Source organism: Zhongshania aquatica (assembly GCF_027257955.1).
Classification (GTDB): Bacteria; Pseudomonadota; Gammaproteobacteria; order Pseudomonadales; family Spongiibacteraceae; genus Spongiibacter; species Spongiibacter aquatica.
In genome coordinates this window covers 173,015-403,700 of the sequence record NZ_JANZNQ010000001.1, presented here as the reverse complement: position 1 = coordinate 403,700, position 230,686 = coordinate 173,015, and the positions used below count along the sequence as shown (strand labels likewise).

Annotated in this window: 215 protein-coding genes, 2 tRNA genes and 1 other RNA gene (1 of these 218 only partly in view); 125 read left to right on the top strand and 93 right to left on the bottom strand. The window is 49.4% G+C overall.

Going from position 1 to position 230,686, the window contains the following annotated elements:
- The 10 genes from O9X78_RS01830 to hemE form a co-directional block, all read left to right on the top strand.
- Positions 1–209: the final stretch of a pilus assembly protein PilM gene (locus O9X78_RS01830; RefSeq protein ID WP_269617887.1), read on the top strand. It extends 859 nt beyond the left edge of the window; only the last 209 of its 1,068 coding nucleotides appear in the window; its start codon lies off the left edge, out of view; it ends in the stop codon at positions 207–209.
- Positions 209–769 carry a PilN domain-containing protein gene (locus tag O9X78_RS01825; RefSeq protein ID WP_269617886.1) on the top strand — a complete coding sequence of 187 codons (561 nt, stop codon included), beginning with the start codon at positions 209–211 and terminating at the stop codon, positions 767–769. Before O9X78_RS01830 ends, O9X78_RS01825 begins: the two co-directional genes overlap by 1 nt.
- Positions 770–781: 12 nt before the next feature.
- A complete protein-coding gene (locus O9X78_RS01820) occupies positions 782–1,402 on the top strand; it encodes a type IV pilus inner membrane component PilO (protein WP_269617885.1) in 621 nt (206 codons plus the stop codon).
- On the top strand, positions 1,399–1,932 hold the full coding sequence (locus O9X78_RS01815; protein ID WP_269617884.1) for a pilus assembly protein PilP: 534 nt from the start codon (positions 1,399–1,401) through the stop codon (positions 1,930–1,932). The genes O9X78_RS01820 and O9X78_RS01815 overlap by 4 nt, the downstream gene beginning before the upstream one ends.
- Before the next feature lie 23 nt (positions 1,933–1,955).
- Positions 1,956–4,118 (top strand): type IV pilus secretin PilQ, encoded by a 2,163-nt coding sequence (locus O9X78_RS01810; RefSeq protein WP_435056040.1) that lies wholly within the window; start codon positions 1,956–1,958, stop codon positions 4,116–4,118.
- A 10-nt stretch (positions 4,119–4,128) separates the two neighbouring features.
- Complete coding sequence (gene aroK, locus O9X78_RS01805) at positions 4,129–4,662, top strand: shikimate kinase AroK (protein ID WP_269617883.1); 534 nt, start codon at positions 4,129–4,131, stop codon at positions 4,660–4,662.
- A 52-nt stretch (positions 4,663–4,714) separates the two neighbouring features.
- A complete protein-coding gene (gene aroB / locus O9X78_RS01800) occupies positions 4,715–5,800 on the top strand; it encodes a 3-dehydroquinate synthase (RefSeq protein WP_269617882.1) in 1,086 nt (361 codons plus the stop codon).
- 164 nt (positions 5,801–5,964) lie between these two features.
- A complete protein-coding gene (gene gltB / locus O9X78_RS01795; protein WP_269617881.1) occupies positions 5,965–10,413 on the top strand; it encodes a glutamate synthase large subunit in 4,449 nt (1,482 codons plus the stop codon).
- A 31-nt stretch (positions 10,414–10,444) separates the two neighbouring features.
- Positions 10,445–11,863, top strand: a complete 1,419-nt coding sequence (locus O9X78_RS01790) for an FAD-dependent oxidoreductase (RefSeq protein ID WP_269617880.1) — start codon at positions 10,445–10,447, stop codon at positions 11,861–11,863.
- Between the two features lie 92 nt (positions 11,864–11,955).
- Positions 11,956–13,023 (top strand): uroporphyrinogen decarboxylase, encoded by a 1,068-nt coding sequence (gene hemE / locus O9X78_RS01785; protein ID WP_269617879.1) that lies wholly within the window; start codon positions 11,956–11,958, stop codon positions 13,021–13,023.
- Positions 13,024–13,116: 93 nt separating this feature from the next.
- Here the strand turns inward: hemE and O9X78_RS01780 are convergent, their stop codons facing one another.
- On the bottom strand, positions 13,117–13,671 hold the full coding sequence (locus tag O9X78_RS01780) for an NAD/FAD-utilizing enzyme (RefSeq protein ID WP_269617878.1): 555 nt from the start codon (positions 13,669–13,671) through the stop codon (positions 13,117–13,119).
- Between the two features lie 234 nt (positions 13,672–13,905).
- Here O9X78_RS01780 and O9X78_RS01775 point away from each other — a divergent pair, with 234 nt between their 5' ends.
- Complete coding sequence (locus O9X78_RS01775) at positions 13,906–14,460, top strand: DUF1415 domain-containing protein (RefSeq protein ID WP_269617877.1); 555 nt, start codon at positions 13,906–13,908, stop codon at positions 14,458–14,460.
- Between the two features lie 38 nt (positions 14,461–14,498).
- On the opposite strand, the gene O9X78_RS01770 is transcribed toward O9X78_RS01775, so the two are convergent.
- Together O9X78_RS01770 and O9X78_RS01765 are read right to left on the bottom strand one after the other, a co-directional pair.
- A complete protein-coding gene (locus O9X78_RS01770) occupies positions 14,499–15,047 on the bottom strand; it encodes a DUF4136 domain-containing protein (protein WP_269617876.1) in 549 nt (182 codons plus the stop codon).
- 19 nt (positions 15,048–15,066) lie between these two features.
- Entirely contained in the window at positions 15,067–15,663 is a 597-nt protein-coding gene (locus O9X78_RS01765) for a DNA-3-methyladenine glycosylase I (RefSeq protein ID WP_269617875.1), read from the bottom strand.
- 101 nt (positions 15,664–15,764) lie between these two features.
- On the opposite strand from O9X78_RS01765, the gene O9X78_RS01760 reads away from it, so the two are divergent.
- Entirely contained in the window at positions 15,765–16,559 is a 795-nt protein-coding gene (locus O9X78_RS01760) for a M48 family metallopeptidase (protein WP_269617874.1), read from the top strand.
- Between the two features lie 29 nt (positions 16,560–16,588).
- Here O9X78_RS01760 and cysE read toward each other — a convergent pair whose 3' ends face one another.
- Entirely contained in the window at positions 16,589–17,404 is an 816-nt protein-coding gene (gene cysE / locus O9X78_RS01755) for a serine O-acetyltransferase (protein WP_269617873.1), read from the bottom strand.
- A 75-nt stretch (positions 17,405–17,479) separates the two neighbouring features.
- Positions 17,480–18,163, bottom strand: a complete 684-nt coding sequence (trmB, locus tag O9X78_RS01750) for a tRNA (guanine(46)-N(7))-methyltransferase TrmB (protein WP_269617872.1) — start codon at positions 18,161–18,163, stop codon at positions 17,480–17,482.
- Positions 18,164–18,241: 78 nt separating this feature from the next.
- Between trmB and O9X78_RS01745 the strand changes: the two genes are divergently transcribed.
- A complete protein-coding gene (locus O9X78_RS01745) occupies positions 18,242–18,964 on the top strand; it encodes an acyltransferase (protein WP_269617871.1) in 723 nt (240 codons plus the stop codon).
- A gap of 124 nt (positions 18,965–19,088) precedes the next feature.
- A complete protein-coding gene (locus O9X78_RS01740) occupies positions 19,089–19,484 on the top strand; it encodes an MAPEG family protein (protein ID WP_269617870.1) in 396 nt (131 codons plus the stop codon).
- A 36-nt stretch (positions 19,485–19,520) separates the two neighbouring features.
- On the opposite strand, the gene O9X78_RS01735 is transcribed toward O9X78_RS01740, so the two are convergent.
- From O9X78_RS01735 to O9X78_RS01725, 3 genes are all read right to left on the bottom strand, one after another.
- Entirely contained in the window at positions 19,521–20,462 is a 942-nt protein-coding gene (locus O9X78_RS01735; RefSeq protein WP_269617869.1) for a hypothetical protein, read from the bottom strand.
- A 169-nt stretch (positions 20,463–20,631) separates the two neighbouring features.
- Positions 20,632–21,732 (bottom strand): MBL fold metallo-hydrolase, encoded by a 1,101-nt coding sequence (locus tag O9X78_RS01730; RefSeq protein WP_269617868.1) that lies wholly within the window; start codon positions 21,730–21,732, stop codon positions 20,632–20,634.
- Positions 21,733–21,825: 93 nt separating this feature from the next.
- On the bottom strand, positions 21,826–23,841 hold the full coding sequence (locus O9X78_RS01725; RefSeq protein ID WP_269617867.1) for an oxidoreductase: 2,016 nt from the start codon (positions 23,839–23,841) through the stop codon (positions 21,826–21,828).
- A gap of 148 nt (positions 23,842–23,989) precedes the next feature.
- Between O9X78_RS01725 and O9X78_RS01720 the strand changes: the two genes are divergently transcribed.
- Positions 23,990–24,637 carry a TetR/AcrR family transcriptional regulator gene (locus O9X78_RS01720; protein ID WP_269617866.1) on the top strand — a complete coding sequence of 216 codons (648 nt, stop codon included), beginning with the start codon at positions 23,990–23,992 and terminating at the stop codon, positions 24,635–24,637.
- 48 nt (positions 24,638–24,685) lie between these two features.
- Here O9X78_RS01720 and O9X78_RS01715 read toward each other — a convergent pair whose 3' ends face one another.
- The gene (locus tag O9X78_RS01715) at positions 24,686–25,249 is read right to left on the bottom strand and encodes a peroxiredoxin-like family protein (RefSeq protein WP_269617865.1); all 564 of its coding nucleotides are present in this window, start codon (positions 25,247–25,249) and stop codon (positions 24,686–24,688) included.
- 78 nt (positions 25,250–25,327) lie between these two features.
- Between O9X78_RS01715 and O9X78_RS01710 the strand changes: the two genes are divergently transcribed.
- The 4 genes from O9X78_RS01710 (at position 25,328) to O9X78_RS01695 (ending at position 28,361) form a co-directional block, all read left to right on the top strand.
- The gene (locus O9X78_RS01710; RefSeq protein ID WP_269617864.1) at positions 25,328–25,912 is read left to right on the top strand and encodes a TetR/AcrR family transcriptional regulator; all 585 of its coding nucleotides are present in this window, start codon (positions 25,328–25,330) and stop codon (positions 25,910–25,912) included.
- A 142-nt stretch (positions 25,913–26,054) separates the two neighbouring features.
- Positions 26,055–26,999, top strand: coding sequence for an ABC transporter ATP-binding protein (locus tag O9X78_RS01705; RefSeq protein WP_269617863.1), 945 nt, complete (start codon positions 26,055–26,057; stop codon positions 26,997–26,999).
- On the top strand, positions 26,996–27,757 hold the full coding sequence (locus O9X78_RS01700; RefSeq protein WP_269617862.1) for an ABC transporter permease: 762 nt from the start codon (positions 26,996–26,998) through the stop codon (positions 27,755–27,757). The genes O9X78_RS01705 and O9X78_RS01700 overlap by 4 nt, the downstream gene beginning before the upstream one ends.
- Position 27,758: 1 nt before the next feature.
- Entirely contained in the window at positions 27,759–28,361 is a 603-nt protein-coding gene (locus O9X78_RS01695) for an HAD family hydrolase (protein WP_269617861.1), read from the top strand.
- On the opposite strand, the gene O9X78_RS01690 is transcribed toward O9X78_RS01695, so the two are convergent.
- Entirely contained in the window at positions 28,348–29,421 is a 1,074-nt protein-coding gene (locus O9X78_RS01690; RefSeq protein WP_269617860.1) for a zinc-dependent alcohol dehydrogenase family protein, read from the bottom strand. The genes O9X78_RS01695 and O9X78_RS01690 overlap by 14 nt on opposite strands.
- A 103-nt stretch (positions 29,422–29,524) precedes the next feature.
- On the opposite strand from O9X78_RS01690, the gene O9X78_RS01685 reads away from it, so the two are divergent.
- The 4 genes from O9X78_RS01685 to O9X78_RS01670 all read left to right on the top strand — a co-directional run bounded on the left by O9X78_RS01685 (position 29,525) and on the right by O9X78_RS01670 (position 32,865).
- Positions 29,525–30,415 (top strand): acyl-CoA thioesterase, encoded by an 891-nt coding sequence (locus O9X78_RS01685; protein WP_269617859.1) that lies wholly within the window; start codon positions 29,525–29,527, stop codon positions 30,413–30,415.
- 125 nt (positions 30,416–30,540) lie between these two features.
- Positions 30,541–31,089, top strand: coding sequence for a 1,6-anhydro-N-acetylmuramyl-L-alanine amidase AmpD (gene ampD, locus O9X78_RS01680; RefSeq protein ID WP_269617858.1), 549 nt, complete (start codon positions 30,541–30,543; stop codon positions 31,087–31,089).
- 3 nt (positions 31,090–31,092) lie between these two features.
- A complete protein-coding gene (gene ampE, locus O9X78_RS01675) occupies positions 31,093–31,947 on the top strand; it encodes a regulatory signaling modulator protein AmpE (RefSeq protein ID WP_269617857.1) in 855 nt (284 codons plus the stop codon).
- A gap of 39 nt (positions 31,948–31,986) precedes the next feature.
- Positions 31,987–32,865, top strand: a complete 879-nt coding sequence (locus O9X78_RS01670; protein WP_269617856.1) for an ROK family protein — start codon at positions 31,987–31,989, stop codon at positions 32,863–32,865.
- Positions 32,866–32,962: 97 nt separating this feature from the next.
- Here O9X78_RS01670 and O9X78_RS01665 read toward each other — a convergent pair whose 3' ends face one another.
- Positions 32,963–33,517: a cob(I)yrinic acid a,c-diamide adenosyltransferase gene (locus O9X78_RS01665; protein ID WP_269617855.1), complete on the bottom strand. Its 555-nt coding sequence runs from the start codon at positions 33,515–33,517 to the stop codon at positions 32,963–32,965.
- Between the two features lie 101 nt (positions 33,518–33,618).
- On the opposite strand from O9X78_RS01665, the gene cobU reads away from it, so the two are divergent.
- Genes cobU through cobC form a run of 3 tightly spaced genes read left to right on the top strand, consistent with a single transcriptional unit; the run spans position 33,619 to position 35,818 of the window.
- Complete coding sequence (gene cobU, locus O9X78_RS01660) at positions 33,619–34,140, top strand: bifunctional adenosylcobinamide kinase/adenosylcobinamide-phosphate guanylyltransferase (RefSeq protein ID WP_269617854.1); 522 nt, start codon at positions 33,619–33,621, stop codon at positions 34,138–34,140.
- Positions 34,141–34,144: 4 nt separating this feature from the next.
- Complete coding sequence (gene cobT / locus O9X78_RS01655; protein ID WP_269617853.1) at positions 34,145–35,191, top strand: nicotinate-nucleotide--dimethylbenzimidazole phosphoribosyltransferase; 1,047 nt, start codon at positions 34,145–34,147, stop codon at positions 35,189–35,191.
- A gap of 15 nt (positions 35,192–35,206) precedes the next feature.
- Positions 35,207–35,818 carry an alpha-ribazole phosphatase gene (gene cobC / locus O9X78_RS01650; RefSeq protein ID WP_269617852.1) on the top strand — a complete coding sequence of 204 codons (612 nt, stop codon included), beginning with the start codon at positions 35,207–35,209 and terminating at the stop codon, positions 35,816–35,818.
- Between the two features lie 41 nt (positions 35,819–35,859).
- Here cobC and O9X78_RS01645 read toward each other — a convergent pair whose 3' ends face one another.
- Positions 35,860–36,303 (bottom strand): hypothetical protein, encoded by a 444-nt coding sequence (locus O9X78_RS01645; RefSeq protein ID WP_269617851.1) that lies wholly within the window; start codon positions 36,301–36,303, stop codon positions 35,860–35,862.
- 115 nt (positions 36,304–36,418) lie between these two features.
- Between O9X78_RS01645 and O9X78_RS01640 the strand changes: the two genes are divergently transcribed.
- Complete coding sequence (locus O9X78_RS01640) at positions 36,419–38,047, top strand: alkaline phosphatase D family protein (RefSeq protein WP_269617850.1); 1,629 nt, start codon at positions 36,419–36,421, stop codon at positions 38,045–38,047.
- Between the two features lie 67 nt (positions 38,048–38,114).
- Positions 38,115–40,157 carry a metallophosphoesterase gene (locus tag O9X78_RS01635; protein ID WP_269617849.1) on the top strand — a complete coding sequence of 681 codons (2,043 nt, stop codon included), beginning with the start codon at positions 38,115–38,117 and terminating at the stop codon, positions 40,155–40,157.
- A gap of 45 nt (positions 40,158–40,202) precedes the next feature.
- On the opposite strand, the gene holA is transcribed toward O9X78_RS01635, so the two are convergent.
- The 11 genes from holA to miaB form a co-directional block, all read right to left on the bottom strand.
- Positions 40,203–41,228, bottom strand: a complete 1,026-nt coding sequence (holA, locus tag O9X78_RS01630) for a DNA polymerase III subunit delta (RefSeq protein WP_269617848.1) — start codon at positions 41,226–41,228, stop codon at positions 40,203–40,205.
- On the bottom strand, positions 41,228–41,746 hold the full coding sequence (locus tag O9X78_RS01625) for an LPS-assembly lipoprotein LptE (RefSeq protein WP_269617847.1): 519 nt from the start codon (positions 41,744–41,746) through the stop codon (positions 41,228–41,230). Before O9X78_RS01625 ends, holA begins: the two co-directional genes overlap by 1 nt.
- Positions 41,736–44,195: a leucine--tRNA ligase gene (gene leuS / locus O9X78_RS01620; RefSeq protein WP_269617846.1), complete on the bottom strand. Its 2,460-nt coding sequence runs from the start codon at positions 44,193–44,195 to the stop codon at positions 41,736–41,738. The genes O9X78_RS01625 and leuS overlap by 11 nt, the downstream gene beginning before the upstream one ends.
- A gap of 508 nt (positions 44,196–44,703) precedes the next feature.
- On the bottom strand, positions 44,704–45,009 hold the full coding sequence (locus O9X78_RS01615) for a hypothetical protein (RefSeq protein WP_269617845.1): 306 nt from the start codon (positions 45,007–45,009) through the stop codon (positions 44,704–44,706).
- Between the two features lie 435 nt (positions 45,010–45,444).
- Complete coding sequence (locus tag O9X78_RS01610; protein ID WP_269617844.1) at positions 45,445–45,960, bottom strand: hypothetical protein; 516 nt, start codon at positions 45,958–45,960, stop codon at positions 45,445–45,447.
- Positions 45,961–46,101: 141 nt separating this feature from the next.
- A complete protein-coding gene (gene lnt / locus O9X78_RS01605; protein WP_269617843.1) occupies positions 46,102–47,589 on the bottom strand; it encodes an apolipoprotein N-acyltransferase in 1,488 nt (495 codons plus the stop codon).
- An 84-nt stretch (positions 47,590–47,673) separates the two neighbouring features.
- Positions 47,674–49,293, bottom strand: a complete 1,620-nt coding sequence (locus tag O9X78_RS01600) for an FMN-binding glutamate synthase family protein (RefSeq protein ID WP_269617842.1) — start codon at positions 49,291–49,293, stop codon at positions 47,674–47,676.
- A gap of 112 nt (positions 49,294–49,405) precedes the next feature.
- Complete coding sequence (locus O9X78_RS01595; RefSeq protein WP_269617841.1) at positions 49,406–50,257, bottom strand: CorC family transporter; 852 nt, start codon at positions 50,255–50,257, stop codon at positions 49,406–49,408.
- Between the two features lie 17 nt (positions 50,258–50,274).
- Positions 50,275–50,745: an rRNA maturation RNase YbeY gene (gene ybeY / locus O9X78_RS01590; protein WP_269617840.1), complete on the bottom strand. Its 471-nt coding sequence runs from the start codon at positions 50,743–50,745 to the stop codon at positions 50,275–50,277.
- Positions 50,742–51,728: a PhoH family protein gene (locus O9X78_RS01585; protein WP_269617931.1), complete on the bottom strand. Its 987-nt coding sequence runs from the start codon at positions 51,726–51,728 to the stop codon at positions 50,742–50,744. The genes ybeY and O9X78_RS01585 overlap by 4 nt, the downstream gene beginning before the upstream one ends.
- A gap of 45 nt (positions 51,729–51,773) precedes the next feature.
- Positions 51,774–53,189, bottom strand: a complete 1,416-nt coding sequence (gene miaB, locus O9X78_RS01580; RefSeq protein WP_269617839.1) for a tRNA (N6-isopentenyl adenosine(37)-C2)-methylthiotransferase MiaB — start codon at positions 53,187–53,189, stop codon at positions 51,774–51,776.
- Positions 53,190–53,363: 174 nt separating this feature from the next.
- Between miaB and O9X78_RS01575 the strand changes: the two genes are divergently transcribed.
- Positions 53,364–53,708, top strand: coding sequence for a DUF1820 family protein (locus tag O9X78_RS01575; protein WP_269617838.1), 345 nt, complete (start codon positions 53,364–53,366; stop codon positions 53,706–53,708).
- A gap of 83 nt (positions 53,709–53,791) precedes the next feature.
- On the opposite strand, the gene O9X78_RS01570 is transcribed toward O9X78_RS01575, so the two are convergent.
- From O9X78_RS01570 to O9X78_RS01500, 15 genes are all read right to left on the bottom strand, one after another.
- Positions 53,792–55,069 carry an aspartate aminotransferase type Ic gene (locus O9X78_RS01570; RefSeq protein ID WP_269617837.1) on the bottom strand — a complete coding sequence of 426 codons (1,278 nt, stop codon included), beginning with the start codon at positions 55,067–55,069 and terminating at the stop codon, positions 53,792–53,794.
- Between the two features lie 140 nt (positions 55,070–55,209).
- Positions 55,210–56,694: a DUF1631 family protein gene (locus O9X78_RS01565; protein ID WP_269617836.1), complete on the bottom strand. Its 1,485-nt coding sequence runs from the start codon at positions 56,692–56,694 to the stop codon at positions 55,210–55,212.
- A gap of 150 nt (positions 56,695–56,844) precedes the next feature.
- Positions 56,845–57,816, bottom strand: a complete 972-nt coding sequence (cmoB, locus tag O9X78_RS01560; protein WP_269617835.1) for a tRNA 5-methoxyuridine(34)/uridine 5-oxyacetic acid(34) synthase CmoB — start codon at positions 57,814–57,816, stop codon at positions 56,845–56,847.
- The gene (cmoA, locus tag O9X78_RS01555) at positions 57,813–58,535 is read right to left on the bottom strand and encodes a carboxy-S-adenosyl-L-methionine synthase CmoA (protein ID WP_269617834.1); all 723 of its coding nucleotides are present in this window, start codon (positions 58,533–58,535) and stop codon (positions 57,813–57,815) included. Before cmoA ends, cmoB begins: the two co-directional genes overlap by 4 nt.
- Before the next feature lie 210 nt (positions 58,536–58,745).
- Positions 58,746–60,437 (bottom strand): hypothetical protein, encoded by a 1,692-nt coding sequence (locus O9X78_RS01550; RefSeq protein ID WP_269617833.1) that lies wholly within the window; start codon positions 60,435–60,437, stop codon positions 58,746–58,748.
- 226 nt (positions 60,438–60,663) lie between these two features.
- Positions 60,664–61,905: a DUF3047 domain-containing protein gene (locus O9X78_RS01545; RefSeq protein WP_269617832.1), complete on the bottom strand. Its 1,242-nt coding sequence runs from the start codon at positions 61,903–61,905 to the stop codon at positions 60,664–60,666.
- A gap of 559 nt (positions 61,906–62,464) precedes the next feature.
- Positions 62,465–62,541 (bottom strand) — tRNA-Met (locus tag O9X78_RS01540).
- Between the two features lie 74 nt (positions 62,542–62,615).
- The gene (ychF, locus tag O9X78_RS01535) at positions 62,616–63,707 is read right to left on the bottom strand and encodes a redox-regulated ATPase YchF (protein ID WP_269617831.1); all 1,092 of its coding nucleotides are present in this window, start codon (positions 63,705–63,707) and stop codon (positions 62,616–62,618) included.
- A 6-nt stretch (positions 63,708–63,713) separates the two neighbouring features.
- Positions 63,714–64,301 carry an aminoacyl-tRNA hydrolase gene (gene pth, locus O9X78_RS01530; RefSeq protein ID WP_269617830.1) on the bottom strand — a complete coding sequence of 196 codons (588 nt, stop codon included), beginning with the start codon at positions 64,299–64,301 and terminating at the stop codon, positions 63,714–63,716.
- A gap of 39 nt (positions 64,302–64,340) precedes the next feature.
- Positions 64,341–64,973: a 50S ribosomal protein L25/general stress protein Ctc gene (locus O9X78_RS01525; protein WP_269617829.1), complete on the bottom strand. Its 633-nt coding sequence runs from the start codon at positions 64,971–64,973 to the stop codon at positions 64,341–64,343.
- An 87-nt stretch (positions 64,974–65,060) separates the two neighbouring features.
- Positions 65,061–65,993 (bottom strand): ribose-phosphate pyrophosphokinase, encoded by a 933-nt coding sequence (locus O9X78_RS01520; RefSeq protein ID WP_435056039.1) that lies wholly within the window; start codon positions 65,991–65,993, stop codon positions 65,061–65,063.
- A 151-nt stretch (positions 65,994–66,144) separates the two neighbouring features.
- Positions 66,145–66,219: transfer RNA gene (locus O9X78_RS01515), tRNA-Gln, on the bottom strand.
- Between the two features lie 22 nt (positions 66,220–66,241).
- Positions 66,242–67,087, bottom strand: coding sequence for a 4-(cytidine 5'-diphospho)-2-C-methyl-D-erythritol kinase (ispE, locus tag O9X78_RS01510; RefSeq protein WP_269617828.1), 846 nt, complete (start codon positions 67,085–67,087; stop codon positions 66,242–66,244).
- Positions 67,087–67,662 (bottom strand): lipoprotein insertase outer membrane protein LolB, encoded by a 576-nt coding sequence (gene lolB, locus O9X78_RS01505; RefSeq protein ID WP_269617827.1) that lies wholly within the window; start codon positions 67,660–67,662, stop codon positions 67,087–67,089. The genes ispE and lolB overlap by 1 nt, the downstream gene beginning before the upstream one ends.
- A gap of 7 nt (positions 67,663–67,669) precedes the next feature.
- Complete coding sequence (locus tag O9X78_RS01500) at positions 67,670–69,439, bottom strand: tetratricopeptide repeat protein (RefSeq protein ID WP_269617826.1); 1,770 nt, start codon at positions 69,437–69,439, stop codon at positions 67,670–67,672.
- A 184-nt stretch (positions 69,440–69,623) separates the two neighbouring features.
- Here O9X78_RS01500 and hemA point away from each other — a divergent pair, with 184 nt between their 5' ends.
- From hemA to rhlB, 6 genes are all read left to right on the top strand, one after another.
- A complete protein-coding gene (hemA, locus tag O9X78_RS01495) occupies positions 69,624–70,895 on the top strand; it encodes a glutamyl-tRNA reductase (RefSeq protein ID WP_269617825.1) in 1,272 nt (423 codons plus the stop codon).
- A gap of 43 nt (positions 70,896–70,938) precedes the next feature.
- Positions 70,939–72,021: a peptide chain release factor 1 gene (gene prfA / locus O9X78_RS01490; protein ID WP_269617824.1), complete on the top strand. Its 1,083-nt coding sequence runs from the start codon at positions 70,939–70,941 to the stop codon at positions 72,019–72,021.
- A gap of 44 nt (positions 72,022–72,065) precedes the next feature.
- Entirely contained in the window at positions 72,066–72,884 is an 819-nt protein-coding gene (prmC, locus tag O9X78_RS01485; RefSeq protein WP_269617929.1) for a peptide chain release factor N(5)-glutamine methyltransferase, read from the top strand.
- Positions 72,881–73,630: a HesA/MoeB/ThiF family protein gene (locus O9X78_RS01480; protein ID WP_269617823.1), complete on the top strand. Its 750-nt coding sequence runs from the start codon at positions 72,881–72,883 to the stop codon at positions 73,628–73,630. Before prmC ends, O9X78_RS01480 begins: the two co-directional genes overlap by 4 nt.
- An 81-nt stretch (positions 73,631–73,711) precedes the next feature.
- Complete coding sequence (locus O9X78_RS01475) at positions 73,712–74,563, top strand: HvfX family Cu-binding RiPP maturation protein (RefSeq protein ID WP_332108495.1); 852 nt, start codon at positions 73,712–73,714, stop codon at positions 74,561–74,563.
- Between the two features lie 211 nt (positions 74,564–74,774).
- Positions 74,775–75,989 (top strand): ATP-dependent RNA helicase RhlB, encoded by a 1,215-nt coding sequence (rhlB, locus tag O9X78_RS01470; protein ID WP_435056038.1) that lies wholly within the window; start codon positions 74,775–74,777, stop codon positions 75,987–75,989.
- Here rhlB and cysZ read toward each other — a convergent pair.
- Entirely contained in the window at positions 75,986–76,717 is a 732-nt protein-coding gene (gene cysZ / locus O9X78_RS01465) for a sulfate transporter CysZ (protein WP_269617821.1), read from the bottom strand. The two genes, rhlB and cysZ, sit on opposite strands and share 4 nt — an antisense overlap.
- 268 nt (positions 76,718–76,985) lie before the next feature.
- Here cysZ and O9X78_RS01460 point away from each other — a divergent pair, with 268 nt between their 5' ends.
- A complete protein-coding gene (locus O9X78_RS01460; RefSeq protein ID WP_269617820.1) occupies positions 76,986–77,351 on the top strand; it encodes a hypothetical protein in 366 nt (121 codons plus the stop codon).
- Between the two features lie 2 nt (positions 77,352–77,353).
- Here O9X78_RS01460 and O9X78_RS01455 read toward each other — a convergent pair whose 3' ends face one another.
- Positions 77,354–77,560, bottom strand: a complete 207-nt coding sequence (locus O9X78_RS01455; protein WP_269617819.1) for a cysteine-rich CWC family protein — start codon at positions 77,558–77,560, stop codon at positions 77,354–77,356.
- Positions 77,561–77,593: 33 nt separating this feature from the next.
- On the opposite strand from O9X78_RS01455, the gene smrA reads away from it, so the two are divergent.
- Positions 77,594–78,175, top strand: coding sequence for a DNA endonuclease SmrA (smrA, locus tag O9X78_RS01450; protein ID WP_269617818.1), 582 nt, complete (start codon positions 77,594–77,596; stop codon positions 78,173–78,175).
- A gap of 15 nt (positions 78,176–78,190) precedes the next feature.
- On the opposite strand, the gene O9X78_RS01445 is transcribed toward smrA, so the two are convergent.
- The 4 genes from O9X78_RS01445 to gatC form a co-directional block, all read right to left on the bottom strand.
- Entirely contained in the window at positions 78,191–78,481 is a 291-nt protein-coding gene (locus O9X78_RS01445; RefSeq protein ID WP_269617817.1) for a PA4642 family protein, read from the bottom strand.
- A gap of 32 nt (positions 78,482–78,513) precedes the next feature.
- On the bottom strand, positions 78,514–79,962 hold the full coding sequence (gatB, locus tag O9X78_RS01440) for an Asp-tRNA(Asn)/Glu-tRNA(Gln) amidotransferase subunit GatB (protein WP_269617816.1): 1,449 nt from the start codon (positions 79,960–79,962) through the stop codon (positions 78,514–78,516).
- 11 nt (positions 79,963–79,973) lie between these two features.
- The gene (gene gatA, locus O9X78_RS01435) at positions 79,974–81,428 is read right to left on the bottom strand and encodes an Asp-tRNA(Asn)/Glu-tRNA(Gln) amidotransferase subunit GatA (RefSeq protein ID WP_269617815.1); all 1,455 of its coding nucleotides are present in this window, start codon (positions 81,426–81,428) and stop codon (positions 79,974–79,976) included.
- Positions 81,429–81,506: 78 nt separating this feature from the next.
- Positions 81,507–81,794, bottom strand: coding sequence for an Asp-tRNA(Asn)/Glu-tRNA(Gln) amidotransferase subunit GatC (gatC, locus tag O9X78_RS01430; protein ID WP_269617814.1), 288 nt, complete (start codon positions 81,792–81,794; stop codon positions 81,507–81,509).
- A 261-nt stretch (positions 81,795–82,055) separates the two neighbouring features.
- Here gatC and O9X78_RS01425 point away from each other — a divergent pair, with 261 nt between their 5' ends.
- The 7 genes from O9X78_RS01425 to O9X78_RS01395 all read left to right on the top strand — a co-directional run bounded on the left by O9X78_RS01425 (position 82,056) and on the right by O9X78_RS01395 (position 91,235).
- Entirely contained in the window at positions 82,056–83,093 is a 1,038-nt protein-coding gene (locus tag O9X78_RS01425; protein WP_219042468.1) for a rod shape-determining protein, read from the top strand.
- 33 nt (positions 83,094–83,126) lie between these two features.
- A complete protein-coding gene (mreC, locus tag O9X78_RS01420; protein WP_269617928.1) occupies positions 83,127–83,960 on the top strand; it encodes a rod shape-determining protein MreC in 834 nt (277 codons plus the stop codon).
- 3 nt (positions 83,961–83,963) lie between these two features.
- On the top strand, positions 83,964–84,449 hold the full coding sequence (mreD, locus tag O9X78_RS01415) for a rod shape-determining protein MreD (RefSeq protein WP_269617813.1): 486 nt from the start codon (positions 83,964–83,966) through the stop codon (positions 84,447–84,449).
- Between the two features lie 2 nt (positions 84,450–84,451).
- Positions 84,452–85,042, top strand: a complete 591-nt coding sequence (locus O9X78_RS01410; RefSeq protein ID WP_269617812.1) for a Maf family protein — start codon at positions 84,452–84,454, stop codon at positions 85,040–85,042.
- Positions 85,035–86,498 carry a ribonuclease G gene (gene rng, locus O9X78_RS01405; RefSeq protein WP_269617811.1) on the top strand — a complete coding sequence of 488 codons (1,464 nt, stop codon included), beginning with the start codon at positions 85,035–85,037 and terminating at the stop codon, positions 86,496–86,498. Before O9X78_RS01410 ends, rng begins: the two co-directional genes overlap by 8 nt.
- Before the next feature lie 31 nt (positions 86,499–86,529).
- Positions 86,530–90,342, top strand: coding sequence for a YhdP family protein (locus tag O9X78_RS01400; protein WP_269617810.1), 3,813 nt, complete (start codon positions 86,530–86,532; stop codon positions 90,340–90,342).
- A 65-nt stretch (positions 90,343–90,407) separates the two neighbouring features.
- Complete coding sequence (locus O9X78_RS01395; RefSeq protein ID WP_269617809.1) at positions 90,408–91,235, top strand: carbon-nitrogen hydrolase family protein; 828 nt, start codon at positions 90,408–90,410, stop codon at positions 91,233–91,235.
- A gap of 8 nt (positions 91,236–91,243) precedes the next feature.
- On the opposite strand, the gene yjgA is transcribed toward O9X78_RS01395, so the two are convergent.
- From yjgA to O9X78_RS01335, 12 genes are all read right to left on the bottom strand, one after another.
- Entirely contained in the window at positions 91,244–91,753 is a 510-nt protein-coding gene (gene yjgA / locus O9X78_RS01390; RefSeq protein WP_269617808.1) for a ribosome biogenesis factor YjgA, read from the bottom strand.
- A gap of 51 nt (positions 91,754–91,804) precedes the next feature.
- Positions 91,805–93,163 (bottom strand): magnesium transporter, encoded by a 1,359-nt coding sequence (gene mgtE / locus O9X78_RS01385; protein ID WP_269617807.1) that lies wholly within the window; start codon positions 93,161–93,163, stop codon positions 91,805–91,807.
- Between the two features lie 177 nt (positions 93,164–93,340).
- Positions 93,341–93,610, bottom strand: coding sequence for an HPr family phosphocarrier protein (locus tag O9X78_RS01380; RefSeq protein ID WP_269617806.1), 270 nt, complete (start codon positions 93,608–93,610; stop codon positions 93,341–93,343).
- Positions 93,611–93,620: 10 nt separating this feature from the next.
- The gene (gene rapZ / locus O9X78_RS01375; RefSeq protein WP_269617805.1) at positions 93,621–94,478 is read right to left on the bottom strand and encodes an RNase adapter RapZ; all 858 of its coding nucleotides are present in this window, start codon (positions 94,476–94,478) and stop codon (positions 93,621–93,623) included.
- Between the two features lies 1 nt (position 94,479).
- Positions 94,480–94,929 carry a PTS sugar transporter subunit IIA gene (locus O9X78_RS01370; RefSeq protein WP_269617804.1) on the bottom strand — a complete coding sequence of 150 codons (450 nt, stop codon included), beginning with the start codon at positions 94,927–94,929 and terminating at the stop codon, positions 94,480–94,482.
- A 39-nt stretch (positions 94,930–94,968) separates the two neighbouring features.
- Positions 94,969–95,256 carry a ribosome hibernation-promoting factor, HPF/YfiA family gene (hpf, locus tag O9X78_RS01365; protein ID WP_269617803.1) on the bottom strand — a complete coding sequence of 96 codons (288 nt, stop codon included), beginning with the start codon at positions 95,254–95,256 and terminating at the stop codon, positions 94,969–94,971.
- A 77-nt stretch (positions 95,257–95,333) separates the two neighbouring features.
- A complete protein-coding gene (locus O9X78_RS01360; RefSeq protein ID WP_269617802.1) occupies positions 95,334–96,824 on the bottom strand; it encodes an RNA polymerase factor sigma-54 in 1,491 nt (496 codons plus the stop codon).
- 143 nt (positions 96,825–96,967) lie between these two features.
- Positions 96,968–97,693 carry an LPS export ABC transporter ATP-binding protein gene (gene lptB / locus O9X78_RS01355; protein ID WP_269617801.1) on the bottom strand — a complete coding sequence of 242 codons (726 nt, stop codon included), beginning with the start codon at positions 97,691–97,693 and terminating at the stop codon, positions 96,968–96,970.
- A 2-nt stretch (positions 97,694–97,695) separates the two neighbouring features.
- The gene (lptA, locus tag O9X78_RS01350) at positions 97,696–98,328 is read right to left on the bottom strand and encodes a lipopolysaccharide transport periplasmic protein LptA (protein WP_269617800.1); all 633 of its coding nucleotides are present in this window, start codon (positions 98,326–98,328) and stop codon (positions 97,696–97,698) included.
- A complete protein-coding gene (gene lptC, locus O9X78_RS01345) occupies positions 98,315–98,884 on the bottom strand; it encodes an LPS export ABC transporter periplasmic protein LptC (RefSeq protein ID WP_269617799.1) in 570 nt (189 codons plus the stop codon). The genes lptA and lptC overlap by 14 nt, the downstream gene beginning before the upstream one ends.
- 3 nt (positions 98,885–98,887) lie before the next feature.
- Positions 98,888–99,409: a KdsC family phosphatase gene (locus O9X78_RS01340; protein ID WP_269617798.1), complete on the bottom strand. Its 522-nt coding sequence runs from the start codon at positions 99,407–99,409 to the stop codon at positions 98,888–98,890.
- A gap of 15 nt (positions 99,410–99,424) precedes the next feature.
- On the bottom strand, positions 99,425–100,399 hold the full coding sequence (locus tag O9X78_RS01335; protein WP_269617797.1) for a KpsF/GutQ family sugar-phosphate isomerase: 975 nt from the start codon (positions 100,397–100,399) through the stop codon (positions 99,425–99,427).
- A gap of 191 nt (positions 100,400–100,590) precedes the next feature.
- On the opposite strand from O9X78_RS01335, the gene O9X78_RS01330 reads away from it, so the two are divergent.
- The 6 genes from O9X78_RS01330 to hisC all read left to right on the top strand — a co-directional run bounded on the left by O9X78_RS01330 (position 100,591) and on the right by hisC (position 105,973).
- A complete protein-coding gene (locus O9X78_RS01330) occupies positions 100,591–101,262 on the top strand; it encodes an MlaC/ttg2D family ABC transporter substrate-binding protein (protein WP_269617796.1) in 672 nt (223 codons plus the stop codon).
- Between the two features lie 118 nt (positions 101,263–101,380).
- Entirely contained in the window at positions 101,381–101,608 is a 228-nt protein-coding gene (locus tag O9X78_RS01325; protein WP_269617795.1) for a BolA family protein, read from the top strand.
- A 33-nt stretch (positions 101,609–101,641) separates the two neighbouring features.
- A complete protein-coding gene (gene murA, locus O9X78_RS01320; RefSeq protein WP_269617794.1) occupies positions 101,642–102,907 on the top strand; it encodes a UDP-N-acetylglucosamine 1-carboxyvinyltransferase in 1,266 nt (421 codons plus the stop codon).
- 31 nt (positions 102,908–102,938) lie between these two features.
- The gene (gene hisG, locus O9X78_RS01315; protein WP_269617793.1) at positions 102,939–103,604 is read left to right on the top strand and encodes an ATP phosphoribosyltransferase; all 666 of its coding nucleotides are present in this window, start codon (positions 102,939–102,941) and stop codon (positions 103,602–103,604) included.
- Positions 103,597–104,916: a histidinol dehydrogenase gene (hisD, locus tag O9X78_RS01310; RefSeq protein WP_269617792.1), complete on the top strand. Its 1,320-nt coding sequence runs from the start codon at positions 103,597–103,599 to the stop codon at positions 104,914–104,916. Before hisG ends, hisD begins: the two co-directional genes overlap by 8 nt.
- Positions 104,909–105,973 (top strand): histidinol-phosphate transaminase, encoded by a 1,065-nt coding sequence (gene hisC, locus O9X78_RS01305; RefSeq protein ID WP_269617791.1) that lies wholly within the window; start codon positions 104,909–104,911, stop codon positions 105,971–105,973. Before hisD ends, hisC begins: the two co-directional genes overlap by 8 nt.
- A gap of 14 nt (positions 105,974–105,987) precedes the next feature.
- On the opposite strand, the gene O9X78_RS01300 is transcribed toward hisC, so the two are convergent.
- Entirely contained in the window at positions 105,988–107,031 is a 1,044-nt protein-coding gene (locus O9X78_RS01300) for a trypsin-like peptidase domain-containing protein (RefSeq protein WP_269617790.1), read from the bottom strand.
- Between the two features lie 107 nt (positions 107,032–107,138).
- Here O9X78_RS01300 and O9X78_RS01295 point away from each other — a divergent pair, with 107 nt between their 5' ends.
- Positions 107,139–107,900, top strand: a complete 762-nt coding sequence (locus tag O9X78_RS01295; RefSeq protein ID WP_269617789.1) for a Nif3-like dinuclear metal center hexameric protein — start codon at positions 107,139–107,141, stop codon at positions 107,898–107,900.
- A gap of 43 nt (positions 107,901–107,943) precedes the next feature.
- Here the strand turns inward: O9X78_RS01295 and O9X78_RS01290 are convergent, their stop codons facing one another.
- Positions 107,944–108,423: a Z-ring associated ZapG family protein gene (locus O9X78_RS01290; protein ID WP_269617788.1), complete on the bottom strand. Its 480-nt coding sequence runs from the start codon at positions 108,421–108,423 to the stop codon at positions 107,944–107,946.
- Positions 108,424–108,572: 149 nt separating this feature from the next.
- On the opposite strand from O9X78_RS01290, the gene zapE reads away from it, so the two are divergent.
- The 7 genes from zapE (at position 108,573) to O9X78_RS01255 (ending at position 114,696) form a co-directional block, all read left to right on the top strand.
- On the top strand, positions 108,573–109,679 hold the full coding sequence (zapE, locus tag O9X78_RS01285) for a cell division protein ZapE (RefSeq protein ID WP_269617787.1): 1,107 nt from the start codon (positions 108,573–108,575) through the stop codon (positions 109,677–109,679).
- A gap of 106 nt (positions 109,680–109,785) precedes the next feature.
- Positions 109,786–110,214: a 50S ribosomal protein L13 gene (gene rplM / locus O9X78_RS01280; protein WP_159239102.1), complete on the top strand. Its 429-nt coding sequence runs from the start codon at positions 109,786–109,788 to the stop codon at positions 110,212–110,214.
- A gap of 12 nt (positions 110,215–110,226) precedes the next feature.
- Complete coding sequence (gene rpsI, locus O9X78_RS01275; protein ID WP_159239103.1) at positions 110,227–110,619, top strand: 30S ribosomal protein S9; 393 nt, start codon at positions 110,227–110,229, stop codon at positions 110,617–110,619.
- 238 nt (positions 110,620–110,857) lie between these two features.
- Entirely contained in the window at positions 110,858–111,454 is a 597-nt protein-coding gene (petA, locus tag O9X78_RS01270; RefSeq protein WP_269617786.1) for a ubiquinol-cytochrome c reductase iron-sulfur subunit, read from the top strand.
- Positions 111,454–113,511, top strand: a complete 2,058-nt coding sequence (locus tag O9X78_RS01265) for a ubiquinol-cytochrome c reductase (protein WP_269617785.1) — start codon at positions 111,454–111,456, stop codon at positions 113,509–113,511. The genes petA and O9X78_RS01265 overlap by 1 nt, the downstream gene beginning before the upstream one ends.
- 109 nt (positions 113,512–113,620) lie before the next feature.
- Complete coding sequence (sspA, locus tag O9X78_RS01260; protein ID WP_269617784.1) at positions 113,621–114,268, top strand: stringent starvation protein SspA; 648 nt, start codon at positions 113,621–113,623, stop codon at positions 114,266–114,268.
- A 17-nt stretch (positions 114,269–114,285) separates the two neighbouring features.
- Positions 114,286–114,696 carry a ClpXP protease specificity-enhancing factor gene (locus tag O9X78_RS01255; protein ID WP_269617783.1) on the top strand — a complete coding sequence of 137 codons (411 nt, stop codon included), beginning with the start codon at positions 114,286–114,288 and terminating at the stop codon, positions 114,694–114,696.
- Positions 114,697–114,731: 35 nt separating this feature from the next.
- On the opposite strand, the gene O9X78_RS01250 is transcribed toward O9X78_RS01255, so the two are convergent.
- From O9X78_RS01250 to O9X78_RS01235, 4 genes are read right to left on the bottom strand one after another with little or no spacing between them, the layout of a single operon-like run.
- Positions 114,732–115,304, bottom strand: coding sequence for a BON domain-containing protein (locus tag O9X78_RS01250; protein WP_269617782.1), 573 nt, complete (start codon positions 115,302–115,304; stop codon positions 114,732–114,734).
- A complete protein-coding gene (locus O9X78_RS01245) occupies positions 115,301–115,891 on the bottom strand; it encodes a D-sedoheptulose-7-phosphate isomerase (protein ID WP_269617781.1) in 591 nt (196 codons plus the stop codon). The genes O9X78_RS01250 and O9X78_RS01245 overlap by 4 nt, the downstream gene beginning before the upstream one ends.
- 13 nt (positions 115,892–115,904) lie before the next feature.
- Positions 115,905–116,279 carry a YraN family protein gene (locus tag O9X78_RS01240; RefSeq protein WP_269617780.1) on the bottom strand — a complete coding sequence of 125 codons (375 nt, stop codon included), beginning with the start codon at positions 116,277–116,279 and terminating at the stop codon, positions 115,905–115,907.
- A complete protein-coding gene (locus O9X78_RS01235; protein WP_269617779.1) occupies positions 116,269–118,191 on the bottom strand; it encodes a penicillin-binding protein activator in 1,923 nt (640 codons plus the stop codon). Before O9X78_RS01235 ends, O9X78_RS01240 begins: the two co-directional genes overlap by 11 nt.
- 53 nt (positions 118,192–118,244) lie before the next feature.
- On the opposite strand from O9X78_RS01235, the gene rsmI reads away from it, so the two are divergent.
- The 21 genes from rsmI (at position 118,245) to mutT (ending at position 142,113) form a co-directional block, all read left to right on the top strand.
- Positions 118,245–119,084: a 16S rRNA (cytidine(1402)-2'-O)-methyltransferase gene (gene rsmI, locus O9X78_RS01230; RefSeq protein ID WP_269617778.1), complete on the top strand. Its 840-nt coding sequence runs from the start codon at positions 118,245–118,247 to the stop codon at positions 119,082–119,084.
- 48 nt (positions 119,085–119,132) lie between these two features.
- Positions 119,133–119,483: RNase P RNA component class A (gene rnpB / locus O9X78_RS01225), an RNA gene on the top strand.
- Between the two features lie 269 nt (positions 119,484–119,752).
- Positions 119,753–120,193 carry a division/cell wall cluster transcriptional repressor MraZ gene (gene mraZ, locus O9X78_RS01220; protein ID WP_269617777.1) on the top strand — a complete coding sequence of 147 codons (441 nt, stop codon included), beginning with the start codon at positions 119,753–119,755 and terminating at the stop codon, positions 120,191–120,193.
- A 12-nt stretch (positions 120,194–120,205) separates the two neighbouring features.
- Positions 120,206–121,147 (top strand): 16S rRNA (cytosine(1402)-N(4))-methyltransferase RsmH, encoded by a 942-nt coding sequence (gene rsmH / locus O9X78_RS01215; protein ID WP_269617776.1) that lies wholly within the window; start codon positions 120,206–120,208, stop codon positions 121,145–121,147.
- A gap of 9 nt (positions 121,148–121,156) precedes the next feature.
- Positions 121,157–121,504 (top strand): cell division protein FtsL, encoded by a 348-nt coding sequence (gene ftsL / locus O9X78_RS01210; RefSeq protein ID WP_269617775.1) that lies wholly within the window; start codon positions 121,157–121,159, stop codon positions 121,502–121,504.
- Complete coding sequence (locus tag O9X78_RS01205; protein WP_269617774.1) at positions 121,488–123,212, top strand: peptidoglycan D,D-transpeptidase FtsI family protein; 1,725 nt, start codon at positions 121,488–121,490, stop codon at positions 123,210–123,212. Before ftsL ends, O9X78_RS01205 begins: the two co-directional genes overlap by 17 nt.
- The gene (locus tag O9X78_RS01200) at positions 123,212–124,690 is read left to right on the top strand and encodes a UDP-N-acetylmuramoyl-L-alanyl-D-glutamate--2,6-diaminopimelate ligase (RefSeq protein WP_269617773.1); all 1,479 of its coding nucleotides are present in this window, start codon (positions 123,212–123,214) and stop codon (positions 124,688–124,690) included. Before O9X78_RS01205 ends, O9X78_RS01200 begins: the two co-directional genes overlap by 1 nt.
- Positions 124,651–126,051 carry a UDP-N-acetylmuramoyl-tripeptide--D-alanyl-D-alanine ligase gene (locus tag O9X78_RS01195; protein WP_269617772.1) on the top strand — a complete coding sequence of 467 codons (1,401 nt, stop codon included), beginning with the start codon at positions 124,651–124,653 and terminating at the stop codon, positions 126,049–126,051. Before O9X78_RS01200 ends, O9X78_RS01195 begins: the two co-directional genes overlap by 40 nt.
- The gene (gene mraY / locus O9X78_RS01190; protein WP_269617771.1) at positions 126,051–127,133 is read left to right on the top strand and encodes a phospho-N-acetylmuramoyl-pentapeptide-transferase; all 1,083 of its coding nucleotides are present in this window, start codon (positions 126,051–126,053) and stop codon (positions 127,131–127,133) included. The genes O9X78_RS01195 and mraY overlap by 1 nt, the downstream gene beginning before the upstream one ends.
- Positions 127,134–127,160: 27 nt before the next feature.
- Entirely contained in the window at positions 127,161–128,513 is a 1,353-nt protein-coding gene (gene murD, locus O9X78_RS01185) for a UDP-N-acetylmuramoyl-L-alanine--D-glutamate ligase (protein ID WP_269617770.1), read from the top strand.
- Positions 128,510–129,652 carry a putative lipid II flippase FtsW gene (gene ftsW / locus O9X78_RS01180; RefSeq protein WP_269617769.1) on the top strand — a complete coding sequence of 381 codons (1,143 nt, stop codon included), beginning with the start codon at positions 128,510–128,512 and terminating at the stop codon, positions 129,650–129,652. The genes murD and ftsW overlap by 4 nt, the downstream gene beginning before the upstream one ends.
- Positions 129,642–130,727 carry an undecaprenyldiphospho-muramoylpentapeptide beta-N-acetylglucosaminyltransferase gene (gene murG / locus O9X78_RS01175; protein WP_269617768.1) on the top strand — a complete coding sequence of 362 codons (1,086 nt, stop codon included), beginning with the start codon at positions 129,642–129,644 and terminating at the stop codon, positions 130,725–130,727. The genes ftsW and murG overlap by 11 nt, the downstream gene beginning before the upstream one ends.
- Positions 130,717–132,135 carry a UDP-N-acetylmuramate--L-alanine ligase gene (gene murC, locus O9X78_RS01170; RefSeq protein ID WP_269617767.1) on the top strand — a complete coding sequence of 473 codons (1,419 nt, stop codon included), beginning with the start codon at positions 130,717–130,719 and terminating at the stop codon, positions 132,133–132,135. Before murG ends, murC begins: the two co-directional genes overlap by 11 nt.
- Positions 132,136–132,142: 7 nt before the next feature.
- The gene (locus O9X78_RS01165) at positions 132,143–133,090 is read left to right on the top strand and encodes a D-alanine--D-alanine ligase (protein WP_269617766.1); all 948 of its coding nucleotides are present in this window, start codon (positions 132,143–132,145) and stop codon (positions 133,088–133,090) included.
- Positions 133,090–133,872: a cell division protein FtsQ/DivIB gene (locus tag O9X78_RS01160; protein ID WP_269617765.1), complete on the top strand. Its 783-nt coding sequence runs from the start codon at positions 133,090–133,092 to the stop codon at positions 133,870–133,872. Before O9X78_RS01165 ends, O9X78_RS01160 begins: the two co-directional genes overlap by 1 nt.
- Before the next feature lie 66 nt (positions 133,873–133,938).
- Positions 133,939–135,168, top strand: a complete 1,230-nt coding sequence (gene ftsA / locus O9X78_RS01155) for a cell division protein FtsA (protein ID WP_269617764.1) — start codon at positions 133,939–133,941, stop codon at positions 135,166–135,168.
- 59 nt (positions 135,169–135,227) lie between these two features.
- Positions 135,228–136,385 carry a cell division protein FtsZ gene (gene ftsZ, locus O9X78_RS01150; RefSeq protein ID WP_269617763.1) on the top strand — a complete coding sequence of 386 codons (1,158 nt, stop codon included), beginning with the start codon at positions 135,228–135,230 and terminating at the stop codon, positions 136,383–136,385.
- A 108-nt stretch (positions 136,386–136,493) separates the two neighbouring features.
- Complete coding sequence (lpxC, locus tag O9X78_RS01145; protein ID WP_269617762.1) at positions 136,494–137,405, top strand: UDP-3-O-acyl-N-acetylglucosamine deacetylase; 912 nt, start codon at positions 136,494–136,496, stop codon at positions 137,403–137,405.
- A gap of 335 nt (positions 137,406–137,740) precedes the next feature.
- The gene (secA, locus tag O9X78_RS01140; protein ID WP_269617761.1) at positions 137,741–140,473 is read left to right on the top strand and encodes a preprotein translocase subunit SecA; all 2,733 of its coding nucleotides are present in this window, start codon (positions 137,741–137,743) and stop codon (positions 140,471–140,473) included.
- A gap of 13 nt (positions 140,474–140,486) precedes the next feature.
- Positions 140,487–141,707, top strand: coding sequence for a bifunctional glutamate N-acetyltransferase/amino-acid acetyltransferase ArgJ (gene argJ, locus O9X78_RS01135; protein ID WP_269617760.1), 1,221 nt, complete (start codon positions 140,487–140,489; stop codon positions 141,705–141,707).
- Entirely contained in the window at positions 141,688–142,113 is a 426-nt protein-coding gene (mutT, locus tag O9X78_RS01130; protein WP_269617759.1) for an 8-oxo-dGTP diphosphatase MutT, read from the top strand. The genes argJ and mutT overlap by 20 nt, the downstream gene beginning before the upstream one ends.
- A 209-nt stretch (positions 142,114–142,322) precedes the next feature.
- Here mutT and O9X78_RS01125 read toward each other — a convergent pair whose 3' ends face one another.
- From O9X78_RS01125 to pilB, 5 genes are all read right to left on the bottom strand, one after another.
- Positions 142,323–142,529 carry a DNA gyrase inhibitor YacG gene (locus O9X78_RS01125; protein ID WP_269617758.1) on the bottom strand — a complete coding sequence of 69 codons (207 nt, stop codon included), beginning with the start codon at positions 142,527–142,529 and terminating at the stop codon, positions 142,323–142,325.
- On the bottom strand, positions 142,526–143,134 hold the full coding sequence (gene coaE / locus O9X78_RS01120; protein WP_269617757.1) for a dephospho-CoA kinase: 609 nt from the start codon (positions 143,132–143,134) through the stop codon (positions 142,526–142,528). Before coaE ends, O9X78_RS01125 begins: the two co-directional genes overlap by 4 nt.
- A 50-nt stretch (positions 143,135–143,184) precedes the next feature.
- The gene (locus O9X78_RS01115; protein WP_269617756.1) at positions 143,185–144,072 is read right to left on the bottom strand and encodes a prepilin peptidase; all 888 of its coding nucleotides are present in this window, start codon (positions 144,070–144,072) and stop codon (positions 143,185–143,187) included.
- A gap of 65 nt (positions 144,073–144,137) precedes the next feature.
- A complete protein-coding gene (locus O9X78_RS01110) occupies positions 144,138–145,352 on the bottom strand; it encodes a type II secretion system F family protein (protein WP_269617755.1) in 1,215 nt (404 codons plus the stop codon).
- A gap of 2 nt (positions 145,353–145,354) precedes the next feature.
- The gene (gene pilB, locus O9X78_RS01105; RefSeq protein WP_269617754.1) at positions 145,355–147,073 is read right to left on the bottom strand and encodes a type IV-A pilus assembly ATPase PilB; all 1,719 of its coding nucleotides are present in this window, start codon (positions 147,071–147,073) and stop codon (positions 145,355–145,357) included.
- A gap of 378 nt (positions 147,074–147,451) precedes the next feature.
- Between pilB and O9X78_RS01100 the strand changes: the two genes are divergently transcribed.
- The 3 genes from O9X78_RS01100 (at position 147,452) to O9X78_RS01090 (ending at position 151,200) form a co-directional block, all read left to right on the top strand.
- Positions 147,452–147,937: a pilin gene (locus O9X78_RS01100; RefSeq protein ID WP_269617753.1), complete on the top strand. Its 486-nt coding sequence runs from the start codon at positions 147,452–147,454 to the stop codon at positions 147,935–147,937.
- A 120-nt stretch (positions 147,938–148,057) separates the two neighbouring features.
- Positions 148,058–149,947 (top strand): LTA synthase family protein, encoded by a 1,890-nt coding sequence (locus tag O9X78_RS01095; RefSeq protein ID WP_269617752.1) that lies wholly within the window; start codon positions 148,058–148,060, stop codon positions 149,945–149,947.
- Positions 149,948–149,958: 11 nt separating this feature from the next.
- Entirely contained in the window at positions 149,959–151,200 is a 1,242-nt protein-coding gene (locus tag O9X78_RS01090; RefSeq protein ID WP_269617751.1) for an O-antigen ligase family protein, read from the top strand.
- A 223-nt stretch (positions 151,201–151,423) separates the two neighbouring features.
- Here the strand turns inward: O9X78_RS01090 and O9X78_RS01085 are convergent, their stop codons facing one another.
- The 7 genes from O9X78_RS01085 to metG all read right to left on the bottom strand — a co-directional run bounded on the left by O9X78_RS01085 (position 151,424) and on the right by metG (position 159,655).
- The gene (locus O9X78_RS01085) at positions 151,424–152,137 is read right to left on the bottom strand and encodes an electron transport complex subunit E (RefSeq protein WP_269617750.1); all 714 of its coding nucleotides are present in this window, start codon (positions 152,135–152,137) and stop codon (positions 151,424–151,426) included.
- On the bottom strand, positions 152,134–152,808 hold the full coding sequence (gene rsxG, locus O9X78_RS01080) for an electron transport complex subunit RsxG (protein WP_269617749.1): 675 nt from the start codon (positions 152,806–152,808) through the stop codon (positions 152,134–152,136). Before rsxG ends, O9X78_RS01085 begins: the two co-directional genes overlap by 4 nt.
- Positions 152,805–153,854: an electron transport complex subunit RsxD gene (gene rsxD, locus O9X78_RS01075; RefSeq protein ID WP_269617748.1), complete on the bottom strand. Its 1,050-nt coding sequence runs from the start codon at positions 153,852–153,854 to the stop codon at positions 152,805–152,807. Before rsxD ends, rsxG begins: the two co-directional genes overlap by 4 nt.
- A 27-nt stretch (positions 153,855–153,881) precedes the next feature.
- Positions 153,882–156,239 (bottom strand): electron transport complex subunit RsxC, encoded by a 2,358-nt coding sequence (rsxC, locus tag O9X78_RS01070; protein ID WP_269617747.1) that lies wholly within the window; start codon positions 156,237–156,239, stop codon positions 153,882–153,884.
- On the bottom strand, positions 156,236–156,844 hold the full coding sequence (gene rsxB, locus O9X78_RS01065) for an electron transport complex subunit RsxB (RefSeq protein ID WP_269617746.1): 609 nt from the start codon (positions 156,842–156,844) through the stop codon (positions 156,236–156,238). The genes rsxC and rsxB overlap by 4 nt, the downstream gene beginning before the upstream one ends.
- Before the next feature lie 9 nt (positions 156,845–156,853).
- A complete protein-coding gene (gene rsxA, locus O9X78_RS01060) occupies positions 156,854–157,432 on the bottom strand; it encodes an electron transport complex subunit RsxA (RefSeq protein WP_159239154.1) in 579 nt (192 codons plus the stop codon).
- Positions 157,433–157,624: 192 nt separating this feature from the next.
- Complete coding sequence (metG, locus tag O9X78_RS01055; RefSeq protein WP_269617745.1) at positions 157,625–159,655, bottom strand: methionine--tRNA ligase; 2,031 nt, start codon at positions 159,653–159,655, stop codon at positions 157,625–157,627.
- A 180-nt stretch (positions 159,656–159,835) separates the two neighbouring features.
- Here metG and apbC point away from each other — a divergent pair, with 180 nt between their 5' ends.
- On the top strand, positions 159,836–160,933 hold the full coding sequence (apbC, locus tag O9X78_RS01050; RefSeq protein WP_269617744.1) for an iron-sulfur cluster carrier protein ApbC: 1,098 nt from the start codon (positions 159,836–159,838) through the stop codon (positions 160,931–160,933).
- Between the two features lie 52 nt (positions 160,934–160,985).
- Entirely contained in the window at positions 160,986–161,552 is a 567-nt protein-coding gene (dcd, locus tag O9X78_RS01045; protein ID WP_269617743.1) for a dCTP deaminase, read from the top strand.
- A 143-nt stretch (positions 161,553–161,695) separates the two neighbouring features.
- Here the strand turns inward: dcd and O9X78_RS01040 are convergent, their stop codons facing one another.
- The 3 genes from O9X78_RS01040 to purM are packed head-to-tail and all read right to left on the bottom strand — an operon-like array spanning position 161,696 to position 164,229.
- On the bottom strand, positions 161,696–162,571 hold the full coding sequence (locus O9X78_RS01040; RefSeq protein ID WP_269617742.1) for a DUF3108 domain-containing protein: 876 nt from the start codon (positions 162,569–162,571) through the stop codon (positions 161,696–161,698).
- Positions 162,525–163,175: a phosphoribosylglycinamide formyltransferase gene (purN, locus tag O9X78_RS01035; protein WP_269617741.1), complete on the bottom strand. Its 651-nt coding sequence runs from the start codon at positions 163,173–163,175 to the stop codon at positions 162,525–162,527. Before purN ends, O9X78_RS01040 begins: the two co-directional genes overlap by 47 nt.
- Before the next feature lie 4 nt (positions 163,176–163,179).
- Positions 163,180–164,229, bottom strand: coding sequence for a phosphoribosylformylglycinamidine cyclo-ligase (purM, locus tag O9X78_RS01030; RefSeq protein ID WP_269617740.1), 1,050 nt, complete (start codon positions 164,227–164,229; stop codon positions 163,180–163,182).
- A gap of 151 nt (positions 164,230–164,380) precedes the next feature.
- On the opposite strand from purM, the gene O9X78_RS01025 reads away from it, so the two are divergent.
- The 6 genes from O9X78_RS01025 (at position 164,381) to O9X78_RS01000 (ending at position 173,059) form a co-directional block, all read left to right on the top strand.
- Positions 164,381–165,463: a DUF2066 domain-containing protein gene (locus O9X78_RS01025; RefSeq protein WP_269617739.1), complete on the top strand. Its 1,083-nt coding sequence runs from the start codon at positions 164,381–164,383 to the stop codon at positions 165,461–165,463.
- A complete protein-coding gene (locus O9X78_RS01020; RefSeq protein ID WP_269617738.1) occupies positions 165,460–166,551 on the top strand; it encodes an AI-2E family transporter in 1,092 nt (363 codons plus the stop codon). The genes O9X78_RS01025 and O9X78_RS01020 overlap by 4 nt, the downstream gene beginning before the upstream one ends.
- Positions 166,548–167,246, top strand: a complete 699-nt coding sequence (hda, locus tag O9X78_RS01015) for a DnaA regulatory inactivator Hda (RefSeq protein WP_269617737.1) — start codon at positions 166,548–166,550, stop codon at positions 167,244–167,246. The genes O9X78_RS01020 and hda overlap by 4 nt, the downstream gene beginning before the upstream one ends.
- Positions 167,247–167,505: 259 nt before the next feature.
- Positions 167,506–168,615, top strand: coding sequence for an OmpA family protein (locus O9X78_RS01010; RefSeq protein ID WP_269617736.1), 1,110 nt, complete (start codon positions 167,506–167,508; stop codon positions 168,613–168,615).
- Between the two features lie 300 nt (positions 168,616–168,915).
- The gene (locus O9X78_RS01005) at positions 168,916–171,099 is read left to right on the top strand and encodes a molybdopterin oxidoreductase family protein (protein ID WP_269617735.1); all 2,184 of its coding nucleotides are present in this window, start codon (positions 168,916–168,918) and stop codon (positions 171,097–171,099) included.
- Between the two features lie 112 nt (positions 171,100–171,211).
- Positions 171,212–173,059 (top strand): DmsC/YnfH family molybdoenzyme membrane anchor subunit, encoded by a 1,848-nt coding sequence (locus tag O9X78_RS01000; protein WP_269617734.1) that lies wholly within the window; start codon positions 171,212–171,214, stop codon positions 173,057–173,059.
- Between the two features lie 8 nt (positions 173,060–173,067).
- On the opposite strand, the gene O9X78_RS00995 is transcribed toward O9X78_RS01000, so the two are convergent.
- Complete coding sequence (locus tag O9X78_RS00995) at positions 173,068–174,822, bottom strand: bifunctional diguanylate cyclase/phosphodiesterase (RefSeq protein ID WP_269617733.1); 1,755 nt, start codon at positions 174,820–174,822, stop codon at positions 173,068–173,070.
- Positions 174,823–174,913: 91 nt separating this feature from the next.
- Positions 174,914–175,624 (bottom strand): DNA-3-methyladenine glycosylase I, encoded by a 711-nt coding sequence (locus O9X78_RS00990; protein WP_269617732.1) that lies wholly within the window; start codon positions 175,622–175,624, stop codon positions 174,914–174,916.
- A 320-nt stretch (positions 175,625–175,944) separates the two neighbouring features.
- Between O9X78_RS00990 and O9X78_RS00985 the strand changes: the two genes are divergently transcribed.
- Together O9X78_RS00985 and O9X78_RS00980 are read left to right on the top strand one after the other, a co-directional pair.
- Positions 175,945–177,657 (top strand): FAD-binding protein, encoded by a 1,713-nt coding sequence (locus O9X78_RS00985; protein WP_269617731.1) that lies wholly within the window; start codon positions 175,945–175,947, stop codon positions 177,655–177,657.
- A gap of 197 nt (positions 177,658–177,854) precedes the next feature.
- A complete protein-coding gene (locus O9X78_RS00980) occupies positions 177,855–180,344 on the top strand; it encodes an esterase-like activity of phytase family protein (RefSeq protein ID WP_269617730.1) in 2,490 nt (829 codons plus the stop codon).
- Between the two features lie 105 nt (positions 180,345–180,449).
- Here O9X78_RS00980 and O9X78_RS00975 read toward each other — a convergent pair whose 3' ends face one another.
- Positions 180,450–181,937, bottom strand: coding sequence for an FAD-dependent oxidoreductase (locus O9X78_RS00975; protein ID WP_269617729.1), 1,488 nt, complete (start codon positions 181,935–181,937; stop codon positions 180,450–180,452).
- A 336-nt stretch (positions 181,938–182,273) separates the two neighbouring features.
- Here O9X78_RS00975 and fabV point away from each other — a divergent pair, with 336 nt between their 5' ends.
- A complete protein-coding gene (gene fabV / locus O9X78_RS00970) occupies positions 182,274–183,464 on the top strand; it encodes an enoyl-ACP reductase FabV (RefSeq protein ID WP_269617728.1) in 1,191 nt (396 codons plus the stop codon).
- 62 nt (positions 183,465–183,526) lie between these two features.
- Here fabV and O9X78_RS00965 read toward each other — a convergent pair whose 3' ends face one another.
- Together O9X78_RS00965 and O9X78_RS00960 are read right to left on the bottom strand one after the other, a co-directional pair.
- The gene (locus tag O9X78_RS00965; protein WP_269617727.1) at positions 183,527–183,772 is read right to left on the bottom strand and encodes a hypothetical protein; all 246 of its coding nucleotides are present in this window, start codon (positions 183,770–183,772) and stop codon (positions 183,527–183,529) included.
- Positions 183,773–184,009: 237 nt separating this feature from the next.
- Complete coding sequence (locus O9X78_RS00960) at positions 184,010–184,666, bottom strand: peroxiredoxin (RefSeq protein ID WP_269617726.1); 657 nt, start codon at positions 184,664–184,666, stop codon at positions 184,010–184,012.
- Positions 184,667–185,322: 656 nt separating this feature from the next.
- On the opposite strand from O9X78_RS00960, the gene O9X78_RS00955 reads away from it, so the two are divergent.
- Positions 185,323–186,669: an MATE family efflux transporter gene (locus O9X78_RS00955; RefSeq protein WP_269617725.1), complete on the top strand. Its 1,347-nt coding sequence runs from the start codon at positions 185,323–185,325 to the stop codon at positions 186,667–186,669.
- Here the strand turns inward: O9X78_RS00955 and O9X78_RS00950 are convergent.
- Complete coding sequence (locus tag O9X78_RS00950) at positions 186,608–187,948, bottom strand: sterol desaturase family protein (protein ID WP_269617724.1); 1,341 nt, start codon at positions 187,946–187,948, stop codon at positions 186,608–186,610. The genes O9X78_RS00955 and O9X78_RS00950 overlap by 62 nt on opposite strands.
- A gap of 206 nt (positions 187,949–188,154) precedes the next feature.
- On the opposite strand from O9X78_RS00950, the gene O9X78_RS00945 reads away from it, so the two are divergent.
- Both O9X78_RS00945 and ald read left to right on the top strand, forming a co-directional pair.
- The gene (locus tag O9X78_RS00945) at positions 188,155–188,991 is read left to right on the top strand and encodes an MBL fold metallo-hydrolase (protein ID WP_269617723.1); all 837 of its coding nucleotides are present in this window, start codon (positions 188,155–188,157) and stop codon (positions 188,989–188,991) included.
- Positions 188,992–189,026: 35 nt separating this feature from the next.
- Positions 189,027–190,142: an alanine dehydrogenase gene (gene ald / locus O9X78_RS00940; protein ID WP_269617722.1), complete on the top strand. Its 1,116-nt coding sequence runs from the start codon at positions 189,027–189,029 to the stop codon at positions 190,140–190,142.
- Between the two features lie 124 nt (positions 190,143–190,266).
- Here ald and O9X78_RS00935 read toward each other — a convergent pair whose 3' ends face one another.
- Positions 190,267–192,657 (bottom strand): AsmA family protein, encoded by a 2,391-nt coding sequence (locus tag O9X78_RS00935; protein WP_269617720.1) that lies wholly within the window; start codon positions 192,655–192,657, stop codon positions 190,267–190,269.
- A 234-nt stretch (positions 192,658–192,891) separates the two neighbouring features.
- On the opposite strand from O9X78_RS00935, the gene O9X78_RS00930 reads away from it, so the two are divergent.
- The 11 genes from O9X78_RS00930 to O9X78_RS00880 all read left to right on the top strand — a co-directional run bounded on the left by O9X78_RS00930 (position 192,892) and on the right by O9X78_RS00880 (position 204,075).
- Positions 192,892–193,752 carry a bifunctional transcriptional activator/DNA repair enzyme AdaA gene (locus O9X78_RS00930; protein ID WP_269617719.1) on the top strand — a complete coding sequence of 287 codons (861 nt, stop codon included), beginning with the start codon at positions 192,892–192,894 and terminating at the stop codon, positions 193,750–193,752.
- A 114-nt stretch (positions 193,753–193,866) separates the two neighbouring features.
- Positions 193,867–195,471: a FadD3 family acyl-CoA ligase gene (locus O9X78_RS00925; RefSeq protein ID WP_269617717.1), complete on the top strand. Its 1,605-nt coding sequence runs from the start codon at positions 193,867–193,869 to the stop codon at positions 195,469–195,471.
- Positions 195,472–195,496: 25 nt separating this feature from the next.
- Complete coding sequence (locus tag O9X78_RS00920; protein WP_269617716.1) at positions 195,497–196,000, top strand: Lrp/AsnC family transcriptional regulator; 504 nt, start codon at positions 195,497–195,499, stop codon at positions 195,998–196,000.
- Positions 196,001–196,026: 26 nt separating this feature from the next.
- A complete protein-coding gene (locus O9X78_RS00915; protein ID WP_269617714.1) occupies positions 196,027–196,497 on the top strand; it encodes an Lrp/AsnC family transcriptional regulator in 471 nt (156 codons plus the stop codon).
- A 49-nt stretch (positions 196,498–196,546) separates the two neighbouring features.
- Positions 196,547–198,133: an LVIVD repeat-containing protein gene (locus tag O9X78_RS00910; protein WP_269617712.1), complete on the top strand. Its 1,587-nt coding sequence runs from the start codon at positions 196,547–196,549 to the stop codon at positions 198,131–198,133.
- 17 nt (positions 198,134–198,150) lie between these two features.
- Positions 198,151–199,650, top strand: a complete 1,500-nt coding sequence (locus O9X78_RS00905; RefSeq protein ID WP_269617710.1) for a hypothetical protein — start codon at positions 198,151–198,153, stop codon at positions 199,648–199,650.
- Positions 199,651–199,963: 313 nt separating this feature from the next.
- Positions 199,964–200,392, top strand: coding sequence for a hypothetical protein (locus O9X78_RS00900; RefSeq protein WP_269617708.1), 429 nt, complete (start codon positions 199,964–199,966; stop codon positions 200,390–200,392).
- A 118-nt stretch (positions 200,393–200,510) separates the two neighbouring features.
- Positions 200,511–200,822, top strand: a complete 312-nt coding sequence (locus O9X78_RS00895; protein ID WP_269617707.1) for a hypothetical protein — start codon at positions 200,511–200,513, stop codon at positions 200,820–200,822.
- Between the two features lie 81 nt (positions 200,823–200,903).
- Complete coding sequence (locus tag O9X78_RS00890) at positions 200,904–201,755, top strand: DUF4238 domain-containing protein (protein WP_269617705.1); 852 nt, start codon at positions 200,904–200,906, stop codon at positions 201,753–201,755.
- Positions 201,756–201,909: 154 nt separating this feature from the next.
- Positions 201,910–202,077 carry a hypothetical protein gene (locus tag O9X78_RS00885; protein WP_269617703.1) on the top strand — a complete coding sequence of 56 codons (168 nt, stop codon included), beginning with the start codon at positions 201,910–201,912 and terminating at the stop codon, positions 202,075–202,077.
- Positions 202,078–202,239: 162 nt separating this feature from the next.
- Positions 202,240–204,075, top strand: coding sequence for a hypothetical protein (locus tag O9X78_RS00880; protein ID WP_269617701.1), 1,836 nt, complete (start codon positions 202,240–202,242; stop codon positions 204,073–204,075).
- A 126-nt stretch (positions 204,076–204,201) separates the two neighbouring features.
- Here the strand turns inward: O9X78_RS00880 and O9X78_RS00875 are convergent, their stop codons facing one another.
- The 4 genes from O9X78_RS00875 to O9X78_RS00860 all read right to left on the bottom strand — a co-directional run bounded on the left by O9X78_RS00875 (position 204,202) and on the right by O9X78_RS00860 (position 206,550).
- Entirely contained in the window at positions 204,202–204,417 is a 216-nt protein-coding gene (locus O9X78_RS00875; protein WP_269617699.1) for a hypothetical protein, read from the bottom strand.
- 220 nt (positions 204,418–204,637) lie between these two features.
- The gene (locus tag O9X78_RS00870; protein WP_269617697.1) at positions 204,638–204,898 is read right to left on the bottom strand and encodes a Txe/YoeB family addiction module toxin; all 261 of its coding nucleotides are present in this window, start codon (positions 204,896–204,898) and stop codon (positions 204,638–204,640) included.
- Positions 204,895–205,146, bottom strand: coding sequence for a type II toxin-antitoxin system Phd/YefM family antitoxin (locus O9X78_RS00865; protein WP_269617695.1), 252 nt, complete (start codon positions 205,144–205,146; stop codon positions 204,895–204,897). The genes O9X78_RS00870 and O9X78_RS00865 overlap by 4 nt, the downstream gene beginning before the upstream one ends.
- A gap of 195 nt (positions 205,147–205,341) precedes the next feature.
- A complete protein-coding gene (locus tag O9X78_RS00860) occupies positions 205,342–206,550 on the bottom strand; it encodes a hypothetical protein (protein ID WP_269617694.1) in 1,209 nt (402 codons plus the stop codon).
- Between the two features lie 154 nt (positions 206,551–206,704).
- Here O9X78_RS00860 and O9X78_RS00855 point away from each other — a divergent pair, with 154 nt between their 5' ends.
- From O9X78_RS00855 to O9X78_RS00790, 14 genes are all read left to right on the top strand, one after another.
- Positions 206,705–207,220 carry an RDD family protein gene (locus O9X78_RS00855; protein WP_269617692.1) on the top strand — a complete coding sequence of 172 codons (516 nt, stop codon included), beginning with the start codon at positions 206,705–206,707 and terminating at the stop codon, positions 207,218–207,220.
- 376 nt (positions 207,221–207,596) lie between these two features.
- The gene (locus O9X78_RS00850; RefSeq protein WP_269617690.1) at positions 207,597–208,472 is read left to right on the top strand and encodes a CoA transferase subunit A; all 876 of its coding nucleotides are present in this window, start codon (positions 207,597–207,599) and stop codon (positions 208,470–208,472) included.
- A gap of 22 nt (positions 208,473–208,494) precedes the next feature.
- Entirely contained in the window at positions 208,495–209,298 is an 804-nt protein-coding gene (locus O9X78_RS00845) for a CoA-transferase subunit beta (RefSeq protein ID WP_269617689.1), read from the top strand.
- A 90-nt stretch (positions 209,299–209,388) separates the two neighbouring features.
- The gene (locus O9X78_RS00840; protein ID WP_269617687.1) at positions 209,389–210,462 is read left to right on the top strand and encodes an NAD(P)H-dependent flavin oxidoreductase; all 1,074 of its coding nucleotides are present in this window, start codon (positions 209,389–209,391) and stop codon (positions 210,460–210,462) included.
- 2 nt (positions 210,463–210,464) lie between these two features.
- Positions 210,465–211,217 carry an enoyl-CoA hydratase family protein gene (locus O9X78_RS00835; RefSeq protein WP_269617685.1) on the top strand — a complete coding sequence of 251 codons (753 nt, stop codon included), beginning with the start codon at positions 210,465–210,467 and terminating at the stop codon, positions 211,215–211,217.
- Between the two features lie 70 nt (positions 211,218–211,287).
- Positions 211,288–212,460, top strand: coding sequence for an acyl-CoA dehydrogenase (locus O9X78_RS00830; RefSeq protein WP_269617683.1), 1,173 nt, complete (start codon positions 211,288–211,290; stop codon positions 212,458–212,460).
- Positions 212,461–212,885: 425 nt separating this feature from the next.
- Positions 212,886–213,941, top strand: a complete 1,056-nt coding sequence (locus tag O9X78_RS00825; RefSeq protein WP_269617681.1) for an acyl-CoA dehydrogenase family protein — start codon at positions 212,886–212,888, stop codon at positions 213,939–213,941.
- A gap of 108 nt (positions 213,942–214,049) precedes the next feature.
- Entirely contained in the window at positions 214,050–215,198 is a 1,149-nt protein-coding gene (locus O9X78_RS00820) for an acetyl-CoA C-acetyltransferase (protein WP_269617679.1), read from the top strand.
- A 172-nt stretch (positions 215,199–215,370) separates the two neighbouring features.
- On the top strand, positions 215,371–216,255 hold the full coding sequence (locus tag O9X78_RS00815; RefSeq protein ID WP_269617677.1) for an SDR family oxidoreductase: 885 nt from the start codon (positions 215,371–215,373) through the stop codon (positions 216,253–216,255).
- A 38-nt stretch (positions 216,256–216,293) separates the two neighbouring features.
- Positions 216,294–216,836: a YfaZ family outer membrane protein gene (locus O9X78_RS00810; RefSeq protein WP_269617676.1), complete on the top strand. Its 543-nt coding sequence runs from the start codon at positions 216,294–216,296 to the stop codon at positions 216,834–216,836.
- A 77-nt stretch (positions 216,837–216,913) separates the two neighbouring features.
- A complete protein-coding gene (locus tag O9X78_RS00805) occupies positions 216,914–218,068 on the top strand; it encodes an acyl-CoA dehydrogenase family protein (RefSeq protein ID WP_269617674.1) in 1,155 nt (384 codons plus the stop codon).
- 161 nt (positions 218,069–218,229) lie between these two features.
- The gene (locus O9X78_RS00800) at positions 218,230–219,420 is read left to right on the top strand and encodes an acyl-CoA dehydrogenase family protein (protein WP_269617673.1); all 1,191 of its coding nucleotides are present in this window, start codon (positions 218,230–218,232) and stop codon (positions 219,418–219,420) included.
- 109 nt (positions 219,421–219,529) lie between these two features.
- The gene (locus O9X78_RS00795; RefSeq protein WP_269617671.1) at positions 219,530–220,318 is read left to right on the top strand and encodes an SDR family oxidoreductase; all 789 of its coding nucleotides are present in this window, start codon (positions 219,530–219,532) and stop codon (positions 220,316–220,318) included.
- Between the two features lie 92 nt (positions 220,319–220,410).
- Complete coding sequence (locus O9X78_RS00790; RefSeq protein ID WP_219042352.1) at positions 220,411–221,613, top strand: acetyl-CoA C-acyltransferase; 1,203 nt, start codon at positions 220,411–220,413, stop codon at positions 221,611–221,613.
- A 169-nt stretch (positions 221,614–221,782) separates the two neighbouring features.
- Here O9X78_RS00790 and O9X78_RS00785 read toward each other — a convergent pair whose 3' ends face one another.
- The 3 genes from O9X78_RS00785 to ybiA all read right to left on the bottom strand — a co-directional run bounded on the left by O9X78_RS00785 (position 221,783) and on the right by ybiA (position 223,268).
- Positions 221,783–222,298 carry a M48 metallopeptidase family protein gene (locus O9X78_RS00785; protein ID WP_269617668.1) on the bottom strand — a complete coding sequence of 172 codons (516 nt, stop codon included), beginning with the start codon at positions 222,296–222,298 and terminating at the stop codon, positions 221,783–221,785.
- Positions 222,295–222,726, bottom strand: a complete 432-nt coding sequence (locus O9X78_RS00780; RefSeq protein WP_269617667.1) for a PACE efflux transporter — start codon at positions 222,724–222,726, stop codon at positions 222,295–222,297. Before O9X78_RS00780 ends, O9X78_RS00785 begins: the two co-directional genes overlap by 4 nt.
- A gap of 74 nt (positions 222,727–222,800) precedes the next feature.
- Positions 222,801–223,268, bottom strand: coding sequence for a riboflavin biosynthesis intermediates N-glycosidase (ybiA, locus tag O9X78_RS00775; RefSeq protein ID WP_269617666.1), 468 nt, complete (start codon positions 223,266–223,268; stop codon positions 222,801–222,803).
- A gap of 639 nt (positions 223,269–223,907) precedes the next feature.
- Between ybiA and O9X78_RS00770 the strand changes: the two genes are divergently transcribed.
- From O9X78_RS00770 to O9X78_RS00755, 4 genes are read left to right on the top strand one after another with little or no spacing between them, the layout of a single operon-like run.
- The gene (locus O9X78_RS00770) at positions 223,908–224,660 is read left to right on the top strand and encodes a TetR/AcrR family transcriptional regulator (protein ID WP_269617664.1); all 753 of its coding nucleotides are present in this window, start codon (positions 223,908–223,910) and stop codon (positions 224,658–224,660) included.
- A gap of 38 nt (positions 224,661–224,698) precedes the next feature.
- Positions 224,699–227,038 carry a TonB-dependent receptor gene (locus O9X78_RS00765; RefSeq protein WP_269617663.1) on the top strand — a complete coding sequence of 780 codons (2,340 nt, stop codon included), beginning with the start codon at positions 224,699–224,701 and terminating at the stop codon, positions 227,036–227,038.
- A 1-nt stretch (position 227,039) separates the two neighbouring features.
- Positions 227,040–228,608: a carboxylesterase family protein gene (locus O9X78_RS00760; RefSeq protein ID WP_269617662.1), complete on the top strand. Its 1,569-nt coding sequence runs from the start codon at positions 227,040–227,042 to the stop codon at positions 228,606–228,608.
- A complete protein-coding gene (locus O9X78_RS00755) occupies positions 228,605–229,888 on the top strand; it encodes a serine hydrolase domain-containing protein (protein WP_269617660.1) in 1,284 nt (427 codons plus the stop codon). The genes O9X78_RS00760 and O9X78_RS00755 overlap by 4 nt, the downstream gene beginning before the upstream one ends.
- 55 nt (positions 229,889–229,943) lie before the next feature.
- Here O9X78_RS00755 and O9X78_RS20885 read toward each other — a convergent pair whose 3' ends face one another.
- Positions 229,944–230,168 carry a site-specific integrase gene (locus tag O9X78_RS20885; protein WP_350339228.1) on the bottom strand — a complete coding sequence of 75 codons (225 nt, stop codon included), beginning with the start codon at positions 230,166–230,168 and terminating at the stop codon, positions 229,944–229,946.
- Between the two features lie 22 nt (positions 230,169–230,190).
- Positions 230,191–230,475 (bottom strand): phage integrase N-terminal SAM-like domain-containing protein, encoded by a 285-nt coding sequence (locus O9X78_RS00750; RefSeq protein WP_269617927.1) that lies wholly within the window; start codon positions 230,473–230,475, stop codon positions 230,191–230,193.
- Positions 230,476–230,686 lie beyond the last annotated feature (211 nt).

Here is a 230,686-nt window from a genome sequence, read left to right as displayed (position 1 = left end):
GCAGCGTCGATATTATCTTGCTTGCTGGTGGCGTTGCCGCAATGCAAGGATTGGCTGAAATGGTAGAGGAGCGAGTGGAGGTGAGTACGGTGATTGCTAATCCCTTCGCTTCTATGGCTGTGGCGCCAGGTGTCGATGCCATAAAACTGACAAGTGATGCGCCGGCGATGCTCATTGCCTGTGGCTTAGCGCTTAGGAGTTTTGATTAATGGCAACAATTAACTTATTGCCCTGGCGTGAAGAGCGCCGCCAGCTGATTAAGACCCAATTTTTAGCGGTTCTAGGTGGGGTGGCGGTACTTGCGGTTTTGCTCGTTGTGTTGGCAATGTCGATTGTTAATAGCGCGATTAGTCATCAAGAGGGCCGAAACGCCTATTTGCAAGGCCATATTAAGAAAATTAATAAAGAAGTGGCTGAAATCAAAAATCTTGAGACTCGTCGCCAGCAGCTTTTAGATCGAATGACTATTATTCAAGATCTTCAGGGTACTCGGCCGTTAATTGTGCGGGTATTTGACGAAATGGTGAGGACCTTACCTGACGGTCTTTTTTATACATCTGTGAGTCGTAGAGGTTCTCGGATTGAAGTTCAGGGAATAGCGGAATCGAATAACCGTGTGTCTAGTTTGATGCGTAAATTAGATGCCTCGCCATGGTTCTCTGATCCAAATTTGACAGCTGTTAGCGCGGCCTCGGCATACGGCGATCAGGCGAGCAGTTTTAAACTGTCATACAAAATCAGTGCGCCTGCGCCTGACGAAGAGAAATAGGGGGCGATGGCAGTGGCAGCATGGCAAGAGCTGGTAGACGAGCTAAAGAGCTTTGATTTCAGTGAACTTAATGTCGACAATATTGGTGCTTGGCCATTATTGGTGCGGGTTGGCGCTTGGGTTGGTGTCTTCGTCCTGTGCCTTGTTGGTGGGTATTTTTATGTAGTTGCCGATCTGCGAGTCAAACTGGAAGGGGTTGAGGCAAAAGAATTACAGCTAAAGGCGGACTTTGAAAAGAAAGCCTTTAAAGCTGCGAAGCTTATTCCGTTGAAAAAACAAATGGCGGAAATGGAAGAGTCTTTTGGTATCTTGCTGAGCCAGCTACCCGCCGATACTGAGGTGCCAGGGTTGCTTGAGGATATGACGGAAAAGGCGGTGTCCAATGGTCTTGATATCAGTAGCATCCAGCTTCAGGCGGAAAGGGTTAAAGAATTTTATGTTGAGTTACCGATTGCGATAAAAGTAAGCGGCAGTTATCACGACCTTGCGGCGTTCGTAAGTGGTATTGCAGGGTTGCCGCGAATAGTGACTCTCCATGATTACACCATTACTTCTGATAAAAATCTAAGCCAGCAGACTATGTCTATAACGGCAAAAACCTATCGATATAAAGATCAAGGGGGGGGCAAATGATGAAGTCTTCTCGTTTGGCCTTTGTGCTTGCTAGCTTGTTAGCACTTGTTGCTTGTAGCGGGGGTAGTCAGTACGCAGATTTGGACGCTTTTGTTGCGGAAAAACGTGCATCGCCTTCTGGTCAGATTGCGCCGATCCCCGCTTTAAAGGCATATCGCGCCTTTAGCTACACGGCTTCCGGTTTACGTGCGCCGTTTAATCGTCCGGTGGATGTGAAAGAAATTGCTAGGTTGGAATCGTCAAGCAATATCAAGCCGGATTTAAAGCGTGAGAAGGAGTTTTTGGAGCAGTTTTCTTTGGACTCCATTTCTGTTGTCGGCACGGTGCGCCTTGATGGGGTGCTTTGGGCGCTGGTGAAAGATCCTGATGGCGGCGTGCATCGTGTGGGGAAAAGTAATTATCTTGGACGTAATTTCGGCAAGATAATAGACGTAGCTGAGAATTACCTGACAGTGGTGGAGATTGTTTCCACCGGTGGGGATGGTTGGGTTGAGCGACCTCGCACCCTTGAATTGAAAGTCCGTAAGTAAGAATTCGAATGGCGGAGAAGTACATGAATACCCGAGTGCAGATGCAGTGCAAAAGACCTAGGGGCCAATTAGGTCTAGGGCGACAATTCCTAACCGGAATGTGTTTGCTAATGGCATCAGTTGCCGCCATAGCGTCGAATTTAAAAGGCGTGGAATTTAATTCGCTGCAGGGTGGTAGCTTTGAGGCGAGGCTAACCTTTGACGGACCAGCCCCTGAAGTTAAGGGCTATACCATTGAGAAGCCGGCCAGAATTGCGCTCGATTTAGTCGGCGCAGGCAATTTGCTAAGCCAAAAGAAATTTCCTTTGTCTTACGATAATGCCAGTAGCGCGGTGGTATTAGAGGGGCGTGATCGCACAAGAGTTGTTTTGAATTTAATCAAATTAGCAACTTATCAAACCCGTCAAGAGGGTAATGTGCTGATTGTTGAAGTGGGTAGTGGGGGTAGCCAAGCTTATTTGAAAGAAAAATATAATGCCCCGATTACGAACTCTCCGTCAGTGCGGACGGCAGGAAACAGCATCACTGATTTAGATTTTCGTCGTGGCGAAAAAGGTGAGGGGCGTCTAGTTATTCAATTGGCTGATGCTAAAGCCGAAGTAAATGTGTTCGTTGAAGGCGCAAAAATCAAGGTGGATTTTGGTGGTGTTAATTTGCCACAAAATTTGCAGCGTCGTTTTGATGTTGCTGATTTTGCGACTCCGGTGAAAAGTATAGACGCTCGTATGGGTGATAAAGGGGCGAAGTTGTCACTGGAAGCCTCTGGTGAATATGATTATTTGGCCTATCAGACTGACACTGAATATGTGGTAAGTGTAAAGCCGCTAAGTAAAAAAGAAGTTGAAGATCGCCGTCGCGAATTTGCCTATGTTGGCGAAAAGCTGTCGTTAAACTTCCAAGATATTGAAGTGCGCTCGGTATTGCAGTTGATCGCTGACTTTACTGAATTGAACCTAGTAGCAAGTGATACGGTAAAGGGCAATATCACCTTGCGCTTGCAGAATGTGCCCTGGGATCAGGCCTTGGAGTTGGTGTTAAAAACCAAGGGATTAGACAAACGCCAAATTGGTAATGTGCTAATGGTTGCTCCAGCAGCGGAAATTGCTGAGCGCGAACGACAAGAAATCGCCGCGCAAAAGCAAGTAGAAGAGTTGGCACCATTACAAAGCGAATTTATCCGTGTGCGCTACGCCGATGCTGCAGAGCTATTTAAGTTATTTAAGCCTGGTAGAGATGGTGAAGATGACGAAAACTCGACGGGCAGTATTTTGTCTCCCCGAGGTAAAGTTATTGTTGATGAGCGCACAAACTCACTATTGATTACTGAAACAGCTGAGCGTTTAGATGAGTTTCGTCGTCTTATTGCACTGATTGATGTTCCTGTTCGCCAAGTGCAGATCGAGGCGAGAATCGTCCGCGCGAGTTCTGACTTTGATCGCTCTCTCGGTGTTAAGTGGGGCGGCGCCTACGTTAAGGCAGATGGCGACAAGGTCTATTCTGCCAATGGTGATCTTGCCAGCGATCAGGCTACTCAAAATAATTACTTGAGTGCTTTGGCTGCGGGGTCATCCACATACACTGCGGTGCCAGGATTAGTGACGGATTTGGGTGTGACAGGTGCTGCGGGCTCGTTTGCGCTTGGTTTTATTAGTTCAGATGTGCTTCTAAATTTAGAATTGTCTGCACTAGAATCAAAAGGTCGAGGCGAAATTGTATCGCAACCACGAGTGGTGACGGGCGATAAAGAACCTGCGATTATCAAATCGGGTACTGAGATTCCCTACCCTGAATCCTCTTCAAATGGCGAGACGACAATAGCCTTTAAAGAGGCCGTATTAAAGCTCGATGTTACGCCGATAATTACGCCGGACGATCGCATTATTATGGATTTAACAATCAACCAAGATACTATTGGCTCATTAGTTATTGCGACTGGTTTGGGTGGTCAAGTTCCAACAATTGATACCACAGAGTTGAAAACCAGAGTATTAGTAAGCAATGGTGAAACTGTAGTACTGGGTGGGGTTTTTGATCAGCTGGATATTTCTTCAGAAACAAAAGTGCCCTTCTTAGGGGACCTTCCTTTCATCGGGCGTTTGTTTAAAACTACAACCGTGACGCGCGAGAAGCAGGAAACGTTGATCTTTATTACGCCGCGTATTCTGGCTGACAGCTTGGTTGATTAATGCTGTGATTATGAAGTCTGGTGCAGTCTTTTTGGTGGGCCCAATGGGGGCCGGAAAAAGTACAATAGGTCGTTTACTTGCAGATACTCTGCGCTTTGATTTTCGCGATGTAGACCGTGAAATAGAAGAGCGTAGTGGTGTCGATATTCCATGGATTTTTGACATGGAAGGCGAGGAGGGCTTTCGTGATCGCGAGGAAACTATGCTTTCTGAGTTAAGCGATGCGGCTCAGGTTGTTATTTCAACTGGTGGTGGCGCGGTGTTGCGAAGCGATAGTCGAAAGTTGATGGTCGCAAAGGGCACGGTGATTTATTTAAAAACGTCGGTAGATGAGCAAATTCGTCGTACTGCTCGTGATCGCAAGCGGCCGTTATTGCAGACGGGTGATCCTGCGGTAACCCTACGTAATTTAATGGCCTTACGCGAACCGTTGTATGAAGAAATTGCTGACTATACGGTGCTGACAGATAACCGAACTCCCAAGTCGGTTGTGCAAGAATTGTGTTCTCAGCTTGGTGCTGACGACCTGAGTGCTCAATATTGATATACTGACCAATTTGGTCGGTATATCACTTACTCCCCCGGATACATAACAGATGAAAAATCTCGAACTTGATTTGGGTGAGCGTAGCTATCCCATTTTTATCGCGCGTGATCTGCTTGCGAAGTCGGAACTATGGTCGAAATATATTGCCGGTCGCCAAGTTTGTATAGTGACAAATGACACTATCGCGCCTTTATATCTAGACAAGCTAATTGCTCAGCTCGGCGACAAGTCGATTTGTCAGGTTGTTCTGCCAGATGGCGAAGCCTATAAAACATTAGGAACGCTCGACCGGATTTTCGATACCTTGCTTGAGAAAAATCATAATCGCAGCACGACATTAATCGCCCTTGGTGGCGGCGTCGTTGGTGATATGTGTGGTTTTGCTGCAGCCTGTTATCAGCGTGGTGTTCAGTTCATACAAATCCCTAGTACCCTGTTGTCGATGGTGGATTCGTCGGTAGGTGGTAAAACAGGGGTAAACCATCCCCTCGGCAAAAACATGATTGGCGCATTTCATCAGCCTAATTGCGTCGTTGCTGACTTGAGTTTACTGGATACCCTGCCTGATCGGGAGTTTTCAGCGGGCATGGCTGAGGTTATCAAATACGGTTTGATTTGTGATGCGCCATTCTTTGAATGGTTAGAAAAGAATATTGCTGGTTTGATGCGTCGCGATGCCGACTTATTAGAAGAGGCGGTGTATCGGTCCTGTGTTAACAAGGCTGAGGTCGTGGCCGATGATGAGCGCGAGGGCGGTCGTCGCGCTATTTTAAACTTGGGGCATACCTTTGGTCATGCTATTGAAACTGCCGAGGGTTATGGCAACTGGTTGCATGGCGAGGCCGTCGCCGCCGGCACAGTGCTGGCGATGGCCCTGTCTGTCGAATTGGGATGGTTGAGCTCAGATATTTTGGCGCGTGGCAAAATGTTGTTGCAGTTGGCTGGTTTACCCATCGCGCCTCCAGAAAACATGGATGTGGATCAATTTTTGCATTTAATGGGACGTGATAAGAAAGTTTTGGATGGTCGTTTGCGTCTTGTGCTGCTAAAAGGCTTGGGAGAGTCGGTAGTGACAAGCGATGCGTCGGTAGATGTGATTGGCAAGGTATTGCGCACCGCGGGTGTTCGTGCTTAGTTATAGCGTGTTTGTTCAAAAAATGATCGGTCTGGTGATGTCGTTTGTTGCTTTTGATGCATCCGTGTAGAATGTCACTCCTTTTTTCGGGTATGTGTAAAATCCCCGAACATTCTTTTCGACTATCTTTTTGTTTTTCTTAGTAAATTTGCGAGAGTCGTTTTATGAGTACAGGCCTGTACAGACCTGAAGATGTGCGTGACAACTGTGGATTTGGCCTGATAGCCCATATGCAGGGCGAGGCGAGCCATAAATTGTTGCAAACAGCTATCGAATCACTGACCTGCATGACGCACCGTGGTGGTATTGCTGCTGACGGTAAAACAGGGGATGGTTGCGGCTTGTTGCTCAAAAAGCCAGACAGTTTTTTGCGCGCAGTGGCGAAGGAATCCTGTGGTAGCGAGTTAAGCGACATCTACGGGGTTGGACAAATATTTCTTGGCCGCGATGAAAAACGTGCTGCCGCCGCTCGTGCCGGGTTTGAGGCTGTACTGGTAAAGAATGGTCTTCAGCCCGCAGGCTGGCGTGTCGTGCCGGTAGATGAGTCGGTATGTGGCGAAATCGCACTTTCTAGCTTGCCACGCATCGAGCAAATATTTATTAATGTTGACGGCATGGACACGCAGCAGTTGCGTACCTGCATGTTTGTGGTTCGTCGCGAAGCTGAAATAGCGCTGGCTGACGATCCCGATTTTTATATTTCCAGTTTGTCGGCGGACGTTATTTCCTATAAAGGTTTGGTGATGCCGGTAGACTTGCCGCGCTTTTATCTAGACCTTGCCAATCCGGCGCTTGAAACAGCTATTTGTGTTTTCCATCAGCGCTTCTCTACGAATACCATGCCGCGTTGGCCGCTTGCGCAGCCCTTCCGAATGTTGGCCCACAATGGTGAAATTAATACCATTGAAGGTAACCGTAATTGGGCCGAGGCTCGGACGCGTAACTTTAGCAGTCCACTGTTACCTGACGTGGCAGAACTTGCCCCCTTGGTTAACCGCACTGGGTCGGACTCTTCAAGCCTAGATAATATGCTTGAGCTTTTGGTTGCCGGTGGCATGGATTTATTCCGTGCGGTGCGCATGCTAGTTCCGCCAGCGTGGCAAAATATTGAACATATGGACGCTGACTTGAAGGCGTTTTATGAATATAACTCCATGCATATGGAGCCGTGGGATGGACCTGCTGGCTTAGTTTTGACCGACGGTCGGTATGCAGTGTGCATGTTGGATCGTAATGGTCTTCGTCCCTCTCGTTGGGTTATCACCAAAGACGGGTTTATCACTGTCGCGTCGGAAATAGGCACCTATGGTTATACGCCTGAAGATGTCGTTTCTAAGGGCCGTGTTGGGCCGGGACAAATTTTAGTTGTTGATATAGAATTGGGTGAGGTACTTCATACAGAGGAAGTCGATAATCGCTTGAAGTCGGCGCACCCTTATAAACAGTGGCTGCGCGAGAATGGCAACCGCCTTCAAGATCAGCTCGGCCAGGGCAATCGTCCGGCCTTGCCAGAGGCGGATACGCTGGCGGCCTTCCAAAAATACTTTCAAGTAAGCTTTGAAGAGCGTGAACAAGTGCTTTCTGCTCTGGCAGATAGTGGCAATGAAGCTGTTGGCTCCATGGGTGACGATACGCCAATGGCGGTGTTGTCGCGTCATAAACGCTCATTGTATGACTACTTCCGCCAGAAGTTTGCACAGGTTACCAACCCACCGATAGATCCGCTGCGCGAAACTATTGTAATGAGTCTGGAGACCTTGCTCGGTGCAGAACAAAACGTGTTTGAGCAAACGGCTGATCATGCGGACCGCTTGATTTTAACGAGTCCGGTATTGTCGCCTGACAAGTTTGATCGATTAACGCATATAGATTCGCCACGGTATCCTTTGGCGCTTATTGATTTGGCCTACGATCCGGCGCTAACGTCACTGAAAGATGCTGTTGCCGGGGTAACCGCGGCAGCAGAAAAAGCGGTACGGGAAGGCAATGTAATCCTGATGCTTAGTGATCGTGCGCTTGAGCCAGGCTTGCTGGTTGTCCATAGTTTGCTAGCGACAGGTGCTGTTCATCACCATCTCATTAAGCAAGGTTTGCGTTGTGACGCGAATATTGTTGTTGAAACTGGTAGCGCGCGCGATTCACACCAGATGGCCTGTTTGTTCGGTTTTGGTGCAACGGCGGTGTATCCGTATATGGCTTATGCCGTTATCAGCGATATGTTGGCCTCCGGTGAAATTCTTGGCGACGAGCAAACCGCGCACACCAATTACGTAAAAGGAATCAATAAGGGCCTGCTGAAGATCATGTCCAAAATGGGCATATCTACCATTGCATCGTATCGTGGTGCCCAGTTGTTTGAAGCAATTGGTTTAGCGACAGACATTGTCGATACCTGTTTTAAAGGCGTCGCCAGCCGAATTGCTGGAGCTGGTTTTGCTGAGTTACAGCGCGATCAAGAAGCCTTGGCAACAATGGCTTGGCTGCCACGTAAAACAATCGACCAAGGTGGCTTACTTAAGTATGTTCACGGCAAGGAATATCACGCCTTTAATCCCGACGTGGTCATTACCTTGCAACAGGCGGTTAAAAGCGGTGATTACGCGGATTGGAAAAAGTACGCGAAATTAGTGAATACTCGTCCGGTCGCGACAATTCGTGACTTGCTGGGCTTTAAAGATGATATTAAGCCGGTCCCCTTGGATGAAGTTGAGCCTATAGAAAGCTTGTTGCGCCGCTTTGATTCTGCGGGTATGTCATTGGGCGCCTTAAGTCCAGAGGCTCACGAAGCCTTGGCGACCGCGATGAATCGGCTAGGTGGTCGCTCTAACTCTGGCGAGGGTGGTGAAGACCCTGCACGGTTTGGCACTGAGCGGGTTTCTAAAATTAAGCAGGTTGCGTCTGGCCGCTTCGGTGTCACGCCCCACTATTTGGTAAATGCAGAAGTCTTGCAGATTAAAGTGGCGCAGGGTGCCAAGCCTGGCGAAGGTGGCCAATTGCCCGGTGGTAAGGTGAATGCCTTAATCGCCAGATTGCGTTATTCGGTGCCCGGTGTAACGTTGATTTCACCACCGCCACATCATGATATTTATTCGATTGAAGATTTGGCTCAGCTCATTTTCGATCTTAAGCAGGTGAATCCGTCTGCCTTGGTATCGGTCAAGCTGGTGTCAGAGCCGGGCGTCGGCACGATCGCCGCGGGCGTAGCCAAAGCCTACGCCGATTTAGTTACTATTTCTGGCTACGATGGCGGTACGGCGGCAAGCCCGATCACCTCTATTCGCTATGCGGGTTCGCCTTGGGAGCTTGGTCTTTCTGAAGCCCAGCAAACATTGCGAGGCAACGGTTTGCGCGGCAAAGTCCGTGTGCAAACCGACGGTGGTCTAAAAACTGGTTTGGACGTTGTTAAGGCGGCCATGTTGGGCGCTGAGAGCTTCGGTTTTGGTACAACACCGATGGTGGCCCTGGGGTGTAAGTATTTGCGAATTTGCCACCTAAATAACTGCGCGACCGGTGTTGCAACTCAGGACGAACGTCTGCGCGATGAGCACTTTATCGGTACCGTTGAAATGGTGATGAATTTCTTCACCTGTATCGCCATGGAAACTCGTGAGTGGATGGCGGCTATTGGTGTTCGCACCATGGAAGAGCTCATCGGTCGCACTGACTTGCTCGTTCAAAAGACCGGCGAGACCGAGAAACAAGAGTTGCTCGATTTGTCGCCAATTCTGTTTAAGGACCCTGCGGCCAAAGACCAGCCAGAGTTTTGTCAGGTTGACCTAAATGCCCCGTTTGATAAAGGCGAGAAGGCCGAGGCGATGGTTGCAGCGGCGTTACCTGCCATTGAATCGATGTCGGGTGCGGATCTTGAATTTAAGGTAACAAACTGTGATCGCTCTATTGGTGCGAGATTGTCAGGTGAAATTGCTAAGCGTCATGGCAATCTTGGTATGGAAGATGCGCCAGTAACGATTCGTATGAAGGGTACTGCCGGCCAGAGTTTCGGCGTTTGGAACGCTGGTGGCCTAAATATGTATCTTGAAGGTGATGCTAACGATTATGTAGGTAAGGGCATGGCTGGCGGGAAGCTGGTTATCTACCCACCTAAGGGTAGTGTGTTTAAAAGTCAGGATACGGCGATTATCGGAAATACCTGTCTCTACGGCGCTACTGGCGGTAAGCTGTTTGCTGCGGGTATTGCCGGCGAGCGTTTCGGAGTGCGTAACTCAGGTGCGCACGCAGTAGTTGAAGGCGCTGGTGATCATTGCTGTGAATATATGACTGGCGGTATTGTCACCGTTTTGGGGCCTACGGGTGTCAATTTTGGTGCAGGCATGACCGGTGGCTTCGCTTATGTCTTGGATGAGGCAAATCGCTTTGTCGACCGATACAACAGCGAGTTAGTGGAAATGTGCCGTATAAACTCCGAATCGATGGAAGCATACAGGGCGCATTTGCGCGGCAATATCGTCGAGTACGTTGCCGAAACTGGCTCGGCATGGGGCCAGCATATCCTCGATAATTTTGACGACTACATCGGTAAATTCTGGATGATTAAGCCGAAGGCGGCGAGCCTCAGCCGTTTGCTTGACTCCACCAGAAGACGTCCGGAATAAGCCCGCCGAGTAGCGATGAGGTAATTTGAAAATGGCAGAGCGTTTACAGAATTCATTCCAGTTTCTCGATGTCGGTCGTCAAGATCCGGGCAAAAAAGATATTGCCCAACGACGTACCGCTTTTGTAGAAATTTATGAGCCGTATAAAGAGGAAGAGGTTAAGCACCAATCACATCGCTGCTTGGGTTGTGGTAATCCTTATTGTGAGTGGAAGTGCCCAGTACACAACTATATTCCCAACTGGCTGAAGCTGGTTGCTGAGGGGAATTTATTTGAGGCCGCTGAGCTAAGTCATCAAACAAATAGTCTTCCAGAGGTGTGTGGTCGAGTTTGTCCACAGGATCGCCTTTGCGAGGGTGCTTGCACACTAAATGACGGTTTTGGCGCGGTGACTATTGGTTCTACCGAAAAGTACATTACCGACACTGCGTTGGCTATGGGCTGGCGCCCGGATATGTCTAAGCGGGTGTGGACTGATAAAAAAGTTGCAGTTATCGGCTCCGGTCCTGCGGGTATTGGCTGCGCGGACGTATTAGTGCGCGCCGGCGTCAAGCCTGTGGTATTTGATCGCTACCCAGAGATTGGTGGTTTGCTGACCTTTGGTATTCCAGAATTTAAATTGGAAAAGTCTGTCATTCAACGTCGTCGTAAAGTACTGGAAGAAATGGGTGTTGAATTCCGGGTTAACGTCGATGTCGGTGTCGATATAACAATGGAGTCATTGCTAGAGGAGTACGACGCGGTATTCCTTGGTATGGGCACTTATAAATATATGAAGGGCGGCTTTCCAGGCGAAGACTTACCGGGAGTATACGACGCTCTGCCATTCTTAGTGTCCAACGTAAATCGGAATATGGGCTGGGAAAAAGACGCTGCCGATTTTGTTGACGTTAAAGGTAAGCGTGTTGTGGTTCTGGGTGGTGGTGACACTGCAATGGATTGTAATCGTACGTCGATTCGTCAGGGTGCCGAAAGCGTTGTTTGCGCCTATCGCCGTGACGAAGAGAATATGCCCGGTTCGCGTAAAGAAGTGCAGAACGCAGGCGAAGAGGGTGTGCAGTTTTTCTATAATCGCCAGCCTATTGCTATCGTTGGTGATGGAAAAGTTGAAGGCATCAAAGTTGTTACTACTCAACTTGGTGAGCCTGATGAAAATGGCCGTCGCCGTCCTGAGCCCATTGCCGGTAGTGAAGAAGTTATTCCTGCTGATGTGGTATTGGTCGCTTTTGGTTTCCAGCCTAATCCCCCATCTTGGCTAAGTGATGTCAAGGTTGATATTAATAACTGGGGCGGAGTTGTTGCGCCGGAAGTGCAGGATTATAAATTCCAGACGAGTAATCCTAAAGTATTTGCCGGTGGCGACATGGTTCGTGGCTCCGACTTGGTGGTGACTGCAGTATGGGAGGGTCGTCAGGCCGCCGAAGGGATTTTGGATTACTTAAAAGTTTAAATCGCAGACGCTGGACGGGAGACGGAAAACGCAAAAGCTGTGTGACGTTTCATTCCAGCGTCTCCCGTTTACCGTCTAGCTTTGAGCGACATATGACTGAACTAAAAAACGATACCTTCCTTCGCGCACTTCAGCGTTTACCAGTTGATTACACCCCGGTTTGGATGATGCGGCAGGCGGGGCGTTATCTACCTGAATATCGCGCAACAAGAGCGGTAGCAGGTGATTTTATGTCGCTGTGCATGAATCCAGAGCTGGCTTGTGAGGTAACATTGCAACCCTTGGCGCGTTACCCATTAGATGCCGCAATTTTATTCTCGGACATTTTAACTATCCCTGATGCGATGGGCTTGGGTCTTTATTTTGAAACCGGGGAAGGACCGCGTTTTAGAAAGACCGTACGTACCATGGCCGATGTTGACGCCCTGCCTGTTGTTGACGGTGAGAATGATCTGACCTATGTCTGTGACGCGGTGCGAACGATTCGTAGAGAGTTAAACGGTAGTGTGCCACTAATCGGTTTTTCGGGCAGCCCATGGACTTTGGCAACCTATATGGTTGAAGGCGGTGGGTCGAAAGATCACGCTCGCTGTAAAGCATTGGCCTTTGATCAACCTGAATTAATGCACGCCTTGCTCGATAAATTGGCGAAGAGTGTGACAGCTTATTTAAACGATCAAATTCGTGCGGGCGCGCAAGCCGTGCAGATTTTTGATACATGGGGTGGAGCCTTAAGCCACAATGCGTATCAGGAATTTAGTTTGCGTTATATGAAGCAAATTGTTGATGGCTTGATTAAAGAGAATGATGGGCGTGTTGTGCCAGTCATCCTGTTTACCAAGAATGGCGGGCAGTGGTTGGAGCTAATAGCTGACACTGGCGCTAGCGCGCTAGGCTTAGATTGGACTACTGATATTGGTCTGGCGAAAGCGCGGGTCGGTGATCGTGTTGCCTTACAGGGTAATATGGACCCTTCGATGTTAAGGGCATCTCCGGCAAGAATCAGAGAAGAAGTAGCTTCGATTTTAGCGCGCTTTGGCTCTGGTCCTGGTCATATATTCAACCTTGGCCACGGTATTACACCTGAAGTTGATCCTGCCAATGCGGGTGCGTTTATTGAGTGTGTTAGGGAATTGTCGGCGCCCTATCATCAGCAATGAGAAAATGCCCAAAGGGCTAATTGTTTCGATAAAAAATACCGGTGCGGAAAGCACCGGTATTTTTTTGTCTGATTAAACATGCCTATTGTGCGGCTACGGCATAACCTCAACGAAATGACGCCACTTGTTTTGCAAGCCAATGAACCAGTTTGGAGAGCCATTGCCCGTTCCGGAAAACTCGAGCTCGGGGTAGTAGGCAGTCACGCGGTTAAGAATATTGTGATCTTTCTCATTGATGTCGATAATGAGTAAATGTCGGCCTAGCGACAGGTCTTGGTTAAAGCGTTTAAAGTCATGATGTGGCTCTTGAATCCCGAATAGGCCACCTTCCCACGTAAAGAAGCCAAGCATCACAATAGACAGGAAAATAAAGGGCATCCAGCCCACGCTTGCCGTGGCGCCGGAGTAATGCCCAACAGCTAGAACGAGTGCGGCAGCAGCAAAGCCAATTAACGCGCCGCGTTGCATGGCAAGTACAACATCTTTGCGTAATACTGCTTCCACATCGTTTAGCTTGCGCTTATTTACCCCAGAATCGTCGCGGCTAAGAACATGTATTTGAGGTTTGGAAATGCCGCTTCCGGCAAGGTCGTGCTCAACTGCGGAGATTTTGTCTAGATTATCTGTAAGGAAAAAATAACGTTTCATATTATGCTCCTAACTTAGTCAGGCTAATGTCAAGCTGGGGCGGATGTAGGCCGCGGACCACAGCTTGATCAACGTCTCCAGTGTAGCAGCCTACGTTGACGCTGCCTTGGATTGAATCACACTCTATTATTGTATTTACTCCTAATGAATGCGTGTGTAATACCTGAATACTCTAATGACTAGCGCAGTTTTGTATTATTGAACTATGGCTAACTGAAAAAAATGGGATTTGAGATGACAAACGAAGCTGTTGTGATTGAGCAGGAGGTGCAGCGGTGGTTGGCAGAGGCGGTCGTAGGCTTGGGTTTGTGCCCCTTTGCAGCAAGGCCGTTGCAGGATGAACGTGTCGTTATTGATGTTAGTCACGCGATTAACGCAGAAAGTTTGGTGGATGACTTGCATCAGGCACTGTGCAGGCTAGAAGAAACGCCTGTTGAGAAGTTGGAAACGAGTTTGCTTGTGGTTCCGAATATGTTGCAGGATTTTTACGACTACAACGATTTTCTCGATATCGCCGACGCAGTATTACAAGAGGGTGGTTGGGAGGGCGAGATTCAAATAGCGAGCTTCCACCCGGAATATCAGTTCGCAGGAACGGAGAAAACCGATCCTGAAAACTTTACTAATCGCGCGCCCTACCCGATATTCCATTTGCTCAGAGAGGATAGTCTTGAGCAGGCTATAGCGTCGCACCCTGATCCAGAGGGTATTCCGGAGCGCAATATTGCTAAATTGTGCGAAATGGAGGGCGATGCCCTTAAATCGCTATTTCCCTACTGCTTTAAGTAAGCCGCGGGTAAGCGGCGTATTTATGTTCTTGCCAAGATTTAAGCTGGTGGAAATTGATGCCAGATTTCGGTAACGGCCCGCTCGATAGCGTTGGCATTGGCCTTCGGATCGCGGTCATCAAGCTCAATAACTATTGATCCCCGCCAGGTAAGTTTTTTATCTGCGGGATTTAATAAGTCGATGATTATTTGAATGTTGCGGACAATTTTGTCCTTGCCCAGCGGCACCCCAACTGAGGTACTCACGCCAAAATTGCCACCGAAACTACCCAAACCAAGACCGATGCGCGGGCTTCTGTCGATAGTTTCTGCCGCTTCTGCAACGTAATAGCGAACGAGGAAATCTGAATTTTCGGGGCTATTCGCGAGCTTATACAAGCCCACTTTTAATTGCCGTTCTAGTGATTCCTTGACGTTATCGACCACAAAGGGGGATACGGCCTTATCTGCGCCACTGGTGTCAGAGATGGTATAGCGTTCATAACGGCTGAAATCAGCGCGGGGATTGTAGTCGGTGACCACGTCTGTCGTGCTGCAGCCACTTAAGGTCAAAAGTAAAAGTGGCGCGATTAATGCGAATATTTTCATGTTGGTCACCTTTTTGTCCTTATAACCAATGTGGACTGAAGTTTTTGCCAAGATCCGCGCACACTTTGTGGCGCGGGCAGCTTACGAGATGATCATTTACAAAACCTAAGGCCTGCAGATTAGCGTAACAAATTGTACTACCGAAAAACTTAAAACCCCGTTTTTTTAAGTCCTTACTAATCTGATCAGATTCTTTACTAGTGGCGGGAACATCTGCCATTGTTTTCCACTTATTCTGGATCGGCTTGTCATTGAAGTATGACCACATGTAGCGAGCAAAACTCCCAAACTCCTGTTGTATTGTTAAAAAATGCCGAGCATTTGTAATAGTGCTCTCAATTTTTAAGCGATTTCGCACAATGCTTGGGTTTGCCTTCAGGGTTTCGACCATGGCTTCGTCAAACTTAGCCACTTTTTTTGGATTAAAGTTGGCAAAAGCTTTGCGGTAACCCTCTCGCTTGTTTAATACGGTTAGCCAGCTTAGCCCAGCTTGCGCAGACTCCAATACTAAAAATTCAAAATGAACGCGGTCATCGTCAGTGGGTATGCCCCATTCTTCATTGTGGTATTTAATATAACTCGGTGTGGCTGTGCACCAGGGGCAGGGTTCTTTCAAAATACTTACTCCGTTATTGTAATCTGGCAAACTGTGTCACTGAACAACACGACGGCTATGCCATAATAGCTGCAAAATAGCACATTAACGCGGGGAAATTTATGACAATGTTTAAGCCGGTATTGGCGATAATTCTAGCGGGTTTATTAGCTTCTTGCGCAGAATCGCCAACAGGGCGGCGTCAGGTCTTGTTATTCTCAGACGGTGAAATGTCGCAAATGGGCGGCACCGCCTTTGAGGAAATGAAAAAGAAAATGACCATTAACAAAGACGCAGCAACCAATCGCTACGTAAGTTGTGTGGCCGATGCCATTACTGCGTCGCTACCGGCAGAGTGGCGCGGCAGCTGGGAAGTGGTTGTATTTGAAGAAAAATCGGCAAATGCGTTTGCATTACCGGGCAAGAAAATTGGTGTTCATACTGGTATATTTCAAGTCGCCAAAAATGCTGACCAGTTAGCCACCGTGCTAGGGCATGAAGTCGGCCACGTATTGGCCCACCACAGCGCTGAAAGGATGTCAGTGCAAAGCGTAGCGGGAACCGGTACTCAATTGATTGGTGTGTTGCTGGGTGAAGGCGCAGGAAAAGACACCGTGATGGGATTGTTGGGTTTAGGAACACAGTACGGCGTGGTGCTTCCCTACGGTCGTGCGCAGGAGTCAGAGGCGGATTTAGTGGGCTTAGACCTCATGGCAAAGGCAGGATTTAACCCAGAAGCGAGTATTGCCCTGTGGCAAAACATGAGCGCCTTAAGCGATGGTCAGCCGCCAGAATTTATGTCAACTCACCCATCGCATGCATCGCGTATTAAAGATTTGCAAAAGCAAATGGTGACCGCGAAACCCTTATACGAAAAAGCGAAAGCAAACGGCATTCGGCCATCATGCAAACGTTGAACTAGGAGTGTTGGGCTTGCTCGGCGACCTTATTCGTCGCAGCAAGCGCGGTGGTTCATAGACAGTGCCGGTGCTGCGCAATCCGGTTTGCCGATTACTTTAGCGGGCACGCCAGCAACTACGGTATGCGCGGGAACATCTCTTAATACAACGCTGCCAGCGACAACCTGAGCACCCTCGCCGATATGGATGTTGCCGAGTATTTTTGCGCCAGCGCTGAGTAGTACGCCATCAGCGACCTTCGGATGACGGTCGCCTTCTTCTTTGCCCGTCCCACCTAGTGTGACCGACTGCATGATCGATACATTGTTGCCGACCACCGCTGTTTCGCCGATGACTATGCCGGTAGCATGATCCATCAAAATACCATGACCCACTTTCGCTGCCGGATGAATGTCAACGCCGAATTCGCAAGAAATACGGTTTTGGAAAAACAGCGCTAGCGAGGTTCTGCCCTGCGTCCACAGCCAGTGCGCAATACGATACGACTGCAGCGCGTGAAAACCCTTAAAGTACAAAAATGGCACTGAAAGGCTAGAACAGGCTGAGTCACGTTCAAACACGGCGCAAATGTCAGCGCGAATGGCGCGACCGATATTAGGGTCTGCGGCAAATGCTTTTTCAATCACTTCACGGACTAATAATGCCGACGCCGCGGGGCTATTTAAAATATGCGCGAGATGATAGCTCAGCGCAGTTTCAAGGCTGTCGTGATTCAGAATGGTTGCGTGCAGGAAACTGGCGAGTACGGGCTCGCGCTCAACCTCACAGGCAGTCTCCTTGCGGATAGTCTGCCATACGGGGTCCTGCTTTATTGCGGTTTTTTCTGCGAGAGTGCTCATCATAAATTTTGTATTGGTAAATGTGCCTCTAGTATAACGCCGCCAGTGCGTCAGTTAACAGGGGGGCTAACTGCGAGGTTACTTCTCTGTTAATTGGCTACGACACTCCCAGAGTGACTGTCCCGCGTGGTGATATTTGCGTTCAAAAGCTGTAATGGTGGTTTCGGGGAAATAGGGTCTTGTTGCCGCGCCTTTTCCCGCAATAGAAAGTGCTGCGGCAAACTCGTCAACGTAGAGCTTCCAATTGCTGCGCAAGGTCACCTCGCCGCCTAGTTGAAGCAATGCAGGGAAAACGGCTGAGCCATGTACCCGATATTGCAACTGCGCGCTTTTTGGCCATGGGTTGGGGTAGAGCAAAAAGTGATGCTTCAATTGCCAGTTAGCATCGACGGCGAGGCGCCAAAAATCGTCGACATCGGCGCGAACAAGTCGGTAGTTTTCAATCGGTTCGTCTTGTTCCTGTTGGTGTCGCTCTAGCCGTACTGCGGACTTGTCGACGCCGATAACCAGAGACTCGGGGAATAAGCGAGCTAACTGCCGAGTGCTTTCGCCTGTGCCACAAAACGAATCCAAGATGAGTGGGTTTGGTCGCTGCGCCAACCATTGGGAGCAGTCTTTGAAGGCCTCAATATTGTGTTGTGCATACGGTTTTTGAAAGGCATGGCTCAAATGTTTGTTCACCGTCGTCACTAAGTTCGGGTGAATGCCGTTCTGGTTGCTAGTTACTTCCCGTGGAGGCGTGTTGTCGCTGCGTTTCTTCATGAATTGGTAACGTTCTAATGATTGCCCTGTGAGTCAGTGCTTGCGACACTAGCGCAATATAATAATTGCGGACAGCTAATGCGGCAGGATAGAAGACCCTACTGGGTGAAAAAAAATTATTTGCGATTCCGTTACTGGTATACGCAGCATTTTCTGAAGCCCGCTTGCGACTATCTTGGCGATTATCCCACTTTTATGAAGCCTTGGTATATCTCCATTTCCGGGCCAAATATTGAAATTGGCAGTTGCGCGACCGTTATTGGCGAGCCGGAAAGCCGCGTCAAAATCGGCGTATGGGGCGTCGATGAAAAAAGTGGCCGTATTAAAATCGGCGACTATGTCCTTATTAGTCCGGGCACCAGAATTTCAGCGGCCAATGAAATTATTATTGGTAATAGCGTGATGATGGCCAATGGTGTCTATATTACTGATAGCGATTGGCACGAGCTTTATGACCGTAGTCAGCGCAGTACTAGTTTTACGCCGGTGCATATTGCGGATAATGTCTGGTTGGGCGATCACAGTACCGTGTTGAAGGGCGTGACGATTGGCGAGAATAGCGTGGTTGCCGCCGGTGCTGTAGTGACAAAAGATGTACCCGCGAATGTGATTGTGGCAGGGAACCCTGCTGTTATTGTAAAAGAGTTAGACCCGAATAAACCGATGAAGACCCGAGCTGATTATTTTGAAAATCCAGCGCAGCTGGAGACTTTTTTTGATGGTGTCGACAGGATGGTCTTACAAAATAATGGCTTTTTTAATTGGTTAAGAACACTACTTAAACCGACATCTTTGGATTAGCGGTGGAGGGGCAAGAAATATGTAGTCGCGCAATAATGTGTTGTATAGACGTATCTTCGGCGAATGCCGTAAGTTGTTGGTCAGTAGTAAAATTATATTAATAAATTAAAAACTGGGGAATGAAATGAGTATCGCATTTTGGTGTATTTTTGCTGCTGGGATGATGCCTGGCGTGACGTCGTTATTTGCAAAGCTTGGTAAAACGGACATTGGTCATTTTGATAATAACCATCCCCGTGAATGGTTGGCGCGGGTAGGCGGCTGGAGAGCCCGTGCAGTTGCTGCTAGCCAGAATGGCTTCGAAGGTTTTCCTTTATACGCTGCCGCCGTAATTATTGCGCAATTTGGTGGCGCAGAGCAGGGGAACGTCAATATGTTAGCCTTGGCATACATTGGGGTACGTATTGTATTCACCATATGCTATTTGCAAAATTGGGCGACACTGCGAAGCTTAGTTTGGGTTGCTGGTATTGGTGTGATTCTAACGCTATTTTGTATCACCCCAGCGATCGCAATTTAAGTTCAGCTAATACCGGCGAATATTCTGGCGCCGGTATTAATTTTTGCCGTCATTAAATTTTGGCGTGTCGGTAAATTCCAATACCGCAGGCTTGCCCTCTGAGCCGACTAGCACCCTTTTACCGTCAGTTGTAAATGTGCCCGATTCGACTTGCCGCATCCGGTTCTGCGTACGTGCGAAGGGAGTTTTGTTGAGCGCCTGTAGCCAACTTTGGTTGTGCTCGCGTTTAAAAAAATAGGTGTTGCGCAGTGTTACGATCATTGCGATATCGCCGTTTGGACTGAACTCCATCGCGGTTGGTGAGCCGCCGCTAATGCCACCCTGTCTCTGTGGCTGGTGTTTTTCGATACTGGGAATGCTGCGGATTTCGCCAAGATAATTTAGCGGTATCGCTTGTCCTTCGACGGCATCTAAGGAAAAACGATACAGTCGCGGATGGGTGTCACGCTTGGTAAGAACATACACAAAACGTTCGCCGGCATCCACGGCTATGGCCTCTGCGTCGTGTGGGCCGTCCGGATAAACGAGTGAATAATGACGATTTACTTGTGCGTGAATTATCTGTTTACTTATATTTACTGGTTCATGCACCAGATAGACGTCCGCGAAGGGCCGTAACATCATATTGTCGCCAATATCACCGATGAGTAAATAAGAGCCACTGGCATCTTTAAAACTGCTCATGTCCTCCCAGTCAAAAGCGCTGCTGTTATCGATGCGTAATTCGGTGAGCATTTTACCCTGCTCATCAAAGGAAAACAGGCGACCACGATCACCGCTATCGTTATGTGCCCAAAAGTGATTCTTGTAAATATTGCTGGCGGCGACGCCGCTCATTTCGGTCAGCCACGTATTGTTAACCTCGAAACGTTGTCGATTTAGTGTGTCTGACTCTGCAGCGTGCACTGCCAAACCAAGATGCAGTGTCATCAGTGCAGAGATTAGCAGCGCACGTAGTATGTGGCGGTGATGGGGCATGCATGTCCTTTTTGGTGGAATTGCGGAATGCGGCGCGTATTTTGATAGTGCGAGCGAGATTGTATCGCGTCGCGAGGACTTGGAGGCGTTGTTTTGCCTTTTGTTCCACCCAAATACTGTGGCTTATACTTATGACCGAGTTTTGAGCGCCGTTTAAATTAGCTTAATATTAAGGGAGTTGTCGGGTTTCTCCTATCGCCATGGTGGAGAACTCTCCTTCATCTATAAGGCCTAGACGTTGCGCTCGGGCAATGAGTTCTACCGGTTCATCTATGGCTTCAGCGCTAAGCTGAAATGTCCCCCAGTGCATGCCAATACTTCGTTTGGCGCGTATATCTTTGTGGATTTGAATAGCTTGCTCAGGATCGACGTGTTGCTCTTTAAGAAAGCTGCGAGGGTGGTAAGCGCCAATTGGGATTAACGCTAAATCAACGCCGCCGAGACGTTGACCAATCTCGACAAATTGATGAGCGTTATAACCGGTGTCGCCTGCAAACCAAATGCTTCGATCAGCAATTTTGACATGCCAGGATGCCCACAATGTGTCAAAACGGTCGAATAAGCTGCGCCCAGACCAATGTTGTGAAGGGGTTGCGGTGGCGATGATATTGCCGTCATCGCGGCTTTCCCACCAGTCAAATTCGTGGATGTGATCGCTTGGAATTCCCAAGTCGATAAACCAGTCGCCAAGTTTTGCGGGCACTAAATAATGAGGCGATTTTCCCAGCGCTTCTATTGTATTTAAATCAAGATGGTCATAGTGGTTGTGGGAGATAAGCACGTAATCTACGTCCGGTAGATCGTCGATGCCGATGGGCATAGCGACCAAACGGGGGTAGCCGCCGACTGGGAGTGGTGACGCGCGTGGCGATAATATGGGGTCGGTAAGAATGGCAATGCCGCGATATTGAATTAAAAAACTCGCGTGCCCCAGCCATGTCACCTGAAATACATCTGGCGCAGCTGAGCGAAGATCAGCGATGTGGCTGGCTACGGGAACACGATGGGCGTTGGCTTCGTTGTCGGCTATTTTTAGATCGGAAAAGTAGCGCAGCCGAACGACATCCCAAATACTTTTATCAAAATCCGGCCAATAGGGGTTGTGAAATTTTTCACCATCGTAATGGTCGCTGGTGTTGGTGGCGTCGTTTGTATGTTTACTGGGTGACGGGCTGCTGCACGCCGTAAGGAAGATAAGCGCGCAAGTAATTGCTAGAAATCGGTAGGGTTTGCGAAAGTGCATTTTTGAAAGCGCGGCGTCATTAGCCATGGTTGTGCCGCACATTGAATGGCGGCCTCTGTTTAGAAACACTTACTTGATACGGTGATTGCGGGACGGCAGATGCCATACCCCGCAGTTTTTTTAGATTATCGCGGCGAGCCGCGTGCCTTGGTCAATTGCTCTTTTGGCGTCTAACTCAGTCGCTAAATGTGCGCCACCAATTAAGTGCACTGGGCTATGAAGTCCATCACTCAGTTCGGTTAATGACTCTTGGCCAGCGCAAATGATGATATTGTCGACGTCAAAAATCCGCGTCTCATTCCCTAGGCGAATATGGAGCCCGGCGTCGTCAATTTTTAGATACTCACAACCTGGTATCATATTTACACCTTTTTTCTGAAGGCCGGTACGATGGATCCAGCCAGTGGTTTTGCCGAGATCATTGCCGACTTTAGATGCCTTGCGTTGAAGTAAATATACCTCGCGCGGTGAGGCTGTAAGTTCGGCTTTTATGCCCTCGATACCGCCGCGCGCCTCAAGACTCATGTCAACTCCCCATTCGCGCATAAAGGTCGGAATACTGGTACTTGAGTCGCTGTTATGGGTCAAAAATTCAGCGACGTCAAAGCCAATGCCACCAGCGCCAATGATGGCGACTTTTTTGCCAACAGGCTTACCGTCGCGGATAACGTCAAGATAGCTGAGTACCTTGGGGTGATCGATGCCGTCAATGGGTGGGGTGCGCGGTGTGATACCCGTGGCGAGTATAATTTCGTCGTAGCGACCGTCGTTTAAGATTTTTTGATCGACCTTTGTGCCAAGCTCAGTCTTTACGCCGGTGATCGCTAGACGGCGCTCAAAGTAGCGAATAGTTTCGTTAAACTCTTCTTTACCGGGTACCTTTCTAGCGATATTAAATTGACCGCCAATGCTGTTGGCGGCGTCAAATAAAGTCACCTTATGGCCGCGCTCGGCGGCGGTGGTGGCAAAGGCTAAGCCTGCTGGGCCGGCGCCAACGACGGCGATATTTTTAAGCGTCGTTGCAGCTGAGATGTTTAGTTCGGTTTCATGGCATGCGCGAGGATTGACGAGGCAGCTGGTTAACTTGCCGCTAAAAATATGATCTAAACATGCTTGATTACAGCCGATACAGGTATTGATTTCATCGCTGCGGCCAGCCGCCGCTTTTATGATGAAGTCGGAGTCCGCAAGAAAAGGGCGAGCCATGGAAACCATGTCGGCGTCACCACGAGCGAGAACCTCCTCTGCTACTTCCGGCGTATTGATTCGGTTTGACGTGATTACTGGTACCGACAGGCCGGCGCGGAATTTAGCGGTTACCCAAGTAAAGGCAGCGCGGGGTACTTTGGTGGCGATGGTCGGAATACGTGCCTCGTGCCAACCAATACCCGTGTTAATGATGGTTGCGCCGGCTTTTTCGACAGCCTGACCCAAGGTCAGTATTTCATCAAAACTACTACCGCCCTCGACAAGATCGAGCATGGATAAGCGATAGATAATAATAAAGTTTTCGCCAGTGGCTTCCCTTACACGGCGAACGATTTCTACTGGCAGGCGCATGCGATTTGCGTAGTCGCCGCCCCATTCGTCGTCGCGGTGATTCGTTCGTTTAGCCAAAAACTGGTTGATGAAATAGCCTTCGGAACCCATGATTTCGACACCATCGTATCCTGCCTTTTGAGCAAGTACGGCGGAGCGAACGAAGTCCTGAATCTGCTCTTCAATTTGATCGATGGACGCCGCCTCGGGCGTGGCCGAATTGATCGGCGCACGAATCGCCGAGGGTGCAATGGGGTTATTGTTGAAGGCATATCGGCCAGTGTGCAGAATTTGCATGCAGATCTTTCCGTCCTCTGCATGTACCGCGTCAGTCACTATACGGTGGCCAACACAGTCTTCTTCAGTGCGCAGCATTTTAGTATGTTCGTGGGTGGCTGCGCGTATATTGGGGCCGAAGCCGCCGGTAACGATAAGTGAAACACCGCCGCGGGCACGCTCTGCAAAAAACGCCGCCATGCGTTCAAAGCCATTTTCAGCTTCTTCTAAACCGGTATGCATAGAGCCCATGATGACGCGATTTTTTAGAACGGTGAACCCAAGGTCCAGCGGCTTTAACATATGGGGATAGTGGCTCATGGTGTTGCTCTCCGGTGTGGGGTTTCGGTCAAAATAATCGGCTGACAGCGGCGGTGCATTGCTGAAATTTCACAACTAGACGGTGTCAAGTTTGCTGAGATTAGCGCTCAATATAGACAGTGTCAAGATTGCTTGGTAAATTGCTGGTATGACGAATAGCCCAGAAGCTCTAATTGATACAACTAGTGTGAGTGATAAGCCCTATCACCATGGCGATCTACGTCGCCAAATTTTAGACGAAGCCGCTCGTTTACTAAGAGAAGAGGGCGAGTCTGGCTTGTCGATGCGAAAGCTTGCCCAGAACCTCGGTGTGTCTCGCACGGCACCCTATCATCACTTTACTGACAAGCAGGCTCTGCTTTGCGGTGTTGCCGAAGAGGGTTTCCGTCGCTTACAGGAGGTAGTGAGAACACCACCATTTGTGGATGGGGGTGAAATGAGTGAGGCGGCGGTGCGTTTGTTTGTAAAACGCTATGTGCAGTTTTCAATTGAGAATGCAGAATATTATGAGCTGATGTTTGGTGCGCGCTTGTGGAAGTCTCAACAATTGACTGATTCGCTCAGGTCTGAGGCCTATGACGCCTTTAAAGCTTATATCGAGCAAGTTCGTCTATGGCAGCAGTCCATGAGTAACACAGATGTCGATGCACTGCGTTTTGCGCAAGTGAGTTGGTCAACCTTGCATGGTATGAGCCGTTTGCTAATAGACGGTATTTACCTTGATGTAACTGCTATTAATGTCATGAGTGATACCGCCGCGAAGATGTTTTGGCAGCAACTTCATATTCCGTCGTAGCGAAGCCGATTCCATAGATTCCCCGCAGTATTCACGCCGCACTGATTTTTATATCGTGTTCGGTGGTACCTTACCTGAAAGGGCAAACTCCCGTACCGCCATTAGCGGTATATGATCACCTTCATCGCGGCCGTAGTGGGCATACTGCACACGGCCGTTTTCGTCGACCAGAATATTCAACGGCATGGTTGTGATGTTGCCCTGAATGGTTCTGGGAATAAAACCTTTAATGAATACTGCATGTAGGATCCGAGGCAGGCGTAGCACTAAGCCTTTAATAACTCCCCATACCGAACGTTCTACGCCAAAGCGGCGATAATAAACGTTGTCTGCATCTGCTAATAATGCAAAGGGTGCATGATGATCCTCGGCATGGCGTTGAAGATTTTCCAGTGAAGAATCAAAAATCCCCACCACCGTGAAGTTGGGTCCAAAATCGGCGTAGTGTTTTACTAGCTCGTGGACGCGCATATTGCAGAATGGGCAGCCCGCAAACCGAAAAAATGATAGTAGATAGCGCCTACCGGCGACCTGCTCTATTGAGAAGAGCCTACCGTCAATGGCGGGCAAATTTAGCTCGCTGATGCAATCACCAACGTTGATTCTGCTCATAAGATTTTCCCATGATTTTTTGCAATGGTCAGTGTAATATAGCCGCAGAGTTTTATATTGCAATAGGCATTGTAGTAAATGGGGCGAAAAAAGACGTTTGAAGAGGGTGCCGTACTTGATGTTGCGACTACGTTGTTTTGGCAGCATGGTTTTGACGGCACCAGCTATCAGTTGCTTGAGCGTGAGACAGGGCTGAGCGGACGTAGTTTGATTAACGCGTTTGGCGACAAAGAGGCTTTGTTTGCAAAAGTGCTGACTTGCTATGCTGCGTCAGTGCAGCAGGACATCGAACAGCTCGGGTCGCCAAGTGTTGCTGCAATCCTCAATTTTTTTCGTAATATTGAGAAATCACCTTCCCATAGTTTACGTAAGAATGGCTGTCTTTTAGTTAATACTATTGTGGGTCGTGATCACTTGCCTGAATCAGCATTGGTCGCGGTCGCAAAGTTTAAAAGCGATCTGCTAATATTTTTTTCCGAGGCACTGAAAGCGGATAATATTTCTGCAGAAGACCACAAGGCAGAGTTTTTACTCAGTTTACTCTGGGGACTTTCCTCAAGAGTGCGTGATCAGCGCAGTGTCAAAGCGGTATCACCGACACTCACGGTTTTGCAGGAAATAATGACAGCTTGGCAGCAAGGTGCATTGCTAAGTGATCGTTAATGTGGAGATAAATTTTTGTTGGTAGTGAGAAGTTGGCTTGCTGCGCGGGCACTTGCCAAGTTTGCGCGCATCGCCGACACTCTTGTGCGTTTTATTTACCCTTACGGTTTTTGAGTTCAGCCGTCGTCATTGAGGAGTGCATGTGTCACCCATTATAAGCGTTCAACATTTGAACAAAATATACGACTCTGGTTTTCAGGCGCTAAACGACGTTTCTTTAGATATTCGACGCGGTGAAATATTCGCGCTGCTAGGCCCCAACGGTGCTGGTAAGACTACGATGATCAGCATTATATGTGGCATCGTGAATCCGAGCTCTGGCGTTATTACTGCCGGTGGTCATGACATCATCCGGGACTTTCGTGCCGCGCGTAGCAAGATTGGCTTGGTACCTCAAGAATTGTGTACTGACGGTTTTGAGAGCGTTATTTCGACGGTTAATTTTAGCCGCGGCCTGTTTGGTCGCGCGCCAAACAAGGCCTATATCGAACAAATTCTGCGGCAGCTTTCGCTGTGGGAAAAGCGCGACTCCCGCATTATGGAGTTGTCTGGTGGTATGAAGCGTCGGGTGATGATTGCCAAAGCCCTGTCCCACGAGCCGGAGATTTTATTCCTTGATGAACCAACCGCCGGTGTTGATGTTGAGCTGCGCCGAGATATGTGGGAGATGGTTCGCGGGCTTCGCGAACGTGGCGTTACCATCATATTAACCACTCACTACATAGAAGAAGCGGAAGAAATGGCAGATCGCATTGGTGTGATCAGTCGCGGCAAGCTTATTTTGGTGGAAGAAAAAGATGTGCTGATGGAAAAACTCGGTCAGAAGCAATTACGTTTACAGTTGCAGAAGCCGCTGCTCGACCTGCCCACAGAACTGAAGGCCTACCCGCTGTCGCTCACGCAGGACGGTTTAGAATTAATTTATCACTTTGACACTCAAGGTGATCAAACCGGTATTGCCGATTTATTCAGACGGTTAGATGAGCACGGTATCGATTACAAAGACATACATTCTAAGCAGCGTTCTTTAGAGGAAATATTTGTGAGCTTGGTTACAGAAAGAGCGTCAGCGGAGGCTGCAGAATGAATTTTCATGCGGTTAAGGCGATATATAAATTTGAATTGCACCGTACTTGGCGGACGATTATGCAGAGCATTGCGTCTCCCGTTATTTCTACCTCACTGTATTTTGTGGTGTTCGGTTCCGCCATCGGTTCGCGCATGGTTGAGATTGATGGTGTGAGCTATGCGGCGTTTATTATTCCCGGTTTAGTAATGTTGGCGCTATTGACGGAAAGTATTGCCAACGCCTCCTTTGGTATTTATTTCCCGAAATACAATGGCACGATCTATGAGCTTTTGTCGGCGCCGATCTCCATGCGAGAAATTGTACTGGGCTATGTAGGAGCGGCAACGACCAAGTCCGTCATTGTTGGCAGTATTATTCTGCTTACCGCAAATTTGTTTGTGGATTACCACGTCGCCCATCCATTCTGGATGGTGACGTTCCTGGTAGTGACGGCGGCGACGTTTAGTATGTTTGGTTTTATTATTGGTATTTGGGCGGACGGTTTCGAGAAGCTGCAGGTAGTGCCAATGCTCATCGTGACGCCACTCACCTTTCTTGGTGGTAGTTTTTATTCAATTGGAATGTTGCCACCGCTCTGGCAAACCATCACCTTGGCGAATCCGGTGGTGTATTTAATCAGCGCCTTTCGGTGGAGTTTTTATGGTGTTGCCGACGTCAATGTCGGTGTAAGTGTGGCGATGATTCTAGTGTTCCTTGGACTGTGTTTACTTGGAATTTATTGGATATTCCGTACTGGTTATCGTCTAAAAAATTGATATGACCTTAGCAAATGTTTCAGCAGTACTATTTGATCTAGACGGCACACTTGTCGATTCTGGCTTAGATTTTCAGGTGTTGCGTGAGGCACTGGCGTGGCCAGCTGATGTCGATTTACTTGCCTATTTAGCTGCATTACCCAGCCCAATACAGCGGGCTGCCGCTGAGCAAACCATTCATGAATTTGAAATGGCAGGGGCTGAAGTATCGACCTGGATGCCTGGCGCACAGGACTTACTTGCGGCCTTGGCTGCCGCTAGGATTCCAGTAGGTATTGTGACGCGCAACACCCGTGCTGCGTTTGAGGTTTGTCGTGCTCGCTTGGCAATACCAATAGCTAATGTAATTACCCGTGAAGATGCGCCAGCGAAGCCCGATCCCTCTGGCTTGTTGTTTTTAGCTGAGCGATTTTCGATATTGCCGGAAAACGCGATTTATGTTGGTGATTATATTTACGACTTGCATGCTGCAAGGGCGGCGGGAATGAGAAGTTGCTTGTATGATCCAAGTGGGGTCGCCAGTTTTGCGAATGAGGCAGATATGTCTATCCGCCATTTCGATCAGTTAAGGAATTTTTTAACGTTAGCAATTAATACTCAATAACAATTTTACCAAAGTGCTTTCCAGTTTCTTGGTAGCGGAATGCCGTGCCGAGTTCCTGAAAAGCAAAGCTGCGGTCGATGATCGGGCGCAGACCAGAGATGTTGATCGCTTTTACCATCGCATTTTGCATTTCGACGCTACCCACAGAAAGACCTGTCATTCGTATGTGCTTGCCGAATATTTTCGGCAGCATCATCTCTGCCGTGAAACCGCCGAGTATGCCGATGAGTGAAATGTGGCCGCCAACTTTGGCCGCATCAATTGAGTGGTTGAGGGTGGTGCTCCCGCCAATGTCTAACACATGGTCTACACCGCCATTAGAAAGTTTGTGTATGGTTGAGCCCCATTTTGGGTCGGTTTTGTAATTGATGATGGTGTCTGCGCCAAGCTTTTTAAGTTGATCAATTTTGTCATCGCAAGAGGTGGTCGCGTACACATAGGCGCCCGCTGCTTTGGCAATTTGCAGGGCAAACACTGACATGCCACCTGTACCTTCTACCAATACCGTATCGCCCGCTTGTAAATTGCCTTCGACAATAAGTGCGCGCCATGCTGTCAACGCAGCGCAGGGCAGTGTCGCGGCTTCTGCATAGCTATATCCATCTGGCATGCGTGATACGGAATCCTGCCCGATACAAGATTTATCGGCGGCGCAGCCGTCAACGGTGTCGCCAAAGAGGGCGAGGGTCTTGGATTTATTGACCTTGCCCTCTATCCAATTGGGGAAAAAGGCAGACATGACCTTATCGCCGACCTTCCATTTTGTGACGCCTTCACCAATGGCGACAACGTCACCGGCGCCGTCAGACAGTGGTATGCGTCCGTCAACGACAGGAATCATGCCGATCGCTACCAGGTAATCATGGTAATTTAATGAGCTTGCCCGCCATTGCACCACGATCTCGCCATGACCCGGTGTGGGCTCGGGTGATTCGATAACACTAAGGGTGTCGAGTGACGAGGGCTTATTGATGGTAATGGCGCGCATGTATGTCTCCATGTTTGTTGCTATTCTTGGACGATGTTCACTAAAGATCGGCAAAATAATATCAAATTTCATCTGACCTTGTACGCCTGCTAAATAATGGCCTGATTGTTGGTCAAAGGTTGCGATTTACGGCGATCACTCCTGTATTCTAAACGCTCAGAATTTAGGAACGTTTATGAGCTTAGTTGACGATTTTATTTCTCACTTGATGCTAGAGCGAATCGCCAGCAATGAATTTGTTGGTTACAGCCGCTATTCCGCGGCAAAGAATCACATTTATGGTGGTCAGGTATTGGGGCAGGCCTTGTCGGCGGCAAATCAAACAGTAGAGGGACGACTCTGTCATTCACTAAGCGCTCAATTCCTGCGCGCCGGCAACTTGGAGGGGGCGATTCATTTTAAGGTTGCCAACCTTCGAGATGGACGAAATTTTAGTGTGCGGCGAGTCACTGCGAAACAGCAAGGGCGAGTGTTGCTCACGTTAGAGGCGTCCTTTCATATCGAGGCTGAGGGCTTTAATCTGCAGCCAAAAATGCCTGAGGTGTTGCCGCCAGATTCTTTCCGCACCATGGAATCCTATCGCAAGGCATTTGACGAACTCGGCTTACATCGGCTCTACGAGTTTTTGGCGACCAATAGTGTTTTTGATTTCAGGTGTTTAGAGCTGCCCTCGTATTTAGAGTTAAACAATCGCCCAGCGGTGCAACGTATGTGGATGAAGGCAAAACATGACGTGCCCGATGACCCTGCCATGCAGCGGTCGATGTTGGCGTTTATTAGTGACCATAATTTTATTCGCACGGCATCTCTGCCGTATCGAAATCAAATTACATCACAGGCTTCTCAGATGGCCACTCTGAACCACACAATGTGGATTCATCGCCCTGTTAATCTGAATAATTGGCATTTGTATGATATGCATAGTGCCAGCTGCTTTGGTGATCGTGCCTTGGTGATGGGGCATGTGTATGCTGAAACAGGCGAGTTAGTCGCTACAATGGTACAAGAGGGGTTGCTGCGGCTGCTTGGCGATGGGGTTAACGCAGCCTTTAGCGAGAACGCCTAACAATGAATGGCCAAGCTAGCGCGGTTTTACAGCGTTACGCTGGGCGCGGTAAGCTCTAGCGATTAACGCTGTTACTGTTTTGGTGATCCAGCGATGAACGCACAGACTGTATTGGGCGATGAAACATGTACCTTATAGAGCCATCGGGCTGGCTAGCCAATGCCGCTAGGCATCCCTCGCCAAATTATAATCAGCGGCCTGATGGCGCAGATATTAGCCTGCTCGTTATTCATAATATTAGTTTGCCAGCGGGGCAATTTGGTGGTCCCTATGTGCATGCACTGTTCACTAATTGTTTAGATTGCAGTGTTCACGACAGCTTTTCAGATCTAAATGGTCTGCAGGTGTCCTCCCATTTGTTTATCGATCGCGAAGGCGGCATACATCAGTTTGTGTCTTTTAATGACCGAGCATGGCACGCCGGAGTATCTCGGTTTGACGGGCGAGAGAATTGTAATGATTTTAGTATTGGCGTAGAGCTAGAGGGTGCGGACGACATACCTTATACCGACGCTCAATATCGCGAGTTAATTGCGGTAACAGAAAGCCTAAGGGCCTACTATCCGGCTATCTCATCTGCACGTATAGTTGGTCATTGTGATATAGCGCCGGGTCGTAAAACTGACCCTGGTTCTGCCTTTGATTGGGCATACTATAAGAATGAATTGGGATAGATCATGGAATTTTTTGCCATACTAATTGCTTGGGCGGCGGTGCAGTTTTGGGGTAGTGGCGGCGTTATTCAAGAAGACCATTGGTTTGCGCGCTACCGCGATATGACCGCAGGTGTAGCAAATAGCACGCTGCGTTTACTGCTCTTGATAGCCTTGCCGGTGATCGCTGTTTTCGTTGTGCTTTGGTTGTTAGCGCCGTTGCTGTTTGGCCTTCCGGTATTTTTACTGAGCCTTGCTTTATTGCTCTATAGCTTAGGCCGTGGCGATTTTCAGATTCTTCTTAAGCTCTATTTAAATAGCTGGCAACGCGGAGATTTAGAAGGTGCTTACCAGCATGGCCGTGGATTCAGCTCTGAGCTTTGTGAGAATGGCGCAGATAACGCCCTTCAACTCCATCACAGCGTTCGCAAAGCGGTATTTTACCAAGGATTTGAGCGCTGGTTCGCCGTGGTGTTCTGGTTTGTGTTTGCAGGCCCGGCGGCGGCGTTTGCGTATCGCTTGTTATTTTTACTGGTGAACGACAATGAGCTAAAACAGGAAGACCGTGACCGTGCTGCAACTGCCCTCTTTTACTTAGAGTGGTTACCCGTGCGCTTGCTCGGTTTCGCTTTTGCGATTGTCGGTAATTTCGATACGTGTATCACTTCATGGCGGGAGCACTTAAAAAGTGAACTGCCCTCTGGCGAAATCTTAGACGCGGTCGGTATGAAGGCGCTGCCAGTTTACTTGCCAGAGGGGCAGGTAGATGGTGAGCAGTTTGTGAAGTTAGCAAGCGAGGAGTTGTTGGCGGTTCAGCATTTATTGTCTCGCAGTTTGTTGGTTTGGGTGTGTATTGTGGCGGTGGTTCAGCTTGTATAGACGTTATTATTGCTCTGTGTAGCAAGAGAGGAATCGATTTTGCGTATTGGTGTTGACCTAGGTGGAACAAAAATAGAGGGTATTTTGCTTGCCGAAAATGGCGAGCAAATAGCACGTGAACGCATTGCTACTCCGTCCCATAGCTACGCCGCAGTGGTTGAGGCTATCGCGGGGTTAGTTGAGGGTTTACAGACCCATGCGACAGGCACTGCAACGGTTGGCTTAGGCGGTCCGGGCGCAATTTCAACCCTCACCGGTTTGATCAAAAACAGTAACACCCTTGCCATCAGCGGGCATGCTCTGCCAGCTGATTTGGGCAAGCGACTTGGCTACGAAGTGCGGTTTAGTAATGACGCCAATTGCTTTGCACTGTCTGAAGCAGTAGACGGCGCCGGAAGCGAGTACCCCACCGTATTTGGCGTTATTCTTGGTACCGGAACCGGTGGTGGGGTAGTTGTCAATAAACAGGTTCTTGTCGGCGCAAATAGTATTGCCGGTGAATGGGGGCATAATCCCATGCCGAGGGCGACAGAGGAGCGGGTGTGCTACTGCGGCCGAATTAACTGCATTGAAACGTATTTGTGCGGTGGGGGATTGGCGAAAAGTTACTCTAATGCCGGCGGTGAATCCATCAAAGCGCCAGAAATTGCTAAACGTGCGGCGGCGGGTGAAGCTTTAGCGGATGCTGTTTTGGATAATTATTGTCGGCAATTGGCGCGTGCTTTATCTGGCGTCATTAACTTGCTCGATCCCGCCGTAATTGTGCTGGGTGGTGGCGTCTCGAATGTCGATATTATTTATGAGAAAGTCCCGCAATATTGGAGCGGCTTTGTTTTTAGCGATAGCTGCGAAACGAAATTAGTGAAAGCGAAGTATGGTGATAGTAGCGGTGTTCGCGGTGCTGCGTGGTTGTGGTAAGCGAGGTCGTTGCTATATCGGCTCAGCGTCATTAATTAGAACGTGTTTACCCTGTTTTCGTTTGCTGGAAAACGAAAACAGGTCTACAAGAAGGTTGTTATCGTTTGTCAGCTTGCAGCCATAGCACTTCTTGGCCGCCATTTCGTCTGGCCAGCAATCTCGCCATCACGAATAAAAAGTCTGACAGACGGTTTAAATATTGTCGTCCAGTGGCATTTACTTCGTCGGTTTTGTTGAGTGCTACTAAGCACCGCTCAGCCCGACGACATACTGATCTGGCCATATGGCACAATGCTGCGGTTTTACTACCGCCGGGCAGGATGAAGTTTTTAAGTGGTGGCAGATCTTCGTTTAATTCATCGAGGCTGGCTTCCAACTCGCCGATGCGCTCGGCGCTAATCATGGTGTAGCCAGGGACAGCAAGCTCGCCGCCGAGGTCAAAGAGATCGTGCTGAATACGGGCTAACAGTGGCAAATAAGCATCTTCTGTTGGCAGTTCGGCGATTAATAAACCGATAACAGAATTCAGTTCGTCAACGGTGCCGATGCTGTCCATGCGGTGGTGATCTTTGTCGATACGCGAGCCGTCACCTAGCCCAGTAGTGCCGTCATCGCCTGTACGAGTATAAATCTTCGATAATCGATGTCCCATATTTCCCTCTGTTGTGGCCGGTCTTGTAGAATAAGCGGTTTACTATACGTCAGATCACTTCTTGGTGGCAGTATTGGCGGCTATGGTTAGGGGGCGTTGCGGTGTTAGAGCTGTATCTTGGTGGGGCGCGATCGGGTAAAAGTCGCTTGGCAGAGCAGCGTATATGCGCTGCAGATAACCATGCGAAGCGAATTTACATCGCTACCGCCACCGCGGGCGATGAGGAGATGGCGGCGCGTATCGCTCACCATCAATATCAGCGTCGTCACGATGGTTGGCAGACCGTAGAAGCACCTGAAGCGCTCGCTCAGGCGATTCACAGCAGTGCAAAGACAGACACTGCCATTTTAGTAGATTGCTTAACTTTGTGGTTAAGTAACTGGCTAATGAAAGACGATCTTTCAGTTTGGCGGCAAATACGTGATGAGTTCTATCAGGTACTTAAGCGCGCCGAAGGCCATATCGTATTGGTGAGTAACGAAGTGGGGCAGGGTATTGTGCCGCTAGGATCATTGAGTCGGCAATTTGTCGACGAATCGGGACGCTTACATCAGGACCTCGCTGCTATGGCAGATCGGGTTGTGCTAGTAACAGCGGGTTTAGAGCACGTTTTGAAAGGATAAAGGCATGTCACATTGGTATGAGGAGTTAGCACCGGAAGCGGACGAAGAATTTCGTGCCTCGGCGCAGGCGCGACAGGCAAGCTTAACTAAGCCTCTGGGTGCCTTGGGCAGGCTAGAGGATGTTGCTATTCAATTGTCGGCGATACAGCGAACCTTAGAACCTCGCGTAGACAAGGCATTGATCGCGGTTTTTGCTGGCGATCACGGCGTGACTACCGAGGATGTATCGGCGTATCCACAATCTGTGACGTCAGAAATGGTGCGTAATTTCGCCAGTGGTGGCGCCGCAATTAGCGTGTTGGCTAAGGCGCTGGGTGTCGATTTTAAAGTGATCAATGTTGGCACCGTGTACGCCTTGGAAGATTTACCCAATGTGTTGGATATGCGCGTGGGGGCAGGTACTCAGAATATGTGCGTGACCGAAGCCATGACCATGGAGCAATGTGAAGAGGCGATGGGCGTCGGTCGCGATATCATTGATCAGGCTGGCGATATCGATGTCTTTATCGGTGGCGAGATGGGTATCGGTAACAGTACCTCCGCAGCGGCATTGGCGGTGGCACATACCCGCTTGTCAGCAACCGCGATGGTAGGCCGTGGCACCGGAATTAGTGATCAAATGTTGGCTAAGAAATCGGCGGTAGTAACTCGTGCGATGTCTCGGCATTTGCCCCATATGAAAAATGGCATGGAAGTTCTGCGACGCATAGGCGGCTACGAAATTAATGCCTTGGCGGGCGCTTATATCCGTGCTGCTCAGAATGGTATTGCGGTATTGGTAGATGGCTATATTTGTACAGCAGCGGCAATGTCGGCAGTCAGAATCAATCCCTCCATTCGGCCTTGGTTGTTTTTCTCGCACTGCTCAGCGGAGCCGGGACATAGCCGTTTGCTCAATAAAATGGAAGCCGAGCCGTTGCTGCAGTTGGATATGCGTTTGGGTGAAGGCAGTGGCGCTGCCTTGGCATTGCCGATTATGCAAGCGGCCTGCCGTTTACAAAAAGAAATGGCGAGCTTTGAACAGGCCGGCGTTAGCCGCGGTAATAATTAAAACTAGGGTGTTGCGATGGCCAAAGTGACAACAACGAGTATCGATTTGTTACGTCACGGCGCCTGCGAGGGTGGCGAGATTTTTCGCGGTAGCACCGACGTGGCGCTTAGTGATACCGGTTGGCAGCAAATGCGCGACAAAGTGGCGAGCATGGGTGATGTAAGCTGGGACTCCATTGTTAGCTCACCGTTGCAGCGCTGCCAGCGCTTTGCTGAAATGTTGTCGACTGATCGAAATACCCCGATAACGGTGCGCGAAGACCTGCGTGAAATGCATTTCGGTGACTGGGAAGGCTTGGCGCATGATGTTGCCCGTAAGCGTTTTCCGCAGGAATGGGCAGATTTCTGGGAGTCTCCCGCAGAGGCGAGCCCTCCAAATGGCGAGGCCATGCCGGATTTCTGTCAGCGTATTACGAGTGAACTAGAAGCCATTGCAGAAGAGCACAAAGGCCAGTCGGTCTTACTCGTCGCCCATGGCGCCGTAATCCGCGTGATGATCTGCCATTGGCTGGGTATGCCCATGGGCGCGATGACCCGTTTAGGCGTACCCTATGCTGGCTTAACCCGCTTTAAGGTTTACCACCAAGAGGGCAAAGCGCCTTGGGTACAGTTGGGTAGTCACTATTAATCAGTCGATTTATTGCTTAGTTTTATCAATGAGGTCCGGCGTTACTCTTTCGTTGCAGGGCTGCCCGCGGCATGAAAAATCTCAGGCGGCGAAATAGCGCGACTGCCGACAATGTGCCACTTACCTTCGCGACGTTCAAATTGATATTCAGCGTGATGGACTTGGCTCTCTCCCGCTGAAAATTTACCGAAGCTACTTTTGTATTGTAAATAGGCGACGTTATACGGTTCTAGTCTACGTAAACTTGCCATGGTGTCGAAGTCTTCAGGAAAGCGCAGTCTGACGTCGGCAATAGCGCTACCCGTGGTTTCCCCGCTCTCCAGACTTTTCACGGTAATATCCTCAACCTTAAAAATGGCGGGTGTCGCCATCGTCTCTAGATTGTCACGCAAAAGGTTCCTGACCAAATAATCGGTAAATGGAATGGGTTTGCTGCTGCAGGCCATAAGCAGCACGCAGGCCGCAAAAAGTGAAAGGGTTTTCATCTGTTGAGATTGTCTCCGTAAATATTTAGGCGCGCCCACGGTCACTGAAATGTATCTGTAACACCCAAAAGTTATTCTGCTGTTACTTTTTGATGATAACACGAGTGGGTTTTCCGTGAAGCGACGACATTTTCTGCGGGTGATGACAACGGCATCGATTGCGGTGCCAATATTGACAGCCTGTGGCGGCAGCAGCAATTCCAGATCTTCATCTACAAATACCGCAGCTTCAGATGTAAATGTGTCGTTTATTCACGGCGTCGCCAGTGGTGATCCGCTGGATGATCGGGTGATTTTGTGGACCCGGGTGACACCAAAAGAGGATCTGATTGGAACCATCAATGTGCTCTGTGAGGTTGCCGAGGACGCTGAGTTTAACAGTATCGTGTTGTCAGAGATCTTTAGCACCAGTGCTGAGCGAGATTTCACCGTTAAGTTTGATGCGGCGGGTTTGCTGTCAGAACAGTATTATTGGTATCGCTTCTCGGTGGGTGAGCACCAGTCGCCAGTTGGCCGGGCGCAAACGCTACCTATGCCGGGTCAATATGCAGAGCGTCTGCGCTACGCGGTGTGTTCCTGTAGCAGCTATCCCCACGGGTATTTCTCTGTATATCGTATGATTGCCAATCGCACTGATCTCGATTTTGTTCTGCATTTGGGCGATTACATCTATGAATACGGCGATGATGAGTACGGTGACAATAGCGAGCGACGACTCGATCCGCCCCATGAAATTATGGTCTTAGACGATTATCGCCGTCGCTATGCCCATTATCGCAAGGACTTGGATTTGCAGGCCGCCCATCTAATTCACCCCTTTATTACTATTTGGGACGACCATGAATCGGCTAATGATTCCTACAAAGACGGCGCAGAGAATCACAATGACGGCGAGGGCGAATGGGCTAATCGCAAGGCGCAGGCAATCCAAGCCTACTTTGAATGGATGCCAATTCGTCCGCCAACAGTGAGTGAAGACAGTATTTATCGCGCCTTTCGCTATGGCGATTTAGCGGATTTCATTATGTTAGATACGCGCCTAGAAGGGCGCGTTAAACAATTAGACAATCCAGTTGATCCCGCTCGTGCCGACGCCCGAGACTTGCTTGGTCAAACACAGAAGTCTTGGTTTAAAAATAAGCTGGCAACCGCACAGGGGCAGTGGAAATTTGTCGGTCAGCAAGTCATGTTTGCCCAGCTGCAATTACTTGAACTGCAGCGTCTGCTGCCGGGTGTGCCCACCAATGACTTCAGCCCGTTGATCGCGGTGAATATGGATCAGTGGGATGGCTATCCTGTCGAACGTGAAGAAATCCTCGATTTTGTCGAGGAAAACAGCATTTCTAATATGGTGGTACTCACCGGTGATATTCACACCAGCTGGGCAAGCGAGCTGTATAAAAGCAGTGCGGTTATTACGGGCGGCGTGTTGGATGAGCCACTTGGCGTTGAGTTTGTAGCGCCGAGTATTACATCGCCGGGCTTTCCTGATGGGGCCGCTGAATTGGTGTCGGCGGTGTTGCCAGTGGTGAACCCGCACATGAAATACACGGACTTAAAAAATCACGGATTTATTTTGATGGATGTGAATCATCAGCGCGCCCAAGCGGAGTTTTATTATGCCGAAAATATTGATTCGGCAGATCAGTCCGGAGTGGAGTCTAGCAAAGTTAAAACTTTAGCCGTGAACAGCGGCAGTAGTCGCCTAATCGAAGATACACCGGTCTCTTATCCTAAAGTGTGACAAGTGCCGTAGATGTTTAAACGACGCTGCCACTAGAATGGAAGCGCTAAAATTTGAGAGTAATGTTATGAAAACCCTCGCTAATTCACTACTGATCATCCTTATGATGACCCTCGCCGCTTGCGGCGGATCGTCTTCGTCTAATAGCTCTTCTACTGGGAGTACTACGTCCGTTGACGATGACCTAGTGGATCAAGCCCCGGTAGATGAAACTCCTGTCACTGAGCCGGTCGTAAGAATGATTTTATTGGGCGACAGTGGCAGTGGTAGCGCGGGTGCCTACGCAGTTGGCGAGGCGGTGGCAAAGGTCTGCGCTGCTAAAGGCTGCGATTTGGTTTTAGGACTTGGCGATAATATCTACGAGTCGGGTGTGAGTTCTGAACTTGATCCACAGTTTGAAGAAAAGTTTGAACTCCCCTTTGCCCCCATCGATTTGCCCTTCTATATGGTGCTGGGCAACCACGATAATAGTGGTTTCTTTGGTGGCGATGGCGCGAATAACGCCAATGGTGATTTTCAAGTTGATTACCACTACCGTGACGCATTGCATCCAGAGCAGCCTAGGCAAACATCGCGTTGGCATATGCCTGCCCGCTACTACCGTTTAACACAGGGCGGAGATGCGGCGGCGCCACTGGTAGAATTGTTTGCCGTGGACTCCAACCAAATTGCCGGTGGCTTCCCCGATAGCAATGAAAATTTTTCGTATAACAACTACGGTCTGGCGCAGGCGCAGTGGTTAAAAGACGCGATGGCGAACAGTAAAGCAAAATGGAAAATCGCCTTCGCTCATCATCCCTATTTGTCTAATGGCTCCCATGGTAACGCCGGCAACTACGACGGTGTGCCGGGCTTTGTGGCACCAGTATTGGCGGGCAGCCGTTACAAGGCATTTTTGGAAGAGACCTTGTGTGACAAGGCAGATTTCTTTTTTGCGGGTCACGACCACGACCTGCAGTGGTTAATGCCAGTAGCATCCTGCGGTAAAACGGGCTTTATATTATCGGGTGCGGCGAGTAAAACCCGCAGCCTAGAGCACCGCGACGACAACGCTGTGTACTACGAAAAAGGCGATAGCTACGGTTTTGTTTGGGTCGAGATTAAAGGCGATAAAATGGTCGGCGAAGTGTATCAAGTCGATCCAGACGATGCCGCACTTGGTTTAGGCTCCTTGGCCACGCCGCAGCCCGCATTCCGTCGTGAGCAAAGTCAGCAAGCTGCGATTGGTTTGCCGGCCTCAGATGGCTTCACTAATCCTCTAGTGGGCGAGTCGAATTTTGATGTGACTGATCAAGAGGGGAATCTTGATCCGGTGCAAACTCAGTTCGCCGATGGCTTTGCGACCTTAGCTGCTGCAATTCCAGAGGAAAATTTAGCGGGAGTCGTCGCCGCTGTCGGCGAGTCTGGAAATGCTTTATTAGAAGTTGTCGATTCCCTACTCAGCGGTTTACAGGGAGCGGCAACCGAGCAGAACCCTGAGTTGGCACTCGCGGGTGGCGAGCGCGCTAGTCAGGCACTGTTGTACGCCCTGCAGAATTTACAGAGCGCTATACCGGCGGCGGGCGAGGAAGGTTTACCTGCGCCATTTGATCAACTTGCAGCAGCGCTAGAACAATTTACTGGCGAAGCTGGCAGCGGCGATGACGCCGCATCAGTCGATTTGCGCAGTTTGACCGACCCTTTAAATCATCTTGCCGGCAATATTCAGGGCATCGTTGACAGTATTGAAGAAGAGGGCGGCAGCGTCCCCGTTGCTGGTGGTGCCATGAGTCTATTGTCTGAATTACTCTTTGACGTCACTCGCGTGATCGATGGGGTAGGCAATGTCAGCACCAGCGAAATCGGTCAAGTGGTGGTGTCTACCACCGACGACTTACTTGCCAATTTACTGCTCAAAGTTATTCCGATAGAGGAGTTTGCGCCTGCGGAAGTAAGTGATGCGATTGGCCTAGGGCCTAAGTTTATCAGCAGTGCATTACTGGCGGTTGTGCGTGAAGTCACCTATGACCTAGATACGCTATTACTGCCGTCGTTACTCCAGGGCTTAGGCGCGTTGCCGCTGTCTGCTTTAGATGGTTTATTTGATGGTCTGGCTAGTCTTGGCGGTTAAAAGAAGTTAAAAGCGGTGTTGCGGTTCGGCTTGATTGGCGTGCAGTTACGCTAATAACTCGGTGAGTTTCTGGCCGGCGAGTAGCGACACTAGATTGGCGAGCAGTACCGTGCCATTTTCCTTGCTTTGGCCTTTTTGCGCGGCGTCGATGCGGGTAGCAAGTTGCAGAAGCTTGCCGAGCTGCAGGGGCTTCATACGGCGCAGGGCGCTTTTATAAAGTGCTTTGCGTTTGTCCCACACTCGGGCACCGTCTAAAACCCGGTCTATACTGACACCTTGTTCGAGTTGTTGCGCACATTGATAGAGGGCGCGAATTTCCCGAGTTACTGCGCCAAGCATGGCGATGTCTTCGCCGCCTTCGGCCTGTAGGCTGTGCAGCATTTGTAAGGCGTTGCCGGCATTCCCCGCCAGTGCGGTATCGATCAGCTTAAATACATCGTAGCGCGCGCTGCTGGCGACCGCATTGGCGACCACGTCAGCGGTGATCGTGCGATCCCCCGCTAAGATTTTGAGTTTAGATATTTCTTGGTCGGCGGCGAGTAAATTGCCTTCAACCCGATCAGCCAGTAGCTGCACTGCGTCATTGTCCGCGCTTAGGCCGATATTCCGCATTCGCTGCATAATCCAGTTGTTAAGGTGTTGGCGATCAACCGGCCACACTTGAATCACCGCGCCAGCATTATCCAGTGCCTTCACCCATTTGCTATTCATGCTGCGGCTGTCGAGCTTGCCACAGCTCACTAGCAGAATATTACTGCCGTCGACGTGCTGCAGATACTCCTGCAACGCAGCCGAACTTTTCTGATCCATTTTGCTGTCGCCAAGGCGCAACTCTATAAGTTTTCGGTCAGCGAAAAGTGACATTGATTGGCCAGCGTCGAGTAGTTGCCCCCAGTCAAAACTGCGGTCAACATTTAAGACTTCGCGTTCGCTAATTCCTTCTTTGCGGCAGTGTTGACGAATGGTGTCGCAACATTCTTGATTGATAAGTAGTTCTTCACCGCACACTAAATAGACAGGCAGTAATTGCTTGCTGAGGTGTCCGGTGAGTTGCTCCGAACGTATCCGCATTAGGGCTGTTCTTGAAGTTGGTGCGACCAGAACTCGACTTGGCGCGCGAGACGAATACTCAGTTGCTCACGCATTTCCGCGCGAACAATGGTCGATTCGGTTTCTTCGCCAACTGGGTTGTCCGGGTCGTTCACAATGAGGCGGCGCTGTTGCAGTGTATGTGGGCCGCGCAGATTTGTACCGTCGGGGCTTTGCAGTTCGATACTGGCAGATTCAAACAGCGCGTATTCCGCGTCGCGGGCTTCGCGGTCTAGGGCTACGCTGCGTTTTTCTTCGTCTAGTAGTTTTATAACAACAATGAGTTTCGCATCCTTACGATGCTTGCTGACGGCGACGTCATTGATGGCGAATTGCCGTTTTAACGACAGGCTGAGCTCTTTGCTTTCGCGATCGTTCACCACGTAAATGGGCTGCATGTCTTTATCTATGCTGGTATTACCGCGCAGCGCAAAACCACAGCCTGCCACCGTAAGGCAGACTGCGACGATGAGCGCGTTATTGATCAGCTTAGTTAGCAACGATATTCACCAATTTTTTAGGGACTAAAATTTCCTTGCGGATGGTTAAGTCAGCAAGAAAGCGTTGTACGTTTTCCTGTTCCCGCGCTAGTTGCTTAATACTTTCCGCATCAGCATCGGCGGCGACTGTAATAGTAGCTCGCAGTTTACCATTGACCTGTACCGCCATTTCAATGGTATTGCGTACCAGCGCACTTTCATCCGTTTGCGGCCATGGTGCGTCGATAACGGCATCGCTGTGGCCGAGGTTGATCCATAGCTGGTGACTAATATGCGGCACGATTGGCGCAAGTAGACGCACGGCGGCTTCAATGGCTTCGCGCTCAACGGCAAGGCACTGCTCAGTTTCACGTTGGAAGCGACTGACGTCGTTGACCAACTCCATTACCGCAGCGATAGCCGTGTTGAAGGTGAGGCGGCGACCAAAATCATCGCTGACTTTTGCGATGGTTTCATGGGTTTTACGACGTAAATCCTGCTGCGGGCCGCTCAAACTTTCCGGCGTTAGCGCGGGCGCTGTGCCCGCTTCAAGATGAGTCGCCGCTAATTTCCATAGGCGTTTCAGGAAGCGATGTGCGCCCTCTACTGCGCTGTCAGACCATTCTAAACTTTGCTCTGGCGGCGCTGCGAACATAATAAATAGGCGCACGGTGTCGGCGCCGTACTGTTCGATCAATGCCTGCGGATCGACGGTGTTGCCCTTGGACTTGGACATCTTGCTGCCGTCTTTCAATACCATGCCTTGGCAAAGCAATTGTTTAAACGGCTCGTCAGAATTGAGTAGACCTTCGTCACGCATTAATTTGTGGAAGAATCGTGCGTACAAGAGGTGAAGAATTGCGTGCTCGATACCGCCAACATATTGGTCTACCGGCAGCCAGTAATTGGCGCGGTCGGGGTCTAGCATGCCGTCTTCAAAGTCTGGGCAGGTAAAGCGTGCGTAGTACCAACTCGATTCCATAAAGGTATCGAAGGTATCGGTTTCGCGCTCAACAGCGACGCCGTCGAGATTATCTTTGCGCCACTCGGTATCCGCTTTGATGGGCGACTGTACGCCGTCCATCTCTACGTCTTCCGGTAGCAGAATAGGCAATTTATGGGCTGGTACCGCAATTTCGCCGCCGTCGGGCAGATTGAATATGGGGATCGGTGCCCCCCAGTAACGTTGACGAGACACCCCCCAGTCGCGAAGGCGGTAGTTGGTGGTGACTTTGCCTTTGTCCTTTGCAACAAGTTCATCGGAAATTGCTTTAAAGGCGGCTTCAAAATTCAAACCGTCAAAGGCGGCGGAGTTGACCAATATACCTTTCTCGGTAAACGCACCTTCTTCAAGATTTACCGCGTCGCCATTTTCAGGCGCGATAACTTGATTGATCGCGAGGTTGTATTTCTTAGCAAATTCGTAATCGCGTTGATCATGAGCAGGCACTGCCATAACCGCGCCGGTGCCGTAATCCATTAATACATAGTTGGCGATCCACACTTGCACCGCTTCGCCGGTAATAGGGTGGCGGGCATCTATGCCGGTTGCCATGCCTTTCTTTTCCATGGTCGCCATGTCGGCTTCGGCCACAGAACTGTTGCGGCATTCGTCGATAAATGCAGCGAGTTTGGCATTGGTTTTTGCCAGTTCCAAGCTAATGGGGTGTTCTGCCGCCAAGCTCACATAGGTGACGCCCATGAGGGTGTCGGGGCGCGTGGTGTAAACCTCAAAACTGTTCATGCCCGCAATGGTGGTGTCTAAATCAAAGCGCATTTGCACGCCCTGCGAGCGACCAATCCAGTTGCGCTGCATGGTTTTGACTTGCTCAGGCCAGCCGTCGAGTTGGTCTAGGTCGTTAAGCAATTGATCAGCATAGCTGGTGATTTTAATAAACCACTGTGGAATTTCCTTGCGCTGAACTTGGGTGTCGCAGCGCCAGCAGCAGCCGTCAATAACCTGTTCATTCGCCAATACGGTCTCATCGACTGGGCACCAATTCACCGCCGAGGTCTTTTTGTAGACCATGCCTTTTTCGTAGAGGCGGGTGAAGAACCACTGTTCCCAGCGATAGTAATCTGGTTTGCAGGTTGCTAGCTCGCGGTTCCAATCATAGGCAAAGCCCAGTTGCTTCAGCTGATCGCGCATATAGGCAATGTTTTCAACCGTCCACTTTGCCGGTGCGGTTTTGTTTTTTACCGCTGCGTTTTCTGCGGGCAAACCAAACGCATCCCAACCCATAGGCTGTAAAACGTTTTTGCCCAACATACGCTGATAGCGCGAAATCACATCGGCAATGCTGTAGTTACGCACATGCCCCATGTGTAATTTTCCGCTGGGGTAGGGGAACATCGCCAAGCAATAGTATTTTTCGCGGCTGGCGTCTTCGACGGCGGCGAAACTGTTTTGATCCTGCCAAAATTGTTGGGCGCAGGTTTCGATGTCGCGGGGGGCGTAATGTTGGTCCATTGGCGGTGTCAGGTCTCTGTACAGCGGGCTAATAAGTTAAGGGCCGTTATTCTAACAGCTAAGCGGTCTGTGAATAAGTGTCTATTTTTGCGCTTTCAGCGCGAGGTGTGGGTGTGATGGTAAGAACCACGCTTCGTGTGGGGTTGGAGGCTACAGCGCTCAGCCATACCCGGCCCTGATCGGGTATTCATGTGAGATTAGCGAATGTCCTTGTTTTGATGCTCGCAAATTGAAATGTTTTGTAGATTTACTGTAAGCCTTGGTTTCGCCCTCGCTGGGCGACTTACTTTACTCGGTACTACGTGCCTCACCCTTCGGGTCGCCAAAAAGCGGCGATCAAATAGAAAACGTTGTCTTTTTGCATGCCCAAAAAGAAAGTAAGCAAAGAAAAAAGGCACCCTACATCACCGTCGATGGCAAAAAACGCCATCGATCCCCTTGCGCGCTTCACAAGTAACGGCGCGAGAAAAACTCGCCTTCGGCTCAAACAGTTTCTCGCTCTATTCCGTTACTTGCCGCAGTGCTCAGCGGCACTGAAGGGGAGCGGTGCATGCTGTGGGGGTCGTGGTAAATCTACCGTATTTGTCGGTGACTGATTCTTTTGCGCCTCGTCATACCCGACCCCGATTGGGTATCCATTTGAGCATAGCGAATGCTTTTGTTTAGATATCTGATCTTCGACTAGTTCTTTCGGTTTACTGTTCGCTTTGGTTTCGCCCTCGCTGGGCGACTTACTTTCTTTTTGCATGCCCAAAAAGAAAGTAAGCAAAGAAAAAAGGCACCCTACATCACCGTCGATGGCAAAAAGCGCCATCGATCCCTTGCGCGCTTCGCAAGTAACGGCGCGAGAAAAACTCGCCTTCGGCTCAAACAGTTTCTCGCTCTAATCCGTTACTTGCTGCAGTGCTCGGCGGCGCTGAAGGGGAGTTGGCGCAAGCTGCGAGTCTCTTGTTGAAACCGCGTCGTTTATCTAGTACCAGTACGTGACGACGCCTCAATCCCCGCTTTTGAACTCACCTAGCACCGCAGAAATTCAATGGGATGTTTTTAGCGAGGACTGTTTGAGCCGAAGGCGAGTTCCGCAGCGATCCCATTGGATTTATGTGAGCGCAGGGTACCCGAAGGGTGAGTGATAGCGGGCGAGTTTCTTGCTTACTTCTTTTTTCGTAAAAAAAAGTAAGTCGCCCAGGAAGGGCGAAATAAGATCTAGTTAAATACTATAAAAATGACGCACGAAATCAATTTTCTATCAGGTACTTTTGTGTCTCGTATTTAACAAGGAAAACCGCCAATTTTCTAATGTTTCACATAAGCCACGAAGATCAGTTGATTCACCAATAATTATTTTAATTCCCTGATATAGCGGAAACTCTGTATTTTCGTTTATGCGGTAGTGGCGAAGAATCTTGGTTGTTTCGTTGACGGGCCAAACAGACCACTTTTCGTTATGCTTAAAGAAGTTAGCAAGAGCATTGATTAGTTCAACGTACGTATACTCGTGGTAGTTGGTTTCTTTGTATTTGTATAAATCAATTTTCTTGTGGTTAGCCGCTTCTATTTCGTTTATATCACTAACCGTGCCCACAGCGTAGGCCTGGCAAGCAACCAAAACTGCACCATGAAAATATTCAGCATATTCCATTGCAGTAATACCATCCATTACACCACTTTTAGAAAACAGAATAAGTTCGGAAACTGCATTTGTTGATGCTGTACACAGTGTTCTCAGTGGAGTGGATCGAAAGTCAATTTCTTTGTAATGCATTATTGAGTACCTAATGCCAGCACTTTGGTCCGATTGCGCAACTCAATATATACTGGTCGACGCTTGCGATAAATTTGTTCGAATGTACTAACAAATCTATTATTCTTTTCAAGCTTTCTGAAGGATTTAACTATTTTTTGATCATGCGGGAATCGATAGCCGCCTAAATCTAGTGCACAGCACCAACACCCCACACAAAACAATAATCGGCATTGAACCATACCGAGTAAATGGTGTGGTACCACTCCTCGCGTGAACAACACCTTTTAAATTTCCGGCGGTAAACGACGGTATACGCGTGCGAATATTGCCCTGATGGTCAACAATCGCGGTAATGCCGGTGCTGGTGACGCGAATGAGTTCGCGGCCATTTTCTAGCGCGCGCATTTGTGCCATTTGCATATGTTGGTCGGGGCCGATGGAGTGCCCGAACCAGGCGTCGTTGCTGATGGTGAACAGTAGGTCGGAATCACGGGCGCTGCGGGCGACAAGGTCTGGATAGGCTATTTCGTAGCAGATAGAGGGTGCGAGTTGCCAGCCTTTGACTTCTAGGTGGGCTTGGCCTGGGCCGCCGCGAGTGAAGCTGGACATGGGCAGGTCAAAAAATTTAATTAGTCCGCGAATGTAGTGAGCTAGTGGTACGTATTCGCCAAAGGGTACTAGTCGCTGCTTGTGATAAATTCCCTCGCCGCCGCTAATGACCATGACTGAATTGAACATATCTTCGCCAAAACGAGTGGGTACGCCGGTAATGATGGCGCTGTTATTGGCTTTTGCACGCTCGGCGATATATTCAAAATACGATAAGGCATTGTGGTAAAGGGCGGGGATGGCCGCTTCTGGCCATATTACTAAATCTGAGTCTGGCCACAGTTCTTCGGACGCGAGGTCGTATTGCTCAAGTGTTGCCCAGTACTGGGTGTAGGCCCATTTTTTTTCTTGCGAAATATTGGCTTGCACGGCGCCAATGCGCAGTGGGGCTTTGGTGCCGGCTATTGTCCATTCATGTTTTTGTAGCGAATACCCGAGGCCAAATAAGGCGATGCAGCCAGCTAAGGTTGCGTAGCCGTGGCGCTTTAAGTTTGCGGGTGCGGTAACGCAAAGTGCAATCGCCGCGCCGCTCAACGCTACCCAAAAGCTAAGGCCGTAAACGCCGATGACCGGTGACCATCCTGCCATGGCCGTGTGTAAATGCCCGTAGCCTAGGTAAAGCCAAGGGAAGCCGGTGAATATCCAGCCGCGTAGCCATTCAGCTAGGACCCAAAGTGCGGCAAAGCCCAGTGTTTTACCTGCGACGCCGTCGCGAATCCAACGCGAATATATATAAGCAAAAAGGCCGGGTACTAAGCCTAGGCCAATGCAGAAAATACCCGTCATGGGAATGGCGAGCACCGCTGGTGTTTCGCCAAAGTCATGCATGGCGACGTAAACCCATGAGACACCGGTGGCGAAACTGGCGCTGCCGAAACTCCAGCCCAGCAAGAATCCCTGCTTTGCCGTTGCGGAATTTAGGCTGGCGGCGAGGGCGGCCATGGCGATGATGGCTGTCCACCACCAGTCGAAAGGGGCGAGTGAGAGTGTAAGGCTGGCGCCGGCTACAGCAACAAAAACGTAGTGACTTATTTTCACAGGGCGTTGATCCGGCCTTTCAAGAGTATGACGGAGGCCTAGTGTAGCGACGGCCTCCGCTGGGAGCTAGCGCAAATATGTGAATTAGCGCGGACGAGCGTCTTTATTCATGTTAATGGGAATTGCTGCTTGGGGCTTGCTTTCCTCGGGGTGATCGACGTTGTCAGCGGTGCTGGCAATAATGTATTCGGGTTTGGGCGTTTTCTCTGGGAAGCGGTCAGTGAGAGGCTCAGGACTGCCGCTGTTGTCGATGAGATAGACATGTCTGCGTGTTAGTCCGCGGGCTTCTTTTACGCCACAGGAATGGGCGATAACACCCACTTCATGCATTAAGTTTAGGGCGTAATTTTTAACGCGGGTGGCCTTGTCCGAAGGCACCAAACCGCGTTGTAGTTCAGGGTCGTGGGTGGTGATGCCAGTGGGGCAGGTATTCTTATTGCATTGCAGCGCCTGAATGCAGCCAAGAGCAAACATAAAACCACGGGCGCTCACAATAAAATCAGCGCCAACGCACAATGCCCACGCAGCCTCAGCCGGGTTGATCATTTTTCCGGAGGCGATTACTTTGATGCGCTTGCGTAAATTGTATTCATTCAGCTTGTCGACTACGAGGGGCAGGCTGCGCCGAATCGGCAGGCCGACATAGTCCATCAAACTCTGTGGCGCGGCGCCGGTGCCGCCATCGGCGCTGTCGATGGTAATAAAGTCCGGCGCGTATTTTAGACCGCGCCGATGGATGGTTTCGCCTAGTTCGTCCAGCCACTCCGAAAACCCGATTACCACTTTAAAACCGACGGGTTTACCGGTGATCTCACGAATTCTAACTACCATATCGAGGAGTTCGTCGATATTGTGGATGTCGGTGTGTCCGTTGGGGCTGATCGAGTCTTTGCCGATTTCAATACCGCGAATTTTTGCGACTTCTTCGGTGACCTTGCCACCGGGAAGAATGCCGCCTTTACCGGGTTTGGCGCCTTGGCTCAGTTTAATCTCTATCATCCGCACCTGTTGGTGCGCGGCAATGGCTTTGAGTTTTTCCTCGCTTAGATTGCCCTCGTTATCGCGAACGCCGTATTTTGCGGTGCCTATTTGAAAGACAATGTCGCAACCCGCTTCTAAATGATAGGGCGACAGTCCGCCTTCGCCGGTGTTTAGCCAAATGCCTGCTTCCTTGGCACCTGCGCTAAGGGCGCGAATCGCAGGTTTGGAAATGGCGCCAAAACTCATACCCGAGATGTTGAAAATAGCGGAGCTGGTATAGGGGTGTTTGGCAAAACCCTCGCCTATGGTCACTGCGTGGGTGGGGGCTGCGTCTTGGCTTAGTGTGGGAAACAGGCAGTTCATAAATAGCATTTCATTGCTTTGGGTCAGTGGTCGGGTCGATCCAAAAGCAATAGTGGTGTCGATGTTTTTAGCTGCGCGGTAGACCCAAGAACGCTGTGAGCGGTTAAAGGGCAGTTCTTCTCGATCCATCGCAAAAAAATATTGGCGGAAAAACTCACCGAGGTGTTCGAAGATATAGCGGAAACGTCCAATGACAGGGTAGTTACGCCGTATCGCATGTTGTGTTTGGGTGATGTCGCTGATGTAGATATACACCAGATACACGGCACCTAGACCGAGGGCGAGAAGGAACAGCAGGGCGCTGTATTCTATAAATGTGCTGGCGATTTTATTGAGTGTGTCTAGTGTTGGGGTGGGCATAGGGGCCTCTACGCTGGGAAAAATACGCGGTACTTAAGGTCATTGTAGACCGTAATTGAGGCGTAAGTTCAAGGGGCGGGAGATTTCCCGCCCTGAGGGGATAAATTACTTCTTAGCTTTCGCCGAGTTTGCGCATACGAAGTAGATGAATTTGCCGATTGTCGGCGTTTACCACTTTGAATTCGTAATCTTCGAGTCGCGTTATTTCGTTGCGACTAGGCAAATGTCCAAAGGCTTTGAGCAGCAAGCCGCCAATGGTGTCGAATTCATCGTCGCTAAATTTGGCGTTGAAGTAGTCGTTAAAGTCGTCGATGGGCGTTAGTGCTTGCACGACAAAATCGTTGTCAGCAATTTTGCGAATTGGCAGATCGTCGTCTTCGTCGTACTCGTCTTCAATTTCACCGACGATTTGTTCGAGAATGTCTTCGATGGTGATGAGTCCAGCTGCGCCGCCGTATTCGTCAATGACCACCGCCATATGGTGGCGCTTTTCACGAAAGTCGCGCAATAACACGTTCAAACGCTTGCTCTCTGGTACTAACGTGGCAGGACGCAGGATGTCGCGAATATCGATGTCGGCACTGTTTTCAAACTTCCACAGCAGCGGCAGCAAATCTTTGGATAGTAAAATGCCCAGTACATTATCTAGGGTGTCGCCGATGACAGGGTAGCGGGAGTGACCGGTGTCGATAATAATGGGGAGTAATTCGCTGAGGGGCTGGTCTGCTTTGAGCACCACCATTTGTGGGCGGGGAACCATGATTTCCCTAGCCTGCATATCGCTGATATGCATGGCGCCTTCCACAATACTTATCGCGTCATCATCTATGACTTCGTTCTGTTTGGCGACAGCAAGCAATTCAAACAGATCTTCCCGTGTTTTGGGTTCAGATGAAAAAGCATGGGCTATTTTCTCGATCCAAGATTTATCACTTGGATCGTTGCTAGATCGATCTTCGCTCATGGTTTTGGGTGCTGTCCTCACAAAATAGGGGTATAGGGGTTACTGATTTCCAGTGTTTTTAAGAGCGCAATTTCCAGCGCTTCCATCTCTTCTGCTTCGTCATCGTCAATGTGATCGTAGCCGAGCAGATGAAGTGTACCGTGAATTACCATATGCGCCCAGTGGTCTAGGCAGGCTTTGTGCTGTTCATTGGCTTCACGCTCAACCACTTGTTTGCAGATCGCAAGATCGCCAAGCAGGGGTAATTCTAACTCGGGTGGCAGATCCGCAGGAAACGATAATACATTGGTCGGCCCGGATTTTTGCCGATACTGCATATTTAATTCAGAGCTTTCGGCCTCGTCGACGAGGCGAATACTGAGTTCAGCTTCATCTCTCAGCCCCTGAAGTGCTGTTTTCGCCCATAGCGCAAAGTGTTCTTCAGTGGGCAGATTGGCGGCGTCGCAGGCAATTTGTAAATCGAGTTCCAGCTCGACGGCGGCGGTCATCGCGGTGCGTCGTTCGCGGCTTCAAACGCGGCATAGGCTTCTACGATGCGCTGAACCAGAGGGTGGCGGACTACATCTTTGGCAGCAAAATGGGTCATGCTGATACCTTCGATGTCGCTCAGAACCTTCATGACGTGAACGAGTCCAGAGGGGGTGCCGCGAGGTAAATCTATCTGGGTGGCGTCGCCGGTAATCACGGCGGTGGACCCAAAACCAATTCGAGTTAGGAACATTTTCATCTGTTCCCGGGTTGTATTTTGCGCTTCGTCTAGAATGATGTAGGAATCATTGAGGGTTCGGCCGCGCATATAGGCCAGCGGAGCGATTTCAATGATATTACGCTCAATCAGCTTGGTCACCGTTTCTACGCCGAGCATTTCATAGAGCGCGTCATAAAGCGGGCGCAGATACGGGTCTATTTTTTGCGCCAGATCACCGGGTAAAAAGCCCAACTTTTCGCCCGCTTCTACGGCGGGCCTAACGAGGAGAATACGCTGCACTTCATTTGAAATTAAGGCTTCGACTGCACAGGCTACCGCGAGATAGGTTTTGCCGGTTCCAGCGGGGCCAATGCCAAAATTGATGTCGCAGTTTTGAATGGCTTTTACATAAAGTTGTTGGTTTTTGCCGCGGGGCTTTATGCTGGCTTTCTTGGTTTGAATGACCACCGGCACATCGTCGCTGCTCACGGGACGACTAAGTTGCTCTATACCAGATTCCTGCAGGTGCAGGTGTACGGTTTCGGTATTGAGGGTGCTGCCGTTTTGGCTCTCGTTGTAGAGGTGCTTGATTAGCTGCACCGCGTCATCGACCGCATTGGCCTGACCGTTGATTTGAAAGGTATTGCCTCGCGCGGCGATGCGAACCTGTAGGCGTCGTTCGATTAATTTGAGATTGGCATCGAGGTGACCGCAAAGGTCAGCCAGCAAGCGGCTGTCGTTGGGTTCAAGTGTAAGAACGCGCTGTATGTCTTGTGCAGTCAATGATTCACCGAATGCCGCAGGGCGGCGTAAATGGGTTTGCAAAAATTACGCTATTGCTTTGCCAGTGTCGCAAAGCTCGCCGCGCAATGAGTTGGCGTAGGCTTGCAAAATATCAACGTCGACAAATTGACCGATAACGCCTTGGTCTAAACATGGAAAGTTAACGACCCGATTGTTCTCGGTACGTCCCTGAAGTTCGCCCGGATCTTTGCGAGATACGCCGGTAACCAGAATGCGTTGCTGTGTTCCTACCATCTGACGGCTGATGCGAGCGGCATTTTGTAAAATATGCTGCTGCAGGATTGCCAGTCTTTCCTTTTTCACATCCTCTGATGTGTCATCAGGTAATTGGGCTGCCGGTGTGCCTGGGCGGGCGCTGTAGATGAAACTAAAAGAATGGTCGAAGCCGATGTCTTTTATAAGTTGCATGGTGTTATTGAAGTCGTCGTCGGTTTCGCCGGGGAAGCCGATAATGAAATCTGAAGACAGGCTTATGTTTGGGCGAATGGTTTTGAGTTTGGCGATTTTTGCGCGGTATTCGTCGGCGGTGTGACCGCGTTTCATGGCCGCCAAAATGCGATCACTGCCGTGTTGAACGGGCAAATGTAAGTGGTCGACTAATTCAGGCACGGTGGCATAGGCTTGTATAAGCGCTTCGCTAAATTCGACCGGATGAGACGTGGTGTAGCGAATTCGGTCGATACCCTCAACTTGGGCGACAAAGTGAATAAGCTCGGCGAAGTCGATGATTTCGCCTTCGTGATTTTCGCCGCGATAGGCGTTCACGTTTTGGCCGAGTAAATTTACTTCGCGGACGCCTTTGGCGGCAAGTTGAGAAACTTCAACAATGACGTCCTCAAAGGGGCGGCTGACTTCTTCGCCTCTGGTGTAGGGCACCACGCAGAATGTGCAGTATTTGGAGCAGCCTTCCATAATTGAGACAAAGGCGCTCGGGCCGTCGACGCTGGGTTCTGGTAGCGAGTCGAATTTCTCGATTTCAGGGAAGGTAACGTCAACAATGATCGGTCCATCTAGTTTTTTGGCATCGAGCATGTCGGGCACGCGGTGGAGAGTTTGCGGCCCAAAAATAAGATCAACATAGGGCGCGCGCTTGCCAATATCGCTGCCTTCTTGGCTGGCAACGCAGCCACCAACCCCAATCTTGATGTTGGGGTTTTTGTCTTTTAGTTTTTTCCAGCGGCCGAGTTGGTGAAAGACTTTTTCCTGCGCCTTTTCACGAATTGAGCAGGTGTTCAGAAGCAGTACGTCGGCCTCTTTGGGGTCGTCGGTGAGCACAAGGCCATGACTTACGCCGAGTAAGTCTTGAATGCGCGAAGAATCATACTCGTTCATTTGGCAGCCATGGGTCTTGATGAATAGCTTTTTGGGCTGTTCAGCGGCGATTGGGGTCGCGGTTACCGATGCTGGACTTGCGGTGTTTGATGTGAGTTCTTCAGGCATAAGGCGCAAACAGGCTGCTAATAAAATTGGGCAGGCATTATAGCGAAAATGCGCGCTAAAACCCAGAAGTGCGGTGGATTTGGCAAATTTATGCTATGATCCGCGGCCCGGTTTTCCGGTGTATTACAATCTAGCAAAGTGCCCTGCAGCAGTACCAGAGACAATGGAAAGACTATGGCCCAAGTTCCTATTTATAAAGTCATTTTTCTCAACAACAGCAAAGTTTATGAGCTTTATGCGCGCGCAATATACCAAAGCGACATGTATGGTTTTATAGAAATTGAGGAATTTGTGTTCGGCGAGCAAAGCCAGATTGTGGTTAATCCGGGCGAAGAAAAGCTGAAAAACGAATTTAGTGGCGTCACCCGAAGCTATATTCCAATGCATTCTATTGTGCGCATTGATGAGGTAGAAAAAGAGGGCACGGGTAAAATCGTTGATGCCGAGGGTGGCAGCAATGTGCGCCATTTCCCCAGCGTGCCGGGTCGTCCTATTACCCGTTCACCAGACAGCGAGTAAGTTTTACAGCATCAAAAAGCAAGGTTTTGCGAATAAAAAAGGGGTGCCAATTGGCACCCCTTTTTTGCGTTACTGCATAGCGATTAGCTTAGGCGTTGTTTTACCGAGGCTAGTTTTACGCAAGTCACAAAGACTGCCATGGCGCGGTCAATCTCTTCTAGGCTGGGCACACTCGGCGCAATACGAATATTGCTGTTGGCGGGATCTTTGCCGTACGGGAATGTGGCGCCAGCGGGCGTGAGTTTAACGCCCGCGTCTGCAGCTAATTTCACCACGTCTTTTGCCAGGCCTGGCAGGGTGTCGAAGGATACAAAGTAACCGCCCTGGGGCTCGGTCCAGCTTGCCATACCTGTGTCGCCAAGACCGTCACGCAAATGTTTTAGTACGATATCAAACCGTGGCTTAAGCACTGCTGCGTGTTCACGCATGTGTTCGGTAATCCCGTCCGCGTCTTTAAGCAAACGAACGTGGCGGAGTTGGTTGATTTTATCTGGGCCGATTTGCGACATGCCTAGGTGATGGGTAAAGGCCTTTAAGTTGCCCTTAGACATACCGGCGAATGCCACGCCTGCACCTGCATAGGTGATTTTTGAGGTGGAGCCAAACAAGTAAACGCTGTCTTCGGTGCCGTGTTTACGGCAGCTGTCCATCAGGTTGGCGAGTTCTGGTGCATCGTCGCTTAGGCTGTGAACGGCGTAGGCGTTATCCCAAAAAACGCGGAAGTTACTGCTGGCGATTTTGCCGAGTTGGGCAATTCGCTCAACAACTTGATCCGAATAAACTGTACCGGTAGGGTTGCTGAAGCGGGGTACACACCAGATGCCTTTGATTGATGGGTCGTTTTTTAACAGCTGCTCTACCGCGTCCATGTCTGGGCCGTCGTCATTTAAGGCAACGGTAACAAGCTCAATGCCTAGGTGCTCGCAAACAGCAAAGTGGCGGTCATAGCCGGGAACCGGGGCCAGAAACTTAACCGCGCCGCCTTCGCTGCTCCAGCTTTTTGCTAGGTCGCCAAAGCCCTGATGCAGACCGAACTGCGCGGCCATATACATCAAAGTCAGGCTGCTATTGCCGCCAATCAAGGTTTCGTCTTGTTTTACACCAAGTACGCCAGCGAATAGGCGCTTACACTCAGGAATGCCATCTAGGCCACCGTAGTTGCGCAGATCGGTATTGCTTTCGTTGCTTAGGTCGTTGCCTAAGATTTCATTAATACTGTCTGACAAAGAAAGTTGCTGTGCGCTAGGTTTGCCGCGAGTGAGGTCTAAATTAAGGCCAGAGGCTTTAAACTGCTGATACTCTAGGCTTAGGGAAGCTTCCCATTCGCGCAGTTGTTCGGTAGTTGCTTGGTCGAGTTGCAAAGTCATCACCTTAATGCGTGATCGCTGTAGCGCGATTGAACGTGTTGAAATTGGGCGCGTTAGGCCGTGATAGCCAGACATGCGGGCGGCAAATTATACCTAGTTTTCATATATATCAACACCCACTAACGCAGATTTGCCTAACGTTTGGCGTCTGGTTGGCTGATGCTGGTGCTGCGACCTGACGCGATTAAGCGCAGTTGGTGGAGTTCTTCAATAAGGGTTTGGGTGGCGTGATAGCCGTAGTTGATGCGCTGTAGGCCGTCGCTCAGATCCTTTTCGATATCTTTACTCATGGCCTTGGCGCGGCGCAGCTCAGTCCAGTCTGAGTGGGGCTGTATATACCAGAGGATGTCATCGATTAGCTGTAGGCTGCGGCGCAGTGGTCCACTGTTGCTGCCGTGGCGCAGCCAGTGGTAAAGAATAATGGTCGTCATTGGGCCGTAGAGCATATTGTCGATGCTAACAGGCAGTTCAATGCCGCTGATTTTTGCGTCTAGCATTTCGTGTACTTTTCGACGCAAGCGGGTGAGGCGCTTTTGGCCGACCTCAGCATTCAGATTCCGCTTGTCGTTGAACTTTATGGTTTGTAGCAAATGCTGGCAGCAGGCATCTACTTTTTCGCGTACGTTAGAAAATTGATTCGCGCTAATATCGTGGTCTGTAAATGTTCTTACGATGGCCTTGAGTTCGGTTTCAAATTGCTGGCGCTGCGCCGGTGGGGCGTCATCCCAGTGGCCAAGGGTGCTAATGATTTGCCGGCAGACTTGTCTGGCTGGATGCAGCGGGTGCAGATACGTGCTGCGATCACGCAAGGCCAATGTGCTGACACTGGTCTGCAGTGTATTCAGCGACGCGAGAATTCCCGATGATAAGCGTCGGCGGGTGGGTAACTGATGAAAAATGATAGCGGCGGCTTCAAGTAACTCGCTGTCACTGGGGTCGAAAACGGCTGAGCTAAGGGGCTGGCTACTGTTGTTAGAGTGCAGTTTTAATAGCCGATTCAGTCGAGTTTCTGTCAGCGCACGTTCTTGGGTAGAGAGGTTTTTCTCTAGGAGTTGCTGTTTTATGTGACTGATCCAGCCCTCTAAGTTTTGGGTCTGGTTTTCTATCGGCAGCGACTCTAACAATGCGTCATAGAGTTTGCTTAATTCTTGAATGACTAAGCCTTGGAACATGGTCAGTGCTTGGTGGCGGTGAGCCGCCTCCAGTTTTAACGGCACTAAAATTTGTTGGAAACCAGCTAGCACTGTTATGGGTGATATAGCGCGGCAAAAGTAACTGAGTTGCGGCTTTTCGTGCTGGACGTAGTCATTAGGTAATCTTTCAAGTCGCTGGGCAAGTCGGTCTAAGTCAGGTGTGCTACCTAATTCATAGGCGCGTTTGGTATTGAAAGCGCTATTAATATGGTCGGCGAAAAGCCGGAAGGCTTCGTCCTGTCCCTGCTTTACCGCGATTTGCTGTGCTAGTAATTCGATTTGCTCTGCTGGATCAGTTGCGGTCAGCGAGCGGCGGTGAAAATTGTCTTCTAGTCGCTCAAAGTAGCGGTACAGGTGATCGCCAAGCCACAGTCTCGACTGTGATTTCAGGCGGTCAGCTAGAAGTCCGGTACCAGTTTGCAGCATGCTTTAATCCGTTGCGCCCGTTCTTAATATTTTCTGCGCGTAGTCATACCAAAATATGTTACAAACATAGCACAAAAGTCCCTTTTTGTGCCGTTGATTTTATGCTAACTGCTTGAAAAGTCGAATTCTATTGTCAGTTTTGTGGACGTGTTATGGTTTTTCGGCAATGAAAGTAGCACGTCGCGGCGCGGGGTAGCCCTCGACAGTTTGATCTGGGTTGTCAGTGTTAAGAAATTCGGCAAGGGAGTGAAAGCTCATCCACTCTGTGCTGCGCTGTTCGTCGGTGGTGGTTGTGCTGACGTCTACGAGCGTCGGAGATGTAAATCCGGCCTTTTTAAGCCAGCCTTCCAATGTAGCGACGGTAGGAATAAACCACACATTTCCCATTTTGCTATAGCGTCCCTCGGGGACGAGAACTTCGCCCTCTTTGCCTTCAATCACCAGTGTTTCTAACACCAGTTGTCCGCCACTGCGCAGGCTGTCTCGCAGCGCAAAAAGATGATCGAAGGGCGAGCGACGATGGTAGAGAATACCCATTGAGAATGTGGTGTCGAAGGCCTGCAGTTTTTCCGGTAGGTGCTCAATACCCATTGGCAGCACCGCGACACTGTCGTCCTGCAGGTATTTTTGCAGCGCAAAATATTGCGTCACAAACAAGGGTGTCGGGTCGATGCCGACAACTAAGTCGGCACCGGCACCTCGCATACGCCAGCAGTGGTAGCCACTGCCGCAGCCGACATCTAATACGGTGCGTCCATTCAGCGGAGCGATCGCATCTTTAAGGCGATCCCATTTCCAGTCTGAGCGCCACTCGGTGTCGATGTGCACGCCAAAGAGCTCGTAAGGACCTTTTCGCCAAGGGTGCAGACCTTTGAGTGCGTCGTGTAGTTGCTCGCGCTGATTGTCGGTGATATTGCCATCAGCGCCGACTCGCGAGGCATTCAGTGTTCGGGTGTTCGGAGTAATGTCTGGCAGGGCGGCAAGTGCGTTTTTCCAGCGCGGTAAGTCGCCATAGCGAGCTTCATTTAAGCCTTCTGCTATTTGCTGCGGTAGCGTTTCGCGCCACTGCGCTAGTTCTGGATGCTGGCTGAGTTTGTTCAGAAAAGCGTGGTAATCGATCATTTGATGGCAACGAGAGAGGCAAAATTAAAACATTGGAACCAGACGTCGATGCTGCTGAATCCGGCGTCGCGAAGACGCTGCTGGTGCTGTTGCAATGACTCCGGTACTAAAACATCTTCAAGCGCACTGCGCTTTTGAGCAACTTCCAGCTCACTATAACCATTGGCGCGTTTAAACGCGTGGTGCAGGTCGGTGTTGAGCTCTTGAAGGTGTGGATCTAAAAACACGATTTTTTCTGACAGTATTAAAATGCCGCTGGGGCGCATGGCATCGCTAATTTTTTTAATGAGTGCGGCGCGCTCGCTGGCCGGTACAAATTGCAGGGTGAAATTAAGAACGACTACCGACGCGTTTTCGATGGCTGTGTCTTGGATGCTTTCGCAGCGAAGCGAAATAGATTGAGGTATGTCAGCAATATAGTCTTTGCAGCGATCGATCATAGCTTGCGAATTATCTACCCCGATAATCTGGCAATCGCGCTCACCGATTTCCCGCGCCATCGCCAAGGTGCTTGCGCCGAGTGAGCTACCAAGATCGTAGCAATTACTACCGCTTTGCGCGTATCGACCAGCCATAACGCCGGTCATGGCGATGATGGTTGCGTAGCCCGGTACCGACCTCTGAATCATGTCGGGAAATACCTCAACGACGTGCTCGTCAAAGGCGAAGCGCGGGAGGTTGACTTGGGGTTGGGCGTAGATGGCGTCGTGTTTGGTCATGGGGTTGTGCAGTGTCTTTTATGGGTGGGTATTTTATCACAGAGAAGATTGTGTCGGTGGTAGTGATTGTGCCGTGGAGTTCATGATGCCGTCACGAAGTTTATAAGGCTGATGAATGACTATTCGTGGGGTTCAAATAGCTTTTACGGGTCGCAAATTGTTGAGGCATTTGGCGGGGAAAATATCCGCCAAATGCTCGGTAGGGTAGCTTTAAGGAACTACAGTCTGAGTAACGTTCGCTGTTCCCCGTGAAATAAAGCCAGCAGGTGTAGTGACAGTTACTCTAAATGTTCCGGTACCAACGGCGGTGCCCGGTTTTATCTGAAATGCAAATACGGCGGGGCCTGGCTCGTTCGTTGAAGCTATTGTTTCGGAGCTAGGGCCTACGATGCTGCCTTGGTCAGTGGATACACTAACCGTTGTGCCCCCTGTTGGAAATTGCCCGTTTTCGTCTTGAATGCTGACTAAGACAGTTTGCGTGCCGGCATCGAGGCTAATTGCAGCAGGTTGGACATTGATAAAAAAACTAGAGCCGGAGAGTACAATGACTATATTGCTACTAATATTAATTGTCGATTGATTGGTATTACATTTACTAGGCCCATTGCAAAGTAGTCCTTCATATACGCCACTTGCTGAGTCTCTTGTATTGTTGTTATTGAAATCTAAGTAAGGTTCGTTCGGTGAATCATATACACCATTTTCATTATCATCGCGGAACGCCTCACCTAAATCTGTAAAGGGCTCGGCATCGTCATAGCGTCCATTTGAAGGGTTTGCGTCATTAAAGCTTTCTTCGCCTATGGCGCTTGCCAAAATAGTCACCCGACCATTGCTTGGGCGTGGTTCTTGCGATGTCATTATTACCGAACATGCTCCGCCAGCGGTTGTGCAGCTGCCCTGTACTGAAGCGCCCTCAGCTTGGAAGACAATAGCTGTTCCATCCGGCACGGGGTTGTTATATCTGTCTGCTGCACGCAGAGTTAAGGTCGTTTGAATTCCGTCTCGCTTCAATCCTTCTATATTTAATGAGGTCGCACTCAATGAAAAGCTATCTTGGTCTGGTATGCCGGTTGTGATTGCCAGTGCACTTGATTGCGCCGAGCTGGTAATACCGTCGCGAATCGCTGTCGCTGTAACGCGTACGCTTGAGGCTATACTTCCAGATGCGACAGTGGTGCTGACCATGCCGGTTGCGTCTGACGTGTCAGAGCTGTTGCTGAGCGTTATGCCGCCAGTGGTGTTATTTAGGACAAAGCTTACGTCTTGATTGGGTACTGGCCCACCGGACGAGTTAGTAACTAAGAAACTGACAACTGATTGTTCAGGAATTGCGCCAGAGCCTTTGATACCGATTATCTGCGGAGTTGCCGATACAAAACTAATTGAGCCGAGAGGTGCTGGAACCGTTTGTAAAGTAACGGTAGCTGTAAAAGTAGTACCGTTTAGGCTGGTTTGCGCGGTCACAATATCCGCGCCGTCGCATCCACGAGTAGCATAGGTCACGCTGACTGTGCCGGTCGTGTTACTTGCGATTGTTGAATCAAATTCTGACAAACCTGAGCTTGCGCATGGTGAAGTGAACAATATATCCGTTGTGTCTGTTATGGGGCTGTTATTTTGATCAATAAATGAAACGGTTAGTGACGCACTTTGGCCGGCATCTAAACTGGTTTTATTTGTTGCGATTTGTCCTGCCGTAAAAGTGCCAGCAGAGAATGAGCCAAAGCGAATCACCGTTGGTTCAGTAACCGCGCCTGTGCCCCCGTCACTTCCGTTATCGCCAGATGAGTTCGTGTTATCACTTGGCGTTAAGCTCGGCCCATCACCGCTTCCGCCTCCGCAGCCGACAAATAAAAATACTGCAAACATTAATAGGCAGGCACGAAACAAGACCTTCATAACGGATGTCCTCTATCTCTTAGGCAGTTCTGCTGGGCAAAGGTAGCCAACAGATTATATATATTCTTAGGTTAGCGCAGTAAGTCACTAAGTATGAAGGAATATTAGCGTAATTTACTATTTTGTGCGGAAAACTTGTGATCAGAAAGCCTAAATAGGGTTAAACATATGCCTGATGTGCAGTTGTGAGGCAGGTTAGGCGGCTTTGGCCGCCGGAAAGGTTTTGTTAGCTGTAGATGATTTTTGTGCCTTGTTCATTTTGTAATTTTATCTTGCGATAGCGGCAATGTCCTTCGCCTCGTTGGAAGGCTGAATTAGCAATCAGCCACACACCAACTACTTTTTCGGGTAATGGCCCGCCAATGGCGCGTTGGTAGTCCGCGAGGACATTACGAGATTCATTGAGCCAGCGTCCTAAATCTGTAGGATTGTTTCGCAGAACCCAATGGGTTTCGCGCTTATCCCACCATGGCAGCGGGCACTGAAATATAGTATCTACGTCGAGGTTGCTGCTCCACATATAGGTAAGATCAAGGCCATTGTCGAACTCTATTGCGATAGACAGGTAGTCATGTGTGGGTTGAATATGCTCGGCTAATTTAGATGGTAAAGCGTCAACACACCATTGCCAGTTAAAGACTAAATCGCTGTTCAGCGCCATATTTACTGGGTACTGCAAGATTCCGCCATTAGCATGTGTGGTACAACACAGTACATCTTCTTTCTCTTGGTATATTTCACTTTCGCCTAAACGCCATAAATAGTGCCAGCCTTTCGGGGGCCGAATAGGCTCTTTAAAGCGCGCTAGTACTGGCCCAAACAAATCTTCGTCGGCAGTTGCAGCCGTAGTTAAAGATTTCTCTGTATCCGCCCGCCAGCGTAGGACGGCGACGGCAAACTGTCCGTTAACCTGCAAGCTTGCCATGCTCGGATCAAATCCGCCCTGTGAATCACCAAACTCACCCGGTACCGCCGCAATGAGTTCTAATGTGCCGCCGTGTTCCGCGGTAACAATAGCGCCGCCCAGAGGAAGCGTATTGATATATCCCGTGCCATCCTGCTTAACGATTCGATACCACAGGCCAAAGTTTGCGCCAATGACGACGTCGAGCCGTCGCGACAGGTAAAGGCCGCCATCTCCCATTAGTGTTACTGACTCACCCGCCGCCAGGCTAATACCTGTATCCGTCCATTCGTGTGAGCCGGCCGGCAAGGTAAAAAGGTCGCAACTGGCTAATTGTTTATCTAGATCCTGTAGTGCGGTTTCTAGGCGTCGTGTAAACGCTGCAGCTATCTCTTCAGCCTTTGGGGGCTGATTTATCAGGCTAAAGCGCGAGCGAATGAAGTTGACGAAAGTGGGGAGCGGCGATGGCGGATTTCTTTGCGGCGGGTTTGTCGGGTCACGGGGCTCTTGGTCACCTGTCAGGCCGAGAGTTTGATAGATGCGCTGGAAAGCATTAGATGACATTTGTTGTTCCTGTATTGGCTGTCGCTGAAGTTGGGTCACTCGGTAAGCTATTGGTTTTATAAGTGGCTACGTGTCATTTTAAACTTGGTGTGTTGATAGGATATTAGTCGCAAATTGCTTGGGGTGTGAGTTTGTTTGGTGGTGGTTCTGTTTGAAATGGTGGTTTTTTTGGATAATGGTAGCAAGGGACGGGCTGTGGATTGATCAATAGCAGGCTTTGGCCTGCTATTGCCCCTTCGGGCGGCTGTTGCCGTCTAAAATGTTGGTCGCATTTTATCGAACCGCGCGGCGGTTCTCATTCACCCGCTGAGTGTGGAGTGCTTTACTTGGGGCGAAAAAAAACATCCGTAGGTGGACTCTTCGAATAGTGGTGGTGAGGCGTATAGCGGATTGATCAATAACAGGCTTGGGCCTGTTATTGCCCCGTTGGGCGGCTATCGCCGTCTAAAATGCTGGCCGCATTTTATCGAACCGCGCGGCGGTTCTCATCCACCCGTTGAGTGTGGAGTGCTTTACTTGGGGCGAAAAAAAACCACCGTAAGGTGGTTTCTTCGAATAATGGTAGCAAGGGGCGGATTCGAACCGCCGACCCCAACATTATGAGTGTTGTGCTCTAACCAACTGAGCTACCTTGCCACAGTCTCTCTATCGAGAGAAGGCGCGCATTTTCCAAGGATCGGCGCACCTTGTCAAGCGCCGATCAGCTCGGCTTATACATTGAAGCGGAAATGGACGACATCGCCGTCTTTTACAACGTAGTCTTTGCCCTCCAAACGCCATTTTCCGGCGTCTTTTGTGCCTTGTTCGCCTTTGTACTGAATGTAGTCGTTGTAGGCGATAACTTCGGCCCGGATGAAGCCTTTTTCAAAGTCGGTGTGAATAACCCCTGCGGATTGTGGCGCGGTGGCGCCGACGGGGATTGTCCAGGCGCGAACTTCTTTTACGCCTGCCGTGAAGTAGGTTTGTAGGCCAAGTAGTTGATAGCCAGCGCGGATAACGCGGTCTAGGCCGGCTTCTTCCATGCCGAGGTCAGTGAGGAATTCTTGTTTTTCCTCTTGATCTAATTCGGCAATTTCAGATTCGAGTTTATTGCATATTGGTACCACGATTGCGCCGTCTTCGGCGGCGATGGCCAGAACGACATCTAGGTGTGGGTTGTTCTCAAAGCCATCTTCGTTGACGTTGGCGATGTACATGGTGGGCTTGATGGTGAGTAGGTGTAGCGTGCGGGTGCGCGCCATCTCGTCGCTATCTAGTTCTAAGGAGCGAACAGGTTTGCCTTGGTCGAGGTGAGCAAGTAATTTTTCAAAGAGGTTTTTGAGTGCAGTGGCTTCTTTGTCGCCACTTCGTGCAACGCGAACTACTTTTTGTAACTGTTTGTCGATACTTTCCATATCAGCCAATGCCAGCTCGGTATTGATAATGTCGATGTCGGCTGCGGGGTCGATTTTATTGGCAACGTGAATGATGTTGTCGTTGTCAAAGCAGCGCACCACGTGGGCAATGGCGTCGGTTTCGCGGATATTGGCGAGAAATTTGTTGCCGAGACCTTCGCCTTTTGAGGCGCCAGCAACAAGTCCTGCGATGTCGACGAATTCCATGGTCGCGGGCAGTACACGCTCTGGTTTTACGATCTCGGCGAGTGCCTGCAGGCGAGGGTCCGGCACCATCACGATGCCAGAATTTGGCTCAATGGTGCAGAACGGGAAATTGGCCGCGTCAATGCCAGCGTTGGTGAGTGCATTGAAGAGGGTAGACTTGCCGACGTTGGGCAGTCCGACGATACCGCAGTTAAATCCCATGTGTTGTTACCCTTGTTTGTAGCTGTGCAATTTATTCATGGCTTTGGCCCAGTCTCCGCGTACCGCGTCTTCTAGGGTACGCAGTGCTTCGTCTATGCAGCGATCGATGCTGATTCGTTCTTCTGCCGGCGGCTTGCCAAGTACGTAATTGGTGACCTGAGATGCGTGACCGGGATGGCCTATGCCGACTCTGAGTCTATGAAAATGACTATTGTTGCCTAGTTGAGCGATGGTGTCGCGCAGGCCGTTGTGACCGCCGTGGCCGCCACCGTTTTTATAGCGAGCTGTGCCGGGCGGAATGTCCAGTTCGTCGTGGGCGACGAGTATGGCTTCTGGCGAAATTTTGTAAAAATTGGCTAGCGCCGCGATAGCTTGTCCGCTGCGATTCATAAACGTAGTGGGGATAAGTAGGCGCAAGTCGTGGCCGTGGTAGTGAATTCTGGCGGTGTCGCCAAAGAAACGGGCTTCGCTAGTGAGCGTGCAGCCTTGTTGCCGGGCTAGCTCTGAAACAAACCAAGCGCCCGCATTGTGACGTGTATCGTGATATTGCGGGCCGGGATTAGCCAGCCCAACTATCAGTTTTATCGTTTCCAATGGAGCGCCTGTTACTGTTGGCCCCGAAAGGCCGTCAGCTTACTCTTCGTCTGATGCGACTTCGCCGTCTTCGCCAGTGTCACTGCCGCCGCGTGGCGCGTGTACAGTTGCGATAGCCAAATCGTGATCTTCACCTAGTGCTAAAGCAGGGCTTTCTACACCTGCAGGTAGTGTTAGGTCAGAGATGTGCAGGGTAGTGCCAGTTTCGACAAGCGCCATGTCCACTTCGATGAACTCAGGCAAGTCTTTAGGCAAACACTGGATTTCAATATCAGTAGCAGCATGAGTGATGTTGCCGCCCTGAGTTTTCACGCCAACGCAGGTATCTTCGTTTATGAAGTGCAGCGGTACGTGCAGGGTAATTTTAGTGTTGGCATCAACACGCAAAAAGTCAGCGTGCAGTATTTTTAGCTTAGCGGGGTGACGCTGAAGATCTTTAAGTACAACTGATTCTTGCTTGCCATCGATGTCCAGAGTAACTACAGAAGTGAAGAACGCTTCATCTTCTAAGAACCACAGGAGGTCTTTGTGCAAAATGCTGATCATTTGCGGTGCGTTTTCGCCACCGTAAACAATAGCCGGTACTTCACTTTCCAGACGACGTAGGCGGCGGCTCGCACCTTTCCCTACATCTGCGCGCGCTTTGGCGCTGACTGTGTAATCGCTAGACATAATAGTCTCCTTAATAACGCGAAAACCGCCGACTTGCGACCAGTGCGGCGGTAAATGTCGATAAGCCTGTTGCTAAACCGTTGTGGTTTAACGAAACAGAGCGCTTATCGACTCTTCATTACTGACCCGTCGAATTGACTCGGCCAATAGATTTGCCAGGGTTAGCTGACGAATTTTGGTGCACTTTCTTGCTTCTTCTGACAGTGGAATGGTGTCGGTAACAACCAATTCATCTAGTTCAGAGCCATTAATATTCGCAATGGCGGCGCCGGATAATACAGGATGTGTGCAGTAAGCGACAACTTTTGCTGCGCCGTGCTGCTTTAAGGCTTCGGCGGCCTTACACAAAGTGCCGGCGGTATCGACCATATCATCCACCAGCAAGCAGGTTTTGCCCTGTACTTCACCGATTATATGCATGACTTGCGCAACGCCTGCCTGTGGACGACGTTTATCGATAATGGCTAGGTCTGCGTCATCTAATTGCTTTGCTACAGCGCGGGCGCGAACAACACCGCCGATGTCGGGTGATACGACCATTTGGTTTTGGTATTGCTGGCGACTGATATCGTCGAGCAGTACCGGTGAGCCGTAAACGTTATCTACCGGAACGTCGAAGAATCCTTGAATTTGCTCGGCGTGCAAATCAACAGTCAAAACACGATTAATGCCAACGCCGCTCATCATGTCGGCAACGACTTTGGCGGATATTGGTACACGCTGTGAACGCACGCGGCGATCTTGGCGAGCGTAACCAAAGTAGGGTACAACAGCGGTAATACGACCGGCGGATGCTCTGCGCATAGCGTCGGCCATAACGATGAGCTCCATCAAATTGTCGTTGGTGGGTGCGCAGGTTGGCTGTAAAAGAAAGACGTCAGCGCCGCGGACATTTTCATTTACTTCGACGTAGATTTCGCCATCGCTAAACTTACCAACCGTCGCATCGCCTAGGGGTAGGTGAAGATGCTCAACAACTTTGCGGGCGAGTTCGGGATTGGCATTGCCGGTGAAGACCATCATCTTGGGCACGGTCAGAGTCCTGTTAGGCATGTGTGTTTTGAAAAATCAGGTGGTGGCTGCCTACGTTCATAAAGCTAGACAGTCTTCAGATCGTTATTTTACGCGACTGACACTGAATTACATGTGGCTTCTGGCTACATGGTTAAAATGGCTGGGGTGGTAGGACTCGAACCTACGGATGCTGAGATCAAAACCCAGTGCCTTACCACTTGGCGACACCCCAATAAACTTTTTACGATAACTTCTTAGAGTAAGCCCAATGCTATGTGCAATGGCGAGGTGTTTACACCTCGGGCGACAAAACCATGGGTACCTAATGGTCGTTGCTCACAAACTGTCTGTGCAGTCATCTGATCTGCGAAGCTGGCAAAGACGCATGCGCCTGTTCCAGTAAGCTTCGCGGGAGAGAATTGTTCCAGCCAAATCAAGGCCTTATCAATTTCCGGATAGAGTTTTCGAACCAATGGTTCGCAACTATTTCCGGTACCCCCCTCAAGAAAGGTCGCTATTTTGATCGGTGAGTCATGGCGTGTCAATTGTTCATGACAAAAAATTTCTGCGGTGGAGACATGGCAGTCGGGCTTTAGCACCAGATACCATAAATTACTTGTTTCTACGGGTTCGAGTTTCTCTCCTATTCCCTCCGCCCACGCCGTTTTACCACGAACGAATACAGGGACGTCAGCGCCAAGCTCTAAACCAATCTCGGCCAGCTCATCGATGCTCAGGCCCATTTGCCATAGCTTATTCAGGCCCAGTAGGGTGCTGGCGGCGTCGGAGCTTCCGCCACCGATGCCGCCTCCCATGGGCAGTCGCTTTTCTAATCGGATATCCGCGCCGACGGGTATGTCCCGCGCTAAAGGCTGAAGTTTTCGCGCCGCGCGGATAATAAGGTTGTCTTCTTTGCTAACGCCGTCGAGCTCGCTTGCCAGTGTTATTTCGTCGTCATTGCGTTGCGCTAGCGTTAGTGTGTCGCCATGATCCAGCAGCTGAAAAAGAGTTTGCAGCTCGTGATAGCCGTCAGCTCGGCGCCCGGTGATGTTGAGAAATAGATTAATCTTTGCCGGGCATGGCAGGGTCAACGTTTGCATTATTGACCGCAGAGTGTGGGTTGGTCTTGCCAGTCACTGATGATTAGGGTTAGCCGAGTGTTCGCCGACTCCGCGCTAATCTTATTCGGTAGCTGGTGGAACGGGGTGCGGTAGCGATAGGTGATTTTCCAGCCAATTTGCGCAAGCTCTTCCAGTTGCCCGTTGGTGTTGACGCGGCCCTCTAATTTTTCTGTTGGGGTCGGGCGTCCTCTTACCCAAAAACGTAAGGCATCGACGGGGAGAGGCCACTCGGCCTGACTGGCAAGTTCCTCTATACTTTGCGCGTGGGTGGTTTCGCCATTCTGTATCAGCATCGCTCCAGTTTGATCTGCGGATAACTCAATGCCGCCGGCGCCGAGTGGGCCGCTGAGCCGTATACGAACACGTTCGGCGCTGCACTGAGACCAGTCGATTGTTGCGCTCTCTTGTTTGTCGCCATACCACAGGCCTATTTTCCCTTGTAGTTGCCAAATCTCCGACTCGCTGTTTACGGCCGGCTTTGGCGGCGTCGCACAGGCACTAATTGCTAGCGCGGTAATAATGGCGAGGGTTCTCAATAGGGATGACTTAGACATGTACGCGCTACTCATTAAAAAGTTCTAGCTTGCGAAGTGTTTCCATAATAATAGGGCTATTAGGCGTATTTTTTAAGCCTGTTTCCCATACAGCTTTGGCGCGTATTTTATCACCACTGAGCCATAGGGCTTCACCTAAGTGTGCGGCAATTTCATGGTCTTGAGTTTGTTCAAAGGCTTTTTCTAGCAATGTGATTGCTGCGTTGAGGTTACCTTTTAACAACATAATCCAGCCGTAGCTATCGATAATTGCCGGATCGTCTGGTTCTAGTTCAAGTGCGCGCTTTACTAGCTGCTCGGCTTCGTCGAGTCGCGAATTACTTAAATTTGCCAGGCTATATCCCAGTGCGTTTAGCGCGGTGGCGTTGTTAGGGTCTCGGTCAATGATGTGCTGCAAATCTCTTTCTACGTCGTCAATATTGCCCAGCTTTTCACTAAATAAAGACCGCGCATAAAGCAGTTGCTCGTTATCGGCGCGATTCTTTAATGCTTTGCTGAGTAACTCGTAGCCCTGCGTATAGCGTGCTTCTTTGCGTAGTATTTCCGCTTCTAAGAGGTAGATGAATATCGCTTGTTCGGGGTGATTTAAACGCAGGGTGCGCAGTCTCTCTAAAGCTTTGTCTGTACTTTCAACGGCAAGGCTAATACTGGCAATTCGCTGGCTGGATTGGGTGAACTCCGCCGGCCCGGTGGCCTGTAAATAATAGGTGATGGCTTCGGGCCAATTTTGATCTTCTTCAGCTAGGCGGCCAAGAATATAATTAGCGCGGCTGCGAAGTTCAGGGGTTTCATTGAGTGATTTAAGTTGCGCGGCAACTTCTGCAGTATTGCTAAGCTCGCGATTGATGAGCATAAGTTCGAGCAGCAAATCCCTGTCGTCCGGGTTTTGTCGTATTAGTTCTTCGTATTGTGCCTTGGCTTGGAATAAATCAGTTTTAACCAAGCGGCGAGCGAGGTCATGGCGTAAACGTTTATGCTGCGGGTTTTGGTCTACGGCGTAGCGCAGGCGAGTCAAGGCTTCTTCGTCTCGTCCCAGTTGGCTTAGGGTGCGAGTCTCAATTAATAAGGCGTGCGGATTGTCAGGTTCTTCATCGAGGACCTCATGAATAAGTGTTAGCGCCTCTTCTTCTTGGTTACGGTATTGCAACATTAAGGCTTTTGCGATTTTTAGAGAGTTGTCACCGGGGTGCAATTTAAGCTGTGCGCTGAGACCATCGAAAAACTGCTGTTGTTCGTCTTTGGGTTGCGACAGCACGGTGGCCGCCAAGGCTGCAAAATTACTGTCGCCACCAAGTTCAAGCACTTTAATCATATAGGGCAGTGCGGCGAGGGGATTTTGGGTCTTCGATAGCGCTGACGACAAGATAAAGTAGCCTTCGGCGGCTTCGGGCTCTTCCGTTACCCAGCGTTTTGCGTAAATAGCCGCAATGTCGTCACGGTCTAGATATTGAGCTAGCTTAGCGGTAGTGATGATAACGCCAAGATCGCCAGTTTTTTCCGCTTGATAGGTGTAGTTGTCTAGCGCTGTTTCTAGGTCTTGGTTACGAAGCGCGACTTCGGCCACTAGTAAGTCGAAGAAGGCATCTTCTGGAAAGGGGCGTGTAACAGGCGCAGGCTTTGCGCTGACGGCGGCTTCTATCTCCGGTGTTTGTTCTTGTTCGGCTGTGAACACGGCACAGCCGCTGAGGAGCAAAACTGAAAAACTGAATAGCAGTTTGGTAAAGGCATGGTGCATAGTAAAAATATCAGTACCGTGATTAAAGGCCAATGTTAGCATGGCTCTTTGCTGGTGGTTAGGGTTGCCGCATAGGACATTTGCGGTAGCGATTAATTCGCGCCATATCGGCTAAACGTAGATTGTTTTGCAAAAGGTGGGAATAAAATCCACTTTTGTCCCCTGTCTTGCTAAAATTCCCCGCTATTTTGGCTTCGTACTGGATAAAGCAGGCACTCTGTACTCAATGAAATTGCTCGTAATTGGCATTAATCACAATTCTGCGCCTGTCTCGGTTCGCGAGCGGGTGGCGTTTGTGCCTGAGCAAATGAGTCAAGCGCTGAACGATGCGCTCGGTTGCACGGGCGTTTCTGAGCTCGCCATTTTGTCTACCTGCAATCGAACTGAGTTGTATGGTATTGCTGAGAGTGATGGTGATGCTGCCGCTGCAAGTATGCTGGATTGGTTGGCGTCTTATCATCATATTGGCCGCGATGAGTTGAGTGCGTGTATATACGATCATCGCCGCGAAGACGCTTTAAGACACATGATGGGTGTGGCCTCGGGGCTAGATTCAATGGTGTTGGGCGAGCCGCAAATTCTGGGTCAGATGAAATCGGCCTACGCGGTTGCGGTCGACGCGGGAACAGCGAACGGCGTTTTACATCGCATATTTGCCCATGTATTTACCGTTGCCAAGCGTGTGCGAACGGATACCGCGGTAGGCGAGAACCCCGTGTCGGTTGCCTACGCGGCAGTGAATTTAACGCAACATGTCTTTTCATCGTTAAGCAGCTGTACCGCGCTGTTGATTGGCGCAGGTGAAACCATTGAGCTGGTGGCGAGGCACCTTCATGACAAGGGCATAAAGCGACTGATTATTGCCAATAGAACCTTGGAGCGGGCCCGCGAGCTGGCTCAGAAATTTGACGCAGAGGCGGTTATGCTGGCGGATATTCCGCAAAGTCTTGTCGGCGCAGATATCGTCGTTGCCTCAACAGCGAGTCAGTTGCCGATATTGGGCAAGGGCGCGGTTGAAGGCGCGCTTAAAAAGCGCAAGCATCGTCCAATGGTGATGGTTGATATTGCGGTTCCTCGGGATATTGAGCCCCAGGTTGCGGAATTGGCAGACGTTTACCTTTATACGGTTGATGACCTGCGAGAGATTGTTGAAGTTAATAAACGTGCTCGGCAGGGTGAAGCGGCTAAGGCGGGCGATATTATTGAGTTGGCGCTGCGTGAGTGGGAATCGCAGTTGCGAGCTTTGGATGCCGTTGACACTGTCAGGGATTATCGTGCTAAGGCCGAGCAGTTGCGCGATATAGAACTAGAGCGTGCACTGCGTAATTTGGCGAAAGGTGATGATGCGGAGCAGGTCCTAGAGCAACTTGCCCGTGGTTTAACAAATAAATTAATACACAGCCCAACCACACAGATAAAAGAAGCGGGCGCGAAAGGGCGAGTTGATCTTATTCATTGGGCGCGTGAATTATTCCAGCTCAAAGACAGCGATTCCTAAGCATAGGGTCAACAGACCCTAACTACACACTAAGCGAGAAAATATGAAGGCCTCCATTGTCACTAAACTCGACAATTTGCTTGATCGTTATGAAGAAATCGGCGCGCTATTAAGCGACGGCGAAATAATTGCCAATCAAGATCGCTTTCGCGGTTTGTCGAAGGAATACGCCGAAATTGAGCCAGTGGTTGAGGCGTACGGTCGCTTTCGCCAAATAGAAGAAGACTTGGCCGAGGCGACCGCTATGTTGGCGGAGGATGACGCTGACATGCGGGAAATGGCCGAAGATGAAATAGCGTCGGCCAAGGAAAAATTGGCTGGGCTAGAGGTCGAGCTACAAACCCTACTGTTGCCGCGTGACCCCAATGACTCTCATAACGTGTTTTTAGAAATTCGCGCCGGTACGGGCGGTGATGAGGCGGCGATTTTTGCGGGCGATTTGTTTCGCATGTATTCCCGTTATGCTGAGCGCAAAGGTTGGCGGGTAGAAGTGCTGAGTGAGCGCCAAGGCGAGCATGGCGGCTTTAAAGAAATTATCAGCCGCGTTGCGGGGCAAGAAGTGTATGGCCATCTCAAATTTGAGTCTGGCGCACACCGTGTGCAGCGGGTACCCGAAACTGAATCTCAGGGGCGTATTCACACTTCTGCCTGCACGGTAGCGGTAATGGCCGAGCCGGAAGAGGCTGATGAAATAGAGTTGAATAAGGGTGATCTGCGTATCGATACGTTTAGATCGAGCGGCGCAGGCGGTCAGCACGTTAATACTACCGACTCTGCGGTGCGTATTGTTCACATTCCCACCGGTATTGTGGTGGAGTGTCAGGACGAGCGTTCGCAGCATAAAAACAAGGCGCGGGCGATGTCTCTGCTAGCCGCCAAAGTGAATGATGCTGCTAGCAGTAAAGCGCAGCAGGACCAGGCGACCGAACGGCGCAACTTGGTGGGCAGTGGTGATCGCTCCGAGCGCATTCGAACTTATAATTTTCCGCAGGGACGAGTGACGGATCACCGTATTAACTTAACCCTTTATAAATTAGACGAATTTGTACAGGGCGATGTTGATTGTGTTGTGTCGCCCCTGCGGCAGGAATACCAGGCCGATCTTTTGGCTGCGTTGGCGGAATAATGGGCGTGTCTAGCGCTGTACCTGCATTGACTATTGCTGAGGCGATGGCGATGCGACAGCGCTTAATGGGTTTGAGCGACTCGCCGGATTTAGATGTTTCCTTGTTGCTATGCCACTGCCTAGAGAAACCCCGCAGTTATCTGTATAGCTGGCCTGAAAGTGAACTGGCGCCAGAGCAGGAAAAACACTTTCGCCATTTAGTAGATCGCCGAATCGCGGGCGAGCCAATCGCCCATATTTTGGGTGAGCGAGATTTTTGGTCCCTACCCTTGGCTGTGTCGCCGCTTACCTTAATTCCGCGACCAGATACCGAGTGCTTGGTAGAGCGGGCGTTGGGCATACTCGCCGAGCAAGTAAATCCCAAAATTTTAGATCTCGGTACCGGTACCGGTGCTATCGCTTTAGCGTTGGCGTCAGAGCGGTCGGATGCTGACATACTCGCGTCGGATTTTTCTTCTGACGTTGTCGCGTTAGCTGAGCGAAATCGCGATACCCTTGGCCTGAGTAATGTGCGACTAGTGTGTTCAAGCTGGTTCGATTCAATCCCTGTGCAGCGTTTTAATCTTATTGTTAGCAATCCTCCCTATATCGACCCAGACGACCCTCATTTAAGTGAGGGTGATGTTCGATTTGAGCCTAGCTCCGCCCTAGTTGCGGCAGAGGGCGGCATGGCGGACTTGCGTAGTATTATTGGCGCAGCGCCTGATTATTTGATTGCCGGTGGCGAATTGCTACTGGAGCACGGCTACAGTCAGGGCGAACAAGTGCGCACAGCCCTGATTGAACGGGGCTTTAGCAATGTTGCTTCGCAGGCTGATTACGGTGGTAATGAAAGAATGACATGGGGCGCGTGGTTGACATGAATGACGAGCAATTGCTGCGCTATAGCCGTCATATTTTATTACCGGCGCTTGATATCGCAGGGCAGGAAACGCTGCTCAATAGCAAAGTGTTGATTGTGGGGATGGGCGGTCTTGGCTGCCCTGTGGCTCTTTATCTTGCAGCCTCGGGTGTCGGTGAATTGCATTTAGCGGATGACGATACCGTCGATCTTAGTAATTTGCAGCGTCAAATTGCCCACGGTCAGGCCGATATAGGCCGTATGAAAACGGCATCAGTAGCAGATAGCGTGGCAGCGATTAACCCTGAGACTAAATTGGTTTTGCTCGATGCTAGGCTCAGTGGTGAGGCACTCCTTGCGGCGGTAGAGTCTGTTGATCTAGTCGTTGATGCCAGCGATAACTTCACCACACGCTTTGCACTTAACGAGGCCTGTTACCGGGCGCGGCGGCCATTAGTGTCAGGGGCGGCGATACGTGGTGAAGCGCAGCTAAGTGTGTTTGATTTTCGACGGGATGATTCGCCCTGTTATCGCTGCCTGTATCAGGATGGCGATGACGCGGCGTTAAATTGTGCCGAAAGCGGTGTGCTTGCGCCCATCGTGGGGATGGTTGGGAGCATGCAGGCCCTTGAGGCATTGAAATGCTTGGTGGGTATTGGTGAACCCTTGATCGGACGGCTATTGCTTATCGATGGAATGACAATGGAAGTACGGCAGCTCAATTTGCGTCGTGACCCTGAGTGTCCCGTTTGTGCAAAGTCTTTTTAGGGGTTTCAGTGGGCGGCTCTCGATAGGCGGCCATTAAATAATAAGTTTTTACAACGCATTGATAATGAGTGAGGGATCATCATGAGGTTGCTTTTCCGGGGCTACTATTTTTTGCACGATGGCATACTCAGTCTGCTGTCCAAGCTTGATGGTGTTGCGCCATTCTTAATTCGTCTGTATTTATCACCGATTATGCTCGCTGCAGGGCTCTATAAACTTGAGCATTTCGATGCGACCGCGAGTTGGTTGGGGCAGGGTTTGCATCTTCCCTATCCAGAGCTCATGGCTTATTTGGTGACTTACACAGAATTAGTGGGTGGATTTTTATTGCTGTTTGGCCTTGCTGTGCGCTGGGTGAGTATTCCCCTAATGGTCGCAATGCTGGTCGCGGCCTATAGTGTTCACTGGGATAACGGCTGGTTTGCGATTGCGCCGAGTGATCCGTTAACAAGTGCGGCAAAGCCGTTGGCTGATATTGGTCTGCCGATGGCAAAAGAAAGTATGGAAAATAGTATTGGCGTTGGTGAGCGTTTGGGGCGGGCCAGAGCCCTGCTAAACGAATACGGTCACTATGGCTGGCTAACAGAAAAGGGCAATTATGCAGTCCTGAATAATGGTATTGAGTTTGCTGCCACGTATTTTATTATGCTGCTGAGTTTATTATTTAGCGGCGGTGGACGGTACTTGAGCTTGGATTATTTTTTAGATCGGCAGGTGCGGCAATATATGAAGCCAATACCGATTGACACAAAGATGGAGCCAGAACTTGAGCCGGCAAAGTCAGGCGCTGAATCCGCAAAAAAGGCCGAAGTTCAGCCAGAAAAATTATCCGAGACGCCACCCAAAGATAAGTCAGAAGCGGCAGTAGAAACAGCTGTCGATACAAAGCCATCATCCCAAGAATCACAGGCTGGCACTGAAGTGAAGGAATAATGCTAGAATGGCTGATTATTGAGCAATGTAAGAAGACTGTATTTTGTTAAAAAAGTTGTTTGGATCAGGTAAACCCGCGCCCAAGGCCGCAGCTTCGGTTGCCGAGACGCGCAATGCGACCCCTACGTCGGGCACAGCATTAGATGGAAAAGAAAATAACGTAGGTGGCCATAAGCGCGGTCGCGAGCGGGCGCCAAGTAAAAAAGCGGAAGTGACTGCCCCGGCATGGACACTTAAAGAATTTCACGTAGCGCCGGAAGAGGGTAAAACCCGCTTTCACGATCTCGGCCTTGATGAACGCTTGATGCACGGTATTGCCGATACCGGCTTTAAATACTGTTCGCCAATACAAGCGACTTCTCTGCCACATACACTGCGCGGGAATGATGTTATTGGTAAAGCGCAAACAGGCACGGGTAAAACCGCCGCCTTTTTGATCACCATATTCAATGATTTGTTAATAAATCCCATTAAAGAAGAGCGTTTTGCGGGCGAGCCGCGTGCCTTAATTATTGCGCCTACCCGCGAGCTTGTCGTTCAAATTGGTGATGATGCGCGCCAACTAGGCAAATATTGTGGCTTAAATGTGGTCACCTTAATTGGCGGTATGGACTACCAAAAGCAGCAAGATAAGCTGGCGGGGATGGTCGATATTGTTGTCGCGACGCCAGGTCGTTTATTGGATTTCGAAGGTCGCAAAGATCTCTACTTAGATCAAATTGAAATTCTGGTCATCGATGAAGCCGACCGAATGTTAGATATGGGCTTTATTCCGCAAGTAAAACGCATCGTGCGTTCTTGTCCTCAAAAAAGCCACCGCCAAACCCTATTGTTCAGTGCCACGTTTACCGATGACATTATTCGTTTAACGGAGCAGTGGACGGACGACCCGGTGAATATCGAGATCGAGCCCGAAAGTGTGGCAACGGATACGGTTGACCAAAAAGTGTATTTGGTTGAATCCCAAGATAAATTCAAATTGCTGTTGAATATTGTTCGCCATGACAGTGCGAAAAGTGTGATTGTGTTTGCGAATCGCCGGGATGAAACGCGGCGCCTTCATGAGAAATTGCAAAAGGCCGGTATTCGTTGCGGTATGTTATCTGGGGAGATTCCGCAGAATAAACGCTCGCGAACGCTGCAGCAGTTTAAAGATGGTGAAATAGCGTGCCTAGTTGCTACCGACGTGGCAGGTCGTGGTATTCATGTGGATGGCGTTAGTCACGTTATTAATTACACCTTGCCGGAAGATGCCGATGACTACGTGCATCGCATCGGTCGTACAGGTCGAGCAGGCGCCACGGGTACGTCGATTAGCTTTGCCTGCGAAGATGACGCGTTTTTGCTGCCTGGCATTGAAGCAGAGCTAGGTATGAAATTGCCCTGCGAACGACCCCCCGAGCATTTGCTGTCAAGCACTCGTTAAGCTTTATTTTTAAAGCGCTCCACCCACATTAGGGTGCCGCCGCAAACCGCGGCGGGCATAATAAATAAATTCAAAATAGGTACCATGGTACCCAGCATAACCAGCGCACCGTAACTTGCGCTGGTTCCGCGCTGGCTCGCCACACGCTTGCGCGCATCCTTAAAGCTCAGCTTGTGATTGTCCATCGGATAGTCGCAATACTCGATAGCCATCATCCATGCGTTCAGAGCAAACCAAAGAAGTGGCGACAACGGCGAGATAACAAAACTGGCAATTAACGTTAGAATCGCAAAGCCGAAGTAGTACAGTAGCTTTTGACATTCTCGACCGATACTCTTTGGAAAGCTCGCGATTGCCATCCCAATGGTTTCGCGACCAGACACGTCTTCTCCTGTGAGCATTTCCTCGACTTTTTCTGCGAGCAGACCATTGAAGGGCGAGGCAATGATATTGGCCACGGTACTGAAGATATACATAACGATGGCGAGCACGAGAATGACCGCCAGCGGCCAGAGAATCCACTGTAAAAAGTCTAGCCAGCTAGGTAGCCAAGCGACGACCTGGTTTATCCATCCTGAGATGGTTTCTAGAGTAAGCGCGGTGAAGGTGCCAAAAATAACGACGTTGATCAGCAGTGGCAAGACGACAAAGAGACGAATTCCCGGTTCGCGTAGCATTTTAAAGCCGCGTATTAAATAGTCTGGGCCGCTGAGTGGGCGTGCATTCATAGTCAGAGTTACCTGTTAGGAATGAATTGTTCGAATTGCTGAGCGGCGCACTTTCCCGTGCGGAGAAAAATCGCTATGCTTTTTCTCGCTTGTTAGCGGGCGAATGGGTTCGCATTATTCAAATCACTGTTGTGCCTAATGATAACGAGCTAAGCCATTAAATGGCCAACGATATCTCGCTTAATGCTGCGTGCTTTGCCCTGTCGGCGATACACCGAGCGTTTAGCTTTTTCATAACACTAGGAATACTGACAGAGGGAAAGGTCTGATGAGAGCAATTTATTTAGTGTGGCTTGGTGTGGTGTTTGTGGCATCCAGCCAAGTTCAGGCGGGAGATTTAAGCGAATCCTATAATGTGATGTGTGAAAAGATGAAGTCCTGCGCCATGAAAAGTATTGGCGAGGCGGATTTAACCCCTGATATGCGGGCGATGATTACCGCCAGTCTAGAGAACACGTGTCAGTCAATTGAGCAGCAGTTCCCTAGTGTAGCGGCGGCGCATCCGCTTTATGGTCCAGCGAGTGCGTGCTTGTCATCTATGGGAAAGCTCAGCTGTGATCAAATAGAAAACATGGGCGATACTTCAACGCCTGAGTGTGAGCGCTATGAGAAGATGGTTGAGAACTACGAGTAAGCTTAGCACGGGCATCCGCAGGTCTTACAAAGGCAGCGTTTCGTGCTGCCACCGTCATTTGCGCGAAGTTTGGCGGCCTCGTCTATTTTAGTGTTCATGCACCAGCAGCTAGTGGGGTCTTTGCCTGCCGCCACGGCGCAATGATTCTCTTGCTGACAGAGTGGGCAGAGGGCAGGATCGGTGTAAGACACTAAGTTGCTGGTGGGCATTGTTGAATTCCTGTTACGCCGGAGGAGGTGAGTATGAGCGACGACGATAGATTGTTCGCTGAAGAGATGGCCGGTGTCAAACCGCTTGAGCTAGAGCGGCGCGTGGTAATTAGAAAAGATGATGGCGGTGAGGTAAATATTGCTGCGCGGCGCGCTGCTGCGACGGCGCAGAGCAATGCGCGTAATTTTTTATCAACGTCTGAAATAGAAATATTAGATCCATATTACCTACTTGAGTTTCGTCGTGAAGGCGTGCAGCTCGGTGTATTCCGTCGTTTAAAGCAGGGTAAATACGCCACCGAAGCTCGACTTGATTTGCATAAGATGACCGTGGAGCAAGCTCGCTTGCAGGTGTTTGAATTTATTCGCGAGGCCATGAAAGCTGATCTGCGCACGGTGATGATTGTGCATGGTCGAGGACATCACAATGAATCTAAGGGTGCGGTGCTGAAATCCTATGTGAATCGTTGGTTGCCCGAAATGGATGAGGTGCAGGGCTTTTGCAGCGCCCAGATTCAGCACGGCGGTGCGGGGGCGGTTTATATTATGCTGCGGAAAAGTGAGAAGAAAAAACAGGAAAATCGCGACCGCTTAGCTCGCGGTCGCGGTATGTAAAGACAAAGGTGCCTGCTAAGCGGCACCTTTGCTTTCTAGTGCGGCGACGTACTCGCCGGAATTGCGGTGTTCTTTAGCGTAACTTAATACCGTGCGGCCATCCTTGTCGGTGGCGTTAAGATCGCGGCCAGTCTCTAAAAACATGCCAATGAATAATTCAAAGTCATCGGCGCGCATGCTTTGGTAGGCTTTTAGCAAGGCGTGGAAGTCGCGATTGGTACCTGCTTTAGGTTCTGAATCAAGAAACTCGCGAACACGGCCTTCCGTCCATACTTCGTCTAATACTTTTTCTTTGTCTTTTTTCATAAAACTGTTTCTACCATAAAAGTACCGGCGGTTTAGCCGCCGAGTTTTTCGTTTAAAAGTTTGTTAATTACGCCAGGGTTTGCTTGGCCCTTCGACGCTTTCATTATTTGACCGACAAAAAAGCCCAGCATTTTTTTGCGTTTGCCTTCGTCGGCGGCGCGGAATTGCTCAACTTGTTCTGGGTTGGCAGCGAGTACCTCGTCGACCATTGCGCCTAGAGCACCACTGTCTGAGACTTGCTTTAAACCTTTGCTGTCGATAATTGCGTCTGCGCTGTCGCCTTCCTTGTTCCATAGGGCGTCAAAGACTTGCTTGGCGATTTTGCCTGAAATGCTGTTATCGCGAATCCGCTGAATTAAGCCGCCGAGCTGCTCCGCGCTTACGGGGCTGGCATTGATTGATAGATTATCTCGATTCAGCGAAGCTGATAGTTCACCGTTTACCCAGTTGGCTGCCAGTTTGGCGTCGCCTGCACTATTGGCAGCAACTTCAAAATAATCAGCGACTGCGCGTTCGCCGGTAAGCAGGTAGGCATCATAGGCGGATAGGCCGAAGTCTGACTCGAAGCGCTGGCGTTTTGCGTCCGGTAATTCCGGCATACCTGCTAAAAGCTCATCGATTAGCGACTGTTCAACATGCACCGGTAGTAAATCTGGGCAGGGGAAGTAGCGGTAGTCGTTCGCCTCTTCCTTGCTGCGCATTGGACGGGTTTCGTTCTTGTCGCTGTCGTATAGGCGCGTTTCTTGTTTAACTTTGCCGCCGTCTTCAATCAGCTCGATTTGGCGCAATACTTCGGTTTTGATGGCGCGCTCAACGAAGCGGAAAGAGTTGATGTTTTTGAGTTCGGCACGAGTGCCGTATTCCTCTTGCCCCTTGGGACGAATCGAAACGTTGGCGTCGCAGCGCAGTGAACCTTGGGACATGTCGCCGTCGGAAATGCCCAAGTAGGTCACAATAGAGTGTATCTTACGTAGATAAGCGACAGCTTCTTCGGCGCTGCGCATATCGGGCTCTGATACAATTTCAATAAGCGGCGTGCCTGCACGGTTGAGGTCGATGCCCGACATACCTTGATAGTCTTCGTGTAGTGATTTACCCGCATCCTCTTCTAGGTGGGCGTGATGTACGCGAACGCTTCGGGTGCTGCCGTCGCTCAAAGTGATTTCTACGATACCGGGACCGACGATGGGAAAGTCCATCTGTGTGGTCTGATAGCCTTTGGGTAGATCGGGGTAGAAATAGTTTTTACGATCAAAAACCGAGTCGCGGCAAATGTCCGCGTTTATCGCCAAGCCGAATAAGATGGCATTTTTCACCGCTTGCTCGTTTAGCACCGGCAAGGTGCCGGGCATAGCCAAGTCTACAGCGCTCGCTTGGGTATTGGCGTCGGCGCCGAAGGCGGTACTGGAGCCGGAGAATATCTTAGATTTGGTGGTGAGCTGGACGTGAATTTCCAGACCAATTACAACTTCCCATTCCATAGTCGCTATCCTTATACGCTGCCGGGAGCGGCTTGCTGGTGCCAGTCGCTGCGTTGCTGATACTGATGTGCGGCGGCGAGCAGGGTGGTTTCGTCAAAATCGCGGCCGATGAGTTGCAATCCGATCGGCTTGCCTTGGGTAAAGCCAGCCGGTAATGAAATGGCTGGAAGCCCTGCTAGATTGACAGCGATGGTGTAAATGTCTTCAAGGTACATGGTAACGGGGTCGCTCACTTTTTCACCGAGGGCGAACGCGGGGTTGGGTGTGGTCGGTCCTGCAATAATGTCGACAGATTTAAACGCTTCGTCAAAATCCTGCTTTATAAGACGGCGAATTTGCTGAGCTTTGCGGTAGTAAGCGTCGTAAAAACCAGACGATAGCGCGTAGGTTCCGATCAAGATTCGGCGCTTCACTTCGGCGCCAAAACCCTCGGCGCGAGTTCGGGTGTATAGGTCGTCTAAATCTTTTGGGTTTTCGCAGCGATATCCATAGCGTACGCCGTCGAAACGTGACAGATTAGTCGATGCTTCAGCGGGTGCGATTATATAGTAACAAGGCACCGCTAAATGCGTGTGAGGCAGGCTTATCGTTTTAATTTCTGCCCCCATTTTTCTGTACACATCGAGTGAGGCTTCTATTGCCGCTGCGATGTCTGGGGCTAGGCCGTCACTAAAATATTCTTTAGGTACGCCAATCTTTAATCCGCTGAGGTCTTTGCTCAGTCCGGCAACATAGTCGGGCACGGCGACGTTCATGCTGGTGCTATCGCGGTGGTCAAATCCCGCCATGGCTTGCAATAGTAGCGCATTGTCTTCGGCAGTCTTTGCCATTGGCCCACCTTGATCGAGGCTGGACGCAAACGCAATCATACCGTAACGAGACACACGCCCGTAGGTCGGCTTTAAGCCAGTGAGGCCGCACAGTGCGGCTGGCTGACGGATGGAGCCGCCGGTATCGGTGCCCGTGGCAGCGGGTGCCATACCCGCTGCAATTGCTGCTGCTGAGCCGCCGGATGAGCCGCCGGGTACACAGTCGGTATTCCAAGGGTTGCGAACCGGGCCATAAAAACTGGTTTCATTAGACGAACCCATGGCGAATTCGTCGAGATTGGTTTTGCCGAGTGTCACAACGCCGGCGCTAGCGAGTCTATCAACGACGGTGGCGTTGTAGGGCGCGATAAAATTGTCGAGCATTTTCGATGCACAGCTGGTGCGAACACCCTCAGTGCAAAAAATATCTTTGTGGGCAATGGGTACGCCGCAGAGGGCGCCGGCAGCCCCTTTTTGTCTGGCTGTATCGGCTGCGCGAGCTTGGCTTAGTGCTTGCTCGCCGGTCACAGTAATAAAACTATTGAACTTGCTGTCGTGTTTAGCGATGGCGTCTAGGTATTGCTGCGTGATTTCTTCGCTGGAGAATGTTTTCGCTTCCAGCCCCCGAAGAATATCGGCAATTGTGTGCTTGGGCATAGTTCAGATTACTCGTTGTGTCTGCCGTAATAGAGTGCGGCGGTAAATTGGTGTGTCGTCGCAATACGCAGTCGCGTTCTATTCAATCACTTGGGGTACTAAGTACAAGCCGTCCGCCGTTTGCGGTGCGATTTGTTGAAATTTTTCGCGGTGATTGCTTTCGGTGACTTCATCGGCTCTGAGTCGCTGTATAGCGTCATGGGGATTTGCCATTGCTACGACGTTGGCAGTGTCGACGGCTTGCATAGCGTCGACCATATTAAGAATGTCGCCAATGCGTTCGCTGAGTTCTGCGGTTTCTGTTTCTGCGATATTGATTCTCGCCAGCCGTGCTAACTTTGCAATGTCGTTTTGGTCTAGGCTCATGCTCTACCTTAATAAAGTGGGTCGTGACAACAATAAGCTGATTTCCGCTGCGCAAAGTGAGGAATGCGTTGGATTTGCAATGAGGTTGCCGGTAAACCGTTAAACTTATCATATTTGCGCCTTGCCCTAAATCCCTGCCGTTGATAGAGTGGCAAAGTTTTTAATTTAGGGCCTCGCGATGTTGCCGGGCGGCATTTGCTTCCGGTCCGATCAGCCTAGTCCCTGCCCAAAAAACGGGGCTGTATAAGGTGTCAATTACACATGTTTAAACGAATTCGCGGTATGTTTTCCAATGATCTTTCGATTGATCTTGGAACAGCAAATACTCTTATTTACGTGCGTGGTCAGGGGATTGTGCTAGATGAACCCTCGGTAGTGGCTATTCGTGTTCATAATGGTCAAAAAACAATTGAAGCAGTGGGGATGGAAGCCAAGCGCATGCTGGGCCGTACGCCCGGAAATATCACGGCAATTCGTCCTTTGAAAGACGGTGTTATTGCCGACTTCCAAGTCACTGAAAAAATGCTGCAGCATTTTATAAAATTGGTTCATCAGAATAGTTTTATTCGTCCTAGTCCGCGTGTGCTAGTGAGTGTGCCGTGTAAGAGTACGCAGGTTGAGCGTCGGGCCATTCGCGAATCGGTATTGAGTGCTGGTGCACGGGAAGTACGCCTGATCGAAGAGCCTATGGCGGCGGCAATTGGCGCGGGATTACGCGTTGATGAAGCGTCTGGTTCGATGGTTGTCGATATCGGTGGTGGTACCACGGAGATCGCAATTATCTCTTTAAACGGTGTGGTGTATTCAGATTCTGTGCGTGTTGGTGGTGACCGTTTTGACGAGGCTATCGTGACTCACGTACGTCGCACCTACGGCAGCTTGATTGGTGACGCAACTGCAGAGCGGATTAAGCAAGAAATTGGCTGCGCTTACCCTGGCAGTGAATTGCGTGAAATTGATGTGCGCGGTCGTAACTTAGCTGAAGGTATTCCGCGTCGCTTCACCCTGAATAGTGATGAAATATTGGAAGCGCTTCAGGAGCCGCTGCAGGTAATTATTCAGGGTGTTAAGCGCGCTCTGGAGCAGTCGCCTCCCGAGTTGGCGGCGGATATTGCCGAAACCGGTATCGTTTTAACCGGCGGTGGTGCGTTGTTGCGTGGTATTGATCAGTTGATCGCAGATGAGAGCGCCTTGCCTGTTATTATCGCTGAAGACCCTTTAACCTGCGTTGCACGTGGTGGTGGTAAAGCCTTAGAGATGATGGATCGCCATCATCTTGATATATTGTCTGCTGAGTAATAATGATTCGCCCCGCGGAGGGAGGACGCAGCAATTAAACCGGTATTTTCTAATCAGTCGTCCATTGGCGGCCGACTGCTGATCTTAGGCGGTGTTGCGTTGGTTCTGATTTTACTCGGTCAGCGCCTTGATTTTATGGCGCCTCTGCGGACTCAGTTGTCTCTTGTCGCGACCCCATTTTATTGGGTCGTGGATGTTCCCAGTCGCATGGTTAATCAGTTCCGCGATTCGTGGAGCAGTCGAAGCGATTTACTCGCTGATAATGAGCGCTTGCGTTCCGAGTCGCTCATCCTCAATGCAAAACTTCAAAAATATATCGAGCTGCGCGCCGAAAATGTGCGTCTTCGCGAGCTGATGAATTCCTCCGAGCGTGTAAATGATACTGTTGTGGTCGCCGAGGTCATTGCCGTGGCGTCTGATCCCAATAGGCATTTGCTGTTGGTCGACAAGGGTAGTCGCGACGGCGCGTTTGTAGGTCAGCCAGTTATTGATGCCAATGGTTTACTCGGTCAAATTATCGAGGTGGGCGTACTGCAAAGCCGCGTGCTTTTAATTACTGATAACGCCCACGCCTTGCCGGTACGAGTGAGTCGCAATGGCTTGCGGGCAATTGCAGAAGGCACCGGCTTAATTGATGAGCTGGCACTGACCCATGTTGCAGCCACTACGGATATCCAAGTTGGAGATTTATTAGTGAGTTCAGGCCTTGGCGGCCGATTCCCCAGCGGTTATCCCGTTGGCGAGGTCGTTGAAGTGTCAATCGATCCCGGCCAGCCTTTTGCTGAAGTTCGCGCCCGCCCTATGGCGAAACTGGATCGCAGCCGCAATGTCTTACTGGTGTTCAGTGAGCAGAAGATAGAGGAGTAGCGCATGGAGTCGCATGCGCAGGGACTTTGGTTTGTTGTTGTTTCTATACTCATTGCCTTGTTACTGAGTATATCCCCCCTTAGCCCTGATCTCGCTTGGGCTCGGCCTGACTGGCTATTGTTGATTTTGGTGTATTGGCTGCTCGCGCTGCCTGAGCGTGTTGGCGTCTTTGTTTGTTGGCTATGCGGCATTCTCTTAGACGTTTTACAGGGCGTGGTGCTCGGTCAGAATGCGTTTGCCTTCGCCGTGGTTGCCTATATCATTCAAGTGTCATATCAGCGCTTGCGCATGTTTAGTTTACGCAAGCAGGCTGCTTTTGTGTTCTTGCTTGAGCTTTTCCATATTTTGGTTGATCAGTGGGCGCAAAATATTAACGGTGTAGCACAAACCCACTGGCTGGTTTTCCTCCCCGCATTGACCACCGGGCTGCTTTGGTTGTTTGTGCGGCCAATCGTCGGATGGTTTCAGCGTGCTTTTGCGGTATTTTAATTTTGCAAAATAGTCATTCACTCATCTTGGCGTCTGGCTCTCCGCGTCGGGCTGAATTGCTCACCCAAATTGGTGTCTCATTTCAGGTGGTGCCCGCAGATATAGACGAGTCAATAATCAGCGGTGAGTTGGCTTTGGATTACGTTCGGCGTATGGCTAAAGAAAAAGCGGCAACCGTTGCTGCGGCTTTTCCAGACCGGGTCGTGTTGGCGGCAGATACTTCGGTCATTGTTGATGATGAAATTTGGGGAAAGCCCTTGAGCCGTCAACATGCTAAGGTAATGTTGTCGGGCCTTAGCGGTCGTGTTCATCAAGTTATCACGGCGCTCGCCATTTGCCAGCACGGCGACATAACGGTGAGCCAGAGTATTAGCGACGTGCACTTTGCTCATTTGTCAGACCAGCAAATTGAGGTCTATGTCGCCAGCGGTGACGCCGACGACAAAGCCGGGGCTTATGGCATTCAGGGTGCAGCGGGATGCTTTGTAAAACATTTGAGCGGTAGCTATTCTGGCGTCATGGGTTTGCCCTTATACGAAACAGCGGTTTTGCTGGGCAAAGCCGGAATTATTATAGAGCCTGTGCATGAGTGAAGAGATTCTTATCAATGTTACGCCGGTAGAAACCCGCGTGGCAGTCGTCGAAAATGGTGTGCTGCAGGAGGTCTATATTGAACGCAGCCGTTCGCGTGGCATCGTGGGCAATATTTACCAAGGCAAAGTTGTCCGTGTATTGCCGGGTATGCAGGCGGCGTTTGTTGATATTGGCTTAGAGCGCACTAGCTTTATTCATGCCTCAGATATTGCCTGCTTAGATACTGACACCGGTGAACATGCAGATATTCGCAGTAAGATTCGCGAAGGACAGTTGCTTACGGTTCAAGTCAGTAAAGATCCTATGGGAACGAAAGGCGCACGTTTAACGACGCGGTTGTCGGTGTCTTCCCGTTATTTGGTGTATATGCCGGGCGCAGCTCACATCGGCGTGTCACATAGAATTGATGACGAAGAAGAACGTCAGCGTTTGCGCGAGGTTTTAGAGGCAGCTGCGCGAGTCGAAGATGAAGATCTGCAGGACGGCTATATTTTGCGTACGGCCGCTGAAGGTGCTGGTCAGGATGAAATGCATGCCGATGTACAATTTTTAAAACGATTGTGGGCAGCGGTTGAGCGCCGCATGAAACGCGATACTGCGCCTAGCGTGATATACGAAGATTTGCCGTTATTTATGCGCACCATGCGCGATTTGGTTAGGCCTGGTTTAGAAAAAATAAGAATAGATTCCCGCGAGAGTTTCCAGCGTGTGGCGCAATTTGCTGAAGATTACTTACCGGAGATTAGCTCTCAGCTTGAATACTACCCAGGTGAGCGGCCGGTATTCGATTTATATGGTGTTGAAGACGAAATTCAGAAGGCCTTAGGGCGCAAAGTAGAACTCAAATCGGGCGGTTATTTAATTATCGACCAAACTGAGGCGATGAGTACCATCGATATTAATACCGGCGCGTTTGTCGGTCATCGCAACTTAGAAGAAACCATATTTAAAACCAATCTAGAGGCCGCGGCGGCGCTCGCACGTCAACTTCGCTTAAGAAATCTTGGCGGTATTATCATTATCGATTTTATCGACATGAAAGACCCCGAACACCGTCGCCAAGTATTGCGCGCGCTAGAACGGGCCATGGAGAAAGATTACGCGAAAACCTCAATTACCGGTGTTTCGGAATTGGGCTTAGTGGAAATGACGCGCAAGCGCACCCGCGAAAGTTTGGAACATATACTCTGCGAAACCTGTCATTACTGTCATGGACGAGGCTCGCTAAAATCGCCGGAAACTGTGTGTTACGAGGTGTTTAGAGAGATTCTGCGTGAATCGCGTGCCTATGAAAGTAAGCGTTTATTGGTATTGGCATCGCAGGAAGTGGTTGATCGTTTACTTGACGAAGAGTCGGCAAACGTCGCAGATCTTGAAGAGTTTATAGGTGCAAGTATTCGCTTTCAGGTAGAGGCGGTGTACACGCAGGAGCAGTTTGATGTTGTTTTGCTCTGAGCGTGGTGGCGATAATCATGGGTGATTATTGATGCTCGTTCGCGCGTTTCGCCAGCTGTATACCTTTCTCTGGGGTGTCGCCCTGGTACTGCTGGTTATTCTCGCTTTGTACGCAAGTTTGGGGCGCCAATATATCGGTTTGGTAGAGCGTTATCAGCAGGATATTTTTGAGCGTGTAGAGGGTTTTACCGGCATCAGTATGCAGGCGGCTAGCTTGCAAGGCAGCTGGGCAGGCCTCTCTCCTGTCATTGAGCTTAGTGATTTTCGTCTTGGCGCTAACGCGGCCGTTCGTTTAGATCATGCCCGTATAGAAATTGATGTGCTGTCTTCGTTGGTAACAGGCACGCCAAAGGTTCGCCAAATTCAGGCGGGCACACTCAGTGTGGATCTGGAGCAAACAGCGGATGGTCGCTGGCGGGTGCCAGGATTGGTAACCGCCGATGCCGCCGATGCTAGTCCCGATATGTTAATTAACTCGGTGCTCGGTGTTCGCAGTGCCGCGTTAGATTTGTTTGCCATCAATCTCCGTTATGCAAATGGCAATGTCACCCATATCAGCAGTCGCGATTTCTCTTTGCGCAGCGACGATAAATTCCGACGTATCTACGCCCAGCTAAATACAGACAGCGATGGCGATATTCAAATGTTACTTGAGGCCTACGGTGATCCGCGCAATGCCGAAAAATTTAGTGCTAGTGCGTATATGGTCATCGCCGGTAGTCGTTTGTCGGCAATAGCACCCATCTTTCAAGACAGCGCGCCACTGTTTGATAGTGAAGTGAGTGGCGAGTTATGGCTGAGTTGGCGACGTGGGCAGCGCATAAGTTTGAGCGGTGTATTAAATGCACCTGAACTTGCCGTTGGTGTTTTGTGGGGGGCTGAGGACGCTTCGCTAAAAGACGTCAATATGCGTTTTGCCGGAAGTCACCGCGATGGCTTTTGGCGAGTGAGTTTTACTGAGTTTGACGCTCTTTGGCGAGATCATCGTATTGATCTTGCCGGTATTTCAGTGCGTCACCCGGAACAAACCCTTTGGCGTTTTAACTTACCGCAGTTAGACGTTGGCGCCAGTAATGCACTTCTGACGGAAAGCGACATACTGCCAGAACACCTGCAACAGGTGCTCATTGATTTGGCGCCCGAAGGTCACCTGAATCATATTCAGTTTGACTTGTTTACCGGAGACTCGGGAGTCGATAATTTTGTGCTCCGAGCCGAAGCGTCGAAACTAAGCGTGCAGGCCTGGCAGGGGGCGCCGGGTGCAGAGGGCTTGTCGGGGTATTTAGAAATCAGTCCTCAACAGGGTTTGTTGATGATGGATTCGGATTCCTTGTCCCTCTCTTTTCCTCATTTATATGACAAGGCCTTCGATTTAAATTCGGTGAAAGCAGAGTTGCGCTGGGACTACGACCAGGAGCGTCTGCGTCTGCACAGTGGTTTGATTAGTGCTAAAAGCAATGATAAGCCAATGGCGGCGATGCTGCGCTTGGATTTGCCCTTACACAAGGATGCTGAGCCTGACCCGATGATGACTTTGGTGATTGGTGCGAAGGACATAGATGCCAGTCAGCATGGTCTGTATACGCCCAAGGTCTTGAGCGACGGACTCCATAATTGGCTTGAGGATAGTATTCGTGGCGGGCGTGCTAAAACCGCAGGGTTTATCTATCACGGCTCCTTACTGGCGCATGCTGAGCACAGCCCATCGGTTCAGTTAGATCTCGATCTCGCTGACGCGGAATTGCATTTTCAAGCCGATTGGCCGTCGGTCAAAGCGGCGCAGGCATCGGTGCGGATTGATAATGCTGAGGTGATAGCGAAGTCTACGTCCGCAACCATGAATGGGTTGGCCCTTGGGCCGCTAGCGGTTGATGTTTCCACTTCCGCGAGCGGGCATGCGGTTTTGGATGTCGCTACAACCGCAAATCCCAATTTCGAACAGGTCAAAAGTCTACTTATTGATACGCCTCTGCACTCCTATGTTGGGAGTACTTTTGACTCGTGGACGGGTGAGGGCGATGCAAATGTGAACTTTGGTCTTCATTTACAGTTTGTAGGCGACAATACTCCCAATGTGAATGTTGATGCGGATATAGATTTTTCGGTGGTGGGTCTAAGTGAATATCGCTTGGCATTGAGCAATGTTCAGGGGCATTTGCACTATGACTCTACCGATGGATTGAACAGTCGAAATTTAACTGGCGAAGTGTTTGGCAGGCCACTGTCGGCGGTGATTAGCCAGCGTGATCGGCAAGTTGATGTCGATGTTGTTACAAAACTTGCAGTGAATGACGTTGCGCAGTGGCTCCAGCTGCCCGTTTTGCAGTTTTTTAGCGGTCGCAGTGATATTCGTCTGCATATTCAAGCGGGTGGTGATACGCCGGGCCTATCTTTGGCGTCTGATTTGCGAGGGGTGGAAATATCATTGCCGCAGCCATTTTATAAGTCGCCAGAGTCCCCAAGCGTGCTTGCTGTCACGCTGCCCTTTGGTCAAGAGGAACAATTACTTCAACTGACCTTGGCAGATCAAATTAAGTTGAATCTAGGGTTTAGTGATGGAGCTCTTTTTGGTGCTCATTTGACCCTCGGCCCAACAGATACTAAAAAATCAGTAGCTCGGCCTTTATTGGGTCAGTTTAACGTTGACGGACGTGTGGATTTCGCCACTTTTGAACAGTGGCGGCAGATAGCCGATCGTTATATTGCCAGTGTGCCGCCTAGTGGTGCGGCAATGGTCCTGGCAGTAAACGACTTACACATAGATGATGTCGATATATTCGACCATCTTCTGGACGATGTCCGCATCACGCTAAGGGAAAATGTGGGTCGTTGGCAGTTGAGAGTAGACAGCGTCCAGCTTGCGGGAGACTTAACGTTTCCTCGAAACGATTCTTCGACAATTTCGAAACTGGTATTTCAAAAATTGGCCTTGCCCGCATTTGAAGATCGTGTAGCGACTGACGTTGTGGATGTAGATCCGCGGACTTTAATGGATGCAAATGTTGATATTCAAGCGCTCTCTGTTGGTGGTCGAAATTGGGGTAGCGTCGGGTTTAATTTACGCAGCGATGAAACTGGCGCGCACTTCAGTGAGCTGCGGGGAATGTTGCGTGGTATAGCGTTGGCGCCTAGCGATGGCGAGAGCAGTTTACATTGGTTTAGAGATGATAATGGCAATCAGAACTCTCGATTACAGGGCCGATTTGCGGTCAAAGATTTTGGTGCCGTGTTAGCTGAACTTGGTTATTCCAAAGTTATAGAAACTAAAACGGGCGACTTTAATGTTGATATGCATTGGGCTGGCTCACCCAATCAATGGAATATTTTGCACAGTGATGGCGATTTAGAGTTTAGTTTTAACGATGGACGTTTCTTAAAAAGTTCTGATGCGGCGAGTGGCGCATTGCGCGTGTTTAGTGTTTTCAATATGGCGAATATTGTACGGCGATTAAAATTCGATTTTCGCGATGTGTTTAGCAAGGGGATTTACTTCGATTCCATGCGTGGCAGTTTGAGCCTACACGGTGGCATGGTACGGTTGCAGGAGCCTCTTGATATAAAGGGGCCGTCTAGTCGGTTCCAGATGACCGGTAATATTAATTTGAATACCGATGTTCCTGCGCTTCGCCTAGTCGCGACTCTACCTGTTGGGAGTAATTTGCCCTGGGTTGCCGCGCTTGTGGGTGGTTTACCTGCGGCTGCGGGCGCCTATGTAGTGACGAAGGTGTTTGAGGAGCAAGTCGATAGTTTTTCGAGCGCAGTCTACGATATTTCAGGCACTATTCAGCAACCTGAGTTAACGTTTAAAAAGATTTTTGATGTAGATAGTGATGAAAATTTTTAATTAGTTGGATGCGTTGTGTTATCGATACTTGGCATGACGTGTAAACATGAATAAAGGTGACTGGCATGCGCCATTCCGATTCATTGTCACTCCCTAAAGTTGCTGCACTGCAAATGGTGTCGGTAGATCAATTGCCGGTGAATTTGGTGCGTGCGGAAGCGTTAGTTTCAAAGGCCGCTGCTAAAGGCGCGAAGTTGGCGGTGTTACCTGAAAATTTTGCCTTATTCGGCAGCAAAGATATTTTTAAGTTGGCGATTTCTGAAGGTAAGCATGGCGAGCTGCAACAGTTTCTTTCGGGGTTGGCAAAAAAATACCAAATCACACTAGTTGGAGGCAGTATTCCGCTGCCAGCAGACGACGGTCGAGTTTTCGCAACGTCTTTGGTTTATGGCGCTGATGGGGTGTGTTTAGGCGCTTATCGCAAGATTCACCTATTTGATGCCGATGTTGGCGATGCGCAGGGTAGTTATCGAGAGTCAGAAAGTTACGCACCGGGCGATGCAGTAGCGGTATTTGATTCGGACATAGGCCGTCTTGGCATTGGTATTTGCTACGACTTACGTTTTCCTGAGCTATTTCGCACCATGGTCGATAAGGGCGCAGATATTATCGTGCTGCCGTCAGCGTTTACTCGGCAAACGGGCTGGGCGCACTGGTTGCCGCTATTACGTGCGCGAGCGATAGAAAATCAATGCTTGGTTGTTGCGGCCAATCAAGGGGGTATTCATGATGCCAAGCGCCAAACATCGGGTGGCTCAGTAGTTATCGATAGCTGGGGTCGAGTGTTGGCCGAGGCGGGTCTAGGTGAGGCCTGTGTCGTTGCTGAGTTTGACCGTGAAGAGCAAAATGCGTTGCGGCGACGGATGCCGGTTGCACAGCACCGTCGTATATAAAGCGGCAATCAATCTTTTACTTTGTGTTCCTGTAACTCTTTTAAATATTGAAAAAGTTTACGTTTCGCCGCCGGCGGCTTGTTTGCTTTGGCGTCTTTCGCAACTTGTAGAATCAGCGTTCGTAAGCGTTGGCGGTCTGCATCTGGAAATTGTTCAACGACTTTTTCAATGCCGGGCAGGCCTTCTTCAACAATTTGATCGCGTAAACCCTCAAGGCGATGGAATGCGCGAGCCAATTCGCGCTGTCCTTCCTCGCGCTTAGTTAACCCCGCTTCTATCTCGCTTAGGTCAATGCCGCGCATCAACTTGCCAATGTATTGCAATTGGCGACGCAAACCCTCGCGGCTGGTTAGTCGGCGAGCAGTGGAAATGGCTTCGCTGAGGTGTTCGTCGCGAATGGGAATTTTGGCCAATTCGTTGTTGCTGAGTTTCACCAGCTGTTCGCCAAGCTGCTGTAGTGCCTGCATTTCTTTTTTAACTGCGGTTTTACTGGGGCGTTCTATTTCTGATTCGGTCACGTTGCGATCCGTTTATTTAACTAATGGTGTTTTTGTATAGTTCGAACGTCGTTAACCGTAAAAGTAACTGGCCAGTCCGAGAAAGGATAGAAAGCCAATTACGTCGGTAACGGTGGTTAGCACGACGCCGCCCGCAAGGGCAGGGTCTATATTCATCGATTTCATGGCCAGTGGCAGTACTGCGCCAGCCAGCGCTGCGGTAATTAAATTGATGATCAGCGCCGCGCCGATAATACCGCCCATCAGAGGATCGTCAAACCATAGTGTGGTCGCACCGGCGACAATGATAGCCCAAACGACGCCATTAATTGCGCCCACTGTCATTTCACGACTAATTAGCCAGCGGCTGTTGTCGCGGCTAATGTGACCCAAGGCCATACCGCGAATAACAACCGTAAGTGTTTGGGTGCCTGCAACGCCGCCCATGCTTGCTACAATCGGCATCAATACGGCTAGGGCGACGACTTTTTCGATAGTGCCTTCGAATATATTGATCACACCAGAGGCAATAAATGCGGTGAGCAAATTTATACCCAGCCACACGGCGCGTCGCGGTGCAGTTGTCATAACGGCTGCGAAGGTGTCTTCATCTTCGTCTAAACCGGCCATGCTCATTAAAGAGTGGTCGGACTCTTCGCGAATAACGTCAACCACGTCATCGATGGTAATACGACCTAGGAGCAAACTGTTGTCATCGACTACCGGTGCAGATACCCAGTCGTGCCGAGCGAAGAGGGTTGCGACTTCTCGCGATGACATGCGTGCGGGAATCGGCTCTACTTCGGTGTCCATGATTTCGCGCACGGTGACGCTGGGGTCTGATACCAAAAGTTTGCGTAGCGACAAAACCCCAATGTATTGATCGTTGCGGTTAACAACCAGCAGGCTGTCGGTCATCTCCGGTAGTTGTTCGTGGCGGCGCAAATAGCGAAGCGCAACATCGAGGGTGATATTTGGGCGAACCGTGATGGTGTCGGTGTTCATCAAACCACCGGCACTGTCTTCATCGTAGGATAGTACGTGCTCTACTCGAATCCGATCCTGATGATCCATTGAGTCGAGAACTTCGCGAATGACGCGGTCGGGCAGCTGCTGGAGGATATCCGCGATATCATCAGCTTCCAGCCCCTCAGTAATGGTGGCGACTTCTTCCGCGTCCATTTGACGCAGGAACTGGCTCTGCACTTCATCGTTAAGATGCTGAAGAATGTCACCTTCATTCTCTATGTCGATGAGCTGCCATAGCACACTACGGATTTTGTGCGGCGTGGATTCTATTAAGTGGGCCGCGTCTGCAGGGGGCAAACCGTTGAGCATGCGACGGATTTGCAGGAAGCCCCCAGAACCCAGTGCTTCGTTCAGGGTTTTGAGTTGGCTCTCGGTTTGAAGCTTGTCAGCAGTCTGGGCCATACCTATCCCTAGTGCAGTGTCCTGTATAAAGCAGTTAATAGCTATTTTATACAGGACACTGCACTTACCTGAACCATTAAGCGGAAAGAAAAATGTGGGTTAATTATCCTTTAAAGTACAGCCTGCAACAATCCACAAGGCTTAGCTAACGAGCATAAATGCGTCATATTCCGTTAATTATTCCGCTTCGCCGAAACGTTGCGAGATAATATCGAGTACCGCGGACAAAGCTTCGCGTTCATCCTCTCCATCACAGTGCACTTTTATTTCTGTACCTTTGCTCGCGGCTAGCATCATTACAGCCATAATGCTTTTACCGTCCACTGTTCTATCGCCAACACTGATTTGAATGCTGGCGCCAAACGCGCCCGCTGTAGACACTAATTTAGCTGCTGCGCGGGCATGCAGGCCGAGTTTGTTGATGATTATTATATTGGATTCGACCATCTTCGGTACTCTAATACTGCAGTTCGCGATGGCGAACTTGCAGGTCTGGGTAAGTGCTGCGTAAGTCCTTGGCAAGCGTTTCGGCCATGTATACTGAGCGATGTTGACCGCCTGTGCAACCGATGGCAATAGTGAAATAGCTACGGTTGCTCGCTTCTATTTTGGGGAGCCAATGTTGCAGATATTGCAGTATGTCGGCGCGCATTAGCTTTACATCTTCTTGGCTAGCTAAGAATTCTTGCACGGCTTGGTCTAGTCCGGTGAGTACACGCAAATCTTCTTGCCAGTGGGGGTTCGGCAACATGCGAAGATCGTAAACTAGGTCGGCATCGATCGGCAGGCCTCGCTTAAATCCGAAAGATTTCAATTGCACTGCAAGTTTACTGGCGTCGACTCCGAGAATACGGTCGCGGATGGTCGCGCGTAATTCATGAACCGTCATGTCGCTGCTATCTATTGCTAGCGAAGCCTCGACGACGATCGGTTCGAGCAGCGTAGATTCGAGTTTTATCGCGTCAGCGAGCGGCAAAGAATCTGTTGTTAGGGGGTGCCGGCGACGTGTTTCACTGAAACGTTTTATGAGCTTATTGTCAGTCGCATCTAAAAAGACTATCCGCAAGTGCGCATGCTTTTTGACTTCGTCACACAAGGATTTAAACCGCGCGAGTTCGTCTTGTGAGTTACGCGCATCGATACATACGGCAACTTGCTGATGTACTTTTAAGGTGCTTTGCGATAGTTCTCTGACCAATTCTGGCAGCAGTGACACTGGAAGATTGTCGATGGCGTAAAAACCTTCGTCTTCGAGTTGGTGAAGAGCCGTGCTTTTGCCGGATCCCGAGCGTCCACTGAGAATGATCAGATTCATGCTAGTTTGTGATGGCGCGTTTATACAGCGTTTCGTTATCTTCGGCGCTGCGCAGTTGATTGCGATAGTCCGCTTCATTAAACGCGGTTGCTAGCGCGCCGAGTACTTTTAGATGTTCGTCGTGGGCTTCGGCAGGAACGATGAGGGCAAATATAAGATCGACGGGCTCGTCATCAATGGCCTCAAAATCGATGGTCTGTTCCAGTTTTAAGAGCATGCCGGTGATACTTCTGCAGCGGCTGCTGCGGCAGTGCGGAATTGCCACGCCGTGCCCAATGCCTGTGCTACCTAAGCGTTCGCGGGCGAGTAGTTCATTGAATAACTCGTCAGCGTCAAAATCTGAATTGTCCGCGGCGACCGCTGCGGCAATGTGTTCGAGTAAGCGCTTTTTGCTGGTGACGGGCGCACCGCATTCGGTGCGCCCTGTGGTTAGTATGGATTCAAGTGTCATGATGTTTACGTTTTGTCTAGGAGTGGATGCGCGGGGCCATTAGCGGCCCAGCGTTTTTTCTTTGTGTTTGATTAGTTGGCGATCCAGTTTGTCTGTCAGGCTATCAATTGCAGCATACATGTCCTCGGACTCGCAGGTAGCAAACAAATCGGCGCCGGCAACATGCACTGTCGCTTCTGCTTTTTGCACTAATTTCTCAACCGTCAGAGTGACATCGGTATTGGTTATATTGTCAAAGTGTCGCTGGAGTTTCGTCAGTTTATTGTTTACATAATCGCGGAGGGCTGGGGTAACGTCTACGTGATGACCACTTACAGTAATCTGCATATATTGCTCCTTCATCGCTAAAAAATGCTGTCGCCTCGCGGCGAGTTGCTGCTTGCGGTAATCACTCGATTACCGCGTTAAACCAGTCGTTTCCGCTCGTTTGAGGGCGGAATAACCAGTGATTCTCTGTATTTGGCAATGGTGCGTCGCGCAACTTGAATGCCTTGTTCGGCAAGTAAATCTGTAATTTTACTGTCGCTTAAGGGTTTGCGTGGGTTTTCTGACGCCACCAGTTTTTTAATTAAGGCGCGTATGGCCGTACTTGAGCATTCGCCGCCAGTGTCTGTAGATACATGACTAGAAAAGAAGAACTTAAGTTCAAAAATTCCACGCGGGGTATGCATATACTTTTGGGTGGTGACCCGCGAGATTGTGGATTCGTGCATGCCAACGGCTTCTGCAATGTCGTGCAGCACTAGTGGCTTCATCGCCTCTTCGCCATATTCTAAAAAGCCGCGTTGGTATTCGACAATTTTGCTGGCGACTTTCATCAGTGTTTCGTTGCGGCTAATCAAACTTTTTATGAACCAGCGCGCTTCTTGGAGATTGTCGCGAATATAATCATTGTCGCTGCTATTACTGCTTTGCCTCGCCATTGAGGCGTATTGCGCATTGATTTGAATTTTTGGCGCAATATCAGGGTTCAGTTCGACAAGCCAGCGGCCATCTTTTTTGCTAACAAAAACGTCGGGTATGACGTATTCGGTGTCATCGCTGCCAATCGCATTGCCAGGAGTTGGGTCAAGTGATTGGATTAGCTTTAATATATCGCGCAGCTGTTCTTCTTTTAAGCGGCAGCGCCGCATAATTTGGTTATAGTCTCTATTGCCGAGTTGTGCCATGTGTTGGCTGACAACTAAGTAGGCTTCTTCTACAAGTGGGGTACTGCGAGGCAGCTGCTTTAATTGAATAAGTAGGCATTCCTGCAGGTCTCTGCCACCCACTCCCGGCGGGTCAAACTGCTGAATGAGGTGTAAAACCGCGTTGAACTCTTCGATTTCTATCGCATTATTGTCAAAACTTTCTACCAGTTCTTCTGCACTGACCGTGAGGCGACCTTTTTCATCGATGGCATCGATAATCGCCGCCGCGATCATTTGGTCAATGTCAGAAAGTCGGCTAAGGTTTAGCTGCCAGCGAAGGTGGTCTTGAAGTGAATCTGAGCTGGAGTGGCGATAGTCGTTGTTGTAGTCGCTATCTTCTCCCGAGGAGCTGCTGCCGGAGCCGCTACCACTGGTTTGGAAGACATCGTCCCACTGGCTGTCTACGGGCAAGTCTTCTGGAATATCACTGCGTTCGGCCCACTCGGTATCGGCTTCAGGCTGCGGTGCTTCAGTTTCGTTGTCTGTGGCTTTTTCAGGTTTTTTGGGTTCGGCGGACGTTGGCTCGGTATTGACTTCAATTTCGCCGTCGTCATCGCTAATTTCCAGTAAAGGATTGGAATCTAGCGCGGACTGAATTTCTTGCTGAAGGTCTAGTGTGGACAGTTGTAATAAACGAATCGCCTGCTGCAGCTGGGGGGTCATTGTCAGGCTTTGGCCGACTTTTAGCTGTAGCGATTGTTTCATAGGCGGTGGCTTCTACAACGTGAAAAAAATGGTAACGCGAACGGTGTTTCGTTCTACCGGCACTGTGTATGCCTCCATGTCAGTGTAGTCGCGACATGGGTTCCCTGCAATACCTGTGCCGATTCATTTATACGGAACTCTACTTATAAAGTAAATTTGTCGCCTAAGTAAATATCTCGGACGATTTGGTTGTTGAGCACTGCTTCGGCGTTACCTTCGGCGACTATGCGGCCTTCGCCCACGATGTACGCTTTATCACAAATATCTAAGGTTTCTCGTACATTGTGATCGGTGATCAAAACGCCAATTCCTCGGGCTTGCAAGTGCCGAACAATATTTTGAATATCGTTTACCGATATTGGATCAACGCCCGCAAAGGGCTCGTCAAGCAGAATAAAGCTCGGTTCTGTTGCTAATGCACGGGCAATCTCGACTCTGCGTCGCTCGCCGCCGGATAATGCCATTCCCTGAGATTTGCGGATATGGGTGATGTGGAACTCTTGCAGCAAAGCCTCTAATTTGTCTTTACGTTGACTGCGATTCAGGTCCTTTCGGGTCTCAAGTATCGCCATGATATTATCGGCGACACTGAGTTTTCGGAAAATGGACGCTTCCTGCGGAAGGTAGCCAACGCCATGTTTGGCGCGTCCTTGTATTGACAGTTTGGTGAGGTCTCGGTCGTCTAGTTTAATCGATCCTCGGTCAGCGTTCACTATGCCAACAATCATATAAAAACAGGTGGTTTTACCCGCCCCATTTGGGCCGAGTAGACCGACGATTTCACCGCTGCTAATCTTCAGCGATACGTCTTTTATGATTTCTCGGCCTTTATACGCTTTCGCGAGGTTGTTCGCTTGCAAGACTGGCATGGTTAGTTCGTTTCCTCTGCGGCAGGAGGGGTTGCCGCGTTGGTATCTTTTGGGGCAGGAGCACTTGATTCAGGTTTTTCTTGGTTTTGGATTGCTTTCGGGGGGGCGCTAGTTCCGCTAGGTGCAATAACGGGCTCGTCAGGCACTGCCTGAGGTTGAAGCGTCATTTTAACTCGGTTTTCTTTTTCGTTACTGCCACCGTCAGCAACTACCATTTGCTTGCGGCCGCTATACACAACTCTATCGCCGGAAATTTTCGAGCCCTGATGGGTAATAGAGGCGTTTCTTTGTAGCAAAATCTCTTCTTGCTGAAGGCTGTATTCAATGCGTTGGGCGCTGGCTACAACGATCCCTTCATCGGCGCGGGGTTGCTGTTCAAAGTAGGCTGGTGTGCCTTCTGCGATCACTTTTTCTACTTTTCGATCCGACTCAACGATGGTCAATTTATCGGCACGAATTTTAAGTGAGCCTTGGCTCATAGTGACGTTGCCGATATAGATGCCCTGATTTTTCTCGTATACCGCGCGATCAGAACTGAGGTTGATCGCCTGTTTCCGGTCATCGGGAAGGCTAAGTGCAAGATGGCTCACACTGATAAAAAGCACGGCACTGAGTGCGGCTTTAGTAAGGTTCATAGCGGCCTTTTACCTGGTCTAGTAGTTCAACGCGCTCATCTTTAAGGCTTGCTTGCATGCCTACTGAGTCTGTTTTGCCGTTGCGTAATTTGAGTGTAAGCGCCAGCGGCGTGCTTACCTCGCTATTTTCAAGATTAATGTTTAATGCTTCGGTGGTGATTTCCGCCTGGCGGATGAGATCTTTCACTACCACAGTGTGCTCTAAAATCAGTTGCTCACCGTCCTGCGATAGTTTTCCTGTTAGCGCGCTCGCAGTCCATGGCCGCTGCTCGGCGATGTTACCAATATAAAAGGGTTCTTGTAGGGTTATTGAGCCATCAGAAATCAAACGCTCAGCGCTACTTGCATGCCACTGGTACGCAATTTCTCCATCAGCACTGTATTTCAAGCCTTTTACTTTGGTGAGGTGAGAGTCCGCGTCTGGGGTGGCTTCAAACTCGTCAACAATACTCAGCTTGCCACTCTCGCTGTATTGGGTTAGATACACTACTGTACCTGCCAATGCGGTAATGGCGGATAAAACCGAGAGAATGGTAAAGAAATTGAATCCTTTCATGGTTTAGAGGTATTGCTCCAGGGCGTCATTTAGTTTGCCTTGGGCCTTTAGTATGAGTTCACATATTTCTCTAATTGCGCCATGCCCCCCGGCTGCTTTGGTTTGCCAGTCCGCGTGTCTTGCCACATAGTAATGACCATTCGCGACGGTGATGCCCAAGCCTGCTTGACGGACGGCAGAAAGATCGGGAAGGTCATCCCCCACATAGGCGATCTCTTCAAAACTTAGTCCTTGGTCGCTACGCAGCTCTTCCAGAGCAACAAGCTTGTCTTCGCGGCCCTGATAAATGATATCGATTTTTAACTCTGCTGCACGACGAGCCAATAGTTCGGAGCTGCGGCCAGTGATGATTGCCGGTTTTATACCTGCATCGCGTAATAATTTGATGCCTAAGCCGTCGAGAATACTGAAGGCTTTCATTTCTTCACCGCTATTTCCAAAGTACAAACTGCCGTCGGTGAGGACACCGTCGACGTCCATAGCCAGCAGTTTGATGGTTTTTGCTTTTTCTATCACGCTTTGCATGTGTTTATAAAATCTCTAGGCTACGCCGGCTTTTAGCAGGTCGTGGGTATGAATGACGCCAACTGGCTTGTTCTCGCTGTCGACCGCCACCAGTACGGTAATTTTATTGTCTTCCATGACGCGCAAGGCTTCTGCGGCCATCGTACCGGGCTGAATAGTACGGCAATTGCGCGTCATAATGTCATCAATTGGGCTGCTGTGTATATCTATGCCGCGATCAATGGCCCGCCGTAGGTCACCATCGGTAAAAATTCCCGCTAGCGACCCTTGCTCGTCGACGACAGCGGTCATGCCGAGGCCCTTAGTGCTCATTTCAAGTAAGGCTCGGCTCAGCGCGCTGCCCAACGTAACCGAGGGAATCGCCGCACCGGTGTGCATTATGCTGTCGATTTTTAGCAATAATCTCCGGCCTAGTGCGCCGCCGGGATGAGACATGGCAAAGTCGTTGGCGGTAAATCCGCGGGCTTCCAAAAGTGCGATTGCCAGCGCATCACCCATTACGAGAGTTACCGTGGTGCTAGATGTAGGCGCGAGATTGAGTGGGCAGGCTTCTTCGCTAACGGCTACGTTTAAATGGACGTCGGCGCTGGTTGCCAGTTCTGAGTCCGGGTTGCCCGTTAGCGCGATGACCGGAACCGCTAATAGTTTTAGCAGTGGCAAAATAGTAATCAGTTCTGCGGTGGTGCCTGAGTTAGACAGCGCGATGACGACATCGCCTGAGGTAATCATGCCTAAATCACCATGGCTGGCTTCACCGGGGTGGACAAAAAAAGCCGGTGTGCCGGTGCTGGCGAGGGTGGCGGCAATTTTATTGCCGATATGGCCGGATTTACCCATTCCAGTAACAACCACACGACTTTTGCAGGACAATAAAATATTGCAGGCGCGTTCAAAGCTCTCGTCAATTCGCTCAGACAAGACGCTGACTGCATCGCGTTCCATGGTGATCACGCGTTTTGCAGAGCTGATAAAGCTTGGATTGTTGGTCACGGTGGATACCTTGTTTATTTGTGTTGCCCGTTCAGCTGGGGCTAATGTTGGGTATGATAATTTCCAATGTGACAAAATAACAGGTTTAGCTTAGGTCTGAATCGGGAGTCATTAGCGTAAAATGTGGTCGAAGCTCGCAGTTGCCCGTATTTTGTTGGTAATAACAGGCGGATAAAAATTAAGGGGATGATATGTTAAAAAAATTAGGAATCACGTTATTCATAGTGTTCGGCATGCTTTCACAGAGTTTTGCAGCTGAAAAGGGTCCCTATGAGGTTGTTGCAGATACTACTCAAGAACTGGTGAAAGTGATTGAGGACGCGCGCAGCTATATCGATAAAGATCCACAACGCTTTAACAATGAAGTTCGTCGTATCATGGATGATGTTGTCGATTTTCAAAGCTTTGCTCGCGGCATCATGGGCAAATACGGTAGCCGTGGTTATTACGAAAGTTTAAAAACAGAAGCTGAGCGAGCGCAATTTCGCGACCGAGTCATTCGTTTTACCAATAGCTTTAAAGATGGCTTGATTAATACATACTCAAAAGGCCTGCTGGGCTTTAACGGCAATCGTATAGAAGTCCTTCCGTTGGCAGATGATGTTGATTTGTCAGGTAGCGTCGGCGTCCGCCAAGATATTTACGGTGAACGCGCTAAGCCTTATCAAGTTGTATATACGCTTCGTCAAGGGTCTGACGGTGCTTGGAAGCTACGTAATGTGATTATCGAAGGCTTGAATTTGGGACGTATATATCAGAATCAATTCGATGCTGCGGTCAAACAGTACGGTGGTGACATCGATAAAGTTATTGATAACTGGACTGTCGCACCTCAAGAAGTAATGGAAAAAGCTGCTGAGTAATTTGGCGGCATTATGAGCGAGGTGTAAAGCCCACTGGGGTTTCGCCTCGCCATGTTCTCCGCAATTGCGTACAATTCCGCGCTTGAGTAACTCGGTGGTGGATACGAGCGGAATGGGCATGCAAATAGAGCATATCGAACAACGTCTTTCAGAACATTTTCCCAATAGCGAGCTGGCAGTCAGTGGCGATGGTAGTCACTTTGATGTGCGGGTGGTTAGCGATGTCTTTGCAGGTTTGCGCGCAGTTAAGCGCCAACAGCTTGTTTATGCAGCGGTAAATGATTGGATTCGGGATGGCTCTTTACACGCCATTAATATTAAAGCGTTGACCCCCGAAGAAGCCTAATCCTAAGGCTTACCGGAATTTCCAGGAGATTTCATGGATAAGTTGCTTATATCCGGCGGCGGCCCGTTGGCTGGTGAAATTCGTATTTCAGGCTCAAAGAATGCGGCGCTACCAATTTTGGCAGCAACATTGCTGTCTAGTGAGCCGGTAATGATCCGCAATCTGCCTCATTTGCATGATATTACGACAATGATTGCGCTGTTGCGCAGTATGGGGACGGAGTTACTTGTTGACGAGAACCTAGGCGTCGAAATTAACGGGTCTACCACGACGACAACCACAGCGCCCTACGAACTCGTTAAAACCATGCGTGCGTCAATTTTGGTTTTAGGGCCGTTGTTGGCACATTTTGGTCATGCGCGGGTGTCTTTTCCTGGTGGTTGCGCCATCGGCAGTCGGCCGGTTGATCAGCATTTGCGTGGCTTAGAGGCCATGGGAGCGACTATTGATGTCGATGCCGGGTATATCACAGCTCGTGCACCTGAGGGCGGCTTACGTGGCGCCCATGTCTTGTTTGATATGGTTACTGTTGGCGGCACTGAAAATGTAATGATGGCGGCAGCACTCGCAAAAGGTAGGACGGTACTTGAAAACGCCGCGCGGGAGCCGGAGATAGTAGATTTAGCCAATTGCCTTATTGCCATGGGGGCGAAAATTACTGGCCACGGTAGCGCCACGATTGTTATTGAAGGTGTTGAGCGACTGCATGGTTGCACTTATACCGTGATGGCAGATCGTATTGAGGCGGGTACCTATTTGGTTGCCGCTGCAGCGACCAGAGGTTCTATTCGCCTTCGTGATATTGGTCCTGAAACTCTTGAGGCAGTGCTGGTTAAATTAGAAGAGGCCGGTGCTAAAATCGAGTCTGGTGATAACTGGATTTGTTTGGATATGGAAGGTCGTCGCCCTAAAGCGGTTAACGTTAAGACAATGCCCTATCCTGGTTTCCCCACGGATATGCAGGCGCAGTTTACCGCCATGAATGCGGTGGCGGATGGTGTTTCTCATGTCACCGAAACCATATTTGAAAATCGCTTAATTCAAACCCATGAGATGAATCGAATGGGCGCTAAGATTAGCATCGAAGGCAATACCGCAATGATTACGGGTACAGAGCGCTTGAAGGCGGCTCCCGTAATGGCGAGCGATTTACGCGCGTCGGCGAGTCTTGTCATTGCTGGTTTAGTGGCCGATGGCGATACCTTGGTGGATCGTATTTACCATATTGATCGCGGTTATGAATGTATTGAGGAAAAATTCCTCGCGCTTGGGGCGACCATTCGCCGCGTAGCTAATTAGACAATATGAGTTCAGTACCTGGAGTTTATTTGTGAATCAGCCGGTTACTATTGCGCTTACAAAAGGGCGTATATTGAAAGAAACCCTACCTTTGCTGGCGGAGGCAGGCATTGTGCCGGCTGAAGATATTAGCAGCAGTCGCAAGCTGATTTTTGAGACCAATCACCCGCATATTCAGTTAATTGTTATTCGCGGTACCGACGTGCCTACCTACGTGAAGTTGGGTTCGGCAGATATTGGCGTGGCGGGTAAAGATATGCTGTTAGAGGTCGGCGCAGGCGATATGTATGAGCCGCTAGATCTTAATATTGCCCGGTGCAAATTAATGACTGCAGGGCGCGTTGGAGAGTCCTTGCCTCAGGGGCGCGTTCGTGTTGCTACCAAGTTTGTCAATGTCGCTCGGCGTCATTTTGCAGAGCGTGGCATCCAAGTCGAACTTATTAAGCTTTATGGGGCTATGGAATTGGCGCCCTTGATGAATTTGGCGGACTTAATTGTCGATATCGTTGATACCGGAAACACACTACGTGCTAACGGTATGGAGCCTCGTGACATGATTGCCGATGTCAGTTCACGTTTGGTCGTGAATAAGGCGGCGATGAAGCGCAAACATAAGAGTATCCAAGACATAATTGTTAAATTAACCGCGGCTGTTGAGGCCCGTCAGCGAGCGGAGGAGGTCGTCAGCAATGGCTGATACTCTGATAAAACGAATGACGTCGAGCGATGCTGATTTTGATTCGGCGTTGACCGCATTGCTTGATTGGGAATCTGTATCTAATCCCTCCGTGGTTGAAACAGTGGCCGATGTACTGGCTAAGGTGCGTGGGGAAGGCGATGCCGCGGTGGTCGGGTTCACTCAGCGTTTTGATGGCTGGGAGGCGAAGGGCGCCGCTGATTTAGAAATTCCTCGCAGTCGTTTGCAAACAGCGCTGGAAAATATAGATGGCGATGTGCGCGCAGCACTCGAAACGGCTGCGCAGCGTATACGAGATTATCACCAGCATCAGCGTCAAGAGTCGTGGTCTTACCGTGAAGCGGACGGCACCTTGCTGGGCCAGCAAATTACCGCGCTTCAGCGCGTCGGTTTATACGTGCCCGGTGGTAAAGCGACGTATCCTTCGTCAGTATTAATGAATGCTATTCCTGCTAAAGTAGCGGGTGTCGATGAATTGATTATGGTGTCGCCAACCCCCAAAGGTTTTATAAATGAGATGGTATTGGCTGCGGCGGCGATTGCAGGTGTCGATCGTGTATTTACTATTGGCGGTGCGCAGGCGATAGCGGCGTTAGCCTACGGTACTGAGTCCATTCCTAAGGTTGATAAGATAGTTGGTCCCGGCAATATTTTTGTGGCGACTGCTAAGCGGCAAGTATTTGGTAGCGTTGGTCTAGATATGATCGCAGGGCCGTCGGAAATTCTCATTATTTGCGACGGTAAAACCGATCCTGATTGGATTGCGATGGATTTGTTTTCGCAAGCCGAGCACGATGAAGATGCGCAATCTATTCTACTAAGTCCTGATGCGGCGTTCTTAGATCTGGTGGCTGAGAGTATTGCGCGTTTGCTACCCCAATCTGAGCGCGCAGATATTATTCGTCAGTCCTTGGCAGAGCGCGGCGCCTTAATTTTGGTCAAGGATATAGATGAGGCGGTTCATTTGAGTAATCGAATTGCGCCTGAGCATTTGGAATTGTCGCTTGAAAATGCGGAGCAGTGGCTAGCTAAAATACGTCATGCCGGCGCTATTTTTATGGGGCGTTACACCCCAGAAGCGCTGGGAGATTACTGCGCTGGACCAAACCACGTTTTACCTACATCCGGCACGGCGCGGTTTTCATCACCCTTAGGTGTGTATGACTTTCAAAAACGGTCTTCGCTGATAGGGTGTTCTGCTGTCGGCGCCTCAGAACTGGCAAAAGTGGCGTCAATTCTTGCTCGCGGTGAATCCTTAACGGCACATGCGCGCAGTGCTGAGTACCGCATATTGGATGATCGAGATGAGTAGATTTTGGAGCCCCTTTGTCAAGGATTTAGTGCCCTATGTTCCCGGTGAGCAGCCTAAATTAAGCAAGTTAACCAAGCTAAATACAAATGAAAATCCTTATGGGCCGTCGCCACAGGTGTTGGAAGTTATCAAGGCGGAAGCCGGAGACGCTTTGCGCCTTTACCCTGACCCGAATAGCGACGTATTAAAGAGCGCGATTGCGGATTATCACGGTGTGTCTGCGTCTCAGGTGTTTGTCGGAAACGGTTCTGATGAAGTGTTAGCTCATGTTTTTCATGGGCTTTTTCAGAATGGTAAGCCGCTGCTGTTCCCAGATATTACCTACAGTTTTTATCCGGTCTATTGCGGGCTATATCAGATTCCCTTCGAAGCAATACCGCTGGATGAATCTTTCCAGATACGCATTGAAGAGTATCGGGGTATTAACGGCGGTATTATTTTCCCCAACCCCAATGCGCCAACGGGGTGTTTTTTAGCCTTGGCGGAAATTGAGCGGCTATTGTCGGTCAATAATGAAACCGTGGTTGTGATTGATGAGGCCTATGTTGATTTTGGTGGCGAGACGGCAATCTCTTTGGTTGATCGCTATCCGAATCTGCTGGTGACTCAAACCCTGTCAAAGTCTCGTTCGCTGGCGGGATTAAGAGTTGGTTTTGCAGTGGGGCACCCGGATTTGATTGAGGCTCTAGAGCGAATCAAAAATAGTTTTAATTCTTATCCCTTGGATCGCCTTGCTCAGATGGGTGCTGCGGCATCGTTTGCTGATCAGTCTTATTTCGAGCAAACCTGCAATGCGGTTATCGCAGAGCGCGAGACGATGGTAAGCCGTCTGGAGGCTCTGGATTTTCAGGTGCTGCCGTCGGCGGCTAATTTTGTTTTCTGCAGGCACCGACACCGCGATGCGTCTGAATTGGCAGCAGGTTTGCGCGAAGATGGCGTAATAGTTCGTCATTTCAATATGGCGCGAATTGACCAGTATTTGCGGATTACTGTGGGTCGTCCAGAGGATAGCCAGGTGTTGTTTAACTCGCTACAGCGTCTGCTCCTAGTAAACTAATGTTCTTGTGCGGTCTAGCTATTGGGCCGCATGGCAACTTCCGTTTCAATCGTCATAGGCTCTTCACCACGTAGCAAGTTGATTTTGACTCGCTCACCAGGACGAGTGTAGGTGATGAGCTTCATGCCAGCGTGGCCATCGCCCACTTGCTCTCCATTTATATTGATTAATATATCGCCGATTTTTAAACCCGCTTTTTCCGCTGGGCCGCTGGCGGCGAGCGCGGTGATAATTACGCCGTTGGTGCCCACACCGACCGGCTGTACTTCTATTCCTAGCCAGCCGCGCAATGGGCGTCCGTAGCTGATTAAGTCGCTCATAGTTCGCAGTGCAAGGTCAGTGGGAATCGCTAGGCCGATTCCGGTTGAGCCTCCGCTTTGGGTGTAAATCGCGGTATTGATTCCAAGTAAGCGGCCTTTTGTATCGATGAGTGCGCCACCCGAATTTCCGGGATTTATCGCCGCGTCTGTTTGAATGAAGTTCTCAAACTGACTTAGACCTAGGCCATAGCGGCCCGTAGCACTGACGATGCCTTGAGTGACGGTTTGACCAAAGCCGTAGGGGTTGCCGATGGCGAGAACGATATTGCCGACGTGGATTTTTGCTGGGTCACCGATGGTGATGCTAGTGAGGTTGTCGAGATCAATTTTTAATACCGCAAGGTCGGTGTCCGCATCGCTTCCTATTACGCTGGCGAGGGCTTGGCGACCGTCGTGAAGTAATACTAGAATCTCGTCAGCACCTTTGATCACGTGGTAATTTGTGAGTAGGTAGCCCGCGTCGCTTACAATAACTCCGGATCCGAGGCTTCGCTCAAGTTGTTGTTTGACGCGGCCATTGCGACTGAAAAAATGTTTAAAAAGTGGGTCGTCAGCAAGCGGGTGGCGCTGCTCTACTACTTTGGTGGTGTAGATGTTTGCGACTGCTGGAGCGGCATGTTCAACTGCGTAGACGTAGTCTTGATCGCGCTGGCTAGGAAGATAGGCGAGTATGCATAGGCCGAGTAAAAGGCCGCAGATGGTTGGCCAAATAAGGGGTTTAAGGCTGTGCCGTGTCAAATGCCCGTCCTCGTTGAATGATTATTAGAGAAGAGCGATGGTGGCTCGTCTTAATGGGGTGCTAGCCTAGCACGAAAAGTGATTTTTCAGAATTAATGTGAGGGTATATGACGGTTTCACTTAAGGCCTTGGTGGCGGCAGCCGATGAAATTCTAGAGCCTGCCCAGTTTAACGATTACTGCCCTAATGGCTTGCAGGTTGCAGGTTCTGATCAGGTTGCGCGTATTGTGTCTGGTGTGACGGCCTCGCAGGCCTTAATCGAGGCTGCCATTGCTGAAAATGCGGACGCTATTCTGGTTCATCACGGCTATTTTTGGCGGGGCGAAGACCCGTGTATTGTCGGTATGAAGCGCAACCGTTTAGCATTGTTGCTGGCGAATAATATCAGTCTCATCGCCTACCACTTGCCATTAGATGCGCATCCGGTATTAGGTAATAACGCGCAATTGGCTAAGCGGTTGGGGATCGAGGTGGATGGTGGCTTGGATGCTAATCATTCGCGATCAGTGGGGAATGTTGGGTATTTGGCTGAGGCTGTGTCTGCGGATGTGTTTGCCGAACATGTTAGGCGGGTTTTGGGGCGTACGCCATTGCTAGAAGTAGGTCATGATCGACCTATTAAGCGTATTGCTTGGTGTACTGGTGGGGCGCAATCTTATATTGATAAGGCGGTTGCCGCGGGGGTGGATGCGTATTTAAGTGGCGAGGTCTCTGAGCCAACAATATTGGCGGCAAGAGAATTAGGTATTCATTACATAGCAGCCGGTCACCACGCTACCGAGCGCTATGGTATTCAGGCCTTGGCAGAAAATCTGGCCGATCGATTTGGTTTGTATCACCGCTTTATTGATATCGATAATCCGGCCTAACCTATTGGTTGGCCGGTTGTTTGCTGCAGGATTGATTCTTAGTTTAGGCGTGGGGCGAAACAGGGGGTTCGATGTGATCTTTTGGTTTCTTTTCAGATTCCATGCCGAACTCTTCGTGCAGTGCGCCTTTTTTGCCGGGCTGTCTTGGTGCGTAATCTAGGGGTGGCGCAGACGGCGCCAATTTGCTCGGCTTGTTATCTAATACTGGCCGGCCTTCGGGAATCGCCTGCAGCGGGCTGATGCCGGTGCTGTGCAAGTTCTGGGCGCCTTCAACAATGTGGTTGTGAACGCTTCGGTAACTCTCAGCAAGTTCGTTTAACAGCTCGCCGGTGCGGTCGAAATGGTGGCTAACTTCTTGCTGGTAATCTTGCTGTTGGCGTTGCATGTCATTGAATTGCTTTTCTAATGCCGCGCGGTTTTGCTCCTCGGGCTTTAAGCGTCCAAGAATGAAATAGCCGATTGCTGCGCCGCTGAGCAGGCAGATAATGGCGACCGTGATTAGTGTGTAGATATCTTCTTGCACAGAGGCTCCTCCGATGAGTCGACGTATTTGTCACTCTATGAGCAACAGTATAACTGCTCACCGCTCGGGGTTCAGTATTCACCGATAAAAAATTGCTAAATAGGCGTCGGCTCGGTACAGTTGCGCCCGTCTTGAAAGAGGCTAGATGCATGTCTACACCAATACAGCGCTATCAGCATGATTTAACGCAGGCCGATTTTTCCTATGATCCGGCTCAGGAATATGCTGTTCAATGTTTACAGCGGCTCTATGATGATTTGCTTGCTCCGCTGACGCGCAATATGGGCTTCTTTGCTCGCGTGGGGGCGAAAATAGCTGGTCGTCGTGAGCCAGAGGTGGCGATTCAGGGTTTGTATTTCTGGGGTGGTGTCGGTAGGGGTAAAACCTATTTGATGGACACCTTTTATGACACGCTGCCCTTTGACAACAAAATGCGCGCCCATTTTCATCGGTTTATGCAGCGTGTTCATCGTGAGCTAAAATCGCTCTCTGGTGAGAAAAATCCCCTTGTTATTGTTGCTGATCGTATTGCTGACGAGGCGCGGGTGATTTGTTTTGATGAGTTTTTTGTGTCGGATATTACCGATGCTATGATTTTGGCAGGGCTATTCGAAAGATTGTTTGCCCGCGGTGTAGTTCTGGTGGCAACCTCAAATATCGTCCCCGACGGTTTGTATAAAGATGGCTTGCAGCGCGCGCGGTTTTTACCGGCGATTGCATTGATAAAAGAAAGGGTAGAGGTCGTTAATGTCGATGGCGGCGTTGACTATCGTTTGCGCGCCTTAGAGCAGGCAGAGCTGTATTACCATCCTTTAGGAGAGTCGGCTGATCAAAGTTTAGCCTTAAGTTTTAAGCGTTTGGCCCCTGAGGTAGCGTGTGCTGACCAGTTGCTAGATATAGAGGGTCGACATATTAAGGCCTTGTTTGTGGCAGATGACGTGGCGTGGTTTGATTTCTCTGAGCTGTGTGATGGGCCGCGAAGCCAATATGACTACATAGAATTGGCTCGGGTATTTCATGCGGTAGTCATTAGCAATGTTCCGCAAATGGGCGCAGGGCGTGATGATCAGGCGCGACGTTTTATTAATTTGATAGATGAGTTTTACGACCGCAACGTTAAGCTGGTATTATCCGCGGCGGCACCGCTGGAGAAGTTATATACTGGTGGTCGCTTGGATTTTGAGTTTGAACGGACGCAGAGCCGTTTGCTCGAGATGCAATCAGAGGAATATTTGGCTTGTGAGCACAAGCCGTAGTTCGTAGATAATTATGACGTATAAAACAATATTCCACTTGAAAAACCCTTGGCGCTTATGTAGTATTCGCGCTCTTTGTTCGGTACGGGCCCTATAGGCGAGAAACATGAAAACCTTAAGCGCAAAACCCAGTGACGTAATACACGACTGGTACGTAGTAGACGCCGCCGAAAAAACATTGGGTCGTTTGGCCAGCGAAATTGCGCATAGACTGCGCGGTAAGCATAAGCCTGAATACACGCCTCATGTTGATACTGGCGATTATATCGTTGTCGTTAACGCGGAAAAAATTCGCGTTACGGGCAACAAAGCAACTGGTAAAATCTATCACCACCACACTGGTTATCCAGGTGGATTGAAGTCTATTAGCTTCGAAAAGTTGATTGATAAAGCCCCTGAGCGTGTGATCCAAGGAGCGGTTAAGGGTATGCTACCCAAGAACCCGCTGGGTCGTGCAATGTTTAAAAAATTGAAAGTCTACGCTGGAACTGAGCATCCCCATACCGCTCAGCAACCAGTTGAACTGAATATCTAACGGAAGCGCAATATGTCAGCCACCCAGTATTACGGTACAGGTCGCCGTAAAACCTCCTCAGCACGTGTATTCCTAAAAGCAGGAACAGGTGCTATATCAGTTAATGCTCGTACTCTTGATCAGTATTTTGGTCGTGAAGTTGCGCGTATGATCGTTCGTCAGCCGCTTGAGCTGGTCGAAATGGCTGAAAAGTTTGATGTGACTGTAACAGTAAGCGGTGGTGGCAGTTTTGGCCAGGCTGGCGCAATTCGTCACGGCATCACTCGTGCTTTGATGGAATACGACGAAGGCCTACGTAGTGGTCTACGTAAAGCCGGTTACGTCACTCGCGATGCTCGCGAAGTTGAGCGTAAGAAAGTCGGTCTGCGTAAAGCACGTAAGAAGCCGCAATTCTCCAAGCGTTAACCGCGACGGCCGCCAGGCCTGTGGAGATTGCCGTTACGGCACTCGGAAAACGCCCACGAGCTATTATGTGGGCGTTTTTTTTTGCGCATTTTAAGATTCGTATTCGGATCTGGACTGCTCATCAATGTTGTCAGCAAGGGCCAAGTTCATTACTATTTGGCCCATTTGGAATTTTGGATTTGGCTCTGTTTAGAGAACAGGGTCTGCCTGAGTTTTCGTATATTATGGGGGAATCGTCATGAGTAATGACGGCATAAATACAGGGCGTCGACGTTTTCTGACGGCTGCAACTTCAGTTGTGGGTGCCGCGGGAGCAGTCGGTATAGCGACACCATTTGTGGGTTCTTGGAATCCAAGCGCTAAGGCAAAGGCTGCAGGTGCTCCAGTGAAAGCTGATATCGGCAAATTAGAGCCGGGTCAGATGGTCGTGGTTGAGTGGCGTGGCAAACCAGTTTACGTCGTGCGTCGGACTGAAGAGCAAATCGCGGGTTTGAAACAGTTAGACCAATATTTAAAAGATCCTGATTCCACTGGATCTGATCAACCATCTTATGTCGACACTGAAACACGTGCTATTCGCCCCGAGTACTTGGTGTTGGTTGGTCTATGCACACACCTAGGTTGTGCGCCGGCGCATCGCCCTGAGGTTGGTGTTCCAGATTTGGGCGGTAAAGCGTGGCTTGGTGGTTTCTTCTGCCCTTGTCATGGTTCGCGCTTCGATTTGGCGGGACGTGTATATCAGGGCTCACCTGCGTCTCAAAACCTCGTTGTCCCTCCGTATTCCTACGAGGGTGACAACGTGCTTGTTATCGGTATTGATCAGGGGGCTGCGTAATGGTCAAGATGTTAGTGGGTCTGCGTGATTGGGTTGATGCCCGTCTTCCTATTATGCGCGCGTGGGATACCCATATGGGTAAATACTACGCGCCGAAAAACTTTAATTTCTGGTACTTCTTTGGTGTGTTATCACTAGTTGTGCTGGTAAACCAGTTGCTAACTGGTGTTTGGTTAACAATGAGCTTTACCCCGAGCTCAGAAGAGGCGTTCCGCTCTGTTGAATACATCATGCGGGATGTCGAGTTTGGCTGGATAATCCGTTATATGCACTCCACTGGCGCCTCGGCGTTTTTTATTGTGGTTTATCTGCATATGTTCCGCGGTTTGTTGTACGGTTCATATAAAAAGCCCCGTGAGTTGATCTGGGTTTTTGGTATGTTCATTTTCCTAGCGTTAATGGCTGAAGCCTTTGTGGGTTACGTGCTGCCGTGGGGACAAATGTCATATTGGGGTGCGCAGGTTATCATCTCTTTGTTCGGTGCAATCCCTGTTGTTGGTGATGACATCGTTCAGTGGATACGTGGTGATTATCTCATCTCTGGAATCACGCTCAACCGTTTCTTCGCTCTGCATGTTGTTGCTCTACCTATCGTGTTGATCGCCTTGGTTGTGTTGCACTTGTTAGCATTACATGAAGTTGGTTCGAACAACCCAGACGGCGTTGAGATCAAAAAGAATAAGGATGCCAATGGTATTCCTTTAGATGGCGTTGCTTTCCATCCTTACTACACGGTTCATGATTTAACTGCGATTGCTGTGTTCCTATTCGTCTTCTGCGCCATACTTTTCTTCGGGCCAGAAATGGGCGGTTACTTTATAGAGCACGCTAACTTTGAAATTGCGAATGGCTTGAAGACGCCCGCGCACATTGCACCGGTATGGTATTTCACGCCGTTTTATTCGGTATTGCGTGCAGTGCCCGATAAACTGCTAGGTTTTGTTGCCTTTGGTTCTTCGGTAGCGATCCTGTTCCTATTGCCTTGGCTTGATCGCAGCCCAGTAAAGTCTATTCGCTATAAAGGCCGTGTTAGCAAAGTTGCTATTTTGATCTTTGTTGCATCATTCTTGATCCTTGGTGTACTTGGTGTGAAAGCGCCAACCGAGGCTCGTACTTTGTTGGCGCGTATTTGTTCGGTGATTTATTTTGCATTCTTTATCTTGATGCCTTTCTGGACCAAGTGGGAAGCGACTAAGCCTGAGCCTACACGTACTACTGATGGCGGAATGGGTTTTTGGAAGAGCATGCTGGTTCTTCTGGTGGTGATATTGTTGACCGTGTTGCCACTGAAAGCGGCTGGGGCCGAGGCTGAATTCGACTGTGGCACCGTAGCCTGTGATCATATTGACACTGATGTGTCTGATATGGCATCGCTGCAAAGCGGTGCTACAACTTATATGAATTATTGTATGGGTTGTCATTCACTTGAGTATGGTCGCTATCAACGTACCGCTGATGATCTAGGTATTCCGGTTGAGTTGTTCGATAAATATTTGAAGCTAGATGCGAGCGCTAAAATTGGTTCGCTTATGACTAACTCCATCGCGGCTGCAGATGCAAAAAAGTGGTTTGGCGCAGCGCCGCCTGACTTAACCTTGGTTGCTCGTGTTCGGTCCCCTGAATGGTTGTATACCTACCTTCGTACATTTCATTCAGACCCGTCACGCCCTTGGGGTGTGAACAATAAGGTCTTTAAAGATGTAGGTATGCCACATGTTTTGGCAGAACTTCAGGGTATGCCTGAGTGCGCGCCCGGTCCGGTTCATGCTCATAATGGTGGCGTGTTACGCGATCCGTTAACCGGTAAAGACGTTTTGTTTGGTGAAGATGGTAAGGCGTTGAATCCCTGTGGTTCTTTCACCTATTCAAGCGAAGGCACATTGAGCCCAGCCGAATATGATAAAGTTATTTACGATTTGGTAAATTTCTTAGAGTACGTTGGTGAGCCTGCCCAATTAAAAAGCAAGCGTATCGGCGGATTCGTGTTGTTATTTATCGCCCTGTTCTTTGTATTTACGTACTTGTTGAATCGTGAATATTGGAAGGATGTGCATTAAAAGTTTGCTACTTGCCTTTGCTTCAAGCAAAAGCCTGTATTAGTTAGCGGGCGGCTCTATTTTGAGCTGCCCGTTTGTTGTTTTAGTTTATTAATTTGAGGTGAGATCAATGGGCGTTGTAGCCAAGCGTTCTACCATGACGTTCTTTTCCGACGCAGCAAGTCATTACTGTCATCGGGTGAGAATTGTGTTGGCCGAAAAAGGCGTGACTGTTGATATCGTCGATGTGAAGCCGGATAACCTGCCGGAAGAGGTCGCCGAACTAAATCCCTATAACTCGCTGCCAACCTTGGTTGATCGCGATTTGGCCTTATACGAATCTAAGGTCATGATGGAATACTTGGATGAGCGTTTTCCGCATCCGCCATTGTTACCGGTGTATCCTGTTGCCCGTGGTGAAAGTCGCCAATATATTTACCGTATTGAGCGCGATTGGTGTCGGTTGGTTGATGAGCTTTTGACTGGGTCTAACCCCAAAAATGCCGAGAAGGCGCGGAAAGAATTGCGCGATAGTTTGCTGACTGTAGCGCCTATCTTCGCAGAAAAGCCTTTCTTTATGAGTGAAGAATTCACGCTAGTAGATTGCTGTTTGGCTCCGATTTTGTGGCGTTTACCGCAACTAGGTGTGGTTATACCTCAGACTCGCCAGTCTAAGCCTTTGTTTGATTATATGGAGCGTTTGTTTGAACGCCCTGCTTTCCAAGAGAGCTTGACAGAAAAAGAACGTGAACTTCGTAGTGAGGCGTCAGTAGCGTAGTCGCTGGCTGAAATTGTATGGCAATGACTTCTAGTCGTCCCTATATGATCAGGGCAATATATGAGTGGGTGCTGGATAACAACTGTACCCCTTATATTTTGGTGGATGCGTTACGCGAAGGCGTTTTCGTGCCGCAGCAGTACGTGCAGGACGGTCAGATCGTTCTGAACATTTCACCCTCTGCAGTAATGGGGTTAAATGTCGGCAATGACATGATTAGCTTTAATGGTCGTTTTGGCGGCGTATCGCAAGAAGTGAGTGCGCCTGTTGGCGCTGTGCTGGGCGTGTATGCCAAAGAGAATGGTCAGGGTATGTTGTTTGATGCCGAAGACCCTGTGCCGCCACCAGCGCCCTCTGATCCGCGGCCGTCAGCTACATTAAGTAAGCTGCCGTCTAAATCTAAGCCTAGTCTCAAAGTGGTTAAGTAAACCTCTGTGAGACCGCGGATGTTTAGCGGTCGCGCTTAGTAGTATTCAAATACTCTCACCACTTTCTGGACACCGCTGGTTTCACTGACAATTGTCGCGGCGGTGTCAGATTCTGCCTTTGATACTAAACCCATTAGATAGACGATCCCATTTTCGGTAACCACTTTGATTTTTGATGCATCAAGCTGGTCGTTAAGAGATAGGCGGCTTTTCACTTTTGTACTTATCCACGTGTCGTTGCTGCGGGCTAACATAGTAATGTCGGCGCCGGTGGCAAGTTCATTGTGTACCTTTCGAACTTTTTTGACACCTGTAGCGATCTCGCCAGCGAGTTGACGCAAACTGTCGTTGGCGGTGTTGCCTGTTAGCAAAACGATGCCGTTGTGGCTAGTTGCGTTGATGCGCGACATTTTTAGTGCAGGGTCAGTTTTATTAATATTCACAAGTACTTTGGTTTCAATAATTTCATCATCAAGATAGCTACCAAGACTCCGGCTACCTGGATCTTCTGCGATCGGTTCGTCGGTGGTTGCAGTGATGATTTGGGTGCAGGCAGATAACAAAAGTGCCAATGCCACAAAGGATATGGCGCGTGTCGAATTATTCATGCGTGTTGGGTTCCAAAAAGTTGGGTGTCAATGAGTTCGCAAATGCTGTGTACTGCGACAAGTTGCATTTCTATCGCGCGGGCTCGATCATCTACGGGAAAGGTGAGTTCAATATCATCTGGTGATAGCAATGCGCCCGCATCACCGCCTTTCAAATTACATAATGAAATAACGCGCATATTGCGTTCATGGGCGGCCTGTATCGCTCTCAGGGTTGCTGTTGAGCCGCTGCCGTTAAAGCAGAGTACAAGGCAGTCTCCGCTCTGCCCTAAAGCGCGGATTTGATTGGCGTAAATATCGTTATAACTTGAATCTGCCGCAATCGCAGTCGCCGCATCCGAGCTAAGAATCATCGCGGGTAATGCCGGGCGCTCCTGCTGAAAGCTATTTAATAAATTGGTGGCTAAGTGGTGGGCAATAAGTCTGCTATTTCCTTCGCCGCAGCAGATGATTTTGTGTTCCTGTAGCATACACTCCACAAGGCATTCACTGGCTTTTGCAATGCCGTTGCCAAGTGCTTCCATTGTGTACATGCAGCTTTCGATGTGGCGATGAAATAAATCTATAACTTGCTCGGAATAGTCCACGGTATGTTGGTTCTCACTCCTGGAACGCGTTGCTTAGCCAATTAAAATGTAAGTTACCGCTTTTATCACTACTAGCTTCAATGACATCAAAGCGGCAGGGGAGTTCATTATAGAGACCCCGACTCAAGAAATGTCTCGCTGTGTTAATGATACGTTGTTGTTTTGCTCTCGTTACCGATTCAGCTGCGCTGCCGTAGCTCGTGTTTTGCCGATAGCGTACTTCTACGAAAATTAAGTATTGATCTGAAAGGGCGATGATATCAATTTCGCCAAATCGACTGCGGTAATTTTGTTTCAGTATTTTTAAATTGTGCTTCTGTAAAAACCGACAGGCACCTTGCTCGGCAAGTATGCCAGCATCAATGCCTTTCGTACGTTTAAAAATCATTGCTTTCGATGGGGCCTGTAGCGCCGACTGGATTTACAACGGCAATACCATCTTGAATCTCAGCGAGTGCCAATTCCCTCTCTATTTGGCCTAGTTCATTGAGAGTGAGTGTACCGGTTTCACCGAAAACTTGGCCGCTTGCGCCATTTCGCAATTGTTTAAGACGCAAATGCAGCCTGAAGCTATCTACGCCGAGGGCATACATGCGTTGGTAGCCTTGGCTAGACGGAATGCCCGCATTTATGTCTTTGCGGAGGGCCGATTTATTATTAAAGATCCAGGGTATATCGATAAAACGAACGCCATTTATGTCTTGATCTTTATTTGCTGAGTCATTGCCCCTGTAGATATGTGAGGTGGCGTACACCGGTATATCGCCAGCGTAGTGGTAGGCCAGTAAAGGCTTTATGGCGCGACCTTCGTTGGGGCGGGCTAGCAAGAAAATAAAGTCGATATCTGTGCGGCGATAGGGCTCATAGCTCGGGTGTATTCCAATGATTTGCTGCAGCTTTTGCAGCCTCTGTTGGCTTCGGTCTATCTGCAAAACGCTTTTAATTTGCTGCGAGTAATTGTTTTTCGACGCATCGAAGGTTTGGCTGGCGACAATTTTTCCATTTAGGCTCTGCCAGCGTTGTGCAAATGCACCGGCTACCTTTTGTCCCCAGGAGCCTTCTGGTGTGAGGATTAGCGCACGAGAAAACCCTTTAGCCATCGCGATATCTGCAATTTGCTCAGCCTCGTCTTCTGGATTTAGTCCAAATTGGTATAGGCCATTGGGAAAGCGATCGCCATCAATACGATTCAGTGCAAGCGTAGGTACATTGATTGAACTTGGGTGGCTTGCTACTAGGGCGCTTAGGCTTTCTTTTTCCAGCGGTCCAATAACGAGCTTATTGCCGCTATTCAGCACCTCTTGATACAAGGCGTTAATGTCGGCGCCATTGCTGTCGTACTGATTGATTTGCGGAACGTTACCGCCCTGATTCAAAGTTTCATAATAGGCGGCAAAAAAACCGTCTCTAATTGCCTTTCCGTAAGCAGCTAGGCGACCTGTCACCGGAAGGATTAGCGCAACTTGGTCTGGGCGTTCTACTATCAGGTCATTTAGCTTGTCTAACCCCCCGGGGAGATTGTTATGGGCGGGGTGGTTGGGCCAATTGCGCAGCCATGTATCTCGTTGTCTTACTTGGGCGTCTATATCATTTTGGTTATCTTTCGCGATAGAGGCGAGCTCTAGCCAGCCAATATAGTCGCGATTATTAGTACTGTTGATATTGCTGATGAGTACCGAGGTGGGTATCTGCATCAACGATCCCCAAATTGATTGCCGGTTGGCGGGCTGCTGGCTGGGAGTCAGAAGAGGATCAATAAATATTCGCTCTCGAGCGGCAGATAAGTGATCTCCCTCTATTTCGTAAAGAGAGGCGCGCAATTGGCTGTACTGCATTTGTTGACGGACTGGCGCCTCGATTACCGCTTTTTCTATCAGTGGGTCGGACAGTTGCGCGAGTGCTTGGCTGAATTCAGCGTGGCCGCGCTGAACACGAGCGCGAATAATGGCTAAGCGAAGTGCTTGATCTGTACTGAGCTCTGGAGAGATCAGTTCGCCAACCACGTCGTCCGCTCGCGCCAGTTCTCCTTCGCGGAGTAAGACTTCCGCAGCCCTTAATAAGAGCTCCGCAGACTCCTCGGGATCCATGTCTTTGGCGTCGAGCAGCCACTGCTCAACGGTACTGACATCGACGGTGGCAGGATTAAACTCATTTGAGGCGGTTACGGTAGGCACGGGGCGAGGTTTTACAGTGTACCTTTCCCCGCTAGATTGGGCGGGTTTCGATACCGTTGTCGGCGTCGAGCTACAACTCGCCAACATAGTGGCAGCAAGTATAAGTATAAAAGTTCTTGTCTTCATTGATTCGCCGTTGTTAGTCTGCGCGGTTATGTAATACTGACTGAGGTTTGACCGTGGATAATACTCCCATCCTCTACGTTGTCGCCACGCCGATAGGTAATTTGTCGGATATGGTACCCCGAGCTGTAGAGGTCCTACAAACAGTAGCGCTCATTGCAGCGGAAGATACACGTCATAGCCGTACATTACTAAGCCATTTTGATATACGTACCCCGCTGTGTGCCTATCATGACCACAGTACCAGCTCGGAGCTAGAGCGTTTACTGGCGCATTTGCGTGATGGTAAAAGTTTGGCGCTTATTTCCGATGCCGGCACTCCTTTGGTGTCTGATCCGGGCTACCGCTTGGTCGATTTGGCGCTAAGCGAAGGGATTAAGGTGGTGCCTATTCCAGGTGCATGCGCGGTAATTGCCGCGCTTAGTGTCGCTGGCTTGCCATCCGATCGATTTATGTTTGAGGGTTTTTTACCGGCAAAGCAGCACGCTCGATTGGCGGTGCTAAAAGGTTTGCAGCGTGAGAAGCGCACTATGATTTTTTATGAGGCGCCACATCGGGTTCGCGATAGTTTGGCGGATATCAGTACGGCAATGGGTGGCGAGCGGACGGTGGTACTAGCCCGCGAGATTACCAAAATGTTTGAAACGGTGAAGCGTTTACCTGCGGCGCAACTGCATGAGTGGGTTAGTGCTGACAGTAACCAGCAGCGTGGCGAGTGTGTATTGTTAATCGAGGGGTTCAAGGGCGATGAAGGAATCCCAACCGCTGCGATTGAAGTATTAAATATTCTCAGGGAAGAATTGCCCCTTAAGCAAGCGGCCGCACTGTGCGCGAAGATCAGTGGTCTTAAAAAGAACCAACTTTATCAGTATGGCCTCGACTTTCCCTTGGAATAGCCGCAAATACCGCTTGCCATAAAACAGACTACTGGTTATTCTTACAGTCGAGTCGGCCAGACGATCGCTCTTCAGTTTACTGTTGGGAGGAAAGTCCGGGCTCCGCAGGGCAAGGCGCCAGGTAACTCCTGGGAGGTGCGAGCCTACGGAAAGTGCAACAGAAAATACACCGCCTACGTAGCGCAAGCTGCCGGTAAGGTTGAAATGGTGCGGTAAGAGCGCACCGCGCGACTGGCAACAGTTCGTGGCATGGTAAACCCCGCCTGGAGCAAGGCCAAATAGGAATCCAGCGCTGTGGCCCACAGTGGATTCGGGTAGGCTGCTAGAGGCTTGCGGTGACGCAGGTCCCAGATGAATGGTCGTCCAAGACAGAACCCGGCTTATCGGCCGACTCAACTTTTCCCACTATTTCCCAAAAACGCAGCACTCTTAATGTTTTACATTAAGTGCTGAGGTCATGTCTTTGTTTTACAAAAATTAGCCAAGAATTCCTCGTTTTTCTACTGCGGTTTTTCACGCAAGTCACTGACACATTTACAAAAAATCCCTGTGTTTTCACTGTTTCGCAGCTTGACACCTGTGCTTGCAAGTTCCTATAGTGTGCCACAGTGGGTAAAAGTGGTTTTTAGTGGTTTTTTGCGGTTTAAATGCGGAGCTTGGTGGGAATTATGTTCCTGGGTAGTCACACAATCACAATGGACGGTAAGGGGCGATTGGCAATTCCAGCCAAAATTCGCGACGCCTTAATGTCTGCCTGTGAAGGTCGTCTCGTGATTACTGCGCATACCGAAGAGCGCTGCTTGCTGGTTTATCCAGAGCCGCAATGGCTGGATTTACTGCCCAAAATAGAAGCACTCCCCAATATCCATCGCAAAGCCCGTCTCGCACAGCGCTTGTTGCTAGGTTATGCGACGCCATTGGAGATGGACGGTAATGGACGTGTGCTATTGCCTCAGCCTTTGCGTGATTACGCAGACCTTGAAAAGAAACTGTTGTTGGTCGGGCAGGGCAAGAAATTAGAGCTGTGGAGCGAGTCAAGTTGGTTTGACTGGTTGGGTGCAGCCGGGGAGGGAGATATGCCAGAAGAAATGTTGTCCCTTTCCTTATAGAGAGTGGATCACTTGGAACAGCATTTAACAGTTTTGCTTGATGAGGCCGTAAGCGCATTGGTAACCGATACCAGTGGTCGATATGTCGACGGTACCTTTGGTCGCGGCGGCCACAGTCGCTTGATTTTGTCGCGCTTAGCCGCAGATGGCAGTTTGTTGGGGGTTGATAAAGATGCCCAAGCTGTTGCAGAGGGTGAGCAACTTGCCTTGAGCGATGAGCGTTTTCGTATTGCTCGTGGCTCATTTGCGGAACTGTCGACATTGGCGGCGCAATCTGGATTCGCGGTCCCGTTTTCTGGGGTGCTGCTGGACTTAGGTGTGTCGTCCCCGCAATTAGATCAGGCGGAGCGCGGCTTTAGTTTTTTGCGCGACGGTGATCTCGATATGCGGATGGATACCGACAGTGGCATGAGTGCGGCGGAGTGGATCGCAACAGCGGAAGAGGCTGAGATGATTCAAGTGTTGCGTGATTATGGTGAAGAGCGATTCGCCAAGCGAATTGTTAGGGCGATTATTGCTGCCCGCGCTGAGGCACCGATCACTCGTACATTGCAGCTGGCGAAAATTGTGGCTGAGGCGAATCCAGCGTGGGAAAAACACAAGCATCCCGCGACAAGAAGTTTTCAGGCAATTCGAATTTTTATAAATGATGAGCTTGCGGATTTAGAGCGTTTGCTCAGCAAGATTGTAGATCAATTAGACGTGGGTGGTCGTTTGGTCGTAATCAGTTTCCATTCTTTAGAAGATCGAATGGTAAAACGCTTTATGCGGCGGCAATCAGAAGGTGATGAAGTACCGGCTTATATACCTGTTACCGAAAGTCAGCGTAATCGCCGTCTAAAGATCATCGGCAAGGCAGTAAAAGCGTCCGAATTAGAAGTAGAAGCAAACCCGCGTTCTCGCAGTGCAGTTATGCGAGTGGCGGAAAAACTAGCATTCGACGTGTGTGCGTAGGGGTGGATTATGCTGGGCAGTAGACAGCGCAGCACGAATAAAAAGAACTATGTCTTGGAAGAAGAGGTGCAGGCGCCCATCGGTGGGTTGGCTGTGCCTTTGCTTATATTGCTGGTTTTGATTTCTTGTATTGCTGTCGTTCAAAGCTCACATAAAAGCCGAAAATTATTTGGGCAGTTGCAGGATCTGCGGCGAGACGCAATGTCGATCGAAGAGGATTGGGGGCGGCTGCTGCTAGAGCAAAGTACTTGGGCGTCACCTGATCGAGTTCAGGATATGGCGGTTCAAAAATTAAAAATGCAAGCGCCTAAAGCGCGGGAAGTGAAAATGGTTGGGGGCTATGGGAAAGCAGGTTAAAGCACCTATTTCGCCGTGGCGTTTCCGCATAGTGGTGGGAGCGCTGCTCGTGCTCGCCCTACTTTTGGTCTGGCGTACGCTAACCCTACAGGTGTTAGACGTTGATCGTGGCTATGAATTTTTGCAAGGCCAAGGCAATGCGCGTACCAACCGTACCGAAGTTATTCCCGCGCATCGCGGTATGATTTCAGATCGTAACGGCGAGCCGCTTGCGGTTAGTACGCCTGTTGCGTCTATTTGGGCGAATCCCCAAGAATTAAAAGAGGCGAAAGGCGAGTGGGCTCGATTAGCTGCCAGTCTTGATATGAATGCGGGTGACTTAGCGCGCCGCATAGAAAAATATCGCGGTAGCCAATTTATGTACCTGCGGCGACATATGGCACCGGGTGCCGCTAAGCTTGTAACGCAACTAAAAGTACCGGGTGTGTACCTGCAGCGCGAATACCGTAGATTCTATCCTGCCGGTGAAGTGACCGCGCATATTCTCGGTTTTACTGATATTGATGATCGTGGTCAAGAAGGCTTAGAGCTAGCTTACGACGAGTGGCTAAATGGTACGCCCGGTAGAAAGCAGGTATTGAAAGATTTATATGGAAACATAATACGGGAGATTGACGCCGGCGAGGCGGCTAGCCCTGGCAAGGACATACAGCTCAGCATAGATTTGCGTTTGCAATATCTGGCATACAAAGAGCTTAAGGCAGCAATCACTAAAACCGGCGCTAAAGCCGGTTCAGTCGTTATTATCGACAGTGAATCTGGTGAAGTGCTGGCGATGGTAAATCAGCCTTCATTCAATCCGAATAACCGCAGTCAGTTAGTTCCCGATGCAATGCGTAATCGCGCGGTTATCGACATGTTTGAGCCAGGTTCGACGGTAAAACCCTTGACCATTGTTGCGGGTTTGGAAAGTGGAAAGTACACGCCAGAAACCATTATTAATACTAATCCGGGATACATCAAAGTCGGCCCAAAATTACTCGAAGATCACCGCAATTACGGTTCGATCACGGTCGCAGAAGTGTTAAAAAAATCTAGCCAAGTCGGAACTACAAAAATCGCATTGTCCCTAGACGAGCATGACGTGTGGGGAGTCTTTAATCGTTTTGGCCTTGGCCGTTCAACAGGCTCAGGTTTCCCCGGTGAGAGTAACGGTATGTTGCCGAACCGGCCAAATTGGCGACCAATTGAGCGCGCTACTTTTGCGTTCGGCTATGGTTTAACCGTTACCAATTTGCAGCTTGCACAGGCCTACTCAGTCTTTGCAAACCGCGGAATGTTTCAACAGGTATCGCTGTTAAAACGAACTGAAAAACCCGTTAAACAGCAGGTTATTTCAGCAAAAATTGCACGCCAGATAGTCGACATGCTGGAGGAAGTGACTGAGCTTGGTGGTACCGCTACGCGCGCTCAAGTTGACGCCTATCGTATTGCTGGAAAAACCGGTACATCCCACAAAGCGGAAGCCGGCGGTTACGCAAAGGATCGGTATTTTGCCTTGTTTGCGGGTGTCGCCCCTGCCAGTGACCCGCGCATTGTCGCGGTGGTGACAATAGATGAGCCTCATGGTGATTATTTTGGTGGCTTAGTCGCAGCGCCTGTTTTTTCAAAGGTGGTTTCTGATGCACTACGTTTATTGAATATCGCACCGGACAATATCGAACCGGCTGACCCTAAACCCAAAGTGAAGGGAGATGCGGCGGCGTGATGGCGGAACAGAGAGACTATACAACACCGCGTTTGCTCGGTGACTTATTGCCTAACCTTGCTGCTGAGGTGGCTGCTGTGCCCGTTACCGGTTTGGCGCTTAATAGCCGCGACGTTCAGGCTGGCGACGTATTCTTAGCTGTGAAGGGCCACGTTGCAGATGGTCGTGATTATATAAATTCTGCGATTCACGCCGGCGCGGTAGCGGTGATTGCGGATGCGCCTTTTGATGCAGCGCAATGGTCGCTACCGGTTATCGTCGTCAATAATTTGTTATCTCAATTGAGTGAGATCGCGGGCCGATTTTACGAAAAACCCTCAACACAGCTCAAATTGATTGGTATTACCGGGACTAACGGTAAAACCAGTTGTGCTTGGATGGTTGCTCAGTTGTTAGAGGCTATCGGCGAACCCTGTGGGCTCATTGGAACCTTGGGTAATGGCCGATTCGGACGTTTAAATAGTGGCAGTAATACAACGCCTGATGCGGTTTCTGTGCAGGCATTGCTGGGCGATTGGCGTGATGGCGGTGCCAACTGGGCAGCGATGGAAGTGTCGTCACATGGTTTGGCGCAGCATCGTGTTGCGGCGCTGCAATTCCAGGCCGCCGTATTCACCAATCTTAGCCAGGATCATCTCGATTACCACGGCTCAATGGAGGCCTATGGCGATGAGAAAGCTCGATTATTTACCTGGCCAGATCTACAACTCGCGGTCATTAATCGCGATGACGAATTCGGTCGCCAACTATTATCCAAATCGACGGCAAAACAAATAATAGATTTTAGCGTGTTTGATAGTAGGGCAAAGGTCTACGCCGAAGATGTTAGTTGTGATATTCGCGGTATCCGAGCGCGCTTGCGTAGTGTGTGGGGCGATTTGACTATAAATTCGTCGCTATTAGGCGGATTTAATTTATCTAATTTAATTGCCGCCAGTACGGTGTTGTTGGGTTTGGGGGTGTCAGCGAAAAAAATTGAAGCGGCTCTACCTTTATTAAAACCAGTGCCGGGTCGCATGGAATGTTTGCGGTCCGAAGATGGTGTATTGGCTGTGGTGGACTACGCACATACACCAGACGCATTGCAAAAAGTATTAGAAGTCTTGCGACCTATTGCCCAAGGCAAAGTCTATTGCGTAATGGGCTGCGGTGGTGACAGGGATAAATCAAAGCGTCCGATGATGGGTGAGATTGCCGAACAATGTGCGGACCGCGTTTGGGTGACCAATGACAATCCGCGAACAGAAACTGCGGAAGCAATAATTGCTGATATTTGCTCAGGAATGCGTGGCCAACCAACGATCGAGCCGGAACGTGATCGCGCAATTCATGCAGCAATTCAGGCTGCAAACCCAGGTGACGTTGTATTGGTGGCTGGAAAAGGCCATGAGGATTATCAAGAGATTGCAGGTCGTCGATTGCCGTTTAGTGATGTGCAGTGCGCACGACTTGCCTTGGTCGCGAGGGTGACGTCGTGATTGCGTCGATGACGTTGCAGCAGCTAGCTAACTGTACATCTGGTGTGCTGCACGGTGATGATATTCAGTTTTATGGAGTATCTACTGATACTCGCAGAATTGAGAAAGGTGATTTATTTATTGCTTTGTCTGGCGAAAATTTTGATGGCAATCAGTTTGTTGCGACAGCAGAAAAAAACGGTGCAATTGCTGCGTTAGTGACTAAGCCGACGGATATTCTGCCCAATGTATTGGTCTCAGACAGTCGCCGCGCCCTAGGCTTGCTCGCGAGAGAAAACCGCCGAAAATTTACCGGGCCATTAGTTGCTGTTACTGGCAGTAGTGGCAAGACGAGCACCAAAGAAATGCTCGCTAGTATTTTTGCTCAGCAGGGCGAAGTGTTCGCTACCAAGGGAAACTTAAATAATGAAGTTGGCGTGCCATTAAGTTTGCTCGCCATTGATGAAAAACATCGTTTTGCTGTTATTGAGATGGGCGCTGCAAAGCAGGGCGACATCGCCTATTTGTGTGAATTTGCTGAACCAGAAATAGCAATCCTCACAAATGCACAGCCGGCGCATATTGCAGGGTTTGGATCTTTAGAAGGTGTGGCGAAGACCAAGGGCGAGATTTTCCGCTGTTTGCCGAAGCATGGCCTTGCCGTCATAAATGCTGATGACGTGTTTTGCGAGTTTTGGCAGGAAAATGCCAAGCATGCAATGCAGCGCTTGTTCAGTCTTGTGCGTGAGGATGTCGATGTGTTTGCTCGTGATATTGATTTAAGTGTGCCTGGTAAAGTCCAGTTTGAGCTGGTGAGCTTTAGTGGTAGCGCAAAGGTTTGCATGCCGCTTTCAGGCAAGCACATGGTGGCCAACGCGCTTGCGGCGGCGGCGGCGTCCTTGTCTGCTGGAGTGAGCTTAATAGATGTGGTTGCTGGATTGGAATCGATGCGTAGCGTTAGCGGCAGATTACTGCGTCGTGAAATCGCGGATGTGTCGCTTATTGATGATACCTACAATGCAAACCCCGGATCGGTACGCGCAGCTATTGATGTACTCGCCAGTAGTTCTGGTCGGAAAGTGTTTGTAATGGGGCATATGGGTGAGCTAGGTCCGGAGGCGGCGCTACGCCATCGTGAGATTGCGGCTTACGCCCGTGAAAATCGACTCGATGCATTTTTTGTTGTCGGCGAATTTGCCGCGCTGATGGCGAACGAGTTTGGGCAAGAAAATTTCGCATTTTCCCAAAAATCGGAATTGATTCCAGTATTAAATACATTTGTGGAAGCAGGGGATACGGTATTGGTTAAGGGTTCGCGCAGTGCCGCGATGGAAGACGTGGTGGATGCACTCTCTGCTGAATTGCTTGGGAGGAATAGCTAATGTTGCTACTGCTTTCCGAGTATTTAAGTCAGCACATCAGTGGCTTTGCAGTATTTCAGTACCTTAGTTTTCGCGGCATACTCGGTGTGTTAACGGCCTTAGCAATTTCGTTGCTCGTTGGCCCGTTCATGATCCGTAAATTAAATTATTACCAGATCGGCCAAGCCGTACGTGACGACGGTCCGAAATCCCATTTGAGCAAGTCCGGTACGCCGACAATGGGCGGCGCGCTGATACTTGTGGCTATTTTTACCAGTACCTTGCTGTGGTCTGATTTACGCAACCCTTATGTCTGGACCGTATTAGTGGTCACGGCCATATTCGGTGCGGTGGGTTGGGTAGATGATTATCGCAAAGTTATTGAGCGCAACCCCCGCGGGCTTCCTGCTCGTTGGAAGTATTTTTGGCAAAGTGTCGCCGGTTTAGGTGCAGCTATATTTTTATATATGACCGCAGATAGTCCGGTGAATACTGAACTGTTTTTTCCGTTTTTTAAAAACATAAGTTGGCAGATGGGCGCATTTTCTATCGTGCTAACGTACTTCGTTATTGTCGGATCCAGTAATGCAGTCAATTTAACCGATGGTTTAGATGGGCTTGCGATCTTACCGACAGTGATGGTCGGTGCGGCGCTAGGTCTTATTGCTTACCTCACGGGTAACGTAAAGTTTGCTGAATATCTTCACATTCCCTATGTGGCAGGTGCCGGTGAATTAATTGTTATTTGTGGCTCCCTAGCTGGTGCTGGTTTGGGATTTCTTTGGTTCAACACCTACCCGGCGCAAGTATTTATGGGTGACGTCGGTGCGCTCGCATTGGGCGCAACACTGGGCACCGTCGCAGTGATTACGCGACATGAAATAGTATTTTTTATTATGGGCGGCATTTTCGTTTTAGAAACGGTGTCGGTCATTTTGCAGGTTGCGTCGTTCAAGTTAACCGGACGGCGTATTTTCCGGATGGCACCTATTCATCATCATTTTGAGCTTAAAGGTTGGCCGGAGCCGCGCGTCATAGTGCGGTTTTGGATTATCACAGTGATGTTGGTGTTATTCGGTTTAGCAACATTAAAACTACGATGAAAGTTGTAATACGGGGTTAATGCTAGCGTGAGTTTGATAGCGTCCGATAATAGGCGGGTCATCATTGGTTTGGGAGTAACCGGGCTGTCTGTCGCCCGTTATTTCTCTCGCCAAGGTCTGTCATTTTCGGTTGCAGATAGCCGTGAAATTCCACCAGGGCTTGATCAGTTCCGCAAAGAGTTTCCCAATGTGCCTTTGATCTTGGGTGCGTTTACGGACGATCAATTTTTATCTGCAACGGAATTAGTGGTCAGTCCGGGTATCTCATTATCCGAACCCGCAATTGCCGCTGCAAAACAGATCGGTGTTGTTCTTTCTGGCGATATTGATTGGTTCTGTCGAGAAGCAGCTGCACCGCTAGTTGCGATTACAGGATCGAACGGTAAAAGCACCGTGACAACCTTGGTGGGTGAAATGGCCGCTTGCGCTGGTCGACGTGTCGCGGTGGGCGGTAATTTAGGTACGCCAGCATTAGATTTATTGAGTGACGATATTGATCTTTATGTATTGGAATTGTCGTCTTTTCAATTAGAGCGCTGCGCGTCTGTTGGAGCGGAAGTCGCTACCGTCCTGAATGTGACAGAGGATCATCTCGATCATCACGGCAATCTTATAAATTACCACCAAGCGAAACATCGTATTTTCCGAGACTGTAAGCAGGTTGTTATTAACCGTGATGACGCACTTAGCGCGCCATTGATCCCTGACAATGTTGTGAAATGGTATTTTGGTCTTGGTCGTTCAGACTTCCGCGGTTTTGGTTTGTTAGATAAAGACGGCGAATCCCATTTAGCCTTGGCACGCGAGGCGCTGCTGCCAGTTAGTGCAATGAAAATTGCGGGTTCGCATAATGTGAGTAATGCGCTAGCGGCGTTGGCCTTGGGAAGTGCGGTTAATTTGCCAATGCCTGCAATGCTAACCGCGCTATGTGAGTTTAAGGGGCTTGAGCATCGCTGTGAATTTGTCGCCGACATCCGAGGAGTTCGGTACTACAACGATTCTAAAGGCACAAACGTGGGCGCCGCTGTTTCAGCATTGCGCGGTTTGTCAGGTTCAGGAAAAGTAGTATTGATTGCCGGTGGTGTAGGTAAGGGGGCGGACTTCGCGCCACTGATGGATACCTTGGCAAAACTAGGTCGGGCCGCAATATTTATAGGTGAAATGGCTGACCCTATGCAGGAGTTGCTAGCGTCAAGAATTCCGTCAACCATCGCAGATACGATGTCAGCGGCGGTCAGCGCGGCGTCTGAATATGCCTTAGCTGGCGATGTCGTGCTGTTGTCACCTGCCTGCGCTAGCTTTGACATGTTTAATAATTATGAGCATCGCGGACGGGTATTCGCCGACGCAGTAACAGCAATGCTAGGGGGTGAAGTGTGATCACCTACCTACGCAATAGCGTGACAGAAATACGACAATTTGATCGCCATCTTCAGTTGATTTTAGCGACTTTAGTCGTCGTCGGATTTGTGGCGATGACGTCGGCCTCAGTAGAGCACGCAGCCAGTCGTTATGATGACGCGTTTTATTTTGCTAAGCGTTATCTATTTCATTTTAGCTTGGCATCAGTAGTGAGCATCGTGATGTATCTCACTCCTATCGACGTGTGGGAACGTAGTGGCTGGTTATTGCTCTTACTTGGTTTTGTCGTCCTTGCCTTGGTATTAATTCCAGGCGTTGGTCGCGAAGTGAATGGTAGTCGTCGGTGGATATCTCTTGGGCCAATCACTCTGCAGGCGTCTGAGTTTGTAAAACTGTGCGTTATATTTTATCTGGCGGGCTATCTTGTGCGCCGTCATGACGAAGTGCGTCAGAGCTGGTCTGGATTTGTTAAACCCATGGCGCTGCTATTTGCCGTGACCTTACTGCTGATGCTTGAACCTGACTTTGGTGCCACGGTTGTTACCGCTGGTACCGCATTTGTGATGATATTTCTTGGTGGTGTAAAGCTTGGCCAATTCTTGTTGGTGATACTGAGCTGTGTCGCTGGCGCGGTGGCGATGGTTATTTTTGAACCTTATCGAATGAAGCGTCTCACCGCATTTACCGATCCCTGGGCCGATCAGTTCAATACTGGCTATCAGCTAACGCAGTCGCTTATTGCTTTTGGCCGCGGACAATTTAGCGGCGTAGGTTTAGGTAACAGCGTACAGAAATTATTCTATCTGCCAGAGGCACACACGGATTTTGTATTTGCCATATTTGCTGAGGAATTTGGATTTCTCGGCACACTTTTCATATTGGGTTTGTTTGTTGCGTTGATCGGTCGGATTTTATATATCGGTCGCTATGCTGAGTCGATGGGCAAGCAGTTCCATGCCTATGTCGCCTACGGTGTTGCGGTCATGATCAGTGGGCAAGCATTTATCAATATGGGGGTGAATGCAGGGCTATTACCAACCAAGGGATTGACCCTGCCGTTTATGAGTTATGGCGGCAGCAGTTTGATCGTATGTATGGGGATGGTGGCCTTAGTTGGGCGAATAGAACGGGAATGTCGGAGGCAAGATGGCCGCTGAGAGAACCGTACTAATGATGGCTGGCGGAACTGGCGGCCACGTTTTTCCCGCACTGGCGGTGGCTAAGGTGTTAGCTGCGCGTGGCGTGTCTGTGCATTGGCTCGGCACGGCGGCGGGTATTGAAGCGCGTTTGGTGCCAGCGGCGGGTTTACCCCTGCATTGTTTAAATATGGCTGGTGTGCGCGGTAAGAATCCGTTGTTTCGCGTGTTGGCAATAATGAAAGCGGGATTGGCGGTGCTGCAGAGCATGCGTTTAATTCTGAGGTTGAAACCGTTTTGTGTTGTGGGTATGGGTGGTTATGCATCGGGCCCTGGCGGTTTGGCGGCAAAATTATTAGCGGTGCCGGTCGTGATTCAAGAACAAAACGCGGTGGCCGGAACAACTAATCGCTTGCTAGCGAAGCTTGCCAATCTATGCCTGACGGGCTATCCAATTGCGCTTGGTGGCGAAAAAAATCGCTACATTGGAAATCCTGTACGACACGAAATAGCGGTAATTGAAGCGCCAGCGGTGCGCTGGGCAGAGCGTAGCGGAGCATTGCGAGTATTGGTGTTGGGTGGAAGCCTTGGGGCAAAGCCAATCAATGATGTGGTAATTGAAACTTGGCTGAGATTTGGTGACGTCGATCGACCGTTGCTGTGGCATCAAACAGGACGTGATCACGAAACATCCGTCCAGACAGCTTATGCTGCCGCAGGCTTAGAGGTTTTAGCGGAAGCATTTATTGATGATATGGCGGCAGCTTATAGCTGGGCTGACGTCGTGATCTGTCGTGCGGGCGCGTTAACGGTTGCGGAGTTGGCTGCCGCAGGCGTGCCAGCAATATTAATTCCGCTGCCGCATGCTATTGATGATCATCAGCGCGCAAACGCGAAGTGGTTTGCCGATGGTGGGGCTGGCGAAATTATTGATCAGAAAGAATTCACTGCCTCAGCCCTATTGGCGTGGTTGCAAAGTGATAAAGCTCAGCGGGAGACATTGTTGAATAACGCGGAAGCGGCGAGAGGGCTCGCAAAAATTGATGCTGCTGATGTAGCTGCGGATTATTGCATGGAGTTTGCCCATGAGTCCTAAGCATCCTTTTGTTGTGCCAGAAATGCGCCGAGTTAAGCGTATTCATTTTGTTGGTATCGGCGGTGCCGGTATGTGCGGTATTGCCGAAGTATTGTTAAACCTTGGCTACATAATTTCCGGGTCGGATTTAAAAGCGTCACCTAGCACGGCGCGTTTACAGCAGTTGGGCGCCAGAGTCGCATTTGGCCATCGCGGCGAGAATGTTGGCGACTCTGATGTTGTGGTTGTGTCTAGCGCCATTAACGATGCGAACCCCGAAATCATTGCTGCAAGACAGAGCCGGGTGCCTATTGTGCGCCGCGCAGAAATGTTGGCTGAGTTGATGCGTTATCGTCATGGTATTGCGGTTGCGGGCACCCACGGCAAGACCACTACAACGAGCTTAATTACGTCAATATTTGCAGAGGCGGGTTTAGATCCTACCTTCGTGATTGGCGGATTGGTGAATAGCGCAGGTACGAATGCAGCTCTAGGTGAAAGCCGTTATTTAGTTGCCGAGGCCGATGAAAGCGATGCGTCGTTTTTGCATTTGCAGCCGATGGTGTCGGTGATTACCAATATAGAAGCCGATCATATGGCGACCTATGACGGTGACTTTAGCAAGCTGAAGAGAACGTTCATTGAGTTTCTCCACAACCTGCCGTTTTACGGTATTGCCGTGGTTTGTATTGATGATCCTGTCGTGCGTGAATTAATGCCGGATATTGGTAGACCAACGCTGACCTATGGATTTAGTGACGATGCGGATTTCCGTATCCATTCCTTACAAAAGCTAGGTATGCAGAGTTGTTTTTCGGTTACTCGTCCAGATGGCAGTGAGCTCGCCTTGTGCATACAGCAACCCGGTGTACATAACGTGTTAAACGCGACGGCGGCTGTTGCGGTAGCGACGGATGAAGGTTTGTCGGTTGATGCTATTTGTGCAGGTATCAAAAACTTTCAAGGCGTTGGTCGTCGTTTTCAGCGCTACGGCGAGTTGGCCGTGGCCGGTGGCGCATTTATGTTGGTTGATGATTACGGCCATCACCCAACCGAGGTGGCGGCAACCATCTCTGCCGCTCGGCAAGCATGGCCTGATCGCCGCTTGGTGATGTTGTATCAACCGCATCGCTTTAGTCGTACCAAAGATTTATATGAAGATTTTGTGCGGGTTTTATCGACGGTAGACAGTTTATTGTTGCTAGACGTTTACCCCGCAGGCGAAGAGCCAATAGCGGGGGCAGATAGCCGCAGTTTATGCCGTAGCATTCGTTTGCAAGACAAGTTTGAGCCAGTGTTTGTCGAAAGCATTGACGCTGCCTTCGACATATTGAAATCAAAGATTCGCCCCGGTGATGTGTTACTTACACAGGGAGCGGGAAATATAGGCGCATTAGCGCAGCAATTGTCAGGTCAGGACTGGGTGTAGGCGACTGATGAAAGAGATGACGGTAGCAGAAATTAATCAAGCCATTGGCGGCAAGCTTGCCGTGTTGTTTGGTGGGCGCTCGGCCGAGCGCGAAATTTCGCTAAAAAGCGGTGCTGCGGTTGCCGCCGCATTTGAGCGCCAAGGCGTGTCAGTTGAAAAAATTGATGTGGCAGATGATGGCTGGATGCAGCGTTTAAAGTCAGATTTCAGCCAGGTGTTTATTGCCTTACACGGACCGGGTGGTGAAGACGGCACAGTGCAGGGCGCATTGGAATGTTTGGGTATGAACTACACCGGTAGCGGTGTTATGGCGTCGGCGCTGGCGATGGATAAATTTCGCTGCAAATTGCTATGGCTGGGCCTGGGTTTGTCCACCCCCAAGTTTATGGAGTTAACGGCGGGCAGTGATTGGGCGGCAATTATTGCTGACCTTGGTTCGGTGATTGTTAAACCGGCTTGCGAAGGCTCCAGTATCGGCATGTCGCGTGCGGAAAGCGCAGAGGAATTACAAGCGGCTTGGCAAAACGCACAGGCTTACGGTCGCGTCTTTGCGGAGCAGTGGGTAGTAGGCAGTGAATATACCGTTGCGATATTAAACGGGGTGGCCTTACCCGCGATCAAGTTAGAAACCGATGCGGCATTTTATGATTTTAATGCCAAATATCTATCTAACGAAACACGTTACTTGTGTCCCTGCGAACTGAGTGCAGCGGACGAATTAGAGCTAAGCGAGCTCGCATTGGGCGCATTTAATAGTTTGGGCTGCGAGGGCTGGGGGCGGGTAGATGTGATGCGAGACAGCGACGGTCGGTTTTATTTGTTAGAAGTAAATACCGTACCCGGCATGACGGATCACAGCTTGGTGCCCATGGCGGCAAAACAAGCGGGCTTGAATTTTGAGCAGCTGGTTTTGGCTATTTTAGCGGGCAGTATTCGTGATGGTAAAACCAGCTAATGAAGCGGGCCAGCACTAAGCCCAATCGCTTTAAGCGCAGCAAACCGGAGCGCGGTGAGCGTCAGCCGGTATCGCGGGAGTGGGGGCGAATTGTTAATCGCCTATTGCTGGTTGCGGCGGTAATGGGCTTTGTTTATGGCGTGGAGCGATTGGGCAGCCAATTAGAATCTATTCCGGTAGACCGAGTGGTGTTTGCTGGGGATTTTCGCCACGTCAGCCGTGATGTATTGGTTGATCGGGTAACGAGTCATTTGGCGGTTGGGTATATCGGTTTGGACCTGGAAGGTATTCAAGGCGAGCTGGAACAGGAACCGTGGGTATATCGCGCCATTGTTGAGCGGGTTTGGCCGAGAGAATTGAAAATTACGATTGTTGAGGAAACGCCAATTGCGATTTGGGGTAAAGGCGGACTACTTAATCATCGCGGCAAGATTTTTTTGCCGACGAAGGAGTTGGTTGGCGACGCGAATTTACCGTTGTTGAGTGGCCCCGAGGGTAGCGCGATTGAAATCATGCGCCAGTATCGCTTGATGAGTCAGTTACTGGGTGACGAAGATTTGGTGCTGCAGCGATTGCAAATGAATGATCGCGGCGCATGGACAGCCACATTGAATGGCGGTGCAGTATTGGTTTTGGGGCGCCAAGAGCCCTTGGAAAAGCTGCGACGATTTATGTGGGTGTATAAGCAGCAATTGGCTGCAGATTTTGAACGAGTTAAGCGGGTAGACACGCGCTATATCAATGGGTTGGCGGTGTCATGGCATCAGTCGGAAGGTAGTTAAAGAAGATGGCTAAAGTAAGTGCGTTGCCGGTGCGGAACGGATCGCTAAATAGGGAGAAGCAAAGCAATGGCTAGTTCACATGCAAGCCGGATGATCGTCGGTCTGGATATTGGCACCTCGAAAGTGGTGGCTATCGTCGGGTCGACGAACGAAGACGGCAAGCTGGAAATTGTCGGCATTGGCTCACACCCGTCGCGGGGTTTAAAGAAAGGCGTGGTGGTCAATATTGAATCGACCGTACATTCCATTCAACGCGCGATAGAAGAAGCGGAATTGATGGCTGGTTGCGAGATCCACAGCGTTTACGTTGGTATCGCAGGTAACCATATTCGTAGTTTGAATTCCCACGGCATCGTGGCAATTCGAGATCGCGAAGTATTCCAACTTGATCTTGATCGAGTCATCGATGCCGCTCAGGCGGTCGCGATTCCGGCGGATCAAAAAGTACTGCACATCCTGCCGCAGGAATTCGTGATCGACGAGCAGGAAGGTATTAAAGAACCCTTAGGTATGTCTGGTGTGCGGCTTGAGGCCAAGGTGCATCTAGTGACCTGTGCGGTGAATGCGGTGCAGAACATAGAGAAATGTATTCGTCGTTGCGGCTTGGAAGTTGAAGACGTCATTTTAGAGCAGTTGGCGTCGAGCTATGCGGTGTTGACCGAAGATGAGAAAGAGCTGGGAGTGTGCCTAGTAGATATCGGCGGCGGCACCACGGATATCGCAATCTTTACCGACGGTGCTATTCGCCACACGGGTGTGATTCCGATTGCTGGTGATCAGGTGACTAATGACATCGCGATGGCCTTGCGCACACCGACGCAGTACGCGGAAGAAATCAAAATTAAATACGCTTGCGCCTTAACCCAGCTTGCTGGAGAAGGCGAAATGATCAAAGTGCCTAGCGTGGGTGATCGCGCACCGCGTGAATTGTCTCGCCAAGCATTGGCCGAAGTGGTTGAACCGCGTTACGACGAATTGTTCACGCTGATTCAAGCAGAACTCCGTCGTAGTGGCTACGAAGATCTGTGCGCAGCCGGGATTGTGCTGACCGGCGGCACCTCGAAAATGGAAGGCGTAGTGGAGCTAGCGGAAGAAATTTTCCACATGCCGGTGCGCATTGGTGTTCCGCAAGATGCACGCGGTTTAACAGATATCGTTCGCAATCCCATATACGCAACGGGCGTGGGATTGCTGCTTTACGGCATTAAACATCAGGCAGAACACGGTGGGCGCGGTCGCGTCCGCAGTGGTGGCTTTTTGGCAAATTTGAAACAGTGGATTCAAAACAATTTTTAACGATGTAATAACCGGTCGTGTTGGCAGCACGGTTGAATATGCAAAAAGGGAGAAAAACCATGTTTGAACTAGTAGATAACGTTCCACAAAACGCAGTAATTAAAGTCGTGGGTGTTGGTGGCGGCGGCGGCAACGCTGTTAAGCACATGATTGCATCAAATGTAGAAGGTGTAGATTTTATCTGCGCTAATACCGATGCACAGGCGCTGACCAATGTATCGTCTAAAACTGTACTGCAGTTAGGTACGACTATTACCAAAGGTTTGGGCGCAGGCGCAAACCCAGAAATTGGCCGTCAGTCGGCGATGGAAGATCGCGATCGTATTGCTGAAGCGCTGCAAGGTGCTGATATGGTCTTTATCACTGCCGGTATGGGTGGTGGCACGGGCACGGGCGCTGCGCCGGTTGTTGCTCAGGTGGCAAAAGAGCTGGGTATTCTTACCGTTGCGGTGGTTACTAAGCCATTTCCGTTTGAAGGCAAAAAGCGCATGGCAGTTGCGCTGGAGGGTATGAAAGAACTACGCCAACACGTGGATTCCTTGATTACTATTCCCAACGAAAAGTTGCTGCCAGTTTTGGGTAAAAACACCAGTTTACTCGATGCCTTTAAAGCTGCTAACGATGTATTGTTGGGCGCAGTTCAGGGTATTGCGGATCTGATTATCCGCCCAGGTATGATCAACGTCGATTTTGCCGACGTGCGCACAGTGATGTCAGAGATGGGCATGGCGATGATGGGCAGTGGTATTGCCACTGGCGAAAATCGTGCTCGCGAAGCGGCGGAAGCAGCCATTCGCAGTCCTTTGCTTGAAGATGTTAATTTGCAAGGGGCGCGCGGCATTTTGGTTAATATTACCGCAGGTCTGGATCTGTCCCTAGGCGAGTTTAACGATGTCGGGGATACTATCGAGGAATTCGCTTCTGAGAACGCAACAGTCGTTGTCGGAACGGTAATCGATCCAGATATGGTTGATGAATTGCGAGTAACTGTGGTCGCAACCGGTCTTGACGGAATTGGTCAAGAAGCACCACTAAAAGTCGTTGAATCACGTCCTGTAGAGGCGCGTTCAACAGACTATCGCAAGCTTGATCGGCCAACAGTAATGCGTAACAACCAGCAAGCGGCGGTTGCGCGAGATGTGGCTCCGGCGCCAATGGCAGATAAAGACATGGAATATTTAGATATTCCTGCGTTTCTGCGGCGCCAAGCTGATTAATTAGTAGTAGCCGGTGTAGTGGGGCGAGGTGTTAGCGATTTTCGCTAGCAACTAAAGATTGTCGCCCCAGTAAATGTAGCCTTCCGGCCCATAGAGTGAGTGTGAAACATGATTAAACAACGCACCTTACGCAACACCATCCGTGCCACCGGAATTGGTTTGCATACTGGAGACAAGGTCTACCTGACGCTGAAGCCCGCGCCGGTTGATACTGGTGTGATTTTTCGTCGCACCGACCTGAATCCCGTTGTTGAAATCCATGCTCGCGCTGAAAATGTGGGCGATACCACGTTGTCGACGACTTTGATGAACGGCGATGTGCGGGTATCTACGGTTGAACATTTGCTATCTGCAATGGCGGGCTTGGGTATTGATAATGCCTATGTAGAGGTCAGCTCTTCGGAAGTGCCGATTATGGATGGTAGTGCTGGGCCATTTGTCTTCCTCATTCAGTCTGCCGGGATTGAGGAGCAGAGTGCGCCTAAGAAATTTATCCGTATAAAGCGCGCGGTGACGGTGAAAGATGGCGATAAAATCGCGAGTTTCCTCCCTTTTGACGGTTTTAAAGTCTCTTTTACCATCGACTTTGACCATCCGGTTTTTAAAGACCGGACGGGTCATGCCGAACTCGACTTCTCGACTACCTCGTTTGTTAAGGAAGTCAGCCGTGCGCGAACCTTCGGGTTTATGCACGAAATCGAATACCTTCGCTCTAAAGGTTTAGCACAGGGTGGTAGTGTCGATAACGCGATTGTGGTTGATGAATACCGTATTCTTAACGAAGACGGACTTCGTTATGAAGATGAATTTGTTAAGCACAAAGTGTTAGATGCAATTGGTGATTTGTACTTGTTGGGTACCAGCCTGATAGGCGAGTTTAAAGCCCATAAGTCTGGTCATGGTCTTAATAACGTGTCTCTTAGAGCGCTTATTAAAGATACCGATGCCTGGGAGTGGGTGACATTCGATGATCCTGCTGACGCACCGATTAGCTACATGGCTCCCGCCGCGGTAGCGTGATATGCACCTCGCCATGCTTGGTCTGGCATCAGCCCAAGCATGGTAATATTCTCTCATCTATGCGATATTGCGCCTCGGTGTAAAGGCAAGTATTTTTCCTACCTACGGGAACTTGGTGCAAAATTTGGTGTAAATTCCTCGGATATTACATCAGGGCCGTCATCAAATTTTCATTCGGACAATGTAGCTTGGTGCGGTTTTTGTGGGCGATACAAATTCATCGCGTGGTGAGGGGCTTAATTGATTTTTCGAGCCAGGGTCGTAGTAGAATTTTGACACTCCGCTAAAGCCATCAATGATAGGGATCTAATCCCGGGAACAGTAACGAATTCATCATGATATCAGCAGTAGTTAAAAAAGTTTTTGGTAGTAAAAACGACCGCGAACTTAAGCGGATGCGTAAAGTTGTGGCTAAGGTCAATGCGCATGAAGAGGGCATGACTGCATTGGATGATGCGGCGCTCGCGGCTAAAACAGCCGAGTTTAGAGAGCGTTTAAGTGCAGGTGAGACCTTAGATCAGTTATTACCCGAAGCGTTTGCTGTTTGTCGCGAGGCGAGCCGCCGAGTGATGGGCATGCGTCACTTTGACGTTCAGCTTATCGGTGGTATCAGTTTACATGAAGGCACTATTGCTGAGATGCGCACCGGTGAGGGTAAAACCCTTGTTGGTACTCTAGCGGTGTATTTAAACGCGCTTGAAGGAAATGGTGTGTTTGTGGTGACGGTTAACGACTACCTAGCCCAGCGTGATGCCAACTGGATGCGACCCCTTTATGAATTTTTGGGCTTAAGCGTTGGTATTATCCGCTCAGGTCAAGATTCAGAGCAAAAGCGCGCAGCTTACCAATCAGATATTACCTACGGCACCAACAATGAATTTGGTTTCGACTATCTGCGTGACAACATGGCGTTTGCCATCAGCGATCGTTTCCAGCGCGGTCTAAATTTCGCCATTATCGATGAAGTCGATTCCATACTTATTGATGAAGCACGGACGCCGCTGATCATTTCAGGGCCAGCGGAAGACAGCTCAAAGCTCTACAAGCAAATTAACTTATTTATTCCCTCACTTATTCCTGCCGAAGTTGATGAGACCGGCAAGCCTAGCAGTGATGGTCACTATACCGTTGATGAGAAAATGCGTCAGGTCGAGTTGACTGAGCAGGGTCATCAGAAAGTTGAAGAGCTATTAACACAAGCTGGTTTGTTGGATGAGGGCGACAGTCTTTATTCAGCCGGCAATTTGAATTTACTGCATCATGTGAATTCCGCTCTGCGAGCTCATATTCTGTTCCACAATAACGTGGAATACATTATTCAAGACGATCAAGTCGTTCTGATTGATGAACACACTGGACGGACCATGGCTGGTCGTCGCTTGTCTGAAGGGCTTCATCAAGCGATTGAAGCCAAAGAAGGCGTAACTATTCAGGCCGAGAGTCAAACGCTTGCTTCTACCACCTTCCAGAATTACTTCCGCCAATTCGAGAAATTGGCCGGTATGACCGGTACGGCAGATACAGAGGCATTCGAATTCCGCCAGATCTACGGTTTAGACGTTGTCGTTATCCCGACCAATAAGCCAAGTGCGCGCAGAGATTCTAATGATTTGGTCTACCTGACCAAAGAAGAGAAATACGACGCGATTGTCGATGATGTGAAAAACATTGTTGAAACCGGTGCGCCGATTCTAGTGGGTACCGCGTCAATAGAAACCTCTGAAGAAATGTCCCAGCGTTTCAAAAAAGCAGGTATTCAGCACAAAGTGCTTAACGCGAAATACCATGAACAAGAAGCGGAAATTATTGCTCAGGCTGGTCGACCAGGTGTCGTAACCATTGCAACGAATATGGCTGGTCGAGGCACAGACATTGTTCTCGGCGGTAATGTAGACGTTGAGATTGCTCATTTAGACAACCCCTCCGATGCCATGATCAATGAGCTTCGCGAGGCCTGGAAAATACGCCACGAGAAGGTCATGCAGGCTGGCGGTCTTCTGATTATTGGTACCGAACGTCACGAATCACGCCGTATTGATAACCAGTTGCGTGGTCGTGCCGGTCGTCAGGGCGACCCGGGTGCATCGCGTTTTTATCTGTCACTTGAAGACAGCTTAATGCGTATATTTGCTTCCGATCGGGTGCGCGGCATTATGCAGGCCTTGGGGCTGGAAAAAGGTGAAGCCATCGAGCATCGCATGGTGTCTAACGCTATTGAGAAAGCGCAGCGCAAGGTTGAAGGACGTAACTTCGACATGCGTAAGCAGCTACTCGAATACGATGATGTGGCAAACGATCAGCGTCAGATTATTTATCAGCAGCGGAACGAATTACTAGAAGCTGACGATATCAGCGACATGTTAAAAGCGATTCGTGCGGATGTAGTTGGCGATGTTATTAGCGAATATATTCCTCCGCAAACGCTTGAAGAGCAGTGGGATATTGCTGGATTAGAACTTCGTATTGCTACTGAGTTTGAAGTTCAACTGCCAATACAGCAGTGGCTGGATGAAGATCGTTCGGTGAATGAATCGATCATCCAAGAACGTGTATACGCAGCTATCGACGAAGCTTACGAGGCAAAATGCGCCCTGGTCGGTGCCGATATGCGTAAAATCGAACGTCACATTTTCTTGCAGGTTCTGGACACGCTGTGGAAGGAGCATTTGTCGACAATGGATCACCTGCGTCACGGTATTCATTTGCGCGCCTTTGCACAGAAGAACCCCAAGCAAGAGTACAAGCGAGAGGCATTTGAGCTATTCCAGCAAATGTTGGATTCGCTTAAACACGACGTTGTCCGCTTCCTTTCGCATCTCCGTTTGCAGCAAGATGAAAATGCAGAAGCGCTTGAGCAGCAGCGTCGTGAAGAACAGGCTAAGCGTGCAATGGAATTTCAGCACGCAGTGTCTAGTGGCTTAAGTGTTGATGAAGACGAGCCTGATCAAGCAGCGCCGGCTGCGCAGCCAGAGACCTTCGTTCGTGAAACCCGCAAAGTGGGTCGCAACGAGATTTGTCCTTGTGGCTCGGGTAAAAAATATAAGCAATGTCATGGTAAATTAGACTAAGGAAAACAAAAACATGGCGGTAGGTTCTGGTGAGTTGGGTGCGCTGCATATCGTTAATGGTGTGCGGATTGGTGTAGCCAGTGCGGGTATAAAAAAGCCAGGCCGTATTGATACCGTGGTTTTTGAATTGGCCGAAGGTAGCTCGGTCGCGGGTGTATTTACGCTAAATGCGTTCTGCGCAGCGCCGGTTACCCTGTCTAAAAAGCATCTTGCCGCGGCATCATCGCGTTATTTGCTGATCAATACCGGTAATGCCAATGCCGGTACCGGCGTAATCGGTATGGCTGACGCAGAGGCGTCATGCGCCGCCTTGGCGGCGGAAGTTGGCGTTACCCCCGATCAAATTCTACCGTTCTCGACAGGTGTCATTGGCGAGAAATTACCGATTGAAAAACTTGTCGCTGCATTGCCTGCGGCTGTGAGCGCGTTGTCAGCAGATGCATGGTTAAACGCTGCTAACGGCATCATGACTACCGATACGCGTCCCAAGGCAACATCAAAGCAGATTGAGATCGACGGTCGTTTGATAACAATTACCGGCATATCTAAAGGCGCCGGTATGATTAAGCCCAATATGGCAACCATGTTGGGATATGTGGCGACGGACGCTGCTATCGCGCCTGATGTATTACAGCACATGTTAGATATTGCCGCTGACGCCTCGTTTAACCGAATTACCATTGACGGTGATACCTCCACAAACGACTCCTGTGTATTGGTTGCTACTGGTCGTGCTGGCGGCGAACAATTGACAATCGCAAAAGGTCCGGTTTACGAGAAGCTACAGCAGGTCATAAACGACGTATTTCTTGAACTAGCACATGCGATTGTTCGAGACGGCGAAGGCGCGACAAAATTCGTCGCGGTTGAGGTGGCTGGTGCGAATGATGTGTCAGAGGCGCTTAAAGTTGCCTATGCCGTAGCGGAATCACCTCTTGTAAAAACGGCACTGTTCGCCAGCGACCCTAACTGGGGGCGTATATTGGCGGCCATTGGTCGTGCTGGGGTAGATAGTTTAGATGTCTCGTCATTGACGGTTCATCTTGATGACGTACTGATTACTGAGAACGGTGGTCGTGCGGCAAGCTATACTGAGGCGGCGGGTGCGGCGGTGATGAAACAGGCCGAAATGTCTATTCGCATCAACCTAAATCGAGGTCAGCACACCGAGACGGTGTGGACCACAGACTTCTCCTACGACTACGTTAAAATCAATGCCGAATACCGTAGTTAATAAACGGGTTCATGTTGCGGTTGGCGTCATCTTTAATCCTAAGGGCCAGATACTGATTGCGCGTCGTCATGACGATGCGCATCAAGGTGGCGTGTGGGAATTTCCTGGTGGCAAAGTCGAATCCGGTGAAACGGTAGGTGACGCGCTAGCTCGTGAACTACATGAAGAACTCGGCATTGTTGTTCACGTTTCCAGTTGTACTCAATTGCTTGAAATACGCCACGATTACACAGATAAAGTAGTGCTACTCGATGTTTGGACTGTCTCGGATTTTGACGGCGAGCCAGTTGGTAAAGAAGGCCAGCCTCTGCGCTGGGTAGAGCCGCAAGCGCTTCCTGAATACGAATTCCCCGCCGCCAATGCCGCTATTGTAGACGCCATCTTAAATCTATCTTCTCAACGCTAGGTTTTAAGTAGTTTTTATTAGTCATTGTCGTACCCGATCAAGAGCGGGTAGACATATCTGCGGGGCGAATGCCTTTATTATTGAAGGAATCGTTTTTGGTTTTTCTAAGGGGGGGTTAAACAAAGGCTGGGCATGGGTATCTATGCAGTATGGTGAATTTGGTGTGTTTTTGTATAGCTTATAATTTATACGAATTTGCAAAATTGTTTCTAATAATTACGGTCTAAATCCTCGCTAAACACATCCTCTAAAGGCTGGCCTGGAATAGCGTGATCCTCATTTGCCCAAGCCACTAAATCATTGTTTTTGCAGCTCGCAGAGCAGAAGGGGCGATAGCTATTGCTAGTGTCCCACACTAGCTCTGTCCCACAATTGGGGCAGGGGACGACGGGTGGCTTCTTAGTCGAATTATTCATTTATCTGTTCCGGCTAATTCTAAAAATTGTTTGTGTAGACGACTGATCTGCAGATCGAGATCGGTAAACCCCGTATTGTTGTCGATGACATCGGTCGCTGCAGCAAGCCGTTCCTTGCGGGTTGCTTGACTGGCGATTATCCGTTCCACTTGCGTTTGTTCATTACTATCGCGTTTCATTGTGCGTTCAAGTTGCACTGACTCAGGAACATCAACGACTACTAGTTTCTGGCACATACCTTGTTGTTTGCTTTCGACTAATAGCGGCGACACATAGATTCCGTAGCTGCTTTGAATAGCGCCTAGTTGCTTGAGTGTTTCATGGGCAATGAGTGGGTGCAAAAGCGATTCTAGCCACGATTTGGCGCTAGCATCAGTAAATATAAGCTGCCTCAGCGCCGCGCGATTAAGCTGGCCGTTATCTAAAAGTAAGCTTTCGCCAAAATGCGCAGTAATTTTTCCTAGGGCCTCAGTGCCTGGCTCCACAACCTCGCGCGCGATAACATCAGCATCGACAATACCAATGCCGAGCTTCGCAAAGCGGTCAGAAACAGCGGTTTTGCCGCTGCCAATGCCACCGGTTAGGCCAACAATAAAGTTACTCATAATTTAACGTGATCATATTAGGTGGAAAGAGTTTCATAAGTTAGCGTTTCTTAGCGAAGCCCAGCAACACCAAGATAAGTATTAATAATCGTATCGCCCCAGAAAACCGCTATCCAGCCTGCGCCTGCTAAGTAGGGACCGAACGGCATGGGTGTGGATGTTGAGTTGCGTTTCGCCACTAATATAATCCCGCCACATACCGCCCCTACGACCGACGACAGAAGAATTATTAAAGGTAAATACTGCCAGCCAAGCCATGCGCCCAAGGCTGCTAGTAATTTGAAATCACCGTATCCCATACCTTCTTTGCCAGTAACAATTTTAAAGAGCCAAAACACGCTCCATAAAATCATATAGCCGGCCATCGCTCCCCACAGTGCATCGGTAATCGGGATGTGGGCAAATATGCTGTTATAGAGAAGCCCGAGCCAAAGCAGAGGTAGGGTAACTTGGTCTGGTAAAAGTTGATGGTCTATATCAATAACGGTAAGAATCAGCAGTAGCCAGCTGAACAAAATAATAGCAAAGGCGTAGGGCGTAAGGCCGAACATTAATAAGGGAAAGACGCTTAATAGCGCCGTGATAACTTCAATAAGTGGGTAGCGCAGGCTAATGCTAGTCTTGCAGCTAGCGCAGCGTCCACCCAACATCGCATAACTAATTACTGGAATGTTTTGCCACGCCTTTATTGGCGCATTGCAGGAAGGGCAATGTGAATTGGGTATGGCTAGATTGAATTGCTCGGTCTGTGATATTTGTGGCGATGAATCTTTGTCGTCACTGAGTAAGTATTCACACTCCTGTCGCCAATTGGCTTCCATCATTTTCGGGAGTCGGTAAATGACAACGTTGAAAAAGCTGCCAAGGAGTAATCCAACAATACCTACTAACCCTATAGTGAGGGCTGGTTCCCTCGCTATAGCCTCAAATAACGTCATAACAATACTCAGAAAAATGTCTATTCAGCTCAACTGGGAGCATTTTTTCAAGAAAGTGGATGGCTTTACATTGCAGAACCTAGCATGAAAATAGGTAGGTACATCGCGATCATTAAGCCCCCAACTAATACGCCAAGTACCGACATGATAAATGGCTCTAACAAGGCGGTAAGTGTGTCTACAGCATTATCTACGGCTTCTTCATAATGGGTGGCGACTTTGTCTAACATTTCATCCAGTGATCCAGACTCTTCGCCGATGGATACCATCTGCAGAAGCATGTTTGGGAACAGGTTGGTGAAGCGGATCGACGAATACAAGGTTTGACCAGTCGTTACATCGTCCCTAATCTGAATTATGGCTTTTCGGTATACCGCGTTGCCGGCTGCACCCGAAACCGAATTCAGCGCATCAACCAGTGGAACACCCGCGCCAAATGTTGTGGCAAGGGTTCTAGAAAAGCGTGCTATGACGGAATTGAATACGATGTCGCCAACCACTGGCATTTTTAGGGTCATCTTATCGACCCAATCTGAAAATGGCTGGGACTTTTCTCTTCCCTTCTTAAACGCGGCGCCGGCGACGATGGCTAGACCCAATACAATATACCAGTTGCCTTGCGTCCACTCAGATAAGCCGACCACCATTTTTGTAAAAGCGGGAAGGTCTGAGCCAAAGCTTTCAAAGGTGACCGCAAAAGTTGGTACTACTTTGATCAATAGAATTGCTGTAACTACAACGGCAACAACCATAACTGCGATTGGGTAGGTAAGTGCTTTTTTGATTTTAGCTTTCAGTGCCTCAGTTTTTTCTTTATAGGTAGCGACTCGGTCAAGCATTACCTCCAGCGTACCGGATTGCTCGCCTGAAGAAATCAAACTGCAAAACAGGTCGTCAAAATATTGAGGGTGTTTCGCGCAAGCAGCGGCAAAACCGCCACCGGAAGCAACTTCGTTTTTAATATCGACAACTAGTTCTTGCATGGTCGGGTTTTCAACGCCTTCAGCCACAATGTCGAAACTTTGTACTAAAGGTACACCCGCTTTAAGCATGGTTGCCATTTGACGCGTGAAAATCGCGATATCTGCAGGCTTTATCGGTTTTTTATTGCTGAAAAGAGGCTTTGGTTTGCGCTTCACATTTTTAGCAGCAATGCCTTGTTTCCGAAGGTGAGCCTTGACCAAGGCGCTAGACCCGGCAGTAAGCTCGCCTCGTGTTTTTCGGCCCTGCTTATCTACGCCCTGCCAAACAAAAACCTGTGTTTTGGATGTTGCTGCCATTATTAATCCTTCGTCACTCGGTTTACTTCTTCAAGACTAGTAACGCCCTGTGCGCACTTCTTCAGCGCGGATTGTCGCAAATTAGGGAAGCCTTCTTTTTGCGCTTGGGCGGCAATTTCAATGGAGTTGCCATTCTCCATAATAATACGGGATATCTCTGGCGTGATGCGAACAACTTCGTAAATGCCCACGCGGCCTTTGTAGCCATTATTGCAGCGGTCGCAACCAACGGGGTGCATAATAGTCGCTGACTCTAATTGTTCAGCGGTAAAGCCTTCCTCAATTAAGGTATGTTGCGGTACATCTAAAGGTATAGCGCATTCTTTGCATAAGCGCCTTGCGAGACGCTGCGCAATAATTAAACTAACGGAGGTGGCAACGTTAAATGCGGGCACTCCCATATTGAGGAGTCGCGTTAGGGTTTCTGAGGCGCTGTTGGTGTGGAGTGTCGATAAAACCAAATGACCTGTTTGGGCCGCCTTGATAGCGATCTCCGCCGTTTCCAAATCTCGAATCTCACCGACCATGATGATGTCAGGGTCCTGCCGTAGGAAGGAGCGGAGGGCTTCAGGGAAGCCAAGTCCCACTTTGGCATTTACGTGAACTTGGTTAATGCCTTCCAAGTTAATCTCTACCGGGTCTTCGGCTGTAGAGATATTTCGTTCAGGCGTATTAAGTATATTTAAACCGGTATAGAGCGAAACTGTTTTACCTGAGCCTGTCGGGCCAGTTACCAAAATCATGCCCTGTGGCTGATTCAGGGTTTTCATATACATATCTTTTTGCGTGGGTTCATAGCCCAGCGCATCTATACCCATCTGGGCTGAGCTGGGATCGAGAATCCGCAAAACTACTTTCTCCCCCCAAAGGGTAGGCAGCGTATTTACCCGAAAATCTATTGCTCGGGTTTTAGACAGCTTCATCTTAATTCGGCCATCTTGCGGCACTCGCCGTTCGGAAATGTCCATCTGGGACATAACCTTAAGACGTGCAGCTAGGCGGTATCCTAAAGATGCGGGCGGACGCGCGACTTCTTGCAATATGCCGTCGGTACGAAAACGGACTCGATAAATCTTTTCGTAGGGTTCAAAATGGATATCAGACGCCCCTCCGCGAATTGCATCCAATAGTACTTTGTTTACAAACTTAACCACTGGAGCTTCGTCAGCACCTTTAAGCTCAACATCACCACCGCCGGTCTCGTCGACGGCTTCTATATCTAGATTTTCTAAATTGATATCATCCATATCGCCAAGACTATCGGCGAGGGATTCTTCCTGAGCTGCTAGGTATTTCTCAATAGCCGAATTCAGTGCAGCCTCTTCGACAATGATGGGTTCGGTAGTTAAGCCTGTATGGAATTTAATCTGGTCTAGGCCGTGAATATTGGTTGGGTCAGACATGCCAATAAACAAACGCTTTCCGCGTTTCCACAACGGCAAAGCTCGGTGAAGCTTTATCAGCTTGTTATCGATAATTTTTTGGGGAGCCAGCTCTGTTGTATACGAGCGTAGATCGATAAAAGGAATGCCGAATTCATCCGCCGCTATTTCCGCAATGCGAACGCCATCTGCTAAATTTTTGCTGACTAAGTAGGAAACGAGGCTTTTCTTATCTTTTTGGGCGGTTTCCTGAGCTTTACGAACGGTATCTTCGTCAAGAACCTCATCGTAAACAAGGCGTCGGGCTAAACCATTTAAAGGCGTTATGGGGCTGTTCATAGCGTCGCTTTGTCGTTAAAAATGTAATTAAAACAGTATAGTGCCTATCATTAGATTAAGCACTATAGCGCGGAAAAGGAGTTTTAGGCGTGCAGCTTTAGTGGCGGAAAGATTCAACTGTCATCTCTAGTGCCTGCCAGATATGCGTAGTTTGTGACAATTATTGTCATAGTGCGCCATTTGATTACTTTGGTTTTCTGTAGCGATGGTTAGTTTGTAGGTGTTCATGCGCGTGATTATTGGAGTGAAACACTGTAATAATTCATTATTTAAAATAAGTTTGCTGATAGCTGGGGCTGGTGGCATACATATTGTATGTTACTCGATAGTGATGGATTTCTATCACAAAAAGAAATCGACAAATTTTTGGAGTTCATTATGAAAAGAACACAACAAGGTTTTACTCTTATCGAATTGATGATCGTTATCGCGATTATCGGTATTTTGGCAGCGGTTGCCTTACCTGCTTACCAAGACTACACCATTCGTGCCAAGGCTTCTGAAGTGGTACTTGCGGCTTCAGCGTGCCGTACTTCTATTACTGAGGTTGTTCAGAGTTCGACTACATTGCCGGATGCAAATGAATGGGGTTGTGAATCAAGCACGTCTACTAGTAAATATGTGGCATCTATTGAAACTAACGCTGTTGGTTTGGTCACCGTTACATCTCAAAGTTTAGGCGCAACTCCGGTTATCGTTCAGATGAAGCCTTGTTCAAATGCAACTGCAACAACGTTTGCAACTTGTGCTGATGTTGCTGCGGGCGGCTTGGTTGCGCAGTGGGTATGTGGGCCAGACACCACTACTGATACTGCTGGCAATGCAAAGTACCTGCCTGGCTCATGTCGTATCGCTCAGAACTGATTGTTTAGTATTGTTTAGTATTGTTTAGGCCGGCTGATTTTAGTTTTGCTGGCTGCTTGGAATTGAAGGGGAGTCTCTGGACTCCCCTTTTTTAATGGTAAGCAAGTAGAGTGGCCTATCTTGAAACGAATTTTTGAGTCCAGTCTAACCTGCGCAGCTGCAATGGTCTTGTTGTTTGCTTTTACATCATATTTTGGGCGCCTCAACCCTCATCCGTCGGGCATGCTGAGTGCCGTTTTTATTGCATCACTCTCCCTTTCTATAGTCTTAATTTCGAGTTGGTTTTCCAGATGGATATATGCGTCTACTGTTATTGGGGTGTGGCTTGTACATGTGATATTGAGTGCCGGTAACTGGTGGTATTTCCAGTATTTCCAGACCTACTTTAATTACCAGTCGTTATCCTTAATCGATGACTCTCTCGACAGCTTTAGGGCGATTTCCGAATTTAGTCTTTTGTCTGATCTGCTCTGGATATCAGGTATAGGATTGGTATTGGCCATTATTTCCATATGTGTCCACAGCAAGCCTTTAACGCCTATAGTCAAGGTAAGAGCTGTGTTAATAGCATTTCCCTTGGTCATCACATTGGTGGCTGCAATAACTTTAACAGTTTCGTTTGATCGTTACCGTCAGCTGTCGGTGTTTACACTTTCCCCTTCTTATGTCAGCCCCGTGCATGCTTTTTTTGTGCGAGAAAGTTTGCCAAAAGCACTAGAGAAGGGGCAGGTTGCAGCGGAATTAGAATTTAAAAGCCTTAATCGAAAAACGATTAGTAGTGGGCTGGATGCGCGGCCGTCCGAAAAATTAAATGTCATCGTAATTACGCTGGAGTCGATTCGCGCGTCTTTGATGAGACCTTATCCTGAGGTGGGCGATGTAACTCCACATCTGAATCAATTTGCTAATGAAAATATTAAAGCGACACAATTCTACGCAAATACAAACTTTACTGTAAAAGGAGAGACGGCTATTTGGTGCGGTATCTTCGATTACAGCAGCAAGCCTCCCTATTCGAAGTTCGCGGACGAGATTAAAAATCTGGAGTGTTTGCCGGAAATACTAGCGAGAGAAGGTTATAAAACACTCTATTTCCATGGAAATAAAAGCCAATTTTATAACCGCGATCAATATCTTCCGAAAATAGGTTTTCAGCAACTAGAGTTTTTTGACGCTGAGCGTCGCAAAGAGGCGAATTTACCCGAGATTGGTTGGGGAGTTTCGGACGAGGCAATGTATGGTCTAATGTTGGATAAATTGAGTGGTGAAAGCGAGCCGTTCTTTGCGCACATTACCACATTGAGTAGTCACTATCCCTTTAAGTGGGAGTGGGGCTTGCCGTCCCCAGATTACCTGAGTGCTGCCGGAGGGGTAGAGCTTTTCTCAAATTACTTAACCGCTGCACATTACGAAGATTATGCGTTTTCAAAATTCTGGGATGCGTTTCGTCATTCCGCTTTAGCATCAAATACTATTGTTTTAGTTACTTCGGATCATGGGATATGGGCGTTTGACCGAGATTCCGAAAAGGCGGATATCCTTATAAAAAATGAGCAGTTTTTTCGAATGCCATTGGCTATCTATCATCCTTATATCGATAAGCCGATCGAAATTACTCAAGTGGGCAGTCAAATAGATATTCCTCCCACCTTGTTGTCGATGTTGGGACTTACCAAATACAGTTCTAATTTTGTAGGTAAGGATCTGCTTACTGCAGTAGAGAAGCCATGGGCGATAATGATGAAAAGTGGTGAAGTCTCTGTGCGTGTCGGGAATATGCTTTGCAGTATGGCGAGCGGTAGTTGTGGTGGGGCTCACCAAGAATGCATGGCGAAAAGTTATGGTGAAATTTATCTCGGTAGTGTTGGCGAACTGCAAAAATGTTATTTGTTGGACGGAGATCCACTGCATGGCGGGGGGTATCGCCAAACCATTGTAAGTGAAGATTGGCTGAGTAAAGGCTTGAGTCTGATCTCGCTACATAACAATCGTGTCTTTTCTGAAAATTAATGGGTTGGAATGTGCTGAAAGACTATTTTATAGCAAGTCTTAAATTTCGAGTTGCATTGGCGTCCGCTGTTTTGGTTGCAATTGTAATCTCGCCGCTGTTGTTTACATATAGCAATACCTCTTTGCTGGTGAACTATTGGACGTCGATTGAACAGCTGATATTTTCATTAATAATGTTGCCTGAAGCAATTATTTTGTTTGTCGCTGCTATCAAGGAAAGCCTTATTTTTAGGATTTTTTGTTTTGTTATGTTTTTGATGGTGATGGTCTGGGCGTGCCATTATATTCCGGTTTTAGGAATATATCGGGGATGGGTTTACGTCGCTCAACTTATGTTCATCTTCGGATTTTTGGCTTGGCTTCATGTTAGTGACGAAAAAGGTTTGGAGTGGGTATATTACTTAAAATTGCTGTCGCTTATCGGAACATGTGTTTATTTCTTCTATGTTTATTTGGGAGCGGATCTTTTGGAGTGGAGGCGTAATATAAAAGGGCACCCCCCACTTTACCGACATTTACGCCACATGAATTACGATTTGGCTTTTTTGATTGGTTTGTCTGCCTGGATGATCTTTAGAGGGCGTATCGCGCATTATCTTGCTTTTCCAATATTTTTTATACTTGGTTTTTTGACTCTTTGGACCGGTGGTCGGGGCCAGTGGGTAGCATTGCTAGCTTTTTTGGTTTTGTCGTTTATGAATAGAAGCTTTAGAGCTAATCTCAAGAAATATATGGTTATTCCTTTCGGCCTTTTTTCAGGTGGTTTGGCCTTGGTGTTGAGTGGTGAAACCCATATTCTTTTTAATTCTCTGACGCGGAGCGCCGCTGACGCCACTATTAATAGGATTTCTTCAGGTCGATTGTCAATTTGGTCGAGAAGCATCGAAGCCTTGGATGGTTCTTGGTTATTTGGTGCTGGGCCTGATGCCTTTATTCGCCTTGGTGTTATGGGGTCAAATATTGTCCAGCCGCACAATTTTGTAGTTCAATTTTTACTCGAATTCGGCGTGATTGGGTCCTTAGCTATATTCTTGATCTTCGGGTATTTGCTTTTTAAGTGCCTTAAGATTGTAATCGGAAGGTCATCTTCATTGGCAGATGTGGTGCTCGCCGCGTTAGTTATTTCGATTCCAGTATTTTCGGTTTTTGATGGGCTGTTTTACCACATCATGCCGCTATCGATGTTTCTGATGGTGTCGGCATATTTCTTTTTACCTTTTGCGGACAGAAATCTTAATTGTAAGCATCTGTAGTGTTTCGAATTTTGTGTCACTTCTTTATTCTGCAGTAATAAAAGGAGAGACTGTTCCTAGTTTAATGGTGAGGGCGGCGCCTATCGCGTTGGTTTGAGCTTGTCGCTGAAAACTTTTCGTTTATCTCGGTTTTGCGAGCTATTATTTTAGTGCTTTTGAAGTCCTACGGCTTGACGAGCCGCAGGTGATAATACGTAACTGAAAATGATAACTTTCCTGCTGATTAACTTATATTCCCCGTCACCCGAACCCGCCTACTCGTCGGTGCAACTTTCTCTGTTTTCGCTGCTTCGCGGTTTTTAATGCCGGTATCGATAATATTCTTCAGCGCGATGATCATGCCGGTAAATATAAACGCACCGGGCGGTAGAATGGCGACAAGGACGGCGGTGTAGTCATCTACCAACACGATTTTCCAGCTTTTTGCGCCTTCGCCGAACAGTAGATCCATATTGGCGAAGATGGCGCCCGTGCCGATAACTTCACGAATGGCGCCCAATAGCATGAGTATTACCGCGAAGCCTACACCCATAATGAAGCCGTCATACATGGCTGGCAGTACTTTGTTTTTACAGGCGAAGGCGTCGGCGCGTCCGAGGATGACGCAGTTGGTGGTGATGAGTGGCAGGAAGATACCGAGTATTTGAAATAGCTCGTAAGCGAAGGCCTGCATGAGTAGCTCTATGCAGGTTACTGCTGCCGCGATGATCATGACGAAGGCGGGCAGACGAATGGCATCCGAGGCAAAGTTGCGAATCATGGAGACGCAGGTGTTCGACACAGTGAGTACTAACATTGTCGCTAAGCCCATGCCTAAGGCGTTTATTACTGAGCCTGTGACGGCGAGTAATGGGCACAAGCCTAATAGCTGAACAATGGCGGGATTGTTCTTCCAGAGTCCGTTTAGTGATATTTCGCGGTAGCTGATGTCACTCATTGCTGGATTCCCGAATTTGATTGGGTGTTCAGATCGGCGCTGAGCGAATCATTGATGTCGCTGATCGTATCGATGTTAGCGTCGTAGTATTGTAATGCTTTGTGTACGGCTTTAGTAACCGCCCTTGGGGTGATGGTGGCACCGGTAAATTGGTCGAATACCCCTTTGTCTTTTTTCACTGCCCATTTTGATTCTTCTGGATTAGTTAGGCTTTTACCAATAAATCCATCTACCCACTGGCTTTTTTTGTAGTCGACCTGGTCGCCAAGACCTGGGGTTTCTCGGTGGGAAAGCACCCGTACTCCGGCGATGGTGCCATCCCGGTTAATGCCGACAATCATATCTACGTCGCCGGTGTATCCGTCTCGTGCTGTCGCAGGTAGGATTGCGCCGACGAATTCACTGTTCATACTGGCGCGGTAGAGTTTTTTAGCTTCTCGCAGTCCGAGCAGTTCGCTGTTGTCGACACTGATAGCGTCGTCGAGCATGGAGTTGTCATGGCGAGATTTAGGGAATAGCTCTAGCAGCGCACTTTCTTCTGCATGGCGAATATTGTCTTGGATTAATCCGCGGGTTGAGAGGTACGTACCGGCAATCACGCCTGTGGTGACGATGGCGAAAAGACCCAACAGGATGCCATTCTTGGTGATGGATTTGCCGAGGATGTTCATGACTTTCCTCCCTGCTGATCCTTCAGTTTATGACCATAGGTTCTGGGTTGGGTGTAGTGGTCGATAAATGGCGCGGCAAAATTCATTAGTAAAACAGAAAATGCCACCGCGTCGGGATAGTTACCCCAGACTCGAATGATGTAGACCAAAACCCCGATGAGCGCACCGTAAATAAGGCGACCGCGATTGGACACTGCGGAGGTAACGGGATCAGTCACGATGAAGAATGCGCCGAGCATGGTCGCGCCACTGAGCAAGTGAAACAGCGGTGAACCACCTGAAGCTGAGCTTCCGCCATCGTAGAAGAGAGCCGACATGACGGTTAACGAGGCTAGCATGCTTATTGGCGCGTGCCATGTGAACACGCGTCGATAGAGAAGATAAATGCCGCCGAGTAAAAATCCAATGTTCGCCCATTCCCAACCTATTCCTGCGAATTGGCCAAACTGGGCTGATTCTTCCCAGAGGTCTTTGACCAGCAGTGAATTATTTTGTTTGAGTACATCCAGCGGGGTTGCCATGGTGATGGCGTCTATGGCCTCGCGGCCAAAACCAAAGCAGTAGCGCAACGCATCGATCGGGCCTAACAGATCGCCTGCAAAACTGCCTTTGGGCGCTAGCCATGTGGTCATTTGTACAGGAAAGGATATTAACAGCATGACATAGGCAGCCATGGCGGGATTGAAGGGGTTGTAGCCCATACCGCCGTATAGCTGCTTGCAAATGAGTATGGCAAAACCGGTGCCGATCATGATGAGCCAGAACGGTGACGCTGGCGGTAGCGCAATGCCGAGTAAAAATGCCGTGACTAGGGCGCTGTAATCATTGAGATAAAAACCGATGGGGCGCTTGCGAAGTTTTAAGGCTAAGGCTTCAAACGCAAGTGCGGTAATGCTCGCCCAGAGTACATTCATGAGCGTGCCAAAACCGAAGAAAAAGGTCAGCGAAAACACGCCGGGAATGGTCGCCAGTAGCACCAAGCGCATCACTCTCGCGGTGCTCATGGGGCCGTGGGCATGTGGTGAACTGACTTTTAAAAATCCCATAATGTCACTGGTGCTCGTAATCTGGGTTTAGCTCAGTTGTTGCTGAGCGGCGGCCAATTTGGCTTCTAGTTTTGCTAATGAATCGGCCAAGATATCTGCTGTGTCGCTGCCCTCTGCGCGGGCGGCGTCTAGCTTTTCTTTCGTGCGGGCAATGCGATTTTCTAACGACTCGATATTTTGTTTGACCTTGTCCGCATCACTCATTGAAGCCTGCGCTTCGCGTGCGGCCTTGGCGCGCTCAATGGCGGCTTGAACAGGGTCGTCGCTCGCTATTTGCTTGGCTGTATCACTGGGGGCAAGCGTGGCTAGATGATCGCTAAGTTCTTTTTTTGCTGTATCGAGTTTAGCCTGGGTTTTTTCAACCCCGGTGGCAAAGGCGGCGACATTGGCGTCATTCTGCTCTTGCGCCAGTGCTAGCTTTTCTTGGGCTGCGGCAAGCCGTTTTTCAGTGGTACTTACGGTATTTTTCAAACGCGCGGTTTTGTCTTCTTTGCTTTCGTCCGCAGTTGTTCCGGCTCGTTTTGCGAGGGCTCTGGCAATGGCCGCTTGGGCGGGGTCTGCGGATGTCGCGTCTGCAGGTGGCGGAGTCAAGCTTGCTCGATGCTCAGTCAGCTCTTGCTGAATTGCCGCGAGCTTTTCTTCGGTTTTGCTCACCGCTGTGGCGAATGCATCTGCATTGTCACTTTGTTGCTCTTGAGCAAGGGCGAGTTTTTCTTTCGCCGCCGTCAGACGTTTTTCGGCGCTGGCGAATAATTTTTGCAAGCGCTCGGTTTTTTCCTGCGGACTTTCTTCCTCGGCATTGCCATCACGTTTGGCCTGCGCACGGGCGATGGCTGCTTGAGCGGGGTCAGCCGATTCGGCTTTTTTCGCTTTGCTGCGTTCTATCGCGGCTTGAATAATATCGGCTTTGCTCGAGTCCGGTGCATTTGCGGCGGCAGCCGCTTTGGCCTTCGCGGCTTCCATCCGCGCGGCGCGTTTGGCTTCCTTCTCTGCTTCTTCTTGTTCTAGTCTTGCAGTGCGCGCTTCAAAGCGTTCTTTAGAGCGCTCGGCTTTCATCTTGTCTTGCTGCGCTTGGCGAATCTCAGCTTTTGATGCACGGTAGTACTGAACTAATGGAATATTACTCGGGCAGGCGAAGGAGCAGGCGCCGCATTCGATGCAGTCGAACAACTTATGATCTTCGAGCTTCTCGTGTTCTTGGGCACGAGAGAACCAGTACATTTGCTGAGGCAAAAGCGAAACGGGGCAGGCTTCTGCACACATGCCGCAGCGGATGCAGGCCTGAGCCGGTGGCGGTGGCGGCAATTCCGCTACGGTTGGCGCTAGTACGCAGTTGCTTGTTTTTACGATGGGCACGGCGGTGTCTTGCAGTGTGTAGCCCATCATGGGGCCGCCCATAATTAAACGAATACAGGCATCTTTTTTGAAGCCGCTTTTGTCTAATAAATACTGAACCGGCGTGCCCAGTAAGGTCTCGTAATTTTGCGGTTGTTCGCATGCATCGCCGGTCACCGTGGTGATGCGGGAAATCAGTGGCTCGCCAAATTGAATGGCGCGGTAAATTGCCGTTGCTGTGCCGATGTTTTGACACACAATACCGACATCAGAAGGAAGCCCGCCAGTGGGAACTTCTTTGCCGGTTAAGATTTGAATTAGCTGCTTTTCGCCGCCAGAGGGGTACTTGGTCGGAAAAGTGACGATCTCAATGCCGGTGCCTTCCGCGGCCTTTTCAAGTGCGGCAATGCCTTCTGGCTTATTGTCTTCTACACCGATTAGGGTTTCTTTGTTCGGTTTAATGATATGCCGCAGAATCTTTGCGCCTGCGATAATTTCCTCTGCGCGTTCACGCATAAGGATGTCATCTGCTGTTATATAAGGCTCACACTCGGTGCCATTGAGAATAAGCGTTTCTATCGGCTTGTCGTCGCGGGTGCTGAGTTTTACCGCGGATGGAAATCCCGCGCCGCCCATACCGGCAATGCCAGCTTGGCGAATCAGGTCAACTAATTCCAGCTTGCTGAGGGTCGTGTAATCATCGGTACCCCTGTGGGCTATCCATTCATCTGCGCCGTCGGTGTCGATGACAATACAGCTTGCGCTCATGCCAGAGGGATGAGGAATAACCCGCGATTCAATTGCCGAGACGATCCCAGACGTTGGAGCGTGAACAGGCGCGCTGACAAAGCCTTTTGCTTCGGCAATCATTTGTCCCTTAAGGACTCGGTCACCCACGTTAACAATGGGGCTCGCTGGCGCGCCAATGTGCTGGGCCAGCGGTAGAATGAGTTGTTTTGGAATACCTGCATTCTCAATCGGCTTGTGCAGAGATTGGCTTTTATTTTCAGCGGGGTGAATGCCGCCGTGGATGTCCCATATTTTTCTCATGCTGCAGCTCCACTTTTCGCAGCAGTGCCGCGGTCTGAGGCGATGAGGTCTTCAACGGGTTTGGGCTTGTCCCAGTGCCAGGTTTGCAGGTTTGTTTCAATTGGTCGCATGTCGATACAATCTACCGGACAGGGCTCTACGCATAGGTCGCAGCCAGTACATTCACTGGCGATAACCGTGTGCATGTGTTTGGCTGAACCGAGAATAGCGTCTACTGGACAGGCTTGAATACATTTAGTGCAGCCAATGCATTCGTCTTCGCGAATAAACGCAACCGAGGGAACCGCGGCTTCAGCTGCATCTAAGGGCTTTGCTTCAACACCGAGTAAATCTGCCAACGCGGCAATGGTCGCTTCGCCGCCGGGCGGGCATTTGTTGATGTCGTCGCCGTCGGCAATAGCCGCCGCATAGGGGCGGCAGCCGGGATAGCCGCATTGGCCGCATTGGGTTTGGGGCAATAGTGATTCGATTTGATCCGCGATCGGGTCGCCTTCGGTTTTAAATTTTACCGCGGCAAATCCTAGCAGGGCACCAAAGACGAGGCCGAGTCCGACCAGTGCAACTAATGATGCAATAAAGGGGTTTTGGGCAATGAGTTCGATCATATGTCTAGCCTATACCAGTCCGGCAAAGCCCATAAAGGCGAGGGACATAAGGCCAGCGGTAATCATGCCTACGGCAGGGCCTTTAAACGGAACGGGCACATCGGCAGCGGTAATACGCTCGCGCATCGCGGCAAAAAGAACCAATACCATCGAGAAACCAGCGGCGGCACCAAAGCCATATAGAGTGGATTCAACAAAGCTGTGGTCTTTATTGATGTTGAGCAACGCCACGCCTAACACTGCGCAGTTGGTGGTGATCAAGGGTAAAAATACGCCGAGGACTTTGTAGAGCATGGGGCTGGTTTTGCGAACTACCATTTCGGTGAACTGCACAACAACGGCAATTACCAGAATGAAGGTAATGGTGCGCAGATACTCCAAACCAAGGGGTATGAGCAACCACTCGTAGGTGAGCCAACTGCAAATAGACGCCAGTGTCAGTACAAAGGTGGTGGCGCTAGACATGCCGATGGCAGTTTCGAGTTTGTTAGACACGCCCATGAAGGGGCAAAGGCCTAGAAACTGCACCAGTACGAAGTTGTTAACCAGAATGGCACTGATTAACAATAGCGAATAGTCTGCTAACACGATGTTTGCCTCACCTTTTTCTTCACCTTTGCATCACCCTTGCGTCGACAATGCGAAGTAAGGCTGGCTTGGCAATAAGTATATTGCGGGCCAGACCGTCATTATCGGGCGATCTTAGTTTATTTCGATCAAGCGTTCAATTTAAAATACGGTAATGCTCTCAGTCTGCCGATTATGAGCAGACTAATGCATTTACTGAATTTTCATTCCCGCTTTGGCGCCGCTGTCAGGGCTGAGCAACCAAATTTCCTGGTCGCCTGGGCCGGCCGCGAGCACCATACCCTCTGACATACCAAAGCGCATTTTACGCGCTTCGAGATTGGCAACCATGACGGTGAGCTTGCCCACCAACTGTTCGGCATTATAGGCAGTTTTAATACCCGCAAAGACTTGGCGTGTGCCTAAATCACCAAGGCTGAGGGTCAATTTAAGTAGTTTGTCTGCGCCTTCTACAGCTTCTGCGGCAATGATTTCCGCCACTCGTAGATCGATTTTAGCAAAGTCTGGGTAGGCGATTGTGTCGGTGATACCGGTGTCTTTGTCTTTTGCCGCCTTTTTCGGTTTGACGACAGGTGCAGGTGCGGGAGTATTGTCACTGCTCTCCTCAACCATTGCGGCGACTTTGTCGGCATCCACCCGGCTCATCATCGCTTTGAATGGCTCGATGGCGTGGTTGTGCAGCGGTGTGAACTCGCCTTGCCAGGTGAGTGAGCAATTTAAAAATTGTTCAGCTTGCTTGGCCAACTCGGGTAATACGGGAGAAAGGTAGGTAGCGAGTACGCGGAAAATGTCGATGCACTGCGACGCGACGTCTGCGGCAAGTGCGACAGTATCATCTGATTTAGCCAGCTTCCATGGTTCGCAAGAATCAAAGTATTCGTTGGTCGCGTCAGCGAGAGCCATTATTTCACGCACGGCTTTGCTGTATTCACGCTGTTCAAAAAGCTGGGCGATATTTTCACTGGCGCCGGTAACTTGCTGCCATAGTGCTGCATTGTGTTGGCTGCCACTCAGCTTGCCATCATTGCCTTTTTGAACAAATTTGGCGCTGCGGCTGGCGATATTGACCAGCTTGCCGACGAGATCAGAATTTACACGGTTGACGAAATCTTCCAGATTAAGGTCGATGTCATCTACTGCACCAGACAATTTGGCGGCAAAGTAATAGCGTAAATATTCAGCTGGCAGGTGCTTTAGGTAGGTTTCGGCTTTAATGAACGTACCCCGAGACTTAGACATTTTCTTGCCATTGACGGTTAAAAAGCCGTGGGCGTAAATGGCAGTGGGCTGGCGGAAACCCGCTGAGTCGAGCATGGCTGGCCAGAACAATCCGTGGAAATTGATAATGTCTTTGCCAATAAAATGGTAAAGCTCAGCCTTGGAGTCTAGGCCCCAGTATTCATTGAAATCGCGACCGTTTTTTTCGCACCAGTTAGCGCAGCTGGCCATGTAGCCGATGGGTGCGTCTAGCCAAACGTAGAAATATTTACCCGGTGCGCCGGGAATCTCAAAACCGAAGTAGGGGGCGTCCCGTGAAATGTCCCAGCTTTGCAGGCCAGCATCTAGCCATTCGCGTAGCTTGTTGGCGATTTGTGGCTGTAGCGCTTCGCTGCCGGTCCAGTTGCGCAGCAAGTTTTCAAAGTCACCGAGTTTAAAGAAAAAATGGGTGGAGCTTTTCTCAATAGGTGTCGCGCCAGAAATGGCGGAGCGCGGATTTATTAATTCCGCTGGCGTGTAGGTCGCGCCGCAGGCTTCGCAGTTATCGCCGTATTGGTCGTCGGTTTTACACTTGGGGCAAGTGCCTTTGATGTAGCGGTCGGCTAAAAATAAATTCTTTTCCGGGTCGAAAAGCTGGGTAACGTCGCGGCGCTCGATATGGCCGTTGGCATCGAGGCGGCGATAAATTTCTTCTGAGTAATGTTGGCACTCAGGTGAATGGGTGGAGTGGTAATTGTCGAAGCGGATATGAAAACCCGCCAAATCACGTTCATGCTCGGCTTTTACCCGCGCAATTTGCTCTTCTGGCGTAATGCCCAGTTTCTCGGCCGTTAACATAATGGCAGTGCCGTGGGCATCGTCGGCGCATAAATAAATGCAGTCATTGCCGCGTAATTTCTGGTAACGAACCCAAATGTCAGTCTGGATAGATTCCAGTAAATGACCGAGATGGAGTGGGCCGTTGGCGTAGGGCAGGGCACTGGTGACCAGAATCTTGCGCGACATGGGTTTCCTTGTTTAGTGGTGCTAGCCGAGACAGTATGTGGTCGCGGCTTGAATGGACTTAAAGGCGCGAGATTATAGCGTTTTTGACTGTCTGGCGCATCTGTCTCGGCGTTGTTCGATATGGGCGTGGCGCGTATACTCGCCGGCTAATTCAATATTTACTAAAAGCAGGGGAAAGATATGACAGCAGCGCTGGAATCCAGAGTCCGCGAAGAGTTGATGGCCGTGGTGTTGCCCGGTTTGTCTTCGCCGCTGGTGGAGCTTGCTGATATGGTGTCTCTCGCCGTGAGCGGCGACCGTGTTGATGTCACTATTGAACTTGGTTTCCCAGCAAAAAGTGTACAGCAACAATATGAGCAGTTGCTTGGTGACACGCTGAAGAACATTGCCGGCGTTGCCTCTGGCACCGTTAAAGTGAGCTGGAAGGTTGCGCCTTATGCGGCACAGCAGAATATTAAGAGCATGGAAAATGTTCGTAATATTATTGCGGTCGCGTCGGGTAAGGGCGGGGTGGGTAAATCCACTACGTCGGTAAATTTGGCGTTGGCTTTGGCGGCTGAGGGTGCGCGGGTAGGTTTGTTAGACGCAGATATATACGGACCTAGCGTGCAAATGATGCTCGGTATTCCTGAGGGCCAGCGTCCAAAGCAATACGGCACCCATTACTTGTTGCCGATTGAGGCCTACGGCGTTCAATCTATGTCTATGGGCTATTTAGTCACAGCTGATACACCGATGGTGTGGCGCGGACCGATGGCAACAGGTGCCTTGCAGCAGCTGCTGAATCAAACCTATTGGCAGGATTTAGATTATCTGATTATTGATATGCCGCCGGGCACAGGTGATATTCAATTAACGCTGTCCCAGAAAGTACCGGTATCCGGTGCAGTTGTTGTCACTACACCGCAAGATATTGCTTTATTAGATGCCAAGAAAGGCATTGAAATGTTCCGCAAGGTGTCAGTTCCCGTATTGGGTATTATCGAAAACATGGCCGTGCATATTTGTAGTGAATGTGGTCACCAAGAGCATGTTTTTGGTCAAGGTGGTGGCGAACGCATGGCGCAATCTTATAATGTGCCCATGCTGGGTGCTTTGCCTTTGTCGCTGCAAATTAGGGAGCAGGCGGATTGTGGTAAGCCAGTGTTGGCAGCTGATCCTGAGGGCGATGCGGCCATGTTGTATCGGCAGGTGGCGATTGGTATGACTGCGGAGTTGGCCAAACGCCAGCGAGTACAAAGTAATGCATTTCCAAATATTTCGATCAGCGACGATTAAGTCGTATGCGTAGATTGGCAGATGGTATGAATAAACAGCTAGAGGGAGCGCAATGAGTATTAAGGCCGATAAGTGGATTCGTCGTATGGCTGAAAATGAGGGCATGATTGAGCCTTTTGAGCCGGGTCAGGTGCGCGTGCGTGACGACGCTAAAATTATATCTTATGGCACATCTAGCTACGGTTACGATGTTCGCTGTTCTAATGAATTCAAGGTGTTCACCAATACCTATTCTGCGACGGTTGATCCGAAAGCCTTCGACGAGAAAAGCTTTGTCGACATCACCGCCGACTACTGCATTATTCCTCCTAACTCATTTGCGCTGGCCCGTACCGTAGAATACTTCCGTATTCCGCGTAGCGTGTTGACAATGTGTTTGGGTAAATCGACCTACGCGCGCTGTGGGATTATTGTTAACGTCACGCCGCTAGAGCCTGAATGGGAAGGTCACGTGACTTTGGAGTTTTCAAACACCACAACCTTACCTGCAAAAATCTATGCCAATGAAGGCGTGGCGCAGATGCTGTTTTTTGAGTCCGACGAGATTTGCGACGTCAGCTATAAAGACCGCGGTGGCAAGTATCAGGGCCAGACGGGTGTGACCCTTCCTAAGACTTGATCGATAGAAAGGCGTCTGTGTCGCTAGCGGTGTGGGCGCGTCTGTTTTCAAGCATAATTTCACTTAAGACTGCGGGCGTATCTCACTTTTAGTGGTTATTGTTCCGCATATAGTCATACTCGATTTTATTGGTTTTATTCTATTTACTGGCTCAGACCTTTGATTGCAGTGCCGTCTAGGGTGGCATTAATCAATTCCAACGAATAAACCTCATCATCTTCTCGTTGTTCTAATCTCACGATTAAGTAATTCCAGTCTTTTGCCATCCACACGGTGGTTTCGCTGCTGCTGCCCGGGCGTGAACGTAATAATTTGACGGTATTTAATTTGCCGACTGCGCTGTCGATGGTTTCTTCGCCAATCTTTTTGATGGTGTAGGTTTTGTGCTTGCCTCGATTTACCACGGTTTGGCTCATTTCTTTACCGAGGCGATGGCTAATTAGTGATTCCCGCATTTTCAGTTGCGCGCCTAGCTGGTCGAAGGTGTCGTCACTGATTTTTGAGGACCATGGCTTGCGATATTTGTTGTCGCTGGCAGAGCTTGTAGCCCAGTCGAAATTAATACTTTGATCTTGCTTACTGCTCATATTGTTTTCATATTCATAGTGCAGCGGACGTAAGCCTTCATCGGTACTTTCAATGACGCTTTCTTCTTTTACTTTTATAAACATGAGTTTGGCATGTTGGGATAGTAACCACTTATTCCCCTGTTTGATTAAGGTGCGCGTGGCGGTAGTCGTTAAGCTGTTGCTGCTGATTTTGTACTCGGCTTGATAAGGTAGAATGCTTTCTTTGACGCCGGATTTGATTGTAGGTGTAGCACTATTTGCGGGTTTTACAGGAGCTGCGGTCTTGATGGGTTCAATGGCTTGTACTTGGGTTACCATCGTTGGGCTAGCATTGGGATCTAGGCTAATACCGCCACTGGCGTGGCCAAGACTGGGTATAGCGCAAAAAAGCAATGTAAGCAGGCTAGTTCGGCTGAAAGAGCACACCGTTTTCGGGAAGATTTTTATCATCGAGTACCGCCTTAGAATTCTGCAAACTCAAACGTCCTTCGGCAAACCATCTTGCCGCCAAAGGGTAGATTGTGTGTTCTTTCGACAATACCCTGTCGGCAAGTGTTGCAGCATCATCACCATCAAATATCGGTATTTTTGCCTGAATTATAGGTGGGCCGCCATCAAGCTCTTCGGTGACAAAGTGAACGGTTGCGCCAGCTTCGGTATCGCCTGCGTCTAAGGCACGCTGATGGGTGTGTAAACCGGGATATTTGGGAAGCAGTGATGGGTGAATATTAATCAAGCGACCTAAATAATGGCGAACAAAGCCGGGTGTGAGGATGCGCATAAACCCTGCGAGTACGACAAGATCTGCATCGAATTGGTCTATGGTGTTTTGCAGGACGGCGTCAAATTCTTCACGGCTCGAAAACTGTTTGTGATCAATACAGGCGGTGGTTATTCCTGCTTGTTCTGCGCGAACAAGGCCGAGAGCATCGGCCTTGTTGCTGATAACAGCGCGTATTTCCGTGTTGGGCAATTCTTTGCTTTTGCAGGCATCAATAAATGCCTGCAAATTAGAGCCGCTTCCAGACAAAAGAATGACCAACTTGCATGGCATGGAATTACAAGCCTTCAATAATGACTTTTGGCTCGTCTTCTCCAGCAGCTTCGATGCTGCCAATCAGCATGGCGGTTTCGCCCTGTTGATTTAGCATGTCGATAACCCTTTCTGCATCATCACTCGCAACGGCCAGTACCATGCCGATACCACAGTTAAACGTGCGATACATTTCCCGTGCTTCAACATTGCCCTGTTCTTGAAGCCAGTTAAATATAGCAGGGCGTTCCCAGCTGTTGCCGTCGATAACTGCTTTGGTATTACGGGGCAGCACGCGGGGAATATTTTCTAATAGACCGCCGCCGGTAATGTGGGCCAGTGCGTTAACGCGATACTGCTTAATCACGCGAAGCATTGGTTTAATGTAAATTTTTGTGGGCGCAAGCAGGGTTTCACCCAGCGTGCTGTCGCCAAAGGCTTGATCAAGTTTGGCGCCGCTGTGTTCTATGATTTTACGAATCAGCGAGTAGCCATTGGAGTGGGGGCCAGATGAGGTGACGCCAATTAATTTGTCGCCAATACGAACTGAACTGCCATCAATGATGTTGGCTTTTTCAACGATGCCGACACAAAAACCAGCAAGATCGTAGTCATCGCCTTCGTACATGCCCGGCATTTCGGCCGTTTCGCCGCCGACCAATGCGCAACCCGCTTGCTCGCAGCCATTGCCAATGCCGCTCACGACGTTTGCTGCAATGTCGACATTTAGTGCGCCGGTGGCGTAATAGTCGAGAAAGAACAGGGGCTCTGCGCCTGTGACTAGCAGATCGTTGACGCACATGGCGACAAGATCAATACCGATGGTGTCGTGAATTCCGACTTCCATCGCAAGTTTTAATTTGGTGCCGACGCCGTCAGTGCCTGAAACCAGTACAGGTTCTTTATAACCTGTTGGAATTTGGCACAGTGCTCCGAAACCACCAAGGCCACTCATGACCTCTGGGCGGCGGGTGCGTTTGGCGACATCTTTAATGCGTTCTACTAGCGCATCACCGGCATCAATGTCTACGCCGGCGTCTTTGTAACTTAAGCTTGGCTTACTGGTGTCAGTCATAATCGTTGGCTGTCCTCTAAGAGGGCGCTATTCTAGCTTGATTGAAAGTTTAATTCAGCAGCAAAAAGGTGACTTTTTGCCACTAGTCACGACGAGCACTTGGTGGCTTGCTACAATGGCCAATCGCGGTAGGGGAAAGGGCGTATATATAGTGATACAAATTATTCGGGTGTTGGTGGCAGCCTTTGCTATTTCAGCTGCATTGTCTGGTCACGTTGCGGCAGCAATCGTTGGCAACCTATACGATGAGGAGCTGGTGGTTGAATCGCAATCCCGGGACGTTCTTAAGCAAGGTGCTGCCAAGGCCTTAGAGCGCGTGTTTATTCGGGTGTCGGGTAGGCGGCAAGTGCGCGATAATCCCATCGTATCGGCGGCACTTGCCGATCCTGAGCCTTATATGACCCAGTTTCGCTATCAGCGAAATAGAAGTGCTGATGGTGCCGATGAGTTGGTGTTGAAGTTAAGCTTTTCTCCACGTCAGGTGAATGCAACGCTGCAGTCGGGTGGATTACCGATATGGTCCGCAAATCGACCGGCGGTGCTCGTGTGGTTGGTTGCAGATACCGTAGATGGTCGACAATTTGTGGGCGCCGAGGCGAGTGCAGACATAATGGCTGCATTGCAGGCTGAGGCGGAACGACGTGGCGTGGTTGTGCAAATGCCCTTGTTTGATCTTGCTGATTCCTCAAATTTAAGTGTGAATCAGTTATGGCAAATGTCGGAAGAAGATGTTCGCTTGGCTTCCGCTCGATACTCGACACCTTTTATTTTGATGGGCCGCGTGACCCAATTTTCTACCGGGCAGTGGGTGGGGAGCTGGGTGGTGTTGCAAGGTGATCAGTCGCTACGCATAGATAGTGATGGCTTGACGGATTCGGATGTGTTTGCCCCACCTATAGATTATCTCGCCGATATGCAGGCGGCGAGTTACTCGGTGTCAGCGGTCGCTGGTAGTAGTTCAAATACCTTAATTCATGTTTCGGGTATTAATGACTTCGCGAGCTACGCAAGTTTAGTTACTTATCTAGAGGGTTTGGCTGTTATTCAGCATGCCAATACGGTCTGGTTAGATAAGGATGAATTAATTTTGGAATTGGTGTTGAAAGATGACATGGAAAAAGTGAAGCGCTTTTTGAGTCTTGACGGCCGATTGCTCGAAACGACTGCTGATGGCGCTAAGGCCGTACCAAGACCAGTGCGCGGTTATTATCAGTGGTCGGGCCGTCATCTGTGATTAGTATATCCAAGCCGGTTTGGGGTTTGCTCGCCGCGATTGCCTTCGTGTTGCTGGTACATTTATTGGCGCCTATATTAATGCCATTTTTGCTGGCAGCGGTCTTAGCCTATATCGGTGATCCTTTGGCAGATAGGCTTGAGGCGCGCGGAATGTCGCGAACCATGTCAGTGGTGACAGTGTTTGTGGGATTGACGCTGCTCGGCGGATTGCTGTTTTTGGTCAGTGTGCCCTTGCTAATCGATCAGATTCAGTTGTTGGTTGAACGCATATATGAAGGCTTGGCCTGGCTTCAGCAGACGGGGTTGCCAACCTTACGTCAGTATCTTGATTTACCTGAGCAGACAAAACCGATGGATGCAGCTCGTGAAGCATTGAGTAAACATTGGGAGAGTGCTGGCGGTATCTTGTTTTATTTGTGGGGCAAGGTCAGTGGCTCCAGCATGGCGCTACTAACTTGGATAGCCAATGTCACCTTGGTGCCCGTGGTTACCTTTTATTTACTGCGGGATTGGGATGTGTTGATGGCCGCCATCCGGAATTTTCTGCCGCGGTCGGTAGAACTGCGTACGGTAGAAATTGCGCAACAGTGCGATGAGATTTTGGGTGCATTTGCGAGAGGTCAACTACTGGTCATGCTGGCCTTGTCATTGGTGTACACGCTGGGGCTATGGTTGGTGGGGCTTGAATTGGCACTGGTGCTGGGATTGCTGGCGGGACTGGCAAGCATTGTGCCTTACTTGGGTGTCATTATTGGTATTTCTGCTGCTGGGGTCGCCGCGTTCTTTCAATTTGACAGTCTGTTACCACTTGCCGGTGTCGCGGCGGTGTTTGGCATTGGTCAAATGCTAGAGTCGATGGTGCTTACTCCCATCTTGGTTGGTGACAAGATTGGTTTGCATCCGGTGGTTGTTATTTTTGCTATTCTGGCCGGCGGGCAGTTGTTTGGTTTTGTTGGTATTTTGCTCGCCTTGCCCGTCGCGGCGGTGATCAAGGTTATGATTAACCACCTGCACGACTATTATAAGCTCAGCGGACTCTATGGGGCGGCTGTCGATATTGACGATTCGGAAACGACAGAACAATGATGGCCAGTCCCCAGCTTCCTTTGGCGCTTAAGTTAGATACCGAAGCCACCTTCGATAATTTCTATACATCAGAGCATCATCGCCTACTTGTGAATCAGCTTAGACAGCAGGCGACTGGCGAGGGTGAAAAGTGGATTTACCTTTATGGCGGGGGCGGGCTTAGTCACTTGTTGCAGGCTTGCTGTCATCAGGCTGAAGCAGTGGGGCGTTACGCTCGGTATATACCTGTTGCGGAAGTGTTGGAATTCGATCCTGAGGCTGTTCTTGATGGCGCGGCGTATTTGGATCTGCTCTGCTTCGATGATATTCAGCTAATCGCGGGGAATGAGTCTTGGGAGCGTGCGGTCTTTAATTGCTACAATAGTATTTTGCAGTCAGAGACTAGTTTACTTGTTTCATCATCCCTACCTCATTCTCAGTTGCAGCTTGGATTACCAGATTTGCTTTCGCGCTTGCAGAGCTTGAGTAGCTATAAGTTGACGTCGTTAGACGAGGCTGAGCGCATGGCAGCTCTGCAGTTCAAGGCTAAAATGCGTGGCATTTTAGTGTCTGATGCAGTGGCAGAATACATTTATGCGCGTTGCCAGCGTGATGCTAAGAGCCTATTTGATTTGCTTAATGTTTTAGATCGCTTGAGTATGGTCGAGCAGCGCAAGCTCACCATTCCTTTTATAAAGCAGGCAATGAGCTGGTGATTTTTATCAATATTATTGTTAATAAGTGTAAATACGGCTATTTTTAGTCGGATAGAGGGAACTCACATGAGATTCAAACCTCTTAGCGCCTGATATCATTGTAAAATCGTTTTTTACTTTTTTATGGTGAAATTACGGATTGCCTTGGTAAAATTACTCAAATTCAGACGTGCAAGCAGTGTTGCTCGTGTTATTCTGAACCAATGACGTGCTTTCACGGCATTGATAAAGGAAGTTTAAAAAAATTAGGGGGAGAGTTATGCGTAAAGTCCTATTAGGTGCTGCAATAGCGGCGGCGATTTGCCCTTCATTAGCATCAGCTGCTGAAGACGGTAAGTGGTATTTAAATCCAGCAATTGGTTACATGGTTTATGATGGAAGCCGTAACCTAGACCCAGCTGCCGTAGTTCTTCTCGGTGCTGAGCGCAAATTTAACAAAGATTGGGGTCTTGAACTTCGCGGGTTTTACAGTGAAGCAGACAATGATCAAGGCTTTAGTTCTGTCGATCAAGATGTGATGGGTACTAGCCTTGATGTATTGCGCTATTTTAGCAACAGCTCAAAAGTTACCCCTTATCTAGCGGGTGGTATTGGTGTTGTGGAATCAGACTTCAATAACGGTGCTTATGATTCTCAAACCCAGTTGAATGCGGGTGGTGGTCTACGTTACCTGATCGACAGTGCTTGGTCTGTGCGCGGTGATGCGCGTTATGTTTACGGTACTGACCGTGAAACAGCAGATGGTATTGTATCTGTTGGTTTGAGCTACGCGCTAGGCGGCAGCGCTGCTCCAATGCCAGCTCCTGCGCCGGTAGTTGTTGGCGATTCGGATGCTGATGGTGTTGAAGATGGTGTTGACCAGTGCCCAGGTACACCTGCCGGTGTTGCTGTTGATGCTAAAGGTTGTGCTTTAGACAAAGACGGTGACGGCGTGCCGAACTACCGTGATAAGTGCCCTAACACACCAGCTGGTCGTCAAGTAGACAAGTTTGGTTGTAAGTTTGTCCTTAAGCACTCAGAAAGCATCAAGTTAGAAATTAACTTTGCTAACAACTCTGATGCTATTCCGGTTGCCTATGCAGCTGAGCTGAAGAAAGTTGCTGACTTCATGAACCAGTTTGCTGGAGTGAGCACTGTTGTTGAAGGTCACGCTGATAGCAATGGCGCAGCAGCTTACAACAAACAGCTTTCTCAGCGCCGTGCTGATGCTGTTCGGAATGCTTTGATCCGTGATTACGGTATCGCTGCTAATCGTCTGAGCGCAGTGGGTTATGGTGAAGAGCGTCCGATTGCTGACAATAAAACTGCGGATGGTCGTCGTGCCAACCGTCGCGTTATTGCCGTAATGCAGGCGGAAGTAGTTGAGTAAGATCAGATTCACCTTGTGAGTCAGTAGAAGAGGCCTTCGGGCCTCTTTTTTTTTGTCTGCGTTTTTTGTTTTCCGCTCTTTGTTTTATCCCCCTTAGTCTTCAGCAAGCCATAGCGCGCACGCTATTTTTTAGCCATTCGCTACTTTATTTATCCTTGTGTTTATATGGCATGGATCTTGTTACTTCCGGCGTATAGAGGCCATAAACAGGTGTGTTTTCACCATAATGGTGCGCTTCGAAACGGTATGCTGCTGAACTAGTGCTTTAAATTGGTGCGCGTCGGCAAGGGAGAGAAATAGATGATATTTGGCCGGAAAAATCGCAAGCCAATTGCAATTACAGATAAGAAGGTGGTGGAGTGGAAGTACGCCGTCTGCGGTTACTGCTCAACAGGCTGCTCCATTGAGGTTGGTTTGAATGTCGAAGGTAAGCCAGTCGCCAGTCGCGGAAAGGGTAATGCGCCTGTAAATCAGGGCAAGCTATGTATTAAAGGTATTTTTGAGCACGAGTTAAGTGGCACCGCAGGTCGTGGCACCGAACCGTTAATGCGCAATAAAATATACGATACCTTTCAGCCTGCGAGCTGGGATGCCGCATTGGATAAAACCGCTGAAGAATTTACGCGTATCCAAGAGAAATATGGTCGCGATAGCGTTGCCGTTGTGTCCACAGGCCAGCTCTTGACCGAAGAGTTTTACACTTTAGGCAAGCTCGTGCGCGGTGTTCTTGGTACAAACAATTACGATGGCAATACCACGCTATGTATGGCGTCGGCGGTCTCTGGCTATAAGCGGTCTTTTGGCGCTGACGGTCCGCCGGGATGTTACGACGACTTTGAAAATACACACTGTTTGATGGCGTTTGGTTCAAACCTACCTGAGCAGCATCCGATTATCTATTGGCGTCTCAAAGAAGCGCTAGAAAAACGAAAATTCCCCTTAATCGTGGTCGATCCGCGAGTAACGATGTTTGCCCAGTTTGCTGATATTCATCTTCCCATCACTCCGGGAACAGATTTAGTGCTGCTAAACGCACTTGCCCATGTAATTTTGGCCGAAGGCCTACAGGACGAGGCCTATATCGAGGCGCACTGTAATGGCTTTGAGGAGTTAAAGGCGACTGTCGCTAAGTATGATCCAGTGACCGCGTCGCGTATTTGCGGTATCGACGCCGATATGATCAAAAACGTCGCACGCATTTACGCCAAGGCTCCTTCGGCCATGAGTATTTGGACAATGGGGATTAATCAGAGTACCCACGGTACGGACGGTGTTTGCGGTATTAATAATCTAAATTTGATCACCGGTAATATTGGTGTGCCGGGCGGTACCAGTTTGTCTATTACCGGTCAGTGCAATGCCATGGGTACCCGTGAATGGTCATCCTGTTCGGGTTTGCCGGGCTACCGTATGCTGGAAAAGCAAGAGCATCGCGACGAGGTGGCTAAATTTTGGGGAGTCGATGCCGATTTTTTCCCAGCCAAACGTGGTCTTCAGCAGACAGATATCTTTCCCGCTATCGAATCAGGCGAAATTAAGGCTTTGTGGATTGTGGCAACAAACCCCCTGACCTCTATGCCCAATCAACCACGTATCAAAAAAGCATTGGAGAAACTTGAGTTTATGGTCGTTCAAGACGGCTATAAAGATTGTGAAACCGTTAACTTCGCCCATGTTTATTTGCCGGGTGCGCTCTGGGGTGAGAAGGAGGGGGTGCAAACCAATACTGAGCGTCGCGTAAATCTAGTACGCAAATTTGTTGAACCGCCGGGGCAGGCTAAACCGGATCATTGGATATTCAGTGAACTGGCCAAGCGCTTTGAGCGTGGCCGTGCCATGACCTTCCCTGAATTATCCTCTGATATCTTCGACGAAATGAAATTATTGTCAAAGGGTGATAAGCGGAATTTAGATATTTCCGGTATGAGCCATGACCTGATCGAGGCGCAACGGGGCATTCAATGGCCTATGCGAGAGGGAGAGGCTACCGGTAATCCTCGATTGTATTCCGACGGCATTTTTCCAACGCCTAATGGCAAGGCCAATCTCCTAGCCATGGCTTATATAGAAGACAACGAAGTGCCGGACGAAAGCTATCCCTTTTGGTTAAACAGTGGCCGGGTTGTAGAGCATTTTCATACCAGAACGAAGACGGGAAAAATTGGCAATCTGAATAAATTCAGCCCAACGGCCTATATGGAAATGAATCCTGACTCTGCGCGCGAGCAGGGCGTGAAGCATCAAAGCTATGTAAGGCTGGTGTCCAAGCGTGGCGATGCAATAGTGATGGTACAGCTTACTCAGCGCGTGCCTCACAATATGGTCTTTATCCCGATGCATTACCACGATTGTGTTAATCGCTTATCCCTCGGCTTACTCGACCCATACTCTCGTCAACCGGCGTTTAAGCAGTGTGCTGTGCGGATTGAGCAAATAGATCAGAAAGAAGCTGGACGATTAAATGTTGAGCGCCGCGCATATTGATATGGCTTATTGTCGGGGATGACATTAGGTAGGCGCATACGATGACGTGGGATTTTAAAAACTCTGTGGTGACTGAATCATTTATTCAGTCACCCGATAAAGGGCAGTAACTATGTGGAAAGTACGAGACGATGAACCTGGGTATGCTTTTCTTAAGGAGTCTACCGCGCCGGCGGTCAATTATTATGAAGCCCCTATCGATCTAATTGCTCGCACTGGTGGCTCGCTTCCCGCGGGTCGAGAAATGTTTATTAACGAAGAGCCCGGCGTAGGTGCGAATCCAAATAGAAATAAACAACATGCCTTTCATTTTACTGCCGATAATTGCATAGGTTGCCATGCCTGCGAGGCTGCCTGTAGTGAAAAGAATGACAACCCAGCGCACATTAGTTTTCGTTCTGTGGGTTATGTTGAGGGTGGCACCTACCCAGACTTTAAGCGCATGAATATCTCCATGGCCTGCAACCATTGCGACGATCCTGTTTGTTTAAAGGGCTGCCCTACGCGCGCCTACACCAAACACGTTGAATACGGTGCGGTTCTGCAAGATCCAGAGACCTGCTTTGGCTGCGGCTATTGCACGTGGGTATGTCCCTACAATGCGCCGCAGTTAGACCCGATTAAGGGGCAGGTGTCTAAGTGTAATATGTGTGTTGATCGACTTGAGGTGAATCTTAAACCTGCTTGCGTGACTGCCTGCTTGGGTAACGCTCTGAATTTCGGGGTGGTGGATGATCTCCCTGATAATCGTGAGCAAGGCAAGCTCAGCATTCCCGGTTTTCCCGATCCCGAGATTACCCATCCCAATATTCGCTTCCAGCAAATTAAAAATATGCCTGATGAAGTGACGCGGACAGATGGCATGGCAGTGAAATATCACAAGGGTGACGACGGACAGTACCGCCCAGTGGTCGATCAGAAAAAAGGCGTTGAGAAAAAGTGGAGCCTATCTAAATTAAACTCACGGGAAAATCCTTTGGTGATCTTCACCTTGGTAAGCCAAGCCTCACTGGGCGCATTTTTAATTGCATTCTTAGGGGCGCAGCTCGGTATTGACAGCTTGGCGGCAATGCGTAACTCGGTGATGTATGTGCCTTTGATGGCGCTTACTGTCGGTCTTGCAGGGCTAGGGATGTTGATGTCAGCAACCCACTTAGGAAAACCTTGGCGTTTTTATCGCGGCTTCAATAACCTTCGGCATTCGCCCGTCTGCCGCGAAGGTCTGGGAATGCTGCTTTATATGGTGTTTGCAGGTGTGCACTTATTGGCAATGCTGCCGGCGAATGAGGTGTTTATTAAGGTTGTTGGCGATTGGGGGCATTTAAATGGATTCGCCGCCGCATGCGGTTATTTGGCTTTAATGTCCGGCTCTGTCGGGCTTTACTATATGTATCGCTGCTACCGAATTCCCGCGCGGCCATTTTGGAATCACTGGCAGACCGCCACTTCATTTCTAGGTACCGCAATCACTCTCGGTAGCGTATTGCTTGGCGTTGTGGGTATACCAACACTCATAGCCTTTGGTGGGAATGTGGCGCAGTTATTTACTATTGCACTGGGAGGTATTGCGCTGGGTAGTATGATGGAAGGGCTGGGCTTGTGGTTTCATGCGGGCGCTATGGATAAGGCGAATAACGAAGGCAGCGTGTCCCACTACATCCAGTCTACGGTGTTTGGCAAAAGCTATGTGTTGCGTAATACGGTGCTGGCAGCCAATGTAGTGATTGCTATATCGCTTATATTCGTCGCGCCAAGTGTCACCACGTTTGGGCTCGCATTACTGCTATGTCTGTCGGCCTTGGTGACTGCAATAATCGGTCGCACACTGTTTTATGTTTTGGTTATTCCCACCACTATGCCCGGTGCGTTCTTTTGGAAGAATAAGGATTTTGAAGAGCATGCTCGCGACATTGGTCTGGCGAATATGCCGCAAGTGGGCGTGGTTGCCCACGCGCATTAACAGACTTTTTAGTGACGGCGACGAGAGCGGTATACACCGCCGTCACTTAATTTTTTTGCTTCTTTTTTTGCATCGCTAGCCAAGGCGCTCACTGCATGGGCAGAAGTCACTGTCATGGCATCTGGATGAACGAGTCCAATGGAAAGGCTCATGGTGGCGTAGAAAGTAGAATGGCCTTGCCGATCAAGGGTGGAAATCCCGCCATTCTGAATTGCGGTATCATCGTAGAGCGCCAAGACCTTACTCTGAAAATCGAAGCAGATAGCGGCGCACTCGTCCTCTGGCACGCGGATTTGAAATACAATAATGAAATCATCGCCGCCAACGTGGCCGACAAAGTCGACCGCTGAATCGCAATGCGCTTTGATAACGTCTGCTAACACAGTAATCGCAATGTCCCCTTGGCTATATCCGTAGGCATCGTTAAAGGCTTTAAAATTATTGATGTCGCAATAAGCGACCCAAAAATCCGCTCGTTGTCGCAATAGTTTAGAAATGGTTTCATCGATGGGCACGTTGCCTGGAAGCAAGGTGAGCGGATTGGCGTAGCGCGCACTGCGAATCTGCTGCTCGGTAATCGTTCTTAATAAATCGATGGTTTTGACTATGCCTACGTATCGACGGTCATTGCTAACAATAAACTCTTGTATGAGATCTTCTTCGCTGTTGTTGGTTAATTGGTGGCTCGCCGCTTCGAATGATGTTGCTGCGTCAATTATCAGGGGTGTGTGATCCATAAAATGGCGGACCGGTTTACGGCTGTTTAGCTCCCTGCCAAATTCCCGGGTATACACGTCTAGCGCCTGTCGTCGAGTAATAATGCCTAGTGCCAGTCCATTGCCATCAATCAGTGGAATGGCGTTGAGGTTCTTATGGGTGTGGAAATGTTCGATGACCTGATCTAGGCGGGTATTACAGTCCAAGGCATTACAGGGAATGATAAGATCGGCAATGTTGTGGTTCTTTGCTAAATCGTGCTCACTTGGCACCAGATTTAGCTCACCGAAGCGGTATTTATCAATATGACTACCGACTGTTTTTCCAGGGCGATGGAAATAGTAGCCCTGCATGAGTCGAACGCCCAAATTGTGAAGTAGTTCTGCCTCATCGCGAAGCTCAACGCCCTCGACAATAAGTTCGGACTGTGTGGTAGCGGCAAGCGACACTAGCCCGCGCATAAAATCGGCTTTTTCCTTATTAACGTGGATGTTTTGAATAAAGTGCCGATCGATTTTTATAAACTCGGGTTTTAATTCTAGCCAGCGTTGTAAACCGCAATAGGCGGCACCTAAATCGTCGATGGCAATGCCGAAACCCATATCTCGATAGTCGGCTAACACTGCTCGAAATGAATCAAAATCCTCAATAGATTCACGCTCACTAAGTTCAAGTACAATATTTTTCGGACAGAGCGCAGGGTTGGTTTTGATACTTTCTAGCAGTTTTGATTTGCAGCTAGGATGGAGCAATATCTGCGGATGTATATTTAGAAATAGTCGCTGTTTAAGCGAGGCGTCGAAACTCGTGCAGGCCAGTTCAACGCATAAAAATTCCAGTTCGGCTGTTATGCCGGCGCAGTGGGCGTGATCAAAGAGAGCTAATGGATTGTGCAGAAGCCCATCGGGTCCGCGGCTTAAGGCTTCGTAGGCGGTAACGGACATTGTTTGTGTGTCGACAATAGCTTGATAGACACTGTAAACCTGTCGGTTTTGAACAATATCTTGAATATTTGAAAGGTTGTTAGTGCTGATGGCATGCACCACGTTGTAGCCTCTTTAGATGCAGCTTAGCGAGGCCGTCATCCTGCCATCAGAGTATGACGCTAGTATTACCGTCGAAGTGAATTAGAGTTGCTTAAGCGGGGCCAATCGATAAGGCAAGTATCATACTTAATTCGGCGAGCGAGCGGCCGCTTTCAGCGCGCATCTCGTTAAAGGCGGTTTGTACGGCTTTAAGGTCGCGCTGACTGCTAATTTGGGTCTTATCTACTATTCCCTCGGCGCATAGTGCGGTGCAAACATCCCGGCTGAGTACGAAGGTATCTTTGCCCATAAATCGTAAAAAATATTGGCCCGAGTTCCCGCCTAAACGGTTACCGTATTTTTTGAGGTAGGCCCACAATCCGACGATATCATCCTCTGGCCAATTTGCCAGAAATTTGCCGAAGGACCCAAATTCACGCTGTACGTCGAGAATAAATAAGGCGTTTTCCTGGACTGACTTCACCTTGGTCAGATTGCGCACGATGCGCGTGTCGCTAGCCATGTCCTCAATTTCTTCCGGCGATCGTGATGCGACCCAGATGGGTAGAAAATGATTGAATACGGTTTCGAAACCTTCCCATTTTAGTTCGATGATGCGCCATACAAAGCCGGCTCTGAATACACAGGCCGTCATTTCGGCTAGGTAGCGATCATCTTTAATCGCCATGAGCGCCTTGTTGCTACGGGATGTCGGTAGACTTTCTTCTACGGCCGTTAACGAGCCGTGCTGAATGATGGCACGTTCTAAATATCGCTGGTAGAGCGATGCTGCTGCTGATGTCTTGGTTTTAGAGCGGGTCATGGTCACAGCCCAGTGTGTTTATGGAATTTACGCTATCTTTGATACTGCATAGCGCCAGCCGAAGATGCCTATTGTATATAGCTAATACAGACGGATGATAGGGATCAATGTGTGCGCAGTTTATGATGGCGGATTATTAGCGCAAAGTAATACGGCGGATCATAGTCGCTAGATCTAATTTGCGCTGAACAATATTTAGTGCGCTAGATTGGGTGATTACCCTCTTTTAAGCACAAGTCTAGTTGAGTGCCTTTCTCTAGGTGAAATAATAGCCTAGGTTTGAAACTATTAAGACCAAGATATAAGCGGGAATAAGAATAATGGCAGAAACAAGGTGGGATCACAGCGTCGATGTACTTGTCGTTGGCAGCGGTAATGGGGCGCTGACGGCGGCTCTGAGCTGCTATGAAATGGGCGTGAAAGATGTCCTTGTGATAGAAAAATCCGCAGAAATTGGCGGCACCAGTGCAACCTCCGGTGGTGGTGTGTGGATACCCTGCAACCGTTACGCAATGGCGGCTGGTGCGAAGGATAGCTTTGACGATGCGAAGCAATATTTGTTAAGCACCACCCCGGAGGGCGCGGTGCCGGAGGAAATGGTCGATGCCTATTTAACGAATGGCCCGAAGATGATCGACTTTCTTCATGAACGTACGGATGTCCGCTACGAAACCTTAGAGCACTATCCCGATTACTACACCAATGTTGAAGGCTCACGCACCGGCCACAGGTCGATGGAACCCGAACGCTTTGATTCATCCCTGCTCGGTGACGATGTTCAAAGACTGCGGCCGAGTCATCACATGATGCGCATGTTCAGCAAAATCTATTTTACCCAAGTAGAAGCCGCGCTTTTGGTGCTGCAGGGGCCGGGTTGGATAAAGCTAACCATGAAGCTGGTGGCGCAATGGGCCTTCGATCTAGGTTGGTGGTTTAAGGGTAATGGCCTTAGTCGACAAGTATGTACCGGCGCGGCTGGTGTGGCGCGGCTTTGGTACTCGCTCAAAAAACGCAATATACCACTGTGGGCAAGCTCTCCAATGGAAGACTTAATCCATGAAGACGGTCGTGTTGTCGGCGCGATAGTGAAGCGCAATGGCAAATCGATACGTGTGCAGGCGCGTAAGGGGGTTGTCTTGGCTGCTGGCGGTTTTGAGCGGAACCAAGAAATGCGTGAAAAGTATCTGCCTGCGCCAACCAGCACCGACTGGAGTGGTGGTGTAGAAGGCAATACCGGCGACGCCATTCAGCAGGGTTTGGCCTTAGGAGCCGCAACGAGGTTAATGGACGGTGCGTGGTGGTGTACCACCGTATCTGTGCCGGGCGAGCCAGCGCCACGCTTAAGTATTATGGAAAAGTCATATCCGGGCTCTTGTATTGTGAATTTGCGCGGTGAGCGTTTTGCCAATGAATCGCAAAACTATATGGCCTTCCAGAAAGACTTGTATAAAAAGCACAGTGACGAAACGCCGTGTTCACCGATGTATCAAATATTCGATGCCCGTTTCCGTCGCGACTATATTGTTGGCCCCTTGATGACGGCCTCATTGAAACCGGACTGGAGTATCCCTAAAGAATGGTTTGATACCAAACTGGTGGGTAAGGCCGCAACCATTCGTGAACTCGCTGAACAACTTGGCATTGACGCAGATAATCTTGAAAAAACCGTTGGCAAAATGAATGGCTACGCTAAAACGGGTAAAGATGAAGATTTTCAACGCGGGGATTCTGCCTACGATCGCTACTACGGCGATCCACGTTTTGAGCCCAATCCATGTTTGGGTGCTATTGATGAAGCGCCTTTCTATGCCATGCGTTTAGAAGCGGGGGATTTTGGTACCCAGGGTGGCTTAGCAACTAACCCCAATGCCCAGGTACTGAAAGAGGATGGTTCGGTTATCGACGGTTTGTATGCTATTGGCAATTGCAGTGCAGCGGTATTGCCGACATACCCCGGCCCAGGTTCAACCTTGGGGCCAGCGATGACTTTTGCCTACCAAGCCGCCAAGCATATCTGTGCTTATAGGGATTAAAAAACTATGGCTCTGATGTCTTCGGCATCAGAGCGTTTAGCCACTTTTTTATTTTTTCCCCCCTTTCTTTAATATCAATTGTAAATTCCCTTTGTCACATAAACTCCATCAATCTGACATCTAACTGTCAGCGTTTTGTCGCAATCCCTCGATAGACTTTGGCGATTAAAATTTCGCGTATATTTATTGGAGGAAAGATGCAATTTAAAAAGACAGCTTTGGCGTGGGGCATTGCTCTGGCTACCCCTTTGTTTCTCGCTGCTTGCGGCGGTGATGATGGCCGGGATGGTGTTAACGGTCAAAATGGCGTTGATGGTAACAATGGCGCCAATGGAAGTAATGGCACCGATGGTAGTAATGGCTTTAATAGCCTGATTCGCCAAACAAGTCTAAACGCCGGAAATGAGCAGTGTTTCAGTGGCGGCCTTATGGTTGAGTCTGGTAGAGATACCGATGCCGACGATGTCCTGTCTGATAGCGAAGTGACAGATACCTCTTATATCTGTGCGCCAACTGTATTGAATGAAGCAAAGAATTTTAATCGTATTGCTGCTCTTCCGGTTTGTTTACAAGATGACATGAGCTGCGATACCGATGATGAGACGTCTGCTGAAATCGTCGCGGCTAGCACTGACGGTATGACGCTTATTTACACCGACAGCCCTGCTGAACGTCTCGGCTTTGTAGATATTACTGATCCCTCTAAGCCAACCGTATTGGGCGTATTACCGCTGTCTGGCGAGCCTACCTCGGTTTCTGTGAAGGGGAATTACGCCTTGGTCGGTGTGAATACGTCAGCAGATTACGTGAACGTATCTGGCACGTTGAATGTAGTTGATATTGCCACGCGGAGTATCGTGCGCAGTATCGACATTGGCGGTCAACCAGATTCTGTTGCAGTTAGTCCCGATGGCAACTATGCGGTTGTTGTTATTGAAAACGAGCGTGACGAAGACTTGGGCGATGGTGCGCCACCACAGTTGCCTGCAGGTTCTATCGTTATTCTAAATTTAAGCGGCGAGCCAGCAGCCTGGACGACCCAAACCGTTGCGATGACAGGTTTGGCTGATTTATACCCGACTGACCCAGAGCCGGAATTTGTCGACATTAACAGCGACAACATTGCCGTAATTTCTTTGCAAGAAAACAACCATATCGTGCTTGTGAAATTGTCGGATGGCAGCATCGTCAATCATTTCAGCGCCGGTACAGTTGATTTAACAGGAGTGGACGCTAACGAAGATGACGTGATTACCCAAAACGAAAGTTTAACAGGCGTATTACGTGAACCAGATGGCGTAAGTTGGTTGTCTACCGAGTACTTCGTTACGGCTAACGAGGGCGACCTCGATGGGGGTAGCCGCAGCTTTAGCGTCTTTAATACTGCTGGTGAAGTGGTATATGAAGCAGGCAATACTTTAGATCAATTGACGGCGCGCTATGGTCACTATCCAGAATCTCGTTCTGAGAATAAAGGGAATGAACCAGAAAATGCAGAGTTTGGCGTCTTCGGTAGTGAGCGTTACCTGTTTGTAAACTCGGAGCGGGCGAGTGTGGTCTTTGTTTACGACGTTGCCGATTTTACTAAGCCGATGCTCAAGCAAGTACTCCCCGCAGGCGTTGCGCCCGAAGGTGCGCTGGCGATTCCATCTCGAAATCTGTTAGTGGTTGCCAGTGAGGCTGATAGTCGTGACGACGTCATTCGTTCGTCGTTAAATATCTATCAGTACGGTTTCGCGTCGGCGGCATATCCAACCATCGTTTCGAATGATCGTTTGGATGGTTCGCCGATATCCTGGAGTGCATTGTCTGGGCTGTCGGCGGACCCAGCAAACAGCAATCTTGTTTACTCAGTGGATGATAGTTTTTACAAGCAGAACCGCATTTTCACTTTGGATGTGAGTAATCACCCTGCGGTCATTACCAAAGAAACTCGCATTACTGATAGTAATGATGTTTTAGCTGCCTTGCCGGTAGGGACATTGCCCGCTGACGCAATTAACGCCGATAAAACCGTGAACATTGATCTAGAAGGTGTCGCTAAACTAGCCGATGGTAGTCTTTGGGTGGCATCTGAAGGTTCGGGTAACGCCGTTGACGGTCCCGTAAAAAGTATGAACCTCCTTATCAAAACCGATGCGTCGGGTGTGATACAGCAAGCGGTGACCTTACCTCCAGCGGTAAACGCCTTGCAGCGCAAAAATGGATTTGAAGGTGTTGCTGAGTATCAAGGCAAATTGTACGTTGCCTTCCAACGTGCATGGGAAGGTGAAGCCAATGTTCGTATCGGTATATATGATATTGCCGCTGGAATATGGTCATTCCTCTTCTATCCTTTGGATGCGCCAGAATCGCAGAATGGCGGCTGGGTTGGTTTGTCTGAAATCACGGCGATTGGTGACGGTAAATTCTTAGTCATCGAGCGCGATAATCAAGGTGGTCCCGATGCGGCGATCAAACGTCTGTACAAGTTCGATACCTCTGGCTTAGCCGACGGTGCGATTGTTGGCAAATCCTTGGTACGCGATGTATTACCCGACATGATGGCGACTAATGGTTTAGTGACAGAGAAAATCGAAGGTATTGCCGTAATGAAAAATGGCGATGTGCTGATGGTCAACGATAATGACGGCGTTGACGACAGCAATGGTGAAACTCAGCTTTTGAATTTGGGTAACATACTGTAAGCGCGACGGCTCGCTATCGCTAGCCCGCGCTTGCGCGGGCTTTTTTATATTTAAAATTTAAATTTTATAGCATTGAATATCGTAAAATCGGCGGGCCGACTGTGCTTACGACAGCGCCGCAGTTTTGCCTGCTAGGCGACCAAAATAGGTTACGTCACCCACCGACATACCACTGGCGTAACCCGCTGCAGTGCGAGGAATTCCCGCCGTCGTGCGGCCAGCAGCGTATAAGCCCTTTATCACCTTGCGCTCTGGTGAAAGCACCTCGCCAGTGGGCAGAGTGTCTAATCCACCTAAGGTGAAGAAGGGATAAAACGGGCCGCGTCCTAGGGTACAGTCCAGCGCAACATAGGGTGGTGCAATGGGGCGCAGCCACGCTTTGCTTTTATGAAAGTAGGGGTCGTCGCCGGTTTCTGCATGTTTATTGTAGGTGTTGACGGTGTGTTCTAGACTCGATTCTGGCAGACCTAATTCCTGTTCTAATTCGGCAATGCTGTCGCCGGTGCCGGCAACGGTGGCGCCAAGGTAGCTCATTTTTTCGTAGTCGCCATAACCTTCTACATCGGTAATAAAATAAATCCGCGCAGAATTATTTTGCTGGATGAGCGCGTTATAGCCGACGCGACCGTGGTAGCAGTCTTCATTGATAAAGCGCTGGGCTTTGTCATTAACAAGAATGCCGTAGGTCAGAGATGCCGGTGGGTAATAAGGCAGGCTAACAAAGCATTCATGCATATTTGTTGTGCCAGCACCGACGCCCATACCCATTAGAATACCGCTACCTGTGTCGCCGGGATTGCCAATGGGAATGAGACCGCGGTCGAAAGTCGGCGCGTATTTTCTCACCATGTCTTCATTCATACAGAATCCGCCCGCACACAAAATAACGCCCTTGCGCGCACGTACGGCTTTTTCCTGTTGATCAATCCGCACTACTACCCCCTCAATTGCACCATCGTCGTTTACAACAAGGGTGAGTGCTCGGCTGTCGTAGTGGACTTCTACATTGCGAGCATTGACGGCCTCGGTCAGAAGCTTCATTAACAGAGGGCCGCCGTTGTCGCCTTCCACTTCCAGATTGTGACCACGAGGTACGGGGGTGGCGTGCTCGGTAAAGGGATAGGCCTTCTCATTGCCGGTGAATAATAAACAGTCGTCGGTGAGGGCCATAATGGCGCGCTCTTTCAACTCAGTCATTTTGAAAGGCACGCCGTGGCTGGTAAGCCAATTGTAGTGGCTAATGCTGTTTTCGCAGTAGTGGCGAATTTTTTCGTCGTCGGCCTGATTACCAAAGCAGGCTTTCAGATAGTTCACCATATTCTCTGTTTCGTCATGGTAGCCACAGGCTTGCTGTACCGGCGTGCCGCCGTTGCCGCCCATGTATATCTCGGCGCTGGAAAGAGCGGTAGAGCCACCACTGGCACTTGCCAGCTCAAAAATGCAAACCTTGCTACCAGCGTCCGCCGCTTCGATGGCAGCAGAGGCGCCAGCGCCCCCAAAACCAATAATGGCGATATCCGTGTCGATGTCCCAGTGCTCAATATCTTTGCTGTTGCGGGGTGCTGTCGCGGTGGTTTTGTCGGTTTGGCTCATGGTTAACCCTTGTTTATTAGATTGTGTTGCAGCGCACGTCGACCGTTTGCCTTGTTCGAGACAAACGTGGCCGATTAGAAAAAATGTGATTAGATACTGAGGTGCCGCATTGCTTTAGCTTTTATTGTGTTCGATTTTATTTTAATAGTTAGGCTCGTAGCATCCGTTAAACGGATTATGTTGTTTTGACAGCAAATTTAAGGCCAGTCTGGTAGTCAATAGCAAGCGAATAGGCCAATTAGCAATGTTGACGCTGAGTATTAGTGCCAACAGGCTAGGGTGGTTATAATGCCTGTCTTTAAAATACTCGTAATTTAATCGGAGCAGGGATTCCCTATGATCATCAAGCCTCGTGTGCGCGGATTTATGTGTGTCACAACCCATCCAGTTGGTTGTGAGGCCAATGTCGGTCAGCAAATTGACTATGTGAAAGCCCAGGGACCTATCCCAAATGGCCCTAAACGTGTGCTGGTAATCGGTGCCTCGACAGGTTACGGATTGGCGTCACGTATCAGCGCCGCCTTTGGCGCTGGCGCGTCCACGCTGGGTATTTTCTTTGAAAAAGAAGGTACCGAGAAAAAGCCAGGCACCGCAGGTTGGTATAACTCGGCTGCATTCCATAAGTTTGCGGAAGCAGAGGGGATATACGCCAAAAGCATTAACGGTGACGCCTTCTCTGACGCCATCAAAGAAAAGACCATCGCAGAGATCAAGGCCGATCTGGGTCAGGTTGATTTGGTTGTTTACAGCTTGGCCTCGCCACGTCGTCAGCATCCTAAAACCGGTGAGGTGTTTAACTCTACACTCAAGCCTATTGGTAAAGAGGTCACCCAGCGTGGCGTAAATACCGACAAAGAAACCATCGAAAATTTCACTCTCGTCGCTGCGAATGAAGACGAGATTAACAATACCGTCGCGGTTATGGGTGGCGAAGATTGGCAGATGTGGATTGACGCGCTAGATGACGCTGGCGTGCTTGCTGATGGTGCTAAAACCACAGCTTACACTTACCTTGGCGACAAGCTAACCTGGGATATTTACTGGCACGGCACCATTGGCGCAGCGAAGAAAGATCTCGATAAACGCGTTATCAAGATTCGCGAGAAATTGGCGGCTAAAGGTGGTGATGCGCGCGTTTCTGTGCTGAAAGCGGTGGTAACTCAGGCTAGCTCGGCTATTCCGGTTATGCCCCTTTATTTAGCGTTGTTGTTCAAAGCGATGAAGGCAGACGGCAGCCACGAAGGTTGTATTGAACAGGTTTACGGCCTATTCAAAAATAGCCTCTATGGTGATGCGCCAATTAAGGATGAGGAGGGTCGTTTGCGCGCTGATGGTTTAGAAATGCGTCCTGAAATTCAAGCCGCTGTTGCGCAAATGTGGGACGATGTGACTACCGAAAACCTGCTGACCACCACGGATTTTGCCGGCTACAAGCGTGAATTCCTGCGTTTGTTTGGCTTTGAGATTGACGGCGTAGATTACGACGCCGATGTTGATCCAGTGGTAGAAATAAAAAATATGGCTTAGTCGTCAGGTTGATAGATGAAAGCATTAAAAGGAAGCGCAGGCTTCCTTTTTTTATATCTGGATTATTTGTTCATCACAATATGAAGAACGATTTGAGAGCTTAAAAAACAGATGGTAAAGAATATTGACATGGCTAGCACGCCAGAAATGACAATGGAAAGGGGGTTCTTTTCGGCTAAATCCATCATTTTTTTGCGGCCTTCTTTGTTTTGTAAGGCGAAGAGCAATGATAAGGATTGCACTAATGTTTCAATAAGGCTCAGCGATTTTTTCTCTTTGCTTACTTTTTCTGAATTTAATACAGACATTAAATTTGTACCTTTAGTCAATAGAGTGCATGCGGCTGTATAGGTCTACATAGGTGTAGAGTTTACACGCTTTCCGTTATTTAATTCATTTTCTATGCGTCTCATTAGAGAGTCCTCAGCTGGTGGTGACAGCTTGGCCGATGGGCGCAATGCGTCGTTGGCCAAGCTGCTGAAGTACTACAGCTCGTGCGTTTCGCCTTCTCCAGAAAACAAGGCCGGCTTGTGTAAAAAACCTTATTATTTTTTCGACGCTGATACAAAGCGTAAATAAGGTAGTTTAATGTCAACCTCGCCAAACTTCTCTTTCGCTTGCTCATCGCTCAGGCTGAGGCCAACAATCACGTCTTGCCCAGCTACCCAGTTGGCGGGCGTTGCTATGGGTGCGCCGTCTGTAATTTGGATGGCATCAAGAGCGCGCAAAATTTCAGCAAAGTTGCGGCCCACAGACATGGGGTAAGACATAGTGAGGCGGACTTTTTTGTCTGGGCCAATGATGAAAACGGTTCTTACGGTAGCGCTGTCAGCCGGTGTACGGCCGTCGGTTAAGTACGCATCGGCCGGAAGCATATTGTATAACTTTGATACGTGCAGTGATGTGTCGTCGATTATTGGGAAGTCCGCAGGCGCTCCCGCAAAAGCCTCAATATCGCGTTTCCATTTTTTATGCTCTTCAACAGTGTCTACAGATACGCCCATTACTTTGGTGTTGCGTTTGACGAATTCAGGGACGAGTTGGGCGACGGCGCCAAACTCAGTAGTGCAAACCGGAGTGAAGTCCTTCGGATGGGAAAATAGAATGGCATAAGAGTCACCAATCCATTCGTGCAGTGTAAGTTCACCAGCGGTTGAGTCCGCCGTGAAATTGGGTGCGGTGTCATTAAGTCGAATTGTCATGAGCGTAATCCTCCAAGATCGTTTCGTAAGATAAGCAGGGTAAAAATAATTCTGCTCTGGAAAATAAGGTTATTGATAAATAGTTTTACCGCCGAGGCGATACTTTGTATCTCTATAGTAAGGTGTGGCGCGTTTTCACTCGTCACTATGTGCTCTTTAATTAGCAAGTCCCGCACCATCGTCTAAAGTTTTGCGGAAAATTTTTAATGCATTGTTTTATAAGGATTATTTTTTAATGTTGAGAGGGGTGGTAAGGTGGTGTGAATTGCGATTGCCATATGTGGCATAATTTTTTGTCAAAAATGGCATGGTTTATGGGGCTAAGTATGGATCGATTTCCAATAGAATACTTGAAATAACTCACCGCTGGCATGCGGCATGGATTTGGTGTCGGCGCGGAGGTATGCATCCATTCCCTGTATTTTAATCCCAGTCCTTTTGGTTATTTATACGTCAACGCGCCTCGTTCGCTGCTCTGGTTGGTCACTCATATAAAGTCCGTGATTTCTATTTAGGTTCGCGAGTCTTCACTTAGCCAATCAACAAAACCAGCTCGTGCGAAGCTTGCTATATTTACTTGAGGTAAAGTTTTTGAATTATTTGCGACATGCGCCGCCCTAGGCTAGAGTGTGGCGGTTTTTTGCATCGGTAAATTCATGTCTGTTACAGCCCGTCAGGAATTGCGAACCCAGCTAAAATTGGCGCTGCCTATTTTTGGCGGTCAACTCGCGCAATCTGCAAATGGCTTTGTGGATACGGTTATGGCAGGCAGGGTCTCCGCGCTCGACTTGGCCGCGGTTGCCGTCGGCGCCAGTATTTGGGTGCCGGTGTTTCTGTTCATGACGGGTATGTTGATGAGCGCTACCTCAGTATTAGCTCGTCATGTTGGCGCCAATCAGTTAGACCGACTTAATCCTTTGGTACATCAGGTCGTCGCTTTGGCATTGGCAATTGGTTTGGTGTCCGTGGTGGTGCTGTGCAATACCTCGCCTTTGCTGACCTGGATGGATGTTGATCCGGCGATCCGCCCCATGGTGGTCGATTATTTATTTGGCCTAAGCTGGGGAATGCCAGCCATTGCTATTGTGTTGGCGCTACGCAGCTATACGGAAGCACTTAGTCATACACGGCCGGTGTTGCTGATAAGCGTGATCGGCTTGCTGGCGAATATCCCCATCAACTATGTGCTGATCTACGGCAAACTCGGCATCCCAGCCATGGGTGGTGTGGGCTGTGGCTGGGCGACGGCCATTGTGATGTGGATTATGGCGATATTGATGCTGCTCTATGTGCATCGTCATCGCGCTTATCGCATGGCTCGCTTATCCCTGCGTCCTTGGCATGTTGAGCCGAAAACCATCGTTTATTTGCTTAGACTTGGTTTTCCGGTCGGTCTGACCATTTTCTTTGAAGTCAGCGTGTTTTGTATTATCGCGCTGTTGATTAGTCAGTCGGGTGCAGAGATCGTTGCCGGTCATCAGCTCGCGTTAAACTTCACATCTTTGGTGTTTATGCTACCGCTTAGTTTTGCCTTGGCGGCAACAACTCGTGTTGGCCATGCGCGAGGACGGCGCGATGAGCCGGGTTTGCGGCTTGCGATTGCTGTAGCGTTCAAAATAACCGTGGTGATAGGCGCGTTGATGGTCACCTTATTGGTGTCCTGCCGGCATTGGATACCCCTGATTTACACTGACAATACCCAAGTTATCGCGCTAGCCAGCTACCTACTGCTGTTCGCCGCCTTATACCAAGTGTCTGATGCTATTCAGGTCACCGCGAACGGCTGTTTAAGAGGCTTTGAAGACACCACTATTCCCATGGTCTTAACGTTGTTTGCCTACTGGGGCGTTGGTTTACCGCTAGGGTATGTGTTGGCGACAAGCGACTATTTTGTGCCTGCGATGGGGCCAAGTGGGTTTTGGTTGGGTTTGTTTGCGGGGCTTAGTTCTGCGGCTCTGCTGTTGGCTTGGCGCCTGCGTTGGCGATTGCGTCAGCCCTTGTAAAGGAATACATGTAGTTTGCTGGGCTTGGGGTGATTTGCTTGGGGCCGCCGGAAGCCGATTTTACTGCAAAGTCGATGCTTTTTGTTGGCGAATAAGATGAAGAGCCAACAAGAATGCGCCACTTGTCGCGCCAGCTTGGGTTGTGCAGCAGTTCGCTGCCAAGTTGCGCGACGCCAGCCAGGGTCAGGCGCACTGGGTTCATATGTAATTCGGGTTGGCCACTCAGCCCTGCGCGCGGTGTTTTCTCGCTCAGCGGGCAGTAGGTGCCAAAAATAATATCCCAAATGAATAGCGGCCCGCCGCCGATATTGACTAAATTTACCGCGCCGCTGCGTCCGCAATGTTCGGGTTCAGAGGAGTGGTGCATATAGTGATACACGCCACCACCAGAAATAAAACTCGCTAACCGAATGAATCTGTTTCTTGAGGCTATTCGATAGAGTGCGGTTTGATGTCCAAAGATCTCCGGAATTAAAATTAAGCAGTTATAAATAATGACCTCGGTGTACAGCGGCTCACTGCTAAACAGTTTCGTACAGGCACCAAAAACAAGGTTGTAGGGCAGAATCACGAACACAAACAATGGCAGGGCGGTAAATACGGCCATGGTTGTTGACTGAATGAGTGCCGGCGTCATGTGGTGTGGGCGATGAAACAATAGCCACAACAAGCGCTGTGTATGTCCGAGTCGGTGAAACCAATAGTGAAAAAAGCCACTAATGACCGCGATCATAAGTACTGCTAGTGGCGCGGGGGCATCCACTAAGGTTGGGACGTATTCCAGTACTAATTGATTGGCCAGTCTCACATTGTGGTCAATCCAGTGCCAACCTATGTCGAAGTCTAAACCTGACAATACAAATAACGAGCCCAGTGCCAGCAGCAATATAGGAATGGCTAGGGTGCTTAGCACATTGCTAAGAAAGAAAACGACGATCCATTTAATCGGATAGGGCTGCCCCTCTTCCCGCTCAAATAAAAAGTAGCCGCCGAGCATGGCAACGAGCCGAAAAAAAATGGTGAAGCCGAGTAATGCTAGCAGTGCAAGCCAGAGCGTGGGCTTGTCTTGATGAAGTTCACTGAGGCTGTTAACTAAGGGCTGAAAACTGACGTTGTCGCCAAGACCTGGGCCTAGATAAGCGCCAATATGGAGTAGCTGCAAAAAACCGATGCTATAGCCAACAATAAAGAAAACGACTAGCACACTCGCAGTTTTCCGGTAGCGCTCGCCAATGTCGGGCACTTCAGCGTTAAATATCAAATGTAAAAGCTTGTTCATCGCTTTTGCCTTTGTGTAGCGGCGCTCTTGAATCGACGTTTTTTTAGTGCCCATCTTCTTTGACACACTACACCAAAAATGAGTTTTAGTGGTAATCCCATGCCAATTTTGAGAACTGCCGCAAACAAGTGCCTTACCCGATGTCGCTTGCTTATGTGGGCTCGCACTTTTACCCTGCAAGCTAATATCTTGATGAGAGCGAATCTATGTTGGTAGCGGGTGTGTTAGAAACACTTTTACCGGGTGTGCATCGTATTGTTGCGCCAAATCCCAGTGTCTTAACGGGCCCCGGCACCAATACTTACTTATTGGGCAACAAGCGAATAACAGTACTGGACCCTGGCCCAGATATGCCTGAACACATTGCTGCAATAGAGGCAGGTATCAAGCAGCTAGGTGGCGAGCTAGAGCGTATAGTGACCACTCACACTCATCCTGATCATTCCCCCGGTGCCGCCGCGCTACAGGCGCGTTACACTGTGCCGGTGATTGGTGCGCTCATTGAAGACGACGGCTACCAAGACCCCAGTTTTGCCCCAACGGATTCGGTGGAACATGATGACTGTTTTGAGGTTGACGGCAGTGTGCTGCGGGCAATATATACCCCCGGTCACGTCGGTAATCATTTCTGCTTTTTCCATGAGGCCACCGGCACGGTATTTACCGGCGACCACATTATGCAGGGCTCGACCGTAGTCATTATTCCCCCTGCCGGTGACATGGCCGACTACATTGCGTCGCTGCGCTTACTGCTCGACTATCCCTTGGAACATTTAGCACCCGGCCATGGCACGCTGATTTCCACACCAAAGCAGGAGGTGGCGCATTTAATTGCGCATCGGCAGTCGAGAGAGGACAAAGTTTGGGCGGCAATACAACAAGTGACCAAGGGCGATCTCGACGACTTGGTGGTTGTTGCCTACCAAGATGTCGATGCGTCGATACACCCTATTGCTAAGTTGTCGCTTTGGGCGCATATGCTTAAATTAGAGAAAGAATCACGGGTGCGTCAATGCGACGGTCAGTGGGAGCTGCTGACGTAGCAATGTAAACTTACTAACCTGCGGGGAACATCTGTATGCAAATTGGCATTCCCAAAGAAATTAAAGCGCAGGAGTACCGTGTCGGTTTAATTCCCACCGCTGTCGCTGATTTGGTGGCGGCGGGTCATGCCGTCTTTATTGAAACGGGCGCAGGGCTTGGTTCAGGCTATAGCGACGATGACTATCTCTCTGTAGGCGCGCAATTGTCTCCCTCTGCCGAAGCTTTGCATCGTAGCGCCGAATTAATCGTAAAAGTGAAAGAGCCGCAAGCGAGTGAAGTGTCACTGCTCGGCTCCAGGCATCGGCTGTTCTGTTATTTACATCTCGCCCCTGACTCGACATTAACGACCGCTTTAATTGGCAGTGGCGCCCTGTGTGTGGCCTATGAAACCATAACTGATCAGGACGGACGGCTTCCCTTACTAAAACCCATGAGCGAAATTGCAGGACGCTTAAGCGTGCAGGCGGGGGCGCATTGTCTAGAGAAGGCGCAGGGCGGATCTGGCGTTCTTCTCGGTGGCGTGTCCGGCATTGAGCCCGGCCATGTATTGATATTTGGTGGCGGTGTGGTCGGTAGTAATGCCGCGGATGTCGCCTTGGGAATGGGCGCCAACGTGACAATGATTGAACCCTTCGCGCCAAGAAGAACAACCCTTTCTGAGCAATTTAACTCTCCTCGATTTTCAGTGTGCGATGCTGCCACGATAGATTTGCATGCGCTTCTTAGCGAAACCGATATGGTTGTCGGCGCAGCCTTGGTGCCGGGCGCCGCGGCGCCTAAGTTGTTAAGTAGGGCCGACTTGTCCGCCTTGGCGCCCGGCTCGGTATTAGTCGACGTGTCTGTCGATCAGGGTGGGTGCTTCGAGACCACCAAGCCAACGACGCACTTGGCCCCAACATTTCTGGTAGACGGAATTGTGCATTACTGCGTGGCGAATATTCCCAGTGCGGTCGCGAGAACAGCCAGTCAGGCCCTAAGCCAAGCGACGCTACCTTATGTGCACTTGTTAGCAAGTCAAAACATAAAAGAAGTGTGTGTGAATAACGCGGGATTAGCTGCGGGTATAAGCGTAGTTAAGGGGGTATTAACTTGCCCTGCGGTTGCTAGCGCTCAAGGGCGGAGCGCAACCCCTTGGGATGAGGTTCTTTGAGCAAAATTATTTTTTAAATAATTATCTTAGTTTTAGTTTTTAAATAGTATTAAGGCTGTCGCGACAGCAATCTTTGCGGCAGAAGCTATTTTGCTAGCTGCCGCAAGATTGGACATGTTGAAGACTATTTTTTAAAGAACTGATTAAAAATTTGTTTAGCGGCCTCGCCGTTTTCGCCGCCCATTTTCTTATCGATAAACTCTTTAGCTTTCTCATCAATTTTATCTTTGGCTTTTTCTTTGGCGATATCCTCTATCACTCTAAAGTCAGGTAAACAGCTAGTGGCGCCAACTTTGTCGAATGCCGCTTTACAGCGAATGGGTATATCGCGGTTTAGCAGTTTGTCATTATTAATTTTGCAGGTCATGGCATCTTGATCCGCCTGCGCTAAGCGAGTCTTAATAACAATATCAAAGGTATCTTCATTTAAATCAATTTTGCCGTTACCGCTAAGTGCCAATTTCGTCACGCCAGAATTTAAAGTCTCAATTCTCGCAATACCATCCTTGATAACAATCTTGGTCGTGGTGTCTTTTAAGTCGCTGTAAATTGGCCAGTTTGTGGGGTCGAAGGTCTCTTGCTGAAATTTTGCCACCAGCTGACAAAACGCCTTTTCAATATTCATATTGCTAAGACGAAGTTGCTGGGCGCTCAGGTCGATATTGCCATCGAGGTGTTTCTTCAGGGCGGCGACGCTGGTGCCGTTGGTGCTCAAATTAAAGCTCACATCGCTAATGCCAGATAGCTCTTCGATGGCTGCCGCGTCTTTTAAAACTTTGCCCAACGGTAGTTGTTTACTGCTTCCTCTAATCAACATTCGGGCCGCAGCGGGGCGGGTGTCGAGCTGTGCGTCTACAGTGAATGGGCTGTCGTAAACTATGCCGCTAAGCGGGCTCACAGAGCTTACGCCGTTTTTTGCAATGAGTTGCAATAATATGTTTTTGAACGGCAGTTGACTGGCGGTGAGTTCGCCGATTTGCAGTTTCGCATCTATATCAAGGCTGTTCAGCAGCTCTCTTGGTAGCGGTATTTCGGCGTCAGCTGATGACCCTGCTTTGGGCTCCGCCTTCTTTGCGTCAGAGGGTTTGTTCTCTTCCTCGGCGACAGGTGCGAGGTAGTGATCAACATTAATTTTGTCGATGTTAAGCGCAAGTTTTACAGCTTGATTTTTATCAATATCGACACTGGCATTCCCGGTAATGGTGCTGTCATCGAGGGTGGTGCGCAGCTCAGAAATCACAATACGCTTGTCATTACCTTTTACTGAAAACGCGGCACCGACTTTATTGAGTGCGCTGGGTTCTGACATGTCAGGCAATTCGATACCCAGCGTGTCAGCTATTTTTTTAAAGTTAGCGTTCGCCAAACTTAATTTTGCTTGATAGTCCAAGGGACTCAGGCTTGCGCTGGCATCGCCGGTAATCGCGATGGCTTCGTCGCCAATGCGAGTTTTAATGGCAATTTCCTTAGCTTTAATCGAATTCAATTTCTCGTCGATGCTGACCACGCTGCTAAGACTTAAATTGGTCTCTATGGGTTTTTGCGTTGCGGTGCCATAGCGTACGTCGCCGCGAATATTGATGGCCTTAGCTTCGCCGCCAGGGGTAATGCCGCCCTCAAAGCTGAGTGCAGTAATGTCGATGTTTGTGCCGTCTTTGGCGGCATAGCGCAAGCTGGTGTCTGCAAAGCTGAGTCTGGGCACCGCCCATTCAAGGGCTTTGGTTGTATCGACCTCTGCATCCAGTGCCAATTCGGTGCTGAGTGAAATCGATGAGAGGTCGTTTTTGTGATCTATAGTCAGCGACAGTTTTCCATCGCCAATAACAAAATGATTGATCTCACTATTTACCGTGATATTACTATTGATCTGGGTTTTACCGCTGACAGATTGGGTGTCATCGATAAAACTAAAGTCGCTCTCCAAATTCAGCGGGAAGGCTTTGTTGTCTAGCTGAATGTTTTCGCCAGAGAGTGACAGCGCGTTTAACTCGACGTGTTGGCCAGTTTGCTTGTCAGTATAGCTAATATTGCTGTTGCTTAATGTTAGCTTGGCAATTGCCAGCTGCATCGCTTTTTGAGGTTCGTCGCTGGGTTTTTCTGGCTCACTGGCACTCTTGCTATCTTGCTTACCAATCTTGGTCCAGTTGCCCACGCCGTTCTCATCGACAATTAACGAGGCTTTCACACCATCAAGGCTGATACCTTGCACAACAATGTCTTTTTTCAATAAAGGCATTAGGGCAACAGATAATTGCGCCTTATCAAAGCGCATTATCTCAGCCTCATTTTTAGGCGAGACCGTGGCACCATTAATAACGATTTGTATATTTGGGAAAACTTGCCAAGACAAGTCGCCGTTTAGATGGAGTGTCAGGCCTTGCTCGCTAGCAATCTTTTCGATGTCATTTTTGAATATATTGGGATCGATCCAAAACGCGAGCGACGCCGCCGCTATTGCGATCAAAAGTACGATACTGACAAGGGTGATGGCGAAATACTTGATGGCGCGGCCCATTATCTTCTCCTAGGTATTTGATTGGCATTCCATTGGCAAAGCTACTGCCTCAGTCTGGATGTGCGGTATTGTGAGCATAGTAGTTTGACAGGTTTGCGGTACTTAGTTCGGCATTATTATAAAACTAACGCCCACTGCCGGTTGTTGGCAAGAATCGGGTGGTATTTATCTCTCGACGGCGCCACAATTTTGCTATTCAGACGTGATCGAGATCGTCGTATTTAAGGAATAACAATGAGTTCAGCGATAGAGCAGCATGCAAACTATCAGCGGGTTGCCAGCGCCATACAGTATTTGAGCGATCATCAGCACAGCCAGCCAAGCTTAGCTGAACTGGCGGATCACGTTGGCGTTAGCGAATTCCATTTGCAGCGTATTTTCACCGAGTGGGCCGGTGTGTCACCCAAGCAGTTTTTACAGTTTTTAACCAAGGAAAATGCCAAGCGCTTATTGCGCACCAGTTCGGTCATGGACAGTGCCCTCGCTTGTGGATTGAGTGGTAGTGGCCGATTACACGACCTTATGATCAAGATCGAGCGCGTCACGCCTGGCGAATACCGCAATATGGGGCAGGGGCTGCAGATTACGTATGGCAGTTGCCCATCGCCTTTTGGCTTCTGCTTTATTGCCGCTAATCATCGCGGTGTATGTAAGTTGGCGTTCTTTGATGATCCGCGCGGCGAGGCGATATTGTGCGAAGAGCTGGCGCAAGAGTGGTCGGCGGCGACGCTGGTTCGCGACGATCAGCACGCATTGGCGCTCTATGAAAAAATGTTTGGATTTGGCTCAGATTCTAAACTTGAACCGACCAAGGTGCTGTTAAAGGGCACGGAGTTTCAAATGAAGGTGTGGGAGGCCTTGCTTGCAATACCGAGTGGTGAAGTTTGCTCCTACCAGCAATTAGCTGAGTCACTGGGTATGCCCTCGTCTACGCGGGCGGTGGCGTCGGCCATTGCCAAAAATAACATCGCGTATTTGATTCCCTGTCATCGGGTTATTCGCGGCACGGGCGAGTTTAGTCAATATCGCTGGGGTGCTGGCCGCAAGCGGGCCATGTTGTTGAAGGAGAGTGAAAATGCGGGTTACACCGCCTAATTACGTAACGCGTAAATATTAATCTAAAATAATACGCATTTCGCTTGTTGTGTTGCCTGTGAACTTCTAGACTTAGCGCTGTTGATAAAAGCCTCGAACAGGACTGCCTGCGCTATGTTATTGGAACCAACTCCGTCTTTTCCCGATATGCCCCTCACATTGCCCCGTCTTATTGGCTGGGCAGCCCAGCAATTTGGCGCAAAAGCGGCTATTCGTGAGTTGGGGTGTGAAATATCTTATGTGCAATTAAATGAGCAGCGTCGGCAGGCGGCTAAGGCATTTTTTGCGCTGGGTGTATGCCACGGTGACCGCGTTGCGATTTGGGCGCCAAATATGGCGGAGTGGATTGTTGCAGCGGCAGGGCTGCAATCGCTAGGCGCAATTCTTGTGCCCTTAAATACCCGTCTACAGGAAAACGAAGCGACCGATATTTTGCGCCGTGCTGGCGTGAAGGTATTGCTGACCACCGCCGAGTTTGAAAACGCGGCGCCGTCATTGGGTGAAAACTTACCGAGTTTGCATCACCGTATCTTGCTGCCGCAGGCAAATGTTCCTGTAGCGGATGAGTCTAGAAGCTGGGGCAGTTTTTTGACCCACGGTGAAGAGGTCGACGAGGCCAAGTTTATTGCCATAGAGCGCGCGGTAAATCCCCACGACAGCGCCGATATGTTATTTACCTCTGGCACCACGGGCAAAGCAAAGGGCGTGCTGTGTAGCCACGAGCAAAACATTCGCGTATTCCAAACCTGGAGCGCCACGGTTGGCCTGCGCAGCGACGACAATTATTTAATTATTAATCCCTTCTTCCATTCCTTTGGCTACAAAGCCGGTTGGCTGGCAGCGATTATTTGCGGCGCGACTATTTTGCCAATGGCGAAATTCGACAAGCAATCGGTGATGGAAGTCATCCAGCGCGAAAAAGTCACCATGTTGCCGGGCGCGCCGTCTTTGTATGAAATGCTGTTAGCAGATGACACTCGCCACAACTACGATCTCTCCAGTCTGCGTTTGGGTGTGACTGGTGCGGCGTCGGTGCCGGTGCAGTTGGTCCACGATATGCGTGACAAGCTGGGCTTTGAAACCGTAGTCACTGCTTATGGCCTTACCGAGTCCTGTGGCGTCGTCACAATCTGTCGCCCAGACGACGAAGCGGAAATTATTGCCTCCACCTCTGGTCGCGCCATCGACGGCGTAGAGCTGAAATGCGCAGACCCGCAAACCGGCGTCGAAGTGGCGCGGGGTAGCGAAGGCGAGGTGTGGTTCCGCGGTTACAACGTCATGCAAGGCTACTTCGATATGCCGGAAGCCACCGCCGAGACGATTACCGCCGATGGTTGGTTAAAAACCGGTGATATTGGCGTGATGGACGAGGCGGGTTACCTCAAAATCACCGACCGTTTGAAAGACATGTACATCATGAACGGTGAAAACGTCTATCCCGCTGAAATTGAAAAAGCGCTCTACGCCATGAGCGGCGTAGCGGGGGTGGCGGTTATTGGTGTGCCCAAAGCACCCCAGGGCGAAGTGGGTATGGCCTTTGTGGTGCGCAAGTCAGGTAGCGATATCGATGCCACCGCCGTGCGTGAGTTTTGCGCCGCGCAGTTGGCGTCTTACAAAGTGCCTTTTTATGTGGAATTCATCGACGCACTGCCGCTCAATGCCTCTGGCAAAGTCGTCAAGCCAGAGCTGAAAGCCTTGGCGGCCCAAAAGTTAGCCTGATGCCTGCGCCAATTCGGAGTGTGATATGACAGAGTTTAGCGACGGCGAACACCTGCGCCCGGCGTCATCCCAACATATGGACGAGATCGATCACCGCATTGTCGCGCATTTGCGCCGCGACGGTCGTATGCCCTACAAAACCTTGGCGAATGAATTAGGTCTGACCGAAGCCACCGTGCGCGCCAGAGTAAAGCGCTTGGAAGAGGGCGATAGTCTGCGGGTGGTCGCCGTGACGGATTACGAAGCCGTTGGCTACACCATGATGTTAGCCGTGGGCATTCAGGTTGAGGGCCGCCCAGCCGATGTGGTGGCAGAAGATTTGGCCAAGTTCGACGAAGTGTTTTCGGTGTGTCAGGTGGTGGGCACCTTGGATATAGAAACCCTTGCTGTTGCCCGTGATCAAGAACATCTGTCAGAACTACTGGTGCGCTTGGGAAGTGTGCCGGGGGTGCGCAAGCTAGAGCCGTCTATCGCCCTTGATGTGCTAAAAAATCAGTCAAACTGGGTGCCCTTTGGGTACGGTGTTTAGGGAAAACGGGTAAAGGAATTAGTGCCGTGGCAAAAAAGCAGTTAGACGACCAAGACCGTAAAATACTAGATGGCCTCGCCAAAGACGCGCGCATTAGTAATCGCAAAATTGCAGCGGACTTAGGCATTACCGAAGGCACTGTGCGCAGTCGCATCAAACGTATGGAAAACGAAGGTCAGGTGCGCATTACCGCCATGACCAACATCGCCCGTTTGCGCAATCCGACCCTTGCTTACATTTGGGTAGAGGTGGAGCGCAGCGCCCAGTGCGACGACGTAGCGCGAAAACTCGCCGACGTGCCCGAGATCGGCTTCGTTGGTAAAATGCTGGGCCGTTTCGATATCTTGGCAATCACCCTAGTGCAAGACAATGCAGAGCTAGCACGCTTTCTGCACAGTAAAATTACCGGCCTTGCGGGGGTGCGTCGCACCGAGTGTTCGCTGGGTGTTAATTTTGTGAAGCATGACTATCGCATGAGTCGTATTGTCGACGCGTAACTGCTATCTTTTGAGCAAGCATAATAATTATAACAGGCAGTGAATTCATATGACCCCAAGACAAATCCGTCGACTCGCCACGACCCTTATTTTGGCCATAGGCCTTGTGTGCGTATCCGCATGTGGCGGAAGTAGCAGTAGTGGGCCTCGGTCTGGTTCTGGTTCAAACTCCGGTGGCGGTTCAGAAATTGAAAATGACGACCTGCTCGAAACCGGTTTACAGGGCCAAGTGCCAATTGCTGACCAATTAAGTGGCCGCGCAGCGCAGGGCTATCGCAAAGGTTTACGCTTGGTCGGCGAGAATACCATCTTGGATCGCGGTGCCAACTTCTCTATGGCCTGGCTAGATGACTGTGCCTACGTCACCACCACCTCGCCGGGGCAGATATTTGGGCCGGCGTCGTCTCCCTATGTCGATCCGCAGTTCAGCGCCCTAAACGGCATGGCAGTCATTGATGCCTCAGACCCAGAAAATCCAGAGCTAGTTGATATATTGCAAAGCCCCGCCATGATTGCCCCGCACGAATCTATTCAGGCAAATCAGGCGCGCCATATTATTGTTGCCACGCGGGGCGGCGGCACGGCGCTCGATGTTTACGAGGCGATTGATTGTCGCAAACCCATTTTAAAAGCGTCGGTAAATATAGGCGTGGGAATTACCCTGCCGCCGCTTCCCGATTTACCCGGTGGTATTGGCAGTATCGACCAAGGTCTGGCATTTATGGGCCACGCCATGTGTATTACCGACGATGGTTTTACGGCCTATGCCACCAGTTCGGCGCAGAGCAATGCAGTTATCGATTTGACCGATCTAGAAGACCCTAAATTGATTCAGCTCTATTCTCCCGCCTCGCACGACTGCGGTTTAAACCCAGAGGGCACGCGTCTTTATCAGGCCAACTTTGGTTTTGTATCCTTAGGCCTTGGGCTTCCCAATGGGCCCGGGGTGGGGCAGAACGGAATGATGATCTTAGATGTTAGCGGTTTTCAAGATCGTACCACGCCGCCATCACCATTTCTGTTTGGCACACAACCGCCGGAGATTGGCTTTGTGGGCTGGAGTAATTTGCTGGATGGCGAGGCGCCAACGGCGGGTTCGCACACCGCGCGCTGGTTCAAAAATGGCGGCCGTACCTACGTTTACTCCAGCGATGAATGGCCAACCGCGGGAGTTTGTCCCTGGGCACGCAGCCGTATTATTGATATCACCGACGAGACCAATCCGGTCAGGGTGTCGGATATCATTCTCGACGTGAATAAATTAGAGAACTGCCCACAGACTGAAATAGACGTCGCCAACTACTCGGCCCACTACGTTGGCTTTGATGATGTAAACAACGCCACCACCCTGTTTATGAGTTACTACACCGGCGGTCTGCGGGTGTGGGACATTCACGATCCTGCCAACCCCTTCGAGATTGCCTATTGGCATCCGGCACCAAACCCAAATACCCCAACAGTGTTATTGTCGGAAGGCTTCGGCAGTTCAGCCGATCGCTGGGACGCCGTCGCCACCTATATTCGCTACCGACCAGAAACCGGCCATATCTGGATAGCAGGCTACAGTGCGGGTTTTCAAATATTGGAATTTACCCCCAGTGCTGGGCCCACTGCGCCTAAACCGACAGGGCTTTAAGTTAGGTAGTTGCCGCTATGGTGTTTAAGCGCAGCGGCCAAAAGACCGCCAGTACACGGAGTCTGTATTGGCTGCTGGCCATTAGCCTAGCCGCATTTGCAGCGCCAGCGTGGTCGCATTCCTTTGGTACGCTTTACACCTTACCTGTGCCGTTTTGGTTATACGCTTGGGGCAGTGCGGCGGCCTTGCTGCTGTCGTTTTTATTGGTGGCGTGGTTCGCCAGCGATCAGCGCGCCGCGCAAGATTCGTCCCAGCCTCTGCACGAAAAAAACCTGTTTGTCATATCTCCCATCGCGATTCTCGTTTTACGCATAGTGAGTTTATTCGCTTTACTGTTGTGTATCGCCACCGGTTTGTGGGGCACGGCGAATGCCTTTTTAAATTTTAATATGACCTTCTTTTGGATCATATTTGTTTTAGGCTTCGCGTATTTTAGTGCCTTGGTGGGTAATCTTTACCCGCTAGTAAACCCTTGGCAAACCATGGTGCTTTGTTTGGCGGCGGTGTTTAAAATTGATTTTTCAGGGCGTACTCGCTGGGGTGAAAAACTAGAATATTGGCCAGCCTTATTGCTCTACATCGGATTTGTTTGGTTTGAACTATTTGGCGAAAGCGGCCCGCGAGGGCTAGCGAGCGTCTTGCTGGCATACAGCGTACTAAACCTTGTAGCGGCGTGGTTGCTTGGCAGCGAGCGCTGGTTTAAGTATGGCGAGTTCTTTGCAGTTCTATTTGCGCTGATCTCTAAAATGGCGCCGGTTTTTATTCAAGCAAGAGATGAATCCCAGTCACGCCCAGCGGTGATTTTACGCATGCCGTTCTCTGGTCTCCAAATTGGCAAAGCATCCTCAATGAGTGAGCTGCTGTTTGTCTTATTCCTATTATCGTCAACCGCATTCGACGGTTTGCACAGCACCAATATCTGGGCAACGTTCTTTTGGCAAGACATCGCCGGAATATACAGAGAATACAAAAGCCAAAATATTGTGCAGGCCTATCCGGTATTAAAAGCGGCGCATGGCGTTTTCGAAACCACCGTGCTGGTGTTGTCGCCGCTGTTTTACCTTGGCGTACTGTATTTCTTTCTGGCAATCGTACGTCGGCTAACAAAGTATCACGCATCGCTATCCTCACTCGCCTTACATTTCACCTACTCACTTTTACCCATCGCCTTGGTCTACCACATCACCCATTACTACACTTTGATCAGCACCCAAGGCGTAATGATATGGCGACTGATCTCAGATCCCTTCGGCTGGTCTTGGAATTTATTCGGCAGCGCCCATTGGCGACCCGAATCAGTTATCCCCAATATGGATTGGGTTTGGCATACGCAGGTGGGTTTAATCCTTTTTGGCCACGTGCTCAGCGTGTACTTAGCCCATAAAGAAGCGCTGCTGCTATTTCCGCAGCGTCGGCAGGCAACGCTGAGTCAATTGCCCATGCTGGTCTTGATGATTATTTTTACGTGTTTTGGTTTGTGGATATTGGCGCAGCCGGTGACTGCTACTCGGTTGTAGTGGGTTTGTGTCTTTATTGAGATTAGCGGTTCCCGACGATTAAACCCTTGTGAACAGTAGAGCCATTCTCATTAACACATTTTAGAATGACATAACTTATTGAAAAACATAAAAAACAGGATATGATCAGGGGAAAGGAATGTTTGGCAGAAATAAAGGGAACTAGTCTTCGTTTGTCGGGCGCTCGCTAATAGCGAGGTCGATATCCCATTGAATTCCCAAATTTTTTCAATCAACGTAAAAGCCAGTTCCGTGATAAGGGGGCCAAAGTGATATGTGGCCTGAGTCGTCATAACAAAACTGTTAAGTGTATATGGCTCGTCCGTCTAGAAAGGAAAATGTAGCAAAAGAGCAGCTAGAAGATGGCATCGTATTATTTTTGGAAAAGCGATATGTTTCTAGCTTAACCCTGCTTGGCGCTGCTGCAGAAATATTTGAGGGACTGATTCACAGCAAGGAAGGGATCGAACCTTTCAATCATGAATGGACAAGAGCAAATAAAGTTAGATCAATACTTGGTATCAAACATATTTCAAAGGGTGAAATCAGAAAAATATATAATGAAGCTAAAAATCAAGTGAAGCACCATGATTTAGGTGACGATGAATCTATTCAGCTAGACCGATTTGGTGAGGCATTCATGATGATACAGCGAGCAACATCAGGTGCAAACAGGCTGAATATCAAATACAAAAACAAGTTGAAATATGAAAAATGGTTCAAAAATATAACAAACACTTAACAAGTACCGGCAGTCGGACAGTCAAAACTCCGCGCCTTTTTGTGCAATCGCTCCGCTCATTTTTGCACAAAAACACGCTCCATTTTGTCTGCCGCTGCAGTAGGCGTTATATGCAACTATGAACAAGATCGAGAAAACCCTGACCTCTCTGTCACTAATCTGGGCTTTAATCTTTATTGTCGTAACACACATGGAGGTTCAAGCAAGCTTGCAAGGTAAAGAGGCCTACATGACCTTAGAGCAATACAATGTATTTTGGTGGGTATCACTGCCTTTAGTTTTATTTGGTGCCATTTTGTGTCTAAAAGATGTGCGCCAGAGATTTAGTGACAAAGGAGAACGTAGTAAGTGGTATGCATTATTCCTTTTTATAGGCAGCTTTGCATACCCTTACTATTTTTTTAAGTATGCAGTTAAACCAAGGCAGTAAGTATATAACAAGCAAAGGCAGCATCGCCCTGCGGGCTGGACGCGCTAACGCGCGCCGCTGCTTTGGGCGTTATATTCAATTATGAGTAATCCCAAGAGTCATCATTATGTTCCCCAGTCTTATCAACTTCTATTCTCGCTAGATGGCAAGAACCTGTTTTATCTAGATAAAACGGACTCGAGAGTTGTCGGGCCTGCCGGCCCTAGGAACTTTTGTTCTGAAAACTTTCTTTACTCTCTAACGGGAGAAACGGCAAAAGCGTCTGACTCACCAACATTGATCGAAAATCCGATGCTATCAACAATTGATGGTGCGTTCGCAACTGAAGTGGGAAAGTTGATATCTGATGATCCCGACAAAACCGATGTTAGTTTATATAACCTATCAAGGTTCTTCGGATTTTTATCTGCAAGGCATCCAAGTCTCATCAATGAATATCAGGATGGGTTTGACCGGGTGCTCATCAGAGAAATTTTAAAGCATGCAAGGGGTGATGAAGCCGCCAAGGAAAAAGCGAAAGAAAAGGGTTTAGACCTGAATAACGACAGCCTTTTTGAAGGGTTATCATTTTCAGAATCACGTAATATTACGCTTGTGAAGATGATTGAGAATGCGCAGGAAAATGCGGCTTACATCCATGATTCCATGGGCTGGCTATTTCTTTATTCATTAGAAGCCGATGTTCTTCTTTGTGATCAACCATTTATTATAAAAGACGGCCCAATTGTAATAGATCAATTATTCAGCGGTGGGGATGAATACATTATTCTTATCCCACTGTCTCGACAGTTATGTCTGGCTCTATCGTCAGTTAAATCGGATATTAAACACGCATTCATTAATTCTAGTCAGGTGATGGCAATAAATGAATTAATAAAAAACAATGCTGAAAGGTGGGTGATCGGGCCAACTAAAGAGTCTGTCCATGGCTAAAGAATATAACAAACGCAGGCACAGCGACGGCTTTTCCGTTACGGCTTCGCCTTCACAGAAAAGCCGCGCGTGCTGCGGGCGTTGAGGCTGTATAAAAACCCCTATTTTGATAAAGTTTTGCTAAAATTGACCAAAGCATTAAGGCGTAATGCGAATGCCCAAGTTCAAACCCTACGACTACAATCAAAGCGCGATGATTGTAATCAATTACGAAGACCAGCTCCAGTCAGGTACCTTCGAACACGCCATACATCATCTGATTGATAAACGCGTAGACCTGTCTGCATTTGACGTGCACTATCAAAACGACGACGGTGGTTGACCGGCGTATGAATAGATAATACAAGTAACCGCTATAGTCATACTACAAAGTGGTGTCTATGGTGTCGAGGGGCGGTTAAATTAACTTCAACTACATTAAATTATTTTGTTGATAAAAATTATAAGACGTGAATAAATGCTGTAAAAGAAATGGAATTCAATTATGTTTTTAAAAGTCTCAGTCCGGCATTTTTTTCAGATAATCTTATTCTGTTTACTTCTCCCTAGTTGTGGCGGTGGCGGTGGAAATAATAATGCCACTCTCCCAAATGATTCGGCGGTCGCAACGCCGGTGAATCCAGATACTCTACGGTATGTACGCCACAGCCTCGTTCAGGATTCAGTGAATGTAACCTTACCGTATTGGGAGTCTCCTCAATCGGGGTCCGCGGGCTATCCCGTCTTGGAACCTGAGATAGAACCCCTTGATATATCTAAAGGTAAATGGCGAGCTCTGTTCCTCGTCATCGGAACCGAGTCTAACGACGAATCCTTTATCCGGGAAATCCGCAACGTAAACCTGCTCTCTAGTCATGACATTGTCATTGATGGTTATCCAGCCCACCAATATGTGTATGAAGGAAATCCTCACCAAGATATATATAAGAGAGTAAGTATCATTGATGTTGAAGATGATAGTGAACTTGATGGTTCGATGTGGATACCAGATACGTTTCGATTCTTGCACACTACCGTTGAGGTAGGGCAGAAATTTTACACGCTCCTCTATGCTGCCGACGCTAACTACTTTACGCGCTATGAAACCGTTGCTTACTCTCTCGCCGAAACTATGCGTTTTGGTCTTCTTTTACCTCTTCAGAGTAGTCAGATTTCTGGTCATGTTGCTACCGCTAGCAGCGGAAACCAGACACTGTTTGCATACTGCGAGTTAGAATCTGGTAACACTTTGTCTCTTAAAACGGTTGGGTTGGCGTCAGGACGCATTATCACCCCACCTGTAACATTAGATACCTTTCCTTCAGGAACATCAGCGTGTTCAGCTACTTCATTGACCTTTGATGGGGCGGGTTATTTGCTAGCGTATGCCACAAGGTCGGGTAGCGGAGACACGCTTTATGCGCGTTTTCTTAACAGTCAGGGAGAGGCTGTTGACCAAGGAAAGAGTCTGGACGCGGTGAATGTATTCGAGGACACCAGCACGTTGAGTAATTTGAAAGCGGTCTATACGGGGGAGCGCTATTTCCTAACGTGGCTTCGGCATAAGGCAAGTAATGGTGAGGCGCACTCACTAGAAGGATTACTGTTAGACAACAACTACAATACTTCCGACCTTCAGTCCTATGCAACGGACTTGGTGGTTACCGACGATCAGGAGTCACAACGTCTGGAGATAGCTCACTCAGGTGACACAATTGCACTTGTGTGGAATTTTCCAAAGGCAGGTGACCCAAGCTCCTCGAATACGCAATTGAGTTTGCTGAATACAGACGGCCAGCAATTCGCCAGCGCTCCTATTGTTGTGCAGAGTAGTTCGGATGCTGGGCTACGCGATCCCGCTGTGGCCATTATTGGATCCACTGTGACTGTATTTTGGGTGGAGCGAAGAACAGCAATAGACGGCTCGGGAAAATATGATGATCAGATATTGGGGCGTCAGTACAGCTTGCTGGGGGAGTCCTTGCAGTCGGTACCCACAAAGATACTGGGGCCTAAAAGTGAAAAGGGGATTCGCTATGAAAAGTATAAGCTCCGGGCGATAACCTATGCCGACACGTTTTATATTCTGTGGGATTCCAATCGTGCTGTCAGTGACCTATACAGTTTCGCCGTTAACATGGATCTAACGCTCCGTTCTAACTCCTCACTGATTACTAATGTGTCAAGCGGAACACAACAGCTACTAGTTTTTCACCACGATAGCGAAAGTTATGTGGGGTGGCTACCAAGAATATCCTCGAACTTCTTGCAGCTGCGGCCTTTCTCTCGTGATGAGTTAACTGCCGGCAGCTGGTTGATAACAGAGAGTGCCGAGCCTTAGTTGGCTGCCCTTAAAGTGAATTGTAGGCTATTGAGACTTGAGTTTGCAGGAATGAAAATAAATCTGTCCCCTTTTCTCGGAAAAATTGGATTTTTATAGTTTAATTAAAACCGAAACAACGTCACACTAAAACACCATCCAAACCGGATTCCGCTCGTCACCCAGTTCGCCTAAGTACTGCCGTTCAACAAACTTCCCTTTTTCATCTTTTAACGGATCGGTTTCAACTTCTGCATATACCGTGAAGGGTACTTTGCTGTGGGAGTTAATGGGGTCAGGTCTTTGATTTATGATTTTCAGTCTTGTTTGCTGAGAAAGTAATTCATTGGACTGTTTGTTCAAATTTCAAGGATGAGAAGAGATTGTGATGGTTAGGCTATTTAGATTTGAATAAGGAGGGCAGATTTATTTTATTTGAATTATTGTTTAAACCTTGATGCACTTTGGATTTGAAACCGCGTGAAAATAAATCAGGATCTACAGCTATCGGATGTCAGTGGTAGAGCCCGTGTTCGGCAATATCGACACCAACAAATTAGAAATTCTACAGCCTCGTTATGTGCTAGTACTCGTAGTGGTATCTAAGTTGCGCAATAAAAAGCTTGTCGCCAGCAACTTTATAAACAATTCGATGCTCGTCATTGATTCGTCGAGACCAATATCCAGATAAGCCGTGCTTTAATGGCTCCGGTTTCCCAATACCATCAAAGGGATCACGCTGAATATCTTTGATCAACATGTTTACTCGTTTTAGCATGGCTTTATCGGTCTTTTGCCAATAAAGGTAGTTCTCCCACGCTTTAGACGAAAATGTTAATGTCATTCCAAAAGTTCCCGCACGGTTCCTTTGCCCGCCTCTAGCTCGGCAATTGATTCAAGCAGGTGTCGTGCGTTTGCTGGAGATCGCAATAAGTAGGCGGTTTCCTCCAATGCTTGATAATCATCCAGTGAAATCATCACAACTGGAGATTCGCTTTTTCTAGTAATAATTACTGGCGCATGGTCATCACAGACCTTCTCCATCGTTTTCGCTAAATTGGCACGTGCCGCAGTGTAACTAATCGCGTCCATAGTGGCTCACCTATACATGTACGTTAAATGGTACAGGAAGTATAATGGCGCATAACAAGGTGGTCAAGCAGATGTCTATTCCGTCGCTTGCTTATTGTCGATATCAGGTCTCTCTCGAAAATTCCAAGCAAACATAATCGTAAGCCGGCTAGCATGGAGTTAGTGGAGCTCAATCAACACAGCAATAAAACAGCCCTAAAACACCATCCAAACCGGATTCCGCTCATTGCCGAGTTCACCTAAATACTGCCGTTCGACAAACTTCCCTTTTTCATCTTTTAACGGATCGGTTTCAACTTCTGCATATACCGTGAAGGGTACTTTGCTGTGTAGGCCTGCCTCACCTATATGAATAGCCGCTTCGTATTGGCGGTTGCCGCTGCTCATCGATGAGCTGCCGTAGGCGTAGTTGTAAAGTCCCCAGTCGTTAATCGCGTATTTCTTCCAGCGCTCGTTGTCGTTTTTTGGCGGGTCGCCCTGCCAGCGGAAAGTGGTTTGTCTAATGCTGGTAACACCTGCACCCTTGCCGATGTGGATGCGTTCATTGACTAAATTCGGGTTGAGTCCAGCGTGAAAATACACCCGTAACTGATCGTAGCCGCCCTGACTTTTTTCACTCGGCGCGTCGCAGGCGATAAAGAGCCATTCGCCATCGGTTTTGAAATACAGGGTGGTTTGGTTTTCTTCATCAAGGACAATCGCGGTGGCGTCTTGCCATTCTTCACTGTTGATGATGCCGTCTAAGCTTACCGGTGCCGCGCTCATTTCAATTAGGGTCAGCGAGCTATTTGTTGGCGGCACGCGTAGTTGAGCAAGTTGGCTGCGGGCGGTTTTAATTTTGCGCTCGATCTCGCTGCTGTCAAAGCTGCTGCTATTACCTGAGCTTTTTCTGTTGATATAGCTGCTGCTGTTTATTTTGCTGAGGTAGAGCGAGTCGAAATTGTCGTCGGGATTGAGTCTCTCGGTGTAGGAATCCACGGCTACGGAATTGGGTAGGGAGATTGACTTGGGGCGACCTTGGGTTTGTGATTCAGGTTTTATTTGCTGTATGACTTGTGCGGCTTGGTTGGCAAGGCTTGAGGGTTTGTCGGCACTGTCTTGATCACGAAGTAGGAAGTAATAAATAAGACCGGTGAATATAATGGTATCTACCAAGAAGAAGGTCACTAAAAAGGTTTTTTTCTTGCTGGTGGGTTTTGTCTGCTCTGGCTCGGCCTGTACGCCAATGTCTTTAAAATGCCGAGGCTTCCGCGTTTTTAAACTGGTGAGCATTGTTTCTATTTCGTCCTTAGCTTCTACTAAGGAGCAGCCCGTTGCCTCGCGATACAGTTTAATGGCGTCAATTTTTCGGTTGCCTATGAGCGCCTTTTCAATGTCGTAGGTTTGTACGGAAGATAGTGGCATTGTGGGGCTTCCCTATGTGTCTGATTAGCTACCGAGCTTGGTATGACTAATCAATCCCTAAAATTTGCACTGTTGGGCATTTCTGCTTAGCCTGCGTCATTCGTGTCAATACAGTGTATTGTTGACGACAAAACAAAGCCAGTTTGGAGCTGATATGGATAATACCCCGCAGGAGTCAGAACAGAAGCTTGAATACGCCGGATTTTGGATTCGGGTATGGGCGTCTATCATCGACACCTTTCTTTTTGGTCTACTTATATTACCTCTTCTCGCACTTACCCTTGGTAACACGCAGTGGTCCAGTGTGGAGGGTCAAGGTATGCATATGTCTACCATGTCTTTCGAGACCCTTCAGGTACCCGGTACTTGGAATGTCGTAATTAACTACGTGCTGCCTGCCATTGTCGTCATGCTGTTCTGGATCTATAAGTCGGCAACCCCTGGTAAGTTGATTTTAACGCTCGCGATTGTCGATGCGAAAACCGGAGCAAAGCCCTCGGTAAAGCAATGGATCGTGCGTTATTTGGGCTATTACCTGTCGGCGATGGTCTTTATGTTGGGCTTTATCTGGGTTGGCCTGGACAGGCGCAAGCAGGGCTGGCACGACAAGATTGCTGGCACGGTGGTGATTGGTAATAAGGGTAAGGAGCCGGTGCGCTTTAATAATTAGGCTTTTCAGAGATCGGGCGCGTAATCCGTGTCTGGTCTCTTGCTGTATTTATCTCGTTGCTATCTCCGCCCTCGGTTCATTCTCTATATCCCCTAGTTAAAACTCAAGAAAATGCCTAGGAATATGTCCTAGCGTCCACTGATTTTGCAACTATTCTCTAAGAGCTGTTTCCGCTGCCTATACCAATTATCTGGTCTGGTCGCTTACGGCCTGAGCATCTACCCCAAACGGCTTAACCCATTAGTAATATTATCGGTAAGTGATGTTTTGCATAATTAATTGGTGTTATATTTACGTATATCGTAACTATGCTGTGTTAATTGCTGCATTTTGGTGATTTGCACACTACGTAATTTTGGAAATTCAAGGAGCGCTCGTGAACAAACAAATGAGTCTGCAGGAGATTGTCGGCCAACTACGTGATGGCATGACGATTGGTATTGGTGGCTGGGGGCCACGCCGCAAGCCGATGGCGTTGATTCGCGAGATCCTAAAGTCAGATCTGAAAGACCTGACTATTGTTGCCTACGGCGGCGCTGACGTCGGCATGTTGTGCGCGGCGGGCAAGGTGCGCAAATTGGTGTTTGCCTTTGTATCGCTAGATTTTATTCCCCTTGAGCCTTATTTCCGTGCGACCCGCCAGAGCGGCAACTTAGAAGTAATGGAAATTGATGAGGGCATGATGTTGCTGGGCTTGCGCGCCGCGGCATGGGGTTGCCCCTTTATTCCTACCAAGGTGGGTTTGGGTACCGACGTAATCAAGTTCAATCCTGATATTAAAGTGATCGACAGCCCCTACGATGACAAAGAGTGGGTCGCGATGCCGGCGCTGAAATTAGACGTGGCCTTGGTGCACGTCAATCGCGCTGATGTGCGCGGTGTGTGTCAAATCACGGCGCCAGATCATCACATGGATGACTGGTTTGTGCGCGCCGCTGACAAGACCTTCGTGACCAGCGAAGAAATTGTTGAAGCTGAGGCCTTTGCCGATCCGGCGCAGGCGCGCTTGGTGTTTTGGGAGCGCAACTACACCACAGGTGTTGCACTGGTGCCGGGTGGCGCGCATCCCTCGTCATGCAGCCCTAATTACGGTTTTGATATACCGCATTTTCAGGAATACAACGCGTCTGCCAAAGAGGGTGGATTTGCGGCGTACTTCGATAAATACATCAAAGACAGCAGCGAGGAAGAGTATCAGGCCAAAGTTGGCGGCCTAGATGCGATTCGTAAATTGCCACAACCCGTCTATTAATCGGCTAACAGGAGATAAAACGATGAGCACACCTGCAAGCGATTACAGTTTGGCAGAATTAATGATTTGCGCTAACGCGGCGGCTTACGAGCACGATGGCGAAGTGCTGGTGACAGGTATTGGCGTGTTGCAGCGTATTGCTGCCAGCCTCGCGATGCTGACCACGAATCCCGGCATTATGATGACCGATTCTGAGGCGTGGATTTTGTCGACGCCGAACCCAGTCGGTAAACGTCCCGATGACTTTGTGCAAATGAATGAAAACTGGATGGGCTTTAGCCGTATTTTCGACAACGTCTGGAGCGGTCGTCGTCATCTTACGGGTGGTCCAACCCAAATTGACCGCTTTGGTCAGGCCAATATTTCTGCCATGGGCGGCGACTACCAAAAGCCCAAAGTGCAAATGTTAGGCGTGCGCGGTTTTCCCGGTAACTCCATTTGCCACGCCAATAGTTACATGGTGCCTGCCCATGGCCCCCGCGTATTTATTGAAGGCGAGTGCGATGTGGTGTGCACCATCGGTTTTAACCCAGATCGTTTGCCCAAGGGTTACAGCTTTGACGAAATTGATTTGCGCTGCGTGTACACCAACTTAGGCGTGTTCGATTTTAACGGCCCGAATCGCCAAATGCAGATTGTGAGTTTGCACCCCGGTGTGACCGTGGAAGAGGTTGTTGCTAACACGGGTTTCGAAGTGCATGTACCAGACACGATAGCGACGACAGCGGCGCCCACCGAAGAGCAATTAGCGGTTATTCGCCAGATTGATCCGCACAATCTGCGCAGCAAGCAGTTGAAGGATAATCCAGCGGGAGTGCGGCTGTGAGTCAGGCGTTGGAAGTCGGGTGTCTGACGATGATGCTTCGTCCGACGTCTGACGTCAGTCCTCAAACCATGAAGCTATAGGCTGAATATCATGTCGAAGCTACTTAATACTCGAATTACCGAACTTCTCGGCTGCCGCTATCCTGTCATCCAGACCGCGATGGGCTGGGTTGCCGATCCGCAGTTGGTGGCGGGCACAGGCAATGCCGGTGGCTTTGGCTTTTTAGCGGGGGCAACGATTCCGCCTGCGCAAATGGAAGCCGATATTCTCAAAGTGAAGTCATTAACCGAGGCAAATTTCGGCGTCAATTTTCATATGTATCAGCCCAATGCTGCCGAGATTGTCGACCTGGTCATTAAGCACAAGGTGAAGGCGGTCAGTTATTCGCGCTCACCGGGCAAGGACATGGTCGCCAAGCTTAAAGATGCCGGCGTGGTCTGTATGCCCACCATCGGCTTGCCCAAACACGCGATTAAAGCGGTGGAAATGGGTGCCGATGCGGTCACGGTTCAGGGCGGCGAGGGCGGTGGACACACCGGCTCGGTGCCAACGACCTTGTTATTGCCACAAGTGGTAGACGCGGTTGGCGCACAGGTTCCTGTGTTGGGCGCCGGTGGTTTTAAAGATGGTCGCGGCTTAATTGCGGCCATGGCCTTTGGTGCCGATGGCATCGCGATGGGAACACGCTTTTTATTGACCAAGGAAAGTCCCGTCCCAGAGGCGACTAAGCAGCGCTACTTAGATTGTAAAAATCCCGCCGAGATTATTGTCTCCCAAGCACTCGACGGTATTCAGCAGCGCATGATTCTAAATCGCTTTTTAGGTGAGTTAGAGCGCGCGGGAAATCTTAAAAAATTAGTGATTGCACTGCGCAATGGTTTGGCCTTCCGCAAGTTTACCGGTGCCAGTATTTTCGGTTTGCTTAAGTCAGCCTTAGCGATGAGCAAAGACGGCGACCTGACGCCAGCGCAAGCCATTATGTCGGCCAACGCGCCCATGATTATTCAAAAAGCCATGGTGGATGGACGTCCCGATGATGGCGTGCTGCCTTCCGGCCAAGTTGCCGGTGTTATCGATAAATTATTAAGTTGTGAAGAATTAATTAGCGGTCTGGTTGCCGAGGCCGAAGCCCAACTACAGCGTTTACAAGCGCAGGGGAAATAATAATGAGTCAGCCATTTTCTACCCGTATCGACAGCGGTATTGCCGAAGTAATTTTTAATCACCCGCCGGTAAATGCCTTTAATAGCGCTGGCTGGTTGGCGATTGCTGCCGAGTTAAATGCACTGGGTGAAAACCCCGATGTGCGCGCCATCATTATCGCGGCAGAAGGTCGTGGTTTTTGTGCCGGTGTCGACATCAAAGAACTTGCCGCCAATAGCGCCATGATCACCAAAGTAAACAAAGGCAATTACGACACCTTTAAAGCGATTCACCGTAACCCCAAGCCGGTGATTGTTGCCGTGCACGGTTTTGTACTGGGCGGCGGAATTGGCATTAGCGGCGCAGCCGATGTGTTAGTTGCCTCTGAATGCGCCACCTTCGCCGTACCAGAAGTTGATCGCGGTGCCATGGGTGGCGGCGCACATTTACAGCGCATGTTCCCAGTGCAAAAAGTGCGCTACATGTATTTCACTGGCGAGCCTATCGATGCGCAGGAAGCTTACCGCTTAGGTGCTGTAGAAAGGGTCGTACCTCGCGATCAGCTATTAGATACCGCCCGCGATATTGCTCGCAAAATGGCCGCTAAATCACCTCGCATGGTGCAGCTCGCCAAAGAAGCATTAAACGGTATTGAAGACGGCAATTTAGAAGATAAATACCGCTGGGAGCAGGGCTTCACGCAGGAGGCTTATGCCGATCCTGATTCGCAGGAAGCCAAAGACGCGTTTGTTGAAAAACGCGATGCGAAATTTTAAAGGGCACGTCTGGCGTCAGACGTCCGACGCGCGCCGTAACAAAGTATAAACGCGGTAATTGGATATCAACATGCAACTTGAATATACACCCGAACAAACCGCCTTCCGCGCTGAAATTCGTGCTTGGCTTGCGGCTAACGTGCCTGCTGAACCGCTAAAATCCTTCGATACCGAAGAAGGTTTTCAGCAGCACCGCGAGTGGGAAGCGAAACTCTACGAAGGCCGTTGGGGCATGATTACCTGGCCAGAGGAAATGGGCGGCCGTGGCGCCGATCTTCTGCAATGGCTTATTTTTGAAGAAGAGTATTACGCGGCACGCGCACCGCTGCGGGTAAATCAAAACGGCATATTCCTGCTCGGTCCGACCTTAATGGAATACGGCACCGACGAGCAGAAAAAACGATTTTTAAACGGCATGGCAACAGGTAAAGATATCTGGTGTCAGGGCTGGTCTGAGCCAAATGCCGGTTCAGATATGGCGGCGATTCGCTCCACTGCAACGCTGAGCGAAGACGGTACTCATTACGTAATCAACGGCCAGAAAACATGGTCAACCCGCGCAGTGTGGGCGGACTGGTGTTTCGGTATGTTCAGAACCGATCCGGCATCCGAGCGCCACAAAGGACTCACCTTTATTTTGGTGCCGCTGGAATCAGAGGGCATTACCGTTCGTCCAATTCCCCAGCTCGATGGCTTGCCCGGTTTTGCGGAAATATTTTTCGACAACGTGAAAGTACCTGTCGATTGCCGCTTAGGTGGTGAAGGCGAAGGTTGGAGTGTGGCCATGGCCACCGCCGGATTTGAGCGCGGCCTCATGCTCCGTTCACCTGCGCGTTTTCAAGAAACCGCAAAGCGCCTCGTTAATTTATACAAAGCCAATCAAGAAAGTGCAGACCAAGACCCCGCCGTACGCGATGCGGTGTTGCGTGCCTACATGGATGCCGAAGCCTATGCACTAACCACCTATCAAACCGCCTGCCGCTTAATGCAGGGCGGCAAGATTGGCGCAGAAGCCTCAACCAATAAAATATTTTGGTCAGAGCTTGATCAGCAAATGCACGGTCTAGGCTTGAAAATTTTAGGCGCGCGGGCAGAGCTTGTACCCCACGCACCCGACGCCGGTGAAGTAGGTAGCTGGTTAGATGGCTGGTTGTTCTCGCAGTCGGGGCCGATTTATGCGGGAACGAATGAGATACAACGAAACATAATCGCCGAACGTCTACTAGGTATGCCGAGGAAATGATCTTTTCACCGCATAGCAGCGTTGAAATCGTGCTCAGTCGGTCACGTATTATTTATACGCTCCCTTCTTCCGCGCGATTTCGCCTCGCTATGCAGCGAAAATATTCATTTCCAATTTTGTCGGAAACGCAGCGATCTTTTTGCACGCTGGCTGCGTTTAAAAAAGTGCTCGGTTGGTCACGTATTACATATACGCTCCCGCCCTGCACGCATTTTGGCCTTGGTTCGCAGCGATCTTTTTGCACGCTGGCTGCGTTAAAAAAGTGCTCGGTTGGTTACGTATTGCATATACGCTTCCGCCCTGCGCGCATTTTTGCCTTGCCAGCGTACAAAAATCTGCGCTGCTTGGTTGGGTGGTGTTTTTAGGAAATTAAAAATTAATTTTGAGTTTTCTCGATTTGTTGGCGAGTGCTCGGAGAAAGATTTATGGATTTTACATTTAGCGAAGACCAGTTGTTGTTTCAGGAGTCGGTAAGGGATTTTCTGGTTAATGAAATTACGCCGGAATCAATTCGTGCGGCATGGCAAACCGAGTCTGGTCGCAGTGATGCTTTGTGGCAGCAGTTTGTTGAGATGGGCCTTACTGGCATTACTGTTCCCGAGGCTCATGGTGGCTTGGGTATGAACGAGTTGGATTTTGTTCTGCTAGCGCAGGAGGCGGGCTATGTTGCTTTGGCTGAGCCGCTGGTTCATAGCGCGCTGGTTGCGGTGCCAACCATTATGGAGGTTGGCGATTCTGCCTTTGCTGAGCAGTGGCTTCCTAAAATCGCCAGTGGCGAAGCCAAGGTAGTGGTTGGTCTGGAAGTAAATAATTTAGTTGAAGATGCGCATATCGCTGATCTGTTGATTCTCGAAAAAGCCGGCGCGGTGTATGCGGTGGAAGCGGGCGCAGTTGAGCTTCGCTACAACGAGTCCATTGATTTGGGGCGCAAATTGTTTGCCGTCGAATTTGATGTCGCTGCGGCTCATAAATTAGCAGACGGCCAAAAGGCAAAAGACTTGCTTGTGTTTGCTCTTAATCGCGGTGCTTTAGCAGCGGCAGCACAGGCGCTTGGTGTTGCCCAGCGCATGATCGATATCTCTGTGCAATACACCACTGATCGCAAACAGTTTGGTGTCGCCATCGGTAGCTTCCAAGCGGTTAAGCATCATATGGCAAATATCGCTTACAAATTGGAGTACGCCAAAACACCGGTTTATCGCGCCGCTTACGCGCTGGTAAACAATGCATCTAGTGCTTCGCACAATGTTAGCCACGCCAAAGTAGTGGCCTGCGAAGTAGCCGATTTAGCGGCTAAAAATAGCATTCAAGTCCATGGCGCCATGGGTTACACCTGGGAAGTGGATTTGCATATTTTCATGAAACGCGCATGGGCGCTAAATAGCAGCTATGGCACAGCCGGTTTTCATAAGCAGCGCATTGCGGAGTTTGTGTTTAGTGATGAAGCGAAATTAGGCGCGGGCAATACATTTGCGGCTTAGCTTATTAGTCTGACGTCAGGTGTCTGATGTCGGACGACCAACACAGCCCGAGCATTTTTTATAAAGAATCAGACATCAGACGTCTGACCAAATTACCGAGGATTTAACATGGCAGAAGCATATATCGTAGACGCAATTCGCAGCCCCACAGGGCGCCGTAAAGGCGGTCTTGCTCATGTGCACGGTGCTGATTTGGGTGCACATGTTTTAAAGGCTATCGTTGAGCGCAATGGCATTCCTGATAATGAATACGACGATGTCATCTTTGGTTGTGTAGATACTGTTGGCCCGCTCGCGGGCGACATCGCACGCAGCGCATGGTTGGCGGCGGGTCTTTCACAAGAAGTACCGGGTACGACTATTGATCGCCAGTGTGGTTCTTCCCAGCAATCGGTGCATTTTGCGGCGCAGGCAATTATGTCTGGTTGTATGGACGTGATTGTGGCGGGCGGTGTGCAGACCATGACGCAAATTCCTATTTCATCGGCGATGACTCTGGCTGCGCCATTGGGTTTTAGCGACCCCTTCTCTGGATCGACTGGTTGGGTTGAGCGCTACGGTGCCGAGCCGCCGACGCAGTTTAAATCTGCACAGATGATTGCCGATAAATGGAATTTATCGCGTAAAGATTTAGAACTGTTTTCTTATGAGTCGCATCAACGCGCATTAAAAGCGATTGCCGCGGGTCATTTCGATAAGGAAATTATTCCCTTTGGCGACGTGAAAATGGATGAAACGCCGCGTAATTCCAGCTTAGAAAAAATGGCGGAATTAGATTTTTTGTTTGGTTGCGACAAAGTGACTGCGGCTGTGTCTAGCCAAACCTGCGATGCGTCTAGTGCCGTTCTTGTTGTTAGTGAAGCGGCACTTAAACGCTATAACTTAACACCCCGCGCTCGTATTCATCATATGAGTGTGCGTGCAGACGATCCAATTTGGATGCTGACGGCGCCGATTTCTGCCACCGAATATGCACTGAAAAAATCGGGCATGTCTCTACAGGATATTGACCTTGTCGAAATCAACGAAGCCTTTGCCTCGGTGGTCATGGCGTGGTTGAAAGAAACCGGTTATGACCACGCTAAAACCAATGTGAATGGTGGTGCGATTGCCTTAGGTCATCCACTGGGCGCAACAGGCACAAAATTAATGACGACTTTGCTTCATGAGCTTGAGCGCACCGGCGGTCGCTATGGTTTGCAGACCATGTGCGAAGGCGGTGGTCAGGCGAATGTAACGATAATTGAAAGACTTTAGTCGGACGTCAGAAGTCGGAAGTCGGAAGTCGGAAGTCGGAAGTCGGAAGTCGGAAGTCGGAAGTCGGAAGTCGGAAAATGGAAATTCAACTCCCAGGCACTGTCAAGCCTGCTTTTGACCTTTCGTCAGACATCAGACGTCTGACCAATCACTTAAACGAGGAATAACAGTAATGGCAATTTGTAATGACAGAGTGGTGATTATCACCGGTGCAGGTGGCGGCCTTGGTGCGGCACATGCAAAAGTATTTGCTGCTGAGGGCGCCTCGGTTGTAGTCAACGATATTAACGAAGCGGCTGCGCAAAAAGTGGTGGATGAGATTACTGCCGCCGGTGGTAAGGCTGTGGTGAATACCTCTGATATTACCAATTACGACGATAGCTTGAATGCGGTGAAGCAGGCCATCGACACCTTTGGCGATCTCCATATTGTTTTGAATAATGCCGGTGTTAACCGCGACCGTATGTTCGCGTCGATGACCGAGGCGGAATGGGACACCATCATGGCCGTGCATTTAAAAGGCCATTTTTGCATCACTTCACACGCCGTTCATTACTGGCGTGGTAAATCCAAAGAGGGTAAGCCTGTCGATGCGCGCATTATAAATACAACCTCGGGTGCTGGTTTGCAGGGCTCAATTGGTCAATCAAATTATGCCGCTGCTAAAGCGGGTATCGCTGCACTGACGTTAAACCAAGGCGCTGAGCTTGCCCGCTACGGTATTACCGCGAATGCGGTCGCACCGGCAGCCCGTACCAATATGACCACGGCGGTTGAGGCCATGGCCACCCGCATGGCGAAGCCAGACGATGGCAGCTTTGATTTTTGGGCACCGGAAAATGTGTCTTCACTACTGGTGTGGTTAGGCAGCAGTGAATCAGCGCATGTAACTGGTTGTGTGTTTGAGGCAGAGGGCGGAAAAATCTCCCTCGCTGACGGTTGGCGCAAGGGCCCCGAAGTAGATAAGGGCGCGCGCTGGGAGCCTGCTGAGGTTGGCGAAGCGGTAAAAACGCTCATGGCGGAGGCAGTACCGGCTCAAAAAGTGTATGGTAGCTGATTTTATCCTTTGACGTTTACATCAGGAGAATCACGACCATGAAAGCCCCTTTAATCGCAGCCGCCGTGTTAGCCATTACAAGCAGTTCGGCCTTTGCCGGCGGTGTTGCTTTTCGTTTTGGTGACGACAGTTTCGGTGTTTCTGTTGCTGGTGACATGAGCCCGGAAAGTAGTGCTCAGCTCGATGTGCTGCACCACGAAGATGGCGCTAATTTAGTGGCTTTGGGACTGTATGCAAATGGTCAGCGCGGCGCCTTGAGCGGACGGGTTGGCGCAAAAGCCATCGGCTTAGACGGTGATGACACAACTGATCTGGATGGCGGTGCGGTCGCCTTTGGTGGCGATTTGCGTTTGCCTTTAAATGAAATCGTCAGTTTGCGCGGCGGTTTGTACTACGCCCCCGATGCAACTGGCTTTGGTGATATTGACGGTTATAAAGAATGGTCGGTGAGCGCGGAGTTTACTATTTTCCAAAACTCCGCCATTCAAGTTGGTTACGGTGATATGGAATTTGACGCTGACACTGGCGGCAAATTTGAATTTGAAGACGGTGCCTTCATACGTTTGCAACTGCGTCTATAAACAGTTGTTAAGCTGCGGCGTTATACGCGTCGCAGCTTGCGTAAATGTAAAGGTCGCTGTCTGGTTTCGGAGACAGTATGGAATTCGCATTTACGCAAGAACAAGAAATGATCCGCGACACGGCGGCGTCTTTTCTTAAAGACGCTTCCACCAGCGCAGCTATTCGCAGTGCTATGGCAAGTGATCTGGGTTACTCCCCCGATCTTTGGCAGCGCATCTGCACTGATATGTATTGGCAGGCCCTGCATATTCCAGAAGAATACGGCGGCATGGGCTTAGGCTATGTCGAGCTGGTCGCCGTGCTGGAGCAAATGGGCCGCTATCTGCTGTGCTCTCCCTACCTTGCCACCGTGGCAATGGCTACCAACGCCTTATTGATCGCCGGTACTGACGATCAAAAAACTGAGATTCTTCCCCAGCTTATTGAAGGTAAAACCGCCACCCTCGCTTTTAACGGCGGCAGCAATCTTTGGAGTGCGGATGCGGTGACCGCAAGCTATAAACGTGACGGCGACACCGCCATTCTCAACGGCCAGTATCGCTATGTACTCGATGGGCACAGTGCCGATTATTTAATTATTGCAGCCCGTGAAGAGGGTAGCATTGGCGCAGAAGGTATTAGCCTATTTGTCTGTGCGGCAGATACCGATGGCATTAAGCGCAGTCTATTGCCGACCATGGATCAAAGCCGGCGCCAAGCGGCGATTGAATTAACTGATCTACGCTTGCCCACTGAAAGTGTCATGGGTGACTTCGGTACAGCCGCAAAAGCCTTATCGAAAATACTAGACCTCGCCACCGTCGCCTTAGCTGCTGAGCAAGCGGGAGGTATGCAGCAAATTTTAGATATCACGGTGGATTACACCAAGAGCCGCAATCAATTTGGCCGCGCAATCGCGGGTTTCCAAGCCATAAAACACAAAGCTGCCGACATGATGCTGCGCAATGAAGTCGCGCGCTCAGCGGTCTACTACGCCGCCTGTATTGCGGATGATGCACTTAGCGCAGGGCCCTTAGCCGATGAGCTGGCTGAGGCCGCGAGCATCGCGAAATCCTATTGTTCAGAAGCGTATTTTAAAAACGCAGGCGAAGCCTTGCAGATGCATGGCGGTGTCGGTTTTACCTGGGAATACGATGTGCATTTATATTTTAAACGCGCAAAAGCAAGTGAACATTTTTTGGGTAATAGCGTTTATCACCGCGAGCGAGTAGCGGGGGTTTTACTTGATTAGTCGGACGTCAGAGGTCGGAAGTCGGACGATGTCTCTGAACATAGCCTTTACCTCCGACGTCAGACATCCGACCGGCGATTTAATATGAGAGACGGTAGACACAGGGGAAGCCATTTTTTGCGCCTCCCATCTCCCGTCCAGCATAAAGCGAGCATTACATCATGAAACTACAATTTAGCCCTGCAGATGAACAATTCCGCGCCGAAATTGCCGCGTGGCTCGCCGACAATTTGGTGGGCGAATTTGCGCAGTTAAAATTTCGCGGTGGTCCCGGCGATGAGCATATGTTTCCGGAAGAGCGCAAGAAGTGGGAGCGCAAATTAGCGGAAGGCGGCTGGACTTGCGTGGGTTGGCCGAAGGAGCACGGCGGTCGTGGTCTGTCGATTGAACAGCAAGTTATTTTCTTTGAAGAATATGCGCGCGCCGGCGCACCCGGGCGTATGGGGCATATTGGCGACGGCTTGGCGGGGCCAACCATAATCGCCTTTGGTAGTGACGAGCAAAAGAAAAAATATTTGCCGGGTATTTTGTCGGGCACTGAGTTTTGGTGCCAAGGCTATTCAGAGCCGGGTGCCGGTTCGGATTTGGCAAATGTAAAGACTAAAGCGCGCCTTGATGAGGCCAGTGGCAAGTGGATTATCAATGGTCAAAAAGTATGGACCTCATTAGCTCACGAATCTGAATATTGCTTTGTGATTGCCCGCACCGACCCTGAGTCGAAGGCGCATAAAGGTTTAGGTTTTTTCCTGATAAAAATGGATCAGCCTGGCGTCACGGTTAGGCCGATAGAGCAAATCACCGGTACCTCGGAATTTAACGAGGTATTTTTTGACGATGCACAATGCGATGCCGGCGACATTGTGGGTGAGCCCGGAGAAGGCTGGAAAGTGGCCATGGGCTTGCTGGGTTATGAACGCGGCGTGTCCACCCTCGGTCAGCAAATGGCCTTTCAAAATGAATTGAATGAAGTGGTGGCATTGGCAAAGAGAAATGGCGCCGCCAAAGATCCTGTCATTCGTCAGCGTATCGCCGACGCACATATTGGTTTGAAAATTATGCGCTACAACAGCATGCGTATGCTGTCAGGGAATAGCGGTGATGGCAGTCTGCAAAAAGAAGCGCTGATTTATAAATTGTACTGGGCCACGTGGCACCGTGATCTTGGCGAGTTGGCGATGGATATCTTAGGCGCCGAGGCAGATATTTTGCTAGACGCACCGTACGAATTAAATCGCCTGCAGTCACTGTTCTTGTTTACCCGCTCAGACACGATTTACGGCGGTACCAATCAGATACAGCGCAATATTATTGCCGAGCGCGGTTTGGGAATGCCGAAGGAATTGAGGCCTTAAAAAGTCGGACGTCGGGTGTCTGACGTCTGGCGAATGGACATCGAATCAGATTTTGTAATTACGCGTCCGACGTCAGACATCTGACCTCTGACTCAGAATGGAGAAAACAATGAACATCAAAGTCCCGGAATACGTTCAAGGCCACGGCCTTTTAAAAGGTAAATCAGTTCTTATCACCGCTGCGGCGGGTGCAGGTATTGGTTTCTCTGCGGCTCAGCGAGCGATTGAAGAAGGCTGTCGTGGCATCGTGATTAGCGATATTCATGAAGGTCGTTTAACGGCGTCAGTCGAAAAACTCAAAGCTGAAACGGGATGTGAGCAGGTCTATGGTAAGGTCGGCAATGTTGCTGTAGAGGAAGATGTGCAGGCTTTGATTAATACCGCTGAAGAGCTGCTTGGCGGTGTTGATGTATTAATTAACAACGCCGGTTTGGGCACTACTAAATTGCTCATCGAGATGGAAGACCCGGAGTGGAATAAGGTTATCGACGTCACTCTAAATGGCACCATGCGTATGACCCGTTACATGATGAAAGTGATGAAGCAGCGCGGACACGGCGTGATTGTGAATAACGCCTCTGTACTTGGCTGGCGCGCACAAAAAGAGCAGGCCCATTATGCCGCTGCAAAAGCAGGCGTTATGGCGCTGACGCGTTGCGCCGCGTTAGAGGCCGCAGATTTTGGTGTGCGCATCAATGCGGTAGCGCCGTCTTTGGCGGTACACGCTATGCTGAAAAAATCTGCGCCGGAAGAACTACTGGCTGAATTGGAAAGTCGCGAAGCCTATGGTCGCGGCGCCGAAGTGTGGGAAGTAGCGAATATCATGATGTTCCTCGCCTCGGATTATTCTAGCTATATGACGGGTGAAATAGTGAGTTGTTCGTCACAGCGAGCCTAATATTCGTCTGACGCCCGACGTCTGACGAATTCGGTCTGCTGGTATATCGCAGTGGCCAAAATTAAATTATTAAATTTAAAAGGATCAACATAATGAAAGAAGCCGTTATCGTTTCAACCGCACGTACCGGAATGGGTAAATCTTTTCGCGGCGCATTAAACAATACTGAAGCTCCAGCGATGGGTGGCCACGTAGTACGCGCAGCGGTTGAGCGCGCGGGCATTGATCCTGCGTCTGTTGACGATGTGATTTTTGGCGCCGCAGCGCAGCAGGGAACGCAAGCTTATAACCTTGGTCGTTTGTGCGCAGTGGCTGGGGGCTTGCCTGACAGCGTGCCGGGTATGGCGATTGAACGTCAGTGTTCCTCCGGCTTGATGTCGATTGCCTGGGCTGCAAAGTCAATTATGTGCAACGAAATTGATATCGCCGTTGCCGGTGGTTTAGAGTCTATTTCGCTGGTACAGACCAAACACAAAAATAGCTACCGCAATGTGTCGCAAACGGTTCTGGATATTGATCCCACTGCTTACATTCCGATGATTGAGACTGCCGAAATAGTGTCTGATCGCTACGGTGTTAGCCGCGAAGCGCAGGACATCTATTCATTGCAAAGTCAGCAGCGGGTTGCGGCGGCCCAGCAAGCGGGTTTGTTTAAGGCGGAGATTGTCCCCTTTGCCACCAGCATGTCGGTGTTTAATAAAGAGACTAAAGAAACCACGTTTAAAGATATTATTTTAGAAACCGATGAGTGCAATCGTCCGTCAACCACACTGGAAAGCCTCTCATCGCTGGAGCCGGTATTCAAAGATGGTCAGTGGGTGAAGCAGGGTCGTTTTATTACCGCCGGTAATGCCTCGCAGCTGTCAGACGGTGCGTCTGCTTGTGTGGTCATGGATAGAAAATTGGCCGAGCAAAAAGGTTTGGCGCCATTGGGTATCTATCGCGGCATGGCTGTCGCTGGCTGCAAAGCTGATGAGATGGGTATTGGGCCAGTGTTTGCGATTCCTAAATTGCTAAAACGTGCTGGTTTAAAAGTCGATGATATTGGCTTGTGGGAATTGAACGAAGCCTTTGCTTGTCAGGTTATTTACTGCCGCGATCAACTCGGTATCGACAATGACAAGCTCAACGTGAATGGCGGTGCCATCGCGATTGGTCATCCCTTTGGTATGAGTGGTGCGCGTATGGTCGGTCACGCCCTAATCGAAGGTAAACGCCGTGGTGTTAAATACGCGGTAGTCACTATGTGTATTGGCGGTGGTATGGGTGCTGCGGCGTTATTTGAAATAGCCTAGGTATTAGCCAAGCCCAGATTTATTATTGCGCTTGGTATTTTGAACGTCGGCGGTGCTCGGATTACTCATTTACTGTCGTGTAAACTCCGTATCTTCTGCTCCGGTGACGTTCAAAATCCCTGCGCTCATGACATAAATCTGGGCTTGTCTTTTTAGTATAGGAATAGAGTTATATCTGCCCTAGCTCTTTTGCGGTTAAATACACCCGCAGATCAAACTCCCGCTGATGGTAGTCGGGCAGCATATAGGTACACAGTTTATAAAACGCCTTGTTGTGATCGTGCTCTTTTAAGTGCGCGAGTTCATGTACAACAATCATTTCTAAAAACTCCGGCGCCGTGTCTTTAAATAAAGAGGCGATGCGAATTTCCTTTTTCGCTTTTAGCTTGCCACCTTGCACCCGTGACACCGCCGTGTGTAAACCTAGAGCGCGGTGTGTGAGATCGAGCCGATTGTCAAAAAGCACTTTATCTATTTGCGGCGCACTGCGCAGGTTTTCTTGCTTCAAACTGTTTACGTAGCTGTACAGTGCCTTGTCACTCTGAATGTCGTGCTGCTTGCCGTAACGGTTTGTTAAATACTCCGCCAAGCGCTGTTCGTCGATAAGCGTTCGAATTTGATTCTGTAAATGCTCAGGATAGCCCTGCAAATATTTCAAAATGCGGTTGCTAGACGCGGGCTTCATTCCTTTGCCTCCTGCGCGGAGGCCGGTAGACCAAAGACTTTGTCGAAGGCCCAGGTAAAGACAATGGCGTAGAAGAAAAAGGTGATTAGCAAGCCAATCTCGGCCAGCAAAGCTTGCCACAAACTGATATTTAGCCAGTATGCGGTGAGTGGCACCAGTACAATAACCAGGCCGCCCTCAAAACCGGCGCCGTGAACTAAGCGCCGTTGAAGTGACCGCCCCTTGGTGACTTGTTTCTTTTCCCAGTGCTCAAACAGTGCGTTAAACACATAGTTCCAAATGAGCGCGATGGTTGCCATAAGCACAGACAAGGGTAGGGTCGACGATACCTCGGCGTCAAAGGCAAAGGTGAGAATGGGCGTGACCAAGGCAACAGCACCTATCTCGTAGAGAAGTGCTTGGCAGACGCGGCGGCTGTTAGGGTTCATGAAATTACTTCAAATAAATGGGTGGTGTGTATGACGTTTCTTGGCGGCGATTAAAAGCGATTTGAGCAAGTGTATTACTTGCCCAGTTCTTCCCGCAGCTTTTTGCGAACACCCATCAACATTTTACCAAAGTGGTTATCACCGCGCATATCCCGACCGCTGCCCCAAAAATAGTCGTATTGGCTAACATTTTTAATTTCATCTTCACCCGAGTCCAAAAGCACTTGTGCTACATCGCTATGGGTACGACATTTAATGTAAGTGGCGCGGGTCATATAGGTGACGCTGATTTTCTTCCAATCCTTGCGCCGCGTGTGTTTTTTGCTCTTACCCAGCTTTGCCGCTTCAGCCGGGTGTGTCGCATTGCGGATCTGCTCGCGGTATTCGGCGTCATCAAATTTCATCGCCTGATAGTAGTGCTCGACTGACGGCCACTCAAAACCATCTAACTCAAAGGCATGTTTAGAGTGCGACGCGAGCGGATGATTAGCATCATCCCGTGAGAGTGTAAGGAGTTTGGTCTCTTTTTTGTCAAAAAACATAATGTACTTCCCCGTGAGCTGGCGTCAGATTAAATGTTATGGAGCGCTTGTTCCAGTAGTCAGTATTCAATGAGCGTGTTTTAAGACCCGACAAGCGTTTCGGCGCAGCTCAACGGATTCAATTAGCAGTTTTAAGACGACGAGGGAAGAGAAGGCTTTTGCTGCTGGAAAATAGTCTGCACGCGCTGATATTGCGGCAGTCTTAAGGACTTTCCTTAGCTCTTCGTGGCGTTTCTAATTCGGCAGACCTGATGTTTGCGTGCAGAGTCGGCAAGCAGTGTAAATTGTCGCTACTTATAATATGGGGCGGCATTATGCTTCCTGCGGTTGTTGGACAGCCAAAACGCTGACTTAGTAAGGGCGCCGTTGTGGCTGGCGGTAAGAATTAGGGAGGAGTCTGAAAAGCTTGTGCGCACTACGAGCTTTAACAAGCCCGCCATAAAGCGCTGCGCTTCGTGATGCGGCATGCATCTTACAATGCGTCTGTTCATTTATCTGACGTGTCTTGGGAGATAGCTCAGTCCGTATATAGAGGAGGTTTGCTTCTTTGAGGGCGCTCTTGACTAATATATAACCGATGGTTACTATTAATATATAACCGGTGGTTACATATTAATAGTGAGTAGAGGTATTTCTACGGTGAAAGCGCGTCAAGTAGGTCGACCCAGAAAAATAACTAGGGAAAAAATCATTTCCAGCGCCCTTTCTGTGCTTGAAAATGATGGTTACACATCACTTAATATTCGCGCTATCGCAAAGGAAATGGGTGTCAACCACGCCACTCTCTACAACTACATTGATGACATAGGGCAACTGGAGCAAGAGGCCTTACAGCATCTAGTTGCAAAAATACCGATCCCAAATAGATCCTGCGCCACCCCCCTTAGAATACAGCTGATTGAGCATTTCCTCTGTATTCGAGAGATTCAATTGCGCTACCCAAAATTCTGTCACTCGCCTTCTGGGTCAAAAAAATGGCAAATGCAAATGCATTTGCTTTTGCAAGTTTTAGATTCCATTTGCACGAACGATAGCCAGGTGCAACTTGCGGTGGTCGGTTACAACGCGATTCTGGGTGTTGTTTGTTTACAGGCGGAACGCACAAGAAGTACGGGAAATGACGCGCCCATCATGTCAGATATTGAGGCCATCGCCGCCTTACCTCGTGAGCAGTTTGCGACGTTCTTCCGACAAATCGAGTCAAAGATGGGGCTTGGTAAAGAAGTTGTATCGTTCTCACACCGATTGAATCACCTTATTGATCGACTGATGCCAGAGATGGCAGCTATTGATGAAAGCGCTTTGGACGAATTGGAGAGTAAATATTTGAGCAACCAAGCCAACGGCTTTCCTAGCTACGCCGCGCAGAAAAATGGCTCTAAGCAAGATTAAACCAATCAAAAATAACAATGAACTAAGAGTGATTTATCATGATTGAAAATCGAAATTTCAAAACTCTGTCCCATATTTCCCTGTTGAGTGCTGCATTCTGCACCAGCTATTCTTCGGCTTCAGAGCCGGAAATATCCGGTGTTAAGAAGAGTATATCGGTTAAAGAGCAACAAGATAGCAAATACGCTACACGACGCAATTTTCTAGAAGAGGTCATCGTTACGGCGACCAAGCGAGAGAAGTCACTTCGAGACATTCCCGCTTCTATTTCTGCGTTTTCCGGCGATAGCCTCGAGCAGCAAGGCATACTGAGTATCAATGATGTACTTGAACAGACACCCGGCGTAACTGCAAATTCAGCAAGGCCTGGTGATCAGCGAATTGTAATGCGCGGAATCTCAACAAGCGCGGCGCCGACTAGCGTTGTACCGCAGCCAGTCGGAATTTTTATAGGTGATACGGCCCTCAACGAACCTTATGCAGCCAGCATCACACCCGACCTTTCAGCCTTTGACTTGGCAGCGGTAGAAGTGCTCAAGGGGCCGCAGGGCACTCTCTTTGGCGGCGCGGCTCTGTCCGGTGTGCTGCGGTATCGCTTGAACGAAGCGGTACCCCATGAATGGCAGGCGTCGTACTTTGCCCAGAACATTTCACTAGAAGAGGGAGATAGTGGTCTAACCCAGGGCTTTATGATTAATATTCCGGTGTTTGGCTCTGATGGTAATCTGGGGCTTAGGCTTACTTATATCGACCGCGAATATCCGGGATTTACTGACGATGTCCGCCGGGGTCAAGAGGCTAGCGATGTAAACGGATCGAAAGGAAAGCAGTATCGTCTTGGTGCAACATGGACGCCGGGGGATAATACCTCGGTTAAATTAACTTATCTGGCGCAAGATTATCAGGCGGACAATGATATTTTTATTGCCGACAACACGGTTGGACCAAGGGAAACTAGAAGCTCATTTATTAAATGGCCAAATGAACATCGAATTGCACTTTATAATCTTGAAGTTCAACATGAATGGGAAAGCGTAAGGTTAGTTTCTTCGTCATCCCGAACAGAGAAGGAGCGCAAGAATATTATCGATGGCTATTTTAGCCTGTTTGGCACACCCTCAAACGCCGCCCCGGATGGCTTAGCTATACCATTTTTGACTAACCAAAAGTCCAGCTCCTTTCAGCAGGAGTTACGTTTGCAGTCTCAGGCAGACGATAAGTTTGAGTGGTTGGTGGGGGTATATTATCTTGACTCTCCCATTGATTATTTTCTTTCTTTGACTTTGCAGGCGACAGATCAGATTCCGCTGCTAGATTCACTTGGTTTACGAGATCGAAACTCAAACGGAGTCGACTGCAGCTTGTCTCTGCTTTGCGCACAAACCAATGCAAATGCACAAGAAAAGGCAGTGTTCTTCGATACCACCTGGTACCCCACCGCCAGCTTGGAGTTGTCGCTCGGAGGCCGATATTACCAAACAGGTGTTGATGGCGGTTACACTGGTGAAGGCATAGTAGCGCAGGGCGTCAGTCTTCTAAATCTAGTTGCAACTGGCGAGTACACTTTGGACAACACCGCCGAAATCAGTGAAGAGGGTATGAACCCAAAAGTCTCAGTTACCTATCGATTCACCGACGAGCATTCCGTGTACGCACTCGTCAATAAGGGCTTCCGGTTTGGTGGCATCCAGACCGTTCCTGAAGATGAGCTTCAGAATGTGCCGGGCACCTATAAATCAGACACTATTATGAACTATGAAATCGGGATGCGGACTCGCTGGCTTGATAATACTCTTGAGTTTGATCTAACCGCGTTTCATATCGACTTCGACAACCCGCTAGTGGTTCTCAAAAATGCGCTTGCGATCAACTATTACGACAATGTGGGTAGTGCAGAGAGTGACGGCATAGAGGTGAATCTGCGTTGGCAACTGCCAGTGCCTGGATTCCTGTTTTCTTTAAGTGGCGGAACGGTAGATGCCCACACATTGGAGGATTTTGTCGCTGGAAATGATTTTGTTCCGGCTGGCAAACCACTACCGGGCTCAGCAGAATACCAGTACGCGGCCTCACTGGCATTTAGCAACTCTCCTCAAAGTTGGTTAAATGTTTCTGGTCACGTGACTTACTCTTATGTTGGCAAATCCTACAATGACTTAGTGGACGAAGACACTGTGAATGATTACGGCACCTATAGTGCAGGAATGCAAATGCGACTAACCCAGTTTACAGGCCGCCCCAGTCTCGGAGTCAATGTATTGAATATCACCAACGAAACCACCCCCGTTGGCATTGTTAAGCCGGCTATTAATGGAGACAATGTTTATATTTTAAACGCTCCTCGTGCTGTTTCCGCCCGACTCAGCCTGGAGTTCTAGAATGCAAAAGGTGAAGATTCGCGGAACAGCTTCGGTATTTCTGTTCAGCTTGCTTTGGCTCACGGCGTCAGTAAGTTTGGCCGGTGAAATCGTTTCACTCAAAAGTGGTGATGTTCGCGGTGAAAAATCAGGCAATACCTATCAATACTTGGGCATACCCTATGCAGCCCCTCCGGTTAATCAACTGCGCTGGAAAGCGCCACAGGAAGTGGAAGCCTGGCCGGGCGTGCGTGATGCACGCTCCCCAGGAAGTGCCTGCTCTCAAATTGGTAATTTTTTCACCACCGATGATGAAGCAAGTTTCAACAAGCCCTATGGTTCAGAAGACTGTCTTTTTCTGAATGTTTGGGTACCCAATAGCGAAAAGAAAAAGCGCCCACTGTTGATATTTTTTCACGGTGGTTCTGGTATTTTTGGCCGGTCTTATCATGAAATCTACAACGGCGCTAGGCTAGCAGCGGAGACAGATGCGGTGGTGATAACGGCCAACTATCGGCTGGGTATTTGGGGTTCATTTCAATCCCCGGCGTTGAAGACTGGCAACCCTGAGGAGGACTCCGGAAATTTCTTACTCCTCGATATGATTAAGGTGTTGGACTGGGCGCGTGAAAATTGCGCGGCGCTATCCTGTGATCCTGACAATATCACTATTTCCGGGCAGTCCGCAGGGGCGGTTTTTGTTCTCGCCCTAATGCGTTCGCCAGCGGCAACAGGTAAGTTTCAGCGAGCAATCAGCTTTTCTGGTATTCCGTTTTCTGCATCTTACGAAGAAGGTAAGGAGCAGGGAGATAAATTTATTGCGCAGCTATTAATCAAGGATGGAAAGGCTGAGTCGTCGGCCGATGCTGAAAGCATCATCAGCAAGATGAGCGATACTGAACTACGTAACTATCTTCGCGGCAAAACTGAAACAGAGCTCGCTGAGGCATCTGAAAAAGGGGTATTACCTAAAGTTATTGCCGACGGCACAGTGGTAAGCAAGCCAGAAAGTTCGCGAGAGGTCACCTGCGAACTTATCAATAAAGTTCCGCTAATGATCGGCAATACCCGTGATGAGCTGAGTACGCTGGTTACAACTCGGATGTACGACCTAGAGTTCAATAAACTTTGGCCACTGTTTAATGGTGAAGAAAGGACAAAAACGGTTAGCCAAGAACTTGGATTAATCAAAGGTATGGTCCGGAATATTCTTATTCAGTACCTTGAACGAAAATACAGTAAGAAATTACAAGGCTGTATAGCGACATATGCTGAATCACTTCCTGCGTTATACCAGTACGAATTTGTATGGGACAACTTCCCTGATCCGTGGCAGCTAGATTTCGGATCTTTCCACGGTCTAGATGTACCTATTCTTTTTGGAAACTATATTGAAGACCGACCTTCTTACATGAGATTTGCCTGGACAAAGGAAAATCGTAAAGAGCGGGAAAATATTCACGCGGCCATTGCGGCCAGTATCAAAAGTTTTATACATGGCGACGATGCCAAATACGCTGCGCCACTGGGAAATAGCTGGAAATCTCGCACGACGTCAAACTACGTGCAGTACTATGGGGCAACACAATGAATAAGAGAATGATTAATATTACTCTATTGGCCATATCTGTGCTGCTCAGTTCAGCGTCTACCTACGGTGGTGAGAGTGTGTGGCCAGTTTTCGAGGCGAAGAATGGCTTCTCTGCTGACGAAGCGACTGATCTGAAGGCAAGTTATAAAAGTGCTGCATTGGGACTAGCAGGCAACGCCGCGCTTTACACCTATCTCAATATGGCTGAGTTTTATCCTCACCAGCTGCTTGGCAGAGATGGTCAAATAAAAAGTCTTCGTGAAAAACCCAATGGCCGCATCGGTGGTATTAAAGTAAAAACATCTCTTGGCGATTTGAGCCTAGATGAATTTGTGAATTCGCCGCTTAGTAGGCTTCAGGGCATCGTCGTGATCCACAAAGGAAAAGTTGTCTACGAGAAGTATCCAGGTATGCAGCCGACCGACTCTCATCTTTGGTGGTCTGTAGCGAAAGTCATTGCCGGGCTGCTGACAGAAATGCTGATTGAGGAGGGGCAGATTGACCCCAACACCACCATCGATACCTACCTTAAGGAATTCAAGGGAACGGTCTGGGAAGGTGTTAAAGTTGCGCACATTCTTCATCAAGCCAGTGGCATAGATGCCGTAGATTCAACTGAAGCATATGGCGATCCACATTCCGGTATCGGTAAGCTAATGTTTGCCCAAGGAGTGCTTAAAGCCCCGGGATTAGCAGCAGGAACGCATAATCAGGTTTTACGTGAAATGACGCGTTTGAACCCGCCGGGTAAGACATATCAATACTCCTCAGCGAATACGAATATGCTGGGCTTACTCATTGAGCGTGTAACTGGCCAGCGTTATGGTGATGTCGTACAGCAGCGAATCTGGTCACAAATTGGCGCAGACGGTGATGCCCTGTTGGGGTTAACACCAGACGGCCGCGCCATTGCTCACGGGATGTTTTCGTCGCGTCTCAGAGACCTAGCTCGTTTCGGTATGCTGTTTACGCCAAGTGGCTACAACTCAAAGGTGGCAAATAAAAAATTGCTGGCTCGCATTGGTGACGTTGCGCGAACTGATTATTACCGCCATGCACCAACAGCGCAGGCAATAGACGCAAGTATTCACGGAGAGCCGCCAGTTAGCGCGCCTTCTCAGTGGGGGGCGCTATTCGCTGATGGTGACCTCTTTAAGTCCGGCTTTCAGGGGCAGGCTCTATATGTTTCACCCTCACGAGACGTGGTTATTGCGATGTTTTCGACAGTAAACAACCCACAGGGGTATAAATATTTACGACCACTGGCATCTGCCTTTTAAAGCGGAGCTCAATTTGTAATTTTTTTGCTACAGTGGGGAGATCTCCCCACTATGGCTATAGAACGGGCGCGCGCCAAACAGAACGTCGGAGCGGCCATCCCAGACGGCAACACTGCCACTCGGTAAGAAAGGCCCTAGCCAATTCAATCTGTCGACGAAGTGCAGGCACGCAATGCTCTGCTGAGGTGGTAACACGTTGTTTATACCCCTTAGCCCCGCGAACAATAATCGCCAGCTTGTCAAAATTAATATCATTTACACGAAGCTGACAGACCTCCATTAGTCGTAATCCCGAGCCATACCTAAGCTGGGCGCAAATCAAATAGCCACCCTGCATGGCGCACAAATTGTCTCACCTCAGTCCGCGACAAAACTACAGGCAGCTTTTTAGCTTTGCGCGCACGGGAATAATCCGGTATTTGAATCCCCTCTCGTCCTAACACCTGCTTAAACAAATACATCAAGGCATTAAATGCAATTATCAGTGTAGACGGCGTTACATTGCGCTCAACGACTAGGTATTCCAAAAACTGCGCCACAGAATCATCAGCCAATGTTGAAGGGTGTACTTTTTGATGAAATCGAATAAAGTGCAGAATCTAATACACGTAAGCTCGCTCGGTACGCTTACTGTAATTGCGCGCACGCAAATGCCTTCGAATGGAATCAATAAAGGGTGACGACGTAGTACGCTTCTTGTACTGTTTTTTATACAGCACTATTCAAGTGAATGAGGAGTGCAATGGAGGTCGGTCAATTTGAGGCGTTTGTCGAAGACTAAGGTGTAAGGAGTCAGGG

Bases quoted from the DNA above. Each gene is read 5' to 3' on its own strand.
- O9X78_RS01825 (WP_269617886.1), top strand. From the start codon at position 209: ATGGCAACAATTAACTTATTGCCCTGGCGTGAAGAGCGCCGCCAGCTG.
- O9X78_RS01815 (WP_269617884.1), top strand. From the start codon at position 1,399: ATGATGAAGTCTTCTCGTTTGGCCTTTGTGCTTGCTAGCTTGTTAGCA.
- O9X78_RS01810 (WP_435056040.1), top strand. From the start codon at position 1,956: ATGAATACCCGAGTGCAGATGCAGTGCAAAAGACCTAGGGGCCAATTA.
- aroK (WP_269617883.1), top strand. From the start codon at position 4,129: ATGAAGTCTGGTGCAGTCTTTTTGGTGGGCCCAATGGGGGCCGGAAAA.
- aroB (WP_269617882.1), top strand. From the start codon at position 4,715: ATGAAAAATCTCGAACTTGATTTGGGTGAGCGTAGCTATCCCATTTTT.
- gltB (WP_269617881.1), top strand. From the start codon at position 5,965: ATGAGTACAGGCCTGTACAGACCTGAAGATGTGCGTGACAACTGTGGA.
- O9X78_RS01790 (WP_269617880.1), top strand. From the start codon at position 10,445: ATGGCAGAGCGTTTACAGAATTCATTCCAGTTTCTCGATGTCGGTCGT.
- hemE (WP_269617879.1), top strand. From the start codon at position 11,956: ATGACTGAACTAAAAAACGATACCTTCCTTCGCGCACTTCAGCGTTTA.
- O9X78_RS01780 (WP_269617878.1), bottom strand. From the start codon at position 13,671: ATGAAACGTTATTTTTTCCTTACAGATAATCTAGACAAAATCTCCGCA.
- O9X78_RS01775 (WP_269617877.1), top strand. From the start codon at position 13,906: ATGACAAACGAAGCTGTTGTGATTGAGCAGGAGGTGCAGCGGTGGTTG.
- O9X78_RS01770 (WP_269617876.1), bottom strand. From the start codon at position 15,047: ATGAAAATATTCGCATTAATCGCGCCACTTTTACTTTTGACCTTAAGT.
- O9X78_RS01760 (WP_269617874.1), top strand. From the start codon at position 15,765: ATGACAATGTTTAAGCCGGTATTGGCGATAATTCTAGCGGGTTTATTA.
- cysE (WP_269617873.1), bottom strand. From the start codon at position 17,404: ATGATGAGCACTCTCGCAGAAAAAACCGCAATAAAGCAGGACCCCGTA.
- trmB (WP_269617872.1), bottom strand. From the start codon at position 18,163: ATGAAGAAACGCAGCGACAACACGCCTCCACGGGAAGTAACTAGCAAC.
- O9X78_RS01745 (WP_269617871.1), top strand. From the start codon at position 18,242: ATGCGGCAGGATAGAAGACCCTACTGGGTGAAAAAAAATTATTTGCGA.
- O9X78_RS01740 (WP_269617870.1), top strand. From the start codon at position 19,089: ATGAGTATCGCATTTTGGTGTATTTTTGCTGCTGGGATGATGCCTGGC.
- O9X78_RS01735 (WP_269617869.1), bottom strand. From the start codon at position 20,462: ATGCCCCATCACCGCCACATACTACGTGCGCTGCTAATCTCTGCACTG.
- O9X78_RS01730 (WP_269617868.1), bottom strand. From the start codon at position 21,732: ATGGCTAATGACGCCGCGCTTTCAAAAATGCACTTTCGCAAACCCTAC.
- O9X78_RS01725 (WP_269617867.1), bottom strand. From the start codon at position 23,841: ATGAGCCACTATCCCCATATGTTAAAGCCGCTGGACCTTGGGTTCACC.
- O9X78_RS01720 (WP_269617866.1), top strand. From the start codon at position 23,990: ATGACGAATAGCCCAGAAGCTCTAATTGATACAACTAGTGTGAGTGAT.
- O9X78_RS01715 (WP_269617865.1), bottom strand. From the start codon at position 25,249: ATGAGCAGAATCAACGTTGGTGATTGCATCAGCGAGCTAAATTTGCCC.
- O9X78_RS01710 (WP_269617864.1), top strand. From the start codon at position 25,328: ATGGGGCGAAAAAAGACGTTTGAAGAGGGTGCCGTACTTGATGTTGCG.
- O9X78_RS01700 (WP_269617862.1), top strand. From the start codon at position 26,996: ATGAATTTTCATGCGGTTAAGGCGATATATAAATTTGAATTGCACCGT.
- O9X78_RS01695 (WP_269617861.1), top strand. From the start codon at position 27,759: ATGACCTTAGCAAATGTTTCAGCAGTACTATTTGATCTAGACGGCACA.
- O9X78_RS01690 (WP_269617860.1), bottom strand. From the start codon at position 29,421: ATGAAATTTGATATTATTTTGCCGATCTTTAGTGAACATCGTCCAAGA.
- O9X78_RS01685 (WP_269617859.1), top strand. From the start codon at position 29,525: ATGAGCTTAGTTGACGATTTTATTTCTCACTTGATGCTAGAGCGAATC.
- ampD (WP_269617858.1), top strand. From the start codon at position 30,541: ATGTACCTTATAGAGCCATCGGGCTGGCTAGCCAATGCCGCTAGGCAT.
- ampE (WP_269617857.1), top strand. From the start codon at position 31,093: ATGGAATTTTTTGCCATACTAATTGCTTGGGCGGCGGTGCAGTTTTGG.
- O9X78_RS01665 (WP_269617855.1), bottom strand. From the start codon at position 33,517: ATGGGACATCGATTATCGAAGATTTATACTCGTACAGGCGATGACGGC.
- cobT (WP_269617853.1), top strand. From the start codon at position 34,145: ATGTCACATTGGTATGAGGAGTTAGCACCGGAAGCGGACGAAGAATTT.
- cobC (WP_269617852.1), top strand. From the start codon at position 35,207: ATGGCCAAAGTGACAACAACGAGTATCGATTTGTTACGTCACGGCGCC.
- O9X78_RS01645 (WP_269617851.1), bottom strand. From the start codon at position 36,303: ATGAAAACCCTTTCACTTTTTGCGGCCTGCGTGCTGCTTATGGCCTGC.
- O9X78_RS01635 (WP_269617849.1), top strand. From the start codon at position 38,115: ATGAAAACCCTCGCTAATTCACTACTGATCATCCTTATGATGACCCTC.
- holA (WP_269617848.1), bottom strand. From the start codon at position 41,228: ATGCGGATACGTTCGGAGCAACTCACCGGACACCTCAGCAAGCAATTA.
- leuS (WP_269617846.1), bottom strand. From the start codon at position 44,195: ATGGACCAACATTACGCCCCCCGCGACATCGAAACCTGCGCCCAACAA.
- O9X78_RS01615 (WP_269617845.1), bottom strand. From the start codon at position 45,009: ATGGCGCTTTTTGCCATCGACGGTGATGTAGGGTGCCTTTTTTCTTTG.
- O9X78_RS01610 (WP_269617844.1), bottom strand. From the start codon at position 45,960: ATGCATTACAAAGAAATTGACTTTCGATCCACTCCACTGAGAACACTG.
- O9X78_RS01600 (WP_269617842.1), bottom strand. From the start codon at position 49,293: ATGCCCACCCCAACACTAGACACACTCAATAAAATCGCCAGCACATTT.
- O9X78_RS01595 (WP_269617841.1), bottom strand. From the start codon at position 50,257: ATGAGCGAAGATCGATCTAGCAACGATCCAAGTGATAAATCTTGGATC.
- ybeY (WP_269617840.1), bottom strand. From the start codon at position 50,745: ATGACCGCCGCCGTCGAGCTGGAACTCGATTTACAAATTGCCTGCGAC.
- miaB (WP_269617839.1), bottom strand. From the start codon at position 53,189: ATGCCTGAAGAACTCACATCAAACACCGCAAGTCCAGCATCGGTAACC.
- O9X78_RS01575 (WP_269617838.1), top strand. From the start codon at position 53,364: ATGGCCCAAGTTCCTATTTATAAAGTCATTTTTCTCAACAACAGCAAA.
- O9X78_RS01565 (WP_269617836.1), bottom strand. From the start codon at position 56,694: ATGCTGCAAACTGGTACCGGACTTCTAGCTGACCGCCTGAAATCACAG.
- cmoB (WP_269617835.1), bottom strand. From the start codon at position 57,816: ATGATCGATTACCACGCTTTTCTGAACAAACTCAGCCAGCATCCAGAA.
- cmoA (WP_269617834.1), bottom strand. From the start codon at position 58,535: ATGACCAAACACGACGCCATCTACGCCCAACCCCAAGTCAACCTCCCG.
- O9X78_RS01550 (WP_269617833.1), bottom strand. From the start codon at position 60,437: ATGAAGGTCTTGTTTCGTGCCTGCCTATTAATGTTTGCAGTATTTTTA.
- O9X78_RS01545 (WP_269617832.1), bottom strand. From the start codon at position 61,905: ATGTCATCTAATGCTTTCCAGCGCATCTATCAAACTCTCGGCCTGACA.
- ychF (WP_269617831.1), bottom strand. From the start codon at position 63,707: ATGGGATTTAACTGCGGTATCGTCGGACTGCCCAACGTCGGCAAGTCT.
- O9X78_RS01525 (WP_269617829.1), bottom strand. From the start codon at position 64,973: ATGTCTAGCGATTACACAGTCAGCGCCAAAGCGCGCGCAGATGTAGGG.
- O9X78_RS01520 (WP_435056039.1), bottom strand. From the start codon at position 65,993: ATGGTCTTCACCGGCAATGCCAATCCCGAACTCGCCCGCAAAGTTGTT.
- ispE (WP_269617828.1), bottom strand. From the start codon at position 67,087: ATGCAAACGTTGACCCTGCCATGCCCGGCAAAGATTAATCTATTTCTC.
- lolB (WP_269617827.1), bottom strand. From the start codon at position 67,662: ATGTCTAAGTCATCCCTATTGAGAACCCTCGCCATTATTACCGCGCTA.
- O9X78_RS01500 (WP_269617826.1), bottom strand. From the start codon at position 69,439: ATGCTAACATTGGCCTTTAATCACGGTACTGATATTTTTACTATGCAC.
- hemA (WP_269617825.1), top strand. From the start codon at position 69,624: ATGAAATTGCTCGTAATTGGCATTAATCACAATTCTGCGCCTGTCTCG.
- prfA (WP_269617824.1), top strand. From the start codon at position 70,939: ATGAAGGCCTCCATTGTCACTAAACTCGACAATTTGCTTGATCGTTAT.
- prmC (WP_269617929.1), top strand. From the start codon at position 72,066: ATGGCGATGCGACAGCGCTTAATGGGTTTGAGCGACTCGCCGGATTTA.
- O9X78_RS01480 (WP_269617823.1), top strand. From the start codon at position 72,881: ATGAATGACGAGCAATTGCTGCGCTATAGCCGTCATATTTTATTACCG.
- O9X78_RS01475 (WP_332108495.1), top strand. From the start codon at position 73,712: ATGAGGTTGCTTTTCCGGGGCTACTATTTTTTGCACGATGGCATACTC.
- cysZ (WP_269617821.1), bottom strand. From the start codon at position 76,717: ATGAATGCACGCCCACTCAGCGGCCCAGACTATTTAATACGCGGCTTT.
- O9X78_RS01460 (WP_269617820.1), top strand. From the start codon at position 76,986: ATGAGAGCAATTTATTTAGTGTGGCTTGGTGTGGTGTTTGTGGCATCC.
- O9X78_RS01455 (WP_269617819.1), bottom strand. From the start codon at position 77,560: ATGCCCACCAGCAACTTAGTGTCTTACACCGATCCTGCCCTCTGCCCA.
- smrA (WP_269617818.1), top strand. From the start codon at position 77,594: ATGAGCGACGACGATAGATTGTTCGCTGAAGAGATGGCCGGTGTCAAA.
- O9X78_RS01445 (WP_269617817.1), bottom strand. From the start codon at position 78,481: ATGAAAAAAGACAAAGAAAAAGTATTAGACGAAGTATGGACGGAAGGC.
- gatB (WP_269617816.1), bottom strand. From the start codon at position 79,962: ATGGAATGGGAAGTTGTAATTGGTCTGGAAATTCACGTCCAGCTCACC.
- gatA (WP_269617815.1), bottom strand. From the start codon at position 81,428: ATGCCCAAGCACACAATTGCCGATATTCTTCGGGGGCTGGAAGCGAAA.
- gatC (WP_269617814.1), bottom strand. From the start codon at position 81,794: ATGAGCCTAGACCAAAACGACATTGCAAAGTTAGCACGGCTGGCGAGA.
- O9X78_RS01425 (WP_219042468.1), top strand. From the start codon at position 82,056: ATGTTTAAACGAATTCGCGGTATGTTTTCCAATGATCTTTCGATTGAT.
- mreD (WP_269617813.1), top strand. From the start codon at position 83,964: ATGGAGTCGCATGCGCAGGGACTTTGGTTTGTTGTTGTTTCTATACTC.
- rng (WP_269617811.1), top strand. From the start codon at position 85,035: ATGAGTGAAGAGATTCTTATCAATGTTACGCCGGTAGAAACCCGCGTG.
- O9X78_RS01400 (WP_269617810.1), top strand. From the start codon at position 86,530: ATGCTCGTTCGCGCGTTTCGCCAGCTGTATACCTTTCTCTGGGGTGTC.
- O9X78_RS01395 (WP_269617809.1), top strand. From the start codon at position 90,408: ATGCGCCATTCCGATTCATTGTCACTCCCTAAAGTTGCTGCACTGCAA.
- mgtE (WP_269617807.1), bottom strand. From the start codon at position 93,163: ATGGCCCAGACTGCTGACAAGCTTCAAACCGAGAGCCAACTCAAAACC.
- O9X78_RS01380 (WP_269617806.1), bottom strand. From the start codon at position 93,610: ATGGTCGAATCCAATATAATAATCATCAACAAACTCGGCCTGCATGCC.
- rapZ (WP_269617805.1), bottom strand. From the start codon at position 94,478: ATGAATCTGATCATTCTCAGTGGACGCTCGGGATCCGGCAAAAGCACG.
- O9X78_RS01370 (WP_269617804.1), bottom strand. From the start codon at position 94,929: ATGACACTTGAATCCATACTAACCACAGGGCGCACCGAATGCGGTGCG.
- hpf (WP_269617803.1), bottom strand. From the start codon at position 95,256: ATGCAGATTACTGTAAGTGGTCATCACGTAGACGTTACCCCAGCCCTC.
- O9X78_RS01360 (WP_269617802.1), bottom strand. From the start codon at position 96,824: ATGAAACAATCGCTACAGCTAAAAGTCGGCCAAAGCCTGACAATGACC.
- lptB (WP_269617801.1), bottom strand. From the start codon at position 97,693: ATGCCAGTCTTGCAAGCGAACAACCTCGCGAAAGCGTATAAAGGCCGA.
- lptA (WP_269617800.1), bottom strand. From the start codon at position 98,328: ATGAACCTTACTAAAGCCGCACTCAGTGCCGTGCTTTTTATCAGTGTG.
- lptC (WP_269617799.1), bottom strand. From the start codon at position 98,884: ATGAAAGGATTCAATTTCTTTACCATTCTCTCGGTTTTATCCGCCATT.
- O9X78_RS01340 (WP_269617798.1), bottom strand. From the start codon at position 99,409: ATGCAAAGCGTGATAGAAAAAGCAAAAACCATCAAACTGCTGGCTATG.
- O9X78_RS01330 (WP_269617796.1), top strand. From the start codon at position 100,591: ATGTTAAAAAAATTAGGAATCACGTTATTCATAGTGTTCGGCATGCTT.
- O9X78_RS01325 (WP_269617795.1), top strand. From the start codon at position 101,381: ATGCAAATAGAGCATATCGAACAACGTCTTTCAGAACATTTTCCCAAT.
- murA (WP_269617794.1), top strand. From the start codon at position 101,642: ATGGATAAGTTGCTTATATCCGGCGGCGGCCCGTTGGCTGGTGAAATT.
- hisD (WP_269617792.1), top strand. From the start codon at position 103,597: ATGGCTGATACTCTGATAAAACGAATGACGTCGAGCGATGCTGATTTT.
- hisC (WP_269617791.1), top strand. From the start codon at position 104,909: ATGAGTAGATTTTGGAGCCCCTTTGTCAAGGATTTAGTGCCCTATGTT.
- O9X78_RS01295 (WP_269617789.1), top strand. From the start codon at position 107,139: ATGACGGTTTCACTTAAGGCCTTGGTGGCGGCAGCCGATGAAATTCTA.
- zapE (WP_269617787.1), top strand. From the start codon at position 108,573: ATGTCTACACCAATACAGCGCTATCAGCATGATTTAACGCAGGCCGAT.
- rplM (WP_159239102.1), top strand. From the start codon at position 109,786: ATGAAAACCTTAAGCGCAAAACCCAGTGACGTAATACACGACTGGTAC.
- rpsI (WP_159239103.1), top strand. From the start codon at position 110,227: ATGTCAGCCACCCAGTATTACGGTACAGGTCGCCGTAAAACCTCCTCA.
- petA (WP_269617786.1), top strand. From the start codon at position 110,858: ATGAGTAATGACGGCATAAATACAGGGCGTCGACGTTTTCTGACGGCT.
- O9X78_RS01265 (WP_269617785.1), top strand. From the start codon at position 111,454: ATGGTCAAGATGTTAGTGGGTCTGCGTGATTGGGTTGATGCCCGTCTT.
- sspA (WP_269617784.1), top strand. From the start codon at position 113,621: ATGGGCGTTGTAGCCAAGCGTTCTACCATGACGTTCTTTTCCGACGCA.
- O9X78_RS01255 (WP_269617783.1), top strand. From the start codon at position 114,286: ATGGCAATGACTTCTAGTCGTCCCTATATGATCAGGGCAATATATGAG.
- O9X78_RS01250 (WP_269617782.1), bottom strand. From the start codon at position 115,304: ATGAATAATTCGACACGCGCCATATCCTTTGTGGCATTGGCACTTTTG.
- O9X78_RS01240 (WP_269617780.1), bottom strand. From the start codon at position 116,279: ATGATTTTTAAACGTACGAAAGGCATTGATGCTGGCATACTTGCCGAG.
- O9X78_RS01235 (WP_269617779.1), bottom strand. From the start codon at position 118,191: ATGAAGACAAGAACTTTTATACTTATACTTGCTGCCACTATGTTGGCG.
- mraZ (WP_269617777.1), top strand. From the start codon at position 119,753: ATGTTCCTGGGTAGTCACACAATCACAATGGACGGTAAGGGGCGATTG.
- ftsL (WP_269617775.1), top strand. From the start codon at position 121,157: ATGCTGGGCAGTAGACAGCGCAGCACGAATAAAAAGAACTATGTCTTG.
- O9X78_RS01205 (WP_269617774.1), top strand. From the start codon at position 121,488: ATGGGAAAGCAGGTTAAAGCACCTATTTCGCCGTGGCGTTTCCGCATA.
- O9X78_RS01200 (WP_269617773.1), top strand. From the start codon at position 123,212: ATGGCGGAACAGAGAGACTATACAACACCGCGTTTGCTCGGTGACTTA.
- mraY (WP_269617771.1), top strand. From the start codon at position 126,051: ATGTTGCTACTGCTTTCCGAGTATTTAAGTCAGCACATCAGTGGCTTT.
- murG (WP_269617768.1), top strand. From the start codon at position 129,642: ATGGCCGCTGAGAGAACCGTACTAATGATGGCTGGCGGAACTGGCGGC.
- murC (WP_269617767.1), top strand. From the start codon at position 130,717: ATGAGTCCTAAGCATCCTTTTGTTGTGCCAGAAATGCGCCGAGTTAAG.
- O9X78_RS01165 (WP_269617766.1), top strand. From the start codon at position 132,143: ATGAAAGAGATGACGGTAGCAGAAATTAATCAAGCCATTGGCGGCAAG.
- O9X78_RS01160 (WP_269617765.1), top strand. From the start codon at position 133,090: ATGAAGCGGGCCAGCACTAAGCCCAATCGCTTTAAGCGCAGCAAACCG.
- ftsA (WP_269617764.1), top strand. From the start codon at position 133,939: ATGGCTAGTTCACATGCAAGCCGGATGATCGTCGGTCTGGATATTGGC.
- ftsZ (WP_269617763.1), top strand. From the start codon at position 135,228: ATGTTTGAACTAGTAGATAACGTTCCACAAAACGCAGTAATTAAAGTC.
- lpxC (WP_269617762.1), top strand. From the start codon at position 136,494: ATGATTAAACAACGCACCTTACGCAACACCATCCGTGCCACCGGAATT.
- secA (WP_269617761.1), top strand. From the start codon at position 137,741: ATGATATCAGCAGTAGTTAAAAAAGTTTTTGGTAGTAAAAACGACCGC.
- argJ (WP_269617760.1), top strand. From the start codon at position 140,487: ATGGCGGTAGGTTCTGGTGAGTTGGGTGCGCTGCATATCGTTAATGGT.
- mutT (WP_269617759.1), top strand. From the start codon at position 141,688: ATGCCGAATACCGTAGTTAATAAACGGGTTCATGTTGCGGTTGGCGTC.
- O9X78_RS01125 (WP_269617758.1), bottom strand. From the start codon at position 142,529: ATGAATAATTCGACTAAGAAGCCACCCGTCGTCCCCTGCCCCAATTGT.
- coaE (WP_269617757.1), bottom strand. From the start codon at position 143,134: ATGAGTAACTTTATTGTTGGCCTAACCGGTGGCATTGGCAGCGGCAAA.
- O9X78_RS01115 (WP_269617756.1), bottom strand. From the start codon at position 144,072: ATGACGTTATTTGAGGCTATAGCGAGGGAACCAGCCCTCACTATAGGG.
- O9X78_RS01110 (WP_269617755.1), bottom strand. From the start codon at position 145,352: ATGGCAGCAACATCCAAAACACAGGTTTTTGTTTGGCAGGGCGTAGAT.
- pilB (WP_269617754.1), bottom strand. From the start codon at position 147,073: ATGAACAGCCCCATAACGCCTTTAAATGGTTTAGCCCGACGCCTTGTT.
- O9X78_RS01100 (WP_269617753.1), top strand. From the start codon at position 147,452: ATGAAAAGAACACAACAAGGTTTTACTCTTATCGAATTGATGATCGTT.
- O9X78_RS01085 (WP_269617750.1), bottom strand. From the start codon at position 152,137: ATGAGTGACATCAGCTACCGCGAAATATCACTAAACGGACTCTGGAAG.
- rsxG (WP_269617749.1), bottom strand. From the start codon at position 152,808: ATGAACATCCTCGGCAAATCCATCACCAAGAATGGCATCCTGTTGGGT.
- rsxD (WP_269617748.1), bottom strand. From the start codon at position 153,854: ATGGGATTTTTAAAAGTCAGTTCACCACATGCCCACGGCCCCATGAGC.
- rsxC (WP_269617747.1), bottom strand. From the start codon at position 156,239: ATGAGAAAAATATGGGACATCCACGGCGGCATTCACCCCGCTGAAAAT.
- rsxB (WP_269617746.1), bottom strand. From the start codon at position 156,844: ATGATCGAACTCATTGCCCAAAACCCCTTTATTGCATCATTAGTTGCA.
- metG (WP_269617745.1), bottom strand. From the start codon at position 159,655: ATGTCGCGCAAGATTCTGGTCACCAGTGCCCTGCCCTACGCCAACGGC.
- apbC (WP_269617744.1), top strand. From the start codon at position 159,836: ATGACAGCAGCGCTGGAATCCAGAGTCCGCGAAGAGTTGATGGCCGTG.
- dcd (WP_269617743.1), top strand. From the start codon at position 160,986: ATGAGTATTAAGGCCGATAAGTGGATTCGTCGTATGGCTGAAAATGAG.
- O9X78_RS01040 (WP_269617742.1), bottom strand. From the start codon at position 162,571: ATGATAAAAATCTTCCCGAAAACGGTGTGCTCTTTCAGCCGAACTAGC.
- purN (WP_269617741.1), bottom strand. From the start codon at position 163,175: ATGCCATGCAAGTTGGTCATTCTTTTGTCTGGAAGCGGCTCTAATTTG.
- purM (WP_269617740.1), bottom strand. From the start codon at position 164,229: ATGACTGACACCAGTAAGCCAAGCTTAAGTTACAAAGACGCCGGCGTA.
- hda (WP_269617737.1), top strand. From the start codon at position 166,548: ATGATGGCCAGTCCCCAGCTTCCTTTGGCGCTTAAGTTAGATACCGAA.
- O9X78_RS01010 (WP_269617736.1), top strand. From the start codon at position 167,506: ATGCGTAAAGTCCTATTAGGTGCTGCAATAGCGGCGGCGATTTGCCCT.
- O9X78_RS01005 (WP_269617735.1), top strand. From the start codon at position 168,916: ATGATATTTGGCCGGAAAAATCGCAAGCCAATTGCAATTACAGATAAG.
- O9X78_RS01000 (WP_269617734.1), top strand. From the start codon at position 171,212: ATGTGGAAAGTACGAGACGATGAACCTGGGTATGCTTTTCTTAAGGAG.
- O9X78_RS00990 (WP_269617732.1), bottom strand. From the start codon at position 175,624: ATGACCCGCTCTAAAACCAAGACATCAGCAGCAGCATCGCTCTACCAG.
- O9X78_RS00985 (WP_269617731.1), top strand. From the start codon at position 175,945: ATGGCAGAAACAAGGTGGGATCACAGCGTCGATGTACTTGTCGTTGGC.
- O9X78_RS00980 (WP_269617730.1), top strand. From the start codon at position 177,855: ATGCAATTTAAAAAGACAGCTTTGGCGTGGGGCATTGCTCTGGCTACC.
- O9X78_RS00975 (WP_269617729.1), bottom strand. From the start codon at position 181,937: ATGAGCCAAACCGACAAAACCACCGCGACAGCACCCCGCAACAGCAAA.
- fabV (WP_269617728.1), top strand. From the start codon at position 182,274: ATGATCATCAAGCCTCGTGTGCGCGGATTTATGTGTGTCACAACCCAT.
- O9X78_RS00965 (WP_269617727.1), bottom strand. From the start codon at position 183,772: ATGTCTGTATTAAATTCAGAAAAAGTAAGCAAAGAGAAAAAATCGCTG.
- O9X78_RS00960 (WP_269617726.1), bottom strand. From the start codon at position 184,666: ATGACAATTCGACTTAATGACACCGCACCCAATTTCACGGCGGACTCA.
- O9X78_RS00955 (WP_269617725.1), top strand. From the start codon at position 185,323: ATGTCTGTTACAGCCCGTCAGGAATTGCGAACCCAGCTAAAATTGGCG.
- O9X78_RS00950 (WP_269617724.1), bottom strand. From the start codon at position 187,948: ATGAACAAGCTTTTACATTTGATATTTAACGCTGAAGTGCCCGACATT.
- O9X78_RS00945 (WP_269617723.1), top strand. From the start codon at position 188,155: ATGTTGGTAGCGGGTGTGTTAGAAACACTTTTACCGGGTGTGCATCGT.
- ald (WP_269617722.1), top strand. From the start codon at position 189,027: ATGCAAATTGGCATTCCCAAAGAAATTAAAGCGCAGGAGTACCGTGTC.
- O9X78_RS00935 (WP_269617720.1), bottom strand. From the start codon at position 192,657: ATGGGCCGCGCCATCAAGTATTTCGCCATCACCCTTGTCAGTATCGTA.
- O9X78_RS00930 (WP_269617719.1), top strand. From the start codon at position 192,892: ATGAGTTCAGCGATAGAGCAGCATGCAAACTATCAGCGGGTTGCCAGC.
- O9X78_RS00925 (WP_269617717.1), top strand. From the start codon at position 193,867: ATGTTATTGGAACCAACTCCGTCTTTTCCCGATATGCCCCTCACATTG.
- O9X78_RS00920 (WP_269617716.1), top strand. From the start codon at position 195,497: ATGACAGAGTTTAGCGACGGCGAACACCTGCGCCCGGCGTCATCCCAA.
- O9X78_RS00910 (WP_269617712.1), top strand. From the start codon at position 196,547: ATGACCCCAAGACAAATCCGTCGACTCGCCACGACCCTTATTTTGGCC.
- O9X78_RS00905 (WP_269617710.1), top strand. From the start codon at position 198,151: ATGGTGTTTAAGCGCAGCGGCCAAAAGACCGCCAGTACACGGAGTCTG.
- O9X78_RS00900 (WP_269617708.1), top strand. From the start codon at position 199,964: ATGGCTCGTCCGTCTAGAAAGGAAAATGTAGCAAAAGAGCAGCTAGAA.
- O9X78_RS00895 (WP_269617707.1), top strand. From the start codon at position 200,511: ATGAACAAGATCGAGAAAACCCTGACCTCTCTGTCACTAATCTGGGCT.
- O9X78_RS00890 (WP_269617705.1), top strand. From the start codon at position 200,904: ATGAGTAATCCCAAGAGTCATCATTATGTTCCCCAGTCTTATCAACTT.
- O9X78_RS00885 (WP_269617703.1), top strand. From the start codon at position 201,910: ATGCCCAAGTTCAAACCCTACGACTACAATCAAAGCGCGATGATTGTA.
- O9X78_RS00880 (WP_269617701.1), top strand. From the start codon at position 202,240: ATGTTTTTAAAAGTCTCAGTCCGGCATTTTTTTCAGATAATCTTATTC.
- O9X78_RS00870 (WP_269617697.1), bottom strand. From the start codon at position 204,898: ATGACATTAACATTTTCGTCTAAAGCGTGGGAGAACTACCTTTATTGG.
- O9X78_RS00865 (WP_269617695.1), bottom strand. From the start codon at position 205,146: ATGGACGCGATTAGTTACACTGCGGCACGTGCCAATTTAGCGAAAACG.
- O9X78_RS00860 (WP_269617694.1), bottom strand. From the start codon at position 206,550: ATGCCACTATCTTCCGTACAAACCTACGACATTGAAAAGGCGCTCATA.
- O9X78_RS00855 (WP_269617692.1), top strand. From the start codon at position 206,705: ATGGATAATACCCCGCAGGAGTCAGAACAGAAGCTTGAATACGCCGGA.
- O9X78_RS00845 (WP_269617689.1), top strand. From the start codon at position 208,495: ATGAGCACACCTGCAAGCGATTACAGTTTGGCAGAATTAATGATTTGC.
- O9X78_RS00840 (WP_269617687.1), top strand. From the start codon at position 209,389: ATGTCGAAGCTACTTAATACTCGAATTACCGAACTTCTCGGCTGCCGC.
- O9X78_RS00835 (WP_269617685.1), top strand. From the start codon at position 210,465: ATGAGTCAGCCATTTTCTACCCGTATCGACAGCGGTATTGCCGAAGTA.
- O9X78_RS00830 (WP_269617683.1), top strand. From the start codon at position 211,288: ATGCAACTTGAATATACACCCGAACAAACCGCCTTCCGCGCTGAAATT.
- O9X78_RS00825 (WP_269617681.1), top strand. From the start codon at position 212,886: ATGGATTTTACATTTAGCGAAGACCAGTTGTTGTTTCAGGAGTCGGTA.
- O9X78_RS00820 (WP_269617679.1), top strand. From the start codon at position 214,050: ATGGCAGAAGCATATATCGTAGACGCAATTCGCAGCCCCACAGGGCGC.
- O9X78_RS00815 (WP_269617677.1), top strand. From the start codon at position 215,371: ATGGCAATTTGTAATGACAGAGTGGTGATTATCACCGGTGCAGGTGGC.
- O9X78_RS00810 (WP_269617676.1), top strand. From the start codon at position 216,294: ATGAAAGCCCCTTTAATCGCAGCCGCCGTGTTAGCCATTACAAGCAGT.
- O9X78_RS00805 (WP_269617674.1), top strand. From the start codon at position 216,914: ATGGAATTCGCATTTACGCAAGAACAAGAAATGATCCGCGACACGGCG.
- O9X78_RS00800 (WP_269617673.1), top strand. From the start codon at position 218,230: ATGAAACTACAATTTAGCCCTGCAGATGAACAATTCCGCGCCGAAATT.
- O9X78_RS00795 (WP_269617671.1), top strand. From the start codon at position 219,530: ATGAACATCAAAGTCCCGGAATACGTTCAAGGCCACGGCCTTTTAAAA.
- O9X78_RS00790 (WP_219042352.1), top strand. From the start codon at position 220,411: ATGAAAGAAGCCGTTATCGTTTCAACCGCACGTACCGGAATGGGTAAA.
- O9X78_RS00785 (WP_269617668.1), bottom strand. From the start codon at position 222,298: ATGAAGCCCGCGTCTAGCAACCGCATTTTGAAATATTTGCAGGGCTAT.
- O9X78_RS00780 (WP_269617667.1), bottom strand. From the start codon at position 222,726: ATGAACCCTAACAGCCGCCGCGTCTGCCAAGCACTTCTCTACGAGATA.
- ybiA (WP_269617666.1), bottom strand. From the start codon at position 223,268: ATGTTTTTTGACAAAAAAGAGACCAAACTCCTTACACTCTCACGGGAT.
- O9X78_RS00765 (WP_269617663.1), top strand. From the start codon at position 224,699: ATGATTGAAAATCGAAATTTCAAAACTCTGTCCCATATTTCCCTGTTG.
- O9X78_RS00760 (WP_269617662.1), top strand. From the start codon at position 227,040: ATGCAAAAGGTGAAGATTCGCGGAACAGCTTCGGTATTTCTGTTCAGC.
- O9X78_RS00755 (WP_269617660.1), top strand. From the start codon at position 228,605: ATGAATAAGAGAATGATTAATATTACTCTATTGGCCATATCTGTGCTG.
- O9X78_RS20885 (WP_350339228.1), bottom strand. From the start codon at position 230,168: ATGGAGGTCTGTCAGCTTCGTGTAAATGATATTAATTTTGACAAGCTG.